Source organism: Vibrio sp. KUL78 (assembly GCF_059725505.1).
The window spans coordinates 863,733-1,094,418 of sequence record NZ_AP045837.1 but is presented as its reverse complement, the minus strand read 5'-3'; the positions used below and the strand labels follow the sequence as shown (position 1 = coordinate 1,094,418).

The following is a 230,686-nucleotide window of genomic DNA, read 5'->3' as shown; positions in this document are numbered from 1 at the left end:
GTTTGCTGAATCGTCACGCGCGAAAGCTATCGCTCACCGAAGCAGGCGAACGTTTTTATAATGAATGCTCTCCCCTTCTTCAACGTCTAACATCGACAACAGAAGAAATCACGGACGAGTGTAAAGGCGCATCGGGTAAACTGAAGATTTCCTCTCCTTCAAATCTCACAAAGCGCATGATGATGCCAATGTTCAATGACTTTATGAGTCAATATCCTGACATCAGCCTCGATCTCACTATGAGTAATCACGCCGATCAGCTTGATCCAACAGAGTGGGATGTCATCTTCCGTGTTGGCCCTCAGCGCGACTCAAGCCTCATCGCTCGTAAACTCAGCACAGTGAAAGATATCTTGGTCGCACACCCAGACTATCTTGCTAAACATGGCGAGCCACAACATGCGGAAGAGCTTTCTTCACACAGGCTCTTAAAAGGCGCGCCACTTATCAAATGGCAGCTAAAAAATGTCAGCGGTGAATCGATCATCGAAAACTCTAAAGGGCGCTTCGAAGCAAATAGCTTGAACGTGGTGCGCCGCGCTTGTTCTGCAGGCCTAGGCATTACACTAATGCCTGACGTCATGCTGCAAGAACACATCGACAATGGCGATTTGGTGCGCGTACTCCCTGAGTGGAGCGCAAACCCACGTGACATCTATATGCTGTATAACCATAAAGACCACCTACCTGAAAAAGTGCGCCTATTTATCGATTTCGTTATCGATTACTCATTGCATTGATCGTTTGGTAGAACACCCCGCCTAGACTTGACGAGCATAAAAAAAACCAGAACGTTCGTTCTGGTTTTTTCGTTAAACTCTATCCGAGCCGATTAGATACCTTCGTTGTGAAGCTCTAAGTTCGCCAGATCTTGTTGGATATCACGCTGCACTTTCGCATCGTCATTACGCAGAGAATCTAGATAGTCTAAGTATGACTGGTCGATATCCCCTGTTACGTACTCACCGTTGAATACCGATGCTTCAAACAGCTTAACATCTGGGTTACCCAAGCCAACTGCTTCGATAAGGTCAGGGATAGTCTGGTAAATCAGTGCATCTGCGCCAATTTGCTTACAGATAGCATCGTTATCGCGACCGTGGGCGATAAGCTCGTTCGCACTTGGCATATCAATGCCATAAACGTTCGGGAAGCGAACTTCTGGCGCAGCTGACACCATGTACACTTTGTTTGCACCGGAGTCACGAGCCATCTCGATGATCTGTTCTGATGTTGTACCACGAACGATAGAGTCATCGACAAGCAGTACATTCTTGCCTTTGAATTCTGAGCGAATCGCATTTAGCTTGCGACGTACAGATTTCTTGCGCTGCTGCTGACCTGGCATGATAAAGGTACGGCCCACATAACGGTTTTTAACAAAACCTTGGCGGTATGGCTTATCAATAGCTTGTGCAATTTGCAGTGCAATGTCACAAGAAGTCTCAGGGATCGGAATAACGACGTCGATATCAAGGTCTGCGAACTCATCTTTGATGCGCTCACCAAGCTTTTTACCCATCTCAACGCGTGCGCTGTATACCGAGATCTTATCGATGAATGAATCTGGGCGAGCAAAATAAACAAACTCGAAGATACATGGGTTCAGTGTCGGGTTGTCAGCACATTGACGAGTGAATAGCTCACCATCAAATGTCGCGTAAATCGCTTCACCCGGCGCAACGTCGCGAACGAAATCAAAGCCTACTGCATCAAGTGCAACCGACTCAGACGCTACCATGTACTCCGTTTTGCCTTCGACTTCACGCTTACCAAGGCAAAGAGGACGGATACCGTTTGGATCGCGAAACGCAATCATACCGTGACCGATGATCATCGCTGCGACGGCATAAGCACCTTTGATAGCGCGATGCACATTCGTTACGGCACGGAACACATCGTCAGAGGTCACATTGCCTTTAACAGTATCAATTTCGTGAGCAAGTACGTTAAGAAGAACCTCAGAGTCAGAAGTAGTGTTAACGTGACGACGATCTTTCTCAAACAGCTTTTCACGAACTTCGTGAGCATTTGTTAGGTTGCCGTTGTGTGCCAGGGTAATACCAAACGGAGAGTTTACGTAGAACGGCTGAGCTTCAGAGGCGCTAGAACTGCCTGCTGTCGGGTAACGAACATGTCCAATACCTACGTTACCTTGGAGGCGCTGCATATGCTTCGCTTCAAAAACGTCTTTTACTAGACCATTCGCCTTACGCAGACGAAAACGATTGCTTTCTATGGTAACAATACCAGCGGCATCTTGGCCACGATGCTGTAAAACGGTCAAAGCGTCATAGATAGACTGATTCACAGGCGTAGAGCCAACGATTCCAACAATACCACACATGTCCTAATCCTCGATTTGCGACATTAGCTGGCGCCATTAGGCGCCAGACAGGAAACTAGAAGTTGCTTCGATATGTTCAAAAAACGGCTCGATGATTAACTTAAAGTGCGGAATCAATTGAGATGAATCCCACCACTCACTGTTATTCAGCGTGGTAAACGTGTCGACAAAGAAGAGCACTGCCGAAACAATCAGCACACCTCGAAGAGCACCGAACACGATTCCCAGTACCCTATCGGTACCAGAGAGTCCCGTTTTTTGTACCAACTGCCCCAACACATAATTAATGAGCGCTCCAACAATTAGAGTCGCAACAAACAGGGCAGCGATTGCGGCGCCATTTCGAAACATGTCATCTTCGATATTGGTAAAGTACACCGCTAGTTTAGCGTAGTACTGGCTAGCGATAAAAAACGCGCCGAACCATATCACCAACGACATTGCCTCTTTGGCAAATCCGCGAACTAAACTGATTAAAGCTGAAAGCCCAATCACACCCAAAATGACAAAATCTAACCAATTCATGAATTCTTCATCTCAAGTTGGCGCGCATTTTAACAGAAAAATGCGCGACGCAAACGTTTTCTTATGGATTTAGTGGTTTAAATTTGAGCAATTGACCTCGAGAACCGGTAATTTCCTCCAATTCAATCAATTGCTTCTCCAATTTACTTTTTGAAACATCTGGACCGATGATGACGCGAGTAAATGTCGCTTCTTGTTTCACATGAGCTTGATAGCCACGCTTTTGCAGATCCTCTACTAATGCACGTGCATTATCGGCATTTTTTAGCGCCATCAGTTGAATGATCCAAGCACTGTCTGCGTAATCGTTGCGCTCTGGAACCTCTTGTACTGCAACGTCGACGATATCAGCTGGCGGACTTTGCTCCTCTACCACTTCTTCACCAACAGTCGCTTGTACTGGCGATTCCGGAAGGACAGAGATGTCCTCTTCTGGCTCCAGAACTTCAAAGCTCTCTACATCCGCATTGATCTCTGGCTTAAGAGGAATGCTGGCAAACTCTTCTTTGTAATGCAGTTTCTTACCATCAAGTAAGTCAGGCAGAATGATCACCCCTACAGCGACCAATACTATGGTCCCAACTAAACGGCTTTGGAATTTACTCGCCATCGTTTCTCCTAGATTAGTCTTCGTCCTAGCTTCTCGTACCGCCGCAATGCGCGAGAACTTCACCAACGGTATGGAACGACCCTACGACCAGAATCAAATCCTCTGGCTGAGCATCCGCTTTGGCTGCATCAAAGGCCGTAACTGGTGAATCGTATCGAGTTAGTGCCTCATTGGACTCTAGATGTGAGCACAACTCATCCGCAGAGGCGGCGCGAGGCCCACTTAAAGAAGCAGGATACCAGTGCTCTGTCAGAGGATTCAAAACTCGAATAGTCTCCTCGATATCTTTGTCGTGAAGCATACCAATAACCACTTTGAATCGAGTCTCAGGATAGAGTCGACCCTAATTGTGCTACTAAATACTCTGCTGAGTGCGGGTTGTGTGCAACATCAAGAATTGTCGTCGGTGAGCCCGCTAACACCTGCATACGACCCGCCAAGCGTGCTTGCTTTAACCCATTAACAATATTGATATCTGTAATATCGAGGTTTGCGGCACCAAGCGCCATCAGCGCCGTATTGGCATTCATTAATGGCAAAACCGGGATTGGAAGGTCTTCTAGCGTGAACGTGCCATGATGCCATGTCCAAGTCGAATCCGAGGTCTGCGCATAATCGAACTGAATACCCGTTTGGTAGAACTCAGCGCCTATATCATCAGCATGAGCGGGAACCGTTGCAGGTGGCTTAGGTTGTCCGCAAATCGCAGGCTTGCCAGAGCGGAAAATACCCGCCTTTTCAAAACCGATGACATTGATATCATCACCTAACCAATCTACGTGGTCCACGGCCAGACTGGTAATTACTGACACATCATGATCAACCACGTTTGTCGCATCAAGTCGGCCACCTAGTCCAACTTCGAGCAGAACCACATCAACGTTCTGCTCTTGAAACTGCTTCAGCGCGGCAAGTGTCGCATACTCAAAGAAGCTTAAACTCACATCACCACGAAGCTGTTCAATATAGGCGAATGCCTTGGTATGAGATTCGTCGGGAAGTTCGCTGCCATTGATACGAACGCGTTCGTTGTAGCGAATTAAGTGTGGTGAGCTGTAAACACCAACCGAATAACCTGCATCGAGCAAGATGGCTTCCATCAAAGCACACGTTGACCCCTTGCCATTGGTGCCGGCAACGGTAATAACTTTAGGAGCAGGTTTGGTGAGTTGACCTTTTTGCGCCACGACTGACACACGGTCTAGGCCAAGATCTATGGCACTGGTATGAATACTGGTTAAGTAATCAAGCCACATCTGTAGTGAAGATGTGGCTTGAGGAATGGATTGTGAACTCATTTAGCCGTCAATATCTTAACGTTTGATAACTTAGTGAGTACTTTACCCTTTTTCGTCCGCTTCTGGTACTTCATATGATGGTTCTTCTGGAGAATCTTCTACAGAGACCACAAGAGGAGACGCTTGATTTGTCATTTTCGCTAGCAAGCTGCCCACACGCTGACGCATTTCACGGCGGTCTACAATCATGTCGATCGCACCATGCTCTAGCAGGAACTCACTGCGTTGGAAGCCTTCTGGCAGGTCTTCACGTACCGTCTGCTCGATAACACGACGACCCGCAAAGCCGATAAGCGCTTTAGGCTCACCAATGTTGATATCACCTAACATCGCCAAACTTGCTGATACACCACCCATTGTTGGGTCAGTCATGACAGAAACGAATGGCAGACCTTTTTGAGATAGACGCTCAAGTGCAGCGCTGGTTTTCGCCATCTGCATCAGAGACATCAATGCCTCTTGCATACGTGCGCCGCCACTTGCAGAGAAACAGACCAGACCACAGTTGTTTTCCATAGCCGCTTCTACTGCACGTACAAAACGAGCACCCACAACAGAGCCCATAGAACCACCCATGAACGAGAATTCAAAGGCACAAGCAACCACTGGTTGACCTAGCAACTCACCTTGCATAACAACAAGTGCATCTTTCTCACCACTGTTTTTCTGAGCAGCAGAAATACGCTCTTTGTAGCGCTTAGAGTCTTTGAACTTAAGTTTGTCTTGAGGCTCAAGTTCAGCAGCAAGTTCAACACGGTTGCCTTCATCTAGGAAAGTCTCTAGACGACGGCGCGCTTTCATGCGCATGTGATGATTACATTTAGGGCAAACTTCTAGGTTACGCTCTAGTTCAGCGTGATATAGAACTTGCTCACACGACGTACACTTAGTCCAGATACCTTCTGGGATTGACGCTTTGCGCGAGCTAACAATGTTATTACTTTTTTTCTAAAATCTTTTCAAGCCAACTCATGGAAGACCTTATCTCTTGTTACCCCCGCCAAAATGGCGAAAGTGTTAAATTCTAATTAATGCCGTTGGATTAAACCATATTACAGACAAACTGTAGATAAAAAACTGGTTGTACCTATCCTTGTGACCAAGCCGTAACTCTTTATTAATGCAACTATTCACTCATCAATATGAGCGAAATTACCAGCCAGAGTTCAAATCATTTGGCAAAAATAGTGGACCAATTGGCATTTCTGGGAGCTGGTACTCATCAGGATAATCAACGTCAACCAAGTACAACCCCTCCGCCTTAGCAGTCGCTCCTGCCAGTTTGCGATCTTTCTGCGCCAGCAGCCATTCAAACCACTCTGGTGGCTGCTCGCCTTTACCAACGACAATCAAGCTGCCAGTGATGTTGCGAACCATATGATGTACGAAGGCATTGGCTTTAATGTCGATCACGACATACGGGCCATGGCGTGACACATTTAAATGCATGATATTACGCCACGGACTGCGAGACTGACACTGTACCGCCCTAAACGAAGTGAAGTCATTTTCACCTAGCAAGTACTGACCAGCTTGATGCATTTTTTCAACATCAAGCTCTCCATGATAATGGCTGATACCAGAAGATAAAATGCCAGGACGCAAATCATGATTGAAGATCACATAACGGTAACGTCGTGCTGTCGCGGAGAAACGCGCGTGGAAGGCTTCTGGCACTTCTTTAGCCCAACGTACGGCGATATCTTTGGGAAGGTTTGCATTGACGCCCATCGTCCATGCTACGGGCTTACGGATTGCAGAAGTTTCAAAGTGCACCACTTGCCCTGTACCGTGGACACCAGCGTCAGTTCGCCCAGCACACTGTACTTCGATAGGTTCATTGGCGACAACGGAGAGTGCTTTCTCTAGCTCTTCTTGAACGCTATTAACTTCACGCTGTCTCTGCCAGCCGAAGTATTTTGCACCGTTATACTCAATACCTAATGCTACTTTCATCGTTAACTCTGCATCTGTGAATTTTCAAAGGGGGCAAAGTATATACGCAAGTGTCGTTTGTATAAAGTCACAGCCTGTGAATGCAAGGTCATTTATCTGTTTGGATGTGGTCATTCGCTACTTTTGCTAATAAGCAAAAAAGGAAAAACGGTGGTCAGCCACCGTTTTTCCTTTACTTAGAGTTGGGTTATCAAAGGTTATTGATACTCAGATAACTTACTCAGCAGCCGTTTGGCTTCGTCTTCAATCTGCCCTGTCCCCTCAAGCAACACTTTTTCGAGTAGCTTAATCGCCCCCTCATAATCGTTCATCTCAATATAGATTTTCGCCATATCAAGATTACCCGCTGCTTCGGAGTCGCTATCGACATCGACATCGGATATTGGACCGATAACATCAGGGAACTCATCTAAGCCCACATCAAGCTTTAGCTCTTCTTCATCTTTGTCGGACTCTTCACCATCTTGCACCTGAGCCATAAGCTCATCAATGGTCATGAACTGACTATCTGTAGCATCAAAGTCGGAGTCAGGGTCTTGAGAAGACCAGTCTTCATCCGCTGCTTTCGCTAACGAGCCAGCATCATTGTCATTCCAAATCGCTTGTTCTTCTGCAGGAATATCACTGTTGATCGCCGCACGTTGATCGTCGGTCAGCGTAAAGCCGTTCCAGTCTTCCCCCGCATCCGATGTTGGTGCATCTTGCAGCATCGCTTCAATGTCCAAACCGGCACTATCCGCTGTCGTTTGATCGACGGGAGAAATATTTGAGAAGGCTGCATTATCACCATCTTTTAGTAGCTCATTTAAGTTGCCTTCTTGCTCAATAGCTGACATGTCAACCATATTAAAGGCATCAGCAAGCGCGTCGATTTCGGAGTGATCTAAGGTTTCCCCAACCATCTCCTGAGGCGCGAAAGACGGCTCTGAAATGTCTGAGCCTTCTGTTGAATTAACGGCCTCGGTATCATTCCCAGCAAAATCCATCGCAGCTTGCTGCTCGTCATACTCAGGAATCGACTCTAAGCTTATCTCTTCTAGCTCACGACTGTCTTCGCCTACTGCTAGCGGTTCGAGATCTTCCGATGGCTCATGAGCAACCTCTGACAGCGCGTCTTCCTCGGTGAACTCAGGGAACTCAAAATCTTCGTCGACAAGCTCGTTATCAGGCTCTGGCAAGTCGTTCTGTATAGGCGTCGGCTCTTGTTCTAATGCTGGCACTTCATCTTCAGAGAGTGTCTCAGCGACAGGTGCCTGCTCTTGTGCACTTTGCACAGAATCAGCAATCGCATCTTCCTCGCTGTACTCTGGAAGCTCGTCATCAGCAAAAGCAAACTCACCGTCAGCAGAGTCCTCTGACATCGGTAAGTCTTCACCCACACCTTCAGCATCTGCAAAGGCTTGCTCTTCACCGTATTCACTCTGTAGAGCGTTCGCTAAAAAATCCGCATCATCAAGCTCTGTTTCGGTTGATGCCGTAGCACTTTCAACAGGCTCAGTCGCTTGAGATTCAAACGAATCTGACTCAGCTGCGACTGACTTAGCATCAGATGACGCACTCTCTACGTCGTCTACAAGCCAATCATCGTCCGAAGGTATACCAAACTCATTAGCGACCAAAGCATCCAACTCTTTTCGTGCCTGCTCGGAATTATCTTCCTCATGAGTTAGGTTACTTGCACCTTCAATCTCTGGTGCAAACTCAAAGTCCGCAGACGAGTCCGAAGTCGGCTCTGACAGCGCTTGCGGCGCAACACTATCCTGTTCCGCATCAAGCTCTAGAGAAGGTTCTTCCAGAGACTGATGAGCGTCGAGAGCCTCTTCATCGACAGTTTCAACCTCAGGATCAGCCTCAGCAGCAGTTAGGCCTACATCCACCGGCTCTGGCACGGCCTTCTCTTCCGACTGCTGGGCACTGACTTCATTTAGCAACGCGTCAATGTCGTCTTCGGAGACCGCCGTATCCTCTAGATCAACTTCGAGCTCATGATGCTCTTCGTTTGACTGTTGCTGCGGCGCGTCAAACGCTTCAACTTCGCTTACCGTTTCACTGGCTGCTTGAGACAATTCTTCAACCGCTGAGCTCTCGTCAGCAGCAATATCGTCGGATGCTTCGAGTTCAGAAGCACCTTGGGATGAACTATCCAGAGAATTCTCAGCTAGTAAAGCATCGATGTCGTCTAAATCCAGTTCATCTTCTTGTTGGTCCGAAACCGTTTCAACAGATGAGACTGTTGTGTCTTCATCAGCAATGTCAGATCCTAACAAGTTATCAGAAGAGAAAGGATCTAGGTCGAAGTCATCATCTAACTCATCTTGAGTGGAGCTAGAAAAATGACTTTCAAACAAGACTTCATCTAGCAGGTCAGTACTGCTTTCGTCTAGATTGTCATCTTCGTCCGCTAATAAGTGAACATCGTCATCATCGGATTGGCTTTGCGCATCTTCAGCAGACAAGACCTCATCAAGCATCAAATCTGAATCATCAAGATCAGATAGCTCAAAATCGTCCTCGAGCATCTCATCAAGTAAATCAACGTCGGTTGTGTCCGCTGTTTGTGCATCGGTATCGGTCGTTGATTCAGGAGTTGCGTCTATTTGCGAAAACTGGGCAAACAGGTCATCAATATCATCATTACCGACGGCTTCAGATGCTTCATTTGGCGAATCTAAATCGAAGCTTTCGTCAATGTCGGGGGTATTTAGATCTGGTGCATTGCTGTCTTCAGCAACACTGTCTGTCGAGTTGCTGTCCTCAGCAATCAGTTTATCGAGTGATGCCAGCGGTGAGTCAGCGGATAGATCATCAAGATCGATGTCACCTTCATCGAGATCAAAATCGTCCCCTGCAAGTAACTCATCCATCTGGGCCTGGTCGAGCGAAGAATTGTCTTCATCGTCAATCGGCGCTTTATCGGATTCTGTATCACTGTCTAGGCTGAAATTAGCGAACAGGCTATCTAGATCGTCTTGAGAGACCACTTCATCACTATCGTCTTCGTCTGACAGATCTAAATCGAGGTCATCAACGTCATCACCTGGCACTGCGACATCATTGAGCGCTCGTTCCATCTCTTCAAGACCCAGTGCTTTTTCGCCATTCTTAACACTGATACCGTTGTTGCTGGCATCAAGATCGACCACGCCGATATCCAGCTCACCATCGTCATCAATGCTGGCAAACGGGTCGTCATCATCATCTAGATTGAAATCGAAGTCACTTTCATCAAGGTCCGCGAACACATCAGGCTCAGCATCTTCCTTAGGCTCTTCGTCGGTAGTGTCCTCTTCTTCAAGACCCGCTAATAGGTCATCTGAGAATAGGTCTTCCTCTTCATCGGCTGCGACCGCTCCTGCGGCGAGCGCGGCACCGCCTATCGCAGCAGCTCCTGCGGCCTCAGGACTATTACTTGATGCTATCTGATTATCTTCTACCGCTTTCGAAACCGCAGGCTCATTGCTGCGCTTGCGTGAGCGCATGATCATCATCACCAGTAAACCAACTAAAAGAGCAGGAATACTCGCCAGCAATGCCACGAACCAAGGTTTGGCTAACCAAACGTCAAGTTGGCTAGGTGCCAAGCGAGCAAGCTCAGCTTGCTTTCGCTTCTCTTCGCTAAGCTGACGCTCAACTTCACTGCGAATGCGCTCTTCGTTATCTACTTCCGTCTTTAGGACTTCGACCTCATTCTGTACTTCTGACAGCATGAGCCTTAGCTGATGGTTGCGTTCTTCCAAAGAAAGCAGTTCACTTTCAGAGCGACTTAGCTCTTCTCTAAGTGCTTGCGTCGCATCTGGCTCAGCTTTCGTGGTACCCGAAGCTGAAGACTTAGGCACAGACGGTTTGGTCTCCGCCACTTCTGGCGTTGGTGTCTCTTTGACTATCGGCTGCGCGGGTACTGGTGGCTTATCTGCAACCTTTGTCGGGTCTGCAACCGAAGGCTCTGTAACCAACGGTTCTACAACTGACGAACTCGGCGTTACAGCACGTTCTGGTCTAGGAGCTGGTGCAGGAGCAACGCTCTGATTGAGCTTATTTTGGTGTGCAGAAAGCACTGCGAGCGCTTCTTGTAGGTCAACGCGATTGATTAACTCATTAGACGGGATTCGCAACTCACTACCGGGGGCAAGCTGATGAATATTATTCTGCTCAAACTGCCCTGGGTTTAGCTCGTAAAACGCATAGATGGTTTGTTGAACACTGGCATTTGCTGGCTTAAATCGACTTGCGATTGACCATAGGGTTTCGTTTGGTCCCGTTGGTCCATAATAACGCGCCGGCGAGTCAGATTCTGACGCGACGGCTTGGCGTACCGGTTGTGAATATTGTGGAGCCGAGATGACTTCGCCGTTAGGACCGGTTAATCGAATAGTGTCAGCGCTGATTGAAAAAGGTGTTGTCGCTCCTGCTAGTGCTAACGTCACTAGCAAAGGCTTTAAAAAATGATGCATGGAAGGCTCAGCTATCTGCAATAAATAAAACAATTCTTATCTCGGTACTATATCGGATAATCACTCCAAAACTATAGTTCAGCCTTGAAAAAACATGATTCAAGCATGATATTGGTACCATTTTTACATTGCTTAACAGCACAAAGGCCCCTAAAACGGAGCCTTTGATTAAAAAGTGACAAGAGAGCGCTAAAACCCTCACTCACACAATTAGTGTGCGATGTTATCGCAGCTCAGAAGCAACGACTTAGAAGCCACTGCCTAGAGACCACTACCTAGAAGTAATCGCGAATCAACACTTCCGCAATTTGTACCGCGTTGGTTGCAGCACCTTTGCGTACGTTGTCCGCAACAACCCACAAGTTAACGCCGCTATGATGGCTAATATCGTTACGAATACGACCGACCATCACGTGATCTTTACCACCCGCGTCACGAACTTGCGTTGGCATATCTTCGCCGTGGAACACTTCGATACCTTCAGCTTGCTCAAGCAATTGAACCACCTCTTCTGCAGAGATAGGTGCGCGAGTCTCTAGGTGAACCGCTTCCGCATGACCGTAGAATACCGGTACGCGAACACACGTTGGGTTGACCATAATGCTTGGGTCATTGAAGATTTTTTGGGTCTCCCAAACCATCTTCATCTCTTCTTTGGTGTAGCCGTTATCCATAAACTGATCGATTTGTGGGATGCAGTTAAATGCGATTTGCTGACCAAACGCTTTTGGCTCAACTGGCTTGCCGTTTAACAGCATTGCCGTTTGGCCTGCTAGTTCATCAATACCACTCTTACCTGCACCAGACACCGACTGATACGTTGTCACGTTGATTCGCTCAATACCTACAGCGTCATGAATTGGCTTTAGTGCCACCAGCATTTGAATCGTAGAGCAGTTTGGATTAGCAATAATATTGCGGTTTCTAAACTCGGCAATAGCCTCTGGGTTAACCTCAGGAACAACCAGCGGCACATCGTAGTCGTAACGGAAGTTTGAAGAATTGTCGATCACAACGACGCCTTCATCGGCCGCAATCGGAGCCCATTTTGCCGACTGTTCACCACCTGCAGAGAAGAGTGCGATATGGACTTGTGACCAATCGAAGTTCTCTACGTTCTCAACTTTCACTGTTTTACCGTTGATACGATACGTTTTACCTTCGCTACGCTCACTCGCTAGCAGGAAGACATCACCCATCGGAAACTCACGTTCTTGCAGCACCTCGACCATAGTTTCACCTACAGCACCTGTTGCTCCAAATACAGCGATATTAAATTGTTGGCTCATTTAGTTACCTCGATTTGAAATCCTAGTTCTGCTAACGGCGCGAGATTGCATGTCTCATCACCCTTAACAAGGACAGCGCCGTATTCGCGTCTATCCCAATAAAACTTGCGCATTTTGTCGAAGCCATTTTCGTTGTGGATTTCACGACGGAAAATGGCGTCGTCCTTGCGTACATCATAGATGATCTGCGTCATACTGTGCAGTGCTGCTTCATCCCAAGCACGATCAAGCGTCAATTCAGGAATTGGCGCAACGGGTAAAAGTGCATCAGGGTTTGCACGTTCAGACAACCCAAAAAACTCACAATAGCTGTTAAAGATCATGGTGGTGCCACGAGCTTTACCTTCAAGACCATAACCGGCGATGTGAGGGGTCGCGAACGTTAACAGAGGTAATAGATCAAAATCAACTACTGGCTCAAACTCAAACACATCTAATACAGCGGTAAAGCCATCTTTCTGAAGCAGTCGCTGCTTTAATGCCTCGTTATCAACAACAGGGCCACGTGCAGCATTGATCAAGATCTGGTCACTTCGAAACTTAGCAAGGCACGCCTGATCGATTAAGTGATGTGTTGGGTAATCACCGTCGCGAGTGATAGGTGTATGCATGGTGACCACATCAGACTGCTCAAGCAGAGCGTCTAACTCGGTAAAGGTTCTCGTATCACCTTCACTTTGTTTTATCGGATCATTAAGCAATACGTTAATGCCGATACCTTGTAGACACTTTTGTAGATAGCTACCCACCTGGCCACAGCCAATGATGCCAACGGTCTTGTCAAAGATAGAAAAACCTTGCTGCTGGGCGATCACCATCAAGCTACTGATGACATACTCGGCAACACCGACCTTGTTACAACCTGGCGCTGCAGTAAAGAAGATTCCGCGCTGCTTGAGCAAAGCTTGATCAACATGGTCCATTCCTGCCGTTGCGGTTCCAACAAACTTAAGCTTGTTCGCCTTTTCCAATAACGCTTCGTTAACCTTAGTGATTGAACGAATCATCAATGCATCGACATCAACGAGATCGTCCGCCGTTAGCTCACGGCCTGGTTTTGCGATGACTTCACCTAGCTGACTAAACAGTTCGACAGCATAAGGCATTGCCTCATCAACAATAATCTTCATGGGAGTATCCAAAGGGGTTGTCCTTACAATAGGCTGAATTGTGCAAGATATATCAGCAGGTGTCGAGTGAACGATACACAAAGCGAGTCTGACAGGAGTGTTAGAAACAAAAATGCCCAGCCATAAGGCTGGGCAAGATCCAGAACAAAAGGATTCTAACCCGCTCTCCAGGGGCTAAAACTTGCGTCTGCGACCAGTTTTCACTGATCAGCTCTGGAAATCATTGAAACTGATTATCCAGGATTAACCTTGATATTTTTTCAGTACTAGCGTTGCGTTAGTGCCGCCAAAGCCAAAGCTGTTTGACATTACCGTGTTTAGCTCTTGCTCACGCGTTTCTGTCACAATGTCTAGACCTTGAGCTGCTTCATCTAGCTCATCAACGTTGATGCTTGGAGCGATAAAGCCATGGTGTAGCATTAGCGTTGAGTAAATCGCTTCGTGCACACCTGCTGCACCTAGGGCGTGACCTGTCATCGCTTTAGTTGCAGAGATTGCTGGACTGTTGCCACCAAACACTTCTTGGATAGCGCCAAGTTCTTTCACGTCACCTACAGGTGTTGATGTACCGTGAGTATTCACGTAATCAATCACTTCAACGTCTTGCATCGCCATCTTCATACAACGCACAGCGCCTTCACCAGATGGTGCTACCATGTCGTAGCCATCAGACGTTGCGCCGTAACCTACGACTTCACCGTAGATCTTTGCGCCACGAGCGAGTGCGTGTTCGAGTTCTTCAACGACAACCATACCGCCGCCACCAGAGATAACGAAACCGTCACGGTTAGCATCGTAAGTACGAGACGCTTTTTCTGGCGTTTCGTTGTACTTAGTTGATAGCGCACCCATCGCATCAAACATCATAGTTTGAGACCAATCTAGCTCTTCGCCACCACCAGCAAAAACGATGTCTTGTTTACCAAGCTGGATAAGCTCCATTGCGTGACCGATACAGTGAGCAGAAGTTGCACATGCAGAGCTCATTGTGTAGTTCACACCACGGATTTTAAACGGTGTCGCAAGACATGCTGACACAGTAGAAGACATAGTACGAGGTACCATGTAAGGGCCAACACGTTTCACACCTTTAGCGCGAAGCGTATCAACAGCAACTGTTTGGTTAAGTGCAGATGCACCACCTGAACCCGCAACAATACCCGTGCGGTCATTTGAAACTTGGTCTTCTGTCAAACCCGCGTCTTCGATCGCTTGCTCCATTGAAAGATAAGCGTACGCTGCTGCGTCGCCCATGAAGCGCATTTTCTTACGGTCGATATGCTCAGCTGGGTTGATTTTCAGATCACCCCAAACCTGAGAACGAAGGCCCATCTCTTTGAATTGCTCAGAGGCGTTAATACCAGAACGGCCTGCTTTAAGAGACGCTAAAACTTCTTCCACGTTGTTACCGATGCTCGAAACAATACCCATACCGGTAATTACGACTCGTTTCATGTGACATTCCTATAAATTCAAAAACGGCTAAATGATAACGAAGATACAGGATAAAAGTGGTCAGCTTTCCCATAAATTCGTACAATTCGCATCAATAAATGCTATCGATGCCCCACTAAATGTAGTTGTGATAACTTTCTACAAACGGGTATAACACAAGATAAGTGTCAAAATTATGACTTCCATCACTCATGCTCAACTCGACTGGAATGAGTCGGGAACCCCTGTATCCGATCAATTTGACGATGTTTACTTCTCTAATGTCAATGGTTTAGAAGAAACTCGTTACGTATTCTTGAAGCAAAACCGACTTCCGGAGCGTTGGAGCGATCTCGACCAGCGTCGCTTCGTCATTGCGGAGACAGGTTTTGGTACCGGACTTAACTTTCTTGCGGTGTGGCAATGGTTTGAGCAGTTCCGAGAGCAAAACCCAGACGCGTCACTCAAAGAGCTGCATTTCATCAGCTTTGAAAAATACCCGCTATCCAAACAAGATTTAGTTAAAGCTCATCAGTCATGGCCTGAACTGGCGAAGTACGCTGAACAATTACAAGCGCACTACCCTATTGCAGTACCAGAATGTCACCGCATCGTGCTCGCTGACGGCGCGATCACGCTGGATCTCTGGTTTGGTGACATTAAAGATTGTATGCCTTTGGTTCCAACCCCAAACGAAGGTGTGGTTGATTGCTGGTTCTTAGATGGGTTTGCACCAAGCAAAAACCCTGAGATGTGGAAACAAGAGCTGTTCAACAACATGGTCAAACTGGCCAAACAAGATTGCACCTGCGCGACGTTTACTGCTGCGGGTTTTGTTCGTCGCGGTCTTATCGAAGCTGGCTTTGATATGAAAAAAGCGAAGGGCTTCGGTACCAAGCGAGACATGATTGTTGGTCATATCGCAAACAAAACACCTTTCTCAAACTACGATGCTCTTTACTATCGTGAAGCAAACTCAAATCCCAAACACGTCGCTATTGTCGGTGGTGGAGTTGCCAGCGCAACCCTTGTTGCTTCTCTAGCTCAACGCGGTATCAAGACCACGCTCTATTGTAAAGATAATGAGCCAGCGCAAGGCGCATCGGGCAACCGACAAGGTGCTGTCTATCCGCTCCTAAATGGCGAACATCAAGGCGTATCTCGCGTCTTTGCCCCCGCTTTTCTGTATGCAAGACAATTTGCTGAACAGGCAGCAACACGTTTTGACTTCGACCATGATTGGTGCGGGGTGACACAACTGATGTGGGATGAGAAATCAGAGAAAAAGCTGGAAAGAATGCTCTCTGGCAACTTCCCTACAGAGCTCATTCAACGATTGGATGCGGCGCAAACCACCGCTGCAATCGGGGTGGAGTCACCGCATGCTAGCGTCAATTATCCATTGGGAGGCTGGCTATGCCCGGCAGAGCTCACCAAGGGTTTAATCGAACATTACAAGACCTCTGGAATGCTCACGGTTCACTTCAACAGCGAAGTAGCATCTCTGATGCAAATAGAAGAAGGCAAATGGCAAATATTGTTAAGCAAGTCTAATGAACCACAAGCACCGCACTTTGACGCTGTGATCATCGCTAACGGTCATGAGTTTACGCAAATCGAGCAAACTAAGCCGTTGCATCTTACGGCAGTAAAAGGACAGGTAAGCCACATACCGACCACCAGCGTGCTACAAAAGATTCAATCAGTACTTTGCTACGACGGGTATATGACGCCCCACAATCCAAAGACAATGACTCACTGTATCGGGGCTAGCTACGACAGAAAGAATATTGATACTGATTTTGACGACATCGCCCAACAAGAGAATGGCGATAAACTGAGAGCCTGCATCCCAAGTGTAGATTGGGTCAATGACGTTGACACGAGTGATAACAAAGCGCGCCAAGGCATCAGAACCGTCAGTCGTGACCACTTACCTTTCATGGGACCGGTCACCGATTTTGCCTCGCTCGACAAGAGTTATAGTGACGCGCTATCGAAGCCAGAGAAGCTGCCAAACTACACTGGCCTTTATTGTTTGCTGGGCTTGGGTTCCCGCGGTCTAAGCTCTGCACCTCTTCTCGCTGAAACGCTTGCTTCACAGATATGTGGTGACCCGCTTCCGCTGCCAGTCGACGTGCTGTCTGAGCTGCATCCCTCAAGAGCTTGGATTAAACGAATGAACAAATCTAAGCCACTGAACGACAGCTAACCACCATTTCAAGATACCAAAGCGAGGGACACCCCCCTCGCTTTCTACTCAATGCACCCACCTAATAGATCCCAACCATAATCCCACTTGCCTCAAAGCTGAATCAGAGTTCAAAAAATGAGAATCACCAAACAAACCATGTGATTTGGCTCACAATAGTTCGACGTGTGCACTGTTCGCTCCCATAATCCCTCTAACACAGGGAGTGTTTGTATGAAATTGTTTTGGGTGCTTGTCACTTGCTGCTTTTTGGGGAATGTCACGTTTGCCTCCACGGAGGGGGAGAAGTCGCGCTCGGCTAACGTCCAAGTACTATTCGTCAATCCAGGCTTTTCAGATGAGAGCTTTTGGGGCGATGTAGACAAATATGCCATAGCAGCCGCACAGTCGCTTGATATCCAACTAGAAATTATCCATGGTCAGCGGGACCGCATTCTCACGCAGCAAAAGCTTGCCGAGCGAATGAAAAAAGCACCGGAGCCTGATTTCGTTATCCTAGTGAATGAAAAAGGATCGGGGCAAAACCTTCTCGAGCCAATAGCGCCGCGCGCAAGTCAAGTCACCTTCGCCCTTAATGACTTAACTGCAAGCGAAAAACGCATCATCTACGCAAACCCTAAATATGCACACCGCCTGCTACCTGGGGTATTTCCTAACAACTACAACATCGGTTACCTGAGTGCTCAAAGCTTGTTTTCGAGTGGGGGAAGTGTGCCAGGTGACTTTGTCTTGATATCTGGCGATAAAAACACGCCCGCTTCTATTAACCGTGAAGCGGGAGCCACATCGTTCATTATGCAGGAAGAGCGAGTGTCACTGTCTCAACGAGTTTATGGTGACTGGCAGGAATCCATCGCTTATGAGCAAGCAAAGGTTCTACTAAACCGTCATAAAGACATTCGTTATCTGTGGACAGCTAACGATCACATGGCCTTTGGGGCTATTCGCGCTTTAGAGGATGTGGGTCTAACGGCCGGAAAAGATGTTTTTATTGGTACCATCAATACGTCGGCCGAAGTGTTGAATGCGCTTGCTCAAAAACAAATTGCATCCTTATCTGGAGGGCACTTTACTGCGGTTGGCTTGGCGTTAGTGAAAATCTATCATTATGCCAACGGAGAGCCTTGGCCTCAGCGCACCAAATACAACCTATTCCAACCGATTATGTATCCTTCAGACTTGTTTGACATCATGAAGCAAAAAGATTGGAGCAACATCGACTTCAAACGCATCGATATTCGAGCAAACCCCATTAATCCGTTTTCCCCTCAGCTCGGGGAGGCTAAATGAAGTCATTTCCAATCAAAACGCTAAGACACAAAATCATCGCAATCATGCTCGTGGTCACCGGTATGCTGGCTATCGTCAATATCAATATTCAAGCTTACGTTGAATACCAACAAGAACTGGTGGATATCGAAAACAATGCGACCCGGCATGTTCGCTCACTCAGTCATCCCATTTCAGAAGCACTTTGGGATCTAGACTTGCGACAACTAGAGCAACTCATTCTCAGTATTAGTGAAGACAAGTATATTCGAGATATTCGTCTAGATGGCATTGACGGGACTCAAATCAGCTCCAGCGATGATAACTTTCAATCTAACGACCACCATAGTTATGAACTGAGGTACAACGGGCGATTCTTAGGCATACTCTCCTACCATATTGACGACGCACTCATACAACAAGAAGTCTTGTCGCGCCTCTGGCTAGGGTTGGCACTCAACACCTTAGAAGCGTTAGTGATCATTTTGGTGGTCATCATAATTATATATGTGCTGGTTACTAAGCCATTGAAGGAGCTATACACGCTATCTAAAACTATTAACCCTAAAACCACCCGCAAGCTTGAGCTCCCTGAAAGCCTCACTCAAAGCGATGATGAACTCTCTTATGTTGCCAAGGCACTACAACAACTCAACAGCACCTCTAGACGCGCCATTGCGGCGCAAAGAAGAACCGAGAGACAGCTTCTCCACCACCAAAATCAGTTAGAGCAAAGCATCCAGCTCCAAACGAAAGCCTATAAAACGCAAAGCCAACTTCACCGAATCTTGGCAGACATGTCTTTGAATATTCTGACGTGTAATGAAGAGAGCATGGCGACGGTCATATATCGAGCGTTTGAACCTATCGGAAGCCTACTTAACATCGACAGACTGAGCGTCCTTGCTGTAGAAGAAAACGTAGCAAAGTATCGCTACTCTTGGCGCTCAGATGGCAGTGACAACCCCTACGGCCAAGGTTTCAACATAGATTCAATGACCTTTTTACAACGTCGATTGCGCTCACTCGAGCCGATCTTAATCAATGACACCGAAACTCTGCAACGCGATGCCGAAACGGAATATCAAATGCTATCGGAACTGAGCATTCAATCTGTTGCCATCTTTCCTCTGATTGATGGCAAGTCAATATTTGGCTTATTAGTCGCTTCAAACACCAGAGAACCCTCACCGTGGAGCGACACACAAAAGACCATTTTGAGTCGATTATCGACAACAGTGAGCGAACTGCACATCCGAATGAGAAACCAAAAAGAGATGACAGCACTGCAAGATGAGCTCATCGAAGCGAATCAGCGCCTGCACATCGCGGCTGAAACCGATGAATTAACAGGACTTCCTAATCGCCGTCCATTTATGAATGAGTTAGAGCATCACGCGAACAGTCTCTACGTAAGCTCCATTACCACTATGATGATCGACGTAGACCACTTCAAACAGTACAACGACCTTTACGGTCATGTTCAGGGTGATTTTGCCCTGAGGTATGTCGCTAACGCGCTTAAACATATACTCGCACCGTGCGGACACATGGTCGCTCGAATTGGCGGTGAAGAGTTTTGTGCCCTACTTATCAACGTGAGTCACCACGAAGCGTTAGTTCTCGCCGAGCGAATGCGATTAGAAGTCAGTGATCTAAAAATCCCTCACACGGGCAATAAGCCATTTGGTGTGTTATCCGTATCCATTGGCGTCTCTCACCAGGTTGTTGACGAGCAAATTGCCACTCAATTGTTATTAGAGAATGCCGATGCTGCTTTGTATAGGGCAAAAGAGAAGGGTCGAAACCAGGTTCAATCAGAGCCGTCCGAGAATAAGCAGTGAATCACGCTGACTATTTGGTCTACTTTCAATCAACTGGCGCAAAATGGCTAATTTGAATACGACAAACTACTATTATCGAAACCATAAATTATTGCATTTTTTTGACAAAGCGCTGATACGTACACTGCACAATCTCCCGCTTTTTCGTTCCACAAACTCATTTGGTTTACTTATGAAAAAATTACTATTGTTACTGAGTCTTAGCCTTACCGCTGCAGCCCCTACCTTCGCAGAAACTGAGACAGTACCAGTAGGGATAAGACCATGCTGCGCTTTTGGCACCGGTCTTAAAGCGGAATTAGGAAGTGTCCCTGTCCCGTTCTACTCCATCAAAAACGTGCTTAACACCGAAGACGTCAATGCTCATGTATTTAACGATGGATCTGCAAGTGTTGTGGGCAGCTTGTTTGGCACGTCTGACGAAGTCAATGGTCTGATTTTTACTAATAAAGGTGGTTTCATCGATACGGCGCACGTACGAGACACTGCTGATTTCGCGTTTTACCTCTATCGCTCTCTAAAGCAGCGTGAAGAGACCAGTTACGAAGTAAACCTGACACCAGAACTTCGTGAGCGACGCATCGTATTTGAGAATCTGGATCAGCTAAATAGTGACAATCACGATGAGGCGAAACTCGCGGCACTCATGGCATTCCGCCTCGCACAATGGCACGAAATTGCCCAGTGGTTTGGTCTTGTCTCTGTCGGTGGCTTTAAAGAGTACCCTTCTGCATTCTCGCCAGAAGATTTGTATTCGAACATGCTAGGTGCACTCATCGCTTATGAAATTCTCAAGATAAACCCTGAGATCAAACAGGAAGCGTTTGTCGTGCTGTTCCCAGACTATTTCCGTAAACACCTCAAGATGCTTGATGCGCAGAACGAAGATACGACGATAGCCAAACTCAAAGAGATTGATGGTATTTGGTGGGACAGCTCAAAACGACTGCCGAACAAATGGGTAGTGAAAACACGTGACTATCACTTTAGCCTAGATCTGATTCCAAATGCCGTTACCAATGGTACGCCTCTATCCTTGACGCCATTTGAAGAGCTTGAGCAATATGGGCAGTTGCAACTGGTAAAAGCTGACAAGATTCAGTCATTTGATATACTTCCGAGCACATTAACGGACAAATCGGTTTGGACTCATGAAGATTTTCAAGCGATTGGCGACATCTCAAAGTCGGTTGATGATAAACATGAAAACAATCGAAATGACGCACTCACTCTAAAGTTGAACTAAGACATGACTGAGATCCAAAAAAACACAGGTTTAAAACGCGTAATCTACGCAGCCCGATATTCTTGGTATGGTTTGATTGCAGCATGGAAGAATGAGGCGGCGTTTCGACAAGAATGCGTGGCGTTGCTCCTCGCTGTCATTGTCGCTTTTTCATTGGACGTTTCTTTGTTTGCAAAAGCCACTCTCGTTGGCAGCGTCATCTTTGTGATGATCGTGGAGTTGATGAACTCAGCGGTGGAAGCTGTGGTTGATCGCGTCGGCCTAGAAAGGCACGAGCTCTCTGGAAGAGCCAAAGATCTCGGTTCCGCAGCCGTATTCCTTGCCATCGGCTTAGCACTCATCGTTTGGATCTCGATTCTCTGGATGCACTTTAGCTAGCACCGACAAGTTAAACGGAAAGGCTTAATCTCTATTTGAGGTTAAGCCTTTTTTGTATCCAGTATCTTAAGTAGTTCTGTTACATACCAGCGACACCTAGAGGCTACACCTCGAAACCATACCTAGAAGCCATACCCAGAAACTACACCTAGCAACAAGGTTCTCAATTGTTGTTATTTGCTTTACAGTGACCCTATCTACCTATTGAACCGAGGCGCTCGTGAACCTGCGACAGCTGGAAGTCTTTTACGCCATTATGCAAGCTGGCACCGTCTCAGGTGCGGCCAAGAACCTGCATGTATCTCAGCCCAATATCACGCGAGTGCTCGCTCACACAGAGCAGCAGTTGGGGTTCTCACTGTTTGAGCGTGTAAAAGGACGCCTAGTCCCCACACAAGAAGCACATCGACTACTGCCAGATGTTGAAAAAATCTATCGCCAATTGGGAGAGTTTCAAACCCTGACGGAAAAGGTGCGAAGCGGTCATCAACATATTAGAGTTGGCGCGCCGCCCATACTTGCATCTAAGCTCTTGCCACCTATCGTCACTAAAGTAAATCAGCAATACGGTTATTCCATTGACCTGATGACAGGTAATCACTCAGAACTTTGCCAAGCTCTACTCACCAATGAACTTGATATTGCGATAACGTTCGGCGAAGAAACACCAGCCGGGATCTCTCACGAGCGACTGATAAAAGAGACAATGCGAGTGCTACTTCCCAAAGACCACCTATCACACAACCTAGAACAAGATAGCTCGATATCACTTTCTGCTGTGCTAGCGGCAGACATTGGTATCATTGCGCTAGACGATAGAGACCCTCTTGGAGTCAGACTTGCGGCAGCTATTCGGGCTATTAACCCTGATTTCTATGCTTCATTCACCGTTCGTAGCTACAACGCAGGCGCTGAGCTTGCCAAGCTTGGCGCAGGTATTGCCATCGTAGACCCGTGGACAGCTGATCAATATAAAAACGAGGAAAACCTCAAGTGTGTTGCAATGAGCGATTCCATCGACTGCTCCGTTTCTTTGCTCACCAGCGATATTCACGCAATGTCTATCGCAACCAAAAACTTGCTATCGATTCTAAAAGCCAGTAATACCTCATTGTAATTGCTCTGCCTATAACATGAGGTTATAGGCGAGCAACAACAGAGTATTCGTCTGCTCGACCTTATCCCTATATCTTGGACACTCAATATTTGCTATCCAACGTAAGGGACACTATGAACATTGCACAGCCTTATCTGCTTTTCCTCGGAGATGTCACCGACCCACTCGCAGCAAAAACGGCTCGCGGTATCGTCCAATGGCGACCACAAGCTTGCCTAGGTGAACTGCGCTTAACTGAAGAAACCGTTTCTCTAGGACTCGAAGCACTAACCCTCGAGCAAGCTAAAGCAAATGGTGCAAAAACCTTAGTGATTGGCACAGCAAATGCCGGTGGTGTCATCCCTAGAACCTGGGTTGAAACGCTTATTACTGCAGCTAACCTTGGCTTTGATATTGCCTCAGGTATGCATCAGCGTCTTACCGATATTCCTGAACTCGCAGCGCTTGCCAATCAAGGCAAGATCCAGTTATTCGATGTTCGTCATTATGATGAGCGCCTAGATGTAGGCACGGGTGCAAAGCGCCAAGGTAAACGCCTTTTGACTGTCGGAACAGACTGCTCAGTGGGTAAAATGTTTACAGCGCTAGCCGTTGAGAAAGCACTTACACAGCAAGGTATTAATGCCCAATTTAAAGCCACCGGACAAACTGGGATCCTGATTGAAGGCACGGGTATCTCAGTAGACGCGGTTGTCGCAGACTTTATTTCAGGAGCCGTCGAAGCGCTAAGTCCGAGTTTTACTGATCATGAGTGGGATATTATCGAAGGGCAAGGGTCTTTGTTTAATCCCTCTTTCGCTGGCGTAAGCTTAGGTTTACTGCATGGTGCTCAACCTGATGCGCTTGTACTGTGTCATGAAGTCGGACGCGAGCATATTCGCCATTTACCTCATGCTACACTGCCAAGCATAAAGCAGACGATCGAAGCGAACCTTATGGCGGCGAGAATCACTAATCCAGCAGTGCAATTTGTTGGCATTTGCCTCAACACCTCAAACATTTCTGACGAAGAGGCGAAGGCACTGTGTTTAAAATGGAGCGAGGAGTTTGGTATACCGGTCACCGACCCTGTTCGATTTGGTGTCGACACTATCGCAGAGCGCGTTCGCTCACTCTAACGCTTGATCACTGTAAGGAAGCTCATCACATGCTGTCTATTGCCGCTCATCATCACTCTATTAAACTTGCGAAACCATTTAGCATCTCTCGCGGTACGAGAACACACGCAGAGTTGGTTCGTGTCACCGTGCGATATCTAAATTTGGAAGCTGAAGGGGAATGTACACCTTATCCAAGGTATGGTGAGTCGGTCGAATCTGTCATCGGTCAAATAACCGAGTTCGCTAACGCGCTCACTGCAATGACGCCAAATCAGGCAAGGCTTAGTCTGCAATCTTTCCCTGCGGGTGCTGCTCGTAATGCCGTAGATTGCGCGCTATGGGCGCTTGAGGCTCAACTTGCCGACAGTCAGTTCCCTGCTCCCTTGTTTAACATTGCTCCGAGCATAGAAACGGCAATGACAGTGTCCGTCGCAGAACTGTCCGTCATGGCCGAGCAAGCCAAAGAGTATGTTAGCCAAGGAGCAACGCTACTCAAAGTAAAGCTAGACGATCAAGCCGTCGTCGATAAGATCGCTGCGATCCGCGCTGTTGCACCAAATGCAAAAATCATCGTCGATGCAAATGAAGCTTGGGCTCAGCTTGACCTCAACGCACTATTTACGTCACTTAAGCGGTTCAATATCACCATGATTGAACAGCCAGTGCCAAGTGGCCAAGACCATCTACTTAAAGGGATTGAGCATCCTATCCCTTTATGCGCAGACGAAAGCTGCCATACCCGAGAACAGCTTGGGGAGTTGGCTGATTGCTACGAGATGATCAATATAAAGCTCGATAAAACCGGCGGTCTTACCGAAGCGCTGGCGCTAGAGAAAGAGGCTCGTACAGCAGGGCTCAGTATCATGTGTGGCTGTATGCTGGGTTCATCACTAGCCATGAAAGCGGCACTACCAATAGCGACCAATGCCGAAGTCGTCGATCTCGACGGCCCAGTGCTGCTAGGTAGTGATGTGAAGAATGGATTAACCTTTCGAGATGGTCAACTGAGTTTATGATCTGATAACACAATCATTGTTCAATAAACTTAGAAACCAAAACGGACTGCAGTTGCAGTCCGTTTCTGATCGTATACGTCTCATAGAATATGTGCCTATGTCGTCCGTATTCACATCTGCTTCCATCGCCACTCTCTAGAGCAGACAGAATGGGAGATTTAATTCGAGTTTATAAACCGTTCAGCACTAGCAAAAAGCTTATCGCAGACTTTCTTCTGCTTGTTATATTCAGCAGTGCCTTCAGCCAAAGAATCCAAAACTTCTTTAGCTTTTTGATATTCAGCGACCATATGAGAAAACTTCTCTTCAAAGCTGCTCTTGCGGTTTTTGTTACTTGATTTCTTTGCAGGTTTTCTCATTTTATAGATCCCATAATTTTTTTCGCTCACGTTCTATTAGAATATTCTCGATCTTTTTTCTTACTTCGTGAGCGGTATCTTTACGAACATCACTTTCATTATTATCGACAATTTCTTTTTTGACTTTACGCACTGTTGTTTTTTTCAATGACTAATCTCCTTGATTTCGGAAATATAAAAATCCCCTAAGACCATATTTTGGGAGTTTAGTATTTTTCCTTTTTGTTCTAATTCACTAAATGAGAAATGTAAGTTTAAGCAATTAACATTTCCTCTCTGAAGAACATGACGAGTCAGAACGTCGCTATTAAGCTGACTTATGGTCGCTGACCAAGAGGTGTTGGTGTGATAAAGATAGTAATTTACTTGATACAACTAGATTTTACTCTTAAGTTGATTTTTCTCGCGCAAAACATAATACCAATATTTCTTACGATTGGATCTTCTAATAATTTAACTCCTTAATAAGTACTAAAAGAGAGATCTTTCCGTTACTAGAAAGTCGAAAAGATCTCACCAGAATTCTTACAGCGCAGTAACGTCTGCTGCCTGTGGGCCTTTAGAGCCTTGCTCAACATTAAAGGAAACTTTTTGACCTTCCGTTAGTGTTTTAAAGCCGTCGCTGGTAATTGATCTAAAATGAACAAAAACATCAGCGCTGCCATTATCTGGTGCGATAAAGCCAAAGCCTTTAGTTTCGTTGAACCATTTTACTGAACCAGTTGTTTTATTTGACATGTATATCTCGATAGTTTGATTGTGTTAGAAAGAGAGCTACTAAATAAGGAATGAAGAAAAAGGTATCGCAGGGCAGGATAGAGATGATGAATCAAATCGATAGAGAACTGAGAAAAGCTTGAACTAAATAAGTTATCAATAGCTCACTGTTTGAGCTGAGATACACTATACACTGTCTCAAACAAATAGATATACATTTCTTTGTTTATTTTTCATTCTTTTAAAAATAGACAGTAAAATGAACCTCTTAAATGCCCTACATTAGAAACTTCAAAAATCAGTAAACGCTCAGAGTCATAAGCATCAACTATATCAAATTAGAGCGGAAACCTTGTAACTAAAAAGGCGTGATAGATAACGCTATCACGCCCGATGTCATTCTAGATATAGACGTTTAAACATTACCTACGATCAGAGAATCACGACGCTTTATCACAGAGCGTAGTCGCAGCAACATTAATGCAGCAGCAACTGTCAATCCAGTAAGAATACCCACCCAAAAGCCCTTTTCTCCCATAGCGGGAACAATATGGTCAGTTAGACCAAGCACCACACCTAGGGGTAGTGCCAGTCCCCAATACGAGGCGATGGCAAGGATCATCGGTACTTTGGTGTCCTTGTAGCCACGTAGGGCGCCATTAGCCGAAGTCTGAAGCGCATCACTAAACTGATACATAGCAGTGAATACTAGCAGGGTTGCCGCTGTAGCACTTACCGCAGGGTCTGTGGTGTAAAGACGAATAATCCAATCAGGGAACAGTAAGAACATCGCCACTGAGCAGAGTGACAATAGTGCGGCGACCAAAATACCTATCTTGCTTCGTTCAATCGCACCCAATTCGTCTTTTGCACCTAGAGCATGCCCTACCCGGATCGTGATACCAAAAGAGATACTCATTGGGATCACATAGGTCATGCTGGATATATTGAGCGCGATTTGTGCGGCGGCAACATTCTCGGCACCAATCCGACCGATAAGCAGTGCAATCACAGCAAAGATACTGCCACATACCGCAATATTCATCCCAATCGGCAAACCTAGTTTCAGCAGGTTGAAGATCGCCTTTATTCTTGGCTTGATATCGTTAAAACAAATGATGGTTTTGTAATGGTGATGACCCTTGATATAGGAGTACAGCAGACCTGACATTAACCAGTACACCAAGCTCGTTGCCCAGCCACAACCTACAGCGCCAAGCTCAGGGAAGCCAAACTTACCGTAGATAAGCACATAGTTAACGGGAATATTCACCAAAAGACCAATCACTGAAATGATCATTGGCGCTTTGGTATTGTTCATCCCCTCGCAAAAACCATTCAAGGTATAGAAAAGTGCAATGCCGGGAACACCAAATGCCAACGCATAGGCGTAGTCACTAGCAATAGGAATGATCTGTGACGCAACACCAATCCACTCAAGAATCGGCTTAGCACTAACTAGGTAGGCAATAAGCAAAGCACTCGATGTCAGTGCTAGCCACACCATCTGAAAGAAATCGACCGAGATACTGTCGAAGTCACGCGCGCCACGGTGAAAAGCAACCACTGGCGTTAATGCCATGATTACACCGCGAAGCAGAAGTAGAACCGGGATCCACAAGCTGGCGCCCAACGCGATCGCTGCTAGATCAGCTGCGCTCACTTGACCAGCCATCGTGGTATCCACGAAGCCCATCGCTTGAGTAGCAAGCTGCGTCAAAATAATGGGTACTGACAGGTGCATCAAGGCGCCCGATTCTTTAGAAAAACGAGTTAAAGGAGGAGGAGTCGTTTGCATGAATGTCTTATAACACCAATATAAATGCACCAGTGGAGGCAGGATGGCGAGTGCGCATTTTAGGGTGTGCCCGTCTAAGGCGGCGACAATATAAACACCTTAGTCATAGATTTCAATACTGCTTTAGGTCTAAATCGCTGAAATAATGCAACCAAAATTGTATTGAACTTCATCACAAAACCACGCAGAATAGCGCGCCTTACCCTATCCTTGGGTTTACGGCATATCTCACCCGAATTGCCTCTCTTTCCTTTAATTGAGTATCGCTATGAGTTTTGATTCATTAGGTCTTTCCCTACCTATTCTTCGTTCGCTTAAAAAGCTAGGCTATGAGAAAGCATCGCCCATACAAGAGCAAGCTATTCCAGCCATCATCGAAGGTAAGGATGTTATGGCGGCCGCTCAAACGGGCACCGGCAAGACCGCAGGCTTCGCCCTGCCATTGATTCAAAACCTTGATTCAGGTAATCGAGTTAAAGCTAACCATATTCGTGCCCTCATCCTTACTCCAACAAGGGAGCTCGCAGCTCAGGTACATGAGAGCGTCTATAAATATAGCGCTTATTTGCCTCTGACTTCACAGTGTGTTTTTGGTGGCGTGAAAATCAACCCACAAATGATGAAGCTGCGCAAAGGCTGCGACATCATGGTAGCTACTCCGGGTCGTTTACTCGATCTGTATCAGCAAAACGCAATCAAGTTTTCTCAACTTGAAGTGCTGGTGCTTGATGAAGCGGACCGCATGTTGGATATGGGCTTTTATCGTGATATCAAAAAAATCCTCGACTTACTGCCAGAGAAGCGTCAGAACCTACTGTTTTCAGCCACGTTTTCTAATGAAATTCGCGATCTCGCAAAAGGACTGGTCAACGATCCTGTCGAAATCTCAGTTACACCGCCAAACTCAACCACCAAGCTTGTTGAGCAAAGCGTGTACGTAGCGGACAAAAAACAGAAACCAGCCATGCTTGCTAAGCTCATCCAAGACGGCAACTGGCAGCAAGTATTAGTATTTAGCAGAACGAAGCATGGCGCTAACCGTCTAGCTCGCTATCTAGAAGAGAAGAAGATCACCGCGCTCGCCATTCACGGTAACAAAAGCCAAGGCGCACGAACAAAAGCGTTGGCTAACTTCAAGTCTGGTGAAGTACGTGTCTTAGTAGCAACCGACATAGCAGCTCGCGGGCTTGATATTCCTCAGCTACCGCAAGTGGTCAACTTTGACCTTCCGAATGTCTCTGAAGACTATGTGCATCGAATCGGTCGTACTGGACGCGCTGGTGAAACTGGCAACGCTTACTCTCTAGTATGCGCTGACGAAGCAAAAGAGCTGTTTGCGATTGAGCGCCTGATCGGTAAGCTACTTACAAGGCATGAACTTGATGGTTTTACGCCTGTAAATACAATACCGGAGTCGAAGTTGGATACCCGTCCAATGAAACCTAAAAAGGCGAAAAAGCCTAAAAATCCAAAGCAAAATCAACAAGAAGGTAATTCATCACCTAAAAAGAATGCTGAAAATAATAAGCCTTCTACGACAGGTAAAAAGAAACCGCGCAAGTTTAATTTCAAGCGCAATAACAATGGTGAGCAACCTGCGAATAAACCGCGTAAGCCTCGACCAAATCGCTCGCGTTCAAATAAACCTAAACAAGATTAGACGCAGATCTAACGAGAACAAATAAAAAATCCCGCATACTAAATGCGGGATTTTTGTAATCGTTATTATGAATTAATTCAGAAAGTTATGCACTAGCGTATATTACGCTGCCACCTTTAATTGTATCAATAATTTCTCGAGACAAGTTTTCAGGTAGTGCTGGGCATCCCCAACTGCGGCCTAGATAGCCATTTTGCTTAATAAAAGACTCGTTCGCGTAGTCAGCACCGTGAACCACTATGTAGCGCTCGCGTGCGTTGTCGTTGATGCCTTTATCTAGACCATCGAGGCGCAATGAGTAGCCATTCGAACCGTAGTAGGTCGAGTCCGTCAAGAAGGTACCTAGTGAGGTCTTGCGCGAATTCACAATGTTTGAAAACTTCGTCGCTGTTTTCTTACCACTATTTACGCCATGAGAAACGTAAGTGTTAAAAACTAACGACTTCTTATCTAAGTCTATGACAAAAAAACGTTTTTCTGTCGAAGGCTTAGAGTAATCAATAATAGTAAGCAGGGACTTAGAACGGTTTGCTGCGTTTTCATAAGCGTTGTATGCATCGCTAAATAGTTGAAAATCCACAACACCTTCTAGTTGAGCACTGCGATATATACCTTTTATCGTACCTGATTCTAGTTTTACTTCGCTGCGAACGTTGTGGGAAAACAGTACTACGGCGACAAGTGCCAACAACCACAACGGCGAAAAAATATTTTTTACCATTATTACAACAATTTAAGCTAATTTGAATCTATTTTATCGGACCTCAATGTCCTTAATTGGCTGCCAATATTAGCTTAACTTTTGTGCTAATAGAATAAAATTAACGTATTTTTACATCATTATTTGAATAAGATCGAAAAATAATTACCAATAGCGAATTCAACATATTTAATTTCAATAAGTTAACTGTAGCAAAATAGACAAATGCGTTTACTGAATCTCGATTAGTATGCATACCGATTACTATCAGAAGATCACAAGACCGCTCACAATAGCCACTTCTCTAGTAGACAACACATGCGATTTGACGCTCCCCCTATCCCAACATTTAAGTTGTTTTTTGCACCCATAACCATAAGAACGACACACCTACTGTGCTCCAATCAGCCAATAAAGCCTGTTTTGGTGAAGTTTTCACCAAAACACCCCAAAATAGTCACCACTTACGTCTAGAATTCTTTTATAATCTGCGCCCATCTTTTTCCTAGTTGCCTGCACGAGCAGTTACTGGGCTAGAGAACACGGTCATCTGCTTTTAGGAACATAGAATGTCATTTTCATCACAAGGTTTTTCATCAGAAATCGTACAAGCGCTTACTGAGTGTGGTTATGAAAAGCTCACCCCTGTCCAGCAACAAGCGATCCCTCATGCTCGTCGTGGACACGATATCCTTGCGCACGCACAAACGGGAACGGGTAAGACAGCGGCATTCTCTTTGCCAATCATCCAACAATTGCTAGATGCACCACAGCAAGCTGGCCGTGCAACGACTCGAGCACTGATTCTGGCGCCAACGCGTGAGCTCGTGGATCAAATTGCCAACAATATCGCTGACTACACTAAGTATGTTGATCTAACAGTGACCGCTGTTTACGGCGGCGCCAAGATGTCATCTCAAGAACGCAAACTTGAGAAAGGTACTGACGTGTTGGTTGCAACCCCTGGCCGCCTAATTGAGCACATTGAACTCGGTAACCTCAACCTCGCAAACCTTGAGTTCCTAGTTTTCGATGAAGCTGACCGCATGTTGGACATGGGCTTTATCAGTGCTATTCGCACCATCATGAGCGGCATCGCTGGTCACCCACAAACTATGCTGTTCTCGGCAACCTCTTCAGCGCAAATGAACGCGTTGGCACAAGACCTTCTTCGTAAGCCTAAGCGCGTTATTGTTAACGAAGAAAACTCAACAGCCGCGACGGTTTTCCACGTGGTTTACCCTGTTGATGAAGAGCGCAAACTGGAGCTACTGTCTGAGCTCATCGGTCGTAAGAACTGGCAGCAAGTTTTGGTATTCGTAAACTACAAAGAAACCGCAAACGAAGTGGTTAAAGAGCTTAAGCTTGATGGCATCAAGGCCGTTCTGTGCCACGGTGATAAAGCACAAAGCTCCCGCCGCCGTGCACTAGAAGAGTTCAAATCTGGTAAAGCACGTGTCATGGTCGCGACAGAAGTTGCAGCACGTGGTCTTGATATCCAAGGTCTTCCTCACGTAGTGAACTACGACATGCCGTTCCTTGCTGAAGATTATGTTCACCGCATAGGCCGTACGGGTCGTGCTGGACAACAAGGCCATGCCGTTTCTTTTGTTAGTCGTGACGAAGAGCTAACGCTGGTTCAGGTTGAAAACCTAATACAGCAGCGTATCAAGCGTATCCAGCTTGCAGGCTACGAGCCAAAAAGCCGTGATGCCCTACTGACTAAGATGCACAGCAAACCTGCTTATAAAGATCGCCAAGGTCGTAAGAACAATCCTCAGCAGGAGCAAAGCTCTGCAGAGCGACGTTTGAAGATGATGCGCGCTATTCGTAACAAGTCTAAAGGCGCTTAATAACGCCCATTCGCCTCCTGAAAAACGCCACTGACGTGCTACGTCAGTGGCGTTTTTTATTGTTGATAGGTTATCCCTAGATCTTGCCTTTATTGTTATGTTATAACGTTTCAAATGTTCCAATTGGCGGATGTAACTATGGCTAACCACTCTATTAATCAGGTACTCCTTGTTGCTGGTACACATGGCAATGAGCTATCAGGCCTTTACTTACAAAAACTCATTCGAGATGGCGTGTATCAGGCCGACCGACCAACATTTCAAGTCGAGAATACGGTGGGTAACCCTCCCGCAGTGAAAAAGAATACCCGTTTCATCGACATAGACTTAAATCGAGCTTTTTCGTCTGCTGACTTAGAATCTGACGCCAACGAAAAACGCTTAGCGGCAGAGTTTGTTAAGCAGCATGCCGACAACGAAAATCAATTGATCATTGACCTACACAACACCACAAGCAACATGGGTGCAACGCTGATTCTACTATCAAGCGATCCTTACTACGCAAGGATGGGGGCCTACGTCAAACAGCGCATGCCCGAAGCGAATATCCTGTTTGAAGACCGTAAATCATGGATCGACCAACCTTATTTATGCACGACAGGTCACCATGGGTTGATGCTTGAGGTTGGCGCACAAGCTCATGGCTCGCTTAAATACGAGACGCTAGAGTTAATGAAAAACTTGCTCACCGCGGTACTCGACTATATAGAGAATACCAATCTAAACAATGCACTAAAACTTAGCGATTATGACGCTTATGGTTATATTGAAGAGGTCATGTTCTCGCTCGATATTGATGGGATGCGCCTTGCGACTGTCCATCCAACACTCTGTGGTAAAGACTTTGTCGCGGTTAAGCCTGGAGAGCCTATCCTAGCGACGTTCCTAGGCTACGATGTACATTGGCAAGGTAACGAAACCGTCTACCCACACTTTATAAATGAGAGCGCCTATTGTCAGAGCAATATTGCAATGGCGATGGCAGAGAAACGCACAGTACGAGTGCGCTGAAGACAAAACAGGCGGGACTTGAACCCCGCCTGTTTACTTAATTAGTTATACGATTTCTAAATACTGGCAACACAAGCAAGAAGTCGCTGTTCGATGGTCTCATCAAGCTTATCTGCAATGAGCTCAATTCGACTTTCCGCACAATCATCCAGCTCCATTTCAGTTATCCCATCTGATGTCAGGTTGTAACCAAAAATACCCCTATTGGTGATAAACACCGCTTTCATGCGCTCAACGTTCAGGTCTAAAAGCAGCAGCGCCAGTTTTTGGCGGTCAAACACCTTGTTTGGTGCAAATCGCCAGCCAATACTCTTGAAGCCTTCGCCTTCATTCTCAGCCTTTATCATACCGCTCTCTGGCATAGGTAATTCTGACGCAAGCGGTTTTGAAGAGTGATGATGGTGGTGGTGATGGTGATGCTGCTCATTCGCAAGTGTTGCCCCTTCAAAGGCAGAAAACGGAATATTGCCGTGCTCTGCAAATATCACTTTTGCATCAGGATGCCCCACCTGCTCAACATACCCTTCCAGCAACTGCTTCTCGTCAGCTTGATACAAATCGATTTTGCTACCAACAACGGTATCTGCAATCGCTATCTGCTGATTGAATGTCTCATGGTTGGTGTAGCGAGTATCAGAAAGCTTTCTCGCATCAACAAGCGTCAGCGTTTTTTGCAGCGACAACACTTTTCGATAATGTTCAGAGGATAAAACTTCGAGTACTTCTTTTGGATGCCCGAGCCCTGTAGGCTCAATAAGCAAACGGTCTGGTCTCGCCTCGTGCAATAACTGGTTAAGTGCGATTTGCATCGGTAGCCCCGCCGCACAGCACATACAGCCACCTGGTACTTCTCGAATAAAGACCTGTTCGGTCTCACCGGATTGCCCTTGCACTAAACTGCCATCAACACCAATCTCACCGAACTCGTTAACGAGCACAGCCCATCGCTCGTGCTCGGGCTTATTCTTGAGTAGATGCAAAATTGCCGATGTTTTGCCGACGCCAAGAAAGCCAGTAATGATGTTCGTTGGTACACTTTCTATGACCGTGCTCTCAGAGCTCATTTGCGATTCTCCTATAACCTTGCACCAATGTGTGGTTTGCTGAAACAACAGACTCAGAGAAAGCGGAATACTTAGGCGGTACTTTTGAAATGCTTTTGAGGTCAAAATCAGCACCAATGTTCGTCATTGGCGGCACATGGAAGTTATCTGGTAAGTCTAGTCCATCGATAACGCAGTTATGGCGGATGACACACCCTTTGCCAATGACTGTATCAAATACTACTGAGTTAAAACCAATAAACGCATCGTCTTGTACCTCACAAGGACCATGAATAATCGAGCGATGAGCAATGGAAGAGCGCTCACCTATGGTCACGGCTGCGCCCGCTTTTGAGTGAATCACCACACCATCTTGAATATTAGTGTCTCGTCTAATGGTGATTGGCTCCATATCACCCTCATCATTCACTTCATCCGCTCGAATCACCGCATAAGGACCAATAAAGACATTGTCCTCAATAACGACTTTGCCGCAGATGATGGCGGTAGGATCAACGAACGCCGTTTCAGATACGACCGGCATATGACCCGTTGGGTTTTTTCTTAACATATTGGAATCTCTACAACTTACAGATTAACGGCTAAATGATAGTGGCATAGCATTTGAATTAACCAGCACTGGCTGAGTATCATCAAACACCATCTGACCATTTACCCACGTGCGTTTGACTCGAGAGGAGAACGAATGACCAGAGAAGGGTGACCAGCCACAATGATAGAAGGTATTCTCATGCGTCACTGGTGTAACTGAATCACAATCAATCAGGACAAGGTCAGCGAAATAACCTTCACGGATAAACCCGCGGTTCTCGACACCGTAGCGAATAGCTGGGTTATGTGCGGTCTTTTCGACCACGTCACTCACACTCAATCTGCCATAGTGAACGTGATCCATAAGTGTGAGCAGTGCGTGCTGCACCAATGGCAAACCAGCTGGTGCTTTATCGTAATCAACCTGCTTCTCTTCAAACGTATGAGGGGCGTGGTCGGTCGCGATGATATCGATTTGACCCGTCTTGACTGCTTGAATAATCGCATCGCGATCACTTTGATATTTCACCGCAGGATTGCACTTAATCAAGTTACCCTTCTCAGCATAGTCTTGATTAGTGAACCACAAATGATGCACACAAGCCTCAGCAGTAATATTTTTCCCGGCCACAGGTCCTGCCTCAAACAAGCTCAACTCTTTTTCTGTTGTGATATGCAAAACATTAAGCTGACTTTGGTGCTTCTTTGCTAGGTTGACCGCATAAGACGAAGAGGCATAACATGCCTTGTCATCACGCAGTAAAGGATGGTCGTCGATGTTGAACTCAGAGCGAGTCTCAAGCAAACGAGCTTTGTTTTCAGCGATCACAGCGCCGCTTTCGCAATGCGTCACAATCAATACCGGAGAATCACGGAAGATCTTATCTAATGCTTCCGGATGCTCCACTAAGAGATCGCCAGTTGATGCCCCCATGAAGACTTTTACACCGCAGTGTTTGCTAGGATCCAACCTTTTGATCTGCTCCAAATTGTCTTCTGTCGCACCAAGATAGAAGGCATAGTTGGCGGCAGAATTTTTTGCAGCAATAGCGTATTTCTGCTCAAGCGCTTCAATGGTTGTAGTTGAAGGGCTAACGTTTGGCATCTCCATATAGCTTGTGATACCACCAGCAACTGCTGCCAATGACTCTGTTGCGATCGAGCCTTTATGAGTGAGTCCCGGCTCTCTAAAATGAACCTGGTCATCAATCATACCAGGCATCAAGTAGGCCCCTTTTGCGTCAATCACTTGCTCATTAGGCAGAGCACTAAGATTTGCCGCTACCTGCTCAATACGTTGTCCTTTGATACGCACGTCCGTCTCTCGAACTTCACCTTCGTTGACCACTTTGGCGTTAATAATTAGCGTTGATGACATGGGGGTGACTTTATCTCCTTAATTGGTTTACTTGCCGACATCTGAGGCACATTGATCACAAACACAGTTAATCTCTAGCTGAGGGCTAACCACGGTAAAGCCTTCTTGCTCTGCATTTGATTCTAAGTTGGTGATCATTGATGGATGTATGGTCTGCTCGACAATTTTGTCGCACTTACAACAGATCAAAAATTGAGGGATGCCATGCTCACAATCGCGATGGATATGAGCACATGCCACATACTTGTTCGATACGTTAAGGCGATGAACTAAATGTTCCTCTTCTAAGAACTCGAGCATTCTATATGCCGACATTGCTTGAAGATTTACCTGGTACTTCTCGCGCGCAAAGTCTATTAGCTCATAGACTGATAGTGGCTTGCTAGCACTCAGCAATAGAGACAGCACTTGCTTCCTTTTCGCTGTCAGTCTTTTTCCCTGAGACGTGCAATGTCGCTCAGCATGAGCGAGTAGGTCGTTAATTGAACTCATTAGGTGCACTCATACATTTAAATTGCTCACTTATAAAATGTTATAACATAACAATTAGAACAACCCAATAGTCTCGTTGCATCGACTGTATTTTGTCAGATATAAAAAAAGCGCTCTTCGAGAGCGCTTTTGGAATCAGGTACTTTATTTTGCTAGTACTTAACTTCGTAACCTAGGTAAATACGACGACCTGGCGCAAAGTAGTAGCGAGAGTTGTTACGCTCAGCTTGAGTGTATGGCGTCATGTACTTCTCGTTAAGTAGGTTCTCTACCGCCACGTTGATCGTACCAACTGGTAGATCGTAGTAGGCGCCCATGTTCATTAGGAAGAAGCTTTCGACAGCGTAACCTGCACCGCTGGTGATCTCGTCTGACTTATCACGAGCACCTGAATACAGAAGGTTCAGGTTATAGCGACCGTAGTCTTGCGTGTCATACAGGAAGCTAGAGGTGATCTTAATCGGCGCAATACGAGTACCGTCGAGTGGTTGCCATTCGCTGTCTCCGTCCAGCTTACGCTCACCCTCTTGCCAAGAAACAGTATTGTCGTTTCGTAGGTTTGGCATGATGTCGAAGCCTAATGTCGCCTCCACCCCCCAAACGCGCTCAGGTGCTCGAGTGCTTTCTAGGCGGTTGTTGGTTTCATCGTAGTTCAGTGTTGAACCCAGATCTGATGAACTGTAGAAGCCTGCTAGAGAGTAATCAGCAAGACCCACTACACCACGAAAACCAACTTCGTAGTTATCCGTTTTGATTGGTTGAATCGCGCCTTCAACGTTATCGCTATCACCAGTACGTATTGCACGCAATGCTTCATTCGTTGACATACCTTGAGCAAACGAGGCAAAGACTTGATGGTTATCCGTTAAGTAGTGAGTTGCACCAACATTAAATAGGAACTCACTGATATCAGGATTACCACCTTGGACGGCTTTGCCCGCGTTAGCATGGGTGTTGCCTACAATAAAGTCATCCACACCGAGACGTACATACTCATAGCGTACACCGTAAGAAAGTGTCGTATTATCTGTCACTTGGCTGGCAAATTGGCTGAAAGGTGCAATCGCAAATTGTTCAACATCTGGCGTATTGTTGTAGAAACCAACGCTGTTTGGCTGCTTAAAGCTTTGCTGCTCTACGTCCATACCCCACGTGATGTCTGCCCAGCTTACCATGCTCGAGATGTTAAGCTTCATACCGTAACGATCAAAGTCTGTCATGTTATGACCGTAGTACGTTTGACCTTCTGTCGGAGAGCCTGGGACATTGTCTTTCATTGCGAGCGTAAAGGTCTCGGTATCTTGAGTCATCCAGTAACCCGTGACATCTAGCATACCCCACGCGAAACCAATATCTTGATAACGCAACTGGTAATTCGCAAAAGTACGCTTAACATTATTTGGCTGAGCTGGACCATTCACGCCAACATTACCGGCTACGTTGTTATTGTAACCCGGACCGCAATGTACAGCTTCTGCAGGAGTACCCTCAGCACCGTTACCACCTGTCGCACACCATCCATCGTTATCTTCCATGCGGCGAACACCGAAGTTAAATGTCAGTGAGCGCTCAGCATCGAAATCTCGGTTCCAAACACCATTGAGGTTAATATTGTCCATGTCATCAGCGTTATTCACTGATGGAAGACGGTTACCACTTGCGTCGTAGCTACCGCCACGCTGATCATAACCAAGGCCGATACGCCACTGGTCAGTGTCGTTACCACCTTGCGCTTCTTGGTACACATTCCAACTTAGTGAATCACTGCCAAATTCTTGGAAGTTAGTACCCACTTTGGTGCGGTACTGAGTTTCACCTGCTTCCGGACGCTTAGTGATCACGTTAATGATACCGCCCTGCGCACCTAGACCGTATACCGCACTACCACCACGAATAACCTCGATACGCTCAACGTTTTGCGGATCGATAGAAGAAAGCTCTTGTCCAAAGTCTAGGAAACTGTTGTTTTGTGATACGCCATCGATCATAAGAAGAACACGACGACCACGGATCTGGTTTTGACCTTTGCTACTCAGATTACCGTGTACTGAGGTACCCATACCCGGAACTAGCATAGATAGCGCTTCGTTGATGTTACGGCTCTGGTCCATAACTCGACTTAGCTGCTCTTTCTCGATTACTGTTACCGAACGAGGCACGTCGCTGAGTTTCTGTTGCGAACGGCTTGCCGTTACAACCATGGTTTCATCTGTGTTTGCAGTTTCTGATGCATATAGAGAAGGTGCAGCCAGAGCTAACACACTGCCAATAGCTAGACTTAGGTTGGAGATTTTCACAATACTACCCGTAATGTTTATAAAAATTCGCGACACATTCCCAGAAGCTATCAAACCCAATTGAGTCTTATTATTATTTGTCTGAGAATTAGAAGCGTGCTAGTCTAGCAGCTTCTCTATTAATGTAAATATCAATGATAACCATTCTTATTCTGAATGTTTTTTAGCCAACTTTTTCGAATTGCTACTCTTCTTGTCGCAGCACTCTCAATTTCCAGCTTTGCCAGCACTGAACTCATCGATGATGGGGGCAGGCGCATTGTATCGTCGGGAGAAAATGTTTCGTCGGAGCAAAAAGCTCCTAGAGTCGCCAGTATTTCTACGTTTGGTGCGGAGTTATCGTTAGCGCTCGGTATCCAGCCAGTCGCTGTCTCAGCTTACCCAACCACGTTTCCAACCTATCTGCGTTCGTTAGAATCTGTTCAGTCTTTGGGCTCGCGTGCCCGCACTAGCTTTCAAGCGCTATATAACTCGAAGCCTACCATTGTGCTTGGGCTCGAGCGCATGATTTCACCTTACTATCAACGTTATGCGGAAATCGCTCCGACATACGGCTTCGACCTGATAACCCTCGAAGATAGTCTGCGAGCCGTCGAGGTGGGTTCGGCAGCATTAGGTCAGCATGAACAAGGTAAGCTCATCAACCAGTGCTTTTTGAGAACGCTCGATAACATGAAACAGCAGATCATCGAGAGTAAGGGAGACAAGCCATTAACTGGTATGTTCCTTACCAGCGCAGGTGTGACGCCTAGAGCTTACTACTCTGATTTTATGACGGTATCTTTGATGGAAGGTCTAAACATCCAGGCGGCAAATGGTGCCTCACCTTACTCAGCAAAAACACCGTTTTCTGGGCAAGTGGGCCTTGAATGGTTAATGAAGCTCGACCCTGACGTGATCTTTATGTACGACAGTGCTAATCCGCAGTTCACCCGATCTAAGGTGTGGAAAAACCTAAGTGCTGTTAAAAATCAACGTGTCTACCGCGTGGATATGACGTGGCGTGAAGCCGAGGGACCTTATTCAAGGCTATGGGTCGCCATGGACATTGCACATAAAACCTACCCTGAGCTATTTCCCGCACCGACGCTTGCAAAGGTTGAGGAGGCACTATGCCTAGCACATTAACCTCAGGTTCAACGCAGGTCCAAGAAAGCGCAACGGCAGCGTATTGGAAACTACTCGTATCGGTTGTAGGATTTTTCCTCATTACGCTCTGGTCATTGACCGACGGCATTTATCAGTATTCAATTTCTGATCTCTGGACGTTTCTCACCACCGCGAGTACATCAAGTGAATACCTAGTGTTTTGGGAGCTCAGACTACCACGCACACTCATTGCCATTATTGGCGGAGCGTCTTTGGCTATCGCGGGTCATCTAATGCAAGACATTGTAAAGAACCCGCTAGCATCCCCCAACCTGACAGGAGTTATGTCGGGCGCCTCGCTGGCAGTCCTAATTGCAATGATGTACGCCCTACCATTACCTATGATCGCATGGGGGGTTATCGGTGGTTTCATTGGTGGCATCACGACCCTGTCCATCAGTTGGAAGCAAGGGGTCACACCGGCTCGTCTAGCATTAGCGGGCATCTCGGTGAGCGCTTTCTGTCAGGCCGCAGTAACTTATATCTTGCTTTCTGATCGTGTTGATAGTGAGTCTTTATTTTTCTGGTTAACCGGCAGCAACGCGGGCGCAAACTGGAACGTGCTTTGGCCTCTCGTGATGGCATTTGTGCCTATTTCAATCTTGCTTCTAATTTGCCAGCGTCAGCTAGGGTACCTACTTCTAGACGATACTGTAGCACGCAGTGTCGGTGTCGCTATCAACCACTATCGACTGGCGTTTGGATTACTGGCGGTGATACTCACGGCCGCGTCTGTTGGTGCATTTGGCCCGGTTGGATTCGTTGGGCTCGTCGCGCCACACATTGCTCGTATGCTAAGAGGAAACATTGTTATTTCTGCCGTCATCGGCGCTAGCCTGCTCACCGTTGCCGACTACTTCTCTAGAACGTTATTGTCTCCGCTAGAAATCCCAATTGGAGTGCTCACCGCAGCGATGGGGGCTCCGTGGTTTCTGTATCTAATCATCAACCGAGCAAGGGTGTGACTATGACAAGCCATACGAAAAAATCAGGAGTTATCGCGTTAAGTTCACTAGCTCTGATTATCACCCTGATGATTGTGATGATCCCAAAGGCTCACTGGCAAGCAGGTCACGCCTTCTGGAGTCACGGAACCTATCATCCTTTTTGGTCAATCACCGTACCGAGAATTTTGCTTGCGCTGATGGCAGGTTTGATGCTCGCGGTATCGGGATACTTGCTGCAAACCACGCTTAAAAACCCACTTGCTGATAGCGGCATATTAGGTGTCAATGCTGGGGCTTCTTTTGGAGCTGTTTGCGCGCTGCTACTGCCTAGCTGGTTTGGTTGGAGTATCAGTACAGAAAGTGCGCTCGTGTCTTTCTCTATGTTGGGAGGGCTGCTGGCAACATTGCCAATACTCGTGATAAGCCAACTCGCTGGCGCTTCGTTAACGCTCCTCACTGGCGTGGCGATGACGGCGATTATCGGTGCACTTAGCTCTGCGCTAATCTTTACTATCGGTCAAGGCAAAACCGATCTCGCACTACAGTGGATGGCAGGCGGATTGTACGGGCGTGGCTGGGAGCAAATCGGTTATTTATTGCCTTGGTTTATTGCTACGTTGGTTTTCGTTGCTCTTGTCTTCGTACCGCTAAAATGGGTTCGCTATGATGACAGTGTACTTCGTGGTATTGGCATCAAAGGTCCGAAACTTCGCATGTTACTGCTCGTTGGTACCGCATTGATTACGGCGCCTGCGGTATCGGCCGTTGGTCCTATTGGCTTCGTTGGTCTTGTTATCCCTCATATGGCAAGAATGCTCACCAACAACGAACCATTACACTCACTGCTTACCACTATGCTGCTCGGCAGCGTCTTTCTTGCAAGCTCTGATTGGCTTGCAAGAACCCTACTCTTTCCCACGGAGATCCCTGCTGGCGTGATTACCGCATTGTGCGGCGTGCCCTTCTTCCTGTTTCTATTAAGGAGAAACTCATAATGTCAGAACTTCTCGCATCTACTCAGGTGAATAGCAGCACTGCGACACTTGCGGGTAAAGGGTTGGTGTCAGGGTACCAAAATACTCTGATTCTCAATGGTGTCGATATTGAGCTAAAAGAAGGTAAAGTCACGTCATTTATCGGACCCAATGGCTGCGGTAAGAGCACACTGATGAAAACCTTGACTGGTTCTATAAAAGCGCGCTCTGGTGAGGTCAGCTTTTTAGGAAAACCGTTAAGCGATTGGAAGCTTAAACAGCTAGCCAAACACATCGCAATATTGCCGCAGCATCCAGCAGCACCCGAGGGAGTATTGGTCGAGCAACTCGTCGCTCTAGGGCGAGTTGCACACAAAAAGTGGTATCAAGGTAATAGCGAACGTGACAAACAGGTAGTGTCAGAATCTCTCGCATCGGTTGGACTCGCAGGTTACGAGCAACGCGTCGTCAGCACGCTATCTGGTGGTGAACGTCAGCGTGTATGGCTCGCAATGTGTCTAGCACAAGAAGCAAAGTGGTTACTGCTCGATGAACCGACGAGCTATCTTGATCTTGGCCACCAGCTAGAGCTTCTCGAGCTATTGCAAAGACTCAACAAGGAGCGCGGTCTCACTATCGTTTACGTACTCCATGAGTTGAGCCAAGCGGCCCAATTCTGTGATGAGCTCGTCCTGATGAAAAAAGGACAGATTCTCAAGCAAGGTTCACCGTTAGACGTATTGACCGAACACACACTCAAAACTGTGTTTAAAGTTGAAGGGTCGATGCAAATTATCGACGATAAAGTGTTTTGCCTGCCAAAAGCATTTGTTAGAGAGGACAGTTAATGAGTTCTGTTACCCAATCGACTCCGATTGATGTCGAAAAAGCGATGTTAAGCTTTCAGCTCACTCTAAAACAAACCTATCCAATCTTGAGTGGCGCACCGAAATCACTTAAAGGTATGCAGAGTCTACTCAATCAACACGAGCCTTTTTTCCGCCTCTCTATTGAAGACTCGCCTTCGGGAGTACCAGCAACGGCTTGGTTTGACCGTGATTTTTCCAGCGCAGTGACTGCATTTAGTGAGTTTATGCAGACCAAGAAGCCGTTCGCAGCGCCTATCTGGCAAAAAACGCTCAATGCCTGCCTGTTTACGTCTTTAATTGGCTTGAGACTGAGGTTTAACTGCGTGCCAGATCTCTCATTTGAAGATCTACATATAGAAACCGGGGACGATCATCGTGTATCAAAATTGTCTATACCCGCTGACACCAATGTATTCGTGCTTGCAACCCAATCAGATATTGCTAACTCCATTCCGGTGTCTAGCCATGACACATTAGATAGAAAGCTCGCAGAGGTCATTGAGCGCTTGGGTGAGGCGATGCAGCCGCACTTCAAATCTCAGAAAGTCGCAACGAAGTTATTTTGGGGAAATGCACTTTATGCGTGTGGGCTAGCATACTCAAAGCTCTTTAACCACCCCATAGATACACAGGTCACCAACGCTGATTTGTTCATCCAGAACCAATGGTTTCAATCGTTGAGTAACCAAGTACAAAACAAAGGCGGCGAGTTAAATGAAATCAAGAAAGTTGAGTTCAAAGGCTTTCAAAAGTGGTTTGTGCGTCGCGAGACTTGCTGCTTAAAGTATAAGATTGATGGCAAAGCAAAATGCACAACATGCAACCTTATCGAGCCAGGTGAACAGATTGGTTTGGTGCAAACAGCGCTTAAACACACCCTTTCACAAGGCTAACTGCGGACTACTTAACTTTTACTATGACTATCTCCCACAAAGACTATTACAAGATCGCCCTGCCCTTTATTATTTCGACCGTCACTCAGCCACTGCTTGGCGCGGTAGACACTGCCGTCATTGGTCAGCTAGGTATTGCTGAGCTGATTGCTGGTGTTGCCGTCGGTACGGTGATTATGAATACCTTGTATTGGTTGTTTGGCTTCTTTCGTGTCAGCACGACGGGTCAAAGTGCTATGGCACTCGGAAGAGGTGATCAAAGCCTTCTAGCAAGCAGCCTGATGAGACCGTTTGCACTCGCCGCCTCTGTTGGACTGGTGTTTATCGTCCTACAATCATTGCTCTGGCAAGGTTCCCTTTGGATCATCGAACCCGAAGCCGATGTGGCGCAGCAAGCTGAGCTCTACTTTTCTATTCTTATCTTTGGTGCTCCGTTTGTCTTACTCAACTACACCGTTATCGGCTGGTTGATGGGTCAAGCGAAAGCGAAAGAAACACTCTACACCCAAGTCTTTGGCAACGTTCTTAATATCGTGCTTGATGCTGTATTTGTACTCTATTTTGACCTTGGCGTCGCCGGGGTTGCCTACGCGAGCTTGATCGCTCAAATAGTGATGTTCGCCATTGGTATCAGTTTGGTGCTCAGAACAGCTGGAGTATCGTTGTCATCGCTGATGGTAGCTTCAAAGATGTCCAAAAGCGATCTCGCGACCATCGTCTCATCAAACACAGATCTGCTGCTGCGAACAGTTTGCTTGCTCACTTTCTTCAACCTGATGGCACGAACGGGTGCTCAGCTTGGCACAGACACACTAGCGACTAACGCTATCCTTATGCAGATTACCTTTATCGTCAGCTACCTTTTTGACGGCGTGGCAAATGCATCGAGTGTCTTTGCAGGAAAGGCGGTCGGTGAGAAAAACCCATCCATGCTTGATCGCGTTTTGAAGCTCAACTTCCAGTGGACGGCGGGTTTAATAGTTCTGCTCACACTTGTCGTTGCTCTATTTCAGAATCAATGGGTTTACCTATTTACAAGCCTCAAGACCATCGTCAGCTTGTACCAGGAAATGACGCCATGGCTACTCGTGTTCCCTCTTGTGGCAGGTTTCGGCTTGACCGTATACGGCATATTTACCGGAACAGGAACGACAAGACCCGTTCGAGATTCAAGCATTGCGACACTCATTGTGTTCCTTGTCGTGCAGGCATTCAGCGTCGATTTATGGGGAAATCATGGACTTTGGCTTGCCTTTACCCTGTTCTACTGTGGTCGTATTGGCTTCTTATATCCATTCATAGGTCAAGTGAAAAACAAGTGTATAGAAGTTGATCCAGCCCACGCTATCCATGCACTAGAAAAATAGCTAAACACTGTCATTCGAGCGCTCATTAAGAGCGCTTTTTGGTTATTGTTAAAGACCACTTTAAGGCCACATCAGGCAAAATCAGCTCTCGATCACACTTCTAAAAACACTTGCAAAGTGGTACGATTGTTACGTTATAACATCAGTCATTAGAGCCACTCCGTGAACGCCCCAATCCTTACAGTCAACCAGCTTTCAATCCAGTCAAAAGAACGCATCTTGTTCCAAGATATTCAGTTCGACATTAGTGCAGGTGAAATGCTTGCAGTAATGGGACCTTCTGGCATTGGTAAGTCTATGTTGTCAAAGGCGATTGCAGGGTTCACCCCAGACTCAATGTCCGTCTCGGGCGATATTTTCTTGGCAGGCGCTAACGTCAGTAATGTGTCTCTCATAGAGCGAGCACCAGAACAGCGCCCAGCGTTTATTTTCCAAGATGCTCTGCAGGCTCTGAATCCTCTTGTAACGGTTGAAGCTCAGTTGACGCTGGCACATACCGGTTGGCGCACCAAGCCCAAAGCAGATGACCGAAGCACTATCTTCGCACTACTCACGCGACTTGGCTTCTCTGACCCTTCAGCAATCCTCAAGCTTTATCCAAGCCAACTATCTGGCGGTCAAAGACAGCGGATCTGCATCGCAATCGGGCTGCTAAGTAAAGCGTCTCTATTGATTGCGGACGAACCAACGAGTGCTCTAGACCCGGTAACGGAACAAGAGATCCTTACTCTAATCCGAGAGAGTGTAAGAAACACCAACATGGCAGGCATTCTGATCACGCACGATCTCCATAGCGCATTGGAGTGCGACAAAATGGTGGTGATTGATGAAGGCAGAGTCATTGCCTACGGTGAACCTCGCCATGCGCTCGAATGTAGCGAACACGATTTTTGCCAATCTTTAAGAGGACTGATTTGATGCCAGTTATTTCCTCGGGACAGGCTGTTTCTTTAGAACAAGCCATGCACGCAGATAACGCTGCAGCATCAAGTGTACTGTTTGAAGACGTAAGTGTGCACCACTACTCAATGCCCAAATGGTTGGGTGGTAAGCCTTTTAAAGCACTCGATAAAGTGTCACTCAAGGTTGCAGAGCGCAGTGTGGCGATTGTCGGCCCTTCGGGTGCAGGCAAATCCACAATGATTGAACTCTTGTTTGGATTACGCGCGCCACAAGAAGGTCGCATTAAGGTATTGGGACACAAGCTGCCTATCACATCTGGCAAAGAGCGTCTTGCGCTGTGTAAGCAAATCCAGCTGATCCCGCAGGAGCCACATACTAGCCTCAACCCGTATTACACTGTTGCTCAAGTGTTGATTGAACCACTGGAAAGCCTAGGTATTGAGGGCAACCACCAGCAAAAAGCCCAGAGAGCATTGGAAGAAGTTGGGCTTCGACCAGAGCTATTGGCCCTAACGCCAAGTCAACTCTCTACAGGTCAAGCGCAGCGCGTCGCGATTGCCAGGGCACTCATCGTTGAGCCTGAATTACTGGTTGCCGATGAACCCACCAGCAGCCTGGACCCGGTTAATCGCCAGCGTCTTATTGATCTGCTGAACACACTCAAGCAACAAAAAGCGCTTAAACTCATTTTAGTCACGCACGACCTCGGCGCAGCCAGTGCATTGTGCGATGACATTGTGGTCTTAGACCAAGGGCAAGTAGTGGAGCATGATTGTGCAACTCGCATTATGAACTCCCCGAGTCACTCAACAACCAAGGCGTTAATCCACGCCCAGTCGCTGACTTCGGCGGCCAATAAACATAACACCAACTCACAAACACAATAGAGAACCCTCACCATGCGTTTCCATTCCATTAAATTAGCCTGTGCGCTTGCTTTAGCTTTGCCATTAACGGGCTGTTTTGATTCTAAAGAAGAAGCTCAAAATACAGCAACCGACACAGCGGTAAAGTCTGAGATTCGTGTTGCCATGATGCAGCCACCACGCACGGGTCTATCGCCACTTTCAGACGATGCTTTCAAGCTTTCTCGTTGGAGCACGGCGGAAACGCTTATCAACCTAACGCCTAAATCAGAGGCAGAGCCAATGCTCGCTACTGCATGGGAACAAGTTGATCCATTAACTTGGCACTTTACGATTCGTGAAGGCGTTAAATTCCACGACGGCTCAATGCTAGATGCTAATGCAGTGGTAAACTCACTTCAGAAAGCACTCGATGCCGCGCCAAAGCCGCGTATTCTTGATGGCATCGACCTTGAAGTGACCGCATTAGATGCAAGCCACGTTAAGATCAAAACGACCTTCAACGACCCACTGCTTCCGAGCCGACTATCAAGCCCTCAATTGGCGATTCTAGCTACCAGCGCGTATCAAGATAACGGCCGCGTCATCCCAACCGGTGCAGGTACTGGTCCATTCGAACTAGTGGAAATCAATGGCACCACCAGCGCAAAACTAGAGCGCTTCGACGGCTACTGGGGCGAGAAAGCTAAGATTGAAACGGTTATCGCAGAATACGTACCAAACGGCTTTGCTCGCGCTGCAGCGCTTCGCACTGGTACGGCTGACGTTGTAGAAGCCGTTCCTGTATCCCAAATCGCGACACTGGATGAAAACCTACTCCACGAAGTCGCGATGCCGCGCACCAACACCCTTTACCTCAACAACAAGTCTGAAGTATTCAGTCAGCTTGAGCTTCGCAAAGTAGCGGCGGCTGCCGTTGACCGCGAGCAGATCATCCGTACCGTTTACGAAAACCATGCCGATATCGCAGAAGGCCTTCTAGGTCCTGCTCTCGCTTGGGCTGCGCCAATCCGTCCAGAAGCAGCAGCTCTCGAAGAAGGTAAAAAGGCCAACGGTGAGAAAATCGTTATCGGTACCTTTACTGACCGTGCAGAGCTACCAGAAGTTGCAGCACTACTTAAGCAGCAGCTAGAAGCAGCAGGTTTCCAAGTTGAGCTTGATATCCGCGAGTACGCGCAAATCGAAAACGATGCACTTTCTGGCAAGTTCGATGCGTTCATCCTGTCACGTGCGACAGTACTAGACTCGGGTGACCCAGTGGCTTACATGCAAAGTGACTTTGGTTGTGAAGGTTCATTCAACCTCGGTCAGTTCTGTTCTGAAACCGTAGATGAAGCACTGACTCACGCCGATCTGCAACCTCTAGGTGAACCACGCCAGAAGGCTATCATTGCAGCTGAGCAAAAAATCCTTGCGGAGTTCGCTGCGATCCCGCTGCTTCATGAGCGTGTGGTTCAAGGTGAAAGTGCACGCGTAACAGATGCGGTTCGTGACCCGAGTGAGCGCCGTCTGATCGACGCACAAACTAAGGTTAACTAAGCGCAATGATGTCTGCTGGTGCACCTAGAGTGTCACTAAACGCGATCGCCCCATGGCTATCGCGTTTAGCGTCACTTATTGTCGTAGTCATTCTTGTAGGTTTGATGCCAGATATTGCTGGCATCGACCCAAGCCAATCTATCCTTCGAGCACGTGCTGGTCAGCAACATATGCTGACGCCCGAAGCACTTGCAGCGGTCAGGGAGGATCTTCAGCTCGACCGCTCGGCCACAGAAAGGCTGCTTGATTGGTTAGGTGACGCCTTTCACGGCGACTTAGGGGTGTCTTGGATTGATGGCACATCGGTCTCAGAGGGCATTCAGCAGACATTGTCTACCTCTCTTTTCTTGATGTCACTCGCACTCGGGCTGACGTTTTTTCTATGCGGTATTGGATTACTGCATACGCTCTATCGATGGAAGGCCAACAAACTCACTCAAACTCACAGCAGTTTAAGTACGGTGCTGATATCGCTGCCAGAGTATGTCATCGCCTCGGTGCTGATACTGGTTTTCTCCATCTGGCTGGGTCTATTTCCACCTTATGGTTGGCAGAGCTGGCAAGATATTTGGCTACCAAGCCTAGCGCTGGCATTACCTGCCAGTGGTTTATTTAGCCGACTTCTCAGAGACAGCTTGCAACGCGTTCTTAACGAACCTTGGGTCATTACTTGGCTGAGCGCGAATGTGAGCCCAAACCAAATCCTAAGATTTGCGGTGAAACGAGCCATTAGCAGCTTGATACCGCAGATCTCGATGATCATGATAGGCCTAACAGGCGGCGCAGTTGCGGTAGAGCAGATCTTCTCTATTCCCGGGATTGGCCGACTCATTCTTGGCGCCGCTAAAGCGCAAGATTTGCCAATGCTACAAGGTGGACTGCTAGTACTACTATTGATCTCGATCTTTATTAGTAGTGTCGGACTACTTATCCAGCAATGGATTCTTGGACATAGCTTAAAAAGTGGCAAGTTGATCAGCAGCCACACTACGTTCTCGTTTACTTCAAGTAAGGGCAAGCGCCTCACCGCTTACTCCATTTTTTCCGTTCTATTTCTGGTAGTCGCTTGGTCGCTGATTCGAGACCCATATACTAGTCAATACGTCAGATTAGCGGCACCGAGCCTTGAAGCGCCGCTTGGCGCAGACGGTATCGGCCGAGACTTAATGGCACGTATTGGCGCAGGCATGCTATCGACATTCAAAGAAGGCTTCATCGCAACCTTATTAAGCTTGCTCGTTGGTATCATCTTGGGCTTCAACACCAGAATAAGCCAAGGTCTTATCGAGATTACTAAAGGCGTGCCGTACATTATTGCCGGTCTGTTAGTTGCGGGTTTAACTGGGATGCATCCGAGTAGCGCAATGATCGCTATCGTCTTTGTCTCTTGGGCACCGCTTGCAGCTCACTGCTCAAGCCTCATTGCCGAAGCCAAAGCCCAACCATACACCCACTTAGCGCCAATCTGGGGAACGGGCCGCGTTAAGGTGCTAAGACATTACATTCTGCCTTATGTTATGCCACCACTATTAAGGCACGCATTGCTAAGATTACCCGTGATCACCCTAAGCCTCACTGCGCTGAGCTTTATTGGTCTGGGTGCTAAGCCACCTTCACCAGAGTGGGGGTTGATGATTGCGGAGAATTTACCGTATATCGAACGAGCTCCACTTGGCGTAATGGGACCGATAGCAGGTCTCGTTTTGATGGGTGTGGCGATCAATTTGTTGTTCGATGATTAAGCTGTCCATGATCCGAATCAAAGTGTAAATATGCCGCCTTGATTACTATCTGGCAAAACAAAATTCTAAGAAGCAATGCAATGAACAACAATCACACACAGATTACCCTTGAGATGGTAGATTGCGCGATAGCAAAGGTGGAAACGGCCAATCACGTTTCCCTTGAAAGCCTGAAAGCTTTGCTAAGCACTCAACCAGAACAAACGATCGAGATGTTTGGTGCAATGAACGCGCTTGAGTCGCTTGATGACAAGTACAAGCAACTTATGACCAAATACCCACAGATGCTTGAGAACGCTCAGCATGTGTTGGAGACATCGGTTTTGCTGGGTTGATAACCCGCACAGACAAAACGTATTTTAAAACCGCTTAGTTAGCGGTTTTTTTGTACCTAGAATTGGAACAGGGGAAACGCCAGTTGCTTGTACATCAGAAGATATCTAGCGCTTCCCCAAATGAGGAATGTCGTCTAAGACGAAACTGATCATAGCAGCATCGGGATATGGGAATGCACGTTCAGTGCAATAACGGTGTAAATTTCCAAACAGTAAGAAGTATTGATAAAATTGAAGGTAATTAGGGCTGAAGGTACCGTTAGAAACAAAAAGACGGTACCCCCAATCAAGTACCGTCCCATCTATCAATCAGAGCTTATATAACGCTCAGAATTTTAAGCAACATCAAGCGTTCTATTGTTAGATTGAATGCTGGCAAGCAAGTCACCCATCTCAAAACCTTTATCTTGGTCAACAGAAATCAGCGTCCCTACTCTCATTGGCAAAGCTCTCTCTGCTAGAGCGGCTAACTCAGGAATATATTCTTCGCCAGGATGTCCCTCTTTACGGAATGGTAGGCGGTCACGGTAACGCTGAGAAACTAGCTCCGGAGATATTTGATTCCAAACTTCAATAACTTGGTCAACGCCGGCTGATTTCAGGTATTGCTCAAGCGTTTCTTTAGGTTGAAAACCAAACCAAGCATCAATCACGTACGTGCAACCATCAGGTGCATCAGAAACAGTATCCCATATTACTTGATATGCCGACTTGCCCATTTCGCGATTAAAGGCTCTATCGATATTGTCATGAATGGCCATGAATGGCTCTTTGATTACATCAATAGAAAGATATGGATGATCAAAGTGAACTGAAATCGCTTTAGCGATTGTGCTCTTTCCTGAAGCGGGTACGCCATTAACTAAAATTACTGTCTTCATAATAAACACAATACCTCTTCTTTAGTTTGAGCCTGCTTGATCTTGTTACGCGTATCGCTGTCAGAGAGCATTTCAAATATCGGTTTCAATCCATGCTCAATATGACTGCGCCCATCTAACGCAGACAGCATAATAATCAGGTCAACTTCTGGACTATCGTTGATTGAAATTGGTTCTTTCAATGTCATCAGACTAAAGCCCATTTTGTTCACGCCATCCTCTGGACGAGCATGTGGCAAAGCAAACATCTCATCCTCAAACACGTAATAAGCGCCAGTTTCTTCCGTTGTTTTCGTTATTGCTCTAAGGTAATCCTCAGAAATAAAATCGTGGTTAATAAGTGGTGTTGCCGCAATTTTAAGGGCATCACGCCAATCTTGAGTTTCAACTTGCAATTGAATTGCGTCGTTTTGTTCTAATAATTGTTTGAGCATTAATTCCTCACCAGATGTACTAAGAGTAGCTAAAGGTCTAGAAGTTACTTCGAGCCATGTTTCTCAGCTCATTCATTCTAGTCAGCGCTTGGTCAACCTGAGAGCGGTATGATGGCGCTTGAGCAAATACTGATGTGGCTTGACTGTATTTAGACATCAGTTGTTGCTGACAGCTTATATTGCTTGGTTCTTTCTCTAGTGCCTGTTCAAGAGTTTGTATCTCATCGTAGAGTGTTTTTGCGGACGTCTCATCGACAGGCTTTTCAGGCTTCTTCCCAAATAAATTAGCAAACAATCCCATAGTTCCTCCTATCGCGCCCCACAAAGGGGCGCGCCTAACATTACTTATTGGAAAAGACGAATCTTTTCAGCAATTACTTCTCGCACAGCTTGTCTAGCAGGAATAAAGAACTTGCGCACCGAATCGTTTACCTTACCTGTCGCAAAAGTGTCTTGGCAGTGCTTAACCCATTGGACATTCATCTCTGTCCCTACATTAACTTTATCCATACCATGGCGGACTACGAAACGCATGTCTTCGTCACTGACGCCCGTTCCACCGTGCAGAACCAATGGTATTTGCGTTTCGTTTGCTAGTTCTTGCAAAAGCTCATGTTGGATGTCGGTTTTTGCAGTGTAAGAGCCGTGGACGGTACCGATACTCACAGCAAGCATGTCAACTTTAGCGTGCTTAACGAAGTAAACGGCTTCCTCAACTGTCGTGAAAGAAATGTCGTTTGCTGCCACGACTTTGCCATCTTCTGCTCCGCCGATCGCTCCAAGTTCAGCTTCCACTGTCACACCTTTTGGTCGAGCATATTCGATGACCAGATTCGTATTTGCGATATTCTCATCGATTGGAAGATGAGATCCATCATACATAACACTACTAAAGCCTTTATCGATGGCTAACTTGATGTCATCAATGTTTGAGCAGTGGTCTAAGTGTAAACACGTTGGGATATCATGCTCTTTTGCCAATGCAACGACTGAGGCAACGAGTAAGTCATATCCGAGGTACTGCGCTGTTCCCGTCGAGATTTGCAGCATTAGCGGCGAATTGGTGTCGATAGCCGCCTCAAAGTAACCAGGTAACATCTCCAAACAGTGTACGTTGAAACTTCCGACTGCATTGAAGCCACGCTCAGCAGCGATACGGTTTAAGTCTGTAAAATTAAGCAGCTTCATTAGTTAGTTCCTCTTTGTGCTCTTTAGCTGAAGATAGGGATTTGTTTACGAACCATGTAATTGCAACTGTGAATGCGATGAAGGTACCAACGAACATCCAGTTACCGTTGAATGCATTACCTAGCAGTAGACCTGTTGAAATAACGTCAGAGTCACTGAATGTCACACCTACGAAACCATAAGTTTCTAGTAGTGGGATTAAGATTGCTGGCAAGAAAGTGATAAATAGGCCGTGTACGACACCACCAATGATTGCGCCTTTACGGCCGCCAAGTGCGTTACCAAAGATACCTGCCGTACCACCAGCGAAGAAGTTGGTAAGAAGACCAGGTAGAATCATCGCTAAGCCAAACATTGGGAACACCAGCATACCGATAACCGAACCAACGGTAGTTGATAGGAAGCCAAGGATGACCGCGTTAGGTGCGTAAGGGAACAACACTGGGCAATCAAGAGCAGGTTTTGCGTTTGGCACCAAGCGCATTGCAATACCTTGGAACGCTGGTACAAGCTCTTGAAGCAACAGGCGTACACCAGAGTAAAGAACAAAGACACCCGCTACAAAAACCATAGCTTGCATGAAAGAGTACATTAGGTAGTTCATACCACCTGAGAACTCTGCAATGTACTCCGGACCTGCTGCAACCGCTGGAATCAAATACATTGGGATCATGACAACTGCCATTGAAAGATAGGTATCGTTCAGGAACGAGAAGCTCTTTGGTAGTTCGATATCTTCTGTAGATTTCGAGCCCTTACCAACCACTTTTGCAACTGCAGCTTGTACCATGTAACCGATAGTACAGAAGTGACCCAAAGCGATGTTGTCGTTACCAGTGATCTTTCTAACAACGGGTTGAGCAATTGCAGGCATAGCAACAGCCATGATACCGCCGAAGATACCACCAGTAAGAACTAAGCTCATGCCTGTAAGACCAGCCTTGTAGCAGATGACCGCTCCGATAGTACTCATCCATAGTAGCGCTTGGCCTGTCAGGAAGATGTATTTCCATGGCGTGAAACGTGCGATGATGATGTTAGTGGAAAAAATCACGATCAAAGTAAGCGCTACTTCAGTACCTAACTGCTGATTTGCTAGACCTGCAATCGCTGCTACATCAGTAATGTAGCCAGTCATTCCAAACCCATTAGTAAATATATTATTTAGGAAGGTCAGCGTTTCAACGATAATATTAATACCAGCCATCATCACCAAGAAACCAAGCATGGTTTTGAATGTGCCTTCAAATATCTTCCCGAAACCTTTCTTTTGTAATATCAGGCCAAGCATTGCAATAAATGCGATAAGTATTGATGCTTGTCCTAATAAGTCTTTCACGATAAATTCAAAAAAAGCGTTCATGTCATTCTCCATGGAATATATTTTGCTTTTATTTAGGGTGTAAAAATCTAGCCCAACCTATATGTAGGGGATGATTGGACTAGTTTTTATCAGGTTAGATCTTTATTATTTATTAAAGAATAGAGAGAGTTTTTCTTCCATTTCAGCACTATCAGTGAATTTTTCAATAGTAATGACTTTCTCTGCTTCTTGAGGTGATGCACTGGATTTAATTGCATCAGCAAATGTGCTTGATGTAATGATGGCATCTGGTTTTAATGCTAATACTTCTGAAACTGTGGTATGGTCTAACTTAAATTTTACACCTAGTTTTTCCAATACAGGTTTTGCAGTCATTTCTAAAGCAAAACTTGAACCCAATCCACAACCACATACACACCATATATTATAAGACATAGATGTCCTCCTGATTCTACATATTAACCTTTCATAACACTGGGTTAGACTATTTTTAATTGTTCGGCCAATTTAAAGAAATGACCGTCTTTATCCACAACCCTGCTTGTCATTGAACCTAAATCGACAGGGATAGGTTTATTACTTGAATTGATGACAATAACCTTGTTGGCCATGCCACTTTGAATACAGCGCACGACTTCCGTTGCAGCAATCGTACCCTGATAAATTTCTTCGGTTGTTGGCTCACCGCTTCTTAAACCAAACCCTAGAGTGGTCTTACGGATTCTCACCCCAATCTTTGGCTCAAGAGCTGCAGAGACTGTGTTTATCGCTCCTTGGAAGCCTGGTTCATACTCCTTTGTGTAGCTTTCAGCGCACAAAATTATGACGCTATTTTGAAGTGCTAGCTTCTCTTGAATGCGCATTGCCAACTCATCGATATCAATTTGATGCTCTGGTATCAAGGCAAAATCAGCATTAGACTTAATTGCAGATTGAAGAGTTAGCTCACCAGAATAAGCACCAAGAACTTCCACCATAAATACGCGATTCGCCAGTGCTCTACCTGTATTTCTTAATTTAGAAACTTCTCTTAATACCTGCTCACAAGCAGTAGAGAAGCCAATTGTAAACTCAGAGCCATCAAGATCATTATCGACCGTCATACCAACGCCAAAGCAATTAACTCCAAATTCACTGAGTTTTGCTAGGAAACGCATAGAACCATCGCCACCAGCACATATTAATGCTCCAACTTTGTCTTTACGTAGCCTATCTGCAATCGACAAGTATTCGTTGTCGTTTAGAAAGCGGCTTGTTCTTCCTGAAGATATAATAGGCATTGAAGACAATGAGTAATCAGCTAAATCTCTAAAGCTTACATCTTTTTTATTACCATTAAGCAGCCCGAGAATTCCACCATTATAAATAACGATGTCCGCATTCGATAATTTAGCGACCTGATATATAAAGTTGTTTATACCAACAGCATCACCGCCGCTCAATACAATTCCAAGTTTCATAGTAGTGCCCCTTTGTTGAGTTTATTATCGGCTACTACAAAAAAACTAACCGTGATCAAGATCGATAAAAGAACCAAATAGAAAGCACCAACCCATTCAACAAGCAGATGCAACGGCCATATTTAGTGACATAAATCACAAACCACCCTTTAATTGTTAAATTATTTAACAATTAAAGGGTGGTTTTTAGAGATCTAAAGCTCATTTCTCTTCGGGGGTGTTAAATTATTGTCACCAGGTCTTATTAATATGGTTTTAGATGAATTTGTGACTGGGATCTTATTAGGGCAATCATCGCTTTTAATCGGAGAACGAAAACATTCTCAATGATTGATAAAATACATTTCTTACTGTAACAATGCGTAACAACAAACCGATGCATGACATATCATTGATGGGGTTAATTGTAGGTAATTTACTATGAATAAAGTATTTCTACATGAGTCGACAAGCGGTCAGTTCGTTTTAATCTGTTGAGCTGAGGCAAAAGTGTCCTCAGCCAAACAGAGGTATATTGCTTTAGCATTGAAAATCAGACGTTATCTAGCGCTCAGTTGTCTCCAGCCCCACTAGCATCAAGTCACCAGCCATTACGCCAGTACTCGCTGTAATGCCAGCAATCAAAACAACGACAGCATATTTGCTCAATAGAATGCCGTAGCCAAGGGTAGTTACGATTCGGTTCATTTGTGTGGTCCTCAAAGTTAAGTGTTTTCACTTTGAACAAAAATACCGAACTTAATTGACCTCGGATGCAACCTAGGTGCATTTACCACTTGTCTCCTCGATAACCAAATCGAGCTAAATAGTGCCAGACTTTTTTTACCTCTTGTTCCTCATAGTTTTGCTCAGTTACCGCCTTTCCCAATAAGGCAGCATCTATAACACCATTGACCGCAATGCGTTTGGCAAGCTCAATGTATTCCTGACCTCGATAGTCTGGAAACTGAGCCATATGTTCTATCGTAAGCACATACCCATCATGCCATTCGACAACAACTCCAAGATCTCGAGCTTGCTGCTCGATTGGCGTTGAACGGTATACTGGGTCGAGTACCAAACTCTCCACATCTTCACAAAGAGAGAGCTCGCCATGGATATGAGCCTCTATATAATCATCAAGGCGATCCACTTGCGCTCGAGTCGCCTTAGCAACGAGATCGCTGAGTCGATCTGAGGTCGCAAAATCTTCAGGATTAAAATAACTGTCTGGGTAACAGAAGGTTGTGCGTTCGAGTACGTGAGGTTTGAGTTTAAAAAAAGCCGAGCCAAACCTTGGGGATGCGCCCATTGGATAATGACGATAGTTTAGCGCACCATACTTGGGCCTCAGGTTATCCGGAGCGCCATCGTAGGCTCCATCAAATACTCTCTCTTCCCACTGCCAACGCTCTCCACCTTTGTAGGCGGTTAATCCACCGTTACTGGTTTGGGTTTCGAACTGAGACTTTAAAACACCAGAATGTGCCATCGCTAAAAGTAGAGGGGTGTTGTCCGCGGTTAATCGGTCAGGGTGGAAGTTGATAGTGACAGTAAACGCGTCCTGTAAGAACGTCCCCTTCGATTTATTGCGGACATTAATAAGGGCTACATCGACTGGGTTACTACTGCTCATGCTTACTCCATCTTATATCTATCGACATTCAGTCTCTGATATTTCTTTAAGCAAAGCAACGGGGTAGATCACCTAAGATACTACCCCGCACACCATCTACTCTTTCTCTAAATACGCTTCGTCTTGTTTCTTATAGAGCATTAACGTCGATTTAATGCCGACCGATTTGGCAGGCTCGGGAGGCAGCCATATAGGCAAACTTTCATCCGCATGATCAAACCACGGGTGAGCCTTACCTTGATAGAGGGTGGCAACAACATCACCAAATAGAAACGCTAAATTAATACCGTGTCCATTATAACCAAGCGCGTAGTAGATGTTGCGATGTTCACCCATCACACCTACTGCTTCTTTGCTATCACCAGTCATACCCAATACACCATTCCACACGCGTTCGAACTTAATGCCTTTCAGCGCTGGGTAGAGCGTCACTAGTTCCGTCATCATCATATCGCTGACTGCATCTAGATCGCCCTTGTAGACTAAACCGTCATTGAACTCATATTCTGCATTGCCCCCACCAATTACGATACGATTGTCTGGAGTGAGCACTATATGAAACAGTAAATTGCGTGTATCGAAGTATGGTATTCCAGGCTGCCATTGAATGGCGTCAAGCTGCTCTTCGCTCAATGGCTCCGTCACTGCACTTTGCGCATGCACTGGGAACACTCGACCGCCAAAATAACCCAGTTTCGAAGTAAAAGCGTTGGTCGCTAATACGATATCATCGGCTGTAACCTTGTGCTTGTCAGCAACACTTAGGGTGATTTGTTTACCCTCTTGAATGTCGGTCACCGGACTGTGCTCATAAATGGTAACGCCGGCTAATTCCACCGCTTTCCTCAGTGCGTTAACCAACTTCATAGCATGCACCTGACCACCATTAGGTTCGTAAACTGCCCCAACATATCGATCCGTACCGTTCTTCTTCCGTTTCGTCTGCATTCCAATACTCAAGCGGAATACCCAAGTCGTTAGCAGTCTCTACGTACTCTTGATATTCGGCGATATCCTCTTCATCAAGAATCGCTTCTAGATAACCATCAAGAACCAGGTCAGCGTCGACACCCGTTGACTTCACCAGAGCTTCAAGCTTTTTCATGCTAGTGACAGTCAGGTCATAGTGACGCTTGCTCGCCTCACCGTCTTCATAGAAGTCCATCTCTTCTGAACCAGGCAGCACCATGCCGCCATTGCTGCCAGACGCCCCACTACCCACCTGTTTTGCTTCGAAAATCGCTATATTGAGAGTTGGGTTGGACTTCGCCAAATGCCAAGCGCTTGATAGACCACTGTAGCCACCACCAATGACGGCAATGTCCACTTTGATGTCTTGGTTTAGCGGCGGGTTATCTTGTTTAGGTTTTTCATCAAACCAGTAGCTGTTGTTGGGTTCAAAGTTACTTTCCGCTGGTTCACATCCCAGTAGAAAAAAAGTACTAAGAACGAGCGTAAAACTGCGTTGGAAATGGCTCCAGTTTGGCATCTGACTCTCCAAGTAGAATCAAAGTTAAAGTAAACGATATACCAAGCATGATAGCTCTCTGTTTCCCTAAAGTCGTGTCGATAGACCTCGCACCTTTCATCATCGTTGTTAGGAATCATCTAGTTCTATTCACCCTAGTATGGGCCAATCTCTCGTTAACACGACTCTCTATTACAAACTCAGTCTGTTTTTTCTGCATTACAGATGTTATCAATGACCAATACACCATTCATCACTCATTTCTAATATACAGGGAGGATGAAGCGGATATGGAAACTGAAAGCAGCCCCACGGAGAGAGCCTATGAATCGCATTAGCTTCTTAAAAATTAATGACAATATCCTTGATGACATCTTAGAGCTTACTGTCGGAGAGTCTCAGTCACACCTTATTTCCAACAACGCAAAATGGCTAGCAGAAGCTAGCCACAACAGCGACAGCATCAGCTATGGAATCTATTTCGATAACCAGCCAGCGGGACTTATTTCAATCATTGATCCTAGAATACTCGAAGCAGAGGATGAGTACTTTCAAAAAGATCATCTCTACATATGGCGAGTAATGATAGATCATCGCTTTCAAGGTAATGGGCTTGGAGAGCAGGCTCTTCACTTTGGCAAACAGTATGCCGCACTAGTGGGCTTAAACGGGGTGTCGTTGACCACTATGGATCTAGAAAAAGGCAATGCACTACCGTTTTATCAAAAGCTGGGGTTCAAGCCGACAGGAAGAAGACTTGATGATGAGATTGAGCTTATTTTTAGCTCAAATCAACATCATGCAGAAGAAACATAAAATCTAGTCGGCACACTATTATCATAATCAGAGTTAATGTAACAAGTAGGTATACGACAACGCCCAGAGGATGAACGTCTGAGCGTACGCCGTATACTGACATGCTAGCTATGTTTTAGGTTACGATTCTTTATGCTTTCAGCTTATCAGCAAAGAAGTCGATGGTACGGCTCCACGCTAGTTCCGCATCAGGCTCAGAATATCGACCCGTTGAGTCATTGTGAAAACCATGATTAGCACCTTCATACATATACATCTGATAGTCAGCGCCAATCGCTTTTAGTTCCGCCTCATAATCTGGCCAAGTCGCATTCACTCGTTTATCAAGACTGGCCAATTGAACCAACAGCGGTCCTTTCACATTCTTTCTCAGCTCCGTTGCCGCTGGCGTTCCATAAAAAGGCACACCAGCATCTAATTGTTCAGGTATGGTTGCAGCGAGCATATTCACCACATAGCCTCCGAAGCAAAAGCCTACCGCTCCCAACTTACCATTACTCAATTCATGAGATTTCAAAAACGCAGCTGCTGCAAGAAAATCTTCTTCAATTTTGGCCTTGTCCATGCTTTTCTGCATTGCTCGACCTTCGTCATCGTTGCCAGGGTACCCACCCAGCGGGAAGAGAGCATCTGGCGCAAACGCCACAAAACCTCTCATTGCCAGGCGTCTTGCAACGTCTTTGATGTATGGGTTGAGCCCACGATTTTCATGAATCACCAACACAACTGGGGCCTTGACTTGCAAATCTTTCGGCACGACCAAATAACCCTGCCCTTCGCCATGCCCCTTTGGAGAATCGAATTTAACGTAGGTCGCTTTAATTGCAGGATCATTGAAAGAAACTTGCTCTGCAGCTGCATAGTTGGGAATTAGCGCTGACGTCAGTGTTGTCATAGTAAAACCGAGCGCTACCAATCCACCTAGGCGAGAGAAAAATTCTCGACGATCAATCAATCCATGCGCATATTCATCGTACCAATCAAATGCTTCTTGCGGAATGACTCTCGGTTCGGTTTGGGCTTGGTCCTTTGTAAGGTCTGACATCCTTTTTCTCCCTCTTTGATTATTATTCAGTGCATATAACTCAAACAATGACGCTTTTGTCATTTATCCTTCGATCAAAGATAGCGGCAATTGAATAATAATAAGAGGCATTTACATTAATTTACACGAGCTTAGGTTTTTCCTGATTTTGAAGTGGTGGCAAGATCTCATTTTACAGCCAAAAGAACTCAGAACTATCACGGCGAAACAAAAAAGCCACCCTATAGGGTGGCAAATGAACAGAAGCAAGATGCTATCGTAAGTGGACTCGTTAAATTGAGTAGAAGAAGTACAGCTGTGATTTCATTCTCAGGATGATTCCTCGGATGACGTCAAGAAATGCAAGAAAGCCAATGGGTTTATCACCACTAACCCAGGCTAATCCCACTGCCCCAACCGGAATGTCATAGCCCTCTGTCTCGTGGATCTTCAAACGAACAAAATGATGCTTGTTGTTAACGTTCTGACCTGTCGTTGTGCGCACTGATTGATCCAGAGCCAACAGTGTTCCTTGAGATTCACCTGTCGCTTCAACAATACCTTCAACTTCGGCGGCAAATACATGACCTGGGTAAACCGAGGTTGAAAACTCTGCAGCTTGACCTTGATGGATATTGCGAATTGCCTGATGGTTAACTCGCATCAGTACGTACTTTTCATTGGTATACATCTGCAAGCGCGGCACTCGCGATAGAAGCTGACCTTCTCGAAGAATGAAGTTGGTAACAAAACCGTCCGCTGGTGCGTAAACCTTGGTGCTGTCTAGGTCCCATCGGGCGCGTTCGACATTTTCTTGAGCGTTTCGAAGCTCTGCGCGTTTACTCTCAACAGCAAGCTCAGATTTATTGATGGCGAGCTTAGCTTTATCTGAATCCACACGTTTCTTTTCAAGCTGCGCTTCGATAGTCGTCACTTTATGACGCGCTACCTCAACCAAGCTCACCTGCTTATCAATGTCACTCTCAGTAATAGTGTTGCTCACAACCGAGTTCTGCTCTTGAAATCGTTTGAGCATTTTTGTCTGTAGTTGGTGATCCACGACTGCTGATTTTAGCTGACTTTGAGAGGTCTCAACCGCTTTAAGTGATGATAGATACGTAGACTTTGCTATTTCGACATCTTGAATTGCGCTATCAAGGGACACTTCAGCGGCATCGTGTTGGATTTCAGCTTGATCCAATACAATCTGGTAGGGTTTTGGATCGATCTCATAGATAAGCTGCCCTTTCTGAATCTGCTGATTAGGCTCAATGTGAAGCTTTATCACCTTACCAGAAACATTCGATGAGTCTGGGCGCAAGTGAATATGTGGAGCTTGAACCAGTGACCCGCCCGATAAGTCCATCGGCGTATAGTTAATCAGCCCTACCCAAACAAACATCAACCAACCAACACCACCCACATAAGCAAAGCTTTTGGAGAACTTATTCCAAGGCATGCCAATTAGCCTAAGCAAGTAGATGAACAGTGCCCAAACCGCTAAACCCTCTAACATGCGTCGCTCTCCGATTTTTCGCTGTTCCAAATATCCCGCAATCGGACTATGGCTTTTTCCATATCCACAAATGCGATGATGACTGCCAATACCCAAACCCAGTGCCAGATAAAGCCAATCCAGGTGAGCGCAGTAATGAGCCCAAGTTGGTGATGGTCGCGGCTATGCGCTTTGTTAATTGGAAGTTCATGGATACGCCAAAACCCATAGATCGCAGCGCCAATACTGGCAACTAACACGACGGCTGACACAACATGAAGCGCAGTATCAGCCCCCGTTCCAACGAAAGGAACACTCACTAAACTCATTGATAGCTCTCTTAGTTAAATCGAGCCGGAAGTGTAAGTGAGGATGAAATAATTAGTTACATTGTGATAGATTCTATCAAAATACCGCCAATTTTGATGAAATCAATATCTAGGGAAAAGTCATGTTTCGCAACGTTCATTTTGTAAGAGTGATGGGAATCAAAGGGTTAGTAGATCGCCTTCAGTTAACTTACGGCATTACATCCGACGCCCTCGGCATTCCACACTCTGTGCTGGAATATGATATGAACCTGATTCCGATCTCGGTCCTCAATCAATTTTATGAAAACATAGAAGGTATTACTGGGGACCCTGATGCAGTGCTTACGCTCGTGCGGCAGATGGATCTCAGTAAGCTGGGGTCGTTGAGTCATTGGTTCTTTGCTGGACATGATTTAGCAACAACGATTCGTCGAATTAACTCTGGTATTACCTGCATTCAATCAGGCGCTTTTTTTGGCGGTGAGATCGTCGGCCCCATCGTTAAGTGGACCTATAGAAACGACTCGATAATTGCCAACGCTAAAGCTCAAGATGGCGTGCGAGTGGCCAACTTCATGTTAAACGTCCTCAGGCATTATTTGGGGAAAGACTTTATACCGGATAGAGTTTGCCTTCCCGGTTCATTGGCCAATAAAATGGAGTATGAAGCCCATTTCGGGTGCCGCATTGAATGGGGTCATAATAAAACCGAGGTTTGGCTGCCAAATCGCCTTCGTTTACAAGGCAATAAAGTCCCTACACTACCTCCTGAAAAGTTATCAATGAGCTTTGCCGACTTAGACGGTTATCTCGATATGCCTGATCCTCAGGATCATACCAAAGTGCTCTACGAAGTCGTTAATTACTCTCGACATTTTGGTCTACCAACGCTCGCCAAGGTATCACAGCTGTTAGGGCTATCCGAACAGCAACTACAGCGTCGGCTACAATCTTCAGGGCTTAATTTCACGTCTATCGTGGGGTTTGTGCTTTCAGGAGAAACTGTTAAGCAAATAGTATTGGGTGTTCCATTAGAAACTATCGCAAAAAGAATGGGATATACCAATATGACGAGTTTTAGTCGCATGTTTAAAAAGTACCGAGGTGTCACCCCCAAACAGTACGCACAGAATTACGCCGACGCTTATTGAATAGATCCAAACATCATCATCACAACAATCGAGCCTCCCTATCAAAGAAATAGGGACAAGCAATCTGAGTTTTTGCCGCTTCAATGCCATGCTTACAGCATAACGTAAGACCGAGTTAATGGTCATTGAGGCGCACTCAACTTACTCAGCTCATCGCTAAGCCAGTTTGGAGGAGCGCTTAACTGTTTCGCATTCAGGAGATAGATATGCACGGTGAACAAACTGGTAATGCTGGCAAATGCCCAGTAATGCATGGCGGAAATACTATACTTGGTGGTAACACTAGGCTTGGTGGAAAAGCGACAAAAAACCTTGATTGGTGGCCTAACCAATTGAACCTAAAAATACTCCATCAGAACGACACCAAGTCAAATCCGCTTGATCAAGATTTCAATTATCAAGAAGCGTTTAAAGCGCTAAATCTCAAGGCGGTAAAAGCTGACCTCGAAGCGCTGATGACAGATTCGCAAGAATGGTGGCCAGCAGATTATGGCCACTATGGTCCCTTTATGATCCGAATGGCATGGCATGCCGCAGGGACATATCGAACTTCAGATGGACGCGGCGGCGCTAATACTGGTAATCAACGCTTTGCCCCACTCAACAGTTGGCCCGATAACGGTAACCTAGATAAAGCCCGTCGCCTACTTTGGCCAGTCAAAAAGAAATACGGTAACAGCCTCTCATGGGCCGACTTATTTATCCTTGCGGGCAACGTTGCTATTGAGTCAATGGGACTGCCTACTTTTGGCTTCTCTGGCGGTCGTCAAGACATTTGGGAACCAGAAGAAGACATCTATTGGGGTGCAGAAAGCGAATGGCTTGGTGACGAACGTTATTCCGGTGACCGTGAGCTCGAGCAGCCACTGGCCGCAGTACAAATGGGACTTATCTACGTAAACCCTGAGGGTCCAAACGGTGAACCGACTATCCTTGCGTCTGGTAAGGACATCCGCGATACCTTTGCTCGAATGGGTATGAACGATGAAGAAACCGTTGCGCTAGTCGCAGGTGGACATACCTTCGGTAAAACCCACGGTGCGGGCTCTGAAGCAGAAATGGGACCAGAGCCAGAAGCCGCACCTCTTGAAGAGATGGGCTTTGGCTGGAAAAACAGTTTTGGCACAGGTAAAGGTGACGACACCACCACTAGTGGCATTGAGGGGGCATGGACACCAAACCCTATCCAGTGGGATAACGGCTACTTCGACATGCTGTTTGGCTATGATTGGGATCTCGTAAAAAGCCCAGCGGGCGCATGGCAATGGGAGCCGATTGGTGTCGCCGACGATCATATGGCACCAAAAGCGCATGATGTCTCTCAAAAAGTTAAAACCATCATGACAACGGCCGACATGGCAATGCGCATGGACCCAATCTATGGTCCTATTTCAAAACGCTTCCATGAAAACCCAGATGAGTTCGCTGATGCCTTTGCGCGAGCTTGGTTTAAGCTTACCCACCGCGATATGGGTCCGAAAAGCCGCTATATTGGGGAAGAAACACCCGATGAAGACCTAATTTGGCAAGATCCACTACCGCAGGCGACCTTTAGTACACTGTCAGACAAGGACATTGCGGAGCTGAAACAAGCGATTCTATCGACAGACCTCACGGTATCCGAACTTGTTTATACCGCGTGGTCGAGCGCATCCACATACCGAGGCTCGGATTTCCGTGGTGGTGCAAACGGTGGACGTATTCGCTTAGCTCCACAAAAAGACTGGGAAGCTAATCAACCAGAACAACTCGACAAGGTACTAACAAAACTGGAGTCCGTTCGTTCCGAATTTAACACTCAGGAGCGAGGTATTTCGATTACTGACTTAATCGTTCTTGCAGGTAATACTGCCATTGAAAAAGCGGCGCAAGATGGAGGTTTCGCGGTTGAAGTACCCTTCTCAGCAGGTCGAGTCGATGCAGACGATGAACATACAGACACCGAATCTTTTGCGGTATTAGAGCCTGAGGCTGATGGTTTCCGTAACTTCTCGAAGAAGCTTTTTACGGTGCCTGCCGAAGAAATGTTGCTTGATAAAGCACAGCTACTTGGATTGTCTGCGCCAGAAATGACGGTACTCATTGGCGGCCTAAGAGTACTAGGAGCAAACCATAACGGTACATCACACGGTGTGCTGACTGACCGAGTCGGTGTGCTCAGCAATGATTTCTTTGTCAACTTGGTCGACATGGCAACAGAATGGAAACCAGTATGCCCTCACAACAGCGCTTACTTGGGCACTGACCGAGCAACAGGTGAGAGAAAATGGACAGCCACACGCGTTGATCTAGTCTTCGGCTCCAACTCTCAACTGAGAGCGCTTGCTGAGCTTTATGCGTGTGATGATGCCAAAGAGAAGTTTGTCAGAGACTTTATCGCTGCATGGACGAAAGTGATGAACGCTGACCGATTTGATCTTAAGTAGTCTCTCATAACTCGTTAACGTCAAATATTGGGGTGGCATTACGTCACCCCTTTTTTGTGTTAGCGGTTCATCGCTAAGTTGTAGCCATTGCAGATACAACTGACAAGTTAGTCTGGGCGCTAAGATGGTCAATATCGAACCTTGTCCATCAACGAACACGATAATGGACTAGGCTTAATTTCGACAACACAGTCTGACAGAGGGACAACCTATGAGTCGAAAGCTAGAAAATGCGACCAACCTTTACATGGAAGGGATCAGAGACGGACACGCACGCGAAGCCGTCACTAAATACACCGGGATTCGCTACACTCAGCACAGTACTGGTGTAAGAAATGGCATTGAAGGCTTTGTCGAGTTCTTTGAGCCCTTTATCGAGCGCTGTCATGATAGAGACATTCGAATCGTTCGCTCAGTCGTTGATGGTCAGTATGTGTTTGTGCAAGCCTACCAAAACATTAACAAAGGCGAAGCATACTGGGTCACCACTGACCTTTTTGATACCGATGAAAATGACAAGATCATTGAGCATTGGGACGTAATCTCAGCGTATGTCGAAAACTCAAACGTTGATAAGGACCAGATAGCAGGACCAACAGAGCCGAATGACCTCGATAAAACAACTGAAAATAAAGAACTGGTTCGAACGTTTCTTTGTGATGTCATGGTCTTAGGTCAATACGATGCGGCATCTAAGTACGTGGACTTTCAAAACATCCCAGTCCACTCAGAATCAACCGTCGATGAGCCTCAAAAGTACGTAGGTTGCTATGATCAAGTATTCAAGATAATAGGCCAAGGCAACACTGTCGTTGCCTACAGTCGAGTCGTCTACCAAAGCCAAGAAGTGGCTCGTTTCGATATTTTTCGGGTGCAAGATGGAAAAATTGTCGAAATGTGGGTTAACCAAGAACCTGTGCCTCCAAAAGATGAGTGGGTTAACGGAGGAAAGTTCTAAGTCCCTCTTATTATGAGATTCATCCCCTGACGACCAAAGGAGTGTATGTGTCTATACAGGGGATAACCCATATTGAATGTTTGGAAAGCACCTTAGGATGACCATCTTTAGCCACTAAATATCTACTACGCGATTGCCTGTAATGATAAGATCAACGCATCAGAATTACCGAGAAACCCTATGTTTATCCATCACGTTAACGGCATCGATTGGCTAGTGATTACCGCTTTTGAAGAACTAAAACCCATGTTTATCGAAGATGCAGGGGCGATTCCCTCTTGCTTCTCGACCACCAGCGAACTGAGCTTAATTGACCAAGCTAAGCGCACTTATGGGTATTTGCCAAGACTCGACGGGGTAATCACCGATACTGGAACGTTTCAAAGCCAGAGCAATGAAGAAGATTTGAACCCGCAGCTTGCCTGTATTGTAGAGGGGCGTGGTCGGGTGTTTATCTATCACGGTGGCTTTGTGGCGTTTGTGGATGATGAGCAAACTTTTATTACTCGATTGGGCTAAGAGTTTCCCAGCGAAACAGTATCCCTAGGTGCTCATTCGCAAGTGTTTCGTCGATTACAGTTAGATTCCTACCTGAGTAGGAATCACAGCAATGAGCTAGAATTTGATAAAATTCAGATAGCAAAACGCCGCTAATAAAAGCGGCGTTTTTAAAGGGTGGAGACCTCAGCCACATCCCGGCACACAAGTCACTCGCTGCGGCTGCTTCCTTCCGGACCTGACCGAGTTCACGAGCTATTGTTGCGAGAGGACCAAGACCTCCATAGATTTTTTTGCTGTTGCCTAAGTGAAGGGTCACTGCTGCAAAGCGTGGGAGGATTATCTGGTATCGCGGCGCTGAATGCAAGGGGTAGCGAGGAAAACTGTTTGCTTTATCTGTTAAGTGCTTACAGATTAATCAAAGCGCCCAACATTCCTGCGGTTGCGAGGCTGTTGAGCGCGTTGTATCTCTTCTGTTGTCACACATTATTCGAGGTTAGGTCTCTTGTTGCTCATCATCGATGTTTAAGATGTAGTCGGTCATCCACGCCGTGCCAAGTAGACATAGCCAAACAACAAAGACTGGCTTAGGAACATCGATGGTAGGCACCACCACTATTGCAGCAAAGCCGACCGTTGGGAGTGTCCAGCAAAGCAGCTTGTTCCATTTAAAGGTTTTAAGCCTACCCAGACTTTCCATGGATGCGAGCATGCCTGTCATGCAAAGCGAGATTAGCGCTGCGTATGGCAGACCAGCAGCCCATATTGGTAAGATTAAGAACAGTGACCACCAGCTGTGCTCGGTCGATCCCTTCCAGTTTTTCGCGGCGTACCAAGCAACGAAGACCGAGAATGCCTGTACCAGCGTCACCATTGGTGTGCCACCAAGTTTACCCGCAGATTGGGTCAGCATAATCCCGACATTGAGCGTAAGGACGATAAGCCCGACGATGCTGACTATCCAGATATTACTACGCTTAGAGAACGCGACCATGAAGACGGGTATTAGTATCCAGACCGCCACAGACATGGCGATAGATTGCAGAGGAAGCGTGAGACCGTAGACGACCATGGATGCGAGTAGCATCAACCCTGCAACACCACCCTGAGGCAATATCCATAGCGCAGGAATCATCACCGCAAGTACGGGAATGTCGCCTTCAGTGACACCTATCGTTCTGGCACAAATCATGGCCAGTAAGCTTGTGATTATGAATTGAAACACCGAAAATACCATAGCTCCCCCAAATACCTTTCCGTGGCAAAAATGAACTAGGACAGTTTCAGTATGGATCAATTTAAGACGCAAATCTTTGCAGTAATTCACCAAATTCCATTCGGAAAAGTAGCAACTTACGGTCAAATTGCAAAAATGGCTGGCTATCCTGGCTATGCAAGACACGTTGGTAAGGCGCTTGGTGGCTTGCCTGAAGGGAGTAGCTTGCCATGGCACCGTGTCATCAACAGTAAAGGAGAAATTTCTCTTAAGGGAGATTCGTTTTTGAGACAGAGATCGATATTAATGGAAGAAGGTGTCGAGTTTTCAGTGAAGGGTCGCGTGCGCTTGAAAGAGTTCGGTTGGCAGCCGTAAGACTGCCAACTCAGTCAATTATCTTACGCCCACTAGCAGAAGGTTAACCTGCTCTGTTTTGTTTGCATCCGTGATCACTGGGTAAGAGGTATCTGAGATAAAGCGCAGCTTACCAGCCACTTCAATGCGCGCGCTCACACTGTAAGTGTGCTTAGGATTAATGTCTTTGGTGTCATAGCTCAGCTCAAAATCAAAAGGAACCTGTGCGCCATCTGTGGTAAAGGTTTGCTCACTAATCACCTTTGCTGCAACATCTTGAAGCGACACATCTTGCAGTTTCACGGTAACTACCGCATCAGCAGGTAATGCGATTCGTTCACGGTAAGCTATTGTGCCTTTTACCGCTGCCATCGTCTCTTTCATCTCAGTTTGCTCACTCGCTGGGGTAGCACTTTCTGTCGATTGAGGAGCGGTTTGGCAACCCACCAAGCCCAACACCATCGCCATTGCGCCGATTTGTAGTAATTTCATGAAGCCTCACTTGATAAAGCGGTTAGAGAGTATTCTGTCTGCACCAAGTTTGGTAAACAGCAGATTAGGTTATGCAATAAAAGATAACAGATTTGATGAAACTCGTAGATGTTCCCTATGAGTTTTGCGGAAAAAACCACTGAATTCCTACAAAAGCAATTGCTTGACGAATCCATCAGTAAAATCCACACTTTGCCCATTGAGACCCACACAAAAGATCCATCTATGAGCAAACCATTAACTGAACTACTCGAACTTTTGCAATTGGAGCAATTAGAGCAAGGACTGTTTAGAGGCCAGAGCCAACACTTAGGCTTACCACAAGTCTATGGTGGTCAGGTTATCGGTCAGGCACTGTCGGCAGCTCGCTATACGGTAGAAGAGGACCGCACGGTGCACTCTTTCCACAGCTACTTTCTCTACCCTGGCGATCCTCTAAAGCCGATCATCTATGATGTCGAGAACCTAAGAGATGGACGAAGCTTTAGCACACGTCGCGTCAAAGCGATTCAAAACGGCCGCCCTATTTTCTATCTCACCGCAAGCTATCACTGTGAAGCGCCAGGCTTTGAACACCAAAATACCATGCCAGAAGTCCCTGGACCGGAGAACTTTGCTTCGGAGTCTGAGTTAGCAATGCGCATTGCTGACTTTTTGCCAGAACAAATCCGTGAAGTGTTCTGCAGTGAAGAGGCGATTGAAGTTCGCCCTGTTCATGTGGTCAACCCACTGAAACCTGAGAAGATTGAGCCAAAGCAATACCTTTGGATTCGAGCAAACGGTGAAGTGCCAAATAACGAGCTAATTCACCAGTACGTGCTTGGCTATGCCTCTGACTGGCGCTTCTTAACGACGGCGCTTCATCCGCATGGGGTATCCATTTTCGCGCCTAAATTCCAAATGGCGACTATCGATCATTCAATGTGGTTCCACCGCCCTGTGAACACCAACGAATGGCTGCTTTATGCCATCGACAGCCCGAATGCGAGTAACTCACGTGGATTGGTAAGAGGTGAAATCTATAACCAAAAAGGTGAACTCGTCGCATCGACATCGCAAGAAGGCGTGCTGCGCTTTAACGACTGAGCCTTATCAACTGTTTACTAAATAAACGCCTTATCATCGATAAGGCGTTTTGCTTTCTAGTGAGCATGGCTTCTGATTTGAGCGTTAGCACCAAACGAGCTGTCCACCTCGCCTTTAAAGCAGTTCAGCACCCACGGAAATGCATTCGTGACGTAGTAGCCGTACTGTCCCTCTACCGTCATCCCGTTGCACTCATCAAGCGAGCCAAGTGCAACAACGTACTCGTAGTCACCACGAAATTGACCATCATAGCGGTTGCTCACCACACTGCCACCAGCAACTGGGGTGGTATATCCTGTCACTGCCTGCCTAATACCTGACTTCAACTGATAGCTCGATGTTGCTGCCTTAACAACGCCATCCGCGGGATCCCTGTAACAGCTTCCATAAATGGGAAAACCATCCGCTGCAAAGCCGATGACGGGTGATGGTTCACCTCCCTCACAATCTTGTTCAAACATCGCCATAGGATTGCCGTGATAATGGTATGTGCCGTCTGGCTGAACATGCGCATGATGCTCATCGGTACCGAATCGATTCAGAGAGGACATAGGGTCAAAACGCCATGGGTTATCGATCTGATCTTGGTCGCATCCGGTTTTTTCATTCCCTACGCCATAACAAGCCGCTGCTAAGAGATCGACTTTCACGCCGTTGAGCAAAATCGCTTCAGAGACAGGGAGGCTCAACTCTGTGACCGTCGCCGATACAATTGGCGAGGCATTAAACTCATATTGCTGAGATTGCTCAGAGACATTGGTGGCAAATGAGGCCGACTCGTCGTTGAAATCGTGATTAGGGATGCCATTTGACTGAACGATACAGTGCGTACCAGAGGACTGAACCGAGATAGTGCCAGTGAAGCTGGCACTGCGCTGTATGTCTTCTACATTGGATGTGTAGTCGCCGGTATATTGCTCACAATCACCGTTAGTATTGGTAAATAGAGTATCTGTAATGTCACTGTTGGCTGTTGGCGTGTCGCCTCCTACAGTGTTGCTATTACTCGAATCATCAGAAGCACCAGAGCTTTCATCTCCACCTCCTCCGCAGCCAAGTAAGGTGCCGGCCACTAGCAAAAAGATCATTGAAAGCTTTAGGGTTCCTTGTTGCTTCTGCATATTACACGTCCTGTGTTATTGATATGTTAACGGACAGTGTAAGGGAAAAGTGACTGAGTGCCACGTTGTTTACGTCACTTTACTTAGCGGCACTCAATATGGAGATTTCTACTTATTTGCGTTGGGCTTCTTAATACTTGGATACTTGCCTAGCTTCCTATTAATCAGATAGTTAATAACACGCTTGGCAAAACCGGAGTACGGTGAATACAAGAATCCCGTCGATGCCCATTTCCCCTGCTGCATCACCGGACGCATTTTGGAGAGGGTTTCAAAGCCTTCTTTTCCATGGTAGTGCCCCATACCACTCGGTCCAACGCCGCCAAACGGCAGGTCGTGCTGCGCGACATGCATCATCACCTCATTGATGGTGTAGGCACCTGACATGGTGTTCTCCATTACAGCTGATTGAAGCTCTTTATCATCAGAAAACAGATAGAGCGCGAGAGGCCGGTCTCGTTCGCCGATAAAGTGATAGACATCATCCATCGATTTGTAGGTAATGATTGGAAGAATCGGTCCAAAAATCTCCCGTGTCATGACTGCCTCATCCGCTGAAGGCTCTACCACCAAATGAAGAGGGAAACGGCGAGATTCAGGATCAGGCTCACTGGCGGGGATCAGGTTAATCACCTCTCCTTGCCCCTCTTTAGCCAGTTCCAGGGTCTCTTGTAGGCGCTCGAACGACACCGCATCAATCACCGCAGTATAGTCCGGATGATCCATTGACTTGAATCTTCCTTTCATGATCGATTTCGCAGCCTTCACTACTTGTTTGACCTTGTCTTCAGGCACCAACAGGTAATCTGGCGCAACACAGGTCTGTCCCGCGTTGTATACCTTGCCGCCCAAGATCCGCTTCATCGCCTTTTTGATATCAAAGTCCGGACCGATAATGGTCGGAGACTTGCCACCGAGTTCTAGTGTAACTGGCGTTAGATTCTCAGCCGCTGCTGCCATCACTTTGCGACCCGTAGCCCCTGAGCCGGTGAAGATCATATGGTCAAACGGCAGTTTTGCGAACGCTTGCCCTGTACCACCCGTTTCGGCAATAAAGCAGATTTCATCTTGCGTAAACGCCGTCGAGAAGATATCTCCGAGCGTTTGGCAAAGGTTCATCGAATTCTCCGACATCTTAACCATCACTCGGTTACCAGCGGCCAGAGCCGCCGTCATTGGACCGATAGCTAGAAATAGCGGGTAGTTCCAAGGCACGATAATACCGACCACGCCTAAAGGCTGAGGAACCACTTTGTTCTTCGCTGGCCAAAACCAAACTGAGGTATGACGCTTTTTTTCACGCATCCATTTTTTGAGCTGTTTACGCGCATCGACAATGCCTTCAATGGATGAAAACAATTCGAGCAGAGCCGTTTCTGTTGATGATCTGTGACCGAAGTCTTTCGCAATTGCCTCACAGATCGCCGCCTGATTATCTCGAAGCACCTTTTCAAGCTTGAGTAAGTTCGCCCTTCTGAGTTCACGACTAATGAACGGCGCCTCTTTGAACGCCGACTGCTGCTCATGGAGTCGCTCTATCATTTGCTGTTCATCTAGGGTGACTAGGCTCATTTATTGTGCTCCTTTATCGAGTAACGCTTCTAATAGTTGTTGGCATTGTTGAACATTCATTTCTTCTGGTACTGGGTATTCGCCGAAGGCTTCTTTAATGGCTTGCTTGGCAAGAGCCGGGATGTCCTCTTTTTGAAGCTCAGCGACATACTTTGGTATATCGAGCGCGTCCAGAAGACCCTCGACCTCTTGAATGAATGTTTCGCTGTGTTTATAACCTAGGGTGAGCGCTAGCGTTGTCAGTCTGGCGTTATCTCTTTGTTCTATAAACTTGAGGACATGGGGCAAAACCATAGCGTTGGCACGGCCATGAGGAACGTGGTAAAACGCACCTAACTGGTGAGCGATGGCATGTACATAGCCGATGTAGGTACGAGTAAACGCAAGCCCAGCTTCAAAGCTGGCCATTGCCATCTTTTCCCGCGCCTCGCAGTCACTGCCGTCAAGGTACGCTTTAGGCAGATACTCAAATACTGCTTTAATCGCGTTTAGAGACATAGTTTGAGTCTCTGCATTGGCATATAGGCTTAGGTAAGACTCTATCGCATGGGTTAAGGCATCGACTCCCGTTTCTGCAGTAATTTGTGGCGGCAAACCCAGCATAATATCGGGGTCCAAAACCGCAGCTTTAGGCACCAAAAATGGGTCGGTAATCGCTCGCTTGGTTTTGGATTCAACATCGCTGACAACGGCTGCGACAGTCCCCTCAGAACCTGTCCCTGCCGTGGTTGGAATGGCTATCAAGGGCATAATCGGGCGATGAATTTTCAGAAGACCGGGCAGCTTCGCCACGTCTTTTTTGGTTTTAACGCTTCCAGCGATGGCTTTGGCACAATCAATCGGCGAGCCACCGCCAAACGCGATAACCCCATCACAACCGTTGGCTTGATACTGTTTAACGCCTGCTCGCACAGTCGCGTAGTCGGGATCAGGCTTTACCTCATCAAAAATGGATGCGTTAATGCCAGCATTCTCCAATGACGCCAACATACCGTCTAACAAACCAAGACCGAGCAACACCTTATCCGTGACGACAAGCGGTTTTGATACTGAGTATTGCTGGCAATATTTGGCCACATCAAGCACCTTCCCCTGCCCAACAATACATTCAGGCTTAGGCACCGGTACCATTTTGATAAAGGGCTTTTTAACCGACACCAATACTTGATGCAACATAAACACTCCTTGTGTGTAGCCAGCAATCTCAGTCTATGGACTCATGTAGTTACACTAGGTTATAGAGTGATTACTCTGCGCTGGCAAGGTTACTTGGCTCAAGTTGAGAACTACTACCAAATCAACGTATTGGCAGTGCTGTGGTGTATTTTAGTGGCTCCATCGCAAAGGTAGATGTCACGTTGGATAGCCCATCTATGCTATTGACGAGCTTTTTGTAGAACTCATCGAAACACTTCATATCTTTCACCAACACCTTCATCATGTAATCGTACTCACCCGCCATTCGATAGAACTCCATCACTTCGGGGAACAAAGACACCGTTTCCACAAATGCTTTATACCACTCATGAGAGTGATTGGTGGTTTTGATCTGTACGAACGCCGTGAATGATAAACCCAGCTTTTCTGGGTCTAGCAACGCAACCCGCTTATCGATCACGCCGCTCTCTTCAAGCTTCTTAAGTCGCTTCCAACAAGGTGTAGTGGTGAGGTTAACCGCTTCGGCTAACTCGTTTAGCGACAAGGTCCCATCTTGTTGCAGTAGGGACAGTAGCTTCTTATCTGTACTATCTATATCCAAAATAGCTCCAATGTAGAAAAATTTTCTACCAATTAGCGAAATTGAAGTAAATATAGCAAAGTTTTTCTCTCTATCTGTAGGTAAATTATCACCATGCCAATCACAAAGTAGGAAACCAAGACGATGTGTACTGATCACCAATGGATTAACAACGCTGTTCGCAAAATTGAAGCCGACTTCCAGCGCTCGGCAGATACTCACCTGATCAAACTTGATCTCCCTAGTATTGAAGGGATCGACGTTTATCTAAAAGACGAAAGCACACATCCAACTGGCTCACTAAAACACCGCCTGGCTCGCTCGCTATTTTTATATGCGATCTGCAATGGCTGGATTGGTCCTGAGACGACTGTGATTGAATCATCATCGGGCAGCACTGCCGTATCAGAAGCCTACTTTGCTCGTCTACTTGGTTTACCCTTTATTGCAGTGATGCCAAAGTGCACCGCGCGCAAGAAAATTGAACAGATTGAATTCTATGGTGGTAAAGCACATCTTGTAGACCGCTCTGATCAGATTTACGCAGAATCTCGCCGATTGGCAGAAGAGCTAAACGGCCACTACATGGATCAGTTTACTTACGCTGAGCGTGCTACGGATTGGCGTGGTAACAACAACATTGCAAACTCTATCTTTAGCCAAATGGAGCTCGAAGATCATCCGATTCCATCTTGGGTGGTAATGAGTCCTGGTACAGGTGGTACGTCGGCTACAATTGGCCGCTTTATTCGCTATCAAAAACACGACACTAAGCTATGTGTTGTAGACCCAGAGAACTCGGTTTTCCATGACTACTTCAAGACAGGTAATGCGCAAATTACCGGTGATTGTGGCAGCAAAATTGAAGGCATTGGTCGCCCTCGCGTTGAACCAAGCTTTATTCCAGGCGTGGTTGATGAGATGCGTACCATCCCAGATGCGGCAAGTATTGCAACCATCCATTGGCTGGAAAAAACGCTAGGTCGCAAGGTGGGTGCATCGACAGGTACTAACCTATACGGTGTGTTGCAGCTGGCAAGCGAGATGAAAAGACGTGGTGAAACTGGCTCTATTGTCACGTTGCTGTGTGATAGTGGTGAGCGCTACCTAGATACTTACTACAACAGTGAGTGGATTAATAACAATATTGGGGATTTGCAACCTTACCTAGACAAGCTCGAAGTATTCGAAGCGACAGGTGAGCTTGTAGAGTAACTAACCTCAGTTGGCAGGGAGTGATAATTCACTCCCTTTTTTTCGCCTGTTACTTTTGCGCGTATGAGGTTTTCACTTTCTCTTGCGCCGTTGCAACGTAGGAAACAAGGTCACGATACGCCATATCCATTTGGTCAATCATGTCTGAATCGTTACTGCCTTGCGCTACTAGCCGCAATCCGTCGTGCAGTGCCGTCGCCTTAACATAGAAATACTCTAAAGGCCCACCAGGGGATGCAAGCTGCTGCGTCTCTTCATGACTGGCTATCACCTGACCAAAAATGGTCTCACTTTCAGCAAGCTCAAGCAAACTCGCATCATAATCTGCCCCAATCAGCTTGGAGTGCGCCGTCGCCCACATATTCGTGTACTGCGCGATAGCACTGGACGCGTAGATATCGACCGTAGTGGTATAGATGACGTCAACCGTGTCAGAAGAAAGAGACAAAATGGATTGGGTATCTTGAACTATGTCCGAAGCGCCTTTAGAGGCATCTGCGACTTGCGACGAGACCAATTCGATGTTCTCGCCCGCTTTGTTGGTGCTTCCTTCAATGCGCTCAACCAATCCCGAGATCTCACTCGCCGCTTCATTCGCACGCCCGGCCAGTGAACGCACTTCGTCTGCGACCACAGCGAACCCACGACCGTGCTCTCCTGCCCTAGCCGCTTCAATAGCAGCATTAAGCGCAAGTAAGTTGGTTTGTTCTGAAATCTGATGAATGATACTGATAAACTGAGTGATATCCCCTGTCAGCACTTGTAGTGCCGCCACCGTCTCTTTGCTCGCATTAGAAGATTGCGAGACCTGATCGAGCGAACGATACATCTCTTCAAGCTGCTGCTGCGTCGCGTCAAACACACCTAGGTTTGCCTGAAGCTGGTCACTTTGATGGATGAGCTGATTATTCGCCTGTTCAATATTGCTCGTCGCTCCCACCAGCTGGGAAGTAACAGAGCTCAAAAACAGTCGAGAGCGCTGCTTTTGTTTATCTAGCTGAGCTTCCAGTTTTCGTATCTGCTGCTCTTTTTGAGCTAACTCTTGTTGCAACTGCTCGACTTGGCAAGCGAAGGTGTCTTTCTGTTCGGATTCAGATAGCAATTGCTGTTGGAGTTGAGTGAGTTGTTTTTTGGATGCAAACATATGACCACTTTTCTTTTACTGCTTTCTTTATCGTTATTGTTTTCTAACGTTAGCATTGGTGAGGGAAATATAAATGGCTTGAAGGGTAAGTTGTGATGAGGGGTAGCTGGTATCACCCTATTAGGGTATGGACTTGGGGTGGTTTGGTGGAGTGTTTTTTGGTGTGGGGAACGGGTTTGGGGATTGGTGGGTAGTTTTAGTTTCGCGTTTACCCCCTCTAGCTCCCCCTATTTTAGGGGGAGAACGACTGCTCGCTCCTATCGTCGCGCCGCAACTCGTAAAGTGAGGCGATGCGTCAGCGAGCCGTCTGTCCCTCCCCTTGCAAGCGGGAGGCTAGGAGGGGGCAAGCGAAGCGTGCTCTTAAGCTCTTCAGAGCTCAATCAGAAGAGGACTTAAGCGTCTCCCTCCTCCGCATTGCGTGCCGCAGCTTCTTTAATGATTGGCTGAAGTTCGCCTTTTTGGAACATCTCTACGATGATGTCACAGCCGCCGATTAGCTCGCCTTCAACCCATAGTTGAGGGAAAGTTGGCCATTGAGCGTACTTTGGTAGCTCTGCGCGGATGTCTGGGTTTTGTAGGATGTCTACATAAGCAAATTTTTCGCCACAAGCCATTAGTGCCTGAGCTGCTTGTGAAGAAAAGCCACAGCTCGGCAATTTAGGTGAACCTTTCATGTAAAGAAGAATTGTGTTTTCTTCAATTTGCTGTTTGATTTTATCGATCGTTTCCATTGCTTCCTCGAAATGCTTGTACTGCGAATGTGTTCACATTCTAGCGAATCGTCACAGAATAAAAAGCACAATAATATTGTGGTTATACTATTGTAGCTAAGATGTGATGCACGCTACCTAAACCCTAGCTATCAAGGGCTAAGTAAACAAAACATCACAATTAATTTATCACCAACTCTTTTAATAAAGTAAAAACTTGCTAAAATAGCAAGCAGTCAGTCAACACACGACTCAATAAAAAATATACTTGGAAGCAATCAGGGTAAAAACCCGCTAATAATCAATGGAGAAGCGAGCAATGGCATTCGAACTACCAGCACTTCCTTATGCGAAAGACGCTCTAGAACCACACATCTCAGCAGAAACACTAGATTTCCACCACGGTAAGCACCACAACACTTACGTTGTTAAGCTAAACGGTCTTATCCCTGGCACTGAGTTTGAAGGTAAAACACTTGAAGAAATCGTTAAGACGTCTTCTGGTGGTGTATTCAACAACGCTGCTCAAATCTGGAACCACACGTTCTACTGGCACTGTCTAGCGCCTAACGCTGGCGGCGAGCCAACTGGTGCAGTTGCTGACGCAATCAACGCTGCATTCGGTTCATTCGAAGAGTTCAAAGCGAAGTTCACTGATTCTGCAATCAACAACTTCGGTTCATCTTGGACTTGGCTAGTTAAGAAAGCTGACGGCTCTCTAGACATCGTTAACACTTCTAACGCAGCAACTCCACTAACAGAAGAAGGTGTGACTCCACTACTAACAGTAGACCTATGGGAACACGCTTACTACATCGATTACCGTAACGTTCGTCCAGACTACATGAATGGCTTCTGGGCACTAGTTAACTGGGCATTCGTAGAAGAAAACCTAGCTAAGTAATCCGCTCCTGACCGAGTTTTTCTTAAAGACCTGTTAATACAGGTCTTTTTTTATTTTATCTCTAAAGCTCTCTATGCCCCTGCCGATAAAGTCTCTGTAACGAGAGGACTTTATGCAAATTCATCATTTAGACAAAGCCAATTTAATCAACGAGCTACAGTGTGGTACGTCGCTTAATCGCGCCGTAGAGCAAGGTAGACGTGCAGACTTTGCGTTGATGTTGTCTATGTTCTCTCAAGACTCTCGTGAAACCTCAGTGACCGAGGATGTTGATACCAAGATTACTGATGAAGCAATATTGAGAAAACGCTTCGACGTCCCTACCGCACAAAAACTGCAGGGCGAACTTGATGACTACGAGGTCTCTGCCAGCATCGCTAAGCAGTTTCATGATGGCGGCCTACCTAGCGCAAAACTGCAGCATTACAGCCGACCAGAACCGCTCAACTATGCCCCTGTGGATACTCACGGCCTTGCCGAGGAGGTATACCACAACCTTTCTGGTCATACTCGCCGTCAGCTTGGTCAAAAGTCTGCTCCGAAACCTACAATCGATATTCTATATAACCAGTTATCCACCGCGCATCGTAAGGACGGATTGTCTATCCACCTTTAACCCCTATTTTTTAGTGGTTTCTAATGTAACGCTGTCCAGTTTTTCCGTACAGAGTGTGATTTATCGCTAAAATAACGGTTTGATATTTTTCCTATCCACAAAAACTTGAAGTTATTCACATTTGACTCACAGTTTTTCTACCAAGTTATTACTTCAGGGGAATGGCATTTCGCCAAACTTTATCCGAAACCGGCACTTTCGGGGTAACTATGATCATTAAAAATTCGGTAGTTTTGATTACATCTGCTGGTACCAGCTTAGGTGCAATGATTGCACTGCATTTCGCACGCCTTGGTGCAAACCTGGTACTTTGCGATAAAGACAACAATGCGCTCAGCGCCACATTCCGGCGTTGCCAGGAAGTCACGGAGCTCGTCACTAAGGTTCACATTACCGACATGACTCCCAGCTCTATAGAACGCATTTTCGATGACATAGAAACCCATGTCGGCAGACCACCCAATGTCTTGGTTAATCACTGGACATCACTACCGAAACAATCACTGACCGATGTCAGTGATAGCAACAAGTTTATCAACCAATTTTCGCTGCTCGCATCCAGTCTCTTTTTGTTTGGGCAAGTTGCTGCAGACCGGATGTCTGAAAAGCACTCAGGCGTTATCGTCAATGTAGTTGCGCAAGAGCCTGAGCAGTGCTTTACCGATTTAGACAACACTTCTTCTATTGTCACTGGCTTTACTAAAAGCTGGGCTCGTGAGCTCAAGCCACGCAATATTCGTGTCGGTGGCGTGATTCCGGTGAGCTCTCATGGCTATCACATTGATGCTAACTGGTCGCGGATCCAGGATGAGTTAACAAGAACGACCGAATACATTGTCAGCAATGACTACTTCAGTGGTCGTGTGGTAAGTGCGGAGGCATAGTGGGCACAAAAGCGTAATCATCACTCGTTTTTCTGAATCAAACACGTAAAAAAAGCCCCTTCATTTCTGAAGGGGCTTTACTAATTTTCCCGAATTAGATTTCGTGCTAGCGAAAATCTACTACTGAATTAAGCTTCAGCTTTCTCTTTTTTAGCTTTAGCAGCTGGCTTCGCTTCTTGGTCTGCTTTCTTCTTGATAACAGTTGTACCTTCGAAAGTTTCGCCTTCAACGAATGCGTTACCGTAGTAAGCCGCTTTCAGTACTTCTTTAAGCTCAGAGATTAGTGGGTAACGTGGGTTCGCACCAGTACATTGGTCATCGAACGCTTCAACCGCTAGTTCATCAAGCTTAGCTAGGAAGTCAGACTCAGCAACACCTGCAGCTTGGATAGAAGTTGGGATGTCTAGGTCTTTCTTAAGCTCTTCCAACCATGCTAATAGACGTTCAATCTTCTGAGCAGTACGGTCACCAGCTTGGCTTAGGCCTAGGTGGTCAGCGACTTCAGCGTAACGACGACGTGCTTGTGGACGGTCGTATTGAGAGAACGCAGTTTGCTTAGTTGGGTTGTCGTTTGCGTTGTAACGAACAACGTTAGAGATTAGTAGTGCGTTCGCCAGACCGTGTGGTAGGTGGAACTCAGCACCAATCTTGTGAGCCATTGAGTGACAAACACCTAGGAATGCGTTCGCAAATGCTACACCAGCGATAGTTGCCGCGTTGTGTACTTTTTCACGAGCGATTGGGTCGTTTGCACCGTTCGCGTAGCTTGAAGGTAGGTACTCTTTAAGCATCTTAAGAGCTTGTAGAGCCTGACCGTCAGAGTATTCGTTCGCTAGAACTGATACGTAAGCTTCTAGAGCGTGAGTTACTGCATCGTAACCACCGAATGCTGTTAGAGACTTAGGCATGTTCATAACAAGGTTCGCGTCAACGATAGCCATGTTAGGAGTTAGTTCGTAGTCAGCTAGTGGGTACTTAGCACCAGTCTCGTCGTCTGTAACAACTGCGAATGGAGTAACTTCAGAACCAGTACCAGATGTTGTAGTGATACATACAAGCTCAGCTTTTTGACCCATTTTAGGGAACTTGTAGATACGTTTACGGATATCCATAAAGCGCATTGCAAGCTCTTCGAAGTGAGTTTCTGGGTGCTCGTACATTACCCACATGATCTTAGCTGCATCCATCGGAGAACCACCACCTAGAGCGATGATTACGTCTGGTTGGAAGCTTTGCATTGCTTCAGCACCTTTCTTAACAACAGATAGCGTTGGATCCGCTTCTACGTCGAAGAAAGTTTGAACTTCCATGCCTTGAGCTTTAAGTAGCTTCACTACTTCGTCGCTGTAACCGTTGTTGAATAGGAAACGGTCAGTTACTAGGAATGCACGCTTCTTACCTTCTAGGTCGCTCATTGCGATTGGAAGGCTGCCACGACGGAAGTAGATAGACTTAGGTAGTTTGTGCCACAACATGTTTTCAGCTCGCTTCGCTACAGTTTTCTTGTTGATTAGGTGCTTAGGACCTACGTTCTCAGAGATAGAGTTACCACCCCAAGAACCACAACCTAGAGTTAGAGAAGGCGCTACGTTGAAGTTGTAAAGGTCACCGATACCACCGTGAGTAGTTGGGATGTTTACAAGGATACGTGCAGTCTTCATCTTGTCACCGAAGTAACGGATGCGGTCAGCGTTAACGTCTTGGTTTGTGTACAGACCAGATGTGTGACCGATACCACCGATTTCAACCATAGTTACTGCTTGAGCAACTGCGTCTTCGAAATCGTCAGCGCGGAATAGACCTAGAGTTGGAGATAGTTTCTCGTGAGCAAATGCGTCGTCGTAAGAAACTTTACCTAGACCTTCACCTACTAGAACTTTAGTGTCAGCTGGAACTTTAACGCCTGCCATCTCAGCGATTGCTGGAGCTGGTTGACCTACGATCTTAGCGTTAAGGTTGCCGTCGATTAGAAGTACTTTACGTACTTTCTCAGCTTCAGCTTTGCTTAGAACGTATGCTTTGTGAGAAGCGAAACGCTCTTTAACTTCGTCGTATACAGAGTCAACAACGATTGCAGCCTGCTCAGAAGCACAAACTACGCCGTTATCGAACGTCTTAGACATAAGGATAGAAGCAACTGCACGTTTAATGTCAGCAGTCTCGTCGATAACAACAGGAACGTTACCTGCACCTACACCGATTGCTGGCTTACCAGAAGAGTAAGCTGCTTTAACCATGCCTGGACCACCAGTTGCAAGGATAAGAGCGATGTCGTCGTGCTTCATAAGAGCGTTAGAAAGCTCTACAGATGGTTGGTCGATCCAACCGATGATGTCTTTTGGAGCACCTGCTGCTACTGCTGCATCTAGAACTAATTTAGCTGCGTCGTTAGTAGAGTTCTTCGCACGTGGGTGTGGTGAGAAGATGATACCGTTACGAGTCTTCAAAGAGATTAGAGATTTGAAGATTGCAGTAGAAGTTGGGTTAGTTGTTGGTACGATACCGCAGATGATGCCTACAGGCTCAGCGATAGTCATAGTGCCTAGGTTGTCGTCTTCTTCAAGAATGCCACAAGTTTGCTCGTCTTTGTACTTGTTGTAGATGAACTCAGACGCGAAGTGGTTCTTGATAACTTTGTCTTCAACGATACCCATACCAGACTCTTCAACCGCTTGTTGTGCAAGAGGAATACGAGCTTGGTTAGCTGCTAGAGATGCTGCGCGGAAAATCTTGTCTACTTGCTCTTGCGAGTAAGTTGCAAATTCTGCTTGTGCCGCTTTAACGCGTGCAACCATTGCATCTAGTTCAGCCATATTTGTTACAGGCATAAGGAATCTCCTAAAATAAAAAAACTAAAAACTTTTTAGTAAGTTAGCTACTTCTGCTAATGAATCACTTAACAACAGAACAACTCTACTTAGTAAACTGCTTTCAGAGCTGAGTATAATCTTTCACGCCATGAAAAAAATTGACTCAGATCAGATCTGAAAAGTAATTTACCTACATAGTAGTAACCCCAAAGGGTTGCGTGACGTAACCTGTTGTTTTAATTGATGTTACCCAAGTAAAATACCAAGCTCAAAAAAGCACCATTCAGTATTTTTTTTTCATAACACCTAACAATTGTGTAAAAAAGTTTCACTTTTGTACGGCAAAGACAAGTAAAACGTCACCCTCGTGCTACTAAGTATATGTAGATGACATTACTTTCTTTCAACCCATGGCGTAAAAATAATCAAAACAAGACATGAGCAACATTTTTGCAACGTAAAGGTATGTTACCTCGGTTGTGGCACGAACTTTTCCTTCATAATCTATTCATATTTGCACACCAGACCTCCCGCTTCATATCTACGAACTATTTGTCTTAAATAGCCATCAATTTTTAGTCGATTATCCCGCTGCAATGTCGTACATTACCCGCACTTTTTGCTTGGACATAAATGCATAGCATTACGTCCTACTCCTTCATCGAGATAAGTCTATGAGTAGCATCGAATTTGCAATCTATTTGCAGTTTTTCCTTGGTTTGGTCGCTGCGGTAAACCCGGTTGGGATCATGCCTGTGTTTGTGTCTTTGACGGGCCATATGTCACCCGAGGACAAAAACAAAACGGCCGCCACAGCGAACATTGCGGTTGCAGTGATCCTTATTACGTCATTATTGGCAGGTCAGATCCTGTTAGATATGTTCAGCATCTCTTTAGACTCGTTCCGCGTAGCGGGTGGATTGCTGCTGCTTAGTATCGCTTTCTCTATGATGTCGGGTAAGTTGGGTGAGGATAAGCAGAACAAACAAGAAAAGTCAGAGTACGTAAGTAAAGAGCAAATCGGAGTTGTACCCCTTGCGATGCCGCTTATGGCTGGCCCTGGTGCTATCAGTTCGACGATTGTTTATGGCGCTCGCTACCCTGGCATGGTTGAAACGGTTGGTATCATTATTAGTATCATCGTCTTTGCCCTTTGCTCATGGCTGCTTTATCGCTCTGCACCGCTCATCGTTCGTTTCCTTGGGCAAACGGGTATCAACGTGATCACGCGTATCATGGGTCTGATCCTTGGTGCATTGGGTATTGAGTTTATGGCGAATGGCCTAAAAGCACTTTTCCCTGGCCTCGCTTAACTGACCTAGCCTTTCCCTCACATCTTTGTCCCTCTCAAGCACCTTGTTACCAAGGTGCTTGAACTTCTCTCCTCTCTATTGGCACTCTCCCTCGCCATAAACGAAACGACTCTTGTCCTAGCAAAACTGCCCCTTGCCGCGTCTTGGGTATATACTAGCCATATTGAAGACTTATAAACTCTTGCTATGGAAAACAACCGCTTAAAGCACAAGCTGTACATTATCATCTTTGGTCATCACACCCGTGCAGGTCGAATTTTTGATATTACTCTTATCATCGCGATCTTAATGTCGCTGGCTGTACTAGTGCTGCACTCTATTGAAGGGCTATCCAGCGAGTGGGATAACACCTTTGTCCTCCTGGAGTATTTCTTTACGGCCTTGTTTACAATTGAGTACCTGGTGCGCCTATATTGCTCGCCAAAGCCGAAAGCTTACGCCACCAGCTTTTATGGTGTCGTTGACTTGCTTTCCATTCTCCCTACTTATCTGGCCTTACTCTTTCCGTCCGCGACATTCATGGGGGTAATAAGGCTACTAAGGGTGATGCGAATATTCCGCATCCTCAAGCTGGTTCGTTATCTACAAGACTCCAATATTCTGCTGCGTTCATTGCTCATGTCTCGCCGCAAGATCTTTGTTTTCTTTAGCACCGTCGCCATTTTAGTGACCATTTTTGGCGCGCTTATCTTTGTCATAGAAGGTCCTGAAAATGGGTTTACCAGCATCCCACAAAGTATCTACTGGGCAATTGTGACCATTACGACGGTTGGCTACGGTGATTTAGTACCAAGTACACCGCTTGGCAAAGGACTCGCCTCGCTGACAATGCTGCTCGGCTACTCCATTCTTGCCGTCCCTACTGGAATCATTACGGCAGAGTTAGGCCAAGAAATGAAGACCCATAGAAGCTTGGTGAAGTGTCCAAACTGTTCAAAGTCGGGTCATGAAAGTGATGCGCTGCATTGCAAGCATTGCGGTAGTGAGTTGGCGACACCTGACAAAAGAATTGTTGACGTCGATTCTGAAGATTTAAAATAGCAGAAACTAAAAAGCCCTCTTAAGAGGGCTTTTTCAAACTTGGATGAAAGAAAGAAAATTAACCGTTCTTCTCAGCCAAGATAATGCGCAGTGTACGACGCAGTGGCTCTGCCGCACCCCACAGTAGCTGGTCACCGACGGTAAAGGCATTGAGGAAGTCGTTACCCATCGCCATTTTTCTTAGACGACCAACTGGGATAGACATAGTACCGGTTACTTTTGCAGGCGTTAGCTCTTGAGCCGTGATATCGCGATCGTTTGGAATCACTTTCACCCAATCGTTGTGCGTTGCGATGATTTCTTCGATTTCATCCATGGGCACATCTTGCTTAAGTTTGATGGTAAGAGCTTGTGCGTGACAACGCATGGCACCGATTCGAACACATGTGCCATCGATAGCAATTGGGCTATCTTGCAAACCAAGGATCTTGTTTGCTTCAACACCGGCTTTCCACTCTTCTTTGCTCTGACCGTTTTCACGCTTCACATCGATCCACGGAATGAGTGAGCCCGCTAGAGGTACACCAAATTGATCCGTTGGGAATGAAGAAGAGCGGATGGTCTCAGCCACTTTACGATCAATATCTAGAATAGAGCTCGCTGGGTTTGCCAGCTCAGAAGTCACACAGTCATTTACTACGCCCATTTGAGAGATAAGTTCGCGCATGTTTTTCGCACCTGCGCCCGAAGCCGCTTGATACGTCATTGCGCTCATCCATTCAACAAGACCTTTCTCGTATAGACCGCCCAAGCCAAGAAGCATCAAGCTAACGGTACAGTTACCGCCAACAAAGGTGTTAGTACCCTTGATAAGACCGTCTTGAATCTGACCAAGGTTCACTGGGTCCAAGGTAATGATTGAATCTTTGTCCATACGGAGAGTAGAAGCAGCATCAATCCAATAACCTTTCCAGCCAGCTTGGCGAAGCGCTGGGTACACTTTCTCAGTGTAGCTACCACCTTGACAGGTAATCACGGCGTCCAGTTGTTTTAAGCTTTCAATATCAAAAGCGTCTTGTAGAAGTCCGGCATCTTTGCCAAAGTTTGGCGCTGGAATACCAATTTGAGACGTGCTGTAGAAAACGGGTTCGATGACATCAAAGTCTTTTTCTTCGACCATGCGTTGCATCAGAACAGAACCCACCATGCCACGCCAACCGACTAAACCTACTCTCATTGAATTACTCTCCGTGTGAATTTAAATAAAGGCTCCCCCATCTATAAAATTTTCCGAGCCATAACACAAGAGCAAATTCACATATTGATGAAGTTTTTTCACAAACCCAACCAGTTATTGTGATTTTTACAGTCGCTATATAGCAAAAAGGCTCCGTTGGGAGCCTTTTCATTATTAGTCTGCTATTTTCCGTTCTTTCTTCACTTGAGCCCGCTTACCCAAGGCGTAACCTAATCCTAGAGGAGCAAAGAAGATCACTAAAATGAATAAGATAAAGTAAACAATCGTACTTTTAATTAACTGAATCAGCTTTTCTACAGCAAGAGTCAGTACATCCTGCGAAATCTTATCTAGGTCCTGAGCAAACAACTCGCGTTCACTATTCACAATGACTGCGATCTCTTTGCGCTCTCGCTCTATCATCTTGATCAGCTCTTCACGTTCTCGAGCAACCATATCGTCCAGCGCTTGGCGCTCGGCGCTAAGTTGTGTCAACTTGTCTTGTGTTTTCACGTCGAGATCATTGAGCAGTGGCTGAAGTTCAATCGCCATCTTTTGCGCGAGATCGCGCATGTATTCTGGATTGTTCTCGACAAAATCACGAAACGCTTCCGCGCTCACTTGGAAGCTCTGAATTGCACCACGGATATCATCGCCATTCACATTACTGTTAAGCGCTATCAGTTGAGCCTTCCAAGTCATCAGCTTTGGTGTTTGTTCGGACATTAACGACAGGCGATCTGAAACGTCTGATAATGCTTCAGGCATGGTACCTAGTGTGGTGGTCACCTCACTCTCGTCAATTCCCTGAGCCTTCAACCATTCACGATACGCAGGGACACGAGCAAACATCAGATTTTCAAAAGGGTGCAATGCAGCGAACTTCTGTACGAATTCTTTGGTGGTTGAATAGCTGTCAGACTTGAATAACGACTTGGCTAGCTGATCAATCTCGGTGCTGAGCTTAATTGCGGTTTGAGTGGCTTCTTCGGTGATAAACATAGATTTACCCGGACCAGACACAAAGAACTGTTCCATTTGCAGAGTAAACACCCAAGTATCGATCAGTCCTGCTGCGGGTGAAACCTGATAGGCAGACTGCTGTAGTCCCTCTTCCGCATGAATTTTCCAAAGTAAAATATGCGACTGATTCATCACATCTGTTTCATCGTACTTTGAGGATAGAGAATCAGCGGTCATTTCAACTTGAGTGAAGAACTCGCGGCTGAATTCACGCGTCATCAAACGCATGTTGAGCTCTTGTTTTGTCAAAGGCGTCGTCTGACTATCAAGCTGGATCTCCAATAACGAACAGCCAGAAACCAAAGTGACAAAGAAAAGAAGTAATGCACTGCGTAAGCGATGCAGATGTTTCATTGGAGACCTCAACGTCAGATAATTACTCGGGTATATTACCGCCACTATAAGTGAGCCACGTAAAATTCACGTTAACTATTGATATTTATAGTCTAAATTTGGCGAATTACTAAGCGTTATTGCTGACTCTGTGTTGAGATGTAGTCTTCTGCCGACAATATGGCCATACTCAAACAACGCTCAAGCTCACTGATGGCATCAGGCTCCAAAGACTGAGTATCTTTGAGCTGCTGCTCTGCCACAATGGCGCTTTGTCGCAGTTTTTCAGCAAAAATACTGCCTGATACGCCTTTTAACGTATGAGCTACGCGCGTTGCCTTCTCGATGTCTGAGTCCACCAGGTCGCGTAACTTTTCCGCATCATTCCTGTGTTCCGAAACGAAAACCCCAAGCAAAAGCAGCATAGACTCTTGATCGCCATCCAACGTACTCAACATATTTTCAAACTGAATTGACGATACCGAGGTTTCTTTTTTCGCTTGTTCCGTCGACTGCTCTGACTTAACCACGGCCAATGTTGGTGGCTCTGAGTCATCGGTTTGGGCTTCACCTGATGGGACTTCTCTATGATTCAGATGACGATCCAGTTGACGATCCGATTGTTTTGTATCACTCACTGAAGATTCGGTGTTTTGGGGTTCATCCGCAGCTGTGGATTGAGCGTTGCCCGCGGGCAGATCGTCTTGGTAAGAGACTAGTTCTGACTCATTATCAGCCCTAGCAACGCGCCCTCCACTCAGGCTCAGTGAAAATAAACATAGTATCGCCACTAAGCTTGCCAGTGAGATAAATAATACCTGCCCACTGACTAAGCGCTCCGACTGCAGCTCTCGTAAAGACAGTTCAGTCATAACGGGATGATTAACAACACGCTCAACCAAAAATTCGGTGTTTGCAGACTGAGAAAGTAATACTGAAGCTTGTGAGTTCAGCTCAAGAAGATGGATACGGTCTGTGCTTGGCAGTCGGTAGGCTTCCCTTTGGATATCTTCTAGCTTCAAATAAACTTGTCGGGGTTCAACGGATTCGTTGAATAAGGTATCCAATACTACTGCCGATAAACGATTGCTCAGCGATAGTGCGGGGTCACTAAGATCTTGAGGTTTGTCGTTGATACTAGTGATAAAAGTATCCATTCGCGCTTCATCGCGAGCCAACAACTGCGCCTGTTCTACAAAACGCTCTAGCAGATAGACGGTATGGGAGACATCGGATAATAAATCCGACTGGGTGAGAGACTTTAATTGAACCGTCTGGGCGTGAATGAGCTGAATTTCTAGCTCTAGCTGCTCAGAAAAGCGGGCTCGGTAAGGTTGAGCAAGGAACAGAGTTTGACGAAGTTTATCGATACTAAAGGTTATTTCGTCAATTAAGTGCGTTATTTTCTCTTCTTGAGATGAAACATAAACAACACTCGCGACTGCGATAGACCACAACAGTACAATGGCAACAGCAATACCATTAAGACGCTTGAATAGATTCAACAATCGGTCCCTCTCGACACAAAGCTAGGCTTTTCCTTTACCTTATATAGTTTTAGCACAAAGACGTCATCAGCAAAAAAGCGCTACAAAGTAGCGCTTTTAACGAATTAACGATTTCTAGTGAGTTGGTCTTTTAAGTTAGGTGGTGTGCCTTTAATCGTCAACGTATCTGTATCTGGATCGTAGAACACGCGCTCGCCTAACAACAGACTATCAAAGCTTAGGTTTAGACCACCGCCAGCACCCACAAATTTAGTGAGTTTACGAACGGTCGAGCGATCAGCTGGGAAGCTCTCTTCTAGCTCATAACCTTGCTCTTGGGTGTAATCCAAAAAGCTTGCACCTTCATTGCTTGGTAACTCTCCAGATAACTCTTTGATTTGAACTTCATCACCCGATTTCAGCTGGTCATTACAGTAATCATACACTTGCTTTTTGTAGTTTACCGTTTCGTCTTTATCCAACTGTGCATCGGCACAATAATCTTCGACCGCCTGCATCAGTATCGAGTTTTGCTGTTTGGTATCTAAGCCGACTTCGGCTTGCAAGAAGTCTAAAAAGAAATCAGCAACCTTACGACCAACACGTCCTTTAATGTAGGTCAGATAACGATTAGAACTCTTATCAAGGTCATAGCTTGTCAGGTCAATACGTGCCGCGATATCCATTTTGGCAATATCGAGGTAATCAATAGAACCAATGTTCAAACCTTCAGTCACTTGCAAACTGTTGTAAGAAGGCAGTAAACCAATGAACAGATAATCTGTAGCCAGAGACTGATATTGAGCCATCACTAAAGTGCCCGCTTCGGCAAATGGGTACTTCGCCAGTTCGGTCTTTAATCGCTCTGCGCTCTGCTGAGAAAAGCTATAGAAATCTTTCTCGCCTTTGAGCAGCTCACTTAGCCAAATTTGGAAATCACTTTCGCTCGTGAAGGAACCAAACCCTTTTCCTGCTTTCGAATTGAAGACACGATGCAGTTCAGCGACTAGAGTTTCAGTAGAACTGTCATTTTGAAGCATCTCTTGGCGATACTGAACGACAAGCTCTTCCTGCTCATTTATTGCTAACTGGTGTAAAATTACGTTAGATAGGTTCAAACTCATTGTGAATTTATCATGGTTGCTGTTTCGTTTGTGATGCAGAGTAGGGTATCATAAGCCGCTTTCATTATCATTAGCAGAGTCTTTATGCCAATTACATCTAAATATACCGATCAACAAGTTGAAGACATCCTTGCCGAAGTTGCCGCTGTTCTAGACAAACACGGTGCGAGCGCAGAACTTTCTTTGATGATCGCAGGGAATATCGCAACCAATGTCTTAAATCAAAACGTTGCTCCTTCACAACGCCAAGCAATTGCGGAAAAATTCTCTAAGGCTCTGATTTCATCCCTAGAAACAAAAGACCAACACTAAAATTTAAGAACGGATAGACTGAACGGCAGATGGTAGATAGCGGAAATTCATACGGAGAAAGAGTGTCTCGCCTAGTAGGCTGGGGACACTGGTTTGCGTTTTTTAATATTATCGCGGCGATGCTTATCGGTACGCGTTATATTGCTGCCTCACCGTGGCCCGATACTTTGTTTGGGCAAGTCTATCTGCTCGCCTCATGGATTGGTCACTTCGGATTTTTAGTTTTTGCGCTGTACCTCTTGGTGCTCTTCCCGCTCACCTTTATTGTACCGTCGCGAAAACTGTTTAGATTACTCGCCGTTTGTTTTGCCACCTTTGGTTTGACTGTCCTACTTATAGACACGCAAGCCTATCAAACGATAAATCTTCACCTATCGCCAGTCGTTTGGGATCTCTTATTCAGCGATGATACGAGTCCGATCAGCTCCGATCTTCAGCACTTATTTATCGTGTTGCCACCTATCTTCCTAGCGCAGTTAGCGCTCGCTGAATGGGTGTGGCGCAAACAACGCAAACTATCTCACAAGCACGTCGGGCGCCCAATTGCTGCACTTTTCTTCGTCTGCTTTATCGCAAGCCATATGATCTTCATGTGGGCAGATGCATTTTTCTATAACCCGATTACGGTTCAGAAAGCGAACTTCCCTCTATCGTACCCAATGACAGCTAAATCCTTTATGGAGAAGCACGGTCTATTAGATAGAGACGAATACCTTCAAAAACTCCGCGACAATGAAGGTGCTGCCGACCTCGTTAGTTACCCTTTAACTGAAATCGAGTTCAACCGTCGCTCTGAAAACCTCAATGTACTCGTGGTTAGTATCAACAATTTGCGTGCCGACATGCTCAACCCGCAAAATATGCCGGTTGCATACGGTTTTGCGTTGAACAATCAAAACTTTGTGAATCATTACAGTTCGAGTAATGATGACTTTGGTGCCTTTGGATTGATGTACGGTCTTCCGAGCAGTTATGCCAGCAGCATTAAAGCACAGGGTTCTGAGCCGCTGATGATGTCCATTCTCGCGAATCAAGGCTATCGCTTTGAGCTTTACAGTGGCGATAACTTCGAAGATGACCTTTATAGCGAAACCATCTTCAGAAAATTCCCAATGGCCGACTTAACGGCCACCGAGTCGGAGACACTTGATAGAAGCATTTCTGATAATGCGGCTATTGAGCAGTGGAGTGATGCCATCACTAATGGCTCAAACAAACCATGGTTTAGTTTCATAGAACTGACTACGGTAGACAACTTCAGTGACTACCAACCAGACTCTGATGCACTGACGGCTGAACAGCGTTTTGTTAGTGCTTACTCTGCCGCTGCTGCGGCTGCAGACGCTGAATTTGGTAAGATTCTACAAACTCTAGTCGACCAAAACCTAATGAGTAACACCGTGGTCATCCTAACGTCGAATCACGGTACAGAGTTCAACGAAACTAAGACACGTAGCTGGGGCTCAAACACCAACTATAGTCAGTATCAATTGCGCGTCCCTATGGTCATCCACTGGCCTGGGAAACTGGCCGCTGACTATACCCATATGACAAGTCATTTGGATTTAGCAGCGACGATAATGGAAGACTTAAGCGGTGTGTCGACCAGCGCGAAAAACTACAGCAGTGGTCGTAACCTGTTTGATGAGCGTAAGCGTAAATGGATCATTGCTGGCGATACTCGCGAACTCGCCCTTATAACCAGTAAAGAGACAACCGTTGTCGATAAGTTTGGTAACTATAGCCTTTACGATGAAAACTACGATCGCATTAGAGATAAGAACCCCAAGCTACCTATCTTGATGCAAGGCTTTACTGAGCTGCAACGCTTCTACTCAAAGAGTCAGTAAATCAAGCAGTTAAACGTGATATTAACCCTTGACCAGCAAAACACTCTGGTTTAGATTGATCCCATCGGACTGTAGCGCAGCTTGGTAGCGCACCGTCATGGGGTGTCGGGGGTCGCTGGTTCAAATCCAGTCAGTCCGACCATATTTCAGCCCCAAGAGAAATCTTGGGGCTTTTTACTACTCATATGTGTAGTTTTTAGACACCCAAACCATTAATTTGCCTCAACTGCTTATAATTAAAGCAAACAGTAAAATTAAGGGTTTACAAACAGTGAGATGCCCATTATTATGCGCATCAACACGGAGAGATGGCTGAGTGGTCGAAAGCACCGGTCTTGAAAACCGGCAACCGTTAATAGCGGTTCTAGGGTTCAAATCCCTATCTCTCCGCCACATTCGAAGAAGCCGCTGATTATTCAGCGGCTTTTTTCATTTCTGGCCCTTCAAAACCTAGTTCTTAAAACCTGCTACAATCAGCTAAAACACCACCTCAGAGAACATACAATGATTATCTTAACCACCACCTATGGCGATATCGAAATTGAGCTAAACATGGAACGCGCACCCGTAAGTTCAAAGAACTTTCTCCGTTATTGTGAAGAGGGATTCTATGAGGGCACGATTTTCCATCGCGTGATTGATGGCTTTATGATTCAAGGTGGTGGTCACACTGAAGATATGACCGAAAAGGATACTCACGCCCCGATTGCTAATGAGGCAAATCGCGGACTAAAAAACACGACGGGCACTATTGCTTTCGCTCGCACCGACGCCCCGCATTCGGCCACAGCACAGTTCTTTATTAACCTCGATGACAACGACTTTCTGGACCATACCGCGAAAACCAACAACGGTTGGGGCTACGCTGTATTCGGAAAAGTGACATCTGGCATGGATATCGTCAATAACATAGGAAAAGCCATGACAGGCATTAAGAAGGGTCATGAAGACGTGCCGCTTGATATCATCAAGATAGAAAAGGTCACCATCGTCGACTAAGTTGACGAGGTCGGTCTCAATAGCACAGTCCAGATGCAGCAAAGGCGCTTACTCAGTAGCGCCTTTTTCGTTCTGTTCATCGTTTGTCGGCTGAACATCAGCAACCAACTCTGGGCTCGATGCTTCTTCTGCTTCCATTTTGGCACGCTCAGCCTTCGAGATATAGCGTGGCTTGTTGCTCTTCTGCTTTTTCGCATTGGCTTTCTTGGCTTTGGCTTTCAAGATCTGATTGATCTTCTTTTTCCTGTTCATATCGGGCTCTTCATGGTTTAGCAGGTCAACTTTGGCTGCGCATGATAGCGCTCTACGTTTTATTTATCCATAGCAGCGTAGCTTAGTGGTTGATTCTGTGAGTCGCTAATTGGCGTCAAGACGGTTGATGCTCTCACCTTCCCCTTGAACATAACTACCTAAATGTTTGGCGTAATGACCCTTTTCAATGATTGGCAGCACCTCTTCACAAAGATTGGCTGGAAAGGTTTTATGCTCAGTGAGTTTTTCGATTGGCAGCCAGACGACTTCCTGAATATACTCCTCATCGTTTAAACCTTGCAGATTCTGCAGGTTGGCGTCACCCGTCCAATCTGTAATGTGATAAAACAGCTCGACATGGTAGCGCTCGGCGGAGGTTTCATAAAACTCTCGAACGCAAATGAGCTCACCAACCTCAACATCAAGATTAGTCTCTTCTTTAAATTCTCGCTTCAAGCCCTGTTTAGTACTGACATCACCCTCTTCAAAACCACCACCTGGCGGAATCCAATACTCGCCCGAGTAAGGGTCTTGAACTCGCAGCATCAAAACACAACTATCTTTAACTGCTATCCCTGCAGCACGAATGCGATGTTTCATGAAATCTCCTTAAGTTGGGCGGCTGCCTCGATCAGTGAATAATGAATTGGTACTAAATCAGCATGTTGACTGCGATAACCTCCTCCTATCACACACGCAATCGGAATGCCTCGTTGGTAACATGTCGACAGCATCCAACTATCACGCGCTTTTATACCCTCGAGACTCACCTCTAGAAAACCAAGCTCATCATCTTGATGGATATCCACACCGGCATCAAATATGACGATATCGGGTTGATGGAGATCGAGTGCAAGCTGAACCACTTGTTGAAAGCCCTCTAAAAATCCTTTGTCTTTCGTTCCGCGTGAAAAAGGAACATCAAAGTCAGAATTCGGTTTGCGCGCCGGAAAGTTCTTATCACAGTGTAATGACAGCGTCACGATGTTTGGATTGTCGTTCATCAGGGAGGCTGTGCCATCTCCGTGGTGAACGTCACTATCAACAATTAGCACCTTATCCGCTCCTCGCGTGAGGGCATGTCGTGCAGCGACCGCTAAGTCATTAAACAAGCAAAATCCACTGCCATAATTAAAATGAGCGTGGTGGTAACCTCCACTCAAATGGATGGCAATGCCTTGTTCAAATGCCTTTTCAACCGTCAACATCGTGCCACCTGTAGAGGTTAACGTGCGTTCTATCAGCCGCTCACTCCAAGGAAAGCCAATACGGCGCATTTTCGCTGCTGGCAGCGTCCCTAGTACTAAATCATCGGTATAGTCACCACAGTGGGTCTGTTTAATTGTTTCAGCACTCACAGCGCTTGGCTTGAAGAACTGAAAGGGTGAGCACGATGTCTCGGGGTATGCCTCTAATATCGCCTTATACAACAATTCATACTTACGAATTGGATAGCGGTGCCCTTCGGGGAGATCGAGCGCTGAGTAAATAGGGTGATAGATCAATGGAATCAAAGTATTCTATTCTCAATTAAACGTCTGAATTAAAAAGGTCACGCGTCATACTAGCGCTAGGAGAGCAACATGAAAACCGTATTCATTACTGGAGCCAATCGTGGTATCGGTCTCGCCCTGACGAAAAAGTATTTAGAGTCTGGGTATCAAGTCCACGCCACCTATCGAAGTCCTAGTGACGCCCTTGAGCTTCTCTCGTTAGAAGTCAGCGAATCTAACCTATCGAGTTACACGCTGGATGTAACCCATTACGAGGCTGTCGCAAAATTAGCGCAAACGCTACCTGACCTCGATATTTTTATAAACAATGCTGGCTACTACGGTCCGAAAGGCTATGGGTTTGGAAACACGGACTTAGATGAATGGCGCAAAGTACTTGAGATCAACACCATAGCGCCACTTAAATTGGTTGAGCTACTTTATCCCAAGCTTCAAAACTCACCCACTAAGATGATTGCTTGCCTCTCGTCAAAGGTAGGAAGCATGACAGAAAACACCTCAGGCGGCGGCTATATCTATCGCTCTTCAAAAGCAGCACTTAACTCGGTAGTGAAGAGCCTGAGCAATGACCTATCCTCGCAAGGGTTTACCGTTTTAGCGCTGCATCCAGGTTGGGTACAGACCGAAATGGGCGGACCCAACGCGCTGATCTCAACGACAACATCCGCGCAAGGGCTGTTTAACGTTATCCGCCAAGCCTCTATCGCTGATTCCGGTCGCTTCCTTAACTATGATGGCACGGAGTTACCTTGGTAACTAACCACCAGATCTAGTGTTACTTACTACGTCGCTTTGCGGTTCCGCCCGCACTGCGGCGTTTTTTGTACTTTTTAAATGCGGGTTTTTCGACTTTCGGCAAATTCCTTAACGACTCAGGAACGGGGCCCGTTTTAACTTGATTCATTAATTGATCAAGCTTGCCGTTAAGCTCCGACATAAAGGGACCATATGACTGCGTCTTCTCCGCCATACCTTGCAGCTGAAACTCCCAATGAGCCGTCATATCTGGGTACGTTGATTCATCTGGCAGGGCGTGAATAAGTCCGCGACCTGCAGGCGTGCTGAGTACTGACTTCCCTTGGCGTTTCAATAGCTGACGTTTAAATAGCGTATCCAAGATACCTGCGCGCGTGGCTTCTGTGCCAATACCATCGGTATCGCGAAGGATTTTCCTAAGGGACTTATCTTCAACGAAACGACTGATGCCTGTCATCGCTTGCAGCAGAGTCGCCTCTGTGAAATGTCTTGGTGGCTCGGTTTTCTTCTCACCTATCTCGCCTTCACGACAAGTGAGAACCGTGCCTACTTCTAGCGGAGGAACCGCATCGACACCCTCTTCTTGAGCATTAGCACTGTTGCCTAACAACACGCGCCAGCCGGGCTCTTGAAGGCGCTTACCTTTAGCCACAAATTGCCCCCCCTGAATGTCGAACTCCAACATCGCTTCTGCATAGACGGCAGGCGGGTAAAACTGCATCACGTATTGTCTCGCAATCAGACCGTAAACCTTTTCCTCAAACCCAGACAATACCATGCTGGTTTTCTTCGGTGTGGGGATGATCGCGTGGTGCGCGTCGACTTTGCTGTCATTCCAAGCCTTGGATTTACGACTGCTATCTGCGTTATCTACTGCCGAGGCGTATTCTTTGCTGTTGTTCTTTATCGCTGTGAGCACGTCATTCGCTTGGTAGAAATGATCTTTAGGAAGATAGCGGTTATCGGAGCGTGGATAGGTAATGAGCTTGTGTTTCTCATACAATGCCTGACAGACATCCAATACCTGTTGAGCACTCATATTGTAGCGCTTTGCGGCGTCAATCTGCAGTGCTGACAATGAGTACGGTAAGGGAGCATTTTGCTTCGTCGACTTGTGTTCAGACTTAACCACTTTAGCGGGTTGACCTTTGATGCGCTCAGCGACGTTCTCGACCAATTTGCGATTGAGTACACGACCTTCCTCATCCTGCCACGGTTTACACGCCTCACTTGGACGCCATTTAGCTCGAATATCAAAAGCAGGACCGGTGTCTTGATATGGGATCAATGCATGCAAGGTGAAATAGTCTTTAGGAATGAAGTTTTCGATTTCTTCATCACGGCGAACCACTAACCCCAGAACTGGCGTTTGAACGCGGCCAACGGAGAGTACGCCTTGATAGCCCGCTTTTTGACCCAACAAGGTGTATGCGCGAGACATGTTCATTCCATACAACCAATCGGCACGAGAGCGCGCTAGTGCGGATACTGAGAGCGGAATAAACTCTTTGTTCATTCTCATTCCATTGAGCGCCTTCTTAACCGCAGGCAAGTTCAAATCGCTGATAAGAAGTCGCTGCGCTGACTCTTTTTTGGCTTTTGAGACCTTACAGTAATCAATAACCTCATCCACCAGCAACTGCCCTTCTCTATCTGGGTCACCTGCATTGACTATTGTGGTTGCGGTCTTGAGCAGCTTTTTCACCGCTGTAAGCTGCTTAGAAGCGCTCTTTCGAGGACGCAATTGCCATTGCTGAGGAACAATAGGCAGGTCCGCTAGATTCCACTTTTTGTAACGCTCATCGTAAGCATCTGGCTCAACTTGCTCCAACAAGTGACCGATGCACCAAGTCACAACGTCACCATTGCCACACTGGATAAAACCATCGCCTTTCTTCTGAGGGTTAGGTAGTGCAGCCGCAATAGCTCGGCCGAGGCTAGGTTTTTCTGCAATAAAGAGACGTGTCATAGATGTGGCGGTTTCTAGGAATAATAAAGGTAAGCTTAACTAAGCTTACCTTTGAGAATCAAGAAAAAACTGTATAAATAGCCAGTTAGTTTTTAGGGGCCCTTCTAAGAAGGTATCGCTTTAAAGAAAGTGAACGAACTTACCCAGTTCTCGCTCGGGTACTTTCATTGGCGTGCAGCCTGGGGTGCCAACGTAGAGGAACCCGACGATCTGATCTTGCCCCTCCAGCTCAAATGCCTGACGAACATGATCATCAAACATCCACTTGCCTGAGCGCCAAAACGCTTGAAAGCCCTGAGCAACGGCAGCCATCTGCATCGCCTGTACCGCACACCCGGCTGAAAGATACTGCTCCATTGCAGGTACTTTGTCGTGAGGCGTCACCTTAGCGATCACTGTGATAACGAGTGGCGCTCGAAACGGGGCTTTTTGAGCCTTCTCAATTACTGCTTGCTCGCTACCTGCGAGTGTGGCGGCTTCGCTCAGGATATTGGCGAGTTTTTGTCTGCCTTCCCCTTGTGCTAATACAAAACGCCAAGGCGTGAGACCAGCATGGTCTGGGGCACGTAGCCCCGCTTTAATGATATTTTCTAGAGCGACCCCTTCTGGCGCGGGGTCTGAAAGTTTGGCAATTGAACGTCGGTTGAGCAACAGGTCTAAAGCATCCATAACGCGTCCCTCTTATGGTTATTATCTTGTCGTTATAATAACAAAGTGTTAACGTCTACGCACTACAATGAGAACCGATCTCAATTAGTGACCTGTTGCCTCTCCCTAAATGGTTTAAATGAAGCGCTACAGCTTGGCTGCCAGCTCCACTCCCTGGCGAATTGCGCGCACTGCATCAAGCTCACCAGCATAGTCAGCTCCTCCAATGACGTGCAGTTTTTCACCGAAATCTGGCCACTCATTTTCAAACGGCTTGACGGATTCTTGTCCCGCACATATCACCACCTTGTCCGCCGGAATCAGTTTCGACTCTCCTTTGACGGTAATGTGCAGACCCTTGTCATCGATCTTGTCATAAGACACACCACCAAGTAGGTGCACACCCCGTTTTTCAAGCGTCTTCTTGTGTATCCAGCCCGTTGTCTTACCAGGACCTTTACCGACTCGCCCTTCTTTACGCTGCATCACCCACACGTTAGTACTGGTCGTTGAATCTGGGAACGGATACAAACCACCAGGATGTTCAAGGTTTTTATCGATACCCCATTCATATAACCAGTCATCCAGAGTCTGACCTTGGGGCTCGGTAATCATACTTGCGATATCAATACCAATACCACCAGCGCCCATAATAGCGACATTTTCGCCTAGATAAGTCTTGTCACGAATCACTGTTTGATAGTCGATAACCTTATCTTTATTGTCGATACCTTCCATTTTTGGCATTCTCGGTTTCACGCCGGTCGCCATTACGACTTCATCGTACTCTTTTAGAAGATCAGCGGTGGCTTCAGTCTCTAGGTGAAGCTTAACACCAGTTTGGGCAATACGGTTGGCGAAGTAGCGAATCGTTTCTCTAAACTCTTCTTTGCCAGGTATCTGCATGGCAAGTCGGAACTGACCACCGATACGATCGTTCTTCTCAAACAGATCGACGGAATGCCCCTTCTCAGCCAGTGTGGTTGCACAAGCAAGTCCCGCAGGCCCAGCCCCAACAACGGCAATGTTTTTGCTGTTCACCGTCTTTTTGATGATCAAGTCGGTTTCGTAACACGCTTGTGGGTTGACTAAACAGGTCGCTCGCTTGCCTTTAAAGGCGTTGTCCAAACATGCTTGGTTACAACCGATACAGGTATTGATGAAATGCGCTTCACCCTGCTCGGCTTTGGCAACAAAATGGGGATCTGCCAAGAACGGTCTCGCCATAGAAACCATATCGGCATGACCGGATGAAAGTATACGCTCGGCTTCATCGGGCGTGTTGATTCGGTTAGTCGTAATAACAGGGATAGAAAGGTGCGGGCGAATCTTCTCTGTCACCCACGTAAAGGCACCGCGTGGCACTTGGGTGGCGATCGTTGGAACCTTTGCTTCGTGCCAACCAATGCCGGTGTTGATTATGGTCACGCCTGCTTGTTCTAGTGCTTTACCGAGCTGCACCACCTCTTCAAAAGTACTGCCTTGCTCAACTAAGTCCAGCATGGAAAGGCGGAAGATAATAATGAAATCTTCACCAACGGCAGCACGCACGGCTTTGACAATCTCGAGCGGCAAGCGAATACGATTGTCATAACTACCACCCCATTCATCGTAACGGACGTTCGTGCGCTGGCAGATGAATTGGTTGATGAAATAGCCTTCCGAGCCCATTATTTCCACACCGTCGTAGCCTGCCTCTCTTGCCAGAGCAGCGCTGTTAGCGTAAGCATCAATGGTTTTCCAGATCTGGCGACTGCTCATTTCACTTGGAGCAAAAGGGGTAATCGGTGATTTAATCTTGGAAGCACTTTGTGAAAATGGATGATAGCCATAGCGACCTGCGTGAAGGATTTGCAGTGCTATCTTACCGCCATGCTTATGAACTGCTTCTGTCACCACTTTGTGTGCTTTGGCATGTTTAGGCTTACTAAATTCTGCCGCAAATGGTGCGAGTCGACCGCGAAGGTTAGGCGCAAAACCGCCTGTCACTATCAGCCCAACCCCACCTTTTGCACGCTCTTCATAGAATGCAGCAAGCTTGTGTAAACCTTCTTTGTGCTCTTCGAGACCAGTGTGCATTGATCCCATAAGTACTCGGTTCTTGAGTTGAGTGAATCCTAAATCCAGTGGCTTAAGTAAGTTCGGGTACATGGCTGACATCACTTCCATTGTTTTTGTTGTGGTCTGACCAGAATATTATGGAAAGGTTAAAAAATCAAACTAGCGTTTACATTCTGACAACATAAGCAGAAAAACTTTCTGAATCTTTGAACTTCATCTAGTATGTTAAGTCTCTAATTTATATTCACTTAACCCCTCGCTGATAGATATCGGCAACTTACACGTACAATTACACTATTCATACAGCGAATTATTAACCTCAGCGCTACACTAGTAATTGATGTTTAGGGAAATGAACACTCACCTAACGTGTGATGTGGAGAGACAATGAAAAAAGTATTCCGTTTTATAGGTATGATTTTCAAAGGCATATGGAAGTTAATTAACTTCACTAGACTTGCCATTGTGAATCTGTTTTTCTTCGCCATGATCGCTGTGTTTTACTTTGCTTTGACGCAAAGCGACGCACCTGCAAAAGTCGAAACCAAAGCGTCTGCGTTGGTTATGAATCTATCTGGACCAATAGTTGAGCAAAGCACCTACGTTAACCCGATGGATTCGTTTACGGGTTCACTGTTTGGGCAAGATCTTCCTAAAGAAAATGTGCTGTTCGATGTTGTCGATACCATTCGTCACGCGTCGCAAGATGAGAAAGTAACCGGACTGGTGCTATCACTCCGTGACATGCCAGAAACCAGCCTGACAAAACTGCGCTATATCGCTAAAGCGATCAACGAGTTCAAAGCAACCGGTAAACCCGTGTATGCCTACGGCGCGTTCTACAACCAAAGCCAATACTATCTGGCGAGCTATGCAGATAAAGTCTATCTGGCGCCTGATGGTGCAGTGTTAGTTAAAGGCTACAGCGCCTACTCTATGTACTTTAAGACGCTTCTCGAAAAGCTCGACGTAACCACTCATGTATTTCGTGTCGGTACCTACAAATCTGCTGTCGAGCCTTTCCTTCGTGACGATATGTCTGAAGATGCTAAAGCCAATGCAACTCGCTGGATTGGACAGCTATGGGGAGCCTATGTCGATGATGTTTCAACCAATCGTGAAATTGACCCAGGTGTGCTAACACCGAGCATGGATGATTTCTTAGCGTCACTCAAAAACGTAGATGGTGACCTAGCGGCACTGTCTAAAGAGATGGGGTTGGTTGATGAACTCGCGACTAAGCAGCAAGTCAATGACGCTATGGTAGAGGAGTTCGGCAGCGACGGTGACGGTGGCTTCAATGCCGTAGGTTACTATGAATATCTCGCGTCAGTACCTTTTGATTTTCCTGAAAATCCAGATAATCAAGTAGCTGTTGTCGTTGCAAGTGGTTCAATTATGGATGGTGAGCAGCCACGCGGCACAATCGGTGGCGATACCACCGCAGCGCTTCTCAAACAAGCCCGTGAGGATGACAGTGTAAAATCTGTGGTACTTCGCGTTGATAGCCCAGGAGGCAGCGCATTTGCATCCGAAGTGATTCGCAATGAAGTTCAGGCTCTCAAAGACGCAGGTAAACCTGTCGTCGTTTCGATGTCTAGTGTGGCAGCATCTGGTGGCTATTGGATCTCCATGAGTGCATCGCAAATCATGGCACAGCCAACCACGATTACTGGCTCGATTGGTATCTTTAGCGTCATAACGACGTTCGAAAAAGGTTTGAACAATATTGGCGTCAATACTGATGGTGTCGGCACGACGCCATTCTCCGGCGTAGGGATCACTCGAGGCATCAATGAAGGCGCTTCACAAGCCTTCCAAATGGGTATCGAGCATGGTTACAAACGCTTTATCTCACTAGTGTCCGATAATCGCGATATGTCCGTGACAGAAGTCGATGATGTAGCGCAGGGCCGAGTATGGACAGGACAAGATGCACTTGACCACGGTCTTATCGATAAGATTGGCGACTTTGACGATGCGATTGCTCTTGCGGCCGAGTTAGCAAGCTTAGAACAATACGATGTGATGTTTGTTGAAGAGCCACTAAGCCCTGCACAACAATTTGTGCAAGACCTGATGAAGCAAGTACACGTGAGTTTGGGACTTGATATTTCTTCTTGGATCCCACAAAGCTTATTGCCAGTAGCAAACGAGCTTAAGCAACATGCGTCGCTCATGGAGAGCTTCAATGATCCAAAAGGTCACTATGTGCTGTGCCTGACTTGTAACGTCCAATAGAGGTCTCATCAGCAAAACCGTGATTCAGAGCCACCGATTGGTGGCTCTTTTATTTGTTTTGGTTATAATCGCCCCCACCTGTTCCCCCGACTAACAAAGTGATGTCTGTCATGACGAGAAAACACATCTATATCGCCTACACTGGCGGCACAATCGGCATGCAAAAGTCCGACCATGGCTACATTCCGGTAGCTGGATTTATGGAAAAACAATTGGCGAGCATGCCAGAGTTCCATCGACCAGAAATGCCAGAGTTTACTATCCATGAGTACGAGCCGCTGATCGACTCGTCTGATATGACGCCTGCAGATTGGCAACAGATCGCCGATGATATTCGCGACAACTACGACAAGTACGATGGTTTTGTGATTCTGCATGGTACAGACACGATGGCGTATACAGCGTCGGCACTCTCTTTCATGTTGGAGAACTTAGGTAAGCCTGTGATTGTAACTGGCTCACAGATCCCACTCGCGGAGCTGCGCTCTGATGGTCAGGCTAACCTTTTGAATGCCCTGCACATCGCAGCGAACTACCCAATCAATGAAGTGACATTGTTCTTCAACAATCAGCTGATGCGCGGTAACCGCAGCACGAAATCACACGCAGATGGCTTCAACGCGTTTACGTCGCCAAATCTACCACCATTGCTTGAAGCGGGTATCAACATTCAGCTCAGCAGTGGTGTTGAAATCAATAAAGCACCAGAAGGTGAGTTTAAGGTGCATGATATTACGCCTCAGCCAATTGGGGTTATCACCATGTACCCTGGTATTTCGCATGAGGTTATTCGTAACACCCTACTTCAGCCAGTCAATGCGATGATCCTATTGACCTTCGGTGTCGGCAACGCGCCGCAAAATCCTGAGCTGCTTGGTCACCTTAAAGAAGCGTCTGAGCGCGGTGTTATCGTGGTAAACCTGACTCAGTGTCTCGCGGGCAAGGTCAACATGGGTGGATATGCAACAGGCTGTGCCCTTGCGGATGCGGGTGTAATCAGCGGCTTCGATATGACCCCAGAGGCGGCCCTAGCGAAACTGCACTACTTGCTGAGCCAAAACCTTGGCTACGAAGAAGTTAAGTCTCAAATGCTTGAAGTTCTTCGTGGTGAGATGAGCAAATAACCCATTCGACACTAACGTTTTTATTGGCTGCGTGTATATCTGCACGTAGCCAACACCCTCTCATTCTGAGACTTCAAAATTAAGTTCTGCGCTTAGTAATACTCAACTAAGCTAGCTTGGCAATAACACTATCCGATGCGTCCTCAATCAAATCCAACACCAACTCAAACCCTTGGTCACCACCGTAATAGGGATCTGGGATCTCTTTGTAGCTAGATGAACCATGACTAAGAAACAGGGAGAGTTTGTACTGTAAATGGCGAGGACAACGCTGCTTTAGATCAGCCAAGTTATCTTTATCTGCCGCCAGAATCATATCGAAATCTTCAAAATCATCATCGGTGACCTGACGAGCTCGGATGCCAGCAAACGAGTAACCACGTGCCTCTCCTGCTTTTTTAGCTCTGGAATCTGGCGGATTGCCTTGGTGATAACCGATGGTACCCGCAGAATCGATTTCGACGTCAATACCGGCTTGCTCTGCTCGAGCACGTAATACGGCCTCTCCGGTCGGGGAGCGACAGATGTTGCCCATGCATACAACTAGAATCGATGGTTTCTTTTTATTATTCATAGAGTTAACACCTAATTTCGGCCAATTTTCACGTCAAAGATACAAAAAATTTTAGTCTATAAATCAGGTACTTGTGAATAGTTTTGGAGGGGTTTTGGAGCGAATTTGCCCTCAAAACGACCATTCAGCATTTATGTGAAAACCATCCTAACAAACTAATTTTCACATAAACCATTGAAAAATAGCCACATTATAAATTTAAGCGTGTTCACAAGGCTGCTTGTCAGTTTTATTTATCTTGAAGAGCAAAAAGTAATCACCAAACGGACTCTTGGGATTTGGCCGGGTGTTAGCATCAGCAATGAAAGGAGCAAAGTGTTCTCCAACTTATCTCAATCCAAGCAAGGGGAGGAAGTATGAGCGGCATTTTTACTTTACTGGCTTTAGTCATCTTTGGTTTGTTTTTGGTAACCAAAATGCGCAGTTACGAAGCTATCGGAAGCACCATCGAACCTGGCGTTAACACCAAGGAGTCAAACCATGAACCAAACTGGGTATTTTACCAAGACCAAACTCAAAGCTCGGTCGATAGCAACTCGTATGAGCCAATTAACGACACCGATTTTGCATCGATGGACTTTACCAACCAATCTCATGTCGATGATGAAGGTACCGTCATTAACCCAGCAACAGGCCTTCCAATGGTTGGAGGTATTGGCGGGCTGGATAGTATGGGAAATCCGTATGGCTACGACAGTCTGTCTCAAGGCACGTACCCAGACGATACCACCTCAAGTACTGCTAATAGCGATGTTGAAACTGATTCTAGCTCATGTACTGATCACGGCTCTGACGAATTCACTACTACAGGCTGTGATAATAGTTGCGATAGCAGTTTTGACGATGGCTTCAGCACGGGATTGGATGACGACATGTTTTCGTAGAGGTTCGTTGTTGAGGAGCTTTAAGCGCTAAGTGTAGGGGCTGGGGAGCTTTCGAGTTAGCTGTGGTTTTGGGGCTAACTCGAAAGTGGGCATCTCTGAGTTACAAAGTCTATTAGATCACGATGCATCAGAGGACTCTTCAAACGTGCTCACGAATAAAGTATGACTGTAAAAAACTACACAAAGACATAGTACGTAGTAGAATAAAAAACTGTGTTACATTTACGGCTTTAGTTAGATTAAATGAAAGAATTATTTGTATTGAAACACCCCGCTTTGTGCTTTTTTGTTTGGCTAATTTTTACCGTGGGTGGCTTTGCCTACTCAATTAATTGGAATGAGCAGTTCGCTTATACTTGGCTAGGTATTGGTGGAGCCGTCCTTACTGCTGTGACTACCGCATTAGTAGCATTCAATGGTATTGAAATAGATAGGGTTAAAAAAGAAAGGGTTAGCCAATACAAATCTTATATCCAGTTATTGAGCCTACTACGATCTAGATTGTTGTTTCTACATAAATATTTTGACGACTTTTCAAAGTGCTACAGTATGGATACAGCTGAGAGAACAAGCCACCTACCAATGTTTTTGCTCGGAGATGACCATATACCACTAGATTTAAAAGAATTGATGTTTCTTAATGTTCATGCAAGTAAAGAAAAAAGTTATTCGGGGGGGAACCCCGTAGACTACGACTACTTAAACATATCAGCCCTAAAGGAATTAGATGATAATTTCCTGAACTTTATTGAAGCCTTACGTCATCTTAACTCACAAAAAAACAAAGAAAAAAGAATTATTTCGGAAAGGTTAGGAAATAAAAAAACTAGAGCAATATCAATGAATCAATTCAGAGAATGTATACCTTTTGTTGACTACACAGAAACTCTTTTAGATGGTGAGGATGTTTTGTGGCTCTACTATGAGCTGTTGAAGCATCATGAATATGCCTATGAAGACTTAAAAAATAGGGCTGAAGAGATTTTTGATAAGCAAATAATTGAAGAGTATGGTAATGCCCATAGCTTCATTCCTGTTTCAGTGCAAGTGGATACTAGTCCAGAATTCATTCAACTACCATCCGACGAAATTAAAAAGTTACATGAAGGAGATGATTACCCAAAACTACACGTTACCGAACCTCAATTTGTAGCAAGTTTTAGTTATGTTGGCGTTCAGGCCAAAAAACTGTTTTTGCACCCTAGTAATTTTAATAGTACTTATTTAACTTGATTGCATGCATGCATACAGAAACTATGTCTCTAGAACAGATGTGATAAGTATGAGCAACATGGCAAGATTTGGACACAAAGACTAGTTTGGAAAAACTACGACAAAACGCCCTTTTTATACAGAACCGAGTCAGCTATATTACTAGTTCAAGTTATAAGGGTTTGACTCGTTTATGGTGGTGAGTATTGCTATTACCACCATAAATCATTGTGTAGTAAAGACCAAAATCAAAGTGAACCGAAAATACCGAGCGATTCGGAATCGGCCATAACCGTTTGCTAGCATTATTCTTACATACAGTACTTACTCGCTTTTCCCTGAGCAAAGCCTGCGATTAAATCAAGCTTATTGATGCGCTTTTCTCGAACTGTCTCTTCATTTCTATCAACAATCTTCGTCAAAAGTAAGTACTCTCGATTGAAAAAGAATGAGAAACTATTCCCTTCGGTGTTTACGACAATGAAGCATTCTTTATATACGTTTTCCACACTACTATTCTTAGCAAGATCATCATAGGGGTTACGTCCGTGAGTCGATTGATACCTTGAAAGTAACTCCTTGACTACCCTAGGGCTACCCCATGTAACCAATACAACTTTTTCATTTAGGTCGAGTAGCGACAAGTGCTTTTTAAAATATTCCCCTTTCGTAAGGAAAACCCCATATTTGTATATATCCTCACCTTTAAAAGGTAGTTTTAGCTCCATACCCTCGGGATGACGACGCGCATTATCAATCATCCGTGTTATAGCCTTATTTCGTTTACCGTACATCTTTGCAAGCTTTGATATAGCCTCAATGCCACCTTCACCTGGTGTATTTATCCTAGATATCAACCCGAACAACTCATCAATTTTACTTTTCTCAGTGTTGCACTTTCTGCATACGTTGAAGTCACCTTTAGCATTTGATCTTTTTTTGCTAACAGCAATTTGTGGTATCAAATGCTCAACAGAGCGTCCAGTATCCGAATTTACGGACTTCTTAACGGCGATACCGCAATACACACAATTCTGATTCTTTATCATAGCATTAATCAAAGCCTATATTTTCAATCTACAGCATGTTAACGCCGTGCTAGTCGACTAACACTGCAATCGCTACACACTACCTTAAACGCTTGAACCAAGATATAGTTAAAATACCAAGCGTTGCGAATTCCTCTTGAGCAGTTTGTTATATGGCTAACCACCGATTAGCTCTCTAAGTTTCCTGAGGGATTTAATAAATATAACACCCGGTAACTGAGCTACAAGTCCATACGATATGGCTACTATTGCTATTAACCAAACGTTTGAAACATATGTAACCAATGGCAACAGTAGGACAAAGCCTAGTAAAGACCCAATCAAGCCTGCTCTTAGTTGGGATACACCCATAATCTGACTATGTGGTACTTGGAACTTAAGCTTAACGCCCTTTATAGTTGTAGATAACCAAATATTAGGCATTTGGGGAGTCTTAGCTGAATTAATATACGTGAGTGTAATTTTCTGCCCACGGTTAAAAACCGGGATTACATACTCCCGCTGTCCATGGTAAGTATTTAGCTGCGCCTCATTAACCACTTCGCCTTCTGGTACATAAAGACTATTTTTATATTTCTCCGTCCAGGAAAGAATATCTGGGGTATCTTCTATTTGGGTAGACTCCGACAAGAGCATTGTGTCAGTAGTGTAAACTTTGATAACTACACTCTCATAATCATTCAGGCTTTCATTTTTGAGCTTAATCGTAGAGAAGTACAAATGCTCAACGTCGTTACCGTTCCAAGTAACGGACACATCTCCAAGTACTGAATCATGCGTTGAACTGCCAATTTTATTGTGTGTAACAAAATAGCTAAACAAGCCACGTTTATTCACAACTTTTTGAGTCAGTACAGCTGTGACAAGGCCACCCAAGCTACCAAATATAATGGATAGATATTCACTTCTAACTAATTCAATAAGTTCCATAAAGTTTCCATATCGTGTAACGCTTTTTAGACGGAATCTTCCATCTTTACCTACCGTGTATTTTGCTGCCGTCTATTATGAAACTCAACTGGTATCAGCTTGTTATGTGAGTAGACAACGAGTTGTAGGAGGAGAATTACGTAATAGTTTCGTTTGAGAGACCAAAGCACAGACTAGTTCAGCTTTATCTATTGATATACTGCGTAGGTTATCCTCTAAACGGCTCTAAGAAGGTTTGGAGCAAAAACGTGTCGCGACACACTCTAGCCGCCAGATATAGAAGCCTCACAATCGCGTTTAGAGCCTGATAACCACATTAAACTCTAACCTGTTTAGAAAGCACCTTATAAACCGTAGAGCGGCTACACGCCAACTCACGGCTAATAGCATGCTTATTCCAACCGCTGTCAGCTAACTCCCTTATGCGTTCATGTAATGCAACGTTTGGATAACGACCAAGGTGCTTTCCTTGCTGTTTAGCTCGTTCTCGCCCTTCATTGCATCGCTGCAGTATTCTTGAGCGCTCCATCTCTGCAAACGCTCCAATTGTGGTATAGATAACGCGCCCCACGTCACTGTTTATGTCTAGGTCGCCCAAGTCATGACAAATGAGCCCTGCGCCCCGCGCGCTCAATTGGTCGGCGACGCCAAGCGCATCGATTGTATTTCTGGCAATCCGGTCTACCTTGGTGACATGCACTATGTCCCCTTCCCTGGCAAACTCAAGAAGCTGCTTTAACCCCTGACGCTCCGCACTCTTACCGCTGGCTTTATCTTGATAGATCTTTTCGCAACCAATAGTAGTCAGGTGTTCAACCTGAATCCCCAAATCTTGTTCATCGCTGCTAACACGAGCATAACCAATCAACATAACCCCTCCTCGAAACTGTTCAATAAGTCCCAGCAATAATGAAGACATGTACAGCAAGTATTTTGCCGACTTAACGTACAGTGATTACCTTACCATTTGGCCGTTTTGCTGAAGTCCGAAAAGGTACACCTTTTTGGACGGTCTATTCGACGAGTACCTGAAACAAGCAGAGTCTAGAAACTCGGATAACACAATCTTTCCAATACCTGTTCAATAGTTGATCTTAACTCGACCACTGGTTCCCAAATTACTGCTGGAAACTTGCTATTCGCTGGCTCAGTCATAGTTCCCTCCTGTGTTTCGTTGTTCTAGTAAAGCACTGAGGGAGCTATGGAAATCTGATTAAGCAGCCCAAATGACAACTGTTAATTCTATTTAGTGAGTTTTCTTCAGGCATGTGAGGATGCCCTGCCAGTGTGAGTTCTTTAGAGCAATCCCAGAAAAGGGAGATGTCTTGAGCCTCACGTGAACCTTATCAGCAGTGATAATCGCGCTGGCCGTACTTAAGATTAAGGCCTGCGCTTTGCACAGTTATTCATCCCCAAAAGTAAACTTAGAGCGCGCTCAAGGCCGCGTTGGCCATGTTTGCAGTATCAAGAGCACCTAGCGACATTGCCCAGCAGATTGGCGGTTTCATAGCTTGTTTTACACGCTTGCTAACCCTGTCCGCCGCTCAAGGCCGCTATGGCCAAGTTGTACGATTTAAGCGGCTACGATAAGCGTCAGTGAAGATACTTTCTCTGCTATAGTCGCGCTGGGTATGGGATTATTTGTCAGTAAAATTTCCCCCAGCATAATTTTTGGGTGGAAAGTGGGGAGGGTCTCCACCCATTACAGATAATTTCGGGGTTTTTAGGCTTTCCACCCAAATACCCAAAACAACCTATTTTTGCTTGTAACCTCGCCTTACAACCATCTGATTAATCGATATATTCTTTTTTTCTCCTGCTTTTTTGCCAACGTCAAAACACGCCTTCCACCCATTACGGGAAATATGACACTTTTCATGATTCAGAAATTAACGTAATACATCGAATTCATTTCACTCTTTGTTTTTCTGACCAATTTTCCCTTGGGTAAAAGAGGGCTCTCCACCCAATACCGGCATTTCACTTAGAATCATCAACAAACGATTTTCCTATGTCATTGTTTTTAAATGTTTTCTTTAAATTCTCACAAATTTGTCCTACATCTTCCACCCAATATAGAGAAACCAACGGTAAATTTGTCGCTAAGTGCACTTTGTGTTTTCTCGCTGTTTTCCCACTTCCTGATGTGTATCGAACGGTGATTAAAGCCGCAGTTCAGAGCAAGAAAGCTATCTGAACAGAACGTACTTTGCTTCTTCGATATTTCTCCAATGGCCTACCCCAAAAAATTTTTGTGCACTCGTTTTTGGCTGCTTAATCCCATTGCCACCATTTCGGCCTCGCTAATCTAGAAAATGTAAGTAAACGGACTTTTTGGGTTCAACCCAAAGGTATGATGGTCGGTTACAGCAAGGCGATTGGCTGACTCAGGCAACAACTAAAGTCAGGAGTGAACTATGCATATTACGATTCGGGAATGGGCAATCCAAGAGTTTGGCTTTGCCCCAAGTGCGAGTACGTTAGCGAGCTACGCAAAAACAAAGCAGATACACCCTGCTCCGGTCAAATTCGGCGGAAAGTGGATGTGCGATGAAAAAGCGGTATTTGTCGGCCTTTGCTCAACAGACTCCATAGAAATCAGCGACCCTGTCGTTGCTAGGATTTTCCGCCATGGCAGCTAGACCTAGAGCACACAATCTAAACGTTCCCAATCTCTATCAAAAATTTGATAGGCGAAATGGCAAGGCGTACTACCAATACCGAGATACTCGAACCGGTAGATTTCATGGATTAGGAACCGACAGAACAACAGCGATTAAGGTTGCGACAGAGCTCAATCGACTCATCGCTGCCCAGCTAGTCGAGCAATATCACCACATTTTCAATGCTAATCCTGCCAAGAAAAAACGAATGGGGATCAGTACCGGTGAATGGTGTGAGCGATACATGGAGATCCAAGCCGAAAGACTTGAGACTGGTGAAATCGTTGATGCTACCTTCAAAACACGGAGAAGTGGCATCAAAGTCCTAAATGACAGATGTAAGCATGTTGCTATCAGAGAGCTCGACACAAAGACTCTGGCCATCATCATTGATGAGTACAAACGGGAAGGCAAAACACGAATGGCTCAAGTTCTGAGGTCTATTTGGATTGATGTTTTCAAAGAGGCTCAACATGCCGGTGAGGTTGAGGCTGGCTATAACCCTGCCTTAGCGACCAAGCCACCAAAAACGAATGTTCGCCGTTCACGTCTAACCGTATCTCACTGGAAGCAAATCGACCGCGTGTTGAAAGAGTCACCTCATGTCTATTGCTATCACGCCGCCCTTCTCGCTTTGACGACAGGACTGCGCCGAGAGGACATCTGTAACCTCAAGTTCTCGGACATTAAAGACGGTCTACTCTACGTTGCCACAAGTAAATCTGGGCAAAAAACGAAACTAGCCTTCCCCCTCACCCTTCGTAATCCAATTCTCGATATGACGCTGGCTGAGATTATAGGGATGTGCCGAAAGACGGATATAGTGTCACGCTATCTCGTTCACAATATAGCGAGAGTACACAGCACCAAACCAGGCGACAAGGTCAACGTCAACACTGTCACTCGAAGGTTTGCCGAGGCTCGAGACAAAGCCAATCTAAAATGGGAAGGCACCCCTCCGACTTTTCATGAACTAAGATCATTGGCCGAACGCACATACCACGAAGCAGGCGTCGATACCCAAAAGCTACTTGGTCACAAAGACCGCCGAACGACGGATAGGTATTCGGATAGCCGTGGTAGTGAGTATGTTGTGGTAGGTGAATTGAAAGGCGCTCAGGGACAATAAGTACTAAACAAGAAATTAAGTTTTTAGCTAATCCATGAAAGTATCGACCTAAATATTTAGACCATGGATGCGTTAGCTTAAAACTGATTGTTTAAAGTGTGGGCACGATCATAATTTTGTCCTAAAGCAACATAAACGTTTAAAATTAGCACAAATCTATTAAAATCAACACGTTATGAAAAACCCAAAACTCAGTAAGCTCTACTCACCTTTATAATAACGGGCTAATTTTACCGCTCTCTTTTTAACCCTTACTTATCAATATCTTAGGCATTTTCAAGAGTTTTTTTAACGTATTTCTAGAAGTTGGACAACCCGAAATGTTGTTGTTTAAAGTTTTACTTCGACTTAAAAACTAATGAGGTGACACAATGGCCGTAAAATTCGCCACTCATACCGAAGCACATGCTTTAGCTGAGCAATTAAAGAACATGATGGAATCTGGTGGCTACAACAAACGGAGCGACTTTGCGAGGGCGCTGGGAGTGAAAACCAGTACGCTGCAAACTCGAATGGAACGCCCAAACCGACGATTCTGGCACTCGACATTGAAAATGTTCCAAGAGAAAATCAACAACTACAACCAAGCGGATGATACGTACAATGATATTAACCAAATGGTATTAGTCAGTAGCTATGTTCAGCGCTGGTTAGTGACCAACAGCGGGCAGGCTAACTTTGATAAAACACTTCTGTCGGAGGTAGTTTCAAAGTTCAATATCCCAACAGCTAAAGCAAAGTGCATTCTTATTTCTCTGGATACTATTCGTCGGCACCAAACCTGCTGCGAATGCGGGCAGCCTTTGTAACACTGCCTAAGAAAAACGAAGCTTCGCAATTTTTCGTCAAGCGGTGAAAGCTTTGGTTGAATTCGGTTGTTGGCTATTCTGTGTGAGAGCTTGATATGTTGCTTAATGAAGCGATAAAGCCTTTTGCTTGACCTTTGAGCTTCAACTTACAATTGCCGTTGATTATACCCTGTAAGAATCATTACTCGAACAATCTTACAGGGGGTTCTTGCGACCAACACACCTGCAATCGCCAGTACAATATACCCTTCGTTAACTCTCTTTGCGGGCTTGAGTTCTATGAGCAATATAGTTTAATCGGCTTCATGCAGGTTTTAGACACTCTGAATCAAATGATGTTTAGACTTTGTACTAGAAAGAGGCCACATAGGCCTCTTTTTTGGATTTATATGCTTAATACGTTGTCGCTCATTTGACTGTTAGTTTCAGATAGAAAAGGTTTTCAGCTTGAGACTGACCATTGTACTCATACTCTAGCTTCATACTCTTGGCACCTATTTCAAAATCATGAGCATCGGCAACTATTTTTGAAACGAACAATCCAAGCCCTTTTCCATCATGATGTGCCTTTCTTGCCCAAGGAGTTCTATAACCTCGATCAAACAGTTTTTCTTGTTGTTCGTCAGTTATGTAGTTACCGGTAGAAATAACATTGATGGAAAGTGAGTTACTAAATTCTTCAAATCGAACCTTTATCTCATCACTAGAAGAGTACTTTATTGCGTTCTGTAGAAATGACATTGGAATAATTTTGAAGGACTCATAGATATCATAGTTCTTATCAACCCTACCGCTGAGTTTAATCTTCTTGTTGAAAGCACTTGCTTCAGAATGTTCCACAACTCGAACTATCTTGTCGACCATTCTATACACATCAGTAGTACGCTTTCGACCATATTTCGCAGCGTTGGGATTAAAATAAATACCAGTTGTTTCAAGCGAATCTTTAAGCATAACTGAAGACTTATATAAGCTCTTCACACTCTTAGGAGCATTACCTTCGGCTTCCTTTGGAGTGTTACCATACCCTCTCAAAATTTTGTCTGAGTAATGATGTATTTGATCGCACCATTTTGTTACTTCATGAAATTTATCGAAGTCTTCACTGGCTTTTTTATAGACGAGCGCTTCTAAACGACACCCGAATCGTGATATGTAGTTAAACCACCTTTCCGCATATGCTCGACTAACATTTCTGCCTCGATACTTTTTGGCAAGTTTGCTGTTGTCCGATATAACATCAACGATAGCAATATCAATACCATTAACTTTCTTGAGGTAGTGAGTAAAGCCATGATTGCAAGTTATTGTTTTGATTGAATTGTCATATTGTCCATTGTAACATTCGGTTGAACAGATACCGTTGTTGCTGGTTTTATTTCCGCTATAAACCACACCATCAACCATTACAGGAAAGTTGTGGCTAATCAGCCCATCTTCAAAGAAATCACGAATCAAAGCTTAACCTTCCCATTATTCTTTTCGCTAGTGTTGATATTTTATCAGAGTATTTGTGATTGGTGTTTTTGTGAACTACGTCGCACAGGCGTTCGTAACCAACTTGTCCTGAGAAGTAGCCAATCAAATTCTTATTAATGAGTTTCTCTTGCTTTGATTTAGAGCAAACAATCATATTGGTTAGCTCTTCTGCCATGCTATCAACGTCAATATTGTGTTTAATCAAATCTGATATTGAATTCTCGATGTCTATCTCTCGAATAGGCTTATTCAAAACATCGTCTGAATCCTCAAAAAAGGAGTTCAAGTTGAGTTGATATTTACCTGAGGATACAGCAATAACCATAACACTAGGCTTGGCTTTTTTTACGAGCTTCAGTAACTTAGCTCCACCCGTATCTAAGTCTTCTGTAACAACCCCTTTTACATCAAGGAATATAATATCGAATGACAGTAGCCTATCAACCTCATTCAAGGAGATAGATTCATAAGTTGATACACTGTAACCAAGGCTTTTCAGATACTCTATTGGAAAGTCCTTTATCTCATCATCCACAATCGCGATTTTGTATTTTTCTCTCAACCCTAAGTTATGTAGAAATCCATGAACATCGTTTGGCTCCTTAAACTTTCTATACTGTACACGTATTAACTTGAGCGCCCCCCACAACACACCAATGATGGCGAATACAGCTGCAATAAAACCTACAGGCGCATTCCATGCATCGACTATCCCTTGAAAACCCATAACAAACCTCACTTAAATCAGGTAGTTATTATAGAGCCTCGTTGATATGCAACAAAGTAAAACCTAGCAACTAACCTCTCAAAAATGCATACCCGATTGAATGACTTGAAGTTCCATATCAAGAATTTCTTCTTAGGTTCTTTGAATTGATTGCAAGTTATCGATATGCCAAAAAAGCACAATAGTAGGCAAGGTATTACTCTTATTTAACAAACTTTAGGAAAAGTATCAGACTTTGTGTTCTCCGACTCCAGACGTTACCCAGTAACTCATACTAAGTCACCTATAGCACTCTTGCAGCGCGTCTAAAACGCGCTCATATTTTGGAGAACTTTCATTGGAGCAATTTTGGGAACGGAATTTTATTTTTATTTTTCAATCAGTTAATAGAAACAACTGTGCTGCCCATGCATACAACGAGAATCGATGGTGTCTTTTTATTATTCATATAGTTAGCACCTAAATTCGGCCAATTTCCACATCAAAGATACAAGAAATTTTAGTCGATAAATCAGGTGCTTGTCAGTTTAAATTATCTTGAAGAGCAATAAGTAATCACCAAACGGACTCTTGGGGTTTGGCCGGTTGTAGAATGTGGATTTATAAGCTGCGAAAAGTTAATAAACATTAAGTAATGTCTACTTCCATCAGAACCCCAAAGTGATCCGACACAACCGGATAAAAATCGCCATTAAAAATCACCTGATGCTGCTTGACCACCACTGGTTGATTACTAAAAACCAAATCAATCCGAAGCGCTTGGCTATTTTTTTCCCAACCATCAATGTTTTTAATTACTGTGGTTCCAGCATCTTTTATTTCAGCTATTTCATAACAATCTATCAATCCGCGCTGTAAAACATAATCATAACCTTCATCGCGTATATGGCTTGGGTTATTGAAATCACCTAATAGAAAGCTCAATTCTGTTGATAATTTTGCATTGATTCGGTTGAACTGATCCTCAAATGAGTTCTCTGAGTCATTCCACCAGCCGCAATGACAATTATAAAGATTGAAATAACCTTGTTGGGAAGTCACCTTAATACGCACTGCTCGTCTATGTTTCCAGTAGTTCACGTCATAGTTATCGCTTAGGTCAATGACCTCATGTTCGATAATCGGCAGTCGCGTCAAGAACGCCAGTCCCTCGTGATATACGTCATAACTTTGATGAACGAAATCCCATGTAAGTTGGTAGTGATAACCGTATTCCATGAGCTTTTTCTGTAACAAGTAACCATAGTTATCAGCGAGCACAGTGTGATTGGTTAATATATTGGCATCAACAGCCGGGCTGTCTTGATGTTGATTCACTTCCTGTAATGCAACGACATCGCACCCTTGCTCGATAATGGCTTGCGCTACCACATCCAACTTTTCTAGCTGTTTCTCTTCTTGCCAACTATGGGTATTTAGCGTCATTAACTTCATTTATTAATCACTTATTTATTTGGAGTGAGTTAAACGCAGCGCAAGGCTGCGTTTTTCGAGGTTACTCTATCTAAATAGAGAAATAACTACGCTGGTTGTGCTGAAAACTTCGCAACCAATCTAGATTTAATGACATCCACTCCAGGACCATAAATAACTTGTACTCCTTGCTCTTTAATTACAGCGCCAAGTGCTCCCGTCGGCTTCCATAACTCATATTCGGCAACCAACTGCGGATCATTAACTGTAACGCGCAATCGAGTCATACAAGCATCAATCTCAGCAATATTGGTACGGCCACCTAAATTCTTAATGATAGTTTCCATCTTCTCATCTTCTGACATGGATTCTGAACTGTCATCGAGGTAGTTACCCATGCGTCCCGGTGTTGGCAATTTAAGTTTGACAATAAGCACACGGAATAATCCATAGTTAACACCAAAGAAAACAATAGACACCAATGCGAAGCGAACCAAGTCACCACCGATGCCCGCTGAAGCCATCATAGGTATACGAGTGACTAATTCAATCAAACCAAAGGCATGTACACGTAGGTCCATCACATCTACTAACGCAAATGCAACCCCTGTTAACACCGCATGCGCAACATACAAAACAGGAGCAATAAACATAAACATGAATTCAATAGGCTCTGTTACACCAGTTAATAACACAGCAAGACACGCAGATAAAAACATTGGCTTGTATTGTTCGCGCTTATCACTATCAACACAGTGATACATGGCAAGGCCAATACCAATCAATGAAGACGCTGCGATAATAACTTGGCCCGCCTTAAAACGCGCTGGATGTACTGTATCTAGTAGATGTTGGTAAGCTATCGGATCGCTTAATTTAAGATTATTTAGATCGCTCACCCAAGCAAGCCATAATGGGTCTTGACCATAAACACTTGAGCCTGCATTCGTACCAGTCAGAAGCTCATAAGTACCACCCAACTCGGTGTAGTTCATTGGAATAGTTAAAGTGTGGTGTAAACCAAATGGCAGTAATAAACGCTCTAACGTACCATATAAGAAAGGAGCAGTGATCGGTGCTGTGTCTTTAGAGGTTGCAATCCATTGACCAAAATCATTAAGTGCACCTTGAATTAAAGGCCATACGATTGATAAAGCAAACGCAATAATCATCGAATAGAAAATAACTACAAAAGGTACAAAGCGCTTACCGTTAAAAAATGCTAATGCTTGAGGTAAGCGTGCGAAGTCATGATAGCGGTTAAATAAGTTGGCACCTAAATAGCCAGACATAATACCGATAAACACACCCATATTTAGAGCAGGAGCACCTAAAATATTTGTGAAGAATTGAGAGACAGGTAACTCAGAACCAAATAAGCTCATCACAACCGCCTCAGGATCACTGAGCATAGCATTATCCACGCCCAATATAACCCCAGTGATACGGTTGATTAAGATGAAGGCAATCAGAGCAGCAAATGCACCGCCTGCTCGTTCCTTAGCCCATGAACCACCGATAGCGACAGCAAATAATAGGTGAAGGTTAACTATGACCCCCCAACCTATGTTTTCCATAATAGCGCCTAGTGTTTCAATGGCGCCAATACCACCGGCATACATTGCGACAACTTTACCGAGTGATATCATGATACCCGCGGCTGGCATCACCGCGATAACAACGATAAGGGATTTCCCAAATCGTTGCCAAAAATCAAACGACAGTAACTTACTCATAAATGATTCCTTGTTTGAAATGCAGGGTAGCTTTATAAAGACCCTGCGATAAATATAAATTAGTGTTTTCTTGCAAATATATACGCTGCATAAGCTGGGGCAATTTTCGTCGCTATAAAATCTGAACGAGCGTGTTCATTGTTGATATTCTGATTATCAAGTACTAACTCGCCTAATTGCGAGCAGTCGATATCAACGACGTTCTCTTGTGGACTTAAATTGGTAATAATGGTCCATGTCATATCTTGAGCAACACGTTGATAAGCATAGATATTAGGATCGCTAGGTAGCAGCAATTGATAACGGCCAACCACCAAGCTTTCATTTGACTTACGCAGAGCAATCAGCTGCTTGTAGAAACTCAAAATCGAATTTGGATCTATCTGTTGTTGCTCAACGTTGATATCTGCGTGCTGTTGATTGACCCAGAACCAAGGTTGCACCTCAGAAAAACCGCCAAATTTCTGGTCGTTCCATTGCATTGGCAAGCGACTGTGGTCGCGGGATACTTGATTTAACAGGGCTAGGATGTCTGCATCGCTTTGACCTTGTTGAGATAGCTTTTGAATTAAGTTCCTAGCAGACACATCATTAAATTCATCAAGAGAAGTAAACTGATGATTTACCATACCAATCTCTTGGCCCTGATAAATAAACGGAGTCCCTTTCATCAAGAAATAACAACTCGCTAATGCGGTAGCACTGGCATACCTAGAGTTAGGGTCGGCAAAAGTATCAATACTACGAGCTTGATCGTGGTTTTCTAAATAAAGCGCATTCCAACCTTTACCTTCTAATGCATCCTGCCAACGCGATAAAATGCGTTTGAACTCCACCAGATCTAAACGCTCGTTGCTTTGTTCTTCCGACCATAGCTTCATGTGTTCAAACTGAAAAATCATGTTGAAAACACCACCTTGATCCTGCTCGGTCGCTTCGGCAACCCAAGGCAATGCATTCTCGGCAGTAACCCCATTGGCCTCACCAACTGTGACAATGTCAAAGGGATCAAACGCCTGCTCTTTTAACTCATGCAGATGCTTTTCAATGCCTGCCACATTCATGTGATAATCAAACGAGGAGACATACTTTTCACCCTTTGGATTGGGTAAAGAAGGTAAACCTGGTTGTTTCTGAATATGGCTAATGGCATCCACACGGAAACCATCAATGCCGCGCTCCAACCACCAATGAATCATTTTGAATAGTGCTTGCTTAACTTCAGGGTTTTCCCAATTCAGATCCGGTTGTTTTTTAGAAAATAGGTGCAAGTAGTACTGTGCAGTTTTTTCATCATATTCCCATGCACTGCCATGAAAAATACTTTCCCAATTGTTTGGGTCGCAAGTCGGTTTTTCAGCGGTAGCCTCACAACCATCACGCCAAATGTACCAATCGCGCTTAGGGCTATTTTTGTTATCTCGAGATTCGATGAACCATGGATGTTCATCACTGGTGTGGTTGATCACTAAATCCATAATGATGCGAATGCCACGCGTATGAGCAGCAGCGATCAGTCTATCCACATCCTCCAGGGTTCCAAAAGTCAGGATGAATCGCTTGGTAGTCACTAATGTCGTAGCCGTTATCATCGTTCGGTGATGCATAGAATGGGCAAATCCATATTAAATCAATGCCCAAATCAGCTAGGTAATCCAGCTTAGCAATGATTCCATTGATATCACCAATACCATCTTGGTTCGTATCATAAAAGCTACGGGGATAAATCTGGTAGGCGGTCGCTTTTTTCCACCACTCGAGTGGGCTTGAATGTATGTTATTGGCGCAAATCATCAATGTTAGGCTATGTGTTATCGATAACACATGAGGTTAAATGTATTATGTTTAGACTCAATATAATTTCAAAGAAACTGTGAGATACCCCTCATAACCTCAAGAGAACTGTGAACTCTCTCTCATTTTTAAATCGAATGTGCCTTCAACGGAACTGAAATCGCGCTTTATCAGCTTTTTGACAGCTTGGTAGCCCACTTGATAGTAGTTAAAAGCTACAGTAGTCAGACTCGGGACTAACAGATCGCTGTAGTCATAGTCGCCCATGCCTACAATCCATACGTTATGACCAATCTTGAGTTGCTGTTCTTTGGCGCGACGATATAACCGAATGGCAATATTATCGGTGGCACAAAAGTAGACATGATTGGGCTGTAATTGAACTGCCTGGTAGTCGGCTTTTTCCTCAGAGTTGGCTAAGGCTTGCAGTGAAAAGTTTAACTCGGGTACGGTGTCGGTAATGGTGGCTTGCATCGACTTAGTTCGGCTAGAAAGCATACGTTCATCGTAAATATAATTTACGGCTACCAGTGGTGCTTGCTGCTGTTTTAACTGAGTAATGGTTTGGGAGACGAGTGCTTTAATAGCAGCATGATCGGGGTAGTATAAGCAACAATGATGGGGGGAGTTTTTGCCAATAAATAACACATTATCTAAGGTTCGATAAAAAGTCTCTTCAACACTGTGTTTTGAAGCGATAATTATCGTGCCCAGTGCATTTAAGCCGTTAAACTCTCTTACGGCTTGGCATTCTGACTCATGATTAAACCCTGTGGAATGAAACAGCATTCGTACTTGTGATTCGTTGGCAGCAGCCAGCGCCCCTTTAATCACTAGACTCGTCGTATATGACTCAATACGAGGTGCGACAAAACCAATAATATTCGATTGGCTACGAATAGAGCGAGCAAAGATATTAGGCGTGTAATGACTATCCTTGACGATAGCTTCAATTTTAAGGCGGTTCTCAGCCGAAACATAACCGCCATTAAAGTAACGTGACACAGTCATTGTCGAAATTCCAAGCTGTCTTGAAATCTCAGCCATTGTCATCTTTTTACTCATTACATACTTCCTTCAATAATGCACTATTGTCATACACCAAAGTGACCTCAAGATGCTGGATTCAGAGTGGAGTCACTTCGGTATAGTATCCAATATATTGACTTACAATACAGTAAATACAACTGGGAGTGGGCATGAGTGCGCGATTTTTACTCACAAGATTCGGGCCTGTATGTAAGACGAGGGAGCGAGCATACCTAAAACAAGCTAGCCCTCATGACTTCAAAAAGCCTAAATCCTGAACCGTGAAGTTAGCGAGGTTTGGGAAGATATAGTCCATCGAGCTTTTACTAGTTACTCCCATCCACTTAGCAATCGTCGCTCCAATCTGCTCAACGGACGTCGTCGGTATCATTCGCCCTTTGTTGAAGTCATTCTCTCCATCAAGGATGAGTGATGGCCACTGGCCATATAACTGGCCGCCATTTAGTGCGCCGCCCATTACAAGGTGATTGCTGGCCCAGCCATGGTCAGTGCCAGTACCGTTGCTCGCCAAACGTCGTCCGAAATCGGACATTGTCATCGTTGTGACTTTATCACCAAGCCCTGCGGCTTCCATTGATTGATTGAACGCTGCTAACGATTGGCTTAATGCGTTCATTAGCTGAGCGTGGTCTTCCAATTGGTTGGCGTGAGTGTCAAAGCCACCGAAGCCGACAAAATAGACTTGTTTTTGGTGCCCAAGTTGGTCACTCGATTTAATCAGTCTTGCGACCGTATGTAATTGCTGACTCAAAGAGATATCTGGGAAATGTTCCTCTTCAGGCACGGACTCAATGGCAGCCGCTAGCTGATCTCGTATGGAAATGGAATCGCCTTTTACTCGGTCAAACTCCCGACCAAATGCAGTCAATGGGGAGAGACTCATCACTTGATCAAAACTCTTACGCCGCTGTGCGTTGCTCACTGCGTTTACTTTTGGCAAAGATGAGGCATTAATGAGGTTTGCACTTTGTACGCTGCCATTGAGTAGCTGGGCATAGCCATTGAGACTAAACGTTGGACTAATCTCATCAGAATCACTACTAAGCACATCCATCAACCGTCCGGCCCAGCCAAGTGTTGTCGTACTGCCCGACCAGCCCCGCTGCCATTCTGTTTGCTGTGAGTTGTGTGAGAACAAAAACGGAGGCATAGCATGTGTGCCGTCTTTCAAACCTTCTTTTGTTGAAGGCTCTATCAACACGCCGCTGTTGGCAATAGGAATGACTTTTCCACTATTGAACAGGCTTTGAATCTCGCTCATCGATGGGTGTAATCCCAATGCCAAGCTAGAGCCGGTACTCAATGACAACGGCAATAGAGATGCTTGTGGAATAGCAATTGCAGGACGAGCAGTCGCGTACTCATCATAGTGTGCGTTATCGCTCGGCACCAACATGTTAAAGCCATCATTGCCGCCAAATAAAAACACACAAACCAGAGCCTTATAATCACCGTCTGGCAGAGCAAGTGCAGTGCCAGTACCCAGCATCGAAACAATTGGTGTCGACGCCATAGCCGCTAACAAGTGACGACGTGAAATCATTGGGCAAGCTCCTCAATATGAAATTCTTGACTGGTTACGACGGTGTAGAGAGCATTACGAACCTTCAAGCTTTGTTGCGTATCACGAAGATCTTCCAACCCTTCTAGGACAATCACTTTAAGCGGCTCGCTCATTCTTTGAGAAAGCAGTCGCCTTTCAATCTCTTCAATCAGTGCTTCATGGTCATTGGCTATCGCTTCTAGCGGTGCGGTATTAATGACAATGCGCGCCGGATTATCCTCGCCATTATAATTTGTCCTGCCCGTTGCCGACCAAAGCTGGTTATTAGTGAGGATAAAGTTGTTCCAACTCAATATCTCAAACTCAGGTGCTACATCATTCGCATCCGCTATCTCTCCGTTCGGGGCGTAATCTGGCGAGAAAAAGTTGAAGACACTTGGAGAGCCCAATGGCGACTGCCCATACGCTCCAAAGGTGTTAATCGAGTTATGAAAGCGACCCGAAGGATCAGCGGATTTCGCCTCGAGAGCTCGGAAAAAATTGGTCATCGCAATTAGAGGCTCTTTCATCTTAACGGGCGAACGGTCACCTCCATTCAGCGCCTCACTATCAGTCAGAATTCCACGAACTACCGTTTTGAGATCGCCTCTCACGCCGCTACCATTATCGTCAAACAGTGCGCTCACTCTTGCGACATAAGCGGGAGACGGATTCGATGTCACTAACCTTTGGATAAGATGGCGACTGATAAATGGGCCTGTGTTTGGATGGTTTAGCAACATATCCATGGCCTGTGCCATATCTTGTTCGGCGGTCTGCCCTTGAGCAAACACCTCTCCCATCACCACTTTTTCCTCAAAATCATGACGTTCTGGATACGCCACCATTGGCAAAAGCCAGTTGCCATCTTTAGAGCCCCAATTAGGCTGGTTTTTCTCAGCGATGTGCCAGCCGGTAAACACTCGAGCCAGATTCTCAATATCATCCTGCGAGTAAGTTGGAATCAACTGCCCTTGGTTATCAAGCTTCTCCGAGCCATCTGGGTTTAGCTCATACAGACCGATACTGAACAGTTGCATCACTTCACGGGCGTAATTTTCATCTGGGTAACGATTACTCTCTGGGTCTGCCTTTTGATTTGCCATCATCGACAAATAATCCCCCATGGCAGCGTGCAGGGTCACCGATTCAATCAACTCGCGATAATTCGCAAATGCGTGTGTGATGAGCATGTCGTAATAGTCGGTCATCTCCAGAACGCGGCCATTTAAACTGGCGCCATATCGCGAAATCACGAAGATTTCACTAAGGGCGAACGCGACTCGCTGCCTGAGTTGATCGGGGGCATTTAAGCTAAGATCCCACCATACTGACACGCGGTCAGATTGGTTGTAGCTGTCTCGTCCATCTTCGATAGGATACTGTTTGAGGCGAGTTAAATGCAGGCTCGGAGCCATAGAAAACTGCTTATCAAGCCATCTTGAGTAGCCAAGATCGGCTAATTCTTGATAGGAGTTAGGCTTAGGTCCAAATGTAGAGCGATAGAGGAGGTCGTAACGCTGATCTTGTGTTAATGGATTAGGCTCAGGAGAAAGACCTCCAGACTCCCCCTCTCCACCACATGCAGAGAGTAATGAAAGTGCGAGTAAACAAAGGCTCGATTTAAATACGTGACGCTTTATCAGGGGAAACAACTCAAAGACCTTACTACGACTGAAGACTTAATCGAACACTAGCGAACAACACTAAGTGCGGCAATCTAGCCCGTAATAAACTGTGTCACTAGTTCAAATTACCAGTTTGCTCACCAAGACTTCACACAAAAGAAATGCAAAAGAGCCAGCATGACGACATGCTGGCTCTTGAAAACAAGTTAACCTACTTGGTATAGAAAGCGCGCTTGAGCGCCATTTCAAGACCTCGAACTTCGGCAAGTCCTTTCAATCGTCCAATCGCGGAGTAACCTGGGTTCGTTTTCTTGTTGAGATCATCGAGCATCTGATGACCATGGTCTGGTCGCATTGGGATCAGGCGGTTATCACCTTTTTCCGAGCGGCGATGCTCTTCGTCCAAGATAGCCATGACGACATTGTACATGTCTACGTCACCATCTAAGTGTGCCGCCTCATGGAATGTCATTGGATTACTCTCTTCACGCTTGGTTGAGCGCAAATGGGTAAAGTAGATTCGGTCGCCGTGCTTTTTAATCATTTTGACTAAGTCATTATCACCACGTACCCCATAAGAGCCCGTGCACATGGTGAGTCCATTCATTTTGCTTGGCACGTTTTCCGTCAACCAATCAATATCTTCGATGGTCGAGACGATTCTTGGTAAACCAAGAATTGGACGCGGTGGATCGTCTGGGTGCACCGCCAGTTTCAATCCATGCGCTTCGCATACTGGCATAAGTTCTGACAGGAAGTGCGCCATATGTTCGCGCAGTTTGTCTTTAGTAATATCTGCATAGCGATCCAGTTGCGCTTGGAACTCTTCTAATGTGTAGCCCTCTTCCGCACCCGGTAAACCTGCAATAATGTTGCTGGTCAAGCGCTGAACTTGTTCCTCAGTCATGTTCTGGAAATAGTCCGCCGCTTGCTGCTGCTCCGCTTCGGTATAATCAGCATTAGCACCTGGTCGTTTTAGGATGTGTAGCTCAAATGCTGCAAACGCGATCTGGTCAAAACGCAATGCTCGAGAGCCATCTGGCATCTCAAACTCAAGGTCAGTTCGAGTCCAATCAAGCACTGGCATAAAGTTGTAGCAAACGGTATCAACGCCACACTCTGCTAGATTACGCAGCGTTTGCTTGTAGTTATCGATCCACTGTTGGAAATCACCCGTTTGTGTTTTGATTTCCTCGTGAACCGGGACACTTTCAACAACCGACCAAGTGAGCCCTTTGCTCTCAATAATCGCTTTGCGCTCCAGTATCTCTTCTTTTGACCACACCTCACCATTTGGGATGTGATGCAATGCATTTACGATTCCCGTAGCACCTGCCTGACGAATATCATCTAGAGATACCGGATCGTTTGGGCCATACCAACGCCAAGTTTGTTCCATGACACTTCACCTTCTTTTAAGCGCACTTAACCCGCCCGTAAAAACAAGCTAAGTGCAAAAAACGACTTCAAAGACAGCTGCGACAGCAGCTGTAACGAACGACTACGACGACATGTCGAGCCAGTTGTGAGGTTTAATCGTTGCCCAGCAACACCACAGGGTTGGAGCTGAACAAGTAACCATCAAAGTTAGGATCATCGATATCAGACAGCTCAAGTAGACGCTGTTTGACGTTTTCAAGGTGTTGCCACATTGCGTTTTTGGCGGCAATTGGATCTTTACGTTGAAGGGCGGCAAGAATCTTTGCATGATCTTGCAACCACTCTTCGCGGTAATCTTGACCATTGATATGAGAATGGAGCTTCTTCCACATTGGGCTGCTTTCACGTCGCTCCCAAGACTGTCTTAACATATCCACTAAGACAGAGTTTTGGGTTGCTTGGGCGATACATAGATGGAAAGTTTCGTCTCCGCTACAGTCCTTAGTACCACTGGCAAGCTCTTGACGCTCAAGCTCCAATGCTGCTCTCATTTGGGAGATGTCGCTCGGAGTCACTTGCATCGCCGCGAACTCAGCAATGTTACTTTCTAGTAACTGGCGAGCTTGCAGCATTTCAAATGGCCCAGCGTCATCTCCAACAATATTTGAGCGGGAATTAGCATTAGATGGTATGTTCAATACATACACACCCGAGCCCTTTTTCACTTCCACTAAGTTTTCAAGTTCGAGCATAATCAGCGCTTCACGAACCACCGTTCGGCTGACGTCAAGGCGCTCCGCGATATCACGCTCTGGTGGTAGACGATCACCGATATTATAACGACCGTCTATTAGCTCTTGTCTTAGTTTCAGACCGATTTCCTGATAAGGTCTTTTCGGTTCGAAGGGCATCATGATGATATTGTCACTGTATTGCATCTAATATACTTATCTCAATATAATATAGGTTACGATCAATTGGTCAACCTTTTCATCACACTCTGTGATAACACCTTTTTGTTTAGTTTTATCGATGATTAAATCGATTTATTGAACCGCTTTAATACGTTCAACTAGCTGATTAAGCTCAGGTTTTGTTTGTTCGATATCCGCATACATAGGTTGTACCGCACTAACAAATGCCGCTTTGTTTGGTTTAACAAACGTCACACCCATTTTCTCTGCTTTTTCACGCTCTTTCGCTTCTGATGCAGCCCACAGCTCTTTCATATATTCAGAAGAATCTTCCGCTGCTTTCATCAATGCTTGCTTCTGCTCTTCTGTCAACTTGTCATAGGTATTGGTAGAAATGACCAGTACATCAGGAACCATAGTGTGCTCGTCTAGACTGAAGTACTTAGACACCTCACTGTGGCGACTCAAGCTAAATGAAGGAATGTTGTTTTCTGCGGCATCAACAACACCCTGCTGAAGCGCAGTATAAAGTTCGCCGTATGCAAGAGGGGTTGGGTTACCACCTAGTGCTTTAACCATCGCGATTGCCGATGGGCTTGGCTGAACTCGGATTTTCATTCCTTTCAAATCTTCAGGTGTTTCGATTGGTTTACTGGTGTAGAAACTGCGTGCACCCGCATCATAGTAAGTAACGCCAATGAAGCCACTGTCTGAAGACGAATCAAGGATTTCTCTACCAACTTCACCACCAGTTACGCTGTAGTAGTGGTCTTTATCACGGAAAAGATAAGGTAGATTGAATGCCGAATACGCTGGAGAGAAAGCTTCAAGCTCTGCCGCGTTACTCTTCACCATATCTAGAGCGCCGTTTTGCATTAGCTCCATTGACTCTCGCTGAGTACCAAGTTGAGCATCTGGGTAAATACGAATGCGTACTTCACCATCTGTCGCTTGACGAACTTCCTTCGCTAAGAAGTCCATTGCTTTGTGTACCGCATGATCACGAGGGTGGTTGTGGCTTAGCTTTAATGTCGTCGTAGCGTATGCCGACGCCGCAGCACCAAACGTTAAAGCAGTACCAACCATTGCACTTACGAGCGTTCTTTTCATTGTCATCTTTCTTCTCCGTGGATTGGTTATCCAATATGTAGGGTATTGGCTGTTTCGAATGCAATATTGGCGCTACCCATCGATACCGTCAAACCTAAATGATCAATTGATTGACCAATATCACAATAAACCCAAATAATTGGTCAACCAATTTGAATGTGAGAGGGGTCACATGAACATTTTTGGTGTACCGCTATAATCCAAAGCGAAAATCAGTGTGTTTATTATGCAACCTAGAACCTCCAACCCCAATTGGTCGCCCAAAATATGCTTATAGGCGCACATTTACGCTGAAGGAAAATAGAATGAATAAATTGGTCACCTACATAAATAGAGGCTTAGCGGGCTTTACCGTGTCCCTCTCGACCTTTCTTGTTTTTTGCGTGATTTGGCAAGTGATATCACGCTATGTGATCGGCAAACCCAGCACAGTCACAGACGAACTCGCCCGCTATCTGTTTATGTGGGTTGCTCTTATTGGCGCTGCCTATACCACAGGTCAAAAGCGTCATCTCGCTATCGATCTTCTCACTATGAAGTTAACGGGTACTAGAAAAGCCATTAACGAAATTGTCATTCAACTCGCGATCGCGCTCTTCGCCTTTGTTGTTCTTGTTTACGGCGGCACTAAGCTCGCGTTAAAAACACTGGCTATGGGTCAGGTGACACCCGCTTTAGGATTAGAAATGGGTTACATCTATTTCTGTCTGCCGATCAGCGGGGCTTTGATGATCTTCTACTCGATCGTTTTTGCTATTGAACGAATCAAACAGTTAGCAAGTGGCAGCGCCCCTTATGCTGGCTCTCAACTGGATTAAATAGAGGTATTCCAATATGGAGTGGCAAGTAATTTTGACCCTTTTCGGTACGTTTACGTTTTTACTCGCAATTGGCGTTCCGGTTTCTTTTGCTATTGGCTTGTCGTCACTAGCAACTATTCTAATGAGTTTACCTCTTGAACCCGCTATTGCGGTTGTTGCTCAGCGCATGGCTGCTGGCCTTGATAACTTTGCTCTGCTGGCAATTCCGTTCTTTATCTTGGCGGGTAACATCATGAACCAAGGTGGTATTGCCGTTCGATTGATCAACTTTGCCAAAGTACTTGGTGGGCGCCTGCCTGGTTCACTCGCCCACGTTAACGTTATGGCAAACATGATGTTCGGCTCTATCTCAGGTTCGGCTGTGGCCTCAGCGGCCGCTGTGGGTGGCACCATGTCACCACTGCAAAAGAAAGATGGCTATGACGAGAACTTTTCCGCTGCCGTTAACATTACCTCTTGCCCGACAGGTTTGCTGATTCCACCAAGTAATACGCTGATCGTGTTTTCACTGGTCTCTGGCGGTACTTCTATTGCTGCACTGTTTCTTGCTGGGTACATTCCAGGGCTTATCATGGGTTTGAGCCTAATGATGGTGGCAGGATTCATTGCTAAGCGCCGCGGCTATCCGGTTGCTGAGCGCCCTAGCCTAGCAATGGTGTGGGATACCTTTTTGAAGGCAGCGCCGTCACTTATGCTTATCGTCATTATTATGGGCGGTATCATTGGCGGCATCTTTACCGCAACGGAAGCATCGGCAATAGCAGTCATGTACACCTTTATTCTTGCGGTGCTTATCTACCGTGAAGTGAGATGGCGTGACCTGCCTAAGATTGTACTGGAGTCTGCAGTAACAACATCGATCGTGCTACTGCTGGTTGGCGCTTCGATGGGTATGTCGTGGGCCATGGCGAATGCTGATATCCCATACATGATCTCAGACGCCCTTCTGGCTATTTCAGAGAACCCGCTGATGATCTTGCTCATCATCAACGTCATTCTGCTGATCGTCGGCATTTTTATGGATATGACGCCAGCTGTTCTTATCTTTACACCTATCTTCTTACCGATCGCCCTTGACCTTGGTATCGACCCCGTGCACTTCGGAATCATGATGACATTCAACCTTGCCATCGGTATCTGTACTCCTCCAGTAGGTAGTGCACTCTTTATCGGTTGCTCGGTGGCGAATATCTCCATCGATAAAGTAATTAAACCACTACTGCCTTTCTACGCCGCACTGATTTTCGCGCTGTTGGCAGTGACCTTCATTCCTCAATTAAGCCTATTCCTTCCGAACTTGGTTCTAGGCTACTAATCGACATAAGCAATTAATCACCCGCTGGCATGCCAGCGGGTACAAGGAAACAATAATGAAATCAATTGCCAACACAAAACTGAATGACGGTGTAAACACTCCTCTGTACCCAAGAAACCAACTTAAAAGCCGCATAGTCCACCTTGGATTTGGGGCGTTTCACCGTGCCCACCAAGGTCTGTTTACGGATGAGGTAGCAAAAAAATCGGACAGCGATTGGGGTATTTGTGAGGTCAACCTATTTGGTGGTGAGGACCTTATTGAATCTCTTCGCGAGCAAGACCACCTATACTCAGTGGCTGAAAAAGGCGCAACTTCCACCGAAATCAAGGTGATTGGTGCCGTCACCGAATCTCTGCATCCAAATTTAGACGGTATCCAAGCCGTCATCGAAAAAATGGCTGAGCCGCAAGTCGCCATCGTTTCTATGACTATCACAGAAAAAGGTTACTGCGCAGACCCTGCAACGGGTCTGCTAGATAAACACAACCCTCTTGTCATCGCAGATCTAGAAAACCCGACCGCACCAAAAACGGCTCTTGGTTATATCGTGCAGGCATTGAAAGTCCGCCGAGAACGCGGCCTTCCTCCATTCACTGTCATGTCTTGCGACAACGTACAAGAAAACGGCCACGTTGCAAAAGCGGCAGTTCTTGAATTTGCGCGACTGCTCGATTCTGAACTTGGTTCATGGATTGAAGCTAATGTGACTTTCCCTTGCACTATGGTCGACCGAATTGTCCCAGCCGCAACGCCTGAAACCTTGACCGAAATTACCGAGCTTCTTGGTGTGTAAGACCCTTGTGGCATTGCCTGTGAGCCTTTCCGCCAATGGGTAATCGAAGATAATTTCGTTGCTGGCCGCCCTAATTGGGATGTCGCTGGCGCCGAGTTTGTTGCCGATGTGGTGCCTTATGAAGAGATGAAGCTTCGCATGCTTAACGGCAGCCACTCTTTCCTAGCCTACCTTGGCTATCTCGGGGGTTATGCACACATCTCTGACACTATGAAGGATCCCGGCTATCGTAAGGCGGCGTTTGACATGATGATGAAGGCACAAGCGCCTTCATTGACTATGCCCGAGGGTACAAACCTAGAAGCTTATGCCAAGCTGCTTATTGACCGATTTACCAACCCAAGCCTCAAGCACAAGACCTGGCAAATCGCGATGGACGGAAGCCAAAAAATCCCACAACGCATGGGAGGCAGCCTTAAGTATCATCTCGAAAATGGTTCTGACTTTAAGTGGTTGGCGACCGGTATTGCAGGATGGATGCGTTACGTCGCCGCGCAAGATGAGCAAGGTAATGCGATTGATGTTCGCGACCCTATGTCTGAAACCCTAAAACAAATTTGTGATCAGCATGGATTGAACGTTTCAGTGGTCCCAGCACTGCTCAGCCTTGAGGCGATTTTTCCTAGTGAGCTTGGACAGAATCCTATTGTTATCGATGCGGTAAGTACGGCCTATCAATCACTGATTGAGCATGGTGCAAAACATACAGTTGCGGCTTTATAAGGGGAAACAACAATGAAGCACTTTTTATGTGAAGACTTTTTGCTGTCAAACGAGACTGCTCGCCACTTATATCATGAACACGCGAGCTCACAGCCGATCTACGATTATCATTGCCACCTAAACCCTGCGGAAGTGGCGACAAATCGCCAGTTCGACAACCTAACCCAGATTTGGCTAGAAGGCGATCACTACAAATGGCGTGGTATGCGCTCTGCTGGCATCGAAGAGCACTTGATTACTGGCGGTGCGAGCGATCATGAAAAGTTCTTAGCGTGGGCAAAAACCGTTCCGCAAACACTTGGTAATCCACTGTATCATTGGACGCACCTCGAGCTACGCCGCCCATTCGGTATCACTGGTACTCTACTCAGCCCAAAAACGGCTGAGCAAATTTGGCATCAATGTAACGAGATGCTCGCAACGTCGGAGTTTAGCGCTCGGGGCATTATGCAGCAGATGAATGTGGTCATGGCGGGTACGACTGATGACCCAATCGATACCCTAGAACATCACAAGGCTATCGCTGATGACGCTTCCTTCACGACCCAAGTCTTACCTAGCTGGCGTCCAGATAAAGCGTTTAAGATTGAGCTCGATGGCTTTGCAGACTATATGCAAGCACTAGGGCAAGCAGCCGACATCAACATCCATCGCTTTAGTGATTTGACCGCTGCGCTTGATAAGCGTCTAGCGCACTTCGACGCGCATGGCTGTCGCGCCGCCGATCATGGCATCGAGATAGTACGCTATGCGCCTATCCCGACAGATTCAGATTTAGACACCTTGCTCACCAAACGCTTAAACGGCAAAAGTCTGACTGAGCATGAGTGTGCTCAGTTCTCTACGGCTGTTCAAGTATGGCTAGGGAAGCGTTATGCGCAATTAGGCTGGGTGATGCAGCTACATATTGGCGCTCAGCGCAACAACAATACTCGTATGTTCCAGTTGTTAGGCGCTGATGCAGGCTTCGATTCGATTGGCGATCGTCCATTCGCATTTGAGCTGGCACATCTGCTTGATGATATGGATAAAACTAATGAGCTGCCACGCACTATTTTGTACTGCTTGAACCCACGTGATAACGAGATGATGGCCACCATGATTGGTAACTATCAAGGCGGAGGCATCGCGGGCAAGATACAGTTTGGTTCGGGTTGGTGGTTCAACGACCAAAAAGATGGCATGCAGCGCCAAATGGAGCAGTTGTCGCAACTTGGTCTACTCAGCCAGTTCGTTGGTATGCTGACCGACTCTCGCAGCTTCCTTTCTTACACTCGCCATGAATATTTTAGACGCATACTGTGTGACATGGTTGGACGCTGGGCAGAGAATGGTGAGGTGCCTAATGACTTGTCATTGCTGGGGCCTATGGTTGAAGACATCTGCTTTGGTAACGCAAAACGTTACTTTGAGCTTAGGGACTAACTCTCCCTCTTCGCTATAAAAATGAGCTGGGTGGCGTGCTACTCAGCTCATTATTTCGTTTTTGTAGGTTCATTTTATAGGGGCGTTCGTTGGACAATCTCATTGCACAAGCCATTGGAGGCATCGCATTTATCTTCGGTGTGATGGCATTCTGGCAAAAAGACGACATTCGCTTTCGTTATCACATGACCACATTCTGCTTCATTATGGCGATTCATTTCGTCTTAATGGGCGCCACGGTTGCGGCTATCGGTGTGACGTTGAACGCGATACGAAGCTTTATATCGATAAAAACGCAGTCTCGAGGCGTGATGTGGTGTTTTATCGCCGTGATGTGGGGGATGACCGTCCCGAATGTGACCAGCATGTTCGAGCTTCTGACAGTCATCGGTTCATCGGTCGGGACTTGGGCTCTGTTTTCCAAAAAAGGCATTACCCTTCGTTGCCTTATTCTATTTAACTCGCTCTGTTGGGCAACTCATAACATCTGGCTTGGCTCAATTGGGGGCTCTCTCGTTGAAACCACGTTTATCATCACTAACCTAATTACCATCTATCGGCTTTACATCGCCCGTAATCAACAAATCGAAGAAAAGCCTATATAGCTTTACGCTTTGAGTGGTTTGGCGGGTAGCACCTCCTCAAACAATTACAAGGCTCATCTATTCGCTCCCTCGAGCGGTTCCTATTTTGTCTATTTTTTGGCTCACGTTTACTATGTCAATCAACCAAGGGGGACACAGCCCTCAGGTGTTTATCAGAAGTCGTGCATGGAACCCACGGCCATAATCGAAATGGATTCCTTAGCATAGGATAAAAACTATGACTGAACTATGTAAGCCATGTGGTGAGCAACTTGCTCAAAACTTCGATTCTTCTTACGACGCTAACGTTGACCCAGTAAAAACCTACTCGGACTCACTGTCAGCAGACCTAGACTTCTATCAACGTGTTCGCGACACCAAACGCAACGGCACTCGCAAGCATGTGTATTCTGATGTACTAAAGCGCGAGACTGGTAACTCGTTCTTAGTAAAAGCAGGCCAGGTTATTCGTATTGAGCAGCGTCCAAGTGCAGACGGCAACAACGGTCGAACGCAAATTATGGATGTGTTGATGGTGACAACTGATCTGGAGCAGTATTCAGACCACCTAAACTCAACGGCAATCGAAGGCTTTAACCAACGCTTATATTCCGGTATCTGGTCTCAATCGCGCCACTTTAGAAAAATGGCGACGCTGGTTGAAGATGAGTTTCCATATGAACAATTGCCAGAGGGCTTTACGCATATTTGGCTCGCAGCTCACTGCTCACCTGAATATATTGGTCTAGCACACGGCTTGGACAAGGTGACGAACTCATGTCACGAGAACTTCTTGCATGCGTTTAGTCGAATTCCTGCTATCGCGAACATTGAAGACGAAAAGATCCGTAAAGAGGTAACTCAGTTCTTTGCAGACCGCAACGACTGGAACATCTTCCAAGGCAACCAGTTTATGCTCGATGAGCAAAATATCACTCGTGCACGCATGTGTCCGACGCCGCCTGTAGAGGACGGAACCGCCATCGAATGGTATGCCGAGCAAGATATGTATGTGGTTATCTCGAACTGTCCTTACGGTGACCAGCATACCTGCTATACGGAGATTCATAATAACGATGTGTTTATTGAAGTCTTCGACACAGGTATCAAGCCGTACGCACCAGCACTAACCGATAAGATCCAAGGTTGGGAGACGGCTGCATGGGAGCGCGTTGAAGCTCGAGGCGGTAAGCTCGCTGAGCAGCAACCACTTGAACCTGTCACGCTAAAACTCCCTATCGATGTTATCGATATCAACCGATAACGATTGAAAGCTAGAAAAGCCTTCCTCTTGGAAGGCTTTTGTCGTTTAGGAAAACTACTCTTTCATCATTCATTCGAAAACTGATGAGAACCTAGTTCGAATAACACGTCGAACGTCGGCAAAATGTAAGCATCACGCTCTAAAAGAGAGACGAGGGTTTTATAAACAATGAACAACGACTCTGAGGCCAAGGGAAGCAAGTGGGTATTCCGATTTTCAATAGCAATCGCTTGGATCTTTCTCTTACTTGGCGGTTTAAGCTAAAAAGGGCTACCGATTCGGTAGCCCTTTCAGAAAAAGTTTGGAAGCTCGTCTAATCTGAATCGTTATCCGAGTCGCTTTCTGGTGCCAACACCTCTCGTGTTGTCTTGACCAACAGCGCTTCCGCTTCGTCAAACTCTAAAATTTCTAGGTGATACATGGTCTCGACTATGGACGCAAAGGCGCAATTGATCACAGAGTTGGGCTGACCTGCATATTGCCTGACGCATCGGTCAACATAGAGCAAAATGTGTTTTTTTGCCGCGACCTTATCCGCCTCAGTTCGAGCGGCCATAGGTTCACGTATCGCGACGAGGTGTTGGTCAGTATTAAATGGAGGCGCTTTCTCTTCCATATCCGCTTTCGTCACCCTGATCTGCCCCTCTAGTTTACCTTCTAAAGCCTCTTCAACGGGTAAATCAGCGAACTGTTCGCGATATGATTGAATCAGTTGACGCATCTCAGACATGCACTTTTCTGTATCCCCTTCAAAGCGATGATTAGAGTAATACTTGCTGTCTGCGGCGTAGGTGGTTCGATCCATTTGGGTTACCTCAGTTTGAAATGAGCCTAATCGAATCAACGGTTTGTTGATACACGTTTTCATCATTACGTTATAACAAGTCTAGTCTAAGGTCTAATTAGGTACCCATCGATACCAACAATACTTCAGCCACCAGCCATAATCACTTACTAGGAGATACGCATACTTTACATATAAGTTGTGCGCAATTATATTTATTGCAATTAAAATAATAGACTGATACTGTGCTACGTAACTAGACAGAGACATTAAACACTTAACGTAAAGGTTGGCGGATAATGATTACCCTACATCACCTCAATAAATCTCGTTCTAAACGCATCATCTGGCTACTTGAAGAGCTTCAGGTTCCATACCAAATCAAAGCTTATCAGCGTGTACCGGAAACCAATCTGGCACCAGCCGAGCTTAAAGCGATTCATCCGTTGGGTAAGTCACCCGTTATTGAAGAAAATGGTCAGGTATTGGCAGAGTCTGGAGCCATTACCGAGTATTTATCTGAGCGCTTTGGTGCAGACAGTCTGATGCCGGCAAAAGACTCTGAGAACTACCCGCTCTACTTGCAATGGCTGCACTTTGCTGAAAGCTCCGCCGCGCTACCTTTGCTACTCCACTACTTCCTAAAGATTGATGGCAGTGAAACGCGCTTTCTTGATGGTTACAGCAAGCAGGAACTGGCATTAATCCTTGGCTATCTAAACGATCATCTCAGCGACAATACTTGGCTACTCGGTGATCAATTCAGTGCCGCGGATATTCTTCTCTCTTGGATCATTGAGATCTCCGCCGAGTTGGCTCTGCTCGACGAGTACCCAGCGCTCAAAAGGTACTTATCGGCACTTTATGCAAGACCGGCGGCAAGCAAAGCGGCTGAGATTGAAGCTCAGCATGATAAATCGACGCAATAAAAAATATATAAGGCTGCCACTATAAGGTTCCATTGGCAGCCTTTAATTATTTAACGCATTAATTCTCAAGTGACTTAGATCAAAATAATAGTATTATCTTAAATACTGCATAATTATCCGACCTACGAAACAAACCCAGCCATTTAAAAATAGTTTTTCACTATTCTTCCACTGTTTGTCCATTTATATTTCATTACCAATGCTGGCTATTATTTTCCTCAAGAATAAATGTGAGCCAGACTCAAGTTATTCATCGCGATTAATAGTACATTTCTGACACACTAAAGATTAGTAATCCTTATGGCTTCAATGTGGTAATTGAACGTTAAACGTACAGCTAAGCGGGAAGAAAGTACTTCCTGCTAAGGAGAATGCTATGACCGCCCACGTCGTCCATGAACCAAAAAAGTCCGGCGGCTTTTTTACCAATTTTAAGTTCCCTTCTGCCTACACCATTTTGTTTGCACTCATTGCTATCGTGGCATTGATGACTTGGATCATTCCCGCTGGTCAATATGAGCGAGTAATGAATGATGACCTTGGAAGAGAAGTCCCTGTTGCTGGCACCTATTCTAGTGTTGAAAGTAACCCTCAAACCCCGATAGATGTGTTGATGGCACCCATCGACGGTTTCTACGATCACAGCAGCTATGAGGCAGGCGCAATCGATGTATCTCTGTTCGTACTTGTCATCGGTGGCTTTCTTGGTTTGGTAACCAAAACGGGGGCAATAGACGCAGGTATCGAGCGGGTTACTCATCGTCTTGAGGGGCGAGAGGAATTGATGATCCCTATCCTAATGGCTCTGTTTGCAGCTGGAGGGACGGTTTACGGCATGGCCGAAGAGTCACTGCCTTTCTATACCTTACTTGTACCGGTCATGATGGCAGCGCGATTTGACCCACTCGTCGCAGCAGCCACTATTCTATTGGGGGCGGGTATCGGCGTGCTTGGCTCAACCATTAACCCATTTGCCACCGTTATCGCCGCCAACGCTTCGGGCATTCCTTTTACGGATGGCATTATGCTGCGTCTTGCCATGCTCGTGGTCGGTTGGGTGATTTGCGTTGCCTATGTGATGCGTTACGCCAAGATGGTCAAAGCAGACCCGACCAAATCCATTGTCTATGACAAGTATGAGGAAAACAAAGCGCACTTCTTAGGCAATAAAGGCGAAGAGAAACTTGATTTCACAACTACTCGAAAAGTCATCCTGACCATTTTTGGTGGTTCATTCGCAGTCATGATCTATGGCGTATCTGTCGCTGGATGGTGGATGGCAGAAATCTCAGCGATGTTCTTGGCTGCGTCTATTCTGGTTGGTTTCGTTGCTCGAATGAGTGAAGAGTCGTTTATAGAAAGCTTTATTGAAGGCGCAAGGGACTTGTTAGGTGTGGCGCTCATCATTGGTATCGCGCGCGGCATTGTGGTCGTGATGGACAGGGGAATGATCACCGACACCATCCTCAATTCTGCCGAGCACATAGTGACGGGGCTGTCGTCAATTGTCTTCGTTAATGTGATGTTTTTCTTAGAAATACTGCTTTCATTCTTAGTTCCATCAACATCAGGTTTGGCCGTATTGACCATGCCGATCATGGCACCTCTCGGTGATTTTGCAGGCGTTGGAAGGGATCTCGTGATCACCGCTTATCAATCTGCCTCGGGGCTGGTGAACCTGGTAACACCGACCTCGGCCGTGGTGATGGGTGGACTTGCCATCGCTCGCGTGCCTTATGCTCGGTGGTTGAAATGGGTCGCACCGCTTATGGGTATCCTAACCCTGTTCTGTGTCATTATGCTTAGCCTAGGCACATTGATCGGCTAAGTACATGATCGGCTAGTTTCTCTGACAACTCTGCTTTGAAGATTCAGTCAAACTGCACCGAATGATACAAGCCCGCTATCAATAGCGGGCTTTCTGTTTATTTAGTGCTCGTTACAGCCATTTCCCACTGCCCTATCATCTCTTTTTTCTCTCCTTCGACAGCTTCAGCTCCCTCAATATCAACACTCTTAACCCTTTCAAAGCTGACTTGAAAAGTGATCAAGATCCGAATTTTGATAGAAATCCTGTTAACAATCACCTCTAAAATGCTACCAAAAACGGTATCTAGTAGCCTGTTATGCATATTCTGCCGACCTAATGAAATTCATTATTTAAACTAATGCGAATCAAATTTCCTTCACGCTATATTTAATCGTTATTTTTCGGATAATTCATGCATATTATTCCCGCCTAAATGGTCAAATACCCAACTTTATTCGAGACCTTTAAAGAATAGATATTGTTAACAGCCGCCTATTTTAACCCAATCAGTAGCACAGTAAGTGTGTGATCAAGATCCAACATATCCTGAATAAGTTAATGCATATTATAACCACCACAACGAAGCTAATAATAAATACCCTACATAAAACTCTTTGAGTTTTTATTAATACTAGAGAGATTTGATTATGAATAAACTCTATGTTGGTTCTGAAGTTGGTCAGTTACGCCGTGTGTTAATTCACCGTCCACGCCGTGCTCTCACACACCTTACCCCATCTAACTGCCACCAGCTTCTTTTCGATGATGTGCTTGCTGTCGAAAAAGCGGGTGAAGAGCACGATGTGTTTGCTAAAACACTTGAGTCGCAAGGTGTCGAAGTACTCCTACTCACCAACCTTCTTGCAGAAACGCTAGCAATCGCAGAAGCAAAAGATTGGCTCCTTAATACTCAGGTATCGGACTTCCGTTATGGCCCAACCTTTGCGAATGATGTCAGATGTTACCTCGCTGACCTTCCAAATCTAGAACTGGCGAAGATTCTAACTGGTGGGCTCTCTTTTGGAGAGATGCCTTTAGAGTCATCTTCTATGCTGCAGTCTCTGTATAAGAAAAATGATTTCATCATTGACCCATTACCAAACCACCTATTTACCCGCGATACCTCTTGCTGGGTTTACGGTGGCGTCTCTATTAACCCCATGGCTAAGGTGGCGCGTCAAAGAGAAACTAACCATCTACGCGCTATCTATCGCTGGCATCCAAGTTTCGCCGGTCAAGACTTCATCAAGTACTTTGGTGATGAGCCTCTCGCTTATGACCACTCGACAATTGAGGGTGGTGACGTCCTAGTCATTGGCAAAGGTGCGGTGCTCATCGGCATGTCCGAGCGCACAACCCCACAAGGCGTTGAACATCTTGCCTCTAGCTTGTTCAAACATGGTCAAGCTAAACAGGTCATCGCACTAGAACTGCCAAAAGATCGTTCTTGCATGCACTTAGATACTGTCATGACACACATGCGTGAAGACACCTTCTCGGTCTATCCAAATGTGATTCCTGACGATGTGAAGTGCTGGAGCCTTACAGGTGATGAATCCGGTCGAGTGAAAGCCACACAGCAAACCTCTTACATTTCCACCATTGAGAAAGCGCTGCACGTCGACAAGCTCAATCTTATCACCACAGGCGGTGACAACTTTGAAGCAGAACGTGAACAGTGGAATGACGCTAACAACGTACTGACCGTTAAACCAGGCGTCGTTATTGGCTATGAACGCAATACCTACACCAATGAGAAGTATGACAAGGCTGGTATCACCGTGCTCCCTATTCCTGGTGATGAACTCGGTCGTGGTCGCGGCGGTGCGCGATGCATGAGCTGCCCTATTGAACGCGATGGTATCTAACCATTCCTTAAGACTTAATGGATGAAAAAGTTATGAAAAAACAAACCATTGTCGTCGCTCTTGGTGGTAACGCCTTACTAAAAAGAGGTGAGCCACTCGAAGCTGAAGTACAAAGACATAATATTGAAGTTGCGGTCAACACCATCTCCAAGATTGCTGAACAATACAACGTTGTACTGGTGCACGGTAACGGCCCTCAAGTTGGCTTGTTAGCGCTTCAAGGACTGGAATACAAAAAGGTTAACCCTTATCCCCTCGATGTGCTGGGCAGTGAAACACAAGGCATGATCGGTTACATGCTGATGCAAGAGTTTAAAAACCAAATGCCAGATAGAAATGTCACTTGCATGCTGACTCAAATGACGGTCGATCCAAACGATCCTGCGTTTAAAGATCCAACAAAACCGATCGGCCCAATCTACGAGAAGCAGGAAGCCTGCGACCTGGCAGAGAAATATCACTGGACCATAAAACCGGACGGTCAACACTTCCGCCGTGTGGTCCCAAGTCCGCAGCCTACCGGCATTATTGAACATGAGGCGATCACCTCTTTGATAGAGCAAGGTCATCTCGTGATCTGTACCGGAGGCGGCGGCATTCCGGTTACACGCAGAGACGGTAAGTTGGTTGGTGTCGAAGCGGTCATCGATAAAGATATGTCGGCTGCATTCTTAGCCAAACAGTTGAATGCTGATCGCCTACTGATTCTTACCGATGCAGATGCGGTCTATCTCGACTGGGGGCAACCAACCCAGCGTCCATTGCATACCACAACGCCAGCAGAACTCTCCCGCTACCAGTTTGATGCTGGATCAATGGGACCCAAAATCGATGCTTCTTGTGAGTTTATTCAACAAGGTGGGCAAATGGTCGGTATTGGCGCGTTAGAAGATGGTCTTCGCATTCTTGAAGGCAACGCCGGCACCGTTATTACTAAACGCTAAATTCCCTCAATCACAATGATATGAAGCGCTGGCTTAATTCAAGCAGTATGAGCCAGCGCCAAGACTGAAAAAGGACACTATTATGGCTTTCAATCTTCGTAATCGTAACTTCCTAAAACTTCTTGATTTCACACCTCGCGAAATCGGTCATTTGTTAGAACTGTCTATTGAGCTGAAAAAGGCTAAGTACAACGGCTACGAACAGCCAAGACTTAAAGGCAAAAACATCGCTCTGATCTTCGAGAAAACATCGACTCGTACCCGCTGTGCCTTCGAAGTCGCGGCATTCGATCAAGGCGCTCAAGTTTCTTATCTCGGTCCAACCGGCTCTCAAATTGGTCATAAAGAGTCGATGAAAGATACGGCTCGTGTTCTAGGTAGAATGTACGATGGCATTGAGTACCGCGGTTTTGGACAAGCTATTGTCGAAGAGCTAGGTCAATACGCTGGCGTGCCGGTATGGAATGGTTTAACCGATGAGTTCCACCCAACTCAGATTCTTGCTGACTTCATGACAATGATGGAGCACTCCCCAAATAAACCGCTGAGCGAAATCACTTTCGCTTACTTAGGTGATGCTCGTAACAACATGGGTAACTCACTTATGGTTGGTGCGGCGAAAATGGGTATGGAGGTCCGTCTTGTGGCACCAAAAGCGTTTTGGCCAGAAGCATCACTCATAGAACAATGCCAAGCCATAGCTGTTGAAACTGGCGCAAAAATCGTATTTACCGAAGACGTTCAGGAAGGTGTTCAAGGCTGTGACTTCTTGTATACCGATGTCTGGGTTTCGATGGGCGAAGCCAAAGAAGCCTGGGCGGAGCGCATCAAACTGATGCTACCGTATCAAGTTAACATGGATGTGATTAAAGCGACAGGTAACCCTAATGTGAAGTTTATGCACTGTTTGCCTGCATTCCATGGTGAAGATACTACGGTCGGTAAAGCACTCGCAGCTGACTATCCAGAGCTCTCACAAGGATGCGAAGTAACGGATGAAGTGGTGGAGTCTCCTTACTCAATCGTCTTTGATGAAGCAGAAAATCGCATGCACACCATTAAAGCCGTCATGGTGGCAACGCTCGGTCAATAAACAAGCGTGAAGCGGTAAACACCAATAAAAGCGAGGGGATTCTCTCGCTTTTGAGTGTTCAAACAATAACCTAACCTCAAAATGAGATAAGGGCATATATTTTACCCAAGCCTAATTTGGTAGTGTATGAAGTGTTATTTCTACTGATTCACAATATATATAACCATCTCAAGGATGAGTTTTACTATTTAATAGGTGAAACATGTACGACACTCCTGATTTAGATAGCGTTTCTGTCGATGACCACAAGCTTACCGAAGTCTGCAAAAAGCTTCTGCAACAGCAAAGCTTCACCACCCAAAATAAACTGAGGCAAGCCTTGGTCGACCTCGGCTATACCGGGATCAGTCAATCCACTGTCTCGAGGCTTTTGGCTCATCTAGGCGTGGTGAAGATGCAAAACGCGTGTGGGAAAAAAGCCTACTGCCTAACCGCAGAGAGCACCTCTGTTCGCGTCGATTCATCCATCTCTTCTCAGATTGAACTCATTACTAATAACCAATCACTGGTCGTCATTAAGACTCATCCAGGTAGCGCGCAACTCATCGCTCGTTTGATAGATATTGACCCGCATGCTGACATCTTAGCCACGATAGGTGGCAATGATACGATCTTGGTGGTACCCAAGCATGTCAAAGACGTCGATCGCTGTGAACAAGTGGTACGGGCTCGATTAGGCGCATAACAATAAGCGCTAATACGTTAATCAAACGGGGTATTTCCTTAGGAATTATCCCGTTTTTTTCTGCCATGATTGCTTTATGATGGTGGGCACACACTTCGAATAAAAAAGGGAAAGCCCATGTCACTGTCAGAAGACGCTAAACAGCAACGCCACAAAGAGCGTCAGCAAAAAGTGAAAGAGAATGTTGATAAAAAAATCGCTAATGCGCAGGTAGAAAAAGGGCTGCTACTGGTCATTACTGGCAATGGTAAAGGAAAGTCGACCTCAGGCTTTGGCACAGTGGCACGCGCGGTCGGTCACGGCAAGAAATGCGCTGTGGCACAATTTATCAAAGGCACATGGGATAACGGCGAACGTAACCTGCTCGAAAAGCTAGGCGTAGAATTTCAGGTGATGGCAACCGGCTTTACTTGGGAGACACAAAATAAAGCCGCCGACACCAAAGCCGCACAAGGCGTTTGGCAAGAGTGTAAACGTATGCTGCAAGATGAATCTATCGACGTGGTGCTTTTTGATGAGCTGACCTACATGGTGAGCTATGGCTATATCGAACTGGATGAGGTTGTCGAAGCACTTAATAATCGCCCTAACATGCAGTCCGTGATCATCACTGGGCGCGCAGCACATCGCACGCTTATTGATATGGCAGATACAGTATCAGAAGTTAAAAATATCAAACATGCTTTCGAGTCTGGTGTAAAAGCGCTAAAAGGCGTCGACTGGTAAGTTCCAATCTTACCGCTTATGGGGGACGCTTTTGATACCAAAATATCGAGAAGTCACCCATACAGGGTACATTTCACTCAACTCTCTACATGACATTAGGTTGCATTTCGTTTAAATTAAACATAAATGCAACATAGCTTTAACACGGAGAGTTTTATGGAAAGTTGTACTCTAGCACTGTGGATGCGTACGAATGAGCATGAGTTCGTCCTAGGATGGGGCCCAATTCAAAGCTTACAAGAGTCCAAGACTTGCTGGGAATCCATTCGCGAAACAAGCGGTGACTCTAGCTACTCGTTAACCCTTCGCAAGCCGTGTGGTGCTGTCGATTCAAAGAATATAGATATGGCAGCTGCATCTGTACTCATTGAATCTTGGGGCGCTATCAAAGAAGAAGAGCAAGATCTCGATTTGCATTGGTAGTTTGCCTGGCAATTTGGATTGGTAGTGAGTCGAGACACTCGGAATGTAAAAAAGCCAGCCTCTACGGGCTGGCTTTATCGTTCTAATTGCAACAGGGTTACTTACATCAGTTAAACAAACCTTTTAGCAGGCCGTCTACCGCCTTTTTGGTTTTCTCATCTTTAATGCCTAGTCGCTCTGTGGCGCGTTCAACTTCTTTCTTCGCTTTCTCTTTTAATACATCATCAAACACTAGCGCGAACTGAGGCTGAGCCCATGGACCCGTTATCTTGATAGGGATCGTCACGTCACGAAGCTCGTCAATAGATTGACCACCCTGCCCTTCTAGCGTGCCAACAACTGAAGTACGTACTAAGAAGTCTGCTGTTTCGTTAACGTAGTTTGCTGAGCCCTCACCTTGAATACGAAGCAGTGGTGATTCTGCCGTCATGTCTTTGGTCGATACGACGCCGTTTGCTAGATTTAGCGTCGCCTTCATTGCACTGAAGTCCGTTTTTTGTGGACCCTGTTGACCGTCTAAAGACTGACCTTTAAAGCGCGCATAATTCTCACGAATCATCTGCGCAACGTTAATGCCATTTACCGCACCATCGGCAAAATTAATCTTCACCGTACCGGATAGATTTTTCTTCATTGCAGTTGGAGCCAGACCCTTACCTTTAACGTTGACATCAATGTTACCCGTGCCTTCTAGTTTATCGTTGTCAGCGACATCTTTAAGCAAAGGTTGAACCTTAACGCCTTTAATACGCTTAACCGCGCTGTAAATCGCTGGAGACTGGCGCGCATCTAGCTTACCACTTGCGGTAATAGTGCCGCTGTAGAGCTCTGAGCTAAATGATGACAGCTCAGCCACACCGCGATTGACAGAAAAGTCAGCGGTTACTTTTTGCATGTGGGCGTTCGCTGCTTTGAATTTGTCGATGGTGATCTTGCCTTTCACATCCAGACCTTTGAGCGCGCTTAGGTCTGGTTCCACCTCGCTCGCCGATGGTTTCGATGCGCCACCCGTTTGCTCACCACCCGTTGAAGCGGTTTTATCTGCAGGCTGATTCAAACCTAAAAACTCATCCAGGTCGATATTCGGGCTGTGAAGAGAGAAACGTACTTTAGGGATATCGGCTAACTGAACGGTCGCTTTACCGTCTAGCTCAATCTTGTTCACCGTGAGTTTATTTAGAACAAAATCAAGAAAGCTCTTGTTCATATCAAAGCTTAGATCCGACGCCATAGTGACTTTCATCGGAGACTGCGGCAGCGCTGCGCCTTCAAGCGTCGAGTCCAAAGACAAGCCGCTCAACGTAACCAGGCTTATCGCTTTATCAACTGTGAACGTTGTGCCGCCTTTAGCATCAAAGATTAGCTCGGCTGCATTGCCTTTCATTGAGAAATCAATGGCGTTTGGCTTATCAAACTCAAAGGTTGCCAACTTAAGCTGTGCTTGCTGAATTTGATTCGCCGCATCTTGGTAGGTCGCATCAAACTCAATGTTCTTCAATGCATACTCTGCAAAGCCTTGAGCCAGTTTAAAATCAGCCGTACCTTTGGCAGTAAACTGCTGATCATTGTTTTGACCTTTCATTTCAAAATTCGCAGTGGTCCACTGATCAATGGCGAACTCAGAAACATTTAAGCCCACATCATAGAGCTTAGTGAACGTACCCGTTTGTGCGTTAGACATCTCAAGCAGCGCATTTGAAACTGTCACGCCCGATAGAGATATCTGCCATCCGTCTGTGGCTGAAGCCGTCGAATCAGCTGGCGCATCGGATGTGGTTGTCGGCTCTGCTGCCGCTTCCGTTTGCGGCGCTGCCGTGAGTGAATCTAGGTTAGAGCGACCATCTTTAAGTGTTTCTATATGAACCTGTGCACCATCTAGAGTAATAGAGCCAATCTCAAGCGTTTTATCAAGCAGCGGCATAACCGCGACGCTCACACCTACTTGGCTAACGCTGAACAAATTAGGGTTTTGGAAGCCTTGCGGGTTTTTCAAGCTTGTTTGCCCAAGCTCGAGACCCACCGATGGGAAGAATTGCCAGCTAATATCGCCGCTAATTTCAAGATCAAGACCGGTTTGGTTTTTGACTTGCTCTGCGAGCATAGGTTTGAACTGGTTAGGATTCACAAACATCACCAGCGCAGCGACACCTAACACTATTACCAATACAGGTATGGCAAGAATGAGGAGGAGTTTTTTCATTAGCAACTTCCCTGAAAACAAAAAGTGGCACATAAAGTGCCACTAATCTATTAAAAAATAAAGCAATTTAAATGCGGTTCGAGCACCCATTGAGTATAGAACATTCTTACCGCGTTTCGTGTATGTTTTCGACTAGATAATGTCAGAATTACGCACGAAGTAGCTTAGCGATGTGGGCTTTTAGCACATCAATCGCGATACGGTTTTTACCGCCGCGAGGAACAATAATGTCTGCGTGTTGCTTCGATGGTTCAATGAACTGCATGAACATTGGACGCACAGTAGACTGGTACTGCTGCAAAACTGATTCCATCGTACGACCGCGCTCTTCTACATCGCGCTTCACACGGCGAAGTAGACAGATATCAAGCGGCGTATCCATAAATACTGTCGCGTGCATCAATTTACGCAGGCGCGGGTCGGTCAGCAGCAAGATGCCTTCCAGGATGATCACCTTCTTTGGTGTCATAGTCGCGGTGTTTTCCGTACGCGTGTGCTCTGTGTAGCTATATTCTGGTACTTCTACCGCTTCACCTTGAATCAACTGCTCTAAGTGTTCGCAAAGCAGATCGTGATCAAGTGCATTTGGGTGGTCGTAGTTAGTTTTTACACGCTCTTCCATGCTCAAATGACTTTGGTCATTGTAGTAACAATCTTCCGTGATGACACCGATTTGGTGGTCGCCTACCTTTTCACGTAGTTCGTTATAGATAGTGCTCGCGATGAGGCTTTTTCCAGAAGCAGAAGCGCCAGCGATACCGACGATGACACATTGATTATTATCAGACATTCTTTGCACCTAGTACATATATGGTGGTGAGGACAAAACCGCGTAATTATATGGACATCATTCATTAGATACTAGTCGATATCTCACTTATTTGACCTCCAATTTTGCCTTCGCTCAAAGAATGGAGAAATGCAATCGATTACCCGCTAGCGCCGCGTTTTAAATATAACCAACACATGTCATATCATGGCTATTCGACCATCTTGAACATGATCGAGTCTGGTTTGGGTTTACCGCTCCAAAATAGATCAGCGCACACTCGCTCTGCGAGTTCTTGATAGATAATCGCGTGTTCACTTTCTGGTTTTGAAACCACGGTCGGTGCGCCATTATCAATCGACTCTCGAATGTCGATATGCAGAGGTACTTGGCCAAGAAGATTTAACCCGAATTTAGACGCCATCCACTCGGCACCACCAGCACCAAAGATATGCTCTTTCGAGCCGCATTGGCTGCAAATGTGATAGCTCATGTTCTCCACGATACCCACCACTGGTACCGAGACTTTCTCAAACATGGCAGCACCTTTAATCGCATCAGCAAGGGCAAGGTCTTGTGGTGTGGTCACAATCAGCGCCCCCGTCACAGGAATTTGCTGAGATAAGGTTAGCTGAATATCCCCCGTACCCGGTGGCATATCGATGACTAGGTAATCCAGATCTGGCCATTCTGTTTCATTGAGAAGCTGAGCTAGTGCCTTGGAGGCCATTGGGCCGCGCCATATCGCCGCGTCATCGGTACTCATTAAATAGCCAATAGATTGAGTGTAAATGCCATGCGCGGGTACAGGCTGCATCCACTTACCATCACGAACGTCTGGATGAGCATCAATCTGGCCAAGCATAATAGGAATTGAAGGACCATAGACATCCGCATCCAAGATGCCCACTTTGGCACCCAACTTACTGATGGCCAGTGCCAAGTTCACCGCCGTGGTTGACTTACCAACGCCGCCTTTGGCTGACGTAACCGCAATGACGTTTTTGACGCCTTTTATCTCTGTCGCAACCGTGGTTTCCAGTGACTTAGTATTGACAGACACAGAGTAAGAAAATTTAGCAACCTCGCCACTGCTTTGTTTCGCGTCAATCCAGTTTGCTAGAGCTTCTCGTGCTGAGAGATTGGCAAATGGTAAGGCAATTTGAAACTCTCCAGAGGCGGCAACCTTAACCACATCAGGGACTTCGCTCCACCCCAACTTAAGGTTTGAGTGCGTGAACTCCCCCAGCCATTGGCAAAAATCTTGTTTCGATTCAAACGTGCGCATCTTGCTTTCCTTATTATTGTTAGTCTTTCGCTAATCTTTCTAAGATTAGCACTCACTTAGCTGAACCAGAACCCTAAAAAAGTTGGGGAGATTGATACTGGATACCTTGGAGTCATGCCACGCATCATGTAGTATTAGCCAATATTTTTACTCTGAATAAAGAAAGCGAAACAAAGTATGGCAACCGATCCAAGAAAATTGTTGGTCACTTGTGCACTACCGTACGCTAACGGCTCTATCCACTTAGGTCATATGCTTGAGCATATCCAAGCGGATATTTGGGTGCGCTACCAACGTCTACGTGGCAACGTAGTAAACTTCATTTGTGCTGATGATGCTCACGGCACACCAATCATGCTGAAAGCGCAGCAGATGGGGATCACGCCTGAAGAAATGATCGCAGCGGTTAGCGAAGAGCACCAAAAAGACTTCGCTGGCTTTGATATCAGCTTTGATAACTATCACAGCACACACTCAGAAGAGAACCGTGAGCTTGCGTCTCACATCTATCTTGAGCTGAAAAAGAACGGTTTTATCTCTAGCCGTACCATTTCTCAGCTATTTGATCCTGAGAAAGAAATGTTCCTACCGGATCGTTTTGTAAAAGGTACTTGCCCGAACTGTAAGTCTGAAGACCAGTACGGTGACAACTGTGATAACTGTGGTGCAACGTACAGCCCGACGGAACTTATCAACCCTCAGTCTGCAGTATCTGGTGCTACACCGGTAATGAAAGACTCTGAGCACTTCTTCTTCGACTTGCCTCAGTTTGAAAGCATGCTTCAGGAGTGGACTCGCTCTGGCTCGCTGCAATCTGAAACTGCGAACAAGATGCAAGAGTGGTTCGAGTCAGGTCTGCAACAGTGGGATATCTCTCGCGATGCACCTTACTTCGGTTTCGAAATCCCTGGTGAAAAAGGCAAGTTCTTCTACGTATGGCTAGATGCACCAGTTGGTTACATGGCGTCATTCAAGAACCTATGTAACAAACGCGACGATCTCGATTTCGACGAGTACTGGAAGAAAGACAGCTCAACAGAGCTTTACCACTTCATCGGTAAAGACATCGTTTACTTCCACAGCCTGTTCTGGCCAGCCATGCTAGAAGGTGCAGGTTTCCGTAAGCCAAACAACGTGTTTGTACACGGCTACGTAACGGTAAACGGTGCGAAGATGTCTAAGTCAAAAGGCACCTTCATCAAGGCAGCCACCTACCTTGACCACCTAGATCCTGAGTGTCTGCGTTACTACTACGCTGCCAAGCTGAACAGCCGTATCGATGATCTAGACCTTAATCTTGAAGACTTCACGCAGCGTGTTAACGCTGACGTTGTTAACAAGATTGTTAACCTAGCTTCTCGTAACGCAGGTTTCATCACTAAGCGTTTTGAAGGCAAGCTTTCTGACAACTTCGCAGAGCCAGAGCTATACAACGAGTTTGTTGCTGCTGCTGACCGTATTGCAGAGCTTTACGAGACTCGTGAGTTTGGTCGTGCAATCCGTGAGATCACGGCGCTAGCAGACAAAGCGAACCAATATGTTGACGAGAAAGCACCTTGGGTTGTTGCTAAAGAAGAAGGCAAAGACCAAGAGCTTCAAGACATCTGTTCAGTCGGTATCAACCTATTCCGCGTTCTGATGACTTACCTGAAACCGGTCATGCCAGCATTGGCTGCTCGCACCGAAGCGTTCCTAAACGAAACGCTAACTTGGGAAGGCATTGCAGCGCCGCTTACTGGCCATGAAATCACTAAGTTCAAGGCGCTGTTTAACCGTATCGATCCTAAGAAAGTGGAAGCAATGATCGAAGCTTCTAAGGAAGATGCAGCAGCAGAAGTGGCAGCGAAGGAAAAAGCAGAAGCAGAGAAGAACAAAGCAAGCCAAACAGAGCTTGATAAAGATCCTATCGCTGATGAGATCGAGTTTGACGACTTTGCTAAGGTGGATATGCGTATTGCACGTATCATCTCTTGTGAAGAGGTGCCAAAAGCAAACAAGCTACTTAAGTTCCAGCTAGACATCGGTGGCGAAACGCGCCAAGTGTTCTCTGGCATTAAGTCTGCGTACAAGCCTGAAGAGCTAGAAGGCAAGCTAACGGTTATGGTAGCAAACCTTAAACCTCGTAAGATGAAGTTTGGTATGTCTGAAGGCATGATCCTAGCAGCGGGTCCTGGTGGCAGTGACCTATGGATCCTAGAGCCGCACGAAGGCGCTCAGCCTGGTATGCGCGTCATGTAATTGACCGTTTTATCGCTAGACTAAAGCCAGCATTTTTGCTGGCTTTTTTTGTGACCAAATTCACAAATAAAGTGCACTTGCACCATGAGCAAGCAGTTCCTTATACCCCAAAAGTATTAACCTATTGTTTTATAAGCATATTCAACATTGGCACTCGCCTTGCTCTGATTGGAGTGAGAGCGATAAACGACGTAAAGGAGGTCGTTATGTTTGTGTTGATATCTCTAGTCCTATCATTAGGTATTTTGGCTGCTATCTATCACTACGCAAAAGTGACAGAGGCAAAAGTAGAACGTAAGTATCAACTTGTGGTGCATTTACGTGAGCTCGTCACCTTGATTCGACAGCATCGCACAGCCACACACTATCAGCTGATGTTTGACCAAAAGAAAGTAAAGCAATTAGAGAAAATCGAAATTGCGATGGAGGAGTCCTGCCTTAAACTGGTCAATGTCGCTCATTTTGACAATAAGCCCTTGTACCGAGTATTGCATAGCAACGTTAAGCTTCTTACCCGTTCATGGAAAAAGCACAGTGTTAGTAAGAATCAGATTGTGCACGGGAAACTCATTCGACAAACGCTATTTCTTGTCGACGAGATCTTCATGGCCTGGCTCATGGATGTCGACCGCGAAGAGCTGCAGCAAGAATATCGTAATGTCTGGCAAGGCGTGATTGACTCATTAGATTGCCTTACACAGCTGCGTATCTGTATCGATGGTGCTGATAGCGAACTGGGTAAACAGCGAATCCTGCATTACTGTAAGCAGATGCACAGGAAAGTGAATCACTTAAGTCTAGTTGGCCCCCTCTCGGTGCCATCACCCATGTACAGTACTACGATCACTAAGATTGAAGAGCTGATTTCGCATCCGGAAACGTCGTTAGATAAAGAGTCTCTGTATCAGCTTACCTCTGAGTTATCAGAGCTTATCTTTACTACCTACGATGGATTGGTGAGTGAAATTGCGAGTGACCTCTATCAGCCTGTACCAAGTATTATGACAGTCTAATAGTGTCACTTACCTTTCATAATCAATAAGTAAGGTAAGTGGACAAAAGAATTAACCCAAGCTACTTAGTGTTTATAGTGCTTGGGTTTCGCAGGGAGGCGAGAATGAATTATCCAAGAGTTAGAACCACAAAAACAGTGCGCCGCATGTTTAGCACTGCATCCTATCGTGCTGTCAGCGATGAGTGCTACTACCAACGCTTAGCAGACCTACGAAAGCTAATTGCATTACTTAGGCTCCATCGAGAAGCCACACACTACAGCTTGCTGTTTGGACACAATAACCAGCACCAACTGGCATCTGCACAATCTCAGTTAGTCGCGCTTTTAGAAAGCAAAGCCATGGGCAGGCTAGTAGGCTTTGACGATATAAAAGCTTCAGTGTCGTTACAACTGAGAAGTTGGAACCAGCAAAGTGTCAGAGACAATCAGTTGGTCCACAGTCAGTTGATCCGAGATGCGCTGATTCTCGTCCAAGATACGATATCTTCTTGGGCTAAAGCGGACGGACAGACTCATTTGCTGGTGACGCAGCGCAAAAGCTGGCAAATGATTGTGCCCTATATGGATACATTGACCACTCTAAGGCTGCATATTGCGACACTTGAAGCCCAAGAGAGTCAAACGGCTATCCATTCACTGTGTCATCAACTCACACATCAATTATCAGAGCTGTATGTCAGTCAAGATCTAAGCCTACAACAGCATTTGCATGACGGCTTATTACAGCTTCTATCTGAAGTCGACAACCATCAATCACTAGACGAACTGAAAGAGAGACTTTATCGCATCACGTCACAGCTTTCGGAGCTTATTTTCCACTGCTACGATAGAACGGTAACAACGGTTGCTCAGTCGGTTTACTCAACCTTACCCAAGATTGCTGTGGCATAAAAAAAACCGCCTCTCGGCGGTTTTTTTATTAGCTATCGTCTTCGGTAAAGCTTGTTGGCAGTGTGGTCTTCATCTGATTCCAGATTTGACCACTCTCCATACCATACTGACGAATCACATTTGGTAATCTGTCACGATCACCCGTTTGGCATAGCTCTAACAAATCTTTGTAGAAGTTAAGCGCCAGTGTACGTGCCTCAGGGTTCGAGAAGTAGTAAGAGCCCACACGATCATAGAGCTTCTTAAGACCGTTGAAGATCAAACCATAGATTTGGTTGCCAGAATGGAATGCCAAACGCTGGAACAACGAGTAATCGTAAAAGTTAAACGTTTGAGCAATCAGTGCAGATTGGCGAGCGACTTCGTCTTTTTCACCATCATCTTTTACGTGCTGCTTCAACTTATCTGCATAAGGTGAAGACTCGATAAACGCATCCCAAGACTCAGCATTAAGCAAGCTTTCACAAGATTCAATGATACCTTCGATAGTACGCTCTGAATTCTCTTTATTGGCTTTGAATGCATAACGCATAAAGATTGGGCTGATGTTTGTGCGCGCCGCAAGCAAATCTTCAACAATTGACGTCGCGTTATCGGCATCCAACGTCATTAACGTATCAAGGATATGCAGACCTGAGGTCTCCATAAATTGGTTTACTTTCGTAGGTTTACCGTGCTGGATAGTCAGCCATCCATCACGAGCCAAACGTTGCAACACCTCACGAAGTGTTGTTCGAGTTACCCCAATTAGTTCTGACAGCTCACGCTCAGCCGGGAGAATTGAGCCTGGAGGGAAACGGCCGTTCCAGATGCTCTCAATTATATACTTTTCAGCGAACCCTGCTGGGCTCTTCGCCTTAATTACCATTATGGGGTGTTTCCAATTTAATTTTATTCGTAGTTGTATAGAACTCATCATACCACTACTTCAAGATTTTGGTAAACCTACACTACTTATCTATGTAACAATAACAAAATAGAGTAATAACTCCATTTTGACATTTACGACGCTGTAACCATTTATGGGTATGAAGCATGATTATTACAGATTTATTTACATTTCATTAATCATACAAGCCACTGAATTATATAAAAAACACCAATAGCATCACCCGCCCCTATCAATAAGATATTTCCGATCAATTCGTCAGAATAACCCTAAAAAACATACTTTTTTGGCTGTTGTGATTGGCATATTATCGTCGAGCGGTGTTTTATGAAGAACATAGTCAGGCAAGAAAAGTTCAATCATTGGCTAAGTCCATGTTTAGCTTATTTCGTATAGATCGCGTTTTTGGCAAAAAGTACCTTTTTCACTATGTCGAAAGGTAATTTTTGTTGACTAAATCTTACTGAAGAGTAGAGTTGCGGGCGAAGCAAGGAGTGCTTAGCAGCTGAGGGACTTGGCAAGTGAACATTCTCCCCCACTCCGTGTGAGTACTGTATGGAATTTGTTCGTTTTCTAAGTTTTTTAATTCTGCCGATTTATTTGGAAGCCCACTCAAATACTCTTCGTACCCTTTGCTACTGTCGATTAATAACAACATAAGAGTATTCCCATGCCGATGTCCCTTGGAAATGCATTTATCAAGAACTTTCTTGGTAAGGCACCCGATTGGTATAAACTAGCGATCATCGCTTTCCTGATTATCAACCCGATCGTTTTCTTCCTAGTTAACCCGTTCGTTGCAGGTTGGCTACTAGTCATAGAATTCATCTTCACTCTAGCAATGGCGCTCAAATGCTACCCGCTGCAACCCGGCGGCCTACTTGCGATTCAAGCCGTTGCGATAGGAATGACCAGTCCAGAAATGGTGATGCACGAGCTCATCAATAACATCGAAGTGTTATTGCTATTGGTCTTCATGGTTGCTGGTATCTACTTTATGAAGCAGCTTCTGCTGTTTATTTTCACCAAGATACTTCTCGGCATTCGCTCCAAAGCCATTCTTTCATTGGCATTCTGTTTTGCAGCAGCGTTCCTATCTGCTTTCTTAGATGCTCTGACTGTTATTGCTGTTGTTATCAGCGTATCCGTTGGCTTCTACTCCATTTACCACAAAGTGGCTTCAGGTAAGAACTACGGTTCATCTCACGACCATACTCAAGATGGTGAGATCACTGACCTAACTCGTAATGACCTAGAAGACTACCGTGCTTTCCTGCGTTCACTTCTGATGCATGCTGGTGTCGGTACAGCGCTTGGTGGTGTAATGACTATGGTGGGTGAACCGCAAAACCTCATCATTGCAGGTCAAGCAGGATGGGAATTTGGTGAGTTCATCATTCGTATGTTACCTGTTACTGGTCCAGTTCTAATCTGTGGTCTAGCTACCTGTTTCATGGTAGAGAAACTAGGGGTGTTCGGCTACGGTGCTAAACTTCCTGAGAACGTTCGTCAGATTCTGGTAGAGTTCGACCGTGAAGAGCGTAAATCTCGTACTAAACAAGACGTAGCGAAACTTTGGATTCAAGGCGCTATCGCTGTATGGCTGATTGTCGCACTGGCGATGCACTTGGCTGCAGTAGGTCTAATCGGTCTATCTGTTATCGTTCTAGCAACGGCATTTACTGGTGTTATTGAAGAGCACTCTATGGGTAAGGCATTTGAAGAAGCACTGCCGTTTACCGCTCTACTCGCTGTTTTCTTCTCGATTGTTGCTGTGATTGTTGACCAAGGTCTGTTTAAGCCAATTATCGATGCAGTACTTCACATCGAAGATAAGGGCACACAGCTGGCATTGTTCTATATTGCTAACGGCGTACTGTCTATGGTGTCAGATAACGTATTCGTCGGCACCGTATACATTAACGAAGTGAAGACAGCGCTTATCGAAGGCATTATTACTCGTGACCAGTTCGACCTTCTGGGCGTAGCAATCAACACAGGTACTAACCTACCTTCAGTTGCAACACCGAACGGTCAAGCCGCATTCCTGTTCTTGCTCACATCGGCACTGGCTCCGCTCATCCGTCTATCTTACGGTCGAATGGTTATCATGGCACTGCCGTACACTATCGTACTATCTATCGTAGGTCTGCTTGGCATCATCTACCTTGTTGAGCCTATGACAGCATGGTTCTACGACGCAGGCTGGATTGTTAAGCATACTGGCGAAGTAGTTGGGAGCGCTATCTCATCTGGGCACTAATTTTTAGTTGATTGTGAAACTAATCCACGTTAAAAAGCTCTGAGTATTCAGAGCTTTTTTATTTCAACAAGGATGTGACAGTGACACTTCTATCCAACATCAAAGCATTTTCTAAGACGCGACTGTCTTGGGGCTTGCTACTTCTCTCCGTTATTTTTTTCGAACTGAGCGCTCTTTTCTTCCAGCATGTTATGCAGCTCGCACCATGCGTGATGTGTATTTATGAGCGTGTCGCGATGTTTGGCATTGGTGGCGCTGCACTTATTGGCATTATCAACCCTAAGAATACGCTGATTCGCTGGCTAGGCCTTGGCGCTTGGGGTGCCTCGTCGATTAAAGGGCTGACCTTGTCACTAGAGCATGTGGACTACCAGTTTAACCCTTCTCCTTTTAAAACATGCGACCTGTTTGTGACCTTCCCTGATTGGGCACCACTCAACGAATGGGCTCCGTGGCTGTTTGAAGCGTATGGGGATTGTTCTAAGGTTGTGTGGCAGTTCTTGTCGCTGTCTATGCCACAGTGGTTGGTTGTTATCTTCGCAGGTAACTTAGTAGCGCTGGCTGTTATTGTGATTTCTCAGGGTGCGAAGGTGTCATCGGCTAGAAATCGTGGGTTTCAATAGACGAAGGAGCTAGCCTGTGGTTCTCTCCTTAAGATAAGGGGAGCTAGAGGGGGTATCTGGGTGAATGTACAAACGGAACACCTTGAGTCCTGCGCATGTACCCCTCCCAGCCTCCCCTTAGCAAGGGGAGGAGCTATAAAGCTCGCATACCAAAATCAGGCGATGCGACGATAGGAGCTAGCCTGTGGTTCTCCCCCTAAGATAGGGGGAGCTAGAGGGGGTACTTGCGATGAACTCGCAGCGTGTCGCCAATCTATTTCCCACAACACTTCTTAAACTTATTCCCACTCCCGCAAGGGCAAGCATCATTGCGCCCTACCCCTTTGAACGGGTTAACCGTCTGCGATTGGTGTCCCACCATCATCTCATCCGCCGCCATAACAACTTCATTAACCATCGCATCTAATTGCGGTGCTAGATCAGCGTAAGTTGGCAGTTGCTCAAAGCCCGCATCACGCATCTGTGCATGTGTCTGCTCTTCATCCATCGCCAGCATTAACGTGGTTAGTAGCGCTTGAAGCATGCGCTCCGTGCCATCTGACAGCGCTTTGCCTTGCCACTGCTCCTCAACAACAGGCCAAACGGTCATAAAGCCCTCAGCAAAATCGGCTGCAAACTCTTGGTTATCATCAAGCAGTGCCGAAAGAGCGTATTGATTGGTTTTGAGCAGAGCATATTGCGCATGAAGGTGCTCTACCACCCAAGACTCTTGAGCTTGGGTATAGTCGCTCACCACTGTGGATAGCCAAGCCTCTGGCTTCAATGGCTCGGTCGCGAAGTTAGCTGCTAGGATTGCGCCTTCGATAAACGCGCTAGATTCGCCTGCCCAGTCTGCAGGAAGCTCGATGAATTTCATTTGCTCATTACACTAATCAAAATTTGCCGCAAGTATATTTACCTCGTATACGAAACACAATGGTCGATTCTTTGTTCTATAACGGGTAGAATCCCCGCTCCCTGATTATGACGAGAACTGGTATGCGTGTTGTTTTGGGCCCGATGGAGGGTGTGTTAGATCATTTAATGCGAGAAATTCTTACCGAGATCAATGACTACGATCTGTGTGTAACGGAATTCGTTCGCGTTGTTGACCAGGCGCTACCCGATCACGTGTTCTACCGCTTATGTCCCGAGCTTGCTCAAGGCTCTATGACTAAGTCAGGTACACCAGTCCATATACAGTTGCTAGGACAAGACCCTCGCTGGATGGCAGAGAACGCCGTTAAGGCCGCCTCACTTGGCGCGCGAGGCATCGACCTTAACTTTGGCTGCCCAGCCAAACTCGTCAACAAGAGCAAAGGTGGTGCAGCGCTGCTTCAACACCCTGAGCTCATACACAATGTTGTCAAAGCGTGCCGTGAGGCGGTAGACCCGTCTATCCCCGTCACAGCGAAGATTCGCTTAGGCTGGGAAAACCCAGAGGACTGCTTTGAGATCGTTGATGCCATCGAGCAAGCAGGTGCTAACGAGCTTACCGTGCACGCGCGCACCAAAACAGGTGGCTACAAAGCAAGTGAAATTAAGTGGGAATACATCAACGAGATCCGCAAAAAGACCACTCTACCTTTGATTGCCAATGGTGAGATTTGGAACTTTGCCGATGGGCAGCGCTGTATTGAAACGACAGGCGTTGATTCGTTGATGGTTTGTCGAGGTGCGTTTAACGTGCCAAACCTTGGTAATGTAGTGAAGCACAATCACACTGCAATGCCATGGCACGAAGTGGTGGAGCTCCTTTTGGTTTATTCCACTTACGAGATCAAAGGCGATAAAGGGCTTTACTATCCTAATCGCGTTAAACAGTGGTTCTCGTATCTTCGTCAGCAGTATCCAGAGGCGGCAGAGCTATTTCGCGAGATCCGTACCTTCAACAAAGCCGCGCCTATTGTTGAACATATTCAACACTACCGCGACAAGGTCTTAGCGACCCTGCCGCAGTAACGCTTTGTCTTATCGACGCAGCAGAATTGAACCCTCTGCTGCTATGTCGATATCAAGTTTTCCATCGATAACCTCAGCGTACTCACCACTCAGTGGGCACACAAGCGACGCGCTCTCAATGCCTAACTTCCAAATCGGCAGCGTAAGCTTTTTGCTCTCAGCGCTCAAGTTAAAACCACTTAGCACAACATCATCACCAAACTGTCTCGCAAAGACCAAGCTCTCTTTGTCCACATGCATCGGGATAAAACTGCCCTTTTGCAGTGCCGCAGAGTCTTTTCTCAACGCAATAAGCTTTTTGCAGTAAGGAAGCCATTGGCTTGTTTCCACTTGCTCCCACGGGAAGCAGCGTCGGTTATCAGGGTCGTGCGTACCCTCTAAACCCACTTCGACACCGTAATAGAGACAAGGCGCACCCACGTAAGTCATGAGTAGCTGTATCGCAATAGCAAATCGCTCGCTGTTGCTTTCAAGTGTAGTGAGGAAGCGTTCAGTGTCATGGCTATCAAGTTGGTTGAGCAGAGCAAGTTGATTGCTCCAAGGTACCTTGGCGGCGGCTTCTTGCAGCCAATTCAGAAACTCCACACAATCTATTTGGATTGGGTCAAACGCAATATCTTTACCTGCAAGCAACGCGCGCACAGGATGCGCGAAACCATAGTAATTCATCGCGCCATCTTCTTGATCCCCTTGAAGCCATTGGGTCGCTTCAAAGAAGTGCTCGCCCAGCATGTATGAGTCAGGATTTACCGACTTCATCGACGCTCGAAACTCACTGACGTAGTGCGCATTGTTCGTCGCACCTTCGCCTTCTCCCAGCATATGGATGACATCAAATCGCCAGCCATCAATGCCATAAGGAGGCTTTAGCCAGTGCTTGATTACTGAGTTATCATCCTGATAGATATGGCTTTTAACCTCTTGGTTGTGGAAGTTAAGAACAGGGAGAGTATCAATACCTTTCCATCCTACATAGCGCTTAGAATCCCCTTCAAAAAAGTAGTAATCACGATGTGGGCTCTGAGAAGATGTGTAGGCTCCGTTATGCTCGCCACTGATGTCAAACCAAGGGTGCGACACCGATGTGTGATTGAGCACGGCATCGAGTACGACTTTCATGCCTCTTTGATGAAGGTTTTCTGTGAGTGATGCAAACTGCTGGTTGGTACCGAGTTTTGGATCAACGGAATAATAATCGACGGTGTCATACTTATGGTTGGTATATGACGTAAAAATCGGATTCAGGTACAAGGTCGTAATACCCAACTCCTGAAGGTAGTCGAGCTTAGCCTCGATACCAGCTAGGTCACCGCCATAAAATTCAACCGCACCTGAGTCACCGTGTGTGCCAACGGGTTCACCCCACTGTTTTTTTATCGACTCACGTTTTCGGTTTGGGTATTGGTACTCACCGCTTTCAACTCCGATACTTGGGTCGCCATTATTAAAACGGTCAGGGAAAATTTGATAGAAGACCTGTTCAGAGACCCATTCTGGCGGCTGGTGTACTCGATTAAACTTGAAGTGATATTCACGACCAGGCATACGACTTTGAACGCCGCGTGCATCCAGCCAGCGCTGACTTGTTGAGGTTAGCGCTTTGAACACATAATAGGTCACATCCTTATCGACACTTAGCGGCAAGGTCGCTTGCCAAATCTCAAGCTCACCTTTGGCGCCAGACTTAGACATATCTATTAGATATTCTTCGTTGTCAGGTTCATGACGAAGCTTAATCTGCTCGAAAGCGCCTTTTTCAGCAAACACGCTCACGGTAAGTTGGTCACCTTGCCTAACCAAGCCATCTTGGGTTTGTGGGTGATAAAGAAATGGTTGGGTCATTATGATTCTTCTATAAAAGGGAACGAGGTACAGTAATTGTAGAAGAATCACATAGATAAAAAATCCCCCTTCAAATTGAAGAGGGATCACGGTTTGTAGGCGTAGCTAACGGTAAGAGCCAGGCTGAGCCCAATCTAGATTCAATGAGTGACTAACTCAGTAGCAAGCTATCATCAGCAAGTTCCTCACCGCGCACTTTAGAGAACATCTCGAGTAAGTCGGGTACCTGCATATTGGCGCGCTGCTCCCCTTCTACATCAAGCACAATCTCGCCTTGGTGCAGCATCACTGTTCGGTCACCACAGGCCAGCGCATCTTTCATAGAGTGCGTCACCATCATAACCGTCAGGTTAAACTCCTTGATCACCTTTTTAGTGAGATCGATAACGAATGCGGCCATACGCGGATCGAGCGCAGCTGTGTGCTCGTCCAATAACAGCAGTTTACTATCGGATAAGGTTGCCATCACCAAACTCACGGCTTGGCGCTGTCCACCGGACAACAAACCAATATTGTCGCCCAATCGATCTTCTAAACCTAAGCCAAGAATGCTAATGCGCTCTTGAAACAACTTACGACGTTTACTGGATAACGACAGACTCCAGCCGCGCTTCTTTCCACGCATGTACGCCAGCGCCATATTCTCTTCAATCGAAAGATCGCCACATGTACCAGCAAGGGGGTCCTGAAACACACGCGCACACTGATTCGCTCGCTGATCAACGGTTTGACGAGTCACGTCCATATCATCAATTAGCACACGACCACCAACCATAGGCGTTTCACCGGTAACCGCACCTAGCAACGTCGATTTACCAGCTCCGTTCGAGCCTATCACCGTCAAAAACTGATGCTCTGGCACTTCAAGATTTACCTCTTTCAGTGCTCGATTTTCTAGGATAGTCCCCGGATTGAAAGTTACTTGAATATCTTCTAATCGAATCATGCTGTATTCCCCGTGTTGCCTGATTGAGAGACCGCTTTACTCTTAGCAGGCTTAACGACCTTTTTTGCTTTGAGGTTTCCTTTTATCTTCGGTGCGATAAGCGCGGCTGCGACTAGAACCGCCGTAACCAAGTTAAGATCGGACGCTTGAAGACCAAACATTCCAGTACTCAACGCGAAGGCAACAGCAAGTCGATACAACACGGAACCGACAATAACCGCGGTGACCGCAACCCAGATCTTTCGCCCAGGAATTAAGGTTTGACCCAAAATAACCGCCGCAAGGCCAACCACTATGGTACCCACACCAGAAGTCACATCAGCGAAGCTGTTGGTTTGTGCGAACAAAGCACCTGCAAACCCCACAAAGCCATTCGACAAGGCCAAACAGAAATAGGTATAAAACGAGGTACTGGCACCTTGAGCCTTGACCATTCGAGCATTAACGCCTGTCGCACGAAGCCCTAGACCAAAATCACTATTCAGCAGCCTAACGACAAACCACGCAGAGATTAGAACAAGAACGCCAACCACTAAAGGTCGAACATACATCGCATCGCCCATCATTTCGAAAGGCGTGAGAATGGTGTCTTCTCCCAGCAGCGCCATATTGGGTCTGCCCATAATTCGAATATTGATGGAGAACGCTGCAATCATGGTCAAAATAGACGCCAGCAAGTGAAGAATGCCACAGCGCACGGCGAGAAAAGCCGTTACCCAACCTGTTGCCGCACCCGCGACAATCGCCATTGCCGTTGCGACCCAAGGGTTAATGCCCGCGACAATTGCCGTCGCCGCAACAGCTGCCCCCATTGGAAAGCTGCCATCAACACTCAGATCGGGGAAGTCGAGGACTCGAAAGGTAAGGTAGACACCCAAAGCAACCAGTCCGTAGATAAGACCAATTTCAAGGGCTCCAAAAAATGCAAAAGCAGACATAACAACTCCTCTGCTGTTTAACAAATGAAGGCTCTATAAAAAAGCTGGACCCAGAGGTCCAGCCAATTCTTGATGCCAGCGTTACTTAACGTCGGTTGCGCGGTCCATGACCGTTTGAGGAATAGCAAGTCCCAGCTTCTTCGCAGCCGTCGCGTTGATAACCAAGTCAGAACCTTTCGCTACCTTCACATCAATCTTACCAGGGTCTTCACCTTCTAAGATTTTCGCAACGTAGTCCGCTGTTTGAACACCGATTTGGTAGTAATCGAAGCCAAGGCTAGCCACTGCACCACGCTCTACGTAAGACGTTGCGGCACCAAACACAGGTGTTTTAGCTTGGTTTGCTGACACGATCATACCTTCAATAGCACTTGCTACTGTGTTGTCGATCAAAGCGTAGATGATGTCTGATTTCGCTGCGATCGCTTGTGTTGCTGTCTGTACATCAGCACTCTTTAGCGCTGTTGCTTCTACCAGCTCAATACCACGTTTCTCAGTGCTTTCTTTCAGAAGCTTCATCAAACTCACTGCGTTCGCTTCACCTGGGTTATAAACCACACCAATGCTTTTCACATCAGGCATGATTTCTTGAATTAACTCAACGTGTTGGTCTACAGGTGATAGGTCAGAAAGACCCGTAACGTTTTTGCCAGGCTGCTCAAGCTTTTTCACCAGCTTAGCGCCGACAGGGTCTGTCACTGCGGTAAACACAACTGGGATATCACGAGTCGCTGAGACCAGTGCTTGCGCTGTAGGTGTCGCAATACCGACAAGTACATCAGGGCGCTCACCGACATATTGACGTGCTATCTGCACGGCAATCGCTGGGTTACCTTGTGCCGTTTTATAATCAAAATCTAGGTTCTTTCCTTGCTCGTAGCCTTTCGCTTTCAAACCATCGACCAAGCCTTGGCGAGTTGCATCCAATGCTGGGTGCTCAACAATTTGAGATACCGCGACTTTTGCGGTTTTCGCCATAATGCTGGCAGACGATAGTAGCGCCACACCAGTTAATGCTGCAGTGACAATTAACTTGCTTGCTTTCATCTTAACTCCTTGATTAAGCAGCCCTGATTCGTCCTTTTAGAAGACTCATCAATCGGGGAATGAGGTGTAATTTGTGATTTACACTTTGATTGTTCTTTTTTAACTTCCTGTTACTTCTACCAGTTAGCCAACCAAAATGAAAGATGTTATTAACATCTACGTTAGATAAACGTGCTATTCGTATGCTTTCGCAACCAACATTCAAACAAATGCGTACAAACAACGATACATGCGACTAATATTTACTCAAAAACCAGCGTAATCCATTTTTGACAAAAGTGAAGCTTTGTGAATGCATTTCTGTGAAAGATGTCTATATTCATACAGATAGCGTAATCGTTGCTGATGGTTGTTACGTATCACAACCATCTAGCTTTGACTCCAAGGAAGAGAGACATGCGAAAGTTAATCCTTATTCCACTTCTATTCTTCATCGCGCTTTCAGGGCAGGCGCGTGAGTTTGAAGGCAGCCAACTGGAAAAAATCACCACCGTTGACGGCGTACCTTGGTCGATTGTGCATTTAGATGACAACACACTTCTCGTGGCACTTCGAGACGGTAACTTGCTATTAGTCGATACCGTTAAAAACACGCAATCAAAGGTGGCTGGAGTACCAAAGGTATATGCATCTGGTCAAGGTGGGCTAATGGATATACACCCAAGCCCTACTGAAGCTAACGTGTACTACTTCACCTACGCGAAACCCGTTGGAAAAGGCGGAGCACCCACCCTGGCTAAAGCGACGTTGGATGGTTCCAGCCTGTCTGATTGGCAAGATCTGTTTACCAGCAACGTCCCCGTAACCTCTGGCAGACACTTTGGGAGTCGCATTGCATTTGATGACAAGGGATTGGTCTACATGACTATTGGCGACTCTGGAGACAGAGATACCGCTCAGCAAATGGATAATCACGCAGGCACTATCGTTCGTCTCAACCCAGATGGCTCGATTCCTAAGGACAACCCATTTGTGGACAAAGAAGGGGTCCAACCGGAGATCTATTCCTACGGCCATCGCAATCCTCAAGGTATTGTATTTGACAGCGAAAGGCAGCAGTTATGGTCTATAGAGCACGGTCCGAGAGGCGGTGATGAGCTCAACCTTATCAGTGCGGGCTTGAATTATGGATGGCCAATCACCTCTCATGGGAAGGAGTACTGGGGTCCTATCAACGCCGGTGACGCGCAAGAAAAAGAAGGGATCGAATCACCAAAGAAAGTCTACATCCCTTCAATTGCGCCTGGTTCACTGCACTTATACCAAGGCGAGGAATTTCCAAGACTTAACGGCATTTTGTTGATTGGTGCACTAAAACTCACCCACATCAATATTCTCGATGTGAATGAAACAGGCCAGGTACTGGAAGAGCGCCGCTACTATGAAGACTTAGGAGAGCGCGTTCGAGATATCACCAACGATAGCCAAGGAAATGTTTGGTTTAGTACCGATAGTGGGGCCATATACAAAATTAGTCGAGCCTTTCAGCAACAACGTTAGGATCTTTCGGAAGGATACCCATTGACACAAGGCGCTTCAGTTACTGAAGGCATAGGCAAGACATGAAAAAGCCCAGCTCGATGAGCTGGGCTTTGTTGTTCAGTTCAGATGAGTGCTTAGAACCAGCGGTCAAAATCGCTGCGGTCTAACTGACGAAAAGCACGGTTCAGTGTCATCGCCAATTCTTTGTACTTGGGTTTTGCCTTAACAGGCTCCATCGCACAACCAGATTCAACAATTTTTTGATGAAGCTCTCGATACCAAGATGCGAGTGCCGGAGGGAGCTGCGTGTTGTAACGATTCCCCAGCCACCACATACCCTGAACCGGCATGCTGATAGCGAACAAAGCAATCACGATTGCTTGTGGCAAAGCATGAGCGTTATTGAAGGCCATTTGCGTCAGCACACTGATCGCTGCAACCGCTGGCATAACTTTTATACCGAACCGCGTCCCCTTTATGATGCGCTGCTCTGGAAACAAGGGAGTCAGTTCCTTGCGCATCGGCCAAAGTTCCATGTACTTTTGACCATTTTTTATACTCTGAGTCAGACTTGCTCTCTCGCTCATAGCTAACCTCACTAAAAAAAAGTTGAACTATTCAACTAAATCAGCAAAATATTGACGGAAGTTAATATTCTTTCAAATTTATTTTGTTATCTTCTGTCATTATCGTTATTCTTTGCGAATCCTCAATCTCATTGTTGTCTTTATTTACAAATAAGGCAACCGTCGAGATGACCGTCGCAAGGACGCTAATGTGGTTTTCTTGGGAAAATCGCATATTATTATACGGCAATTGATGATTTTATGACCAAGAGTGATAGGCATTTTTCGTCGCCTCTCAGTCTTGAGATACGTTTACATCCTTGATCCCCGATCAGATAAAATACAGGTAACCTCTAATGTCTAAGCTGGTTTTAGTTTTAAACTGCGGCAGTTCTTCTCTTAAGTTCGCCATCGTTGATGCAGAAAACGGTGATGAGCACCTAACAGGTCTTGCAGAATGTCTTCACCTTCCAGAAGCTCGTATCAAGTGGAAACTTGACGGTAAACACGAAGCTCAACTAGGTGACGGCGCTGCTCACGAAGAAGCACTAGCGTTCATGGTAGAAACTATCCTTGCTTCTAAGCCTGAGCTAAAAGCAAACCTAGGCGCTATCGGTCACCGTATCGTTCACGGTGGTGAGCAATTCACATCTTCTGCACTAATTACAGACGATGTACTTAAAGGTATCGAAGACTCTGCAACATTCGCACCTCTTCACAACCCTGCTCACATCATCGGTATCGAAGCGGCGAAGCACAACTTCCCAGAGCTTAAAAACGTAGCGGTATTTGACACTGCGTTCCACCAAACTATGCCTCAAGAGTCTTACCTATACGCTCTACCGTACAACCTGTACAAAGAGCACGGCATCCGTCGTTACGGCATGCACGGTACTTCTCACCTATTCATCGCACGTGAAGCAGCTGAGCTACTTGGTAAGCCAGCTAACGAACTGAACATCATCAACTGCCACCTAGGCAACGGTGCTTCTGTTTGTGCTATCAAAAACGGTGAATCTGTAGACACTTCTATGGGTCTAACTCCGCTTGAAGGTCTTGTAATGGGTACTCGTTGTGGTGACATCGACCCTGCTATCATCTTCCACCTACACGACGCTCTTGGCTACTCTGTTGAACAAATCAACAACATGCTAACGAAAGAGTCTGGTCTTCTAGGTCTAACTGAAGTGACTTCTGACTGCCGTTTCGTTGAAGACAACTACGGTGATAAAGAAGAAGCAACACGTGCAATGGACGTGTTCTGCCACCGCCTAGCTAAATACGTAGCTGGCTACACTGCCTCTCTTGACGGTCGTCTAGATGCTATCGTGTTCACTGGTGGTATCGGTGAAAACTCTGCACCAATCCGCGAGATGGTTCTAAACCGTCTAGGCGTATTCGGCATCGAAGTTGACGGTGAAGCTAACCTTAAAGCTCGTTTCGGCGGCGAAGGTACTATCACTGCAGCAAGCAGCCGCATCCCAGCAATGGTTATCTCTACTAACGAAGAGCTAGTCATCGCTGAAGACACTGCGCGCCTAGCAGGTCTTTAATTTCAAAACTGGCTAACCTAGGTTAGCCAGTTTTCATATTGGGCTCAGTGAAACATTTGCTTGCGCTTTTTTTGCAATTCATCGAACCACTGAGTTTCTTCCCCCTATATAGTTTGAGGTACTCAAAGAATGTCCCGTACTATTATGCTTGTACCTACTAGCGCTGGTGTCGGTCTTACTAGTGTTAGCATGGGTGTCCTGCGTGCAATGGAGCGTAAGGGTGTAAATGTATCGTTTTACAAACCTGTTGCTCAGCCTCGCCATGGTGGCGACCAGCCAGATCTAACTTCTTCTATCGTCGGTAACAGCAGCGACATGAAAGTGGGTCAACCACTTCCTATGTCAGAAGCAGAAAACCTGATTGGTAACGAGAAGTTAGACGTGCTTCTAGAAACTATCGTTGAGCGTTACAACCAAATCAACAAAGATGCGGACGTGACACTTATCGAAGGTCTTGTACCAACTCGTAAGCACCCGTTTGCAAATGCAATCAACGAAGAGATCGCTAAGACACTTGGCGCTGAAATCGTATTCGTTGCAACGCCAGGTACAGACAACCCGAGCCAGCTTAAAGAGCGTATCGAAGTTGCATGTTCTAACTACGGCGGCACTAAGAACAAGAAGATCTCTGGCGTTATCATCAACAAACTGAATGCCCCAGTTGATGAAGCAGGTCGTACTCGTCCAGATCTTTCTGAAATCTTTGACGATGCAGACACGGCTCAGCAAGCTAACCTTGAAGTCATGCAAATCTTCAACACTAGCCCAATTCGTGTTCTAGGCTGCGTGCCTTGGAAGATCGACTTGATTGCGACTCGTGCTGTAGACATGGCAGAGCACCTAAACGCTGAAATCATCAACGAAGGTGACATTGCTAGCCGTCGTATCAAGAGCATCACGTTCTGTGCACGTTCACTGCCTAACATGATTGAGCACTTCAAGCCTGGTTCTCTACTAGTAACTTCAGCGGATCGTCCAGACGTAATTGTTGCAGCAGCACTAGCAGCAATGAACGGTGTTGAAATCGGCGCGATCCTACTAACAGGTGGCTACGACGTACCAGCAGAGATCACTGACCTTATCAAGCCTGCGCTTGACACAGGTCTACCAATCTTCAAGGCACAAGGTAACACTTGGCAAACGTCTCTAAACCTACAGAGCTTCAGCCTTGAAGTTCCTGCAGACGATAAAGAGCGTATTGAGTTCGTTAACGAGCACGTTGCTGGTCACATCGACGGTCCTTGGATTGATTCTCTACTTGAAGGTACTGTTGGCGGTCGTAAGCTTAGTCCACCAGCATTCCGTTACCAGCTAACTGAGCTTGCTCGTAAAGCTGGCAAGCGTATCGTTCTTCCTGAAGGTGACGAGCCACGTACAGTTAAAGCTGCAGCTATCTGTGCTGAGCGCGGTATCGCGGAATGTGTGCTTCTTGGTAACCCTGAAGAAATCAAACGTGTTGCTGCTCAGCAAGGCGTTGAACTAGGTGCTGGCGTTACTATCATCGATTCTGATGCAGTACGTGAAAACTACGTTGCTCGCTTGGTTGAGCTACGTGGCGCGAAAGGTATGACTGAGGTTGTTGCTCGTGAGAAGCTACAAGATTCTGTATACCTAGGCACTATGATGCTTGAAGCGAACGAAGTTGACGGTCTAGTATCAGGCGCTGTTCACACAACAGCGAACACTATCGTTCCTCCGTTCCAAATCATCAAGACTGCTCCAGGTACATCTATCGTATCTTCAATCTTCTTCATGCTTCTGCCTGATCAAGTATTGGTATACGGTGACTGTGCGATCAACCCAGATCCAACGGCTGAGCAACTTGCTGAAATCGCTATCCAGTCTGCAGATTCTGCAGCAGCGTTTGGTATTGAACCACGCGTTGCGATGATCTCTTACTCTACTGGTGAGTCTGGTAAAGGTGCTGACGTAGATAAAGTACGTGAAGCAACGAAACTGGCTCAAGAGAAGCGTCCTGATCTTATCATCGACGGTCCTCTACAGTACGATGCGGCAATCATGGAGAACGTAGCAGCTTCTAAAGCACCTAACTCTCCAGTTGCAGGTAAAGCGACAGTATTTGTGTTCCCAGACCTAAACACTGGTAACACAACATACAAAGCGGTACAGCGTTCAGCAGACCTAGTCTCTATCGGTCCAATGCTGCAAGGTATGCGCAAGCCAGTTAACGACCTGTCTCGTGGCGCACTAGTAGACGACATCGTTTACACAGTTGCACTCACTGCGATTCAATCTGGTCAAGAGCAAAACTAATTTTGTTCTAGCTGAATGACAAAAGCCTCCGAATGGAGGCTTTTTTAATGCGTTGAAGATGGCTATTGCTTTGTTAGAACACTTCGTTGACATGGAAGTAAAAGGTACCGCCGTGCTCGCCGTAGCCGATGTCAGCACGGACATTGACCTTGTCTTTAATCTTGAATCTAAAGCCGGTACCAGCACTTGCCAAGGTGTTATCCCAGAGCCCAGACACATTTTCCGATACGGTGCCAGCAGCACCCCAGAACACAACCCCAACACGCCAGTAAACAGGAAGACGATACTCAACCTGCCCCATCATCATCTGGTTATCACGATAGCGACCGAGGACATAACCACGCATCGCATCTGCTCCACCAAGATCAGGTAATTGATTCCAAGGCACATTACCTGAGGTTAGGTTGGCTTGTACCTGCCATGCCAACAAGCCCGGCACGGGTGCTAGTGAATGATATTGCGACGCCTTGAGCGAGTACTTACCAAAGTTTTCAGAATTGGTCGCATCATGGTACAAGCCCAAATCGGCTTGCAGCAAGGTTCCCTTCGTTGCATTGGTGACATTATCGCGAGTGTCAAAGACGTTCGATACGAAAACACCGTAGCTGGTGTTATCAATGAGCTCATCGGCTAAGTAATCACTATTCTGATTTTCGAACGTCTTGTCGTGAGGTCTCACCGATTTTATATTACCGCCAAAACCCAAGAAGTAGTCGCCACTCACTCGTGTCAGCCACGTAGGTTTTATATCAACCACCTGCTCTTTGAAGTTAATCTTGTTACCCTCTTGCTGACCATTTTCATACCCTTGCCCGTAATACACAGCCGCATCATCAAAGACCTTGATATCGGTGTAGACTCGGTTATCACCCCCGTTGTAGAAGTGCTTATTACTGAACGTAATACCTATTGACCCGTTAGAGGAAGCGTAGGGATTAATCACCATCGATGACGGCTGGCCAGCACCATCACTAGGGTCACCATATAGACCGACGTACAACAGTCCAAGCCCCAGTCCTTGCTCTGGCGTATAGAACACCGCAGGAATGTAACTCGAGTTCAGCCCCTTCTCCTTGTCGTACTCTGATTCCGCACCAAACACACCAAGAAAGCTATCCAGTTTGTCCGTAGTCGAATTGGGCGTATGTTCGAACAAAGGCTCAATATGATCATCTGCGATTGCGGAGACAGACAGACAAGCACTGCAGCCCATCGCAAGTAGAGAGTGCGCAAGTTTGGTATGCATGGATATAACTAACTGAGGTCAATAATAAAGGCTGGGATTATAGTGGAAAAGCGTGACAAATGAGCGTATTCAAATGTAAAAAAACTGCAGATTTTCATCTGCAGTTTTTTAATCATAACTTATCATTTACGTCATTCCCGCGTAGGCGGGAATCAAGGTTGAGGCTTGGTGGTCACTGTGAGTCACTCCCTGCCTACACAAGTGCGCGGCTCATGGGGTGACGAAATCGTTAACCTTGAATACCAACAATCAACCATGGTGCATTTGGAGCCGTCAAGTCACGCTCTAGGTGCCAAATGTCTTCGATATCTTCTTCAATGTTTTCTACCGCATCGCGATAACGACCTGAGAATTGTAGGCTTAGCTGAGCCTTATTCGCATCATAGTCTGCGCGAACTACCTCAGCATCGACATACATTACATCGGTATGTTGCTCGCCTTCTAGCTTAGCACGCTCGCTGATTAGGTCTTGTAACAGGCTTGGCGACACGTATTCTTCGATCGTGTGTAGCTCGTTATGGTTCCAAGCACCTTGTAGGATACGGTAGTGCTCACGAGCGCCATTCAAGAATGCTGCTTGATCAAAGCCCGGTGGGTAATTATGAGGTACGTCGCTGTGACCTGCCGCACCAAAACCACCCGTCGATGCTGCAGATGCTGGCTGTTCAAAGTTTTGGAAGTTCGAAGGCTGCTCAAACTGCTGACGCGAATTGCCTCCGAAAGCTGGTTGCTGTCGCTGCTGGTTCATACTGCCCTGCTTAGCGCCAAGCATACCTCGCATAAACTTAAAGATCACAAACGCAATCAGACCGAAGATCAAGATGTCCATGAAATTGATACCTTCGAATGCGCCACCAAAGAACGCCGCAAGCAAGCCACCCGCCAATAGGCCGCCTAAGATACCACCCATCAGACCTTTCTTGCTGCTTCCAGCTTTGTTTTGATCCTGACGACTGATGTTATTCGTGTTTTGTTGCTGTTGCTTTGGTGCAGGAGCGGTTTTAAAGCTCTTACCAAATGATTTACCGCCACCGAATTTCTTTGCTTCGGCTACCGGGTTCACCGCAACTGCCAGCACAAGCAGCGCGACGAAAGAAAATAAACGTTTCATTCTAGACCTTTAATTATATTGTTACGTCACATCGTAAGTCCTATTACGACTTACTACGCATCATATACTGAGCTTAGCATTAAAGAAATGTTTCTGAAGCTCCGACATGTTTCAGGATATTGCACGTTTGTTACGGTATACACAATACGAATCTGATTATTTTGTCATCAGCTCAGATTGCCGACGATCATCTCAAAAGTTAGCTGAAACCTTGAAACGCAACGCTTCATTTGTTGACGCTACAGGGTCCCACCACTAAAATAACGAACCGTGTTCAATTAAGAATCCACCAACCATGGCCCGCAGAAACGATCATACTAGGGAAGAGCTCATAGACCTGACGCTCACAACAGTCAGGGACTACCTTACAGAGAACTCCTACCATTCACTTAGCCTTCGCAAGATTGCTACGATGATCGGCTACGTGCCGAGCACTCTGGTTAATATTTTTGGCAGTTACAATTTACTGTTATTGCACGCTGTTGCTCGTACCCTTGATGAACTTTCTCAAGAAGCAAAAGGCGTTGTTGAGCAAGCGCAAAACACCGAAGAAGCACTGTATGCACTAGCAAGCTGCTATCATGATTTTGCTAAGAAGTATCCGTATCGTTGGCAGCTTATATTCGAACACAACATGAATGGAGATGCGCTGCCAGAATGGCAATCACAGCGAATTGACGGCATGACCGGCATGCTTGAGCACCTTCTCTCTGTATATCGTCCAGAAAAGTCATCGACCGATGTCATTAAAGCCAGCCGCGTGTTGTGGGCCGGTGTTCATGGTATTACGCTATTAAGCGTGGACGATAAATTCTTCGCGTCCGAGCCCGTTGATGGCAACGAGCTCATCAAAGACCTCATCTCAAACTATTTAAAAAGCTGGTAACCAAAAGGAAAGGTAATGCCCAACACCAAAACCGCGTCTTTGCTCTCTGAAAGGCGCTTTATGCCCTACTTTGTTACCCAGTTTTTCGGCGCATTCAACGACAACATTTTTAAAAACGTACTACTTCTGTTTGTTGCGTTTGCTGGCCCGCAAGTTCTGCCTATCTCAAGCAACTTGTTTATCAACCTCGCCGCAGGTTTGTTTATTCTCCCGTTTTTCCTATTTTCTGCATCAGCTGGGGTGCTAGCCGATAAATACGAAAAGTCGTGGTTTATTCGCAAAGTAAAACTCGCTGAGATCGGCATCATGTGCCTGGGCGCAATTGGCTTTGTCACTGAAAGCTATGGCATTTTGCTGCTACTCCTATTTTTGATGGGAACCCAGTCCGCTTTCTTCGGTCCAGTTAAGTACGCTCTACTCCCTCAGCAGCTAAAACCCAATGAGTTATTGTCTGGTAATGCTCTAGTAGAAACCGGTACCTTTCTCGCTATCTTACTCGGTACCTTGGGGGCGGGGATAATTGCTTCAGCTGAACATGCCAAATACGTGGCAGCCGGAAGCGTGATCTTATTTGCTATCGCAGGTTATATTTCTAGCCGCTCAATTCCAGAAGCGCCTGCAGCCGATCCTGAATTGAAGTTTCGCTGGCAGCCAGTAAAACAAACCAAGCAAACCCTTAAGATCGCGCACCAAGATCGGGTGGTGTTCCAGAGCATTATGGCAATCAGCTGGTTTTGGTTTCTGGGCGCGGCTTACCTAACCCAGTTCCCGAACTTTACCAAGATCCATTTGATGGGTAATGAAGCTGCGGTTTCTTTCCTCCTGGCTCTCTTCTCTGTCGGTATCGCGCTCGGCTCTATGCTGTGTGACAAAATGTCGAAAAACCGCATTGATGTCGGCATCGTACCTATTGGCAGTATCGGCATTACTATTTTTGGCGCGCTTATGGCTTTCTCCGTGCCAGAAGCGCTTCCGCAATTTGAGTCGTTTAGCGAGTTTATTTCCTACTCCGCGCTTTGGCCTGTATTTGGTTACCTTCTCGCATTAGGTGCTTCGGGCGGTTTGTTTATTGTTCCTCTGTACGCCTTGATGCAGCAAGAAGCGAAACCAAACGAACGTGCTCGAGTCATTGCTGCGCTTAACATATACAACTCATTGTTTATGGTAGGCAGTGCCGTGCTGGGCATTGTCGGACTATCGATACTTGAACTCACCATTGTTGAACTGTTCATAGTTCTTTCTGCACTTAACTTCTTGATGGCGACCTATCTATTCTTGCAAGCACCTATCTTTGTGGTTCGCTTCCTGATCTGGATTTTGACGACCATCATGTACCGCATCTCGCATAAGAACTTGCATCACCTGCCTGAAAAAGGCGGCGCATTGATCGTCTGTAATCATGTAAGTTACATGGATGCGTTAGTTATGAGTGCAGCAAGCCCGCGGTTAATTCGCTTTGTTATGGAAGAAGATTACGCCAACTATAAGCCTGTTCGTCGCTTCCTCAAGCGCGCTGGTGTCATCCCTATTTCAGCCAAGCGCAAAGGCTCTATTCGTCGCGCATTTGGCGAGATTGAACAAGCGCTTGCTGAAGGCGAAATCGTCTGCATCTTCCCTGAAGGACGTCTCACAGCAGATGGTGAAATGAATGAATTTATGCGCGGTATTGATCTTGTGCTTAAGCGTTCACCGGTACCTGTTATCCCAATGGCACTAAAAGGGCTCTGGGGTAGCTACTTCAGTCGCCACAAAGGCCGTGCTTGTAAAGGTTTCCCTAATCGATTTAGAGCAAAACTCGAACTCGAAGCAGGCGATCCAGTTCAGCCAGAAAACGCCACCAGTCAGGCGATGTTTGATAAAGTCGCCCAACTTCGCGGTGATTATCGCTAAGACTCGCTTTCATTTTAACGGGCGTTAAGAAAAACTAAACGCCCGTTAAATTTAACTGTGTTTTACTGACCCTTGTCCCTCGATACAATCCACAACTAAGCTGGTCTTAGCTCTCAATGTCTTTTTTAGTAAGGTACTTAATGTTATCCCTTGTGCGTTCCTATCCTCTGTTCTTCCTTGCGTTAATTGCGTGCCTCACGCCGTGGATAAGCTCACCTTTGGCATTGATTCTAGGTTTTCTACTCACCACCTTCAGCCTGGTGCCACACACTGCCTATCGCTAAGTACACAAAAAAACTACTTGCCTACTCCATTGTGGGTCTGGGTTTTGGCATACATTTAGATCAAGCAATGCAGGCAACAAGCGATGGTATCGGCATCATCATAGCCACCATCATTGGTACCTTAGTTATCGGTTGGTTTCTTGCTAAAAGAATGGGATTGGACAAACATACGGGTTATCTGATTTCATCAGGCACGGCTATTTGTGGTGGTAGTGCAATTGCTGCAGTCGCACCCGCCATCGATGCCGACGATGAAAAGATCGCTATCGCACTGGCGACCGTGTTCGTTCTCAATTCTGTCGCGCTCTTTGTTTTCCCAGTAATTGGACACGCTTTAGCGCTCGATCAGCACACTTTTGGGACTTGGGCAGCAATCGCTATCCATGATACGTCTTCTGTGGTTGGTGCGGCGTCCGCCTACGGTGAGGAAGCGCTCACAACGGCAACCACGCTCAAGCTTGCTCGCGCACTATGGATTATTCCTGTCGCGTTAGTTAGCGCACTGCTGTTTAGAAGCAAGAGCAAAAAGATCACCATTCCCTACTTCATTCTTTTCTACTGTGTTGCGATCTTGGTAAGTGATTACTTACCGCAGTTCGAGGTTGCTTATCAAAGCATTTTTGCAGTGTCTAAAAAGTTACTGGTGGTGTGTTTATTCTTGATTGGTAGCAGTATTTCAATTGAAAGGTTAAAACAGGCTGGCAGCAAACCTATGCTGTTTGGTGTAACGCTTTGGTTGCTGATTTCAGTATCATCACTTAGCTGGTTGTTGATGGCTTAAAGCCGTCGCGTTAAGGATCGCAATGCTCTATTTGTGGATTGTTATTAGGTTGTGCTTTGTTATTTGGCTCTAGTTTCTTACTAGGCGACACCGAGTCAGCGTTGGCTTTCTTATAGTTAAGGTATAGTGACACCGTCAAAACAAACGCTGTCAATTCGGCTAATGCTTGTATCAGTCCATCAGATGTCAACGCTAACCCTATTTGCAATCCAATTGCGACAATTAAAAGCTTGTTCATTCCCTACGCCCACTCAACTCTAGTGGGGTTATTATGGTGAGCGCTGTCAGGAATGAAAATTCCGATTTGGACTATGAAATAACAATAAAATCCGACTGAGCAGACCTTAACCAGGTCTTCACTGCTTTTCTGGAGACCTTAATCCCCGATGAAAGCAGATGTTCCGGCATCTGAACATAGCCAATTGGATGCTTGAACTTAGGTAAATGAGGTCGCAAAATGTCATTCATTGCGACCACCGTTGGTAAACTGTCAGACTGGACTACAGCAATACAACGAGTTCCAAACTCCGTGTCCTCCACGGGAACAACGATGCTTTGGGAAATATCACTCAATTGATTGAGCGCTGCTTCCACCTCCTCACAGTGAACATTTTCGCCACCAGAGATAAACAGGTTATCAGCACGCCCAACCACAACGAGCTCGCCTTGCTCATTCCAACGTCCCAAGTCCTGAGTATCAAACCATCCATCCACTAACTCTAGTTGGCGAAGCGCTCCTTGGACGTAATAGCCCGCGGCTAAGGTATCCCCCGCCACATAGATACGCTCACTCTCCACCTTAATCACACGTCTTGGCAGCAAGTAGCCTGAAGATGGGTGACTATCGACTCGCTTTGCCGTTACCGTCGAAGCGGTCTCTGTCATGCCGTACCCCATCCATGCTTCGATACCTTGCAATTGCGCTTGTTTAATCAGTTCGTGCGGGATGTGACTGCCTCCAAGCAGCACACGCTTTAGTCTGGTAACCCATCCGTTATCGACGATACGCTTTAGTTGAGTAGATACCAATGAGGCATGCGTCACCTTAGCAATATCACTAGCAAAGTCGCCTGACGCAATACGCAGCCCACCACCAGTGACGAGCCAGCGCCAAACGATAGCTAATCCCGAAACATGGAACATAGGCAGGCTGAGCAGCCAGGTATCGCTACTCGAATATTGGAACTTCTCCAATAGCCCCTCTGCTGAGGCGACATGGTGGTTAGCTGAATGTACAACGGCTTTTGGCTGGCCTGTCGAGCCGGACGTAAAGACGATAGATGCGATCGGTGAACCAGGTGGAAGATCTTTAGCTGAACCTAGCAAAGGGCTTTGCTGCGCTTCATCTCTGTCAATGCTATGCAGCGAGTATTCATCGGCGTTTGAAGAGCTGTCAATTCCACCCCAAACACAGGCACTTTCTGTCGGCGGATACAGAGTGTCAAACTTAGCGGTTAGCTGTTCCAGTGGTTGATTGGCGACGAGTGCAGGCACGGCGCCATGCTGCAAGCAAGCAAGGTATCTTAGGACTAGGCTAAGTTCTGAACGTCCAGAAAGGCAGACTACCTTACCCACGTGGACATTTTGATATCGAAGTGTCGACACCAGTCCATCGATTCGTTTTGCAAGCTCGAGCCAAGTAATGGATTCAGTAGCGGTGGTAATGGCAATCTTATTGGGCGCATACCGCGCCCACCTCTCGCAGAGATTCACAAAGGTCGTGTTAGACATTAAGCCGTCGCATGCCCATGAGATTGCCAATATAAAGTTTGCTCAGACAAGGTTTTGACTGGCAATAAACATCCCGGCCAAGGCGTTTCAAGTTGAGCACCAAACAATTGCATGGTATCTAGACCGGGCGTTTCATCAGGCACTTGCCAATGTGACAGCCGAGCCAATTGACCCAACCCAACGCTCGACTCAAGACTTGAGCTAATCACAACTTTGATGGCATGGCTGTTGGCTTCTTCAATCAAACGAATACACTTTTGCACGCTACCAACCAAGGTTGGTTTGATGATCAGAGCTTTAACACCGGTCAGATGTTTTACGGAAAAATCTGGCTCACGTACGGCTGCCTGAAGGGTTTCATCCCAAGCAATGGCGATACCCGTATCAATGGCGAAGGAAACACTGTCTCCTGGGCTCTGGCAAGGCTCTTCAATAAACGCGATACGCTGCCTTAGAGACGGTGATATGTATTTAGCGAACTGCTTGGCTTTATCCAAAGTCCAAGCTCGATTGGCATCAAGCCTTAGGGTTAGATCTGGAATCGACTCTAGGAACAGGCTAACAATCATTCCGTCACGAATCGCTTCGTACAAGCCGACTTTGATCTTAGCGACTTTCTTGCCTTGCATGTTGTTGAGAATTGGAATGAGCTCGTCAGGATCGCCGCTGCATAGCGGCGCAGCACGATAGTTACCTTCGCTAGGTAGGCTGCCTTCGAGTTCCAACAATGCAGCCGACAGACCGAACGCAACTGACGGTACACATTGTTCGATATTGATCTGTTGATGATTGACCCACAGCTCAAGCTGCTCTTGAGCTTGCATGCCAGCCATTTCTAATGATTCTTGACTAAATCCAGGAAGAGGCGCGATTTCTCCCAACGCCGTTTTGCCGCTGTCGCAAAGCTCGACAATCCAGCCCTCTCGGTTGGTAAGTTTTTGATCGCGAAGAATAACACCACTGTCCATAGGCAGACTGTAGCGGTAGAGTTTTGCTTGTCTCATGTTTGTTTCCCACTTCATAAGAAGTTATCACTACCACAGATCTAAATGTGTGGCAGTGAACAATACACCGTATTTAGGCTCGATTTTGCATTAAGAGTTCCAAACAATTGTTGCTCAAAAATGTTGCAAAATGTCACCTTGGTTTGCAGCACAATGAGAGTGCTGCAAGCACTTAATTACGGGTTTCTTGGGAACTTATCGAAGTCTGGGCGACGCTTCTCATTGAAAGCATTACGACCCTCTTGACCCTCTTCGGTCATATAGAACATCATGGTCGCATTACCCGCCAACTCCTGAAGACCTGCTTGGCCATCACAGTCTGCGTTGAGCGCAGCTTTCAGGCAGCGCAGCGCCATAGGGCTGTGTTGCAGCACTTCACGACACCAACGCACTGTCTCTTTTTCTAGGTCCTCGAGAGGCACAACTGTGTTGACTAGCCCCATATCGACAGCTTCTTGCGCATCATAGAAACGGCATAGGAACCAAATTTCACGAGCTTTCTTCTGACCTACAATACGAGCCATATACGACGCGCCCCAGCCGCCATCAAACGAGCCTACTTTAGGGCCAGTTTGACCAAACTGAGCATTCTCTGCTGCGATAGTGAGATCGCACATCATGTGCAGAACGTGACCGCCACCAACAGCCCAACCCGCTACGGATGCAATCACAGGCTTAGGACAGGTACGGATTTGACGTTGGAAGTCCAAAACGTTGAGGTGGTGAGTACCTGAATCATCTTGGTAACCGCCGTAGTCACCACGAACGCTTTGATCACCACCTGAGCAGAACGCCTTCTCACCAAGACCAGTAAGAATGATAACGCCCACGCCTTCGTCATAGCGTGCATCTGCCAACGCCTTAATCATTTCATTGACAGTTCTTGGCGTAAACGCATTGTGTACTTGCGGGCGAGCGATTGTGATTTTTGCAATGCCATCTTTAGATTTGTGATATTTGATCTCTTCAAAATCACCTGTTACATCGGCCCAATCTACGGGTGCGTAAAGCTCTTCTTCTGTTAATCCAACGGTTTTAGCCATGATCTATTCCAATTATTTTATTAAGCCTAAGCTCTTTTGTTCTAGATAGTTACGCAGCTTTGAAGCAAAAGCTTCAGGCTGCTCTTTATGTACATTGTGGCCCGCATTCGCAATCACCTCGGTTTGGAGATTGCTCTCTTTTGCAAGCTCAGTAAATTTGTGGTCAAGCGCCCCGCAGACATACAGCGGGACTCTGCCTTGATTAAACGACAAGGCCTGCACTTGAGGTAGCAAGTAAGGCTGTTTAGCTAGGGAGGTTGCTAGCAGCATGTCACTTAATGCACTCCCAAGGTTAACACTACGCTTGGCAATCAAAAGTTGTCTTTGCTCATGATTTAGTGAGGAAAACACCGGCTGTCGATACCAGTCGGTCAAAACTGCTGCAATCTCTTCATTTCGAAAGCGCTCAGCCCATTGACTATCGTTATCTAAGCGAGCTGTGCGAAGGCTCTCCGTTTCTAATCCAAAATTGCCACCTTCAATAACTAATCCATTAATATTTAACGAGTTAAAGTCATCAGAGTTCGAACGAAAATCGCTCATTAGGTACATCGCCAAACGCGCTCCCAGCGAATAACCGACCAAAGATACCGACACTGTAGTGCCAAGTTTTTGTGCTTCAATACAGTTTAGTATTGTCGCACAAATCATTTTGCAAACTTGGTCAAAACTTTCACCTTTGATGACACAACTTTTCCCATGCCCTGGAAGGTCAATCATCAAGCGAGAGTAATCAGGAAGTGCTTTAGATACGTCTAACCAGTCATCCCCCGCTCCCAGAAAGCCATGTATAAACACCAGAAGTTGCGTGCTTCCTTCAGACTTCGCTGGGGAAAAATGACTTGCTAGCATGTTACTGCGCCACCGATTGGCTCAGTTCACGTATAAGAGTGCTCACTTCGTGAGGATCTGTGGTTACTTCTAACAAAAGCGTACCAATGCCCTTTTCAAGGTGAGTCGACAATGCTTGGCTAAGTTCAGTTGAAGATGTTGGCGCCGCATATTGCAATCCAAACTGCTTTGCTGCGTGTTCAAATCGATAGCCATGAGGCATTTGATAGCACTGCTGTTTGTGCTCTGTGGGTGCTGGCAAAATGTCAAATATCGCACCACCATCATTGTTAGTCACCACAATGATCGATGGCGTACTGACATGAGAAAACAGGGCGAGCGAATTAAGATCGTAAAGCAGCGATGTGTCACCGATATAAAGCACCAACGGGCTTTGGGTACCACGCTGAACCCCAGCCGCCGTTGCGACAAGACCGTCAATACCGGAAGCCCCTCGATTGGTATATGTCTCGATCGATGGAACACCTGTCACCATATCCACCAGCCTAACAATTAGGCTGTTGCCGATAAACAATGCGGTATCTTGCGGTAATTGCTCTATTGTTCTCGCAACATCAAACTCAGTTATGTGGGGTCGCTGAGGTACGTTCTCCAATACACTATGAGATGCGGAAGAAAGCACATCCGCCCACCCCTTGTAGCTACTATTGGAAATCACACTCAACGCAGACTCTAACCAGCTTTGGATATCCGCATGAATAAAGCTCACCCTCAAATGGCTAGGATTCAGCCTATCGAGATAAGGCAACACAACCAAGTAACCGCAACACTCCGACACTTGCCTATCAACCCAAGCCAAAAGACGCTTCGATACCAACCTAGACCCAAATTGAACGATCAAGTCAGTTTCGCTCAGTTTTTGGCTAAGCTTTGCGTTTTGAAGCCACATATCGTAGCACTGCCATTTATCATGAGTACCTGACTGCGGGTCGAACAACACAGGCCATCCCAACAGCACGCCCAAGGCTTTGGCTTTTTCAGCGTCCTCCAAGGTGACATTGCCGACTATGATGGTTCCTTTGTATGAACCAAGATTAAGCGCCGTAATGTCTTCCACATCGACTCTGCTAGGTGATGGTTCTGAATAGGTTACGTAACACTGTTCACTATTCAACCAGGCATCAATTGCCGATAAATAGTCATTAAATGCTGATTTGTCCTCTCCGCCATACAAAGGCTCTGGGAAGGGACAATTAATATGAATGCTCGAGCCTTTCTGCTTTTGCTCTGCAAACGCGTGATCCACGGAGGTCAAAAGCCATGGAAGAGGGACTTGCGTACTTGGGGAAGGTAAATTAAGCGCATGAGTGACATGCTTAGAAAAGATCCCCGATTGCTCGATAGCTTGATTGGCGCCGCAACCAACCAGCTCAACGGGTCTATCTGACGTAAGCAGAACCAGCGGCTCTTTGGTGAGCTTTGATTCCGCGACCGCAGGCAACAAGTTCGCTACAGCGGTTCCCGAAGTCACGATAACCGCAACCGGAGTGTGCGTCGATTTGGCTAGCCCCAGCGCCAAAAAACCTAAACCTCTCTCGTCAAAATGAGTATGCACAGTCATATCAGGATGAGCGACCGCTTCAAGCGTGAGCGGCGTAGAGCGTGAACCTGGCGCGATGCAGATGTGTCTTACACCTTGTCGATAGCATTCTTCTATTAAAACTTGAGTCCAAACCCGATTCAAAGCCGCCTGGTTGAGACTCATGATGCGACTCCCAGCGATGGATTGTCTGAAATAAGGCTCAATAAAGTAGACATCTTCTTATCGAGCTCTTGCCATTCATGAGCCGCAACGGACCCCGGAACAATGCCAGCGCCCGCAAAGAGCTGAACTTCATCTTTCATCAGCAGCGCACTGCGAATCGCGACGCAAAACTCTGCTTTTTCATGGCTTAAATAGCCGACGGAACCGGCATACCAACCACGTGCAAAGGGTTCATTCTCTTGGATATAGGCCAGTGCTTCGCTACGCGGCAAGCCCGCTACTGCGGCCGTTGGTTGCAGAGCTTGCAGAAGCTGAACCGCATTGATGCCCTTACTAAGCTGAGCGACGATATTGCGTTTAAGGTGTTGCACTTTACGCAGACGAACTAGACGCAGTTTTCTCTCTAGATGCACCTCACTCGAGTGTGGGGCAAGGCTCTGCAAGATGTCATCAACCACATATTGGTTCTCATTGATGTTCTTAAGATCTTGGGTCAACCAATTGGCAAGCTCCATATCTTGCGCGGCATTGTCGCCACGACCGATGGTCCCCGCTAGCGCTTCAGTCTCAAGTTGCTGACCAACGCGGCGATATAAACGCTCCGGTGTGGAGCCTACAAACGCAAGTTCCTTTGATAACGCCATGAGAAAGTGAAAGCTATGGTGGTTTTCACGATAACTTGCTTTGAGAAGCTGTGCCGGTGAAATAGGGTCTTTGATGTCAATCGTGGTTTTGCGCGCTAACACCACTTTTTTGAATCTGTCTTCTTCAATCCCCGTTAACACATCATCGACCAGGTCATGCCACTGCTGCTCGTTTGGTGTATGTGTCATGCCAACAATAGAGGTTGCCAGGGGTGGCAGCTCTGTCACGTCCGCCATCAATTGCTTGAGCGCACCGATCGCCTTATCGACGCTCATACTGATGTTGACTGCGATGCGCCAAGAGGTGTCAAAACGGATTAACTCGATTTGAGGAAGAAAGAAGAAAGCCGACATACAACGCCTGTTTTTATCGGTGTGCCCATCAAATGAGCGACCACCCCAAACGCGTTGGTTATCCGCGAGAATGGCGTAGGCAGGGGACGCTTCTGAGAAAGTGTGCAACTGACCCAGCGCGACGACCTCTTCACGCGTATCACGTGACTGCCAATAGAATTTTGGAAAGTGAGGTTGAGCTTCTAGCCAATCAATGCAATGAAACTTCGGATGACCCTGTATTTCTTGCTCAATGCGCTTGCAACCTTGTGGTGCCTGTTCGAGCTTGCTGATAAGCTGAGCGATAGCCGTTGTTAACTGAGACAAATCAACCTCATAACCTTAAAATTTGTTTCTATATACACGAAATACTCTATTTCTACCAAACGCATAGATCAAGCAACAAGCTGTTTTATTGCTCGCAATGTTAACCTGCTCAGTACAACCCTATTCATACCGTCTCTTTATTTTCCACTTTTAGCAGATTTATATTCTTTCAAATGCCAATTTGGTGTAATTTAGTAAAGAAATTATCGAATTTTTAGGAATATAACAATGAAAAATATCGGGATGTCGTCAAAACTCGATAATGTCTGCTACGACATTAGGGGACCTGTACTCAAACATGCTAAACGCATGGAGGAAGAGGGACATAAAATACTGAAACTCAATATCGGTAATCCCGCCCCATTTGGTTTTGACGCCCCTGATGAAATTTTAGTCGATGTCATCAGAAACCTACCGACTTCTCAAGGTTATTGCGATTCCAAAGGTATATACTCCGCTCGAAAAGCGGTAGTTCAACATTACCAACGCAAAGGCATTCGCAGTCTAGACGTCGAAGATGTTTACATCGGTAATGGTGTATCTGAGCTTATTGTAATGGCGATGCAAGCACTGTTAAACAACGGGGATGAAATGTTAGTTCCCGCTCCTGATTATCCACTTTGGACGGCAGCGGTATCCTTGTCTGGCGGTAACCCGGTTCACTACCTGTGTGATGAAGAAGCAGATTGGTATCCAGACCTAGATGACATCAAGAAGAAAATCACACCGAAAACACGTGGCATCGTGCTTATCAACCCGAACAATCCAACGGGCGCAGTATACAGTCGCGACTTTCTGCTCGAAGTGATTGAGATTGCTCGCCAACATAAGCTGATCATTTTTGCCGATGAGATCTACGATAAGGTGCTCTACGACGGAGCAACGCACACCTCAGTCGCGACCTTGACGGAAGATGTGCTGGTTGTGACCTTTAATGGTCTTTCGAAATCGTACCGTGTGTGTGGGTTCCGCGGCGGTTGGATGTTCATGACCGGCCCTAAAGAGTACGCCACGGGCTATATTGCAGGTCTAGAGATGCTTGCTTCAATGCGTTTATGCGCCAATGTGCCTATGCAGCATGCCATTCAAACTGCTCTTGGTGGTTATCAGAGTATTAATGAACTCATATTACCTGGCGGTCGCCTACTTGAGCAGCGTGATAAGGCCTATGATCTAATCACACAGATACCGGGAATTTCTTGTGTGAAGCCTAAAGGTGCGATGTACCTGTTCCCGAAAATTGATACCAAGATGTACAACATCAAGGATGACCAAAAAATGGTGCTCGATTTCCTTAAACAGGAAAAAGTACTGTTGGTTCAGGGGACTGGCTTCAACTGGCCGAAGCCGGATCACTTCAGAATCGTCACACTTCCTCATGTGGAAGATCTTGAAATGGCCATCGGTCGATTTGAAAAATTCCTGTCTACCTATAGCCAGTAACTCTTTCATATTTCAGCCATAAAGCCTATTCTTAATACGCGCCAAACTGTCACTCTGGCGCGTATTAAGGGGATTCGCTGTATGAAAGAAAGTCATTTTTTCGCTCACCTTGCTCGCATGAAGCTGATCCAGCGTTGGCCACTTATGCGCTCTGTCTCTACTGAAAACATCTCAGAACATAGCCTCCAAGTTGCCTTCGTCGCCCATGCGCTAGCCATCATCAAAAATAAGAAATTTGGCGGCAATACCAATCCAGAGCGTATTGCAATCTTAGCCATGTATCATGACACGAGTGAAGTATTGACTGGGGACCTCCCTACTCCGGTTAAGTACTACAACCCTGAAATAGCGAAAGAATACAAAAAGATAGAAGCGGCAGCCGAGCAAAAGTTGTTATCGCTTCTTCCTGAAGAGTTCCAAGAAGACTTTCGACCTTTCCTGATTTCAGATGCCGCATACGAAGAGGATACTCAGATCGTCAAGCAGGCGGATTCTATCTGTGCTTACCTTAAGTGCCTTGAAGAGCTGAGCGCGGGTAACCACGAATACGCGCTAGCAAAAAAGCGTTTGGACCAGACCTTACAGGAGAGAAAAACGCCAGAAATGGATTACTTTCTGAATACGTTTGCTCCTAGCTTTGAATTATCGTTGGATGAAATCAGCTAGCATTTAGGAGAGAGCATGAATCACAAAAATCCCTTGCTAAGTGCAGCCACTCTTGAGCAACTGGATGTCTGGCAAGCAAGACACAGTGATGAACACAAGCTGAGAAGAAACGATCACCGCGATCCATTCCAGCGTGATAGGGCGAGAATCCTCCATTCAGCCGCGTTTCGTCGCCTGCAGGCTAAAACCCAGGTCCATGGCACTGGGGTGAATGACTTTCATCGAACTCGACTTACCCACTCACTTGAAGCGGCTCAAATTGGCTCAGGAATTGTGGCGCAATTACGACAAAAACAGCCCGAATTCGATGCATTGTTACCATGTGACGCCCTGATTGAAGCGCTCTGTTTAGCGCATGACATTGGCCACCCTCCCTATGGGCACGGTGGGGAAGTCGCGCTTAATTACATGATGCGAGAGTACGGTGGCTTTGAGGGTAATGCACAAACATTCCGAATCGTCACTCAACTCGAACCCTATACGGAATCACACGGGATGAACTTAACCAGGAGAACCTTGTTAGGCCTGTTGAAGTACCCCGCCCCCCTCAGTCAAACGTGTTCTGACAAACTGCCTCAACCTGTTGCCCATCAGCGTCAGCTTAAAGCCAAAGACTGGTCGCCAGCCAAAGGCATCTACGACAAAGATGACGCTCAATTCGATTGGGTACTGCAACCATTAACGCCATCCGATAAAGCGCTGTTTCAAACCATGCGCCCTGGAAAAACATCGACAAATGGCCACCGCAAGACACAATTTAAGTCTCTTGATTGTTCGATCATGGAGCTTGCTGATGACATCGCCTACGGTGTGCACGATCTTGAAGATGCCATTGTACTTGAGCTCGTCAATAAAGAGCGTTGGCAACTGAGTGCTGCAGAGGCATTAAAGAAACTAGAGCCCAACTGGTTAACCGAGAACATCGACTCCATTTCTGAACTGCTGTTTTCTGGTAAGCACTATGAACGTAAAGATGCCATTGGCGGCATTGTAAACGCACTTTTGACCAGCATTGAAGTAAGAGCCGTCGTTAACAATCAATTCGAGAGCCCACTGCTTGCATACAACGCATACCTTGAGGAAGGTATGGCTGCAGTGCTTGACGTTCTTAAGCAGTTCGTCAGCGACTATGTGATTCAGGTACCACGGGTACAAATATTCGAGTACAGAGGCCAGCAAATCATAATGGATTTGTTTGAGGCATTCAGCGCTGACCCAGAACGACTATTACCGGAGTCGACGTGTAACTTATGGAAAAAAGCGTGCGGGCAACACGACGATGGTATGCGCGTTATCGCCGATTATGTCTCGGCAATGACAGATGGCTATGCTCAAAAGATGCATCAACAGTTGTTTGCTGCAAGCTAGTTTTCTATCGCCTTATTTATTATCGCGATGTTTTTGAGCGCAATGTTTTTGAACACAATAGTTTCGTTCGAAAACGCCTTCTGGCATGTTTTTGATTTGAAAGCCAATCATCTCGTTAAATGCATTAACAAGGGGTGTAAAGTCGATGTTGGGCTCAATCGTTTCAAGTAAGTGAAACCCAGCCTCTACGGTCGATAGCGCATTGCTCGACGGTGCTTTGCGAATACGGTAATCACCAATAAGATCATCGGCCAACTTTACCAAAGGCAATGAATGTAGGTTGGTAGACAGCTTCCACATTTTAAATGCCTTTTTCCATGTACCGTCCAGTAATATCACTCTAAGAGGCTTGCTCTCACTATCATCAGCTAGAGTCTCTGCCGGCAGTGCTCCTTCACCGGGGTAAAGCACAACGGTACGATAATCTTTGTCATCAATTAAGGCATTTAACTCAGTGTGTTGACTGAAATCCTCACCAACAAATAAAGAGGCATTGCCAAGGGACAGAGACAGAATTCGAGCGCTGCCCAAGGGGCGTTTTTCTTCGCTAGTATGCTGCAAAATGATCAATTGTGTGTCACAGTGGATGGGCTCTATCCACTGACATATACACGCCCGCTTTGCTTTGAGGCATTTTGGACAATAACGAGACATGGACACTTCTTTCGTCATAAGGCTATCGCTGTTTAGTTTTCTCTGCGCTTTGCTTCAACTGCCCACGCTTCAAGAGTGGGTTGAATGGAATAAACTAGCCATCTATTCGGGCCAGTGGTGGCGGATAGTAACAGGAAACTTCTCCCACACCAACTTAGCACACCTTGCAATGAACCTAGCCGGTCTTTGGGTTATTTGCTACCTGTTTCGTCCTAGATGGCGCACTCTAGTCGCCGTCGTTTTAGCCAGTGCGACTATCATAGGTACAGGGCTGTTGATGACGTCTTTAGGTCAATATCTTGGCCTGTCCGGTGTACTGCATGCCGTCTTCGCCTTCTGGGCGTTGAAAGAAGCCTTAGAAGGAAGGCGATCCAGTTGGTTACTCGTCATAGGTGGGGTTGCTAAGGTAAGTTGGGAGTCGATTTATGGTGCCTCCGTCGCCACAGCAACACTAATAGAGGCCAATGTGGCGACCCAAGCACATGCCATTGGATTGATGGCAGGCTTGGGTCTTACACTTTACTACCACTATCGTAGATGAGGTGTATCTCCGATATAGCGAACTGAAGCCGCTATAGAATAATACGGTCGCGATTCTTCTCGACCGTCGCAGCACCAATACCTTTCACCTGAGTGAGATCGTCGGCAGACTTGAACTTACCGTTGGCTTCTCGATAATCAACTATCTTTTGTGCCTTATCGATTCCAATCCCTTTAAGAAGCTCTGCAAGCTCCTCTGGCTCCGCTTGGTTGATATTCACAGTTATCTCTATCCCTTCTAACTTATCACCTTCAGAGGCCCAAAGAGAGCCTATAGGAGCGACGAGTAAAGCGATAGCAAGCCAGATTGACGTAATTAGTTTCATGATAATCCCTATTTGTTTTGGTGTTCGAGTGAGCCAAGTTAAGGGATAAGTGTGAGAGAGGAAGTCATTGGAGCAGAAACTATAACGGACTGCAGAAGCAGTCCGTTATTATTTGATTATCAGTTACATTCTTATGTGAACGCAACCACATCTATGCGGCCATTACCGCTCGCCTGTTACTGAGCGTCTAGGAAGTACTCGATCTCAGTATTGCTGCGCAAAATCGCGATAACTGAAGTCAGATCTTTCTGAGTGGCTTCACGCGCCATTTGTGCACCAATTTGCTCATTGTAAGCATTGTCGTAATCAGACGCCACTTTGCTCAGCTCTACGACCACAATATTGCCTTGCATGTCTTTAGTTTGAGCAAAGGTTGCTGCACCTTCTTCAGGCTTAGACATAGCAAATACAGTGCCCGCTAGTGGTGAGCTGCGGTCGATCGTCTCTAGCTCGCCAAACACTAGGCTATTTGCATCTAGAGTATCTGTCTTACCTTCTTTTAGGTCATTAACCAGTTGAACACCAAGCTCCATTGCCGCTTGTTCGCCTTTTACTTTCGCTAGCTGTGTTTCAACCTGTTCTTTCACTTCTTCTAAAGGAAGAACCGTTTGATCACGAACGTCGTCCACACGAACCACAATGATGTGCTCAGGTGCGATTTCCATTGCCTCTGAGTTAAGACCATCTTCTTTCACTTCAGGAGACTCTAGTGCTTGCATAACGGCAGGCGATCTTAGGATCTCAGGTGCGTCAACTTGAGAGATGAAGTCCGTTGTGACGACTTTTTGGTTTACGGCTTTTGCTGCATCATCCAAAGAGTCTGGGTATTCAAAGGCAACTTTCTCTAGCTCATTTTGAAGGCTGTAGAACTCATCAATCGCTACCTGGTCACGCAGTTCTGCGATGATTTCGTCTTTCACTTCAGCAAGAGGCTTAGACTCAGAAGCTTTTACCGCATCCAGTTTGATGATGTGGTAGCCAAAGTCAGATTTCACTAGACCCGTGCGGTCACCAACATTAGCAAGCGAAAATGCCGCTTCTTCAAATGCTGGGTCCATGACATCACGCTCAATCCAGCCTAGAGAGCCACCTTCTTCAGAGCTACCAATGTCTTCAGATTTCTCTTTCGCAACTGTCGCGAAATCGGCACCCGCATTTAGCTCGTCAAGAATAGCTTGAGCTTTCGCTTCGTCGTCACCTTGAACTAGGATATGGCTGACTTCACGCTGTTCAGACGTTGAGTACTTGTCTAAGTGCTCATCGTAGTACTGCTGCACATCCGCATCGGTGACTTCAACGCTGTCTTTTAGCGCTTGCGCAGATAGCTCGATGTAAGACACTTTTACTTGCTCTGGGCGAGTAAATTGAACTGGGTTTTCGTCGTAATACTGTTGAATCTCTTCTTCAGTAATCGTCGCTTTGTTAGCAAACTCTTCAAGAGAAAGAGTCAGCGTTTTGATATCACGCGTTTGAGTTAACAGCTTGCCTTGAGATTCAATTTCACTCGGAAGTGTAAACTCACTGCCTTGCAGTGCACTTAGCAGTTGGTTACGAACTAGGTCACGGCGAAGGTATTCAGCAAAGCTGTCTGCGCTGAAGCCAGCACGGCGAAGCGTTGCTTGATAGATTTCTGGGTCGAACTTGCCGTCGTTTTGGAACTGAGGCATTTCTAGCATCATTGTACGAATTTGAGCATCGCTAATACGAAGACCCAAAGACTCTGCATGTTGCTCAAGAAGGACATCGTCAATCATGCGGTCCAGAACAGATTTACGGAAAGAAGCGACATAGCTTGGATCGCCAAGTAGAGTCGAGAAGTACTCGCCCATTTGCGATTGCATACGATTACGCTCGTTTTGATACGCTTGCTCAAACTCGCCACGACCGATCTCAACATTACCCACTTTTGCAGCTGTGTTGCCAATACCGCCTGCGATATAGCTGCCTACACCTGCAAACACAAAAGATAGAATAATGAGTCCTAGGATAATTTTAACCGCGATGCTATTCACGCCTTCGCGAATTCGCTCCATCATAATTTTATTACTCTCCAGATAGGAAGGGTTATCTTCTACTGCTTGGGATAATATCAGAAAAAGAAATGCGCATCAGTAAGATGCGCATATTTAAAAAAGGTTCGACTTTTTTTGTCGATTAAGCTTGTTGAAAGCTTAATTTTTGTACAGTTAATGCAAGGTTTGCGACTAACTGCAACAAAAGATTAGTTACAAGCGTCTTTAAGCGCTTTACCTGCTTTGAATGCAGGAACTTTAGCTTCAGAGATTTGGATCTCTTCACCAGTTTTTGGGTTACGACCAGTACGCGCTGCACGAGTACGAACGCTGAATGTACCAAAGCCAACTAGAGCCACTTGATCACCTTCTTCTAGAGTAGTGCTCACTGCTTCGATGAAAGCGTCTAGTGCACGGCCAGCTGAAGCTTTAGATAGATCTGCGTTCTCTGCGATTTTTTCCACTAATTGTGTTTTATTCACTGTGTTTCCCCTTTCTGTTACCAGATTATTATTTTTAAAAGGTAACGTTAGTTCCATTCTCGTAGTTAAAGACTCCAAGCCTTGTCTATCAAGGGCTTCGGAGTTACATAGCTAAAGTTAGTGCCACAAAAAAACGCTGACAAGCTTTTTTTACCTATCAGCGTATTTCTTTTACCTAAATTTGGGGCACATCACTATTTTACAGGTTCAAACGCCGCTCCAAGCGGTGCTCGCTCTAGTGCTACCTCAAGAACTTCGTCAATCCATTGAACTGGAATCACTTTTAGATCCGCGATAACGTTGTCAGGAATCTCTTCCAGATCACGCTCGTTATCTTTAGGAATCAACACCGTTTTGATACCACCACGGTGCGCCGCTAGCAGCTTTTCCTTCAGACCACCGATTGGAAGCACTTCACCACGCAGAGTAATTTCACCTGTCATGGCTACCTCAGCTTTTACTGGGTTGCCAGTCAGGCTAGAAACAAGCGCAGTACACATCGCGATACCCGCACTTGGGCCATCTTTTGGTGTTGCACCTTCAGGTACGTGAACGTGGATATCACGCTTCTCGTAAAAGTCAGTGTTAATACCAAGTTTTTCAGCGCGCGAACGTACTACCGTCATTGCCGCCTGAATCGACTCTTGCATAACGTCGCCAAGCGAACCCGTTTGCGTCAGCTTACCTTTACCCACCATCGCTTCTGTTTCGATGGTCAGTAGATCGCCGCCCACTTCTGTCCACGCTAGGCCTGTCACCTGACCAATGCGGTTGCTGTCATCAGCTTTACCGTAGTCAAAGCGCTGTACGCCAAGATATTCTTTCAGATTGCCTTGGTTGACCGTCACTTTCTTCAGGTCTGGATCAAGCAGGATGTTCTTCACTGCTTTACGACAGATCTTCGAGATTTCACGCTCTAGGCTACGTACGCCCGCTTCACGAGTGTAGTAACGGATGATGCCGATGATCGCTGAGTCTTCAATTTCAATCTCGTGCGCTTTCAGGCCATTGCGTTGTACCTGTTTAGAAACAAGGTGACGCTTCGCAATGTTTAGCTTTTCATCTTCGGTGTAGCCCGACAGACGAATCACTTCCATACGGTCCAAAAGTGGGCCCGGAATGTTCATCGAGTTCGATGTCGCCACAAACATCACATCCGAGAGATCGTAGTCGACCTCTAGATAGTGGTCGTTAAATGCATTGTTCTGCTCTGGGTCCAGAACCTCAAGCAGTGCAGAAGACGGATCGCCACGCATGTCCGATGACATCTTATCGATCTCATCAAGTAGGAATAGCGGGTTCTTAACGCCTACCTTAGACATCTTCTGGATAAGCTTACCTGGCATCGAACCAATGTAAGTACGACGGTGACCACGGATTTCCGCTTCATCACGCACGCCGCCCAGCGCCATACGCACGTACTTACGACCCGTTGCTGCCGCAATAGAGCGACCAAGAGAGGTTTTACCCACACCTGGAGGACCAACAAGACATAGGATAGGACCCTTAAGCTTATTGATGCGGTTTTGCACGGCTAAGTACTCAAGGATGCGTTCTTTAACGCGTTCCAAACCATAGTGGTCTTCGTTCAGTACTTCTTCAGCTTTCGCTAGGTTTTTCTTAACCTTAGAGCGCTTCGCCCACGGTACACCTACCATCCAATCGATGTAGCTGCGTACCACAGTGGCTTCAGCGGACATTGGAGACATCATCTTAAGCTTTTGAAGCTCTTGTTCTGTCTTCTCTTTCGCTTCCGCTGGCATTTTCGATTCTTCGATTTTTGCTTTTAGCGTCTCGAACTCATCCGGCGCATCATCAAGGTCACCCAACTCTTTTTTGGATAGCCTTCATTTGCTCGTTGAGGTAGTACTCGCGCTGTGATTTCTCCATCTGCTTCTTAACGCGACCACGGATTCGTTTCTCAACTTGTAATAAGTCAATCTCCGACTCCATTTGCCCCATTAGGAATTCAAGACGCTCTGTCACATCCAGCAATTCAAGCACTTGTTGCTTGTCAGCGAGTTTCAACGGCATGTGCGCAGCGATAGTGTCGGCAAGACGGGCTGCTTCATCGATACCACCTAGAGAGGTCAGTACCTCTGGTGGGATTTTTTTGTTCAACTTGATGAAGCCTTCAAATTGGTCAATGGCACTGCGCACAATGACTTCTTCTTCGCGTTCTTCAAGCTCTGGAGTAATTAGGAATTCTGCATCCGCAACGAAAAAGTCTTCATCACGGTAACTGCTGATGTTTGCTCGCTGTTGACCCTCAACAAGCACCTTCACTGTACCGTCAGGAAGTTTTAGTAGCTGCAGGATCGTAGCAACAGTACCCGTGGTATACAGGTCATCAATGGTTGGCTCTTCAGTATCTGCTTCTTTTTGAGCTACTAGGAGTACTTGTTTGTCATTGTCCATCGCTGCTTCTAAACAGCTGATCGACTTTTCGCGGCCAACAAACAAAGGAATCACCATGTGTGGGTATACCACAACGTCGCGCAGAGGCAATACCGGGATTTCTATACGCTCGGAACGTTCCAAGTTCATATTATTCTCTCTTCCGCTTAGTATTATTTTCAGTATATGGGGGCGTATTCGTTGGATTCAATAAAGAAATAAAAAAAGGAGGTAATGATTACCTCCTTTTTGAGTGAACTTGGCAAATTACTCTGCGCTTGCCACTTGATTGTCGTTGTTGGTGTAGATAAGTAGCGGTTCTGACTCACCATTTATCACACTTTCGTCGATAACCACCTTGCTTACATCTGTTGCCGATGGAAGCTCATACATGGTCTCAAGAAGCACACCTTCAAGAATTGAACGCAGACCACGAGCACCTGTTTTACGCTCCATCGCTTTAGCAGCGATCGCACGCAGTGCATCTTCGCGGAACTCAAGTTCAACACCTTCAAGCTCGAACAAGGCACCGTACTGCTTAGTAAGGGCGTTTTTAGGCTCGTTCAAGATTTGAATCAGCGCGTCTTCATCCAGCTCAGTCAATGTTGTCGTGACTGGAAGACGGCCGATGAACTCAGGGATAAGGCCGTATTTAACCAAATCTTCTGGCTCAACTTGAGTGAACAACTCACCAACGGTTTTAGTTTCGTCTTTAGAGCGAACTTCCGCACCAAAGCCAATACCAGTTCCCGTTGCTACACGCTGGTCAATCACTTTATCTAGACCGGCAAATGCACCGCCACAGATAAATAGGATCTTAGATGTGTCCACTTGCAAGAACTCTTGCTGTGGATGCTTACGACCACCTTGAGGTGGAACAGAAGCAATCGTACCTTCAACCAGTTTTAGCAGTGCTTGCTGCACACCTTCACCGGATACATCGCGCGTAATTGATGGGTTTTCTGCTTTGCGTGAGATCTTGTCGATTTCATCGATATAAACGATACCACGCTCTGCTTTTGCTACGTCGTAGTCGCACTTTTGCAGCAGTTTCTGAATGATGTTTTCTACGTCTTCACCAACATAACCTGCTTCGGTTAGTGTTGTTGCGTCGGCCATAGTGAATGGAACATCAAGGAAACGAGCAAGCGTCTCAGCAAGCAGCGTTTTACCACTACCTGTTGGACCGATAAGGAGGATGTTACTCTTACCGAGTTCAACACCGTCTGCCGTAGTATCACCATTGCGCAAGCGCTTATAGTGGTTGTATACGGCAACAGAGAGAACTTTCTTCGCATAGTCTTGGCCGATTACGTAATCGTCTAGGTGCGCGCGAATGTCTCTTGGCGTTGGCAACGCTTCAGATTCCTTCTTCGGCAGCACATCTTTGATCTCTTCGCGGATAATGTCGTTGCACAAGTCAACGCATTCATCGCAAATGTAAACAGACGGACCTGCGATTAGCTTGCGAACTTCGTGCTGACTTTTGCCACAGAAAGAGCAGTACAATAGTTTACCACTACCGCCCTCTTTGCTTTTATCTGTCATTCGCTAACCTCTTAGCCTTTACTTTCTATGTTTTGAGTGTATATCACTTTAGACTATATTGCGCCCGAGAATTCATTTTTCAAGGGCTGCAATCCAGTCTTATTTCACTCAAACGATGACGGGTTAACCGCGGTGGGTCAAAACTTCGTCGATAATACCGTATTCAGCTGCTTGAGCCGCTGACATGAAGTTGTCACGGTCAGTATCTTTTTCAACAACTTCGAGTGGTTGACCTGAGTGCTCAGCAAGAAGTTTGTTTAGCTTCTCTTTGATGGTCAGGATTTCTTGCGCGTGAATTTGAATATCAGATGCTTGACCTTGGAAGCCGCCTAGCGGTTGGTGAATCATCACGCGAGAGTTTGGCAGCGCAAAGCGTTTACCTGGAGCACCACCAGCAAGTAGGAAGGCACCCATTGAACATGCTTGACCAGTACACAGTGTGCTGACGTTCGGCTTGATGAACTGCATAGTGTCGTAGATAGACATACCCGCCGTTACACTGCCACCTGGTGAGTTGATGTAGAGGAAAATATCTTTGTCAGGATTTTCTGATTCTAGGAAAAGCATTTGGGCGACGATAAGATTCGCCATGTTGTCTTCCACTTGACCAGTCAAGAAAATGATTCGTTCTTTTAGTAGTCGCGAATAAATATCGTAAGAGCGTTCGCCGCGGGAAGTTTGTTCAACCACCATAGGTACTAGCGCGTTCATAATTGGCGACATTGCATTTTTTTCTTGGTAGCTCATATTCTTATGTCCCTAAAATAAATGGCCCGGATGATAAACATCATACGGACCATTGTTAGCAGAGAAGTCGACTCTAAGTCAACCTTCTATACAAGATATTGCTTATTAAGCTGCAGGCTGTTGGTTCATTAGCTCGTTGAAGCTAACTTCTTTGTCAGAAACCTGTGCTTTAGCTAGGATCGCGTCGATCGCTTGCTCTTCTAGTGCAACGTTGCGCATGTTGTTCATCATTTGCTCGTTTTGCTCGTAGTAAGCGATAACTTCTGATGGATCTTCATATGCAGTTGCCATTTCAGAGATAAGCTCTTTCACTTTCTCATCGCTAGCTTCTAGCTCTTCAGACTTGATCACTTCACCTAGAAGAAGGCCAACAACTACGCGACGCTTAGCTTGCTCTTCGAATAGCTCACGTGGAAGCTGAGCTGCTGCTTCTGGGTTACCGCCGAAACGCTGTGCAGCTTGCTGACGTAGAGCACCGATCTCTTGATCGATTAGTGCAGCAGGAACGTCGATGTCGTTCTCTTTAACTAGACCGTCAAGAGCTTGCTCTTTGATACGGTTCTTGATTGCTTGCTTAAGCTCACGCTCCATGTTCTTACGAACTTCAGCTTTAAGAGCGTCAACGCCGCCTTCAGCTACACCAAACTTAGCAACGAACTCGTCGTTGATTTCTGGTAGTTCTTGAGCTTCAACTTTGTTCACTTTGATTAGGAACTTAGCTGCTTTACCTTTTAGGTTCTCAGCGTGGTAATCTTCTGGGAAGTTTACGTCGATTTCGAATTCCATACCCGCAGTCTTACCTTGGATACCGTCTTCAAAACCTGGGATCATGCGACCAGCGCCCATTTCTAGTGGGAAGTTCTCAGCTTTACCGCCTTCGAACTCTTCACCGTCGATAGAACCAGTGAAGTCGATAGTTACACGCTTGCCGTCTTCAGCTGCTTCTTCAACTTCAGTCCAAGCTGCTTGCTGCTTACGTAGAGTTTCGATCATCTCTTCAACGTCTGCGTCTTGTACTTCAGTCGTTGGTTTTTCAACTACAACGTTCTCTAGACCCTTAAGTTCAACTTCTGGGTAAACTTCGAAAGTTGCAGTGAATACTAGATCTTTACCAGCTTCGTTCTCAACAGGAGCGAAAGTTGGTGCGCCTGCTGGATTGATTTTTTCAGAAACGATTGCTTCGATGAAGTGACGTTGCATAACTTCACCCATCACGTCTTGACGTACTGCTTGGCCGTACATTTTAGCAACCATCTTCATTGGCACTTTGCCTTTACGGAAACCATCGAAACGACGGTTTTTCGCGATGTTGCGTAGTTCAGCTGTCACTGCGTCTTCGATGTTAGCAGCAGGAACAGTAATGTTTAGACGGCGCTCTAGGCCCTCTAGAGTTTCAACAGTAACTTGCATTGTATAAACCTCAGTTTGGCTCAGTGTTGGCTGAGCGTATGAGCGTCAATATCACGGGGATACTTCCGCTTCATCCTTGTTAGTACCAAACGTACTTCTTTAAAATGAGCATCGATAACCAGTCAATTGTGCCTTATACAGCACTTTGCTCTGGATATCGGACTAATGAGTGACGTCTTCTTTAGCACTGAACATGTCAGTTAGAACATGTCAGTTAAAAGGCATCTCTGATTAGTCTCAGGACAAAATTTCAGACGCGACATTCTAGCGATCTCCACCTACCCTGTCGAGTCGAACTCGGGTCAATCGACGCTTTTGTCGCTAAATACTCAAAGAAAAGGGAAATCAGTGCTGATTTCTCCTAAGTCCACATTGAAATGGGGACAATATCGACTTTTTCAAGAGATTGAAGGGCTTTTTTTGGTGAAAGACGAAAAAAGAGATCTTGCTCCTGTTTTGCTGGTCTTCCACCTCTCAGTTCTTATAACTTTTTCGCCACAATTTCCTTATATTCGTTAACCTATATATATCGAGCTGTAGAGGTGCTGTCATGCGATTAAAACGGATTTTAGTGAGCTTTATTGCACTGTTTGTTTTTATCTCTGCGACAGCCGGTCACTGGTATTGGAGCCACAGCTTTGAAGCGATGCAATTGCAACACCAGAACTGGCTCAACCGCTTTGTCGAGACCATAGATAGCAAGCTTGATAAATATCGTCATATTCCTCAGCTACTGTCGCAAGACAAAGAGTTAGTCGACGCTCTGCAAGCACCTAACAACTCCGCGCAAATTGAAGTGACCAATCGCTATCTTCAACAAGCCAATGCCATCATCCTTGCCTCAGACACTTATCTACTGGATCGCTATGGCAATACCATCGCATCGAGTAACTGGAATCTTCCCCATTCGTTTGTCGGCAAAAATTTTGCGTTCCGACCCTACTTTCAAAATGCAATTGAGGGTAAACAGAGTGCTTACTTTGCACTAGGCTCGACATCAGGACAAAGAGGCTACTACTACTCGTTCCCTGTGACCTATGCCGCTGACAACATAGGCGTGGTGGTGGTTAAAATGGATCTCTCGTCAATCGAGCGCAGCTGGCAAAGTGATAACAGCATTTATGTTGCCACCGATAACAATCAGATCGTTTTCATGTCGAGTGATACCGATTGGCTTTTTACCAGTCTCTCCGATATTGATTCTGAAACACTAACGTCAATACGTGACTCTCGACAGTACCTGCAAACCGATATCAAAAGCCTTGGCTTTCAAGGTGACTTGCTTGCTTCATCTACGTTGCTCACTAACCCAAAAGGGAATATTTTTACCAAACAGTATTTGGCTACCCAACGTGACTCCGGCATCCCAAACCTAATACTTCGCGTGCTAACGCCGCTATCCGCGCTCTATATTGACCTCTTCAGCTTTATTAGCGTCATAGCTCTTGTGTTTATTTCCCTTTATCTCGTCGTCGCGCTTGCAGAAAACCGTCGCTATCGCCATCGACAAATCGAGCAACTACAAGCAGAAGCTAAGCAAAAACTTGAGTTTCTCGTCATGGAAAGAACCGCGGAATTGCATGTGGAGATTGATGAACGAGTCAAAACAGAGAAAGCACTGCGCCAAGCACAAGATGAACTCATTCAAGCAGCAAAACTCGCGGTGTTAGGACAGATGTCAGCCAGTATCAGTCACGAGTTGAACAACCCTCTCGCTGCAATAAGAAGCTTTGCAGAAAACGGTCAACGTTTTATCGATAAACACAAGGTGGATCGTGCCAAAGACAACCTAAATCGTATCGTCGCCCTGACTGAGCGAATGGCGAAAATTAGCCAACAGCTCAAATCTTTTGCCAGACGAAGCGACGCAAATGAGCTCAGCGAAGTCAAATTGGCACCAGTACTGTTCTCAACCATTGAGCTCATACAACCTCAGCTTAAGAGCCACCAAGTTAAGCTAGATTGTGTCATCGATCAGCAGGATATTCTCGTTGTCATTAACCCTATTCAGCTTGAGCAGGTACTTATAAACCTAATGACCAACGCGATGCAAGCGATGGAAAACAGCCCTCAAAAGCAGTTAAATCTCAGTGTAGAAACAACAAATCAGGCGGTTACTATCCACGTCGATGATTCCGGTCCTGGACTTCAGAATTACTCAGAGGAGAATCTGTTTGAGCCTTTCTACACCACGAAGGAAAACGGTTTGGGGTTAGGACTCTCTATCTCTCAGCAAATCATTCAAAACCTGCATGGAAAAATCCATGTCACTCAATCCTCTTTAGGGGGCGCTCGCTTTAGTGTCGTGCTACCGATATCCGACGCAGCATTGACGCCCACAAGGAAGCCTGTATGAGCCAAGTTTTTTTTATCGATGATGAATCCGACATTCGAATCGCCTTGGAACAAAGTTTCGAGCTTGCCGATATCGATGCCAAATTCTTTGCCAATGTCGAAGATGCACTCCTCTGCCTCAAACAAGAGACACCACTCGCCATTATTTCAGATATCCGATTACCAGGTTTATCTGGGTTAGATCTGCTCAACACAATCAGCCACCACTATGCGGGGATCCCGGTGATTCTCATTACCGGGCATGGTGATATATCTATGGCCGTCCAGGCCATTCAAGATGGTGCTTACGACTTCATTGAAAAACCGTTCTCCGCAGAGCGCCTTATTGAGATCACCGAACGTGCCATCGAAAAGCGCCAGTTAACCCTAGAAAACGAGCAATTAAAACGCTCTTTAAAAGCTAGTCAAACGCTGGGGCCGAGAATTATAGGCGACACGTCCGTGATTCAAAATTTGCGCGAAACCATCTCTGCGGTTGCGGACACTCACGCCGATATACTGCTGTTCGGAGAAACGGGCACGGGTAAAGAGTTAGTGGCACGTTCACTTCACGAACAAAGCACTCGAAAAGACGCCAATTTTGTTGCTGTGAATTGCGGCGCGGTTCCTGAGAACCTTATCGAAAGTGAACTTTATGGCCATGAAAAAGGGGCATTTACTGGCGCAGAAACAACCCGCGTAGGTAAATTTGAGCATGCTCAAGGAGGCACCCTGTTTCTGGATGAGATAGAGTCCATGCCGATGCAAGCTCAGATTCGTCTGCTTCGCGTACTGCAAGAGCGTTCAATCGAGCGTGTCGGTTCGAATACGTTAATCCCACTTGATATTCGCGTCATTGCAGCCACCAAAACCGATCTAAACCAAGCGTCACTGGAAGGCGATTTTAGACAAGACCTCTATTACCGACTCAACATTGTCACGCTGGATCTCCCCCCATTGAGAGAGCGTAAAGACGATATCGCCGCCCTATTTCACCACTTTCAGCTAGTGGCCGCTTCTCGCTATGGAAAGACCGCTAACGCTCTTAGCCCGCAAGAGCTAAGTCAGCTAATTAGTCATGATTGGCCGGGTAATGTGAGGGAGCTACGAAACTGCGCCGAGCGTTTTGTCTTGCTGGGTAAGATTCAAGCGGGAGATAACGCTAACGACTCGAAAGACACGGGGCAAACCCTCGCAGAGCAGGTAGGGCTGTTTGAGAAAAGTGTCATTGAACAAGCTCTAATTGAAACCAACGGCAGCATCAAAGAAACCATGGAAAAACTCAATGTCCCGAGAAAAACTCTCTACGATAAAATGCAGAAATATCAGCTTATTAAGGAGTCCTACAAAAAGTAATCCCTAAAATAAACTAGAACTGTGATTGAGATCTCCTAGACTTATAAATGTAAACACAATGTTGCATAACAACTTTGGAAAGAGGGAGAGATCTGATGGGCGAAAAAACCAAGGTGCCCTTCATTTCAGACACTGTTGAGATTGATGGTATTTTTTACGTTGAGCAGCGTGTTGAAGTTGGGGACAGACGCAAACAAAAAGCGAAGCGCGTATTCTACGAAAGACGCTTCCAGCCCGACCCGAGGGCACAACATGGGAAACATATTGATGAGGAGGTCTAACGACCTCCTCTTTTTTGTTACTTGGTAATAATTTCTGGTCCCATCAAGGTCGTTGGTAACCATGTCGACACCCAAGGTACATAAGTCACGATGATCAAGAATAAGAACATCACCCCCACCCATGGCAGCGCAGCTTTGACCACACCCATCATCGACATCTTAGCGACACCTGCCGTCACAAACAGGTTAAGCCCAACGGGCGGCGTAATCATGCCTATCTCCATGTTTACCACCATCATGATGCCGAGGTGAATTGGATCAATCCCAAGCGCAATCGCAATTGGGAAAACCAATGGCGCGACAATGATAAGTAGACCAGACGGCTCCATAAACTGACCACCGATTAGCAGCAACACGTTAACCACAATTAGGAAGGTGATCGGTCCCAAACCCGCAGAAAGCATCGACTCTGTGATCATCTGAGGGATACGTTCTTCAGTCAGAACATGCTTGAGAATCAATGCGTTTGCGATGATAAACAGCAGCATAATAGTGAGCTTGCCTGCTTCAAACAGTGTGTGCTTGGTATCTTTGTGCACAAACGTCTCAAAGACTTTGACTAGAGCAGGTTTCTTGTTTTCCTTGTCGGCAAACGGCCCCATATCCTTATAGATGAAGTTAGCGATCAAGAACGAGTAAACCGCTGCTACCGCTGCCGCTTCTGTTGGCGTAAATACCCCACCGTAGATCCCTCCAAGGATAATCACCACCAGCAGCAAACCCCAACTTGCTTCACGAGCAGAATCGAAGACCTCTTTCCAGCCTACAAATGGCTGCTTTGGAAGACCTTTTACTTTGGCAGCAATATAAATAGCAATCATCAGCATCAACCCAGCAAGCAGTCCAGGAATGACGCCACCAAGGAACATGCGACCTACCGAAACGTCAGTTGCTGCCGCATAGACCACCATAACGATCGATGGCGGGATAAGAATGCCTAACGTCCCTGCATTACAGATAACGCCAGCGGCAAACTCTTTGGTATAACCGTTCTTAATCATACCTGCGATAACGATACTACCGATGGCGACCACCGTCGCTGGCGACGAGCCAGACAGAGCAGCAAACATCATACAAGCCACCACCGATGCCATCGCCAATCCACCTCGGAACCAGCCAACCATGGCAATCGCAAAACGGATAATTCGCTTCGCCACACCACCTGTCGACATGAAACTGGATGCCAAAATAAAGAATGGAATCGCAAGCAGTGTGTAGTGTCCAGCAAAGGCATTAAAAAGAGTTTGAGCAACCGAGGCCAGTGAAGCATCAGAGTGCATCAACAAAAACAGAATACTTGATAGGCCAAGAGACACCGCAATCGGCACGCCGATAAGCATAAAGCCTATCACCATGAGAAAGAGTAATAGAATATCCATGCTTATTTATCCTTGTCCTTAACGTTATCGAATGCGTTGTCTTGCATCTCAGCTTTCAATGCTTCCAAATCCTCTTCAGCTTCATGACCTGCAATTAAGCGATCCAGCTTTCCAGTAAAGATTTGATAGGCCGCCTGAGCAAACCGGAAAGTCAGGAGAGCCATACCAATAGGAAGCGCCATGTAAGGAATAAATCGCGGCATTTTTTCGTAACGCTCACCCTCATTGAGCCAGTCCGCTAGAAACTGGAGCATTTCAGGCATAGGAATATCGTCGGTTTCATACCAAGCTCTGTCGGTGACAAACGGATACCAGTAGTTCCATGAACCGATAAGCAACAGGACTGAAAACGTCAGACAGGCTAAAACAGAGAGAATGGCGAAGAGCTTACGGTTATTTTCCGAAACCATGTTGATTACAACATCAACACCGATATGAAAGTGTTTCTTTACACCGTAAGAAGCGCCGACAAGCACCATCCAGGCAAACATAAAGACGGTAAGTTCAAGTGCCCATAAAATATTGTCGTTAAACACATAACGAGAAATAACATTGGCAAATGTTAACAGTGTCATCGCACCTAAAAAGAACGCAATCAGCGTTTCTTCAAAGGCATCGGTAACCTTGCCAATACGAGAGATAAGAGACTGTTCCATGTGATACATCGCTTTTGTAATAATTGGGACAGGGAAGATGACCTCACTTTCGTGAGGTCATGAACTGCTTAATAATTATTGTTGGTTAGACGCCAGTGCTGCTTCGATGAGATCAGAGCCGATGTCCTTCTCAAACTTCTTCCACACTGGTTGAAGAGCTTCGACCCATTGCTGGCGCTGCTCCGGCGTCAAAGTACGCACCACACCACCAGACTCTACGATGTTGTTTTTGTTTGCTAGGTTTACTTTGGTCGATTCAGCATTACGAGTCTCAGTAACTTCTTTGAGAATCAAAGCAAACTGGTCACGCGTATCTTCTGGCATGCCATCCCAGAACTCACGAGAAGTCACGACGAGGTAATCAAGGATGCCGTGGTTGGTTTCTGTCACACCATCCTGAACTTCGAAGAATTTCTTACCGTAGATGTTTGACCAAGTGTTCTCCTGGCCATCAATAACTTTAGTTTGCAGACCGCCATACACCTCTTTGAACGACATCTTCTGAGGGTTAGCACCTAACTGCTCAAATTGTGCAACCAGTACGTCCGATGCTTGAACGCGGAACTTCAGATCTTTCGCATCACCCGGTACTAGCAGTGGCTTGTTCGCCGACATCTGCTTCATACCGTTGTGCCAAAACGCTAGACCTTGTAGGCCACGACGCTTCATCGCATTTTTGAGCTTTTCACCCGATTCTGAGTTTTGGAAGCGATCGACTGCTTCCACGTTTTCAAACAAGAATGGCAAATCAAAGATGCGGTATTTCTTAGTAAACTTCTCGAATTTAGAAAGTGAAGGAGCGGCAAGTTGAACATCACCGTTCAAAAGGGCCTCGAGAACTTTGTTGTCATCGTACAGTGTTGAGTTAGGGAATACCTGCATACACGCTTTACCGTTCATTTCAGTATTCACGCGCTCTTCGAGCATTGACGCTGCGATGCCTTTCGGGTGTTTGTCCGTATTCGTGACATGACTGAACTTAATAACAATTTCACCAGGGTCACAGTTCGCGGCAGCGTTGAAGCTAATAAGCGCAAGAGCAGAGACAGGCAGTAGGGATAGAGGCTTTAACATTATTATTCTCCTTTGGATTAATGCAGTCCCATCTATGGGTACTGATGGGCTTTAAAGGAGCAATAAGGGTGCCAAGATGAAAGAACATGTTAATTGATTGATTTTTAATAAAATAAAGACTGAAGGAAAATATAACCACTGAGTAATTAGGCCTTGATGAGTGAAAAACCATACAAGGCCTAAGCTAAAATGGGTGGATTTCCGCCTATTACTGACTGGCGATAGGATCAGGATAGCTGTCTCTTGGATCTGTTATATCGCCATTAATCGTGATGTTATCGATGCCGACCGCGAGGACTACACCACAAAAGTGCGGCGCGGCCATGGATGTTCCATTGTAAGCAACAACACCACCTCCAGCCTGCGTAGACAGAACGTTCACGCCTGGCATTGCGAATTCCATCGTAGAGGCAACAGAAGCGCCGTCTGAGCGAGTATAAACATGATTATTTGAGAAATTAGAGAAGCTCGCAACGTTATTACCATCTGCAAACGCTGATATTGTATACACCCCTGGATATTGGGTCACTGCCGGGGTGTAGCCAATAATATCGGCACCGCTGTTACCAGCAGCAATAGCAAATGTTACACCGGTCATATTCACAGCATTAATCAACGCTTCATCCAAAGCCCGCGAATAACCGGCACCACCTAAGCTCATATTAGCGCAGTCCTCTGAGCCTGCATTGGCAGCAACATGGTCGACTCCCGCAATCACTCCAGACATACTGCCGCTACCATTATTGTCGAGGACGCGAACGGGCACTACTTTGGCGCCTGGAGCCACTCCAACAACGTCAATCTCATTGTCATACGCTGCTATCGTGCCCGCTACATGAGTCCCATGCCCATTTCCATCTTCAGTGGTGTTTTTTCCGCGAGCGAAGTTAGCACCTCGCTCTGTATCAACGTTTAAATCGGCATGACGGCTATCTATCCCAGTGTCGATCACCCACGCTGTCGCAAACGGACCATTTTCACTCGGTCCACCGACTCGATCAATTCCCCAAGGGGTTTGCTGGGCTTGAGGTGGGCTGGTGTCATCCCCTCCCCGATTGGGCTTACCACCTCGTGGCAGTGCCACCATCAATCTGTCTTGCTCTACGTATGCTACTTCAGAAAAACGTGACAATTGCGCTTTCGCTTGAGGGGGTAAGTTTACTGACATTCCTTTTAGCGCATGACGGTAGTGTTGAGTGACCTGACCTTTATTCTGTAGAACAAAATTTGCGACTTCACTTCGTTTGGACTCTGAGATTCCACTGTTGAACACAACGATATATTGATTAGCAAAGTTATGACCTTGCTTTACACCTGCATGGAGAGGTGCACTCAGTGAGGCTATGGCAATAGTTATTGCTAGGTTGGACAGTTTCATAAATCCTCCCACATTTGGTCTTTACGAAACAACAATGTGTGGTAGGGATTATAGTTTGCGAGGAATTAGCGCGTAGAGAAGGACTGTTTCATCTTTGAGACTTGGCCCTAATGTACCCATTATGGATGATCAAACCGAGGAGAATCTCGTGAATCTTCCTCGGTCTGCTTTGAGTATAAAAATTAACTAGGTATTTCTAAACAATTAAACGATCCTCTGTCCCCGCATCAAAAAACACGGCCTTAGACATATCAAAATAAAGTGGCGCTACCTGCCCAACATTGGCATCAAACTCGGGTGATAAGCGGCAGGCTACTTCCTGCTCATTCACCTTAACCATAGCGATAACATCAGGCCCCGTGGGTTCCAACACTTCCAGCTTGAGGTTCACTTGGGTCGCAACAGCCGTCTCTTCTTCGAGCTTTTCCGTGATGTGTTCAGGACGCAGACCAATCACAATCTCATTGCCGTCTTGTGGACGTAATGAGTCAGGAAGTGCGACAACATGCTGCTGATTGTCGCCAGAGACCACACGAATAATCGGCTTGTCGTTCTCATCTAAATCAACACGAGTCTTAATGAAGTTCATTGACGGAGAGCCCATAAAGCCTGCGACAAACATATTGTTTGGCTCGTTGTAAATCTCTTTTGGCGTGCCTAACTGCTGCAACTCACCATCCTTCATAACTGCGATACGATCCGCGAGGGTCATCGCTTCGATTTGGTCATGCGTTACATACACAATCGTGGTATTGAGCTGCTGATGAAGGCGCTTTATCTGGTGGCGCATCTCAACACGCAACTTCGCATCCAGGTTAGATAATGGCTCATCAAACAAGTAAAGCTTAGGACGGCGTGCGAGCGCTCGGCCCATCGCGACCCTTTGTCTCTGACCACCCGAAAGCTGCGATGGTTTGCGATCGAGTAGGTGGTCGATTTGAAGCATCTCAGCAACGCGGTTTACTTCCGCATCGATCTGCTCCTGTGGCATCTTGCGGATCTTCAATCCAAAGGCGATATTGCCACGCACTGTCATATTTGGATAAAGAGCATAAGATTGAAACACCATAGCAATATCGCGATCTTTCGGCTGCACTTGAGCGACATCGCGACCATCTATCACAATTTCACCTGCGCTGATATCCTCAAGGCCTGCAATGGTGTTCATCAAGGTTGATTTACCGCAGCCCGATGGTCCCACAAGGATAAGGAACTCACCTGAGTCGATACTGATATCAATACCTTTTAGGGTTTCATTGTCCGCATTGCGATAAGTTTTACGGATCTGTTTAAGTTCTAAAGTTGCCATGTTGATTATCCTTTTACTGAACCCGCAGTGAGACCGCGAACAAAATACTTCCCTGCCAGTACATAGACCACCAGCGTTGGCAATGCAGCGATGATCGCAGCAGCCATATCAACGTTGTACTCTTTAACACCAGTACTCGTGTTGACCAAGTTGTTGAGCGCCACCGTTATCGGCTGCGTCTCAGAGCCTGAATAGACGACCCCGAATAAGAAGTCATTCCAGATTGAGGTGAACTGCCAAATCACTGTCACCATGATGATAGGTGTTGAGAGTGGCAGCAGAATTTTAAAGAAGATGGTGAAAAAGCCTGCACCATCGAGTTTGGCTGCTTTGACCAGTTCATCTGGCACCGCAATGTAGAAGTTACGGAAGAACAGAGTCGTAAACGCCATACCATAGATCACGTGTACCGCCACCAAACCTGCGGTCGTGTTTGCCAGACCAAGCTTGCCAAGTAACGCCGCCATTGGTAGCAGGATTACTTGGAATGGAATAAAGCACCCGAACAGTAACAAGCTGAAAAACAAATCAGAGCCTCGAAACTTCCACTTAGTGATCACATAACCGTTGAAGGCACCCAACAAGGTTGAAATGGCCACAGCCGGAATCACCATCTGGAATGAGTTCCAGAAATAGCTCTTCACCCCTTCACATTTCACGCCAGTACAAGCGCTGCTCCAAGCTTTACTCCATGCATCAAACACCCACTCAGTCGGTAGTGACATCAGGTTACCCGCTTTGATGTCTGGCAGTGTCTTGAAGGAGGTGATGACCATGACAAACAGCGGCATTAGGTATACCAAGCAGAAGAAGGTCAGCGCCGAGTAGATAAAGAGTCTAGAAAGATTCATCGACGTATTCATGATTTCTTCTCCCTAAGCTCTGAGTACAAGTACGGAACCAAAATTGCCAATATCCCCGCTAGCATCATCATCGCACTGGCTGCACCAAGACCGATCTGGCCACGGGTAAATGAATGCGCGTACATGAACAGAGCTGGCAAATCAGAGGAGTAGCCAGGTCCGCCTGCGGTCATCGCCGTCACCAAGTCAAAGCTCTTAATAGCGATGTGCGAAGTGATAATGACCGCACTAAAGAACACAGGGCGTAGACAAGGCAAAATGATTTTCCAATAGATGGTTGGCAAACTCGCCCCATCAATTTGCGCCGCCTTAATAATCGACGAATCAATACCGCGAAGACCCGCTAAGAACATCGCCATCACAAAGCCTGATGACTGCCACACCGCGGCTATCACAAGCGTGTAGACCGCCATGTCGGAGTTCACCAGCCAGTCAAACTTAAAGTTTTCGAATCCCCAGTCATGCATCAGCTTTTCGACGCCTAGACCTGGGTTTAGGATCCATTTCCATGCCGTACCCGTCACGATGAAAGAGAGCGCCATAGGATAGAGATAAATCGTACGTATCGCGCCTTCTTGGCGGATATTCTGATCGAGCAATATTGCCAGCCCTACACCAAGGACAATCGCAATAAGCATAAACAGCACCCCGAAGATACCGAGGTTAGTGATTGAGGTGATCCATCGGTCGTTGTCCATCAACTTTTCATATTGAGCAAAGCCGACAAAATTAAACGACGGAAGAAAACGCGAGTTGGTCATTGAGACCGCCGCGGTCCAAAAAATAAACCCGTAGATACACACTACAGTGACGAGCATGGTCGGTGCCATGACAATCTTAGGTAGCCAATGTTGAAGGCGATCTACTAAGCTGAGTTTTGGCGCGGACTGCTTATTTGAGTCTTGTGCATTCAAAGCCTGCTCCATAACCTTTCCTTACTAATAACTGCTTTCGGAATTGAGCAAGCGTTAAGGGTGCAGGGCACCGCTCTCTCCCTTTTACAGGGAGAGAGTCATCTATAACGCTTGATTTAGGAGGAAGTGACTAGATAGCCGCTTTGACAGCTTTCGCCAGTTTCTGTGCCGCTTCTTTTGGATCCGCATTTGGATCGTTGAAGAAGTTAGTGACCACGTCATAAATAGCGCCTTGCGCATAACTGGTGGTCGACATGCCGTGCGCCATACTTGGCACTAGGTCGCCGGTTTTCGCGGTTGCCTTGAAACTCGCCATTGAGTCCAGTGCACATTGGTCAAACGCGCTCATGTCCATATCGGTACGAACTGGGATTGAGCCCTTGTTGAGGTTGAATACTTCTTGGAACTTCTTATCCAAGATGGTCGCCGCCAACGCTTTTTGCGCAGCGACGTTAGTTTCATCTTTGATTTCAAAGAAAGCGAAGCTATCTACGTTGTGTGTGAACTGCCCATCTGTACCAGGCGCAGGTGCACAGATATAGTCTTTACCTGGTACCTTACCTGCTGCGGTAAACTCACCTTTGGCCCAGTCACCCATGATTTGCATCGCTGCCTCACCATTGATAACCATAGAGGTGGCAACGTTCCAGTCACGACCTGGCGAGTTCGCATCAATGTAGTCATGTACTTTTTGGAACTTAGTGAACACTTCTACCATCTTGTCGCCAGATAGCGTGTCCATATCTAGGTCTACAAACGCTTTGCGATAGTCATCTGAACCTAGTACATCGAGAGCAATCGCTTCAAATACGGTTGCGTCTTGCCATGGCTGACCACCGTGAGCAAGAGGAATGAAGCCTGCTGCTTTGATTTTTTCTGCTGCAGCGAAGAAGTCGTCCAAGGTCTTTGGTACTTCTACACCGGCTTTTTTCAATACTTCTGGGTTTGCCCAAAGCCAGTTAACACGGTGTACGTTGACGGGTACTGCAACATACTCACCATTAAACTTCATAACATCTGTGACCATGCTAGGGACACTTGCATCCCATCCACCAGACTGTGCAACGTCGTCTAGGTTAGTCAAAAAGCCAAGGCCGCCCCATTCTTGAATATCGTGACCTTTAATTTGAGCCGCTGAAGGTGGGTTACCTGATACAGCGCGCGTCTTAAGTACCGTCATCGCACTTTCACCGCCACCGCCTGCTACCGCAAAGTCTTTCCATGAGTGACCTTGCTCTTCTAGCATCGCTTTCAGTTCTTGTACGGATTTCGCCTCACCACCAGAGGTCCACCAGTGAAGGACTTCCACTTCACCTGCACTAGACAGTGAAGGTAGTGTGGCTGCAGCGAGGGATAGAGTCAGTAGGGTTTTATTCATTTTCATTGTTATCTTCCATGTATTGGATTAGACAAAAGGCCATTCTTGCCCCTGTTCGATACACAGTGTAGAAAAAACCAGCAACACTCACTGCAACAAACTGTTAACGCAAGGTAACAAGGATGTTACATTGTGAAATCTATCACTAAGCCTCTAAATTAGGCGGAATATAGATCTTCACTTCTAAACCACCTTGCTCGGCATTTTGTAGCACAAGGTCTCCGCCCAGGCCGTGCAAGATACTGCGGCAGATCCCTAAGCCTAAACCGTGGCCATCTTTATCATTTGCGAGGCGGGTATAAGGCTCAAAAACCGCTTCCAATTGAGATTCTGGAATGCCGTTACCTTTGTCTAGAATTGTGACAATGATCCATGTCGAGTTCTCTTCGATGGATACAAACGCATGCTTGCCATACTTGACGGCATTATCGATAAGGTTGGTCAGCACACGTTTAATGGCCAATGGTTTAAGTACCACAGGCTCCATCGGTAACGCCGTAAAGCTCACTTGCGTGTGCACTTGATTGTAAGTTTCAGAGAGGTTTCGAATCATCTCATTGAGGTCAACAAAGTCGTTGTTTTCATGCAAGTCCGTATCTCGAACACACTGCAATGCACCTTTAACCATCATCTCTAGATCATCGAGATCTTGGTTGAACTTGTCACGTTTCGCATCATCGTCAAGCAGCTCAGCGCGTAGCCTTAATCGAGTAATAGGTGTTTTTAAGTCATGAGAGATGGAAGAAAATAAATGTTCTCTATCAGACACATACTTTCGAATCCGGGTTTGCATGCGATTAAATGCTCGCGTCGCGGTGACGAGCTCCGTCGCCCCTTCCTCTTTGAGCGGCGACTGGTCAATGTCCATACTCATCTCATTCGCGGCTTTAGCAAGCCGCCTTAAAGGCTTAACCTGAGCACGAACCAGCAAGAAAGTTAACACCAGCAATAGCGAGGTAAAGATCACCAAAAAGACTAATTGGTCCTGAGAGAAAATACGGTCATCTAGCTGCATGTAAGGCGACGGTAATAGCGCCGCCACGTAAATCCATTCTCCTTCTTTGAGCTTGAGCTGGACCACGAGAATCGGTGGGTCAAGAGGCCCTAAGGTCAACGTATGGTGAGCCCATGATCTTGGCAAGTCATTGAGAAAGATATCGTTCTTAAGCAGTCTTAAGTTTTCAGCCTTCGAGAAATCGACCTTCACCGCTTCAATCGTTGGCAACTTCTCTTTTAAAACCCGAGTAACAGATTGCATCGACGCTAGCTTGAGCGGCGTGTCAGGAATCGGATCGACAATCAGCTCTTCACTGTTAAAGGAGACGAAGAAGCGCGTTCCCCCCATATTGCGAATTTGGTCTAAAACGATATGTCGGTATTTAATCGGCAACCTTTGAAAAAAGGTCACCGTGGAGGCAAACATAGTCGCCATACTGGCCGAGGTATCACGAATACCAGAGAGTTCATCCTGCTTGGTTTTCTGATACCAAATTGCAGTAAGAACACCCTGAGAGCAAAAAACCGCCAGTAAAGTCAGTAGTAGCGTGCGGGCTACCAAGGAGTTCGGGCTCAAACGCTTGAACCAGCGTGTTCTAGACATGAATTATTGACCGTATTCGACAGGCACAGAAAGAATGTAGCCGTTACCACGCATGGTTTTAATGTAGTGAGGATACGTTTTACTGGTGCCCAGTCTGTTGCGAATTCGACTCAACTGAACATCGATTCCTCGCTCATAAGGCAGCGCTTCGCGACCTCGAGTGGCAAACGAGATCGTATCCCTATCAAGGATCTCATTCGGACGCGACAAAAACAGCATCAGCAGCGCAAAGTCACTTCCAGACAAGTCATGACTGCGTCCATTAACCTTATTCGTCATACGGTGTGCAATCGTATCTAAATGCCAGTCACCAAAATCGATGGTGCGAGGTGGTGTATCATCGTGTTTATCTTCATGGATATGCGCACGGCGCAATAGTGCCTTAATGCGAGCCATTAACTGTCTCGGGCTGAATGGCTTAGCGATATAGTCATCGGCCCCTATCTCGAGACCAATGATTTGATCGGTTTCATCAGACACCGCAGTCAACATGATAATAGGTACTTGAGAATCACGCCTAACACGCTGACAAAGGGTAAACCCATCGTCACCTGGCAACATCACATCAAGCAGAATAAGATCGGGATATCCCTTAGCTTTGATGAATAGCTCCATCTCCACGCCATCTTCGGCACCCGACACTTCAAAGCCTGCCTTAGTTAAGTACTCTTCGAGCAATAGGCGGATTTCTTCGTCATCATCAACCACTAGAATGTGCGTCTTAGCCTGCATTATGTTCCCTTAAGTCTGCACTGCGATCCCTACAGTGTAAGGGTTTTGACGGGGAGTTATTATTGATTCGTTTATAAATTTTGCTACTTAGCTCTGCGTGAGGTCACAAAAATGACATGGAAATGACCAAATGAGCATTTGTCACCCACTAGGACGAGCAACTGATTGCCATCTTTTTGCCCCAGTCGGGTGGTAACTTGGCGAGATAGTCGTATTCTGGTTGCTCATCATAAGGGGCTTTGAGCACATCAGAGAGCGTATGGACCAACGAAAAATCCCCTTGCTCTGCAAGTTCGATGGCCTGCTGAGCCAGATAATTTCTCAGTATGTACTTGGGGTTCACATCGCGCATTTTTTCGCAGCGCTCTGACGCGGACAGTGTCACTTTTTCGCAGCGCTGCAAATACTGGTTCACCCACATCACCGCTTTATTTCGGTCAACGAGCGTTCGATCAACGAACAAGTCAACAAGCGCAGAAGTGCCAACAGAATCGAGACAAGATAGCGCTCTGAAGAAACGGGTATAGTCGACTCTAGCCGTTTCCATCAAATCGAAACTCTCACTGAAAAAAGCGCCATCCTCAGGCTGTTTGGTGAACAAGCCAAACTTAGCGCGCATTTGAGCACTGTATTGACTCTGAAGTCGCGGAGTAAACTTCTCAAGGGTTGAGTCCAAGTCGGCACGTTCGATAAGGGGTGTTAACGTCTGTGCTAGCGCTGTCAAATTCCAAAGCGCAATGGAGGGCTGATTATTAAACGCATAACGCCCTTGGTAATCGGAATGATTGCAGATATACCCGGGCTCATAATCGTCCAGAAACCCAAACGGGCCATAATCAAACGTCTGACCGAGAATCGACATATTGTCGGTATTCATCACCCCATGAGCAAACCCTTTGGTCTGCCACTGCGCGATCATGTCAGCAGTTAGCTGCACGATGGCTTCAAACATGGTTAGATAAGGTTTTTCGGAAGTTTCACCGTCAGGGAAATGCCACTCGATGACCCTATCTGCCAACTGTTTGAGCTGCTCATACTGCTCTGTATAAAAGAAATGCTCAAAATGCCCGAACCTTATGTGTGACTCTGCAAGGCGCAGCAACAGGGCCCCTTGCTCAACTTTCTCCCGATACACAGGTGTATCGCTCACCATCATGCCCAGTGCACGTGTTGTCGGCACGCCTAGCCCTGCCATCGCTTCACTGCAAAGGTACTCGCGGATCGTCGAACGCAGCACAGCCCGCCCATCTCCCATACGCGAATACGGTGTTTGTCCTGCTCCCTTTAAATGTAGATCGAACACAACACCATCCGATGATATTAACTCACCCAAGAGCAGCCCCCGACCATCACCCAAATCCGGATTGTAGATACCAAACTGGTGCCCTGCGTATTTCATTGCTAACGGCTTAAACGCGTCATGAGATACAGTGCCAGAGAACGCATCAAGTAAACACGCAGATTGAGGTGCGTCATGACTGAATCCAAACTGTTCAGCCAACGGTTGATTCCAGCTCACCCATCTCAGATTGTCTAGTGGTGTTGGTGTCACGAACTGATAAAAGCCAGCAGGTAACGTCGCATAGCGGTGAGTGATAGTGATTTGATCGAGCAGCGGCATATCAGTCTCATTACGTGAGCACAAAGACGGTTGATATGAGTATAGAGGTTAGGAAAATTTAAAAAAGAAACGAAAAGTGTGGGTATTGCGAGAGGTTTTGAAGTTTTGAGATTTTGTCTAGAGGAACGCCCATTTGCGAGGATTGTTAATTGCAAAAAATGCATTGAATCGAAGCGTTTGGGCTGTCCCCTAAGAAGTACTGTTATTAGAGCATCGCTAGAACTGCGATCACTGTACCTAGAGAGAAAAGGCAAGTGCGACTAATAACGCCAAGGTTGGTAGGTTGAATCATTTCTTGATGCATAGGCAATATCTCCTTTTTATTACACTACGATTACAATGTAGGACGAAATGGGTGTTTTTACAACACATATCGCACTATTCTTTGAAATTGAGCCAAGTTTTTTCACCAAAAGACGGTCAAAACGACGATAACGGAACCTAAGAAGGTTGCAAAGCATATGGGTAGCACTAAGTGCTTGTCGCGAGAGAGGGTTAAGAAACCGGGCGGTTGATGAACGACAAAAGTGACCATAAGCAGATTGTAAACGGCTATGAGGATGCCAATCATAAAAACATCAAAATATACCAAACTCGTGACCAAATAGACGTAGAACCCTATTAATAGATAATCAACGACTATCAACCAAGCAAGGCATTTACGCATATTGGCAGCAGGGAAAGCGAGTTCAGTCATATCGTTTCATCACCTCAAACGGGGTTGTTGGCTGATTTCGAGCGGCCTCTTGTATCGCTTTTTGTTTGGATTTATCGACTAGACTCGTAAGCTCACTCTCATCTAAAGGCGGCTTAGCTTCATCCAAACTAAAGGCAGTCAGGTCCTTGTACACCTCGTTGAGCTGACGGAGTGTCTCTGCCGTCAGGATATACAACTCGATGCGCCTATTTATACCTGAATCAGGGTTCTCTAGATCAATCGGAGCGGTATCGCTCATACCTGAGACCTGAAAGATATGTCTCTCATGCAAGCCACCTTTATCTAGATAGTAACGTGCACTATTGGCTCGATTACTAGATAGTTCCCAGTTGGTCGTGCGTCCTCCTTTAAAACGACTGGCGTCGGTATGACCTGTGATGATCATCTTATTCTCAATATTGGCAAGCAGACGCGCCAAACTTAGCAATAGGTCTTGATAAAAGGGGGTAACTTTCGCGCCACCACGATAGAACATGGGCCCCTTCTCAGAGTCTGCAATAACCAGCTTAAGTCCTTGAGGGGTAATTAAAACGGCTACGCTGCCTAACGCATCTATGCCAGCAAGCTCTTGTTTCACGCGCTCAGCTAAGACTTCGAGCTCTTGTTGACTGTTGAACTCACCGGATAATACTGATGTGTCGTTGATTCGATGTAGGTCAGCGTCGTAGTGCGAGGTGGCGACCGATGACAGAGGCAATGGATTAACAGAGTTGCCACCCGTTTCCGTAGTACCATGATGCTGAACAGGATCGTTACCGTAAGCAAAATAATTGAGCAGCTTTTTCTGATCTTCAACATCCACAACTTGTAGTATCCATAGCACCAGAAACAGGCACATCAAGGATATCATCAAATCCGCCATCGCGACCTTCCAACCACCATGTTGCAGAGGATCGCGTTTTTTACGGCCTTTTCTGGCAAAAACAATGGGCTGCTCCATAGCGTCTCTCCCCCTGAGGATGGGATTAAGTTGTGAATGGTTCTACATCATTGAGACGGCTGCGAACGTAGTACTTCTACCGCTTTTTCTAGTTCAACAAACGATGGCTTGTAGCGGGTTTCAATATTCTTCCTTCCGGCGTTAGCACACATGTGTGCTGACTGGCCTTGAGAGTAAGCGGACAAAATCGATTTTACGCACTGCAAAGGTGCTACCTGGCTCTCTGACACATCTTTGATGCTACTCGACATTGGCCCTAGCACGCAGTAGCAGCCAAACACTCCCGTAAAGGTTCCCACCAATGCTGCGGCGATGTTTTTGCCTATTTCAGAAATCTCGCCATCTAAACCTTGCATGGTTAAAATGATCCCCATCACGGCCGCTAAGATGCCAAGTCCGGGCATTGCTTCGGCGGTGGCGTGTAGCTTTTCAGAAGGCTTAGTGTATTCATCCTCAAGATGCTCAATTTCTTCCTCTAAAAAAGCTTCAAGAAGATGGTGTGACTGCTTACCAGTAATCACCTGCCTGAACGAGTCGATAATAAAGTTAGTGGTCAGTGTATCCTTGGTCACCCTAGGGTACTTAGCAAAAATCTTACTTGAGTCCGGATTCTCCACGTGGACATCAAGTGCCTTAATGTTTTGTACTCGAGCAATATTGATTAGCTCAAACATCAAAGAGAGCAACTCTTGGTAATAGTCTTTGTTGTAAGATGTAGCGCGAAAAGCCAACCCTAGTTGTTGAGTCATTAACTTGAGGGTGCCCGATGTTGTCGACATCAATAAGCTAGCGAACGCAGCACCAAAAATGATAATGATTTCAGACCATTTAAAGATGAACTCAAATTTACCACCCAGAAAAATAAAGCCGCCAAAAATGACGCTGAGTACGACGACAACGCCTATCAACTTTTGCATGCGCCACTCTCCTTCATTCTGCTTTTCAGAATGTCCAACCCTCGATGCTTTAATCGATGCACTTTGGTTTCATTCACGTCGAGCACCATGGCAACCTCTTTGGTGTTAAGACTTTTGACATACACCAGATACAAAATTTGTTTTTCCATTTCCGGCAGCGTCTCGAGCACCTCTCTGACTTCTTCAAACAGCAACTGTCGGTCGGTTTCTGGCACTGCCGTGACCACATTTTCCAGCTCAATATCATCAAACACGTCGACTAAACTCATGGCCTTTTGAAAATCACTATCCTCTATGCCAAGAAAGTGACAAACTTCAACAGTAGTCGGCTCGCGGTTGAGCTGTTGAACTAACTTTTGCTGGGCAAACTTAATGCGATTGACGAGCTGACGTTTGTCACGCTCCATATAGTCACGCCGCCTCAATTCATCCACCAGCTCGCCGCGGATACGCACCGCTACCGCACGCCGGAAATCATCGTTAGCCACATGGTCAAACTTTCTCAGCTCAATGACGAGCGTCATCATGGCGGTCTGGCGTAAATCTTCAAATGTCCCTTCATCGACGGCATAACGGTACTGGTACAACAGCCCATTAATGAGCTTTAGGTTTTTCTGCAACACCAACTTCTCAAGCTCTTGAATACTCGATTCTTCTTCAGTTTGGGTATGTTGATATTTAGGTTGCAGTAACATCGTTCCACCTACTGAAAGACAGCCTTGGTCACGAGCACATCCCCTACCTGCAAAGACGCCACCTCTGATAAGTCATCTTTTAGGTCGTCCTGTATGACATAAATAAACTCTTTATTAAAAAAGTAATCCCTGTCTTTCACGCTGAACTTCTTAATGATTCGATTCTTAATTCGACTACGCTGTTCATTTAAGAAGCCCTCATTGCTACTGGGTGTAAACAGAGAGACATCGAGCAACAATAAGCTTTGTCGATTGCCAAGGTTAATGGGCACCAGCACGTTATCCACCTGCACTTCAACCTGCTCAATCGGTGTATCCACAGGCTCCTCAGAGCTAAACCAGCCGCCAATCATCTGCATTGAAAGCATGTTGCTTTGATAAAGGACAAAGCCGGCAAGACACAACGTCACAGTGAGTAGGAAGGTTACGGCTATTTTAATCATCGCTATACCCTCGCAATATAAGCCGTGTACTCAGGCACACTGGGTGACGCTTCGTCGTAAACGTCTTCTTGATCGTGCTCGACAAAAGAAGCTAGATACTGCTCCGGGTTCGCAGAATGTTGCTGCTGTGAGAGCGCAACGTCTACTTCAGAAAGGGCACTATTTTGTGCTATCAGCTCATGACGAAGGCGCTCTGACGTCGCCATCAAGACTTCTCGTGTCGTAGCCGCTGTGGCACTTATTTGGACCGTCAACTTGTCACCTTCGATTCTAAGTACCATTTCCATACGGCCAAGTTCCGGTGGGTCAAAACGTATTCGTGCCACCTGGCTATTCATATCAAGCTGGAGCTGAACCTTGTCCTTCACTACTTGATACATTTGTCGTTGTGCTTCTATTGGTAAGCTTTTTTCTACAATCAGATTGGTTGATGTGGCTCGGCTACCCAAATTATCTATTACTGAGGCAAGGTTTTCCGCAGACACCGCTAGGGTGTTAGTTAGTGTGTTTATTGTAGATGGGCTAATAGCCGTATGACTGCTAATAGGCTGCAACTGGCTAAACACAGTTTTCCAGCTTGCATCGTTTACTTTTAGACTGCTTGGAGTATGACTTTGCATAGAGCTTGCGTACTGAGCCAGAACATTCATTTCTGCACGAAGCGAATCACTATAAGGTGAGAACAAGGTTTCTAATTGAAACCGCTGGGCTAACTCGAGTTCATTTGGATTTGATGTATGTTGGCGATACGCCCCACGAGGTAGTAGTATCACGTCGCTGTCGTTTTTATAAGCAAGACCATCGACAAGGCTAGCGCTTTCCGACAATGCATTGTCTAGCGCGAGCGCCACATCTGCTGCAATCTTAGTTCTTAGAAGTGGAGTCTGGTCACTCACAGAGGCTTTATCACCCTCTATAGGTAGCCCAGAGGATACCGGTACAAGTGATCCAGTAAGCAACGCGCTATCAGCACCAAAATTGGCACTACAGTCACTACTTTCGCTATGGCCTGTGGTGCTAGGCACACTATCCGTCAAATGCGAAGTTGCCACTGTCGCTTTATGAGCCAGATTCAAAGCAGAACCTTCAGAAGCGAGAAGTTTACGTTCTGAGAATAAATAGGCATCGCTAGTGCCTAATCCTTGACTGGAACTCTGTATCAAACCGTCTTGTATGGTTACAGGTGAAACTTCGGCATCCGCTTCCATGTCATCCAGAGAGTAAGAGAGCTGCTCTAACGTGTTATAGAGCGTCTGAAATGACTGCGCTAATGGCGTCATTTGCGTGCTACCGATCTCCCGAGCAGAGTGCCAATATTCACTTTTCAATAAAGAGGAATGTGTAAACGAGGAATCACGATTGCTAGAGACGGACGTTTCAATGTCACCAAACACGGAAAAAGTAGTTCCCTGGCCGTACGGATTAGTCTGTAATTGCATCATGACTCCCTAGCCCTAACTTGCGTCTGAGCATACGCTTTGTCGCGCGTTTTTAGACTGGCATTGTGTTCAATTTGCTGTTTTAGAGCACTTTGTTCTACGTCTACCAACTGAACACATTGCTGGTGGATCTGTTTCACTTTAAGAACCGTCAAGTAAAAGCGCTCGTCATTTTGGTCAATGCTAGGCAGTACTCTCAATAGCACTTGGTTCCACCTGGCGATCGACTTAAAGTCTTTCTGCTCCAACGCTTGTTGTAGCTTGTTCGCTAGCCCTCGCAGTTGACTAGCCTTGAGCGTCATCGAGCCACTCCATCGCACCTTCCCAGCCTTCTTTGAGGTCGGTAACAACCTTGATGAACTGTTCAATCAGCTCTGGTTGCATCTCTTTTGATGCCTCAAATACGGTAGCAATACCATGCTCGTAAAGGGCATGAATGTTCTGAATAAGCGCTTCACCGCTAGAAAGGTCTAGGGATGCATCCAGTCCCACTAAGATATCGATACACTTTTGCGAAGACTTCGCTTTTAACTCCATATCCTTTGTTTCAATCGCGTATTTGACACTCTCTAACTCTTGAATTAATCGCTCATGAAGCATGCATATCAGCTCAAAACTGGACGACACCGACGCGTTCGCGTTCACTTGGACATTGCTGTAGTTCTCTTGCTGTTGTTTGCCTAATAACATGAGGTGACTCCTTACACGGTAAATAATCCAGAGACAGACTGTAGCTCGCTACTCAAAGCGTTGAGTTGGGTAAATTGGGAAAGATATCGGTTGTAATAAGTTTCGTATCTGGCATCAAGAGCCGAGAGCGCATCATTTATTCGGCTCTTTTCAGAGTTCAACGTATCGATACGACGGCTCAAAGAACCGTCTGAAAAGTCCAAGTAAGTCTCGAGCGTGGTTTCAAACGCTTGGAACACACCCGCATCACCAGTAAACAGCGTTTCTATATCTTGGGTTTTAGCCGCTTCTTCGAACTTGTCTCTATCGAGGCTCAGTTTTCCATCTCTATCTAGCTCTAAGCCCACTTCATATAGCCGAACACCGCCATAATCCTCTCTGATCACTGAGGCCAATTGATTCTTGATATTGCGAACGGTTGAATCAGAAGCAAGTACCCCTCTTGCATCATTCTCACCCCCAGATTGAGTCAAATTAGTAATTTCACTCACTGCACTGTTATATGCATCAACAAACGATTGGAGCGAATCAAGCGTCGCCGAGAAGTCGTCACTGACCTGAACGCTTGTTGCGGTATCACCAGATGCATTCGCTTTCTTTAGCGTGACATCGACACCTGAGACCAAATCTTCAAACGTGTTGCTATTATTCGTGAATAAAGCGCCCGCTTCTCCACCAATGGAAATTTGTGCATCTTGCCCTGACTGCACCACAGAAGCAGCCGCGACATCCGTCGTCCCCCAATCACTGGTCGCATCACTCGATAAACTGAAGATATTTTCCTCACCCTCAGAAACTGCACTAAACAGTACCTTCATCGCGCCTTGTGATTTGACGATAACGGCTTGCATCGAGTCTTCAAATTGGCCGTTGAAGTAAGTAACAAACTCGCTATAAGTCACATCTCCGCTGGCATCACTGTCTGCATCCATAATATTGATAGATTGAGCATCACCTGATTTGGTATTAGTCACGGTAAAAGAGCCATCTGACGCCATCACATCAGAAGGATCGGTTGAGCTCACATCCACCATCATTTGATGGTTTTGAGCCAACTTGTGAACGAAGATATCGAGGTCTAGATCTGTGACACTTGAACCGGTGGTCACTGAAAAGTAGTCATCGCTACTTGTCGTGGTTGCCTTTTGCATCAAGGTCGCACCAAACTTAGTGAACTCATAAGCTTGGTCATCCAATTTTTGCAGCGCCGATTTGATTCGATTGATGGCCGACGTTTGCGAGCTGATCGTCGACAGTTTTTGGCTATATCGCAGCTCAAATGGCTGCACATCCAACGTGGCGAAATTAGTCGCGAGCTGCACGGCATCGACATTCATTGTCCTATCCTCAGGCACTCCGAAGGTACAGCTCTACCCTTCGGATCACGGTTTTACCTTACCCCAGCAAGCTCATTGCAAGCTGCGGCACCATTTTCGACGCACTCAGCATAGAGGCGCCAGATTGCATCAACATTTGCTGCTTACTCATCATTCCAGACTCAGAAGCAAAGTCGGTATCCATAATTCGACCCTTCGCCGTTGAGACGTTTTCGGTCATGTTACCGAGATTGGTGATGGTGTGATCTAGGCGGTTTATGTAAGAGCCAAATTTCGATCTGGCTGTACCAAGAAGTTCAATCATTCCGCTGGCACCTGACAAGCTATCTACAGCTGCACTTGCACCACCCGCAGTAGCCAATGTATCCGAACCTAGGTTAGTTACCTCAGTGTTCACCGCTTGAACTTGAGTATCAACATCCGCAGTTAACTTTTCCGATGTCGTGGAGCCTATTTGGAATAGAACATCGCCATCATCAAATACACCTCCAGTAGTAGCTAGCAATTTCTGACCACCAAAGTTTGTATTATCCATGATGTTTTTTAATTCCCCTTGTAATGCAGAAAACTCTGAATTGAGAGCAGTACGATCAGCAGTAGTATTAGTTCCATTGGCCGCTTGCAGGGCAAGGTCATTCATTCGATAAGCAATGTTGGTCATCTCATCTAATGCACCTTCAGCCGTCTGTAGCATCGAGATAGCATCTTGAGAATTACGCATCGCGACGTTCATCCCTCTACTCTGTGCCTCTAGACGGTTGGCAATTTGCAAACCAGCTGCGTCGTCGGATGCCGAGTTAATTCTGAAGCCGGTGGATAGTCGTTCTAGTGATTTGGTCAACGAGTTGTTAGTAGATTGCAGTGTATTTTGTGTCACCAAGCTTGCGTAATTAGTATGAACCGAAATAGCCATAACATAGTCTCCCGTAATGTATTAACCAAGTAGGCTCATCGCCAGTTGTGGCACCATCTTCGATGCACTAAGCATTGAAGCACCGGATTGCATTAACATCTGTTGCTTACTCATCATTCCAGATTCAGAGGCAAAGTCCGTATCCATGATACGCCCTTTAGCGGTCGAGACATTTTCGCTCATGTTGCCAAGATTTGTGATAGTGTGCTCCAGACGATTGATGTATGCGCCAAACTGAGAGCGCGCATCACCTAAAGCCCCTATTAAGGTCACACCTGCAGTACCGACACCGGTGCCCGATAGGGCATTTATCGCTGCGTCAGCGGTCGAACTGATGGTTCCCAGAGAGGCTGAAGAAATAGCTGTAGTCAAACTCGACACTTTGGCAGATACATCAGCAGTAAGCTTTTCACTAGTAGTCGAGCCAATTTGAAATGCAACAGCTGCAGAAAAACTACCTGCTCCAGAAAACAGCTTGTTACCACCAAAGTTCGTGTTTGAAAGGATGTTAGATAGCTCCCCTCTTAGCGCTTGGTACTCTGAGTTAAGCGCTGTTTTGTCTGCGGACGTATTGGAACCATTGGCCGCTTGCAATGCTAGGTCGTTCATGCGATACGCAATATTTGTCATTTCATCCAATGCGCCTTCAGCAGTTTGTAACATAGAGATAGCATCTTGAGAGTTACGCATCGCAACGCCCATCCCCCTACTCTGTGCTTCCAAGCGGTTAGCAATTTGTAGACCTGCCGCGTCATCCGAAGCCGAGTTAATTCGAAACCCGGTCGATAAACGCTCAAGCGATTTGGTTAACGCATTATTAGTCGACTGCAGCGTATTCTGCGTCACTAAACTTGCGTAATTAGTGTGTACTGAAATAGCCATTTTGGTTTCCCCATCCTGTTAGCCGTTCACCTCTCCATAACGACAGACCAAAATTTCCATTTCAGATTTTTCCAAAAAATTTTCATAACCAAGAATTTTTCAAGTATCAATTTTGAGAAATGATTGAAATTTATCCTAGTATTTATTTCACTGATAACCACAAAACCTTGGCTATGGGTGATTTAATAAGGACATTATCCACACGACTCACGATTCCTATCGTGCTATTGATGATCTTGGCAATGGTGATTCTCCCTTTACCTCCATTGCTTCTTGACGCGTTTTTTACGTTCAATATCATGCTGGCCATTGTGGTACTGCTGGTAAGCAGCACCGTATCGAAGGTTCTCGACTTCTCTGTCTTCCCCTCCTTATTGCTCATCGCAACGCTGTTAAGACTCACACTCAATGTGGCGTCTACTCGAATCGTGCTACTGGAAGGTCACAATGGTGGTGACGCAGCAGGGAAAGTCATTCAGTCTTTTGGTGAAGTGGTCATTGGTGGCAGCTATGTTGTGGGTATCGTGGTGTTTATCATCCTAATGATCATCAACTTTGTCGTTATCACCAAAGGGGGAGCGGATTTCAGAGGTCTCTGCTCGCTTTACTCTCGATGCTCTCCCTGGCAAACAAATGGCCATCGATGCCGATCTTAACGCCGGAGCATTGGATCAAGAATCGGCCAAACAACGTCGAAAAGAAGTGGGTGAAGAAGCCGAATTCTATGGCTCGATGGATGGTGCCAGTAAATTTGTGAGAGGCGATGCCATCGCTGGATTGCTGATTCTGTTTATCAACTTAATAGGCGGTGTTCTTATTGGGATATTTGAACATGGTCTCAATGCAGAGCAAGCTTTCAAAACCTATGCTCTACTGACGATTGGTGACGGACTAGTCGCACAAATTCCATCTCTACTACTCGCTACCTCCGCCGCTATTATCGTCACTCGCATCAATGATGCAGACAACGACATAGCTGAAACAGCCAAACGTCAACTTCTTGCGACGCCACAAAACCTGTATATGGCAGGTGGTGTCATGTTTGTTATCGGTAGCGTACCTAACATGCCTCACCTCGCGTTCTATACGTTTTCTGTTTTACTCATTTTTGTTGGCTGGCGACAATCGGTATTTCAGCCTAAAGAGCAACACCAGCAAAACAGTGATGTGGCCACGCTCCCTCCCCCAGGACAAGAGCAAGTTATTGATTGGGGGATCATTCCTACCATAGATGTCATTGCGCTGAAACTCGGGTTTAAACTGGTTCCTCTGGCCACCGCTAAAAAAGGAGGAAACTTACTAAAGAGTATCCGCGGCAGCCGAAAAACACTGAGTGAGCAAATAGGGTTTGTCATACCAGAAGTCGTGATTAGTGATGATCTGTCTTTAAAGCCGTCTGAATATACCATCAGTATTGATGGCGACGAGATTGAACGCGGAGAGATCTACGCCGATAAAGTTATGGCCGTTGGCGGGCGAATTAATCACCCTGACATTGAAGGCATTGTTGGTGTCGATCCGGCCTATCAGTTGCCTGCGCTCTGGATTTCAACGACCGATAAAACCAAGGCGATTCATCTCGGGTTTCAAGTGATAGAAGTACACGATGTTATTGCAACCCATGTGAGTAAAGTATGCAGTGAACATCTAGATGCCATTTTTAATTACGACGACGTCAAAGCACTCAACCAACGCCTCGCGTCTCATCATCCCGATCTCGCCGAAAACTTATCGAGTGTGATCTCCCCAAATTTACAAATGCAGGTCATTCGGCAGTTGCTAGCACAGCAAGTACCCATTATTAACGTTCGTACTATCGCCAACACCATCATCGAGAGTATTGATACTATCAAAGACCCTATCTTACTCTCGTCAAACATCCGAGTGGCACTCAAACGCAGTATTATGAACTTGGTGGCACCTAACCAGAAGGCCATTAGTGCATTCATTATTGCTCCCGCCCTAGAAGCGGATATTAAAGGGGCTATTTCGTTGTCCCAACAAAACGACCCCGCAATTCCCCTCGACTCCATTCCGCTTGAGCCAGGAATATTGCAGAAGTTTCAGAATCGAATGCCAACCATTGTTCAAACAATGCAAAGCCAGAATGTTCCTCCAGTGGTTGTCGTGCCTCCTACCACAAGACCAATGATAGCTAAGCTTGCGAAAGCATTTGCCAAAGAGCTCATCGTTCTCAGCTACAACGAAATTCCGAATGATTACGGCTTAAATATCTTGGGTGAAATCGAATAAAGGAAACGCTATGAATGACATGTACCAACACAACATCACACTGATTCGACATCGCTGGCCCGAGGTTGCAGAGCGAATTGAACAAGCCGATATCAGTGAGATGTCGTTTGAAGTTGTCGAGGACAAAGCGGCAAGTTTAATCATTGATGGCATTCAATTATCGAGCACCATTGACCCTATCGAAGAAGCCTTTTTATTTCGGCAGTTAGTGGAAGGCAATCACTACATTATCTGGGGATTAGCGCTTGGTCACTTACCCGAGCTACTCACACAAGATGAAAGTGCGCAGACCATTGGTATTGTTTTGTTTAATTTTGATGTGACCAAACTAGTATTGCACCTGGTACCATTTCACTGGCTAGACGATCCTAGAGTTCAGCTTATCGCGATCTACGAAAGCGCACCTAACCTTAATCAAATGCTCGGCAATATCGCATTTCAAAATTCAGTCATCATTACAAGTGAAAGAATACTCGCCCAAAAAAGACAAACCCTGGTTATCACGACGTATGGACGATCGCTTGTATACGATCCACTGCCGACTGTCTCACCACGAAAGAGACTCTGAGTACCAGGAGATTGAAAACCAGAACATAAAGTTACTGCGAAAGCTGCGCCCAATTGAAGAGTATCTCGTCAAGCCTCTCAAAACGGCCATCATAGTCGGAGCAGGCCCATCGCTAGAGCATCACATTGAAGAACTAAAATGGGTATACCAACAGCAGGAACGGCCAGAAATTATTGCTGCGGCTACGGCATGCACCTGTCTAAAACAACACGATATCAAGCCAGATGCAGTGTGTGTCATCGATATTGATATTCCAGAGTCTTACATCAACTTTGATTTAGCAAAAAATACCCCACTCCTGTTCGCCTCTCGAATGCGGCCAGAAATTTTCACCAAATGGAAAGGCCCCAAATACTTTTTCCATCTAAGTGACCCAACCTATGACCGATTCGCCGAGGCCATTCCTTCATTTAGATTGTACGTTTATGGGTCAGTTATTCATCCAACCATTTACTCAGCATTGGCTCGAGGCGCCGATAAGATCTTACTGCTTGGCTGCGATTTTGGTTTTCCAAACGAAATCATCCACTCAGGACTCAGTAACGATACTGACCCTGATAGAAAAATGGATATGTGGATAGAAAATGGGTTAGGCGATGAGATTCGTACTGAAAGCTCATATCGCATGTTTCTAACGGGTGTTGAAAGTCTAATTCAACAAAACCCTGAGATTGATTTTGTCAATTGGAGCAAAATTGGCGCCAAAATCATCGGTACTCGATATCTAGATTACGGGAATATTGAAAATGAACTTAGATCTCAGCAAAACCTTTAACAAAGCCAGCGAATGCTATTACTACGGTGATTGTCTTAGTGGTGACAGAATGCTCAGCCTCTGCTTTCTCGCTCTAAGTAACCTTGCAGATGAATCTCCAGAGAATGAGAGTGTTATTTTGGAATTCATAAAAGCCATGCGAAAGCAACGAAATAGTGAAAACTATGTTGGCCTCGCCGACTCATTGATTCGAGTACGCCATCAGTTTTTTGACATTCAACACGAGTAGACGCTGTTTTTATGTTGAACCAACAAAAATGAAAGTTTAAAACAACACACAGTTCGAACGTAAGTACGCCTCGGAGTTTTGTCATTAGAAGATTACTTTATCTCCAGAAGCGCTAGATAAACCCTGTTAGAACACTCGAACCATATTCTTCTCTACAATGACTCCTTTCAGAGTTTTTCCTGACTGGGCATTGCGTATTGCAATCGTGTCACCCACCAAGCCATCTTCTAGCGCCACGCCATCTGTCTCTAAACTAAAGGTGCTTGAATGGTAAATCAGGTTAACTGGCAGACCTTTCTCAACATCATAATCCAGATAAAACCGTTTCGCGGTAAGAACATCCCCTACCCGCACCGTGCGTCGAAGCTTACTACCCACTAGCTGTGTTAAATCGAAAAAAACACTATCTGCTTTCTTCAGTGTTACCTTTTCAAAACGAACATCTTCTGGTTGCAGTCGATATCCTTTTTTCATCGCTTTGCCTGCTGTGGCAACTTTGATGGTTAAAGACGAGGTTGATGTTGCAGAAAGCTTCCATCCGAGTGGCGGGCAGCGCACAAACCACTTTAGAGTGCCCAAAGTAATCTGCTTGTTTACTGAAATGCTGGGTTCTATCGGACACAATTCCACATACAGCAATGCTTTAGAAAAACGCATTTTCACCTCAAGCTCATAGGGGTGCGGATAGCGACTATCCATCGCCGTAGCAATTTTCTTGGTAATTCTTTGGGTCAGCTCTTGCTTTGTGGTGTCTGCATAAGCTGAGCCGGATGAAAAAACGGCCAACATGCTTAACACCATTGGAAGCATACTTAATCGATAATTACACATTGATCTTCAGCTGCGGCGCTCCCATTGCCTCTTCCATAGCATCATGTTGCATCACCATAAGGCGTCCCTGTCTTGCCAGTTTGTGTTTGCAGAGGTGAACAGAACGCTCAATCTTACTGTCTATCTCCGTGACTCTCTTTAACGCCTCGCCCTTCAAGCGGCGTTGCACTACCTTGGCATATTGTCGTTCCGTACAACCTAAGTGTTTTGCTAGTGAGAAACGCTTAGTATCCGCTTCTGCCATCTGGTAGCTGAGCGACAAGATGGCATCATTAAGCGTTTCTAAGGAGTGATATTCTCCTTTTAAGATAGCCAGTCTGATTTCATCTAAGCGCTCTGACAGCAGTTGAGACAACCGAAAGATCACTTGGCCATAATGTAGATAGCCAACAATTACTTTTCTATTTTCCATGGTCTAGCCTCGCAATTACTCTTGCCAACTCATCCATATCAAATACCAGCTCTCCTGAGGCAATCTGAGCCTTAATTTGCTCCACCTTGGCGGCATCAATATCATCCATGCCATCAAACAAGGTCTTGCCACTTTCTAATAATGACACCTCATGCTGGGATAAATTGACCTGCTTAACCCTTGTCTTATGCTCAGGCTCCGTTTTCTTCTGTTGCAGGGCATCAACCTGAGTATTGGGAACAATATATTTAATATTGTCGACCTTGATGTTGCTCATATGCCATACCTAGCTGTTTTGATCTCTATTAGGCTATAACGACAACAAATTGATCCCATTTCAGTTTTTTCTCAATAGCTTGATGACGTTGTCACGACTTGGCCCCTGAAAGCTGCTATGAATGGATTGCAAAGACGTTTTAGGGCTGGCACTTACCTGCTCTTTAAAGCTCCCTACCTCTCTCAATTCTGGGTGAGAGCAGAACGCAATCAGTTGATTCGCTTTCTCTTTTTTTATCTTTAGCACCTTGGATAAGGCCAAATACATCTTGTTTACTCGCTCTAATACGCGCTCTATCTGGACGACAGCGCCCTTCTCATTGACCGCTAGCTGAGTGATATGCTCCAGTACAGGTTGTATCGGCAGGGCATTCACGGCGATAGGCGCCCCCTCCGCATAACGTCCACCTTGTCCCGACACGTAAACTTGGCCATCCCATTGACGCCACTGAGCATCAGGAATACCAATCACCAGCTCCTGCTGCTCGTTGAGCCTGAGCTGTAACTGAGCAAAGGCAAACATCATCTTAAACTGCTCAAGTAGCACCTCTCTGTCTTCGGTCCGCTCAAATGCTAGCGCAACGAGCCGGTTATTTATGTACAAAGAGACCACCTCATCCCTATAACGCTCTCGATTCATATCGAGCCCTGGAATGGTAAATTCCACCAGCACACTGTCAGTCTGAACAGGTGCAAAAGTCGAATCCAACACGTAACGACCAAACAACTGTTTCTTACTCCAGAACATGACTGTCTTTTTGATAACATCAATCTGGTTTGCTTGGGATGGCGTGTACTGAGGCAGCTCAGCCAGTCTGCGCAATTTGAGCAGCTCACTGGCACATGTACGCAGTACCTCACCAGCCAGAATCAGCTGGCTGTAACCCTTGTGAGATTCAGAAACTTCTGCAATGAGCTTTGGTCTTTCATGCAAATTCAGTTGCAGCATTTGTGGGTTAAGCACCGTGTGGGGGCTCGGCCTATGCTGCAGTTTTTCTGGTTTACGAATACGGCTTGCTGTAGCCGAACTCACCTCGCTCTTACGCAATCCTATGCTTGTTAACTTCATCGCCTCTCCTTGGCACTCAGGTGTGCTTCACCTTTCTTCGAATCTCAACTAAGTCAGTCTTGGTTCGTTAGCAAAATTGAGCTTGATCTGCCCTTCGGCTTGCAGCTCTTTTACGATATCGATAATCTCTTTACGAGCTTGCTCAACCTGACTCACTGGCACAGCACCAATGCGAACCAAGTTCTCTTTTAGTTCAGTCGATACTCGCTGTGGCATGGAATTAATAATGTAGAGTCTGCACTCTTTGTTGGTACCTTTAAGCGCATACGCCCAGCACTCCAAACTCACTCGTTCGTTGATGACATTGATGGTCTCTAAGTCTTGATTAAATAGGGTAAAGAAATCGAACATGGCTTCTTCCACCATCTCCGCGGTTTGTTTATCCCTATCGTGCAAGTATTCGAATAGATGATTCTTGTTGCCGGAGTAGCGATTGATAAGATTTGCCACCACCTTCGAGCCCTGCAAGCTTGAAGATCCACCACTGTGATAATTGATTTTGCAGCGGTCAATTAAGTCCTTTAAGGTTTCCATGAGACCCGAAGTCAGAACCTGGGTTTTAGAGATCTGTAAAATCAATTCATGACACTCTTTCTCTTCGTATTCGTCCATGACTCGACCACTGTATTCCAACGGCAAATGGGCGATCAGCAAGGCTTGAAGATTGATGTGTTCTTTTCGAAGGTCATTGACCAAAAGGTCTGGTGGGATCCATGCCAGCTTTTCCGCATGGGAGCGGATCTCGTCTCCGTAGATTTCCGAGACAAGGTCACGTGCCAAATTACCATTGAGGGTCTTTTCGAGCACATTAGTAATGTACTTTCGCGTCCCCCCTAAGATGCCAGAGTGACGCCTAAAATCATCAAAGAAACCGCTTAGGGATATCATGGCATCGGCCGCTTTGATGTCTTGCATTTTACTCATCGCATGGGTGATTTGCTTGATTTCTTCATGCGTGAACCCTTTAAGGACTTCCGCTCCTATATCTTCCCCCATGCTTAGCACCAACATGGCAACACCATCGACGGATTGATAGGTTTGTTTGTCATCCATGATTACTCCCCCGCTATTTAGACTATGCCTGTATCCATGTTCTCAGGATCTCTGCCACTCGATTTGGGTCTTCTTTGGCAATGAGTTTTAAGTGCTGTATTTGCACTTCTAATGGGCTATCTGCCGAAGGTAGGTTGTCATCGAGTGCTTTTATCCCTGTA

General features: G+C 46.1%; 199 protein-coding genes, 2 tRNA genes, 1 other RNA gene and 8 pseudogenes (2 of these 210 only partly in view). 85 read left to right on the top strand and 125 right to left on the bottom strand.

Annotated elements, in window-relative coordinates; genetic code table 11:
* A protein-coding gene (locus AC6I8Y_RS05350) for a LysR family transcriptional regulator (protein WP_394152693.1) crosses the window boundary here: on the top strand, window positions 1-740 show its 3' portion. The gene continues 136 nt to the left of window position 1, outside the view; the window shows 740 of its 876 coding nt (coding positions 137-876); its start codon lies off the left edge, out of view; the stop codon is at window positions 738-740.
* 92 nt (window positions 741-832) lie between these two features.
* Here the strand turns inward: AC6I8Y_RS05350 and purF are convergent, their stop codons facing one another.
* The 10 genes and pseudogenes from purF to fabB form a co-directional block, all read right to left on the bottom strand.
* Window positions 833-2,347, bottom strand: a complete 1,515-nt coding sequence (gene purF, locus AC6I8Y_RS05345) for an amidophosphoribosyltransferase (protein ID WP_252013991.1) — start codon at window positions 2,345-2,347, stop codon at window positions 833-835.
* Between the two features lie 36 nt (window positions 2,348-2,383).
* Complete coding sequence (locus AC6I8Y_RS05340) at window positions 2,384-2,872, bottom strand: CvpA family protein (protein ID WP_128648195.1); 489 nt, start codon at window positions 2,870-2,872, stop codon at window positions 2,384-2,386.
* A 61-nt stretch (window positions 2,873-2,933) separates the two neighbouring features.
* Window positions 2,934-3,482 carry an SPOR domain-containing protein gene (locus AC6I8Y_RS05335; protein WP_234494131.1) on the bottom strand — a complete coding sequence of 183 codons (549 nt, stop codon included), beginning with the start codon at window positions 3,480-3,482 and terminating at the stop codon, window positions 2,934-2,936.
* A gap of 25 nt (window positions 3,483-3,507) precedes the next feature.
* Window positions 3,508-4,780: pseudogene (gene folC / locus AC6I8Y_RS05330) on the bottom strand (bifunctional tetrahydrofolate synthase/dihydrofolate synthase).
* A gap of 42 nt (window positions 4,781-4,822) precedes the next feature.
* Window positions 4,823-5,753 (bottom strand): annotated as a pseudogene (accD, locus tag AC6I8Y_RS05325) (acetyl-CoA carboxylase, carboxyltransferase subunit beta).
* Between the two features lie 179 nt (window positions 5,754-5,932).
* Window positions 5,933-6,736, bottom strand: coding sequence for a tRNA pseudouridine(38-40) synthase TruA (gene truA, locus AC6I8Y_RS05320; RefSeq protein WP_234494133.1), 804 nt, complete (start codon window positions 6,734-6,736; stop codon window positions 5,933-5,935).
* A gap of 197 nt (window positions 6,737-6,933) precedes the next feature.
* Complete coding sequence (locus AC6I8Y_RS05315) at window positions 6,934-11,187, bottom strand: FimV/HubP family polar landmark protein (RefSeq protein ID WP_498020990.1); 4,254 nt, start codon at window positions 11,185-11,187, stop codon at window positions 6,934-6,936.
* Window positions 11,188-11,462: 275 nt separating this feature from the next.
* Entirely contained in the window at window positions 11,463-12,476 is a 1,014-nt protein-coding gene (locus AC6I8Y_RS05310) for an aspartate-semialdehyde dehydrogenase (RefSeq protein WP_252013987.1), read from the bottom strand.
* Window positions 12,473-13,606 carry a 4-phosphoerythronate dehydrogenase gene (locus AC6I8Y_RS05305; protein ID WP_498020988.1) on the bottom strand — a complete coding sequence of 378 codons (1,134 nt, stop codon included), beginning with the start codon at window positions 13,604-13,606 and terminating at the stop codon, window positions 12,473-12,475. The genes AC6I8Y_RS05310 and AC6I8Y_RS05305 overlap by 4 nt, the downstream gene beginning before the upstream one ends.
* 243 nt (window positions 13,607-13,849) lie before the next feature.
* Complete coding sequence (gene fabB / locus AC6I8Y_RS05300) at window positions 13,850-15,061, bottom strand: beta-ketoacyl-ACP synthase I (RefSeq protein WP_042474295.1); 1,212 nt, start codon at window positions 15,059-15,061, stop codon at window positions 13,850-13,852.
* A gap of 175 nt (window positions 15,062-15,236) precedes the next feature.
* Here fabB and mnmC point away from each other — a divergent pair, with 175 nt between their 5' ends.
* The 8 genes from mnmC (at window position 15,237) to dgcA (ending at window position 25,222) form a co-directional block, all read left to right on the top strand.
* Entirely contained in the window at window positions 15,237-17,252 is a 2,016-nt protein-coding gene (mnmC, locus tag AC6I8Y_RS05295) for a bifunctional tRNA (5-methylaminomethyl-2-thiouridine)(34)-methyltransferase MnmC2/FAD-dependent 5-carboxymethylaminomethyl-2-thiouridine(34) oxidoreductase MnmC1 (RefSeq protein ID WP_498020986.1), read from the top strand.
* Between the two features lie 213 nt (window positions 17,253-17,465).
* Window positions 17,466-18,542, top strand: a complete 1,077-nt coding sequence (locus AC6I8Y_RS05290) for an ABC transporter substrate-binding protein (protein WP_498020985.1) — start codon at window positions 17,466-17,468, stop codon at window positions 18,540-18,542.
* Window positions 18,539-20,365, top strand: a complete 1,827-nt coding sequence (locus tag AC6I8Y_RS05285; RefSeq protein WP_498020983.1) for a GGDEF domain-containing protein — start codon at window positions 18,539-18,541, stop codon at window positions 20,363-20,365. The genes AC6I8Y_RS05290 and AC6I8Y_RS05285 overlap by 4 nt, the downstream gene beginning before the upstream one ends.
* 172 nt (window positions 20,366-20,537) lie before the next feature.
* Window positions 20,538-21,611, top strand: a complete 1,074-nt coding sequence (locus AC6I8Y_RS05280) for a DUF4056 domain-containing protein (RefSeq protein ID WP_394152675.1) — start codon at window positions 20,538-20,540, stop codon at window positions 21,609-21,611.
* 3 nt (window positions 21,612-21,614) lie between these two features.
* Window positions 21,615-21,989, top strand: coding sequence for a diacylglycerol kinase (locus tag AC6I8Y_RS05275; protein ID WP_498020980.1), 375 nt, complete (start codon window positions 21,615-21,617; stop codon window positions 21,987-21,989).
* 220 nt (window positions 21,990-22,209) lie between these two features.
* Window positions 22,210-23,106 carry a LysR family transcriptional regulator gene (locus AC6I8Y_RS05270; RefSeq protein ID WP_498020979.1) on the top strand — a complete coding sequence of 299 codons (897 nt, stop codon included), beginning with the start codon at window positions 22,210-22,212 and terminating at the stop codon, window positions 23,104-23,106.
* Window positions 23,107-23,219: 113 nt separating this feature from the next.
* The gene (gene dgcN, locus AC6I8Y_RS05265) at window positions 23,220-24,224 is read left to right on the top strand and encodes an N-acetyltransferase DgcN (protein ID WP_498020977.1); all 1,005 of its coding nucleotides are present in this window, start codon (window positions 23,220-23,222) and stop codon (window positions 24,222-24,224) included.
* Window positions 24,225-24,256: 32 nt separating this feature from the next.
* Window positions 24,257-25,222, top strand: coding sequence for an N-acetyl-D-Glu racemase DgcA (dgcA, locus tag AC6I8Y_RS05260; protein ID WP_498021435.1), 966 nt, complete (start codon window positions 24,257-24,259; stop codon window positions 25,220-25,222).
* 158 nt (window positions 25,223-25,380) lie between these two features.
* Here the strand turns inward: dgcA and AC6I8Y_RS05255 are convergent, their stop codons facing one another.
* The 4 genes from AC6I8Y_RS05255 to AC6I8Y_RS05240 form a co-directional block, all read right to left on the bottom strand.
* Window positions 25,381-25,581, bottom strand: coding sequence for a hypothetical protein (locus AC6I8Y_RS05255; RefSeq protein ID WP_252013972.1), 201 nt, complete (start codon window positions 25,579-25,581; stop codon window positions 25,381-25,383).
* 1 nt (window position 25,582) lies between these two features.
* On the bottom strand, window positions 25,583-25,729 hold the full coding sequence (locus tag AC6I8Y_RS05250) for a hypothetical protein (protein WP_498020975.1): 147 nt from the start codon (window positions 25,727-25,729) through the stop codon (window positions 25,583-25,585).
* Between the two features lie 377 nt (window positions 25,730-26,106).
* Window positions 26,107-26,319, bottom strand: a complete 213-nt coding sequence (gene cspE, locus AC6I8Y_RS05245; protein WP_252013970.1) for a transcription antiterminator/RNA stability regulator CspE — start codon at window positions 26,317-26,319, stop codon at window positions 26,107-26,109.
* A 394-nt stretch (window positions 26,320-26,713) separates the two neighbouring features.
* Complete coding sequence (locus tag AC6I8Y_RS05240) at window positions 26,714-28,096, bottom strand: MATE family efflux transporter (RefSeq protein WP_498020973.1); 1,383 nt, start codon at window positions 28,094-28,096, stop codon at window positions 26,714-26,716.
* A 268-nt stretch (window positions 28,097-28,364) separates the two neighbouring features.
* Here AC6I8Y_RS05240 and AC6I8Y_RS05235 point away from each other — a divergent pair, with 268 nt between their 5' ends.
* A complete protein-coding gene (locus tag AC6I8Y_RS05235) occupies window positions 28,365-29,756 on the top strand; it encodes a DEAD/DEAH box helicase (protein WP_498020971.1) in 1,392 nt (463 codons plus the stop codon).
* A gap of 85 nt (window positions 29,757-29,841) precedes the next feature.
* On the opposite strand, the gene AC6I8Y_RS05230 is transcribed toward AC6I8Y_RS05235, so the two are convergent.
* Window positions 29,842-30,477 (bottom strand): murein L,D-transpeptidase catalytic domain family protein, encoded by a 636-nt coding sequence (locus AC6I8Y_RS05230; protein ID WP_234494147.1) that lies wholly within the window; start codon window positions 30,475-30,477, stop codon window positions 29,842-29,844.
* 548 nt (window positions 30,478-31,025) lie between these two features.
* Between AC6I8Y_RS05230 and AC6I8Y_RS05225 the strand changes: the two genes are divergently transcribed.
* Window positions 31,026-32,309 carry a DEAD/DEAH box helicase gene (locus AC6I8Y_RS05225; RefSeq protein ID WP_252013967.1) on the top strand — a complete coding sequence of 428 codons (1,284 nt, stop codon included), beginning with the start codon at window positions 31,026-31,028 and terminating at the stop codon, window positions 32,307-32,309.
* A 138-nt stretch (window positions 32,310-32,447) separates the two neighbouring features.
* Window positions 32,448-33,320 (top strand): aspartoacylase, encoded by an 873-nt coding sequence (locus AC6I8Y_RS05220; protein ID WP_498020968.1) that lies wholly within the window; start codon window positions 32,448-32,450, stop codon window positions 33,318-33,320.
* Window positions 33,321-33,376: 56 nt separating this feature from the next.
* On the opposite strand, the gene AC6I8Y_RS05215 is transcribed toward AC6I8Y_RS05220, so the two are convergent.
* The 5 genes from AC6I8Y_RS05215 to AC6I8Y_RS05195 all read right to left on the bottom strand — a co-directional run bounded on the left by AC6I8Y_RS05215 (window position 33,377) and on the right by AC6I8Y_RS05195 (window position 39,082).
* Complete coding sequence (locus AC6I8Y_RS05215; protein WP_498020967.1) at window positions 33,377-34,384, bottom strand: CobW family GTP-binding protein; 1,008 nt, start codon at window positions 34,382-34,384, stop codon at window positions 33,377-33,379.
* Window positions 34,374-34,934, bottom strand: coding sequence for an LbetaH domain-containing protein (locus AC6I8Y_RS05210; protein WP_498020966.1), 561 nt, complete (start codon window positions 34,932-34,934; stop codon window positions 34,374-34,376). The genes AC6I8Y_RS05215 and AC6I8Y_RS05210 overlap by 11 nt, the downstream gene beginning before the upstream one ends.
* A gap of 24 nt (window positions 34,935-34,958) precedes the next feature.
* Window positions 34,959-36,293 (bottom strand): dihydroorotase, encoded by a 1,335-nt coding sequence (locus AC6I8Y_RS05205; protein WP_498020965.1) that lies wholly within the window; start codon window positions 36,291-36,293, stop codon window positions 34,959-34,961.
* Window positions 36,294-36,320: 27 nt separating this feature from the next.
* Window positions 36,321-36,785: a Fur family transcriptional regulator gene (locus AC6I8Y_RS05200; protein WP_498020964.1), complete on the bottom strand. Its 465-nt coding sequence runs from the start codon at window positions 36,783-36,785 to the stop codon at window positions 36,321-36,323.
* Window positions 36,786-36,937: 152 nt separating this feature from the next.
* A complete protein-coding gene (locus tag AC6I8Y_RS05195) occupies window positions 36,938-39,082 on the bottom strand; it encodes a TonB-dependent receptor (RefSeq protein WP_498020963.1) in 2,145 nt (714 codons plus the stop codon).
* 156 nt (window positions 39,083-39,238) lie between these two features.
* Between AC6I8Y_RS05195 and AC6I8Y_RS05190 the strand changes: the two genes are divergently transcribed.
* The 11 genes from AC6I8Y_RS05190 (at window position 39,239) to AC6I8Y_RS05140 (ending at window position 50,666) form a co-directional block, all read left to right on the top strand.
* The gene (locus AC6I8Y_RS05190) at window positions 39,239-40,210 is read left to right on the top strand and encodes an ABC transporter substrate-binding protein (protein ID WP_498020962.1); all 972 of its coding nucleotides are present in this window, start codon (window positions 39,239-39,241) and stop codon (window positions 40,208-40,210) included.
* Window positions 40,195-41,196 carry a FecCD family ABC transporter permease gene (locus tag AC6I8Y_RS05185; RefSeq protein ID WP_252013958.1) on the top strand — a complete coding sequence of 334 codons (1,002 nt, stop codon included), beginning with the start codon at window positions 40,195-40,197 and terminating at the stop codon, window positions 41,194-41,196. Before AC6I8Y_RS05190 ends, AC6I8Y_RS05185 begins: the two co-directional genes overlap by 16 nt.
* Before the next feature lie 2 nt (window positions 41,197-41,198).
* A complete protein-coding gene (locus AC6I8Y_RS05180; protein WP_498020961.1) occupies window positions 41,199-42,173 on the top strand; it encodes a FecCD family ABC transporter permease in 975 nt (324 codons plus the stop codon).
* Window positions 42,173-43,000 carry an ABC transporter ATP-binding protein gene (locus AC6I8Y_RS05175; RefSeq protein ID WP_394152645.1) on the top strand — a complete coding sequence of 276 codons (828 nt, stop codon included), beginning with the start codon at window positions 42,173-42,175 and terminating at the stop codon, window positions 42,998-43,000. Before AC6I8Y_RS05180 ends, AC6I8Y_RS05175 begins: the two co-directional genes overlap by 1 nt.
* Entirely contained in the window at window positions 43,000-43,914 is a 915-nt protein-coding gene (locus tag AC6I8Y_RS05170) for a (2Fe-2S)-binding protein (RefSeq protein ID WP_498020960.1), read from the top strand. The genes AC6I8Y_RS05175 and AC6I8Y_RS05170 overlap by 1 nt, the downstream gene beginning before the upstream one ends.
* Before the next feature lie 23 nt (window positions 43,915-43,937).
* Complete coding sequence (locus AC6I8Y_RS05165) at window positions 43,938-45,281, top strand: MATE family efflux transporter (RefSeq protein WP_498020959.1); 1,344 nt, start codon at window positions 43,938-43,940, stop codon at window positions 45,279-45,281.
* A 162-nt stretch (window positions 45,282-45,443) separates the two neighbouring features.
* The gene (locus tag AC6I8Y_RS05160) at window positions 45,444-46,199 is read left to right on the top strand and encodes an ATP-binding cassette domain-containing protein (protein WP_498020958.1); all 756 of its coding nucleotides are present in this window, start codon (window positions 45,444-45,446) and stop codon (window positions 46,197-46,199) included.
* A 44-nt stretch (window positions 46,200-46,243) separates the two neighbouring features.
* Window positions 46,244-47,071, top strand: coding sequence for an ABC transporter ATP-binding protein (locus AC6I8Y_RS05155; RefSeq protein WP_498021433.1), 828 nt, complete (start codon window positions 46,244-46,246; stop codon window positions 47,069-47,071).
* A gap of 12 nt (window positions 47,072-47,083) precedes the next feature.
* Window positions 47,084-48,589, top strand: coding sequence for an ABC transporter substrate-binding protein (locus AC6I8Y_RS05150; protein WP_498020956.1), 1,506 nt, complete (start codon window positions 47,084-47,086; stop codon window positions 48,587-48,589).
* Between the two features lie 5 nt (window positions 48,590-48,594).
* The gene (locus AC6I8Y_RS05145; protein ID WP_498020955.1) at window positions 48,595-50,331 is read left to right on the top strand and encodes an ABC transporter permease subunit; all 1,737 of its coding nucleotides are present in this window, start codon (window positions 48,595-48,597) and stop codon (window positions 50,329-50,331) included.
* Window positions 50,332-50,411: 80 nt separating this feature from the next.
* Window positions 50,412-50,666, top strand: a complete 255-nt coding sequence (locus AC6I8Y_RS05140; RefSeq protein ID WP_498020954.1) for a hypothetical protein — start codon at window positions 50,412-50,414, stop codon at window positions 50,664-50,666.
* A 335-nt stretch (window positions 50,667-51,001) separates the two neighbouring features.
* Here the strand turns inward: AC6I8Y_RS05140 and AC6I8Y_RS05135 are convergent, their stop codons facing one another.
* From AC6I8Y_RS05135 to AC6I8Y_RS05090, 10 genes and pseudogenes are all read right to left on the bottom strand, one after another.
* On the bottom strand, window positions 51,002-51,547 hold the full coding sequence (locus AC6I8Y_RS05135; protein ID WP_252013935.1) for a P-loop nucleotide/nucleoside kinase family protein: 546 nt from the start codon (window positions 51,545-51,547) through the stop codon (window positions 51,002-51,004).
* Complete coding sequence (locus AC6I8Y_RS05130; RefSeq protein ID WP_498020953.1) at window positions 51,544-51,981, bottom strand: PTS sugar transporter subunit IIA; 438 nt, start codon at window positions 51,979-51,981, stop codon at window positions 51,544-51,546. Before AC6I8Y_RS05130 ends, AC6I8Y_RS05135 begins: the two co-directional genes overlap by 4 nt.
* Before the next feature lie 37 nt (window positions 51,982-52,018).
* Window positions 52,019-52,282, bottom strand: coding sequence for a hypothetical protein (locus AC6I8Y_RS05125; protein ID WP_252013931.1), 264 nt, complete (start codon window positions 52,280-52,282; stop codon window positions 52,019-52,021).
* 44 nt (window positions 52,283-52,326) lie between these two features.
* Window positions 52,327-53,169, bottom strand: a complete 843-nt coding sequence (locus AC6I8Y_RS05120; RefSeq protein WP_498020952.1) for a class II fructose-bisphosphate aldolase — start codon at window positions 53,167-53,169, stop codon at window positions 52,327-52,329.
* Window positions 53,156-54,532, bottom strand: coding sequence for a PTS sugar transporter subunit IIC (locus tag AC6I8Y_RS05115; RefSeq protein WP_498020951.1), 1,377 nt, complete (start codon window positions 54,530-54,532; stop codon window positions 53,156-53,158). The genes AC6I8Y_RS05120 and AC6I8Y_RS05115 overlap by 14 nt, the downstream gene beginning before the upstream one ends.
* Window positions 54,533-54,637: 105 nt before the next feature.
* A complete protein-coding gene (locus AC6I8Y_RS05110; RefSeq protein WP_252013926.1) occupies window positions 54,638-54,928 on the bottom strand; it encodes a PTS sugar transporter subunit IIB in 291 nt (96 codons plus the stop codon).
* A gap of 44 nt (window positions 54,929-54,972) precedes the next feature.
* Entirely contained in the window at window positions 54,973-55,953 is a 981-nt protein-coding gene (locus AC6I8Y_RS05105; RefSeq protein ID WP_252013924.1) for a 6-phosphofructokinase, read from the bottom strand.
* A gap of 543 nt (window positions 55,954-56,496) precedes the next feature.
* Window positions 56,497-56,640, bottom strand: coding sequence for a hypothetical protein (locus AC6I8Y_RS05100; protein WP_498020950.1), 144 nt, complete (start codon window positions 56,638-56,640; stop codon window positions 56,497-56,499).
* An 82-nt stretch (window positions 56,641-56,722) separates the two neighbouring features.
* The gene (locus tag AC6I8Y_RS05095) at window positions 56,723-57,568 is read right to left on the bottom strand and encodes a DUF3626 domain-containing protein (protein ID WP_498020949.1); all 846 of its coding nucleotides are present in this window, start codon (window positions 57,566-57,568) and stop codon (window positions 56,723-56,725) included.
* A gap of 96 nt (window positions 57,569-57,664) precedes the next feature.
* A pseudogene (locus AC6I8Y_RS05090) lies at window positions 57,665-59,057 on the bottom strand (NAD(P)/FAD-dependent oxidoreductase).
* A gap of 303 nt (window positions 59,058-59,360) precedes the next feature.
* On the opposite strand from AC6I8Y_RS05090, the gene AC6I8Y_RS05085 reads away from it, so the two are divergent.
* Window positions 59,361-59,852, top strand: coding sequence for a GNAT family N-acetyltransferase (locus AC6I8Y_RS05085; RefSeq protein ID WP_498020948.1), 492 nt, complete (start codon window positions 59,361-59,363; stop codon window positions 59,850-59,852).
* Between the two features lie 130 nt (window positions 59,853-59,982).
* Here the strand turns inward: AC6I8Y_RS05085 and AC6I8Y_RS05080 are convergent, their stop codons facing one another.
* The 3 genes from AC6I8Y_RS05080 to AC6I8Y_RS05070 all read right to left on the bottom strand — a co-directional run bounded on the left by AC6I8Y_RS05080 (window position 59,983) and on the right by AC6I8Y_RS05070 (window position 62,700).
* Window positions 59,983-60,897, bottom strand: a complete 915-nt coding sequence (locus tag AC6I8Y_RS05080; RefSeq protein WP_498020947.1) for a dienelactone hydrolase family protein — start codon at window positions 60,895-60,897, stop codon at window positions 59,983-59,985.
* Between the two features lie 271 nt (window positions 60,898-61,168).
* On the bottom strand, window positions 61,169-62,392 hold the full coding sequence (locus tag AC6I8Y_RS05075) for an HlyD family secretion protein (protein ID WP_498020946.1): 1,224 nt from the start codon (window positions 62,390-62,392) through the stop codon (window positions 61,169-61,171).
* Window positions 62,386-62,700, bottom strand: a complete 315-nt coding sequence (locus AC6I8Y_RS05070) for an MFS transporter (RefSeq protein WP_042474217.1) — start codon at window positions 62,698-62,700, stop codon at window positions 62,386-62,388. Before AC6I8Y_RS05070 ends, AC6I8Y_RS05075 begins: the two co-directional genes overlap by 7 nt.
* A gap of 122 nt (window positions 62,701-62,822) precedes the next feature.
* Here AC6I8Y_RS05070 and AC6I8Y_RS05065 point away from each other — a divergent pair, with 122 nt between their 5' ends.
* The 4 genes from AC6I8Y_RS05065 to AC6I8Y_RS05050 all read left to right on the top strand — a co-directional run bounded on the left by AC6I8Y_RS05065 (window position 62,823) and on the right by AC6I8Y_RS05050 (window position 67,736).
* The gene (locus AC6I8Y_RS05065) at window positions 62,823-63,833 is read left to right on the top strand and encodes an AraC family transcriptional regulator (protein WP_252013907.1); all 1,011 of its coding nucleotides are present in this window, start codon (window positions 62,823-62,825) and stop codon (window positions 63,831-63,833) included.
* A gap of 206 nt (window positions 63,834-64,039) precedes the next feature.
* Window positions 64,040-66,259: a catalase/peroxidase HPI gene (gene katG / locus AC6I8Y_RS05060; RefSeq protein WP_498020943.1), complete on the top strand. Its 2,220-nt coding sequence runs from the start codon at window positions 64,040-64,042 to the stop codon at window positions 66,257-66,259.
* Window positions 66,260-66,470: 211 nt separating this feature from the next.
* Window positions 66,471-67,217, top strand: coding sequence for a nuclear transport factor 2 family protein (locus tag AC6I8Y_RS05055; RefSeq protein WP_498020941.1), 747 nt, complete (start codon window positions 66,471-66,473; stop codon window positions 67,215-67,217).
* 180 nt (window positions 67,218-67,397) lie between these two features.
* On the top strand, window positions 67,398-67,736 hold the full coding sequence (locus AC6I8Y_RS05050) for a cytosolic protein (RefSeq protein WP_498016947.1): 339 nt from the start codon (window positions 67,398-67,400) through the stop codon (window positions 67,734-67,736).
* A gap of 160 nt (window positions 67,737-67,896) precedes the next feature.
* On the opposite strand, the gene ffs is transcribed toward AC6I8Y_RS05050, so the two are convergent.
* Window positions 67,897-67,993: signal recognition particle sRNA small type (ffs, locus tag AC6I8Y_RS05045), an RNA gene on the bottom strand.
* 218 nt (window positions 67,994-68,211) lie between these two features.
* The gene (locus AC6I8Y_RS05040) at window positions 68,212-68,952 is read right to left on the bottom strand and encodes a VP0952 family biofilm-associated protein (protein ID WP_042474204.1); all 741 of its coding nucleotides are present in this window, start codon (window positions 68,950-68,952) and stop codon (window positions 68,212-68,214) included.
* Between the two features lie 51 nt (window positions 68,953-69,003).
* On the opposite strand from AC6I8Y_RS05040, the gene AC6I8Y_RS05035 reads away from it, so the two are divergent.
* On the top strand, window positions 69,004-69,306 hold the full coding sequence (locus AC6I8Y_RS05035) for an MGMT family protein (RefSeq protein WP_498020939.1): 303 nt from the start codon (window positions 69,004-69,006) through the stop codon (window positions 69,304-69,306).
* 18 nt (window positions 69,307-69,324) lie between these two features.
* On the opposite strand, the gene AC6I8Y_RS05030 is transcribed toward AC6I8Y_RS05035, so the two are convergent.
* The gene (locus AC6I8Y_RS05030) at window positions 69,325-69,777 is read right to left on the bottom strand and encodes a YbaY family lipoprotein (RefSeq protein ID WP_234494199.1); all 453 of its coding nucleotides are present in this window, start codon (window positions 69,775-69,777) and stop codon (window positions 69,325-69,327) included.
* Window positions 69,778-70,002: 225 nt separating this feature from the next.
* Between AC6I8Y_RS05030 and tesB the strand changes: the two genes are divergently transcribed.
* A complete protein-coding gene (gene tesB / locus AC6I8Y_RS05025) occupies window positions 70,003-70,863 on the top strand; it encodes an acyl-CoA thioesterase II (RefSeq protein ID WP_042474523.1) in 861 nt (286 codons plus the stop codon).
* A 56-nt stretch (window positions 70,864-70,919) separates the two neighbouring features.
* Here the strand turns inward: tesB and AC6I8Y_RS05020 are convergent, their stop codons facing one another.
* The 4 genes from AC6I8Y_RS05020 to AC6I8Y_RS05005 form a co-directional block, all read right to left on the bottom strand.
* Window positions 70,920-71,984 carry a YHYH protein gene (locus AC6I8Y_RS05020; RefSeq protein ID WP_394152596.1) on the bottom strand — a complete coding sequence of 355 codons (1,065 nt, stop codon included), beginning with the start codon at window positions 71,982-71,984 and terminating at the stop codon, window positions 70,920-70,922.
* A 108-nt stretch (window positions 71,985-72,092) separates the two neighbouring features.
* The gene (locus tag AC6I8Y_RS05015) at window positions 72,093-73,556 is read right to left on the bottom strand and encodes a coniferyl aldehyde dehydrogenase (RefSeq protein WP_498020937.1); all 1,464 of its coding nucleotides are present in this window, start codon (window positions 73,554-73,556) and stop codon (window positions 72,093-72,095) included.
* Entirely contained in the window at window positions 73,557-74,732 is a 1,176-nt protein-coding gene (locus tag AC6I8Y_RS05010) for an iron-containing alcohol dehydrogenase (RefSeq protein ID WP_394152592.1), read from the bottom strand. It abuts the gene before it with no gap.
* Window positions 74,733-74,853: 121 nt separating this feature from the next.
* Window positions 74,854-75,315 (bottom strand): Lrp/AsnC family transcriptional regulator, encoded by a 462-nt coding sequence (locus AC6I8Y_RS05005; protein ID WP_234494204.1) that lies wholly within the window; start codon window positions 75,313-75,315, stop codon window positions 74,854-74,856.
* Between the two features lie 123 nt (window positions 75,316-75,438).
* Between AC6I8Y_RS05005 and AC6I8Y_RS05000 the strand changes: the two genes are divergently transcribed.
* On the top strand, window positions 75,439-76,509 hold the full coding sequence (locus AC6I8Y_RS05000; protein ID WP_498020935.1) for a PLP-dependent cysteine synthase family protein: 1,071 nt from the start codon (window positions 75,439-75,441) through the stop codon (window positions 76,507-76,509).
* A gap of 49 nt (window positions 76,510-76,558) precedes the next feature.
* On the opposite strand, the gene AC6I8Y_RS04995 is transcribed toward AC6I8Y_RS05000, so the two are convergent.
* Window positions 76,559-77,653, bottom strand: a complete 1,095-nt coding sequence (locus AC6I8Y_RS04995; RefSeq protein WP_498020933.1) for a methyl-accepting chemotaxis protein — start codon at window positions 77,651-77,653, stop codon at window positions 76,559-76,561.
* 392 nt (window positions 77,654-78,045) lie between these two features.
* On the bottom strand, window positions 78,046-78,384 hold the full coding sequence (locus AC6I8Y_RS04990; RefSeq protein ID WP_042474195.1) for a Grx4 family monothiol glutaredoxin: 339 nt from the start codon (window positions 78,382-78,384) through the stop codon (window positions 78,046-78,048).
* A gap of 298 nt (window positions 78,385-78,682) precedes the next feature.
* Between AC6I8Y_RS04990 and sodB the strand changes: the two genes are divergently transcribed.
* From sodB to AC6I8Y_RS04975, 3 genes are all read left to right on the top strand, one after another.
* Window positions 78,683-79,267: a superoxide dismutase [Fe] gene (gene sodB, locus AC6I8Y_RS04985; protein ID WP_042499104.1), complete on the top strand. Its 585-nt coding sequence runs from the start codon at window positions 78,683-78,685 to the stop codon at window positions 79,265-79,267.
* A 112-nt stretch (window positions 79,268-79,379) separates the two neighbouring features.
* A complete protein-coding gene (locus AC6I8Y_RS04980) occupies window positions 79,380-79,883 on the top strand; it encodes a VC2046/SO_2500 family protein (protein WP_252013816.1) in 504 nt (167 codons plus the stop codon).
* A 209-nt stretch (window positions 79,884-80,092) separates the two neighbouring features.
* On the top strand, window positions 80,093-80,767 hold the full coding sequence (locus AC6I8Y_RS04975) for an SDR family oxidoreductase (RefSeq protein ID WP_234494207.1): 675 nt from the start codon (window positions 80,093-80,095) through the stop codon (window positions 80,765-80,767).
* A 128-nt stretch (window positions 80,768-80,895) separates the two neighbouring features.
* On the opposite strand, the gene adhE is transcribed toward AC6I8Y_RS04975, so the two are convergent.
* Window positions 80,896-83,595, bottom strand: a complete 2,700-nt coding sequence (adhE, locus tag AC6I8Y_RS04970; RefSeq protein ID WP_234494208.1) for a bifunctional acetaldehyde-CoA/alcohol dehydrogenase — start codon at window positions 83,593-83,595, stop codon at window positions 80,896-80,898.
* Window positions 83,596-84,251: 656 nt separating this feature from the next.
* Here adhE and AC6I8Y_RS04965 point away from each other — a divergent pair.
* Window positions 84,252-84,890: a YchE family NAAT transporter gene (locus tag AC6I8Y_RS04965; RefSeq protein ID WP_042474190.1), complete on the top strand. Its 639-nt coding sequence runs from the start codon at window positions 84,252-84,254 to the stop codon at window positions 84,888-84,890.
* Between the two features lie 186 nt (window positions 84,891-85,076).
* Window positions 85,077-85,931: an ion transporter gene (locus tag AC6I8Y_RS04960; protein ID WP_498020930.1), complete on the top strand. Its 855-nt coding sequence runs from the start codon at window positions 85,077-85,079 to the stop codon at window positions 85,929-85,931.
* A gap of 58 nt (window positions 85,932-85,989) precedes the next feature.
* Here the strand turns inward: AC6I8Y_RS04960 and asd are convergent, their stop codons facing one another.
* From asd to yejK, 4 genes are all read right to left on the bottom strand, one after another.
* The gene (asd, locus tag AC6I8Y_RS04955) at window positions 85,990-87,108 is read right to left on the bottom strand and encodes an aspartate-semialdehyde dehydrogenase (RefSeq protein WP_394152582.1); all 1,119 of its coding nucleotides are present in this window, start codon (window positions 87,106-87,108) and stop codon (window positions 85,990-85,992) included.
* A gap of 174 nt (window positions 87,109-87,282) precedes the next feature.
* Window positions 87,283-88,485: a chemotaxis protein gene (locus AC6I8Y_RS04950; protein ID WP_234494211.1), complete on the bottom strand. Its 1,203-nt coding sequence runs from the start codon at window positions 88,483-88,485 to the stop codon at window positions 87,283-87,285.
* Between the two features lie 116 nt (window positions 88,486-88,601).
* Window positions 88,602-89,969 (bottom strand): Hpt domain-containing protein, encoded by a 1,368-nt coding sequence (locus AC6I8Y_RS04945; RefSeq protein WP_498020927.1) that lies wholly within the window; start codon window positions 89,967-89,969, stop codon window positions 88,602-88,604.
* A gap of 107 nt (window positions 89,970-90,076) precedes the next feature.
* Window positions 90,077-91,075 (bottom strand): nucleoid-associated protein YejK, encoded by a 999-nt coding sequence (gene yejK / locus AC6I8Y_RS04940; RefSeq protein ID WP_042474175.1) that lies wholly within the window; start codon window positions 91,073-91,075, stop codon window positions 90,077-90,079.
* An 84-nt stretch (window positions 91,076-91,159) separates the two neighbouring features.
* Here yejK and AC6I8Y_RS04935 point away from each other — a divergent pair, with 84 nt between their 5' ends.
* The 5 genes from AC6I8Y_RS04935 (at window position 91,160) to AC6I8Y_RS04915 (ending at window position 94,236) form a co-directional block, all read left to right on the top strand.
* Window positions 91,160-91,387 (top strand): YejL family protein, encoded by a 228-nt coding sequence (locus tag AC6I8Y_RS04935; RefSeq protein WP_042474173.1) that lies wholly within the window; start codon window positions 91,160-91,162, stop codon window positions 91,385-91,387.
* Window positions 91,388-91,416: 29 nt separating this feature from the next.
* Window positions 91,417-93,237 (top strand): DUF3413 domain-containing protein, encoded by a 1,821-nt coding sequence (locus AC6I8Y_RS04930; RefSeq protein WP_394152576.1) that lies wholly within the window; start codon window positions 91,417-91,419, stop codon window positions 93,235-93,237.
* 65 nt (window positions 93,238-93,302) lie between these two features.
* Window positions 93,303-93,379: transfer RNA gene (locus AC6I8Y_RS04925), tRNA-Pro, on the top strand.
* Between the two features lie 160 nt (window positions 93,380-93,539).
* Window positions 93,540-93,630, top strand: a tRNA-Ser gene (locus AC6I8Y_RS04920).
* 111 nt (window positions 93,631-93,741) lie between these two features.
* Window positions 93,742-94,236: a peptidylprolyl isomerase gene (locus tag AC6I8Y_RS04915; protein WP_498020925.1), complete on the top strand. Its 495-nt coding sequence runs from the start codon at window positions 93,742-93,744 to the stop codon at window positions 94,234-94,236.
* A 48-nt stretch (window positions 94,237-94,284) separates the two neighbouring features.
* On the opposite strand, the gene AC6I8Y_RS04910 is transcribed toward AC6I8Y_RS04915, so the two are convergent.
* The 3 genes from AC6I8Y_RS04910 to AC6I8Y_RS04900 all read right to left on the bottom strand — a co-directional run bounded on the left by AC6I8Y_RS04910 (window position 94,285) and on the right by AC6I8Y_RS04900 (window position 96,002).
* On the bottom strand, window positions 94,285-94,488 hold the full coding sequence (locus tag AC6I8Y_RS04910; RefSeq protein WP_252013807.1) for a DUF2986 domain-containing protein: 204 nt from the start codon (window positions 94,486-94,488) through the stop codon (window positions 94,285-94,287).
* Window positions 94,489-94,593: 105 nt separating this feature from the next.
* Complete coding sequence (locus AC6I8Y_RS04905; RefSeq protein WP_498020924.1) at window positions 94,594-95,088, bottom strand: NUDIX domain-containing protein; 495 nt, start codon at window positions 95,086-95,088, stop codon at window positions 94,594-94,596.
* A complete protein-coding gene (locus AC6I8Y_RS04900) occupies window positions 95,085-96,002 on the bottom strand; it encodes a histone deacetylase family protein (RefSeq protein WP_498020922.1) in 918 nt (305 codons plus the stop codon). The genes AC6I8Y_RS04905 and AC6I8Y_RS04900 overlap by 4 nt, the downstream gene beginning before the upstream one ends.
* Window positions 96,003-96,071: 69 nt before the next feature.
* Between AC6I8Y_RS04900 and AC6I8Y_RS04895 the strand changes: the two genes are divergently transcribed.
* Window positions 96,072-96,758: an SDR family oxidoreductase gene (locus AC6I8Y_RS04895; RefSeq protein ID WP_498020920.1), complete on the top strand. Its 687-nt coding sequence runs from the start codon at window positions 96,072-96,074 to the stop codon at window positions 96,756-96,758.
* 19 nt (window positions 96,759-96,777) lie between these two features.
* On the opposite strand, the gene AC6I8Y_RS04890 is transcribed toward AC6I8Y_RS04895, so the two are convergent.
* From AC6I8Y_RS04890 to AC6I8Y_RS04880, 3 genes are all read right to left on the bottom strand, one after another.
* A complete protein-coding gene (locus AC6I8Y_RS04890; RefSeq protein WP_498020918.1) occupies window positions 96,778-98,727 on the bottom strand; it encodes a DNA topoisomerase III in 1,950 nt (649 codons plus the stop codon).
* Window positions 98,728-98,847: 120 nt separating this feature from the next.
* Window positions 98,848-99,396 carry an NAD(P)H nitroreductase gene (locus AC6I8Y_RS04885; RefSeq protein WP_498020916.1) on the bottom strand — a complete coding sequence of 183 codons (549 nt, stop codon included), beginning with the start codon at window positions 99,394-99,396 and terminating at the stop codon, window positions 98,848-98,850.
* Between the two features lie 126 nt (window positions 99,397-99,522).
* On the bottom strand, window positions 99,523-101,526 hold the full coding sequence (locus tag AC6I8Y_RS04880; RefSeq protein ID WP_498018357.1) for a 2,4-dienoyl-CoA reductase FMN-binding domain-containing protein: 2,004 nt from the start codon (window positions 101,524-101,526) through the stop codon (window positions 99,523-99,525).
* Between the two features lie 297 nt (window positions 101,527-101,823).
* Between AC6I8Y_RS04880 and sppA the strand changes: the two genes are divergently transcribed.
* Window positions 101,824-103,677 carry a signal peptide peptidase SppA gene (sppA, locus tag AC6I8Y_RS04875; RefSeq protein WP_498020914.1) on the top strand — a complete coding sequence of 618 codons (1,854 nt, stop codon included), beginning with the start codon at window positions 101,824-101,826 and terminating at the stop codon, window positions 103,675-103,677.
* Between the two features lie 110 nt (window positions 103,678-103,787).
* Complete coding sequence (gene ansA / locus AC6I8Y_RS04870) at window positions 103,788-104,801, top strand: asparaginase (RefSeq protein WP_234494222.1); 1,014 nt, start codon at window positions 103,788-103,790, stop codon at window positions 104,799-104,801.
* Between the two features lie 106 nt (window positions 104,802-104,907).
* On the opposite strand, the gene AC6I8Y_RS04865 is transcribed toward ansA, so the two are convergent.
* Window positions 104,908-105,375, bottom strand: a complete 468-nt coding sequence (locus tag AC6I8Y_RS04865) for a low molecular weight protein-tyrosine-phosphatase (RefSeq protein ID WP_498020911.1) — start codon at window positions 105,373-105,375, stop codon at window positions 104,908-104,910.
* 356 nt (window positions 105,376-105,731) lie between these two features.
* Here AC6I8Y_RS04865 and AC6I8Y_RS04860 point away from each other — a divergent pair, with 356 nt between their 5' ends.
* Window positions 105,732-106,259, top strand: a complete 528-nt coding sequence (locus AC6I8Y_RS04860) for a hypothetical protein (RefSeq protein WP_498020909.1) — start codon at window positions 105,732-105,734, stop codon at window positions 106,257-106,259.
* A 243-nt stretch (window positions 106,260-106,502) separates the two neighbouring features.
* Window positions 106,503-107,492 (top strand): hypothetical protein, encoded by a 990-nt coding sequence (locus tag AC6I8Y_RS04855; protein WP_498020907.1) that lies wholly within the window; start codon window positions 106,503-106,505, stop codon window positions 107,490-107,492.
* Window positions 107,493-107,782: 290 nt separating this feature from the next.
* Here the strand turns inward: AC6I8Y_RS04855 and AC6I8Y_RS04850 are convergent, their stop codons facing one another.
* From AC6I8Y_RS04850 to AC6I8Y_RS04840, 3 genes are all read right to left on the bottom strand, one after another.
* The gene (locus AC6I8Y_RS04850; RefSeq protein ID WP_498020905.1) at window positions 107,783-108,520 is read right to left on the bottom strand and encodes a hypothetical protein; all 738 of its coding nucleotides are present in this window, start codon (window positions 108,518-108,520) and stop codon (window positions 107,783-107,785) included.
* 156 nt (window positions 108,521-108,676) lie between these two features.
* A complete protein-coding gene (locus tag AC6I8Y_RS04845; protein WP_498020903.1) occupies window positions 108,677-109,450 on the bottom strand; it encodes a hypothetical protein in 774 nt (257 codons plus the stop codon).
* A 316-nt stretch (window positions 109,451-109,766) separates the two neighbouring features.
* On the bottom strand, window positions 109,767-110,321 hold the full coding sequence (locus tag AC6I8Y_RS04840) for a recombinase family protein (protein WP_498020902.1): 555 nt from the start codon (window positions 110,319-110,321) through the stop codon (window positions 109,767-109,769).
* Window positions 110,322-111,867: 1,546 nt separating this feature from the next.
* On the opposite strand from AC6I8Y_RS04840, the gene AC6I8Y_RS04835 reads away from it, so the two are divergent.
* The 3 genes from AC6I8Y_RS04835 (at window position 111,868) to AC6I8Y_RS04825 (ending at window position 114,051) form a co-directional block, all read left to right on the top strand.
* Window positions 111,868-112,092, top strand: a complete 225-nt coding sequence (locus AC6I8Y_RS04835) for an excisionase (protein WP_252013791.1) — start codon at window positions 111,868-111,870, stop codon at window positions 112,090-112,092.
* The gene (locus AC6I8Y_RS04830; protein WP_498020900.1) at window positions 112,082-113,242 is read left to right on the top strand and encodes a phage integrase Arm DNA-binding domain-containing protein; all 1,161 of its coding nucleotides are present in this window, start codon (window positions 112,082-112,084) and stop codon (window positions 113,240-113,242) included. Before AC6I8Y_RS04835 ends, AC6I8Y_RS04830 begins: the two co-directional genes overlap by 11 nt.
* Before the next feature lie 371 nt (window positions 113,243-113,613).
* Window positions 113,614-114,051 carry a hypothetical protein gene (locus AC6I8Y_RS04825; RefSeq protein ID WP_498020899.1) on the top strand — a complete coding sequence of 146 codons (438 nt, stop codon included), beginning with the start codon at window positions 113,614-113,616 and terminating at the stop codon, window positions 114,049-114,051.
* Between the two features lie 408 nt (window positions 114,052-114,459).
* On the opposite strand, the gene AC6I8Y_RS04820 is transcribed toward AC6I8Y_RS04825, so the two are convergent.
* The 11 genes and pseudogenes from AC6I8Y_RS04820 to AC6I8Y_RS04770 form a co-directional block, all read right to left on the bottom strand.
* Window positions 114,460-115,509, bottom strand: coding sequence for a sensor histidine kinase (locus AC6I8Y_RS04820; protein ID WP_498020898.1), 1,050 nt, complete (start codon window positions 115,507-115,509; stop codon window positions 114,460-114,462).
* Entirely contained in the window at window positions 115,499-116,257 is a 759-nt protein-coding gene (locus AC6I8Y_RS04815; protein ID WP_498020897.1) for a hypothetical protein, read from the bottom strand. Before AC6I8Y_RS04815 ends, AC6I8Y_RS04820 begins: the two co-directional genes overlap by 11 nt.
* 627 nt (window positions 116,258-116,884) lie before the next feature.
* The gene (locus AC6I8Y_RS04810; protein WP_498020895.1) at window positions 116,885-117,691 is read right to left on the bottom strand and encodes an endonuclease/exonuclease/phosphatase family protein; all 807 of its coding nucleotides are present in this window, start codon (window positions 117,689-117,691) and stop codon (window positions 116,885-116,887) included.
* Between the two features lie 86 nt (window positions 117,692-117,777).
* On the bottom strand, window positions 117,778-119,406 hold the full coding sequence (locus tag AC6I8Y_RS04805; RefSeq protein WP_498020893.1) for a PTS transporter subunit IIBC: 1,629 nt from the start codon (window positions 119,404-119,406) through the stop codon (window positions 117,778-117,780).
* A gap of 59 nt (window positions 119,407-119,465) precedes the next feature.
* Window positions 119,466-121,200: pseudogene (locus AC6I8Y_RS04800) on the bottom strand (glycoside hydrolase family 13 protein).
* 99 nt (window positions 121,201-121,299) lie between these two features.
* A complete protein-coding gene (locus tag AC6I8Y_RS04795; RefSeq protein WP_498020891.1) occupies window positions 121,300-122,265 on the bottom strand; it encodes a LacI family DNA-binding transcriptional regulator in 966 nt (321 codons plus the stop codon).
* 214 nt (window positions 122,266-122,479) lie between these two features.
* Window positions 122,480-123,793, bottom strand: coding sequence for a DUF1501 domain-containing protein (locus tag AC6I8Y_RS04790; RefSeq protein ID WP_498020889.1), 1,314 nt, complete (start codon window positions 123,791-123,793; stop codon window positions 122,480-122,482).
* Window positions 123,790-125,448: a DUF1800 domain-containing protein gene (locus AC6I8Y_RS04785; RefSeq protein ID WP_498020887.1), complete on the bottom strand. Its 1,659-nt coding sequence runs from the start codon at window positions 125,446-125,448 to the stop codon at window positions 123,790-123,792. Before AC6I8Y_RS04785 ends, AC6I8Y_RS04790 begins: the two co-directional genes overlap by 4 nt.
* A 184-nt stretch (window positions 125,449-125,632) precedes the next feature.
* The gene (uxuA, locus tag AC6I8Y_RS04780; protein WP_498020885.1) at window positions 125,633-126,820 is read right to left on the bottom strand and encodes a mannonate dehydratase; all 1,188 of its coding nucleotides are present in this window, start codon (window positions 126,818-126,820) and stop codon (window positions 125,633-125,635) included.
* Between the two features lie 133 nt (window positions 126,821-126,953).
* Window positions 126,954-127,739: an FCD domain-containing protein gene (locus tag AC6I8Y_RS04775; protein WP_498020883.1), complete on the bottom strand. Its 786-nt coding sequence runs from the start codon at window positions 127,737-127,739 to the stop codon at window positions 126,954-126,956.
* Between the two features lie 108 nt (window positions 127,740-127,847).
* Window positions 127,848-128,825: a TRAP transporter substrate-binding protein gene (locus AC6I8Y_RS04770; protein WP_498020882.1), complete on the bottom strand. Its 978-nt coding sequence runs from the start codon at window positions 128,823-128,825 to the stop codon at window positions 127,848-127,850.
* 305 nt (window positions 128,826-129,130) lie between these two features.
* Here AC6I8Y_RS04770 and AC6I8Y_RS04765 point away from each other — a divergent pair, with 305 nt between their 5' ends.
* From AC6I8Y_RS04765 to AC6I8Y_RS04740, 6 genes and pseudogenes are all read left to right on the top strand, one after another.
* The gene (locus AC6I8Y_RS04765; protein WP_498020881.1) at window positions 129,131-129,643 is read left to right on the top strand and encodes a TRAP transporter small permease; all 513 of its coding nucleotides are present in this window, start codon (window positions 129,131-129,133) and stop codon (window positions 129,641-129,643) included.
* A 16-nt stretch (window positions 129,644-129,659) separates the two neighbouring features.
* Complete coding sequence (locus AC6I8Y_RS04760; RefSeq protein WP_498020880.1) at window positions 129,660-130,961, top strand: TRAP transporter large permease; 1,302 nt, start codon at window positions 129,660-129,662, stop codon at window positions 130,959-130,961.
* A gap of 55 nt (window positions 130,962-131,016) precedes the next feature.
* Window positions 131,017-132,480: pseudogene (locus AC6I8Y_RS04755) on the top strand (mannitol dehydrogenase family protein).
* A gap of 12 nt (window positions 132,481-132,492) precedes the next feature.
* Window positions 132,493-133,905, top strand: coding sequence for a glucuronate isomerase (gene uxaC / locus AC6I8Y_RS04750; RefSeq protein WP_498020879.1), 1,413 nt, complete (start codon window positions 132,493-132,495; stop codon window positions 133,903-133,905).
* Window positions 133,906-133,994: 89 nt separating this feature from the next.
* Window positions 133,995-134,510: a YgjV family protein gene (locus AC6I8Y_RS04745; RefSeq protein ID WP_042474091.1), complete on the top strand. Its 516-nt coding sequence runs from the start codon at window positions 133,995-133,997 to the stop codon at window positions 134,508-134,510.
* A gap of 217 nt (window positions 134,511-134,727) precedes the next feature.
* Window positions 134,728-135,753, top strand: a complete 1,026-nt coding sequence (locus tag AC6I8Y_RS04740; RefSeq protein ID WP_234494245.1) for a DUF1989 domain-containing protein — start codon at window positions 134,728-134,730, stop codon at window positions 135,751-135,753.
* A 313-nt stretch (window positions 135,754-136,066) separates the two neighbouring features.
* Here the strand turns inward: AC6I8Y_RS04740 and AC6I8Y_RS04735 are convergent, their stop codons facing one another.
* Window positions 136,067-136,558 carry a hypothetical protein gene (locus tag AC6I8Y_RS04735; protein WP_394152548.1) on the bottom strand — a complete coding sequence of 164 codons (492 nt, stop codon included), beginning with the start codon at window positions 136,556-136,558 and terminating at the stop codon, window positions 136,067-136,069.
* A gap of 278 nt (window positions 136,559-136,836) precedes the next feature.
* On the opposite strand from AC6I8Y_RS04735, the gene AC6I8Y_RS04730 reads away from it, so the two are divergent.
* Together AC6I8Y_RS04730 and AC6I8Y_RS04725 are read left to right on the top strand one after the other, a co-directional pair.
* Window positions 136,837-137,466, top strand: coding sequence for a glutathione S-transferase family protein (locus tag AC6I8Y_RS04730; RefSeq protein ID WP_498020878.1), 630 nt, complete (start codon window positions 136,837-136,839; stop codon window positions 137,464-137,466).
* A 376-nt stretch (window positions 137,467-137,842) separates the two neighbouring features.
* Complete coding sequence (locus AC6I8Y_RS04725; RefSeq protein ID WP_498020877.1) at window positions 137,843-139,294, top strand: YfcC family protein; 1,452 nt, start codon at window positions 137,843-137,845, stop codon at window positions 139,292-139,294.
* 97 nt (window positions 139,295-139,391) lie between these two features.
* On the opposite strand, the gene AC6I8Y_RS04720 is transcribed toward AC6I8Y_RS04725, so the two are convergent.
* Window positions 139,392-139,598 (bottom strand): hypothetical protein, encoded by a 207-nt coding sequence (locus AC6I8Y_RS04720; protein WP_498020876.1) that lies wholly within the window; start codon window positions 139,596-139,598, stop codon window positions 139,392-139,394.
* A 325-nt stretch (window positions 139,599-139,923) separates the two neighbouring features.
* On the opposite strand from AC6I8Y_RS04720, the gene arcA reads away from it, so the two are divergent.
* The 6 genes from arcA (at window position 139,924) to AC6I8Y_RS04690 (ending at window position 145,015) form a co-directional block, all read left to right on the top strand.
* Window positions 139,924-141,144, top strand: a complete 1,221-nt coding sequence (arcA, locus tag AC6I8Y_RS04715; RefSeq protein ID WP_042474078.1) for an arginine deiminase — start codon at window positions 139,924-139,926, stop codon at window positions 141,142-141,144.
* A gap of 32 nt (window positions 141,145-141,176) precedes the next feature.
* Window positions 141,177-142,088 (top strand): carbamate kinase, encoded by a 912-nt coding sequence (gene arcC, locus AC6I8Y_RS04710; protein ID WP_234494249.1) that lies wholly within the window; start codon window positions 141,177-141,179, stop codon window positions 142,086-142,088.
* 82 nt (window positions 142,089-142,170) lie between these two features.
* The gene (locus AC6I8Y_RS04705) at window positions 142,171-143,181 is read left to right on the top strand and encodes an ornithine carbamoyltransferase (protein ID WP_498020875.1); all 1,011 of its coding nucleotides are present in this window, start codon (window positions 142,171-142,173) and stop codon (window positions 143,179-143,181) included.
* 202 nt (window positions 143,182-143,383) lie between these two features.
* Window positions 143,384-143,866, top strand: a complete 483-nt coding sequence (locus AC6I8Y_RS04700) for an arginine repressor (RefSeq protein WP_394152544.1) — start codon at window positions 143,384-143,386, stop codon at window positions 143,864-143,866.
* Between the two features lie 117 nt (window positions 143,867-143,983).
* Entirely contained in the window at window positions 143,984-144,592 is a 609-nt protein-coding gene (gene cobO / locus AC6I8Y_RS04695; RefSeq protein WP_394152542.1) for a cob(I)yrinic acid a,c-diamide adenosyltransferase, read from the top strand.
* A gap of 156 nt (window positions 144,593-144,748) precedes the next feature.
* A complete protein-coding gene (locus AC6I8Y_RS04690; RefSeq protein ID WP_394152541.1) occupies window positions 144,749-145,015 on the top strand; it encodes a hypothetical protein in 267 nt (88 codons plus the stop codon).
* A gap of 106 nt (window positions 145,016-145,121) precedes the next feature.
* Here AC6I8Y_RS04690 and AC6I8Y_RS04685 read toward each other — a convergent pair whose 3' ends face one another.
* The 3 genes from AC6I8Y_RS04685 to apbC all read right to left on the bottom strand — a co-directional run bounded on the left by AC6I8Y_RS04685 (window position 145,122) and on the right by apbC (window position 149,272).
* Window positions 145,122-147,215 carry an AsmA family protein gene (locus tag AC6I8Y_RS04685; protein WP_498020874.1) on the bottom strand — a complete coding sequence of 698 codons (2,094 nt, stop codon included), beginning with the start codon at window positions 147,213-147,215 and terminating at the stop codon, window positions 145,122-145,124.
* Window positions 147,216-147,363: 148 nt separating this feature from the next.
* Window positions 147,364-148,005 (bottom strand): uridine kinase, encoded by a 642-nt coding sequence (udk, locus tag AC6I8Y_RS04680; protein WP_042474065.1) that lies wholly within the window; start codon window positions 148,003-148,005, stop codon window positions 147,364-147,366.
* A 190-nt stretch (window positions 148,006-148,195) separates the two neighbouring features.
* A complete protein-coding gene (apbC, locus tag AC6I8Y_RS04675; RefSeq protein ID WP_498020873.1) occupies window positions 148,196-149,272 on the bottom strand; it encodes an iron-sulfur cluster carrier protein ApbC in 1,077 nt (358 codons plus the stop codon).
* A gap of 177 nt (window positions 149,273-149,449) precedes the next feature.
* On the opposite strand from apbC, the gene metG reads away from it, so the two are divergent.
* From metG to AC6I8Y_RS04660, 3 genes are all read left to right on the top strand, one after another.
* Complete coding sequence (metG, locus tag AC6I8Y_RS04670; RefSeq protein ID WP_498020871.1) at window positions 149,450-151,510, top strand: methionine--tRNA ligase; 2,061 nt, start codon at window positions 149,450-149,452, stop codon at window positions 151,508-151,510.
* A gap of 206 nt (window positions 151,511-151,716) precedes the next feature.
* Window positions 151,717-152,523, top strand: coding sequence for a hypothetical protein (locus AC6I8Y_RS04665; RefSeq protein ID WP_128649060.1), 807 nt, complete (start codon window positions 151,717-151,719; stop codon window positions 152,521-152,523).
* A gap of 104 nt (window positions 152,524-152,627) precedes the next feature.
* Window positions 152,628-153,416, top strand: a complete 789-nt coding sequence (locus tag AC6I8Y_RS04660) for a hypothetical protein (RefSeq protein WP_498020870.1) — start codon at window positions 152,628-152,630, stop codon at window positions 153,414-153,416.
* Between the two features lie 28 nt (window positions 153,417-153,444).
* Here the strand turns inward: AC6I8Y_RS04660 and fadR are convergent, their stop codons facing one another.
* Window positions 153,445-154,284, bottom strand: a complete 840-nt coding sequence (gene fadR / locus AC6I8Y_RS04655; RefSeq protein WP_234494256.1) for a fatty acid metabolism transcriptional regulator FadR — start codon at window positions 154,282-154,284, stop codon at window positions 153,445-153,447.
* A 691-nt stretch (window positions 154,285-154,975) separates the two neighbouring features.
* Here fadR and nhaB point away from each other — a divergent pair.
* On the top strand, window positions 154,976-156,568 hold the full coding sequence (gene nhaB, locus AC6I8Y_RS04650; protein WP_042474056.1) for a Na(+)/H(+) antiporter NhaB: 1,593 nt from the start codon (window positions 154,976-154,978) through the stop codon (window positions 156,566-156,568).
* 80 nt (window positions 156,569-156,648) lie between these two features.
* Window positions 156,649-157,191, top strand: a complete 543-nt coding sequence (gene dsbB, locus AC6I8Y_RS04645) for a disulfide bond formation protein DsbB (protein ID WP_498020868.1) — start codon at window positions 156,649-156,651, stop codon at window positions 157,189-157,191.
* Window positions 157,192-157,444: 253 nt separating this feature from the next.
* Here dsbB and AC6I8Y_RS04640 read toward each other — a convergent pair whose 3' ends face one another.
* Window positions 157,445-158,047 carry a YecA/YgfB family protein gene (locus tag AC6I8Y_RS04640; RefSeq protein WP_498020867.1) on the bottom strand — a complete coding sequence of 201 codons (603 nt, stop codon included), beginning with the start codon at window positions 158,045-158,047 and terminating at the stop codon, window positions 157,445-157,447.
* A 122-nt stretch (window positions 158,048-158,169) separates the two neighbouring features.
* On the opposite strand from AC6I8Y_RS04640, the gene dusC reads away from it, so the two are divergent.
* Window positions 158,170-159,132 (top strand): tRNA dihydrouridine(16) synthase DusC, encoded by a 963-nt coding sequence (gene dusC, locus AC6I8Y_RS04635; protein ID WP_394152525.1) that lies wholly within the window; start codon window positions 158,170-158,172, stop codon window positions 159,130-159,132.
* Between the two features lie 9 nt (window positions 159,133-159,141).
* Here the strand turns inward: dusC and malZ are convergent, their stop codons facing one another.
* From malZ to AC6I8Y_RS04615, 4 genes are all read right to left on the bottom strand, one after another.
* A complete protein-coding gene (gene malZ / locus AC6I8Y_RS04630) occupies window positions 159,142-160,974 on the bottom strand; it encodes a maltodextrin glucosidase (protein WP_498020866.1) in 1,833 nt (610 codons plus the stop codon).
* A 151-nt stretch (window positions 160,975-161,125) separates the two neighbouring features.
* Window positions 161,126-161,920, bottom strand: a complete 795-nt coding sequence (locus tag AC6I8Y_RS04625; RefSeq protein WP_498020865.1) for an ABC transporter ATP-binding protein — start codon at window positions 161,918-161,920, stop codon at window positions 161,126-161,128.
* Entirely contained in the window at window positions 161,917-162,858 is a 942-nt protein-coding gene (locus tag AC6I8Y_RS04620; RefSeq protein ID WP_042474049.1) for an ABC transporter permease, read from the bottom strand. The genes AC6I8Y_RS04625 and AC6I8Y_RS04620 overlap by 4 nt, the downstream gene beginning before the upstream one ends.
* Before the next feature lie 81 nt (window positions 162,859-162,939).
* On the bottom strand, window positions 162,940-163,905 hold the full coding sequence (locus AC6I8Y_RS04615; protein ID WP_252013754.1) for an ABC transporter substrate-binding protein: 966 nt from the start codon (window positions 163,903-163,905) through the stop codon (window positions 162,940-162,942).
* Window positions 163,906-164,301: 396 nt separating this feature from the next.
* On the opposite strand from AC6I8Y_RS04615, the gene AC6I8Y_RS04610 reads away from it, so the two are divergent.
* Window positions 164,302-165,405, top strand: a complete 1,104-nt coding sequence (locus AC6I8Y_RS04610) for a PQQ-dependent sugar dehydrogenase (RefSeq protein WP_498020864.1) — start codon at window positions 164,302-164,304, stop codon at window positions 165,403-165,405.
* 116 nt (window positions 165,406-165,521) lie between these two features.
* Here the strand turns inward: AC6I8Y_RS04610 and yfbV are convergent, their stop codons facing one another.
* Window positions 165,522-165,974, bottom strand: a complete 453-nt coding sequence (gene yfbV, locus AC6I8Y_RS04605; RefSeq protein WP_498020863.1) for a terminus macrodomain insulation protein YfbV — start codon at window positions 165,972-165,974, stop codon at window positions 165,522-165,524.
* Between the two features lie 335 nt (window positions 165,975-166,309).
* On the opposite strand from yfbV, the gene AC6I8Y_RS04600 reads away from it, so the two are divergent.
* Together AC6I8Y_RS04600 and pta are read left to right on the top strand one after the other, a co-directional pair.
* Window positions 166,310-167,506, top strand: coding sequence for an acetate kinase (locus AC6I8Y_RS04600; RefSeq protein ID WP_498020862.1), 1,197 nt, complete (start codon window positions 166,310-166,312; stop codon window positions 167,504-167,506).
* Window positions 167,507-167,635: 129 nt separating this feature from the next.
* On the top strand, window positions 167,636-169,780 hold the full coding sequence (pta, locus tag AC6I8Y_RS04595) for a phosphate acetyltransferase (RefSeq protein ID WP_394152515.1): 2,145 nt from the start codon (window positions 167,636-167,638) through the stop codon (window positions 169,778-169,780).
* 73 nt (window positions 169,781-169,853) lie between these two features.
* Here the strand turns inward: pta and AC6I8Y_RS04590 are convergent, their stop codons facing one another.
* Together AC6I8Y_RS04590 and AC6I8Y_RS04585 are read right to left on the bottom strand one after the other, a co-directional pair.
* Window positions 169,854-171,026, bottom strand: coding sequence for a BamA/TamA family outer membrane protein (locus AC6I8Y_RS04590; protein WP_498020861.1), 1,173 nt, complete (start codon window positions 171,024-171,026; stop codon window positions 169,854-169,856).
* 229 nt (window positions 171,027-171,255) lie between these two features.
* Entirely contained in the window at window positions 171,256-172,137 is an 882-nt protein-coding gene (locus AC6I8Y_RS04585) for a Tim44 domain-containing protein (protein ID WP_498020860.1), read from the bottom strand.
* Between the two features lie 295 nt (window positions 172,138-172,432).
* Between AC6I8Y_RS04585 and AC6I8Y_RS04580 the strand changes: the two genes are divergently transcribed.
* The 3 genes and pseudogenes from AC6I8Y_RS04580 (at window position 172,433) to AC6I8Y_RS04570 (ending at window position 175,978) form a co-directional block, all read left to right on the top strand.
* The gene (locus AC6I8Y_RS04580; RefSeq protein ID WP_234494267.1) at window positions 172,433-173,023 is read left to right on the top strand and encodes a TetR/AcrR family transcriptional regulator; all 591 of its coding nucleotides are present in this window, start codon (window positions 172,433-172,435) and stop codon (window positions 173,021-173,023) included.
* A 15-nt stretch (window positions 173,024-173,038) separates the two neighbouring features.
* Window positions 173,039-174,913: an MFS transporter gene (locus AC6I8Y_RS04575; protein ID WP_498020859.1), complete on the top strand. Its 1,875-nt coding sequence runs from the start codon at window positions 173,039-173,041 to the stop codon at window positions 174,911-174,913.
* A 140-nt stretch (window positions 174,914-175,053) separates the two neighbouring features.
* Window positions 175,054-175,978: pseudogene (locus AC6I8Y_RS04570) on the top strand (YeiH family protein).
* A 10-nt stretch (window positions 175,979-175,988) separates the two neighbouring features.
* Here the strand turns inward: AC6I8Y_RS04570 and AC6I8Y_RS04565 are convergent.
* The 7 genes from AC6I8Y_RS04565 to AC6I8Y_RS04535 form a co-directional block, all read right to left on the bottom strand.
* Complete coding sequence (locus AC6I8Y_RS04565) at window positions 175,989-176,216, bottom strand: hypothetical protein (protein ID WP_394152507.1); 228 nt, start codon at window positions 176,214-176,216, stop codon at window positions 175,989-175,991.
* A 71-nt stretch (window positions 176,217-176,287) separates the two neighbouring features.
* Window positions 176,288-177,709, bottom strand: coding sequence for an o-succinylbenzoate--CoA ligase (gene menE / locus AC6I8Y_RS04560; RefSeq protein WP_498020858.1), 1,422 nt, complete (start codon window positions 177,707-177,709; stop codon window positions 176,288-176,290).
* The gene (menC, locus tag AC6I8Y_RS04555) at window positions 177,709-178,713 is read right to left on the bottom strand and encodes an o-succinylbenzoate synthase (protein WP_252013747.1); all 1,005 of its coding nucleotides are present in this window, start codon (window positions 178,711-178,713) and stop codon (window positions 177,709-177,711) included. Before menC ends, menE begins: the two co-directional genes overlap by 1 nt.
* Window positions 178,714-178,889: 176 nt before the next feature.
* Window positions 178,890-179,756 carry a 1,4-dihydroxy-2-naphthoyl-CoA synthase gene (gene menB / locus AC6I8Y_RS04550; RefSeq protein ID WP_128649945.1) on the bottom strand — a complete coding sequence of 289 codons (867 nt, stop codon included), beginning with the start codon at window positions 179,754-179,756 and terminating at the stop codon, window positions 178,890-178,892.
* A gap of 12 nt (window positions 179,757-179,768) precedes the next feature.
* On the bottom strand, window positions 179,769-180,608 hold the full coding sequence (gene menH, locus AC6I8Y_RS04545) for a 2-succinyl-6-hydroxy-2,4-cyclohexadiene-1-carboxylate synthase (RefSeq protein WP_498020857.1): 840 nt from the start codon (window positions 180,606-180,608) through the stop codon (window positions 179,769-179,771).
* A gap of 1 nt (window position 180,609) precedes the next feature.
* Window positions 180,610-182,313, bottom strand: a complete 1,704-nt coding sequence (gene menD / locus AC6I8Y_RS04540) for a 2-succinyl-5-enolpyruvyl-6-hydroxy-3-cyclohexene-1-carboxylic-acid synthase (RefSeq protein WP_498020856.1) — start codon at window positions 182,311-182,313, stop codon at window positions 180,610-180,612.
* On the bottom strand, window positions 182,310-183,617 hold the full coding sequence (locus AC6I8Y_RS04535) for an isochorismate synthase (protein WP_498020855.1): 1,308 nt from the start codon (window positions 183,615-183,617) through the stop codon (window positions 182,310-182,312). The genes menD and AC6I8Y_RS04535 overlap by 4 nt, the downstream gene beginning before the upstream one ends.
* A gap of 228 nt (window positions 183,618-183,845) precedes the next feature.
* Here AC6I8Y_RS04535 and AC6I8Y_RS04530 point away from each other — a divergent pair, with 228 nt between their 5' ends.
* From AC6I8Y_RS04530 to AC6I8Y_RS04520, 3 genes are all read left to right on the top strand, one after another.
* The gene (locus AC6I8Y_RS04530) at window positions 183,846-185,060 is read left to right on the top strand and encodes a pyridoxal phosphate-dependent aminotransferase (RefSeq protein ID WP_234494276.1); all 1,215 of its coding nucleotides are present in this window, start codon (window positions 183,846-183,848) and stop codon (window positions 185,058-185,060) included.
* 81 nt (window positions 185,061-185,141) lie between these two features.
* On the top strand, window positions 185,142-185,726 hold the full coding sequence (gene yfbR / locus AC6I8Y_RS04525; protein WP_234494277.1) for a 5'-deoxynucleotidase: 585 nt from the start codon (window positions 185,142-185,144) through the stop codon (window positions 185,724-185,726).
* A 15-nt stretch (window positions 185,727-185,741) separates the two neighbouring features.
* Window positions 185,742-187,094 (top strand): anti-phage deoxyguanosine triphosphatase, encoded by a 1,353-nt coding sequence (locus AC6I8Y_RS04520; RefSeq protein ID WP_498020854.1) that lies wholly within the window; start codon window positions 185,742-185,744, stop codon window positions 187,092-187,094.
* A 12-nt stretch (window positions 187,095-187,106) separates the two neighbouring features.
* On the opposite strand, the gene AC6I8Y_RS04515 is transcribed toward AC6I8Y_RS04520, so the two are convergent.
* Complete coding sequence (locus AC6I8Y_RS04515; RefSeq protein WP_498020853.1) at window positions 187,107-187,748, bottom strand: tRNA-uridine aminocarboxypropyltransferase; 642 nt, start codon at window positions 187,746-187,748, stop codon at window positions 187,107-187,109.
* Between AC6I8Y_RS04515 and rrtA the strand changes: the two genes are divergently transcribed.
* A complete protein-coding gene (gene rrtA / locus AC6I8Y_RS04510; RefSeq protein WP_498020852.1) occupies window positions 187,747-188,289 on the top strand; it encodes a rhombosortase in 543 nt (180 codons plus the stop codon). The genes AC6I8Y_RS04515 and rrtA overlap by 2 nt on opposite strands.
* Window positions 188,290-188,320: 31 nt before the next feature.
* On the opposite strand, the gene AC6I8Y_RS04505 is transcribed toward rrtA, so the two are convergent.
* The 7 genes and pseudogenes from AC6I8Y_RS04505 to tig all read right to left on the bottom strand — a co-directional run bounded on the left by AC6I8Y_RS04505 (window position 188,321) and on the right by tig (window position 197,210).
* Window positions 188,321-188,614, bottom strand: coding sequence for a ComEA family DNA-binding protein (locus AC6I8Y_RS04505; RefSeq protein WP_252013739.1), 294 nt, complete (start codon window positions 188,612-188,614; stop codon window positions 188,321-188,323).
* A gap of 176 nt (window positions 188,615-188,790) precedes the next feature.
* Entirely contained in the window at window positions 188,791-190,650 is a 1,860-nt protein-coding gene (ppiD, locus tag AC6I8Y_RS04500; RefSeq protein WP_252013738.1) for a peptidylprolyl isomerase, read from the bottom strand.
* Window positions 190,651-190,835: 185 nt separating this feature from the next.
* Complete coding sequence (locus AC6I8Y_RS04495; RefSeq protein WP_006075676.1) at window positions 190,836-191,108, bottom strand: HU family DNA-binding protein; 273 nt, start codon at window positions 191,106-191,108, stop codon at window positions 190,836-190,838.
* 194 nt (window positions 191,109-191,302) lie between these two features.
* Window positions 191,303-193,655: pseudogene (lon, locus tag AC6I8Y_RS04490) on the bottom strand (endopeptidase La).
* Window positions 193,656-193,772: 117 nt separating this feature from the next.
* Window positions 193,773-195,053, bottom strand: a complete 1,281-nt coding sequence (clpX, locus tag AC6I8Y_RS04485) for an ATP-dependent protease ATP-binding subunit ClpX (protein ID WP_042474030.1) — start codon at window positions 195,051-195,053, stop codon at window positions 193,773-193,775.
* A 123-nt stretch (window positions 195,054-195,176) separates the two neighbouring features.
* Complete coding sequence (gene clpP, locus AC6I8Y_RS04480) at window positions 195,177-195,800, bottom strand: ATP-dependent Clp endopeptidase proteolytic subunit ClpP (RefSeq protein ID WP_042474027.1); 624 nt, start codon at window positions 195,798-195,800, stop codon at window positions 195,177-195,179.
* Window positions 195,801-195,905: 105 nt separating this feature from the next.
* Entirely contained in the window at window positions 195,906-197,210 is a 1,305-nt protein-coding gene (gene tig / locus AC6I8Y_RS04475) for a trigger factor (RefSeq protein WP_234494284.1), read from the bottom strand.
* 550 nt (window positions 197,211-197,760) lie between these two features.
* Here tig and AC6I8Y_RS04470 point away from each other — a divergent pair.
* The 3 genes from AC6I8Y_RS04470 to AC6I8Y_RS04460 all read left to right on the top strand — a co-directional run bounded on the left by AC6I8Y_RS04470 (window position 197,761) and on the right by AC6I8Y_RS04460 (window position 201,181).
* The gene (locus AC6I8Y_RS04470) at window positions 197,761-199,566 is read left to right on the top strand and encodes a sensor histidine kinase (protein WP_498020851.1); all 1,806 of its coding nucleotides are present in this window, start codon (window positions 197,761-197,763) and stop codon (window positions 199,564-199,566) included.
* Complete coding sequence (locus tag AC6I8Y_RS04465; RefSeq protein WP_498020850.1) at window positions 199,563-200,900, top strand: sigma-54-dependent transcriptional regulator; 1,338 nt, start codon at window positions 199,563-199,565, stop codon at window positions 200,898-200,900. Before AC6I8Y_RS04470 ends, AC6I8Y_RS04465 begins: the two co-directional genes overlap by 4 nt.
* Window positions 200,901-200,995: 95 nt before the next feature.
* The gene (locus AC6I8Y_RS04460) at window positions 200,996-201,181 is read left to right on the top strand and encodes a hypothetical protein (RefSeq protein ID WP_234494287.1); all 186 of its coding nucleotides are present in this window, start codon (window positions 200,996-200,998) and stop codon (window positions 201,179-201,181) included.
* A 17-nt stretch (window positions 201,182-201,198) separates the two neighbouring features.
* On the opposite strand, the gene AC6I8Y_RS04455 is transcribed toward AC6I8Y_RS04460, so the two are convergent.
* The 22 genes from AC6I8Y_RS04455 to lafA (AC6I8Y_RS04350) form a co-directional block, all read right to left on the bottom strand.
* On the bottom strand, window positions 201,199-202,560 hold the full coding sequence (locus tag AC6I8Y_RS04455) for a TRAP transporter large permease (protein WP_446569355.1): 1,362 nt from the start codon (window positions 202,558-202,560) through the stop codon (window positions 201,199-201,201).
* 2 nt (window positions 202,561-202,562) lie between these two features.
* The gene (locus AC6I8Y_RS04450; protein WP_128649174.1) at window positions 202,563-203,216 is read right to left on the bottom strand and encodes a TRAP transporter small permease; all 654 of its coding nucleotides are present in this window, start codon (window positions 203,214-203,216) and stop codon (window positions 202,563-202,565) included.
* Window positions 203,217-203,291: 75 nt separating this feature from the next.
* Window positions 203,292-204,290: a DctP family TRAP transporter solute-binding subunit gene (locus AC6I8Y_RS04445; protein WP_394152478.1), complete on the bottom strand. Its 999-nt coding sequence runs from the start codon at window positions 204,288-204,290 to the stop codon at window positions 203,292-203,294.
* Between the two features lie 208 nt (window positions 204,291-204,498).
* Window positions 204,499-205,668, bottom strand: coding sequence for a S8 family serine peptidase (locus AC6I8Y_RS04440; RefSeq protein WP_394152477.1), 1,170 nt, complete (start codon window positions 205,666-205,668; stop codon window positions 204,499-204,501).
* 196 nt (window positions 205,669-205,864) lie between these two features.
* A complete protein-coding gene (locus AC6I8Y_RS04435; RefSeq protein ID WP_112462281.1) occupies window positions 205,865-206,977 on the bottom strand; it encodes an ABC transporter ATP-binding protein in 1,113 nt (370 codons plus the stop codon).
* Window positions 206,978-206,982: 5 nt separating this feature from the next.
* Complete coding sequence (locus tag AC6I8Y_RS04430) at window positions 206,983-207,840, bottom strand: carbohydrate ABC transporter permease (RefSeq protein ID WP_042474016.1); 858 nt, start codon at window positions 207,838-207,840, stop codon at window positions 206,983-206,985.
* Window positions 207,837-208,766 (bottom strand): carbohydrate ABC transporter permease, encoded by a 930-nt coding sequence (locus AC6I8Y_RS04425; RefSeq protein WP_394152474.1) that lies wholly within the window; start codon window positions 208,764-208,766, stop codon window positions 207,837-207,839. The genes AC6I8Y_RS04430 and AC6I8Y_RS04425 overlap by 4 nt, the downstream gene beginning before the upstream one ends.
* A 118-nt stretch (window positions 208,767-208,884) precedes the next feature.
* Window positions 208,885-210,138, bottom strand: coding sequence for an ABC transporter substrate-binding protein (locus tag AC6I8Y_RS04420; protein ID WP_234494294.1), 1,254 nt, complete (start codon window positions 210,136-210,138; stop codon window positions 208,885-208,887).
* Between the two features lie 139 nt (window positions 210,139-210,277).
* On the bottom strand, window positions 210,278-211,732 hold the full coding sequence (locus tag AC6I8Y_RS04415; protein ID WP_234494295.1) for an ATP-binding protein: 1,455 nt from the start codon (window positions 211,730-211,732) through the stop codon (window positions 210,278-210,280).
* A 3-nt stretch (window positions 211,733-211,735) separates the two neighbouring features.
* Complete coding sequence (locus tag AC6I8Y_RS04410) at window positions 211,736-212,464, bottom strand: response regulator (protein WP_128649172.1); 729 nt, start codon at window positions 212,462-212,464, stop codon at window positions 211,736-211,738.
* 148 nt (window positions 212,465-212,612) lie between these two features.
* Window positions 212,613-214,085, bottom strand: a complete 1,473-nt coding sequence (locus AC6I8Y_RS04405; protein ID WP_498020849.1) for a protein adenylyltransferase SelO — start codon at window positions 214,083-214,085, stop codon at window positions 212,613-212,615.
* 406 nt (window positions 214,086-214,491) lie between these two features.
* A complete protein-coding gene (locus AC6I8Y_RS04400) occupies window positions 214,492-214,782 on the bottom strand; it encodes a hypothetical protein (RefSeq protein WP_042474006.1) in 291 nt (96 codons plus the stop codon).
* Window positions 214,775-215,743 (bottom strand): OmpA family protein, encoded by a 969-nt coding sequence (locus AC6I8Y_RS04395; RefSeq protein ID WP_498020848.1) that lies wholly within the window; start codon window positions 215,741-215,743, stop codon window positions 214,775-214,777. The genes AC6I8Y_RS04400 and AC6I8Y_RS04395 overlap by 8 nt, the downstream gene beginning before the upstream one ends.
* A gap of 47 nt (window positions 215,744-215,790) precedes the next feature.
* Window positions 215,791-216,660, bottom strand: a complete 870-nt coding sequence (gene motA / locus AC6I8Y_RS04390) for a flagellar motor stator protein MotA (protein ID WP_498020847.1) — start codon at window positions 216,658-216,660, stop codon at window positions 215,791-215,793.
* Window positions 216,648-217,355 carry a sigma-70 family RNA polymerase sigma factor gene (locus AC6I8Y_RS04385; RefSeq protein WP_498020846.1) on the bottom strand — a complete coding sequence of 236 codons (708 nt, stop codon included), beginning with the start codon at window positions 217,353-217,355 and terminating at the stop codon, window positions 216,648-216,650. The genes motA and AC6I8Y_RS04385 overlap by 13 nt, the downstream gene beginning before the upstream one ends.
* A gap of 8 nt (window positions 217,356-217,363) precedes the next feature.
* On the bottom strand, window positions 217,364-217,798 hold the full coding sequence (locus tag AC6I8Y_RS04380; protein ID WP_498020845.1) for a flagellar biosynthesis sigma factor: 435 nt from the start codon (window positions 217,796-217,798) through the stop codon (window positions 217,364-217,366).
* A 2-nt stretch (window positions 217,799-217,800) separates the two neighbouring features.
* Window positions 217,801-219,240 (bottom strand): flagellar hook-length control protein FliK, encoded by a 1,440-nt coding sequence (locus tag AC6I8Y_RS04375; protein ID WP_498020844.1) that lies wholly within the window; start codon window positions 219,238-219,240, stop codon window positions 217,801-217,803.
* The gene (locus AC6I8Y_RS04370) at window positions 219,237-219,539 is read right to left on the bottom strand and encodes a hypothetical protein (protein ID WP_498020843.1); all 303 of its coding nucleotides are present in this window, start codon (window positions 219,537-219,539) and stop codon (window positions 219,237-219,239) included. The genes AC6I8Y_RS04375 and AC6I8Y_RS04370 overlap by 4 nt, the downstream gene beginning before the upstream one ends.
* Window positions 219,523-219,927 (bottom strand): flagellar export chaperone FliS, encoded by a 405-nt coding sequence (fliS, locus tag AC6I8Y_RS04365; RefSeq protein ID WP_128649168.1) that lies wholly within the window; start codon window positions 219,925-219,927, stop codon window positions 219,523-219,525. Before fliS ends, AC6I8Y_RS04370 begins: the two co-directional genes overlap by 17 nt.
* Window positions 219,928-219,938: 11 nt before the next feature.
* Window positions 219,939-221,264, bottom strand: coding sequence for a flagellar filament capping protein FliD (gene fliD, locus AC6I8Y_RS04360; protein WP_498020842.1), 1,326 nt, complete (start codon window positions 221,262-221,264; stop codon window positions 219,939-219,941).
* 58 nt (window positions 221,265-221,322) lie between these two features.
* The gene (gene lafA / locus AC6I8Y_RS04355; RefSeq protein WP_498020841.1) at window positions 221,323-222,177 is read right to left on the bottom strand and encodes a lateral flagellin LafA; all 855 of its coding nucleotides are present in this window, start codon (window positions 222,175-222,177) and stop codon (window positions 221,323-221,325) included.
* 21 nt (window positions 222,178-222,198) lie between these two features.
* Window positions 222,199-223,059, bottom strand: a complete 861-nt coding sequence (lafA, locus tag AC6I8Y_RS04350; protein ID WP_498020840.1) for a lateral flagellin LafA — start codon at window positions 223,057-223,059, stop codon at window positions 222,199-222,201.
* Window positions 223,060-223,232: 173 nt separating this feature from the next.
* On the opposite strand from lafA (AC6I8Y_RS04350), the pseudogene AC6I8Y_RS04345 reads away from it, so the two are divergent.
* The 3 genes and pseudogenes from AC6I8Y_RS04345 to AC6I8Y_RS04335 all read left to right on the top strand — a co-directional run bounded on the left by AC6I8Y_RS04345 (window position 223,233) and on the right by AC6I8Y_RS04335 (window position 226,655).
* Window positions 223,233-225,312 (top strand): annotated as a pseudogene (locus tag AC6I8Y_RS04345) (flagellar biosynthesis protein FlhA).
* A gap of 10 nt (window positions 225,313-225,322) precedes the next feature.
* Window positions 225,323-225,880 carry a hypothetical protein gene (locus tag AC6I8Y_RS04340; protein ID WP_498020839.1) on the top strand — a complete coding sequence of 186 codons (558 nt, stop codon included), beginning with the start codon at window positions 225,323-225,325 and terminating at the stop codon, window positions 225,878-225,880.
* Entirely contained in the window at window positions 225,834-226,655 is an 822-nt protein-coding gene (locus AC6I8Y_RS04335; protein WP_498020838.1) for a 6-hydroxymethylpterin diphosphokinase MptE-like protein, read from the top strand. Before AC6I8Y_RS04340 ends, AC6I8Y_RS04335 begins: the two co-directional genes overlap by 47 nt.
* 355 nt (window positions 226,656-227,010) lie before the next feature.
* Here AC6I8Y_RS04335 and flgA read toward each other — a convergent pair whose 3' ends face one another.
* The 6 genes in view from flgA to fliF are tightly spaced (at most 60 nt apart) and all read right to left on the bottom strand, a layout consistent with a single transcriptional unit that may run on beyond the window.
* Window positions 227,011-227,673: a flagellar basal body P-ring formation chaperone FlgA gene (flgA, locus tag AC6I8Y_RS04330; RefSeq protein WP_498020837.1), complete on the bottom strand. Its 663-nt coding sequence runs from the start codon at window positions 227,671-227,673 to the stop codon at window positions 227,011-227,013.
* 34 nt (window positions 227,674-227,707) lie between these two features.
* A complete protein-coding gene (locus tag AC6I8Y_RS04325) occupies window positions 227,708-228,127 on the bottom strand; it encodes a hypothetical protein (protein ID WP_498020836.1) in 420 nt (139 codons plus the stop codon).
* Window positions 228,117-228,404 (bottom strand): flagellar biosynthesis anti-sigma factor FlgM, encoded by a 288-nt coding sequence (flgM, locus tag AC6I8Y_RS04320; protein ID WP_128649159.1) that lies wholly within the window; start codon window positions 228,402-228,404, stop codon window positions 228,117-228,119. The genes AC6I8Y_RS04325 and flgM overlap by 11 nt, the downstream gene beginning before the upstream one ends.
* Before the next feature lie 60 nt (window positions 228,405-228,464).
* Window positions 228,465-229,472: a hypothetical protein gene (locus AC6I8Y_RS04315; RefSeq protein ID WP_498020835.1), complete on the bottom strand. Its 1,008-nt coding sequence runs from the start codon at window positions 229,470-229,472 to the stop codon at window positions 228,465-228,467.
* Window positions 229,473-229,520: 48 nt separating this feature from the next.
* Window positions 229,521-230,525, bottom strand: a complete 1,005-nt coding sequence (locus tag AC6I8Y_RS04310; protein WP_234494311.1) for a FliG C-terminal domain-containing protein — start codon at window positions 230,523-230,525, stop codon at window positions 229,521-229,523.
* A gap of 22 nt (window positions 230,526-230,547) precedes the next feature.
* Window positions 230,548-230,686 carry the 3' portion of a flagellar basal-body MS-ring/collar protein FliF gene (gene fliF / locus AC6I8Y_RS04305; protein WP_498020834.1) on the bottom strand. 1,535 nt of this gene lie beyond the right edge of the window, so only the last 139 of its 1,674 coding nucleotides appear in the window; its start codon lies beyond the right edge, outside the window — the gene reads right to left on this strand; the stop codon is at window positions 230,548-230,550.

Excerpts from the sequence above, each read along its gene's own strand:
- purF (WP_252013991.1), bottom strand. The coding sequence starts at position 2,347 with ATGTGTGGTATTGTTGGAATCGTTGGCTCTACGCCTGTGAATCAGTCT.
- AC6I8Y_RS05340 (WP_128648195.1), bottom strand. The coding sequence starts at position 2,872 with ATGAATTGGTTAGATTTTGTCATTTTGGGTGTGATTGGGCTTTCAGCT.
- AC6I8Y_RS05335 (WP_234494131.1), bottom strand. The coding sequence starts at position 3,482 with ATGGCGAGTAAATTCCAAAGCCGTTTAGTTGGGACCATAGTATTGGTC.
- truA (WP_234494133.1), bottom strand. The coding sequence starts at position 6,736 with ATGAAAGTAGCATTAGGTATTGAGTATAACGGTGCAAAATACTTCGGC.
- AC6I8Y_RS05315 (WP_498020990.1), bottom strand. The coding sequence starts at position 11,187 with ATGCATCATTTTTTAAAGCCTTTGCTAGTGACGTTAGCACTAGCAGGA.
- AC6I8Y_RS05310 (WP_252013987.1), bottom strand. The coding sequence starts at position 12,476 with ATGAGCCAACAATTTAATATCGCTGTATTTGGAGCAACAGGTGCTGTA.
- AC6I8Y_RS05305 (WP_498020988.1), bottom strand. The coding sequence starts at position 13,606 with ATGAAGATTATTGTTGATGAGGCAATGCCTTATGCTGTCGAACTGTTT.
- fabB (WP_042474295.1), bottom strand. The coding sequence starts at position 15,061 with ATGAAACGAGTCGTAATTACCGGTATGGGTATTGTTTCGAGCATCGGT.
- mnmC (WP_498020986.1), top strand. The coding sequence starts at position 15,237 with ATGACTTCCATCACTCATGCTCAACTCGACTGGAATGAGTCGGGAACC.
- AC6I8Y_RS05290 (WP_498020985.1), top strand. The coding sequence starts at position 17,466 with ATGAAATTGTTTTGGGTGCTTGTCACTTGCTGCTTTTTGGGGAATGTC.
- AC6I8Y_RS05285 (WP_498020983.1), top strand. The coding sequence starts at position 18,539 with ATGAAGTCATTTCCAATCAAAACGCTAAGACACAAAATCATCGCAATC.
- AC6I8Y_RS05280 (WP_394152675.1), top strand. The coding sequence starts at position 20,538 with ATGAAAAAATTACTATTGTTACTGAGTCTTAGCCTTACCGCTGCAGCC.
- AC6I8Y_RS05275 (WP_498020980.1), top strand. The coding sequence starts at position 21,615 with ATGACTGAGATCCAAAAAAACACAGGTTTAAAACGCGTAATCTACGCA.
- dgcN (WP_498020977.1), top strand. The coding sequence starts at position 23,220 with ATGAACATTGCACAGCCTTATCTGCTTTTCCTCGGAGATGTCACCGAC.
- AC6I8Y_RS05255 (WP_252013972.1), bottom strand. The coding sequence starts at position 25,581 with ATGAGAAAACCTGCAAAGAAATCAAGTAACAAAAACCGCAAGAGCAGC.
- cspE (WP_252013970.1), bottom strand. The coding sequence starts at position 26,319 with ATGTCAAATAAAACAACTGGTTCAGTAAAATGGTTCAACGAAACTAAA.
- AC6I8Y_RS05240 (WP_498020973.1), bottom strand. The coding sequence starts at position 28,096 with ATGCAAACGACTCCTCCTCCTTTAACTCGTTTTTCTAAAGAATCGGGC.
- AC6I8Y_RS05235 (WP_498020971.1), top strand. The coding sequence starts at position 28,365 with ATGAGTTTTGATTCATTAGGTCTTTCCCTACCTATTCTTCGTTCGCTT.
- AC6I8Y_RS05230 (WP_234494147.1), bottom strand. The coding sequence starts at position 30,477 with ATGGTAAAAAATATTTTTTCGCCGTTGTGGTTGTTGGCACTTGTCGCC.
- AC6I8Y_RS05225 (WP_252013967.1), top strand. The coding sequence starts at position 31,026 with ATGTCATTTTCATCACAAGGTTTTTCATCAGAAATCGTACAAGCGCTT.
- AC6I8Y_RS05220 (WP_498020968.1), top strand. The coding sequence starts at position 32,448 with ATGGCTAACCACTCTATTAATCAGGTACTCCTTGTTGCTGGTACACAT.
- AC6I8Y_RS05215 (WP_498020967.1), bottom strand. The coding sequence starts at position 34,384 with ATGAGCTCTGAGAGCACGGTCATAGAAAGTGTACCAACGAACATCATT.
- AC6I8Y_RS05210 (WP_498020966.1), bottom strand. The coding sequence starts at position 34,934 with ATGTTAAGAAAAAACCCAACGGGTCATATGCCGGTCGTATCTGAAACG.
- AC6I8Y_RS05205 (WP_498020965.1), bottom strand. The coding sequence starts at position 36,293 with ATGTCATCAACGCTAATTATTAACGCCAAAGTGGTCAACGAAGGTGAA.
- AC6I8Y_RS05200 (WP_498020964.1), bottom strand. The coding sequence starts at position 36,785 with ATGAGTTCAATTAACGACCTACTCGCTCATGCTGAGCGACATTGCACG.
- AC6I8Y_RS05190 (WP_498020962.1), top strand. The coding sequence starts at position 39,239 with ATGTTTTTTAGCCAACTTTTTCGAATTGCTACTCTTCTTGTCGCAGCA.
- AC6I8Y_RS05185 (WP_252013958.1), top strand. The coding sequence starts at position 40,195 with ATGCCTAGCACATTAACCTCAGGTTCAACGCAGGTCCAAGAAAGCGCA.
- AC6I8Y_RS05180 (WP_498020961.1), top strand. The coding sequence starts at position 41,199 with ATGACAAGCCATACGAAAAAATCAGGAGTTATCGCGTTAAGTTCACTA.
- AC6I8Y_RS05175 (WP_394152645.1), top strand. The coding sequence starts at position 42,173 with ATGTCAGAACTTCTCGCATCTACTCAGGTGAATAGCAGCACTGCGACA.
- AC6I8Y_RS05170 (WP_498020960.1), top strand. The coding sequence starts at position 43,000 with ATGAGTTCTGTTACCCAATCGACTCCGATTGATGTCGAAAAAGCGATG.
- AC6I8Y_RS05165 (WP_498020959.1), top strand. The coding sequence starts at position 43,938 with ATGACTATCTCCCACAAAGACTATTACAAGATCGCCCTGCCCTTTATT.
- AC6I8Y_RS05155 (WP_498021433.1), top strand. The coding sequence starts at position 46,244 with ATGCACGCAGATAACGCTGCAGCATCAAGTGTACTGTTTGAAGACGTA.
- AC6I8Y_RS05150 (WP_498020956.1), top strand. The coding sequence starts at position 47,084 with ATGCGTTTCCATTCCATTAAATTAGCCTGTGCGCTTGCTTTAGCTTTG.
- AC6I8Y_RS05145 (WP_498020955.1), top strand. The coding sequence starts at position 48,595 with ATGATGTCTGCTGGTGCACCTAGAGTGTCACTAAACGCGATCGCCCCA.
- AC6I8Y_RS05140 (WP_498020954.1), top strand. The coding sequence starts at position 50,412 with ATGAACAACAATCACACACAGATTACCCTTGAGATGGTAGATTGCGCG.
- AC6I8Y_RS05135 (WP_252013935.1), bottom strand. The coding sequence starts at position 51,547 with ATGAAGACAGTAATTTTAGTTAATGGCGTACCCGCTTCAGGAAAGAGC.
- AC6I8Y_RS05130 (WP_498020953.1), bottom strand. The coding sequence starts at position 51,981 with ATGCTCAAACAATTATTAGAACAAAACGACGCAATTCAATTGCAAGTT.
- AC6I8Y_RS05125 (WP_252013931.1), bottom strand. The coding sequence starts at position 52,282 with ATGGGATTGTTTGCTAATTTATTTGGGAAGAAGCCTGAAAAGCCTGTC.
- AC6I8Y_RS05120 (WP_498020952.1), bottom strand. The coding sequence starts at position 53,169 with ATGAAGCTGCTTAATTTTACAGACTTAAACCGTATCGCTGCTGAGCGT.
- AC6I8Y_RS05115 (WP_498020951.1), bottom strand. The coding sequence starts at position 54,532 with ATGAACGCTTTTTTTGAATTTATCGTGAAAGACTTATTAGGACAAGCA.
- AC6I8Y_RS05110 (WP_252013926.1), bottom strand. The coding sequence starts at position 54,928 with ATGTCTTATAATATATGGTGTGTATGTGGTTGTGGATTGGGTTCAAGT.
- AC6I8Y_RS05105 (WP_252013924.1), bottom strand. The coding sequence starts at position 55,953 with ATGAAACTTGGAATTGTATTGAGCGGCGGTGATGCTGTTGGTATAAAC.
- AC6I8Y_RS05100 (WP_498020950.1), bottom strand. The coding sequence starts at position 56,640 with ATGAACCGAATCGTAACTACCCTTGGCTACGGCATTCTATTGAGCAAA.
- AC6I8Y_RS05095 (WP_498020949.1), bottom strand. The coding sequence starts at position 57,568 with ATGAGCAGTAGTAACCCAGTCGATGTAGCCCTTATTAATGTCCGCAAT.
- AC6I8Y_RS05085 (WP_498020948.1), top strand. The coding sequence starts at position 59,361 with ATGAATCGCATTAGCTTCTTAAAAATTAATGACAATATCCTTGATGAC.
- AC6I8Y_RS05080 (WP_498020947.1), bottom strand. The coding sequence starts at position 60,897 with ATGTCAGACCTTACAAAGGACCAAGCCCAAACCGAACCGAGAGTCATT.
- AC6I8Y_RS05075 (WP_498020946.1), bottom strand. The coding sequence starts at position 62,392 with ATGTTAGAGGGTTTAGCGGTTTGGGCACTGTTCATCTACTTGCTTAGG.
- AC6I8Y_RS05070 (WP_042474217.1), bottom strand. The coding sequence starts at position 62,700 with ATGAGTTTAGTGAGTGTTCCTTTCGTTGGAACGGGGGCTGATACTGCG.
- AC6I8Y_RS05065 (WP_252013907.1), top strand. The coding sequence starts at position 62,823 with ATGTTTCGCAACGTTCATTTTGTAAGAGTGATGGGAATCAAAGGGTTA.
- katG (WP_498020943.1), top strand. The coding sequence starts at position 64,040 with ATGCACGGTGAACAAACTGGTAATGCTGGCAAATGCCCAGTAATGCAT.
- AC6I8Y_RS05055 (WP_498020941.1), top strand. The coding sequence starts at position 66,471 with ATGAGTCGAAAGCTAGAAAATGCGACCAACCTTTACATGGAAGGGATC.
- AC6I8Y_RS05050 (WP_498016947.1), top strand. The coding sequence starts at position 67,398 with ATGTTTATCCATCACGTTAACGGCATCGATTGGCTAGTGATTACCGCT.
- AC6I8Y_RS05040 (WP_042474204.1), bottom strand. The coding sequence starts at position 68,952 with ATGGTATTTTCGGTGTTTCAATTCATAATCACAAGCTTACTGGCCATG.
- AC6I8Y_RS05035 (WP_498020939.1), top strand. The coding sequence starts at position 69,004 with ATGGATCAATTTAAGACGCAAATCTTTGCAGTAATTCACCAAATTCCA.
- AC6I8Y_RS05030 (WP_234494199.1), bottom strand. The coding sequence starts at position 69,777 with ATGAAATTACTACAAATCGGCGCAATGGCGATGGTGTTGGGCTTGGTG.
- tesB (WP_042474523.1), top strand. The coding sequence starts at position 70,003 with ATGAGCAAACCATTAACTGAACTACTCGAACTTTTGCAATTGGAGCAA.
- AC6I8Y_RS05020 (WP_394152596.1), bottom strand. The coding sequence starts at position 71,984 with ATGCAGAAGCAACAAGGAACCCTAAAGCTTTCAATGATCTTTTTGCTA.
- AC6I8Y_RS05015 (WP_498020937.1), bottom strand. The coding sequence starts at position 73,556 with ATGAGCCTAGTCACCCTAGATGAACAGCAAATGATAGAGCGACTCCAT.
- AC6I8Y_RS05010 (WP_394152592.1), bottom strand. The coding sequence starts at position 74,732 with ATGTTGCATCAAGTATTGGTGTCGGTTAAAAAGCCCTTTATCAAAATG.
- AC6I8Y_RS05000 (WP_498020935.1), top strand. The coding sequence starts at position 75,439 with ATGTGTACTGATCACCAATGGATTAACAACGCTGTTCGCAAAATTGAA.
- AC6I8Y_RS04995 (WP_498020933.1), bottom strand. The coding sequence starts at position 77,653 with ATGTTTGCATCCAAAAAACAACTCACTCAACTCCAACAGCAATTGCTA.
- AC6I8Y_RS04990 (WP_042474195.1), bottom strand. The coding sequence starts at position 78,384 with ATGGAAACGATCGATAAAATCAAACAGCAAATTGAAGAAAACACAATT.
- sodB (WP_042499104.1), top strand. The coding sequence starts at position 78,683 with ATGGCATTCGAACTACCAGCACTTCCTTATGCGAAAGACGCTCTAGAA.
- AC6I8Y_RS04980 (WP_252013816.1), top strand. The coding sequence starts at position 79,380 with ATGCAAATTCATCATTTAGACAAAGCCAATTTAATCAACGAGCTACAG.
- AC6I8Y_RS04975 (WP_234494207.1), top strand. The coding sequence starts at position 80,093 with ATGATCATTAAAAATTCGGTAGTTTTGATTACATCTGCTGGTACCAGC.
- adhE (WP_234494208.1), bottom strand. The coding sequence starts at position 83,595 with ATGCCTGTAACAAATATGGCTGAACTAGATGCAATGGTTGCACGCGTT.
- AC6I8Y_RS04965 (WP_042474190.1), top strand. The coding sequence starts at position 84,252 with ATGAGTAGCATCGAATTTGCAATCTATTTGCAGTTTTTCCTTGGTTTG.
- AC6I8Y_RS04960 (WP_498020930.1), top strand. The coding sequence starts at position 85,077 with ATGGAAAACAACCGCTTAAAGCACAAGCTGTACATTATCATCTTTGGT.
- asd (WP_394152582.1), bottom strand. The coding sequence starts at position 87,108 with ATGAGAGTAGGTTTAGTCGGTTGGCGTGGCATGGTGGGTTCTGTTCTG.
- AC6I8Y_RS04950 (WP_234494211.1), bottom strand. The coding sequence starts at position 88,485 with ATGAAACATCTGCATCGCTTACGCAGTGCATTACTTCTTTTCTTTGTC.
- yejK (WP_042474175.1), bottom strand. The coding sequence starts at position 91,075 with ATGAGTTTGAACCTATCTAACGTAATTTTACACCAGTTAGCAATAAAT.
- AC6I8Y_RS04935 (WP_042474173.1), top strand. The coding sequence starts at position 91,160 with ATGCCAATTACATCTAAATATACCGATCAACAAGTTGAAGACATCCTT.
- AC6I8Y_RS04930 (WP_394152576.1), top strand. The coding sequence starts at position 91,417 with ATGGTAGATAGCGGAAATTCATACGGAGAAAGAGTGTCTCGCCTAGTA.
- AC6I8Y_RS04915 (WP_498020925.1), top strand. The coding sequence starts at position 93,742 with ATGATTATCTTAACCACCACCTATGGCGATATCGAAATTGAGCTAAAC.
- AC6I8Y_RS04910 (WP_252013807.1), bottom strand. The coding sequence starts at position 94,488 with ATGAACAGGAAAAAGAAGATCAATCAGATCTTGAAAGCCAAAGCCAAG.
- AC6I8Y_RS04905 (WP_498020924.1), bottom strand. The coding sequence starts at position 95,088 with ATGAAACATCGCATTCGTGCTGCAGGGATAGCAGTTAAAGATAGTTGT.
- AC6I8Y_RS04895 (WP_498020920.1), top strand. The coding sequence starts at position 96,072 with ATGAAAACCGTATTCATTACTGGAGCCAATCGTGGTATCGGTCTCGCC.
- AC6I8Y_RS04890 (WP_498020918.1), bottom strand. The coding sequence starts at position 98,727 with ATGACACGTCTCTTTATTGCAGAAAAACCTAGCCTCGGCCGAGCTATT.
- AC6I8Y_RS04885 (WP_498020916.1), bottom strand. The coding sequence starts at position 99,396 with ATGGATGCTTTAGACCTGTTGCTCAACCGACGTTCAATTGCCAAACTT.
- AC6I8Y_RS04880 (WP_498018357.1), bottom strand. The coding sequence starts at position 101,526 with ATGTACCCGAACTTACTTAAGCCACTGGATTTAGGATTCACTCAACTC.
- sppA (WP_498020914.1), top strand. The coding sequence starts at position 101,824 with ATGAAAAAAGTATTCCGTTTTATAGGTATGATTTTCAAAGGCATATGG.
- ansA (WP_234494222.1), top strand. The coding sequence starts at position 103,788 with ATGACGAGAAAACACATCTATATCGCCTACACTGGCGGCACAATCGGC.
- AC6I8Y_RS04865 (WP_498020911.1), bottom strand. The coding sequence starts at position 105,375 with ATGAATAATAAAAAGAAACCATCGATTCTAGTTGTATGCATGGGCAAC.
- AC6I8Y_RS04860 (WP_498020909.1), top strand. The coding sequence starts at position 105,732 with ATGAGCGGCATTTTTACTTTACTGGCTTTAGTCATCTTTGGTTTGTTT.
- AC6I8Y_RS04855 (WP_498020907.1), top strand. The coding sequence starts at position 106,503 with ATGAAAGAATTATTTGTATTGAAACACCCCGCTTTGTGCTTTTTTGTT.
- AC6I8Y_RS04850 (WP_498020905.1), bottom strand. The coding sequence starts at position 108,520 with ATGATAAAGAATCAGAATTGTGTGTATTGCGGTATCGCCGTTAAGAAG.
- AC6I8Y_RS04845 (WP_498020903.1), bottom strand. The coding sequence starts at position 109,450 with ATGGAACTTATTGAATTAGTTAGAAGTGAATATCTATCCATTATATTT.
- AC6I8Y_RS04840 (WP_498020902.1), bottom strand. The coding sequence starts at position 110,321 with ATGTTGATTGGTTATGCTCGTGTTAGCAGCGATGAACAAGATTTGGGG.
- AC6I8Y_RS04835 (WP_252013791.1), top strand. The coding sequence starts at position 111,868 with ATGCATATTACGATTCGGGAATGGGCAATCCAAGAGTTTGGCTTTGCC.
- AC6I8Y_RS04830 (WP_498020900.1), top strand. The coding sequence starts at position 112,082 with ATGGCAGCTAGACCTAGAGCACACAATCTAAACGTTCCCAATCTCTAT.
- AC6I8Y_RS04825 (WP_498020899.1), top strand. The coding sequence starts at position 113,614 with ATGGCCGTAAAATTCGCCACTCATACCGAAGCACATGCTTTAGCTGAG.
- AC6I8Y_RS04815 (WP_498020897.1), bottom strand. The coding sequence starts at position 116,257 with ATGGGTTTTCAAGGGATAGTCGATGCATGGAATGCGCCTGTAGGTTTT.
- AC6I8Y_RS04810 (WP_498020895.1), bottom strand. The coding sequence starts at position 117,691 with ATGAAGTTAATGACGCTAAATACCCATAGTTGGCAAGAAGAGAAACAG.
- AC6I8Y_RS04805 (WP_498020893.1), bottom strand. The coding sequence starts at position 119,406 with ATGAGTAAGTTACTGTCGTTTGATTTTTGGCAACGATTTGGGAAATCC.
- AC6I8Y_RS04795 (WP_498020891.1), bottom strand. The coding sequence starts at position 122,265 with ATGAGTAAAAAGATGACAATGGCTGAGATTTCAAGACAGCTTGGAATT.
- AC6I8Y_RS04790 (WP_498020889.1), bottom strand. The coding sequence starts at position 123,793 with ATGATTTCACGTCGTCACTTGTTAGCGGCTATGGCGTCGACACCAATT.
- uxuA (WP_498020885.1), bottom strand. The coding sequence starts at position 126,820 with ATGGAACAAACTTGGCGTTGGTATGGCCCAAACGATCCGGTATCTCTA.
- AC6I8Y_RS04775 (WP_498020883.1), bottom strand. The coding sequence starts at position 127,739 with ATGCAATACAGTGACAATATCATCATGATGCCCTTCGAACCGAAAAGA.
- AC6I8Y_RS04770 (WP_498020882.1), bottom strand. The coding sequence starts at position 128,825 with ATGAAAAGAACGCTCGTAAGTGCAATGGTTGGTACTGCTTTAACGTTT.
- AC6I8Y_RS04765 (WP_498020881.1), top strand. The coding sequence starts at position 129,131 with ATGAATAAATTGGTCACCTACATAAATAGAGGCTTAGCGGGCTTTACC.
- AC6I8Y_RS04760 (WP_498020880.1), top strand. The coding sequence starts at position 129,660 with ATGGAGTGGCAAGTAATTTTGACCCTTTTCGGTACGTTTACGTTTTTA.
- uxaC (WP_498020879.1), top strand. The coding sequence starts at position 132,493 with ATGAAGCACTTTTTATGTGAAGACTTTTTGCTGTCAAACGAGACTGCT.
- AC6I8Y_RS04740 (WP_234494245.1), top strand. The coding sequence starts at position 134,728 with ATGACTGAACTATGTAAGCCATGTGGTGAGCAACTTGCTCAAAACTTC.
- AC6I8Y_RS04735 (WP_394152548.1), bottom strand. The coding sequence starts at position 136,558 with ATGGATCGAACCACCTACGCCGCAGACAGCAAGTATTACTCTAATCAT.
- AC6I8Y_RS04730 (WP_498020878.1), top strand. The coding sequence starts at position 136,837 with ATGATTACCCTACATCACCTCAATAAATCTCGTTCTAAACGCATCATC.
- AC6I8Y_RS04725 (WP_498020877.1), top strand. The coding sequence starts at position 137,843 with ATGACCGCCCACGTCGTCCATGAACCAAAAAAGTCCGGCGGCTTTTTT.
- AC6I8Y_RS04720 (WP_498020876.1), bottom strand. The coding sequence starts at position 139,598 with ATGCATAACAGGCTACTAGATACCGTTTTTGGTAGCATTTTAGAGGTG.
- arcA (WP_042474078.1), top strand. The coding sequence starts at position 139,924 with ATGAATAAACTCTATGTTGGTTCTGAAGTTGGTCAGTTACGCCGTGTG.
- arcC (WP_234494249.1), top strand. The coding sequence starts at position 141,177 with ATGAAAAAACAAACCATTGTCGTCGCTCTTGGTGGTAACGCCTTACTA.
- AC6I8Y_RS04705 (WP_498020875.1), top strand. The coding sequence starts at position 142,171 with ATGGCTTTCAATCTTCGTAATCGTAACTTCCTAAAACTTCTTGATTTC.
- AC6I8Y_RS04700 (WP_394152544.1), top strand. The coding sequence starts at position 143,384 with ATGTACGACACTCCTGATTTAGATAGCGTTTCTGTCGATGACCACAAG.
- cobO (WP_394152542.1), top strand. The coding sequence starts at position 143,984 with ATGTCACTGTCAGAAGACGCTAAACAGCAACGCCACAAAGAGCGTCAG.
- AC6I8Y_RS04690 (WP_394152541.1), top strand. The coding sequence starts at position 144,749 with ATGGAAAGTTGTACTCTAGCACTGTGGATGCGTACGAATGAGCATGAG.
- AC6I8Y_RS04685 (WP_498020874.1), bottom strand. The coding sequence starts at position 147,215 with ATGAAAAAACTCCTCCTCATTCTTGCCATACCTGTATTGGTAATAGTG.
- udk (WP_042474065.1), bottom strand. The coding sequence starts at position 148,005 with ATGTCTGATAATAATCAATGTGTCATCGTCGGTATCGCTGGCGCTTCT.
- apbC (WP_498020873.1), bottom strand. The coding sequence starts at position 149,272 with ATGCGCACGTTTGAATCGAAACAAGATTTTTGCCAATGGCTGGGGGAG.
- metG (WP_498020871.1), top strand. The coding sequence starts at position 149,450 with ATGGCAACCGATCCAAGAAAATTGTTGGTCACTTGTGCACTACCGTAC.
- AC6I8Y_RS04665 (WP_128649060.1), top strand. The coding sequence starts at position 151,717 with ATGTTTGTGTTGATATCTCTAGTCCTATCATTAGGTATTTTGGCTGCT.
- AC6I8Y_RS04660 (WP_498020870.1), top strand. The coding sequence starts at position 152,628 with ATGAATTATCCAAGAGTTAGAACCACAAAAACAGTGCGCCGCATGTTT.
- fadR (WP_234494256.1), bottom strand. The coding sequence starts at position 154,284 with ATGGTAATTAAGGCGAAGAGCCCAGCAGGGTTCGCTGAAAAGTATATA.
- nhaB (WP_042474056.1), top strand. The coding sequence starts at position 154,976 with ATGCCGATGTCCCTTGGAAATGCATTTATCAAGAACTTTCTTGGTAAG.
- AC6I8Y_RS04640 (WP_498020867.1), bottom strand. The coding sequence starts at position 158,047 with ATGAAATTCATCGAGCTTCCTGCAGACTGGGCAGGCGAATCTAGCGCG.
- dusC (WP_394152525.1), top strand. The coding sequence starts at position 158,170 with ATGCGTGTTGTTTTGGGCCCGATGGAGGGTGTGTTAGATCATTTAATG.
- malZ (WP_498020866.1), bottom strand. The coding sequence starts at position 160,974 with ATGACCCAACCATTTCTTTATCACCCACAAACCCAAGATGGCTTGGTT.
- AC6I8Y_RS04625 (WP_498020865.1), bottom strand. The coding sequence starts at position 161,920 with ATGATTCGATTAGAAGATATTCAAGTAACTTTCAATCCGGGGACTATC.
- AC6I8Y_RS04620 (WP_042474049.1), bottom strand. The coding sequence starts at position 162,858 with ATGTCTGCTTTTGCATTTTTTGGAGCCCTTGAAATTGGTCTTATCTAC.
- AC6I8Y_RS04615 (WP_252013754.1), bottom strand. The coding sequence starts at position 163,905 with ATGAAAGCAAGCAAGTTAATTGTCACTGCAGCATTAACTGGTGTGGCG.
- AC6I8Y_RS04610 (WP_498020864.1), top strand. The coding sequence starts at position 164,302 with ATGCGAAAGTTAATCCTTATTCCACTTCTATTCTTCATCGCGCTTTCA.
- yfbV (WP_498020863.1), bottom strand. The coding sequence starts at position 165,974 with ATGAGCGAGAGAGCAAGTCTGACTCAGAGTATAAAAAATGGTCAAAAG.
- AC6I8Y_RS04600 (WP_498020862.1), top strand. The coding sequence starts at position 166,310 with ATGTCTAAGCTGGTTTTAGTTTTAAACTGCGGCAGTTCTTCTCTTAAG.
- pta (WP_394152515.1), top strand. The coding sequence starts at position 167,636 with ATGTCCCGTACTATTATGCTTGTACCTACTAGCGCTGGTGTCGGTCTT.
- AC6I8Y_RS04590 (WP_498020861.1), bottom strand. The coding sequence starts at position 171,026 with ATGCATACCAAACTTGCGCACTCTCTACTTGCGATGGGCTGCAGTGCT.
- AC6I8Y_RS04585 (WP_498020860.1), bottom strand. The coding sequence starts at position 172,137 with ATGAAACGTTTATTTTCTTTCGTCGCGCTGCTTGTGCTGGCAGTTGCG.
- AC6I8Y_RS04580 (WP_234494267.1), top strand. The coding sequence starts at position 172,433 with ATGGCCCGCAGAAACGATCATACTAGGGAAGAGCTCATAGACCTGACG.
- AC6I8Y_RS04575 (WP_498020859.1), top strand. The coding sequence starts at position 173,039 with ATGCCCAACACCAAAACCGCGTCTTTGCTCTCTGAAAGGCGCTTTATG.
- AC6I8Y_RS04565 (WP_394152507.1), bottom strand. The coding sequence starts at position 176,216 with ATGAACAAGCTTTTAATTGTCGCAATTGGATTGCAAATAGGGTTAGCG.
- menE (WP_498020858.1), bottom strand. The coding sequence starts at position 177,709 with ATGTCTAACACGACCTTTGTGAATCTCTGCGAGAGGTGGGCGCGGTAT.
- menC (WP_252013747.1), bottom strand. The coding sequence starts at position 178,713 with ATGAGACAAGCAAAACTCTACCGCTACAGTCTGCCTATGGACAGTGGT.
- menB (WP_128649945.1), bottom strand. The coding sequence starts at position 179,756 with ATGGCTAAAACCGTTGGATTAACAGAAGAAGAGCTTTACGCACCCGTA.
- menH (WP_498020857.1), bottom strand. The coding sequence starts at position 180,608 with ATGCTAGCAAGTCATTTTTCCCCAGCGAAGTCTGAAGGAAGCACGCAA.
- menD (WP_498020856.1), bottom strand. The coding sequence starts at position 182,313 with ATGAGTCTCAACCAGGCGGCTTTGAATCGGGTTTGGACTCAAGTTTTA.
- AC6I8Y_RS04530 (WP_234494276.1), top strand. The coding sequence starts at position 183,846 with ATGAAAAATATCGGGATGTCGTCAAAACTCGATAATGTCTGCTACGAC.
- yfbR (WP_234494277.1), top strand. The coding sequence starts at position 185,142 with ATGAAAGAAAGTCATTTTTTCGCTCACCTTGCTCGCATGAAGCTGATC.
- AC6I8Y_RS04520 (WP_498020854.1), top strand. The coding sequence starts at position 185,742 with ATGAATCACAAAAATCCCTTGCTAAGTGCAGCCACTCTTGAGCAACTG.
- rrtA (WP_498020852.1), top strand. The coding sequence starts at position 187,747 with ATGGACACTTCTTTCGTCATAAGGCTATCGCTGTTTAGTTTTCTCTGC.
- AC6I8Y_RS04515 (WP_498020853.1), bottom strand. The coding sequence starts at position 187,748 with ATGTCTCGTTATTGTCCAAAATGCCTCAAAGCAAAGCGGGCGTGTATA.
- AC6I8Y_RS04505 (WP_252013739.1), bottom strand. The coding sequence starts at position 188,614 with ATGAAACTAATTACGTCAATCTGGCTTGCTATCGCTTTACTCGTCGCT.
- ppiD (WP_252013738.1), bottom strand. The coding sequence starts at position 190,650 with ATGATGGAGCGAATTCGCGAAGGCGTGAATAGCATCGCGGTTAAAATT.
- clpX (WP_042474030.1), bottom strand. The coding sequence starts at position 195,053 with ATGACAGATAAAAGCAAAGAGGGCGGTAGTGGTAAACTATTGTACTGC.
- clpP (WP_042474027.1), bottom strand. The coding sequence starts at position 195,800 with ATGAGCTACCAAGAAAAAAATGCAATGTCGCCAATTATGAACGCGCTA.
- tig (WP_234494284.1), bottom strand. The coding sequence starts at position 197,210 with ATGCAAGTTACTGTTGAAACTCTAGAGGGCCTAGAGCGCCGTCTAAAC.
- AC6I8Y_RS04470 (WP_498020851.1), top strand. The coding sequence starts at position 197,761 with ATGCGATTAAAACGGATTTTAGTGAGCTTTATTGCACTGTTTGTTTTT.
- AC6I8Y_RS04465 (WP_498020850.1), top strand. The coding sequence starts at position 199,563 with ATGAGCCAAGTTTTTTTTATCGATGATGAATCCGACATTCGAATCGCC.
- AC6I8Y_RS04460 (WP_234494287.1), top strand. The coding sequence starts at position 200,996 with ATGGGCGAAAAAACCAAGGTGCCCTTCATTTCAGACACTGTTGAGATT.
- AC6I8Y_RS04455 (WP_446569355.1), bottom strand. The coding sequence starts at position 202,560 with ATGGATATTCTATTACTCTTTCTCATGGTGATAGGCTTTATGCTTATC.
- AC6I8Y_RS04450 (WP_128649174.1), bottom strand. The coding sequence starts at position 203,216 with ATGGAACAGTCTCTTATCTCTCGTATTGGCAAGGTTACCGATGCCTTT.
- AC6I8Y_RS04445 (WP_394152478.1), bottom strand. The coding sequence starts at position 204,290 with ATGTTAAAGCCTCTATCCCTACTGCCTGTCTCTGCTCTTGCGCTTATT.
- AC6I8Y_RS04440 (WP_394152477.1), bottom strand. The coding sequence starts at position 205,668 with ATGAAACTGTCCAACCTAGCAATAACTATTGCCATAGCCTCACTGAGT.
- AC6I8Y_RS04435 (WP_112462281.1), bottom strand. The coding sequence starts at position 206,977 with ATGGCAACTTTAGAACTTAAACAGATCCGTAAAACTTATCGCAATGCG.
- AC6I8Y_RS04430 (WP_042474016.1), bottom strand. The coding sequence starts at position 207,840 with ATGAATACGTCGATGAATCTTTCTAGACTCTTTATCTACTCGGCGCTG.
- AC6I8Y_RS04425 (WP_394152474.1), bottom strand. The coding sequence starts at position 208,766 with ATGGAGCAGGCTTTGAATGCACAAGACTCAAATAAGCAGTCCGCGCCA.
- AC6I8Y_RS04420 (WP_234494294.1), bottom strand. The coding sequence starts at position 210,138 with ATGAAAATGAATAAAACCCTACTGACTCTATCCCTCGCTGCAGCCACA.
- AC6I8Y_RS04415 (WP_234494295.1), bottom strand. The coding sequence starts at position 211,732 with ATGTCTAGAACACGCTGGTTCAAGCGTTTGAGCCCGAACTCCTTGGTA.
- AC6I8Y_RS04410 (WP_128649172.1), bottom strand. The coding sequence starts at position 212,464 with ATGCAGGCTAAGACGCACATTCTAGTGGTTGATGATGACGAAGAAATC.
- AC6I8Y_RS04405 (WP_498020849.1), bottom strand. The coding sequence starts at position 214,085 with ATGCCGCTGCTCGATCAAATCACTATCACTCACCGCTATGCGACGTTA.
- AC6I8Y_RS04400 (WP_042474006.1), bottom strand. The coding sequence starts at position 214,782 with ATGACTGAACTCGCTTTCCCTGCTGCCAATATGCGTAAATGCCTTGCT.
- AC6I8Y_RS04395 (WP_498020848.1), bottom strand. The coding sequence starts at position 215,743 with ATGGAGCAGCCCATTGTTTTTGCCAGAAAAGGCCGTAAAAAACGCGAT.
- motA (WP_498020847.1), bottom strand. The coding sequence starts at position 216,660 with ATGCAAAAGTTGATAGGCGTTGTCGTCGTACTCAGCGTCATTTTTGGC.
- AC6I8Y_RS04385 (WP_498020846.1), bottom strand. The coding sequence starts at position 217,355 with ATGTTACTGCAACCTAAATATCAACATACCCAAACTGAAGAAGAATCG.
- AC6I8Y_RS04380 (WP_498020845.1), bottom strand. The coding sequence starts at position 217,798 with ATGATTAAAATAGCCGTAACCTTCCTACTCACTGTGACGTTGTGTCTT.
- AC6I8Y_RS04375 (WP_498020844.1), bottom strand. The coding sequence starts at position 219,240 with ATGATGCAATTACAGACTAATCCGTACGGCCAGGGAACTACTTTTTCC.
- AC6I8Y_RS04370 (WP_498020843.1), bottom strand. The coding sequence starts at position 219,539 with ATGACGCTCAAGGCTAGTCAACTGCGAGGGCTAGCGAACAAGCTACAA.
- fliS (WP_128649168.1), bottom strand. The coding sequence starts at position 219,927 with ATGTTATTAGGCAAACAACAGCAAGAGAACTACAGCAATGTCCAAGTG.
- fliD (WP_498020842.1), bottom strand. The coding sequence starts at position 221,264 with ATGAATGTCGATGCCGTGCAGCTCGCGACTAATTTCGCCACGTTGGAT.
- lafA (WP_498020841.1), bottom strand. The coding sequence starts at position 222,177 with ATGGCTATTTCGGTTCATACTAATTACGCAAGCTTGGTGACACAAAAT.
- lafA (WP_498020840.1), bottom strand. The coding sequence starts at position 223,059 with ATGGCTATTTCAGTACACACTAATTACGCAAGTTTAGTGACGCAGAAT.
- AC6I8Y_RS04340 (WP_498020839.1), top strand. The coding sequence starts at position 225,323 with ATGAATGACATGTACCAACACAACATCACACTGATTCGACATCGCTGG.
- flgA (WP_498020837.1), bottom strand. The coding sequence starts at position 227,673 with ATGTTGGCCGTTTTTTCATCCGGCTCAGCTTATGCAGACACCACAAAG.
- AC6I8Y_RS04325 (WP_498020836.1), bottom strand. The coding sequence starts at position 228,127 with ATGGAAAATAGAAAAGTAATTGTTGGCTATCTACATTATGGCCAAGTG.
- flgM (WP_128649159.1), bottom strand. The coding sequence starts at position 228,404 with ATGAGCAACATCAAGGTCGACAATATTAAATATATTGTTCCCAATACT.
- AC6I8Y_RS04315 (WP_498020835.1), bottom strand. The coding sequence starts at position 229,472 with ATGAAGTTAACAAGCATAGGATTGCGTAAGAGCGAGGTGAGTTCGGCT.
- AC6I8Y_RS04310 (WP_234494311.1), bottom strand. The coding sequence starts at position 230,525 with ATGGATGACAAACAAACCTATCAATCCGTCGATGGTGTTGCCATGTTG.